General features: G+C 69.3%; 223 protein-coding genes, 4 tRNA genes and 1 riboswitch (1 of these 228 only partly in view). Of the genes, 133 read left to right on the top strand and 94 right to left on the bottom strand.

The genetic code is table 11. From position 1 onward, the window contains the following. The 3 genes in view from ACZ6O0_RS21145 to ACZ6O0_RS21135 are tightly spaced (at most 9 nt apart) and all read right to left on the bottom strand, a layout consistent with a single transcriptional unit that may run on beyond the window. On the bottom strand, positions 1–437 hold the start of the coding sequence (locus ACZ6O0_RS21145; protein ID WP_465766653.1) for an iron ABC transporter permease. 1648 nt of this gene lie to the left of the window's left edge; the window shows 437 of its 2085 coding nt (coding positions 1–437); it begins with the start codon at positions 435–437; its stop codon lies beyond the left edge, outside the window. Continuing rightward, positions 434–1405, bottom strand: a complete 972-nt coding sequence (locus ACZ6O0_RS21140; protein WP_465766652.1) for an ABC transporter substrate-binding protein — start codon at positions 1403–1405, stop codon at positions 434–436. The genes ACZ6O0_RS21145 and ACZ6O0_RS21140 overlap by 4 nt, the downstream gene beginning before the upstream one ends. Positions 1406–1414: 9 nt before the next feature. After that, positions 1415–2230: an ABC transporter ATP-binding protein gene (locus tag ACZ6O0_RS21135; RefSeq protein ID WP_465766651.1), complete on the bottom strand. Its 816-nt coding sequence runs from the start codon at positions 2228–2230 to the stop codon at positions 1415–1417. 93 nt (positions 2231–2323) lie between these two features. On the opposite strand from ACZ6O0_RS21135, the gene ACZ6O0_RS21130 reads away from it, so the two are divergent. Then, positions 2324–3256, top strand: a complete 933-nt coding sequence (locus ACZ6O0_RS21130; RefSeq protein WP_465766650.1) for a GntR family transcriptional regulator — start codon at positions 2324–2326, stop codon at positions 3254–3256. Positions 3257–3289: 33 nt separating this feature from the next. After that, positions 3290–4165, top strand: a complete 876-nt coding sequence (locus ACZ6O0_RS21125) for a hypothetical protein (protein WP_465766649.1) — start codon at positions 3290–3292, stop codon at positions 4163–4165. 117 nt (positions 4166–4282) lie between these two features. Here ACZ6O0_RS21125 and ACZ6O0_RS21120 read toward each other — a convergent pair whose 3' ends face one another. Continuing rightward, positions 4283–5236: an NAD-dependent epimerase/dehydratase family protein gene (locus ACZ6O0_RS21120; RefSeq protein ID WP_465766648.1), complete on the bottom strand. Its 954-nt coding sequence runs from the start codon at positions 5234–5236 to the stop codon at positions 4283–4285. Positions 5237–5366: 130 nt separating this feature from the next. Here ACZ6O0_RS21120 and ACZ6O0_RS21115 point away from each other — a divergent pair, with 130 nt between their 5' ends. Together ACZ6O0_RS21115 and ACZ6O0_RS21110 are read left to right on the top strand one after the other, a co-directional pair. Continuing rightward, complete coding sequence (locus tag ACZ6O0_RS21115) at positions 5367–6041, top strand: SDR family NAD(P)-dependent oxidoreductase (protein WP_465766647.1); 675 nt, start codon at positions 5367–5369, stop codon at positions 6039–6041. 87 nt (positions 6042–6128) lie between these two features. Beyond that, positions 6129–7634 carry an LCP family protein gene (locus ACZ6O0_RS21110; RefSeq protein WP_465766646.1) on the top strand — a complete coding sequence of 502 codons (1506 nt, stop codon included), beginning with the start codon at positions 6129–6131 and terminating at the stop codon, positions 7632–7634. Here ACZ6O0_RS21110 and ACZ6O0_RS21105 read toward each other — a convergent pair. Beyond that, positions 7631–7795, bottom strand: coding sequence for a hypothetical protein (locus ACZ6O0_RS21105; RefSeq protein WP_465766645.1), 165 nt, complete (start codon positions 7793–7795; stop codon positions 7631–7633). The genes ACZ6O0_RS21110 and ACZ6O0_RS21105 overlap by 4 nt on opposite strands. 189 nt (positions 7796–7984) lie before the next feature. On the opposite strand from ACZ6O0_RS21105, the gene ACZ6O0_RS21100 reads away from it, so the two are divergent. The 4 genes from ACZ6O0_RS21100 (at position 7985) to ACZ6O0_RS21085 (ending at position 11393) form a co-directional block, all read left to right on the top strand. Beyond that, on the top strand, positions 7985–8362 hold the full coding sequence (locus ACZ6O0_RS21100) for a YciI family protein (RefSeq protein WP_465766644.1): 378 nt from the start codon (positions 7985–7987) through the stop codon (positions 8360–8362). A gap of 139 nt (positions 8363–8501) precedes the next feature. Beyond that, positions 8502–9764 (top strand): RNA polymerase sigma factor, encoded by a 1263-nt coding sequence (locus ACZ6O0_RS21095; protein WP_465766643.1) that lies wholly within the window; start codon positions 8502–8504, stop codon positions 9762–9764. Positions 9765–9834: 70 nt separating this feature from the next. Then, the gene (locus ACZ6O0_RS21090; protein ID WP_465766642.1) at positions 9835–10608 is read left to right on the top strand and encodes an alpha/beta fold hydrolase; all 774 of its coding nucleotides are present in this window, start codon (positions 9835–9837) and stop codon (positions 10606–10608) included. Continuing rightward, positions 10605–11393, top strand: a complete 789-nt coding sequence (locus tag ACZ6O0_RS21085) for an alpha/beta fold hydrolase (RefSeq protein WP_465766641.1) — start codon at positions 10605–10607, stop codon at positions 11391–11393. The genes ACZ6O0_RS21090 and ACZ6O0_RS21085 overlap by 4 nt, the downstream gene beginning before the upstream one ends. A 46-nt stretch (positions 11394–11439) precedes the next feature. On the opposite strand, the gene ACZ6O0_RS21080 is transcribed toward ACZ6O0_RS21085, so the two are convergent. Then, positions 11440–12066 (bottom strand): superoxide dismutase, encoded by a 627-nt coding sequence (locus tag ACZ6O0_RS21080; RefSeq protein WP_465766640.1) that lies wholly within the window; start codon positions 12064–12066, stop codon positions 11440–11442. A gap of 221 nt (positions 12067–12287) precedes the next feature. Continuing rightward, the gene (locus ACZ6O0_RS21075; RefSeq protein WP_465766639.1) at positions 12288–13091 is read right to left on the bottom strand and encodes an alpha/beta fold hydrolase; all 804 of its coding nucleotides are present in this window, start codon (positions 13089–13091) and stop codon (positions 12288–12290) included. Positions 13092–13195: 104 nt separating this feature from the next. Between ACZ6O0_RS21075 and ACZ6O0_RS21070 the strand changes: the two genes are divergently transcribed. Beyond that, positions 13196–16183 carry a glycine--tRNA ligase gene (locus ACZ6O0_RS21070; RefSeq protein WP_465767066.1) on the top strand — a complete coding sequence of 996 codons (2988 nt, stop codon included), beginning with the start codon at positions 13196–13198 and terminating at the stop codon, positions 16181–16183. On the opposite strand, the gene ACZ6O0_RS21065 is transcribed toward ACZ6O0_RS21070, so the two are convergent. After that, positions 16167–17156 (bottom strand): GDSL-type esterase/lipase family protein, encoded by a 990-nt coding sequence (locus ACZ6O0_RS21065; RefSeq protein WP_465766638.1) that lies wholly within the window; start codon positions 17154–17156, stop codon positions 16167–16169. The genes ACZ6O0_RS21070 and ACZ6O0_RS21065 overlap by 17 nt on opposite strands. Next, positions 17153–17848 (bottom strand): GntR family transcriptional regulator, encoded by a 696-nt coding sequence (locus tag ACZ6O0_RS21060; protein WP_465766637.1) that lies wholly within the window; start codon positions 17846–17848, stop codon positions 17153–17155. The genes ACZ6O0_RS21065 and ACZ6O0_RS21060 overlap by 4 nt, the downstream gene beginning before the upstream one ends. Before the next feature lie 105 nt (positions 17849–17953). Between ACZ6O0_RS21060 and ACZ6O0_RS21055 the strand changes: the two genes are divergently transcribed. The 6 genes from ACZ6O0_RS21055 (at position 17954) to ACZ6O0_RS21030 (ending at position 26406) form a co-directional block, all read left to right on the top strand. After that, the gene (locus ACZ6O0_RS21055; RefSeq protein ID WP_465766636.1) at positions 17954–19012 is read left to right on the top strand and encodes an isocitrate/isopropylmalate dehydrogenase family protein; all 1059 of its coding nucleotides are present in this window, start codon (positions 17954–17956) and stop codon (positions 19010–19012) included. Further along, the gene (acnA, locus tag ACZ6O0_RS21050; protein WP_465766635.1) at positions 19009–21480 is read left to right on the top strand and encodes an aconitate hydratase AcnA; all 2472 of its coding nucleotides are present in this window, start codon (positions 19009–19011) and stop codon (positions 21478–21480) included. Before ACZ6O0_RS21055 ends, acnA begins: the two co-directional genes overlap by 4 nt. Continuing rightward, the gene (locus ACZ6O0_RS21045) at positions 21477–23252 is read left to right on the top strand and encodes an aldehyde dehydrogenase family protein (protein ID WP_465766634.1); all 1776 of its coding nucleotides are present in this window, start codon (positions 21477–21479) and stop codon (positions 23250–23252) included. The genes acnA and ACZ6O0_RS21045 overlap by 4 nt, the downstream gene beginning before the upstream one ends. Before the next feature lie 73 nt (positions 23253–23325). Then, a complete protein-coding gene (locus ACZ6O0_RS21040) occupies positions 23326–24045 on the top strand; it encodes a VIT1/CCC1 transporter family protein (RefSeq protein WP_465766633.1) in 720 nt (239 codons plus the stop codon). Then, entirely contained in the window at positions 24042–25826 is a 1785-nt protein-coding gene (locus tag ACZ6O0_RS21035) for an FAD-binding protein (RefSeq protein WP_465766632.1), read from the top strand. Before ACZ6O0_RS21040 ends, ACZ6O0_RS21035 begins: the two co-directional genes overlap by 4 nt. 10 nt (positions 25827–25836) lie before the next feature. Next, on the top strand, positions 25837–26406 hold the full coding sequence (locus tag ACZ6O0_RS21030; RefSeq protein ID WP_465766631.1) for a Chromate resistance protein ChrB: 570 nt from the start codon (positions 25837–25839) through the stop codon (positions 26404–26406). A 37-nt stretch (positions 26407–26443) separates the two neighbouring features. Here ACZ6O0_RS21030 and ACZ6O0_RS21025 read toward each other — a convergent pair whose 3' ends face one another. Continuing rightward, positions 26444–27379: a MurR/RpiR family transcriptional regulator gene (locus ACZ6O0_RS21025; protein ID WP_465766630.1), complete on the bottom strand. Its 936-nt coding sequence runs from the start codon at positions 27377–27379 to the stop codon at positions 26444–26446. A 195-nt stretch (positions 27380–27574) separates the two neighbouring features. Here ACZ6O0_RS21025 and ACZ6O0_RS21020 point away from each other — a divergent pair, with 195 nt between their 5' ends. The 16 genes from ACZ6O0_RS21020 to ACZ6O0_RS20945 all read left to right on the top strand — a co-directional run bounded on the left by ACZ6O0_RS21020 (position 27575) and on the right by ACZ6O0_RS20945 (position 45961). After that, a complete protein-coding gene (locus tag ACZ6O0_RS21020) occupies positions 27575–28786 on the top strand; it encodes a C45 family autoproteolytic acyltransferase/hydolase (protein ID WP_465766629.1) in 1212 nt (403 codons plus the stop codon). A 43-nt stretch (positions 28787–28829) separates the two neighbouring features. Next, on the top strand, positions 28830–29852 hold the full coding sequence (locus tag ACZ6O0_RS21015; protein ID WP_465766628.1) for an ABC transporter substrate-binding protein: 1023 nt from the start codon (positions 28830–28832) through the stop codon (positions 29850–29852). A 1-nt stretch (position 29853) separates the two neighbouring features. Continuing rightward, positions 29854–30915 (top strand): FecCD family ABC transporter permease, encoded by a 1062-nt coding sequence (locus ACZ6O0_RS21010; protein WP_465766627.1) that lies wholly within the window; start codon positions 29854–29856, stop codon positions 30913–30915. Next, the gene (locus ACZ6O0_RS21005; RefSeq protein WP_465766626.1) at positions 30912–31940 is read left to right on the top strand and encodes a FecCD family ABC transporter permease; all 1029 of its coding nucleotides are present in this window, start codon (positions 30912–30914) and stop codon (positions 31938–31940) included. The genes ACZ6O0_RS21010 and ACZ6O0_RS21005 overlap by 4 nt, the downstream gene beginning before the upstream one ends. A gap of 10 nt (positions 31941–31950) precedes the next feature. Then, a complete protein-coding gene (locus tag ACZ6O0_RS21000) occupies positions 31951–32760 on the top strand; it encodes an ABC transporter ATP-binding protein (RefSeq protein ID WP_465766625.1) in 810 nt (269 codons plus the stop codon). Positions 32761–32769: 9 nt separating this feature from the next. Next, positions 32770–33744: a threonine/serine dehydratase gene (locus ACZ6O0_RS20995; protein WP_465766624.1), complete on the top strand. Its 975-nt coding sequence runs from the start codon at positions 32770–32772 to the stop codon at positions 33742–33744. Between the two features lie 165 nt (positions 33745–33909). Further along, positions 33910–34710, top strand: coding sequence for a COG4280 domain-containing protein (locus ACZ6O0_RS20990; protein WP_465766623.1), 801 nt, complete (start codon positions 33910–33912; stop codon positions 34708–34710). Further along, positions 34707–34925, top strand: coding sequence for a hypothetical protein (locus ACZ6O0_RS20985; RefSeq protein WP_465766622.1), 219 nt, complete (start codon positions 34707–34709; stop codon positions 34923–34925). The genes ACZ6O0_RS20990 and ACZ6O0_RS20985 overlap by 4 nt, the downstream gene beginning before the upstream one ends. Before the next feature lie 211 nt (positions 34926–35136). Continuing rightward, the gene (locus ACZ6O0_RS20980) at positions 35137–36588 is read left to right on the top strand and encodes a TldD/PmbA family protein (RefSeq protein ID WP_465767065.1); all 1452 of its coding nucleotides are present in this window, start codon (positions 35137–35139) and stop codon (positions 36586–36588) included. Beyond that, the gene (locus ACZ6O0_RS20975) at positions 36585–37922 is read left to right on the top strand and encodes a metallopeptidase TldD-related protein (RefSeq protein ID WP_465766621.1); all 1338 of its coding nucleotides are present in this window, start codon (positions 36585–36587) and stop codon (positions 37920–37922) included. Before ACZ6O0_RS20980 ends, ACZ6O0_RS20975 begins: the two co-directional genes overlap by 4 nt. Before the next feature lie 83 nt (positions 37923–38005). Beyond that, positions 38006–38722 (top strand): MBL fold metallo-hydrolase, encoded by a 717-nt coding sequence (locus ACZ6O0_RS20970; protein ID WP_465766620.1) that lies wholly within the window; start codon positions 38006–38008, stop codon positions 38720–38722. Further along, positions 38719–40986 carry an aminotransferase class III-fold pyridoxal phosphate-dependent enzyme gene (locus ACZ6O0_RS20965; protein ID WP_465766619.1) on the top strand — a complete coding sequence of 756 codons (2268 nt, stop codon included), beginning with the start codon at positions 38719–38721 and terminating at the stop codon, positions 40984–40986. The genes ACZ6O0_RS20970 and ACZ6O0_RS20965 overlap by 4 nt, the downstream gene beginning before the upstream one ends. A gap of 14 nt (positions 40987–41000) precedes the next feature. Continuing rightward, positions 41001–41909: a ribonuclease Z gene (locus tag ACZ6O0_RS20960; RefSeq protein WP_465766618.1), complete on the top strand. Its 909-nt coding sequence runs from the start codon at positions 41001–41003 to the stop codon at positions 41907–41909. A 103-nt stretch (positions 41910–42012) separates the two neighbouring features. After that, a complete protein-coding gene (locus ACZ6O0_RS20955; protein ID WP_465766617.1) occupies positions 42013–43137 on the top strand; it encodes an EfeM/EfeO family lipoprotein in 1125 nt (374 codons plus the stop codon). Beyond that, on the top strand, positions 43134–44327 hold the full coding sequence (efeB, locus tag ACZ6O0_RS20950; protein WP_465766616.1) for an iron uptake transporter deferrochelatase/peroxidase subunit: 1194 nt from the start codon (positions 43134–43136) through the stop codon (positions 44325–44327). Before ACZ6O0_RS20955 ends, efeB begins: the two co-directional genes overlap by 4 nt. Positions 44328–44347: 20 nt before the next feature. After that, positions 44348–45961, top strand: coding sequence for a phospholipase C (locus ACZ6O0_RS20945; RefSeq protein WP_465766615.1), 1614 nt, complete (start codon positions 44348–44350; stop codon positions 45959–45961). Between the two features lie 3 nt (positions 45962–45964). Here ACZ6O0_RS20945 and ACZ6O0_RS20940 read toward each other — a convergent pair whose 3' ends face one another. Then, positions 45965–46795, bottom strand: a complete 831-nt coding sequence (locus ACZ6O0_RS20940) for an alpha/beta fold hydrolase (protein WP_465766614.1) — start codon at positions 46793–46795, stop codon at positions 45965–45967. Between the two features lie 16 nt (positions 46796–46811). Beyond that, entirely contained in the window at positions 46812–47756 is a 945-nt protein-coding gene (locus ACZ6O0_RS20935) for a helix-turn-helix transcriptional regulator (RefSeq protein WP_465766613.1), read from the bottom strand. Between the two features lie 61 nt (positions 47757–47817). Between ACZ6O0_RS20935 and ACZ6O0_RS20930 the strand changes: the two genes are divergently transcribed. Next, positions 47818–48960 (top strand): epoxide hydrolase family protein, encoded by a 1143-nt coding sequence (locus tag ACZ6O0_RS20930; RefSeq protein ID WP_465766612.1) that lies wholly within the window; start codon positions 47818–47820, stop codon positions 48958–48960. On the opposite strand, the gene ACZ6O0_RS20925 is transcribed toward ACZ6O0_RS20930, so the two are convergent. From ACZ6O0_RS20925 to ACZ6O0_RS20915, 3 genes are read right to left on the bottom strand one after another with little or no spacing between them, the layout of a single operon-like run. Beyond that, positions 48923–49570, bottom strand: a complete 648-nt coding sequence (locus ACZ6O0_RS20925) for a TetR/AcrR family transcriptional regulator C-terminal domain-containing protein (protein ID WP_465766611.1) — start codon at positions 49568–49570, stop codon at positions 48923–48925. The genes ACZ6O0_RS20930 and ACZ6O0_RS20925 overlap by 38 nt on opposite strands. Further along, on the bottom strand, positions 49563–50411 hold the full coding sequence (locus tag ACZ6O0_RS20920; protein ID WP_465766610.1) for an alpha/beta fold hydrolase: 849 nt from the start codon (positions 50409–50411) through the stop codon (positions 49563–49565). Before ACZ6O0_RS20920 ends, ACZ6O0_RS20925 begins: the two co-directional genes overlap by 8 nt. Positions 50412–50437: 26 nt before the next feature. Continuing rightward, positions 50438–51268: an oxidoreductase gene (locus ACZ6O0_RS20915; protein ID WP_465766609.1), complete on the bottom strand. Its 831-nt coding sequence runs from the start codon at positions 51266–51268 to the stop codon at positions 50438–50440. A gap of 95 nt (positions 51269–51363) precedes the next feature. On the opposite strand from ACZ6O0_RS20915, the gene ACZ6O0_RS20910 reads away from it, so the two are divergent. Both ACZ6O0_RS20910 and ACZ6O0_RS20905 read left to right on the top strand, forming a co-directional pair. Further along, positions 51364–51921, top strand: a complete 558-nt coding sequence (locus ACZ6O0_RS20910) for a TetR/AcrR family transcriptional regulator (protein ID WP_465766608.1) — start codon at positions 51364–51366, stop codon at positions 51919–51921. A gap of 82 nt (positions 51922–52003) precedes the next feature. Continuing rightward, complete coding sequence (locus tag ACZ6O0_RS20905) at positions 52004–53680, top strand: S1C family serine protease (protein WP_465766607.1); 1677 nt, start codon at positions 52004–52006, stop codon at positions 53678–53680. 379 nt (positions 53681–54059) lie between these two features. Here ACZ6O0_RS20905 and ACZ6O0_RS20900 read toward each other — a convergent pair whose 3' ends face one another. Further along, complete coding sequence (locus ACZ6O0_RS20900; RefSeq protein WP_465766606.1) at positions 54060–54956, bottom strand: NAD-dependent epimerase/dehydratase family protein; 897 nt, start codon at positions 54954–54956, stop codon at positions 54060–54062. A gap of 139 nt (positions 54957–55095) precedes the next feature. Between ACZ6O0_RS20900 and ACZ6O0_RS20895 the strand changes: the two genes are divergently transcribed. From ACZ6O0_RS20895 to metH, 3 genes are all read left to right on the top strand, one after another. Continuing rightward, positions 55096–56508, top strand: a complete 1413-nt coding sequence (locus ACZ6O0_RS20895; protein WP_465766605.1) for an MFS transporter — start codon at positions 55096–55098, stop codon at positions 56506–56508. Beyond that, entirely contained in the window at positions 56505–57038 is a 534-nt protein-coding gene (locus ACZ6O0_RS20890) for a TetR/AcrR family transcriptional regulator (RefSeq protein WP_465766604.1), read from the top strand. The genes ACZ6O0_RS20895 and ACZ6O0_RS20890 overlap by 4 nt, the downstream gene beginning before the upstream one ends. Before the next feature lie 130 nt (positions 57039–57168). Continuing rightward, positions 57169–57246, top strand: a riboswitch (S-adenosyl-L-homocysteine riboswitch). A gap of 22 nt (positions 57247–57268) precedes the next feature. Continuing rightward, positions 57269–60874, top strand: a complete 3606-nt coding sequence (gene metH, locus ACZ6O0_RS20885) for a methionine synthase (RefSeq protein WP_465766603.1) — start codon at positions 57269–57271, stop codon at positions 60872–60874. Here the strand turns inward: metH and ACZ6O0_RS20880 are convergent. Next, the gene (locus tag ACZ6O0_RS20880) at positions 60796–62169 is read right to left on the bottom strand and encodes an FAD-dependent monooxygenase (protein ID WP_465766602.1); all 1374 of its coding nucleotides are present in this window, start codon (positions 62167–62169) and stop codon (positions 60796–60798) included. The two genes, metH and ACZ6O0_RS20880, sit on opposite strands and share 79 nt — an antisense overlap. Before the next feature lie 82 nt (positions 62170–62251). Here ACZ6O0_RS20880 and ACZ6O0_RS20875 point away from each other — a divergent pair, with 82 nt between their 5' ends. From ACZ6O0_RS20875 to ACZ6O0_RS20855, 5 genes are all read left to right on the top strand, one after another. After that, positions 62252–62710 carry a MarR family winged helix-turn-helix transcriptional regulator gene (locus ACZ6O0_RS20875; RefSeq protein ID WP_465766601.1) on the top strand — a complete coding sequence of 153 codons (459 nt, stop codon included), beginning with the start codon at positions 62252–62254 and terminating at the stop codon, positions 62708–62710. A gap of 39 nt (positions 62711–62749) precedes the next feature. Further along, positions 62750–63607 (top strand): RNA polymerase sigma factor SigJ, encoded by an 858-nt coding sequence (sigJ, locus tag ACZ6O0_RS20870; protein WP_465766600.1) that lies wholly within the window; start codon positions 62750–62752, stop codon positions 63605–63607. Position 63608: 1 nt separating this feature from the next. Further along, a complete protein-coding gene (locus ACZ6O0_RS20865) occupies positions 63609–63968 on the top strand; it encodes a DoxX family protein (RefSeq protein WP_465766599.1) in 360 nt (119 codons plus the stop codon). Beyond that, the gene (locus ACZ6O0_RS20860; protein ID WP_465766598.1) at positions 63965–64441 is read left to right on the top strand and encodes a GNAT family N-acetyltransferase; all 477 of its coding nucleotides are present in this window, start codon (positions 63965–63967) and stop codon (positions 64439–64441) included. Before ACZ6O0_RS20865 ends, ACZ6O0_RS20860 begins: the two co-directional genes overlap by 4 nt. 101 nt (positions 64442–64542) lie before the next feature. Then, positions 64543–65394 carry an HAD family acid phosphatase gene (locus ACZ6O0_RS20855; RefSeq protein ID WP_465766597.1) on the top strand — a complete coding sequence of 284 codons (852 nt, stop codon included), beginning with the start codon at positions 64543–64545 and terminating at the stop codon, positions 65392–65394. Positions 65395–65415: 21 nt separating this feature from the next. Here the strand turns inward: ACZ6O0_RS20855 and ACZ6O0_RS20850 are convergent, their stop codons facing one another. After that, complete coding sequence (locus tag ACZ6O0_RS20850) at positions 65416–66147, bottom strand: TetR/AcrR family transcriptional regulator (RefSeq protein WP_465766596.1); 732 nt, start codon at positions 66145–66147, stop codon at positions 65416–65418. 98 nt (positions 66148–66245) lie between these two features. Between ACZ6O0_RS20850 and ACZ6O0_RS20845 the strand changes: the two genes are divergently transcribed. Further along, positions 66246–67946: an SDR family oxidoreductase gene (locus ACZ6O0_RS20845; RefSeq protein WP_465766595.1), complete on the top strand. Its 1701-nt coding sequence runs from the start codon at positions 66246–66248 to the stop codon at positions 67944–67946. 31 nt (positions 67947–67977) lie between these two features. On the opposite strand, the gene ACZ6O0_RS20840 is transcribed toward ACZ6O0_RS20845, so the two are convergent. Beyond that, a complete protein-coding gene (locus tag ACZ6O0_RS20840; RefSeq protein ID WP_465766594.1) occupies positions 67978–68526 on the bottom strand; it encodes a GNAT family N-acetyltransferase in 549 nt (182 codons plus the stop codon). A gap of 60 nt (positions 68527–68586) precedes the next feature. Between ACZ6O0_RS20840 and ACZ6O0_RS20835 the strand changes: the two genes are divergently transcribed. Next, positions 68587–68883 (top strand): YciI family protein, encoded by a 297-nt coding sequence (locus ACZ6O0_RS20835; protein ID WP_465766593.1) that lies wholly within the window; start codon positions 68587–68589, stop codon positions 68881–68883. Here the strand turns inward: ACZ6O0_RS20835 and ACZ6O0_RS20830 are convergent. Then, positions 68880–69422 carry a dihydrofolate reductase family protein gene (locus ACZ6O0_RS20830; RefSeq protein WP_465766592.1) on the bottom strand — a complete coding sequence of 181 codons (543 nt, stop codon included), beginning with the start codon at positions 69420–69422 and terminating at the stop codon, positions 68880–68882. The genes ACZ6O0_RS20835 and ACZ6O0_RS20830 overlap by 4 nt on opposite strands. Positions 69423–69479: 57 nt before the next feature. After that, on the bottom strand, positions 69480–70925 hold the full coding sequence (locus tag ACZ6O0_RS20825; RefSeq protein ID WP_465766591.1) for a polysaccharide lyase 6 family protein: 1446 nt from the start codon (positions 70923–70925) through the stop codon (positions 69480–69482). Between the two features lie 247 nt (positions 70926–71172). Here ACZ6O0_RS20825 and ACZ6O0_RS20820 point away from each other — a divergent pair, with 247 nt between their 5' ends. After that, positions 71173–71982 (top strand): SAM-dependent methyltransferase, encoded by an 810-nt coding sequence (locus ACZ6O0_RS20820; RefSeq protein WP_465766590.1) that lies wholly within the window; start codon positions 71173–71175, stop codon positions 71980–71982. 156 nt (positions 71983–72138) lie between these two features. Further along, a complete protein-coding gene (locus ACZ6O0_RS20815) occupies positions 72139–73032 on the top strand; it encodes a DUF3800 domain-containing protein (RefSeq protein ID WP_465766589.1) in 894 nt (297 codons plus the stop codon). Here the strand turns inward: ACZ6O0_RS20815 and ACZ6O0_RS20810 are convergent. Continuing rightward, positions 72996–73751, bottom strand: coding sequence for an SDR family oxidoreductase (locus tag ACZ6O0_RS20810; RefSeq protein WP_465766588.1), 756 nt, complete (start codon positions 73749–73751; stop codon positions 72996–72998). The genes ACZ6O0_RS20815 and ACZ6O0_RS20810 overlap by 37 nt on opposite strands. A 175-nt stretch (positions 73752–73926) precedes the next feature. On the opposite strand from ACZ6O0_RS20810, the gene ACZ6O0_RS20805 reads away from it, so the two are divergent. From ACZ6O0_RS20805 to ACZ6O0_RS20795, 3 genes are all read left to right on the top strand, one after another. Beyond that, on the top strand, positions 73927–74298 hold the full coding sequence (locus ACZ6O0_RS20805; protein WP_465766587.1) for a YciI family protein: 372 nt from the start codon (positions 73927–73929) through the stop codon (positions 74296–74298). A gap of 2 nt (positions 74299–74300) precedes the next feature. Continuing rightward, complete coding sequence (locus tag ACZ6O0_RS20800) at positions 74301–74678, top strand: VOC family protein (protein ID WP_465766586.1); 378 nt, start codon at positions 74301–74303, stop codon at positions 74676–74678. 129 nt (positions 74679–74807) lie between these two features. After that, positions 74808–75389 carry an adenylate kinase gene (locus tag ACZ6O0_RS20795; RefSeq protein WP_465766585.1) on the top strand — a complete coding sequence of 194 codons (582 nt, stop codon included), beginning with the start codon at positions 74808–74810 and terminating at the stop codon, positions 75387–75389. A 4-nt stretch (positions 75390–75393) separates the two neighbouring features. Here the strand turns inward: ACZ6O0_RS20795 and ACZ6O0_RS20790 are convergent, their stop codons facing one another. Next, positions 75394–76026 (bottom strand): hemerythrin domain-containing protein, encoded by a 633-nt coding sequence (locus tag ACZ6O0_RS20790; protein WP_465766584.1) that lies wholly within the window; start codon positions 76024–76026, stop codon positions 75394–75396. A gap of 116 nt (positions 76027–76142) precedes the next feature. Between ACZ6O0_RS20790 and ACZ6O0_RS20785 the strand changes: the two genes are divergently transcribed. Further along, positions 76143–77192 (top strand): lipoate--protein ligase family protein, encoded by a 1050-nt coding sequence (locus ACZ6O0_RS20785; protein ID WP_465766583.1) that lies wholly within the window; start codon positions 76143–76145, stop codon positions 77190–77192. Here ACZ6O0_RS20785 and ACZ6O0_RS20780 read toward each other — a convergent pair. Together ACZ6O0_RS20780 and ACZ6O0_RS20775 are read right to left on the bottom strand one after the other, a co-directional pair. After that, complete coding sequence (locus tag ACZ6O0_RS20780; RefSeq protein WP_465766582.1) at positions 77176–77991, bottom strand: PhzF family phenazine biosynthesis protein; 816 nt, start codon at positions 77989–77991, stop codon at positions 77176–77178. The two genes, ACZ6O0_RS20785 and ACZ6O0_RS20780, sit on opposite strands and share 17 nt — an antisense overlap. A 16-nt stretch (positions 77992–78007) precedes the next feature. Then, positions 78008–78637 carry a dihydrofolate reductase family protein gene (locus ACZ6O0_RS20775; RefSeq protein ID WP_465766581.1) on the bottom strand — a complete coding sequence of 210 codons (630 nt, stop codon included), beginning with the start codon at positions 78635–78637 and terminating at the stop codon, positions 78008–78010. An 89-nt stretch (positions 78638–78726) separates the two neighbouring features. On the opposite strand from ACZ6O0_RS20775, the gene ACZ6O0_RS20770 reads away from it, so the two are divergent. After that, positions 78727–79116 (top strand): VOC family protein, encoded by a 390-nt coding sequence (locus tag ACZ6O0_RS20770; RefSeq protein ID WP_465766580.1) that lies wholly within the window; start codon positions 78727–78729, stop codon positions 79114–79116. Here ACZ6O0_RS20770 and ACZ6O0_RS20765 read toward each other — a convergent pair. The 6 genes from ACZ6O0_RS20765 to ACZ6O0_RS20740 form a co-directional block, all read right to left on the bottom strand. Further along, complete coding sequence (locus tag ACZ6O0_RS20765; RefSeq protein WP_465766579.1) at positions 79113–79694, bottom strand: DUF1707 SHOCT-like domain-containing protein; 582 nt, start codon at positions 79692–79694, stop codon at positions 79113–79115. The two genes, ACZ6O0_RS20770 and ACZ6O0_RS20765, sit on opposite strands and share 4 nt — an antisense overlap. Next, a complete protein-coding gene (locus ACZ6O0_RS20760) occupies positions 79691–80374 on the bottom strand; it encodes a PadR family transcriptional regulator (RefSeq protein ID WP_465766578.1) in 684 nt (227 codons plus the stop codon). The genes ACZ6O0_RS20765 and ACZ6O0_RS20760 overlap by 4 nt, the downstream gene beginning before the upstream one ends. 73 nt (positions 80375–80447) lie before the next feature. Further along, a complete protein-coding gene (locus ACZ6O0_RS20755; RefSeq protein ID WP_465766577.1) occupies positions 80448–81299 on the bottom strand; it encodes a helix-turn-helix transcriptional regulator in 852 nt (283 codons plus the stop codon). Between the two features lie 16 nt (positions 81300–81315). Continuing rightward, positions 81316–82281 (bottom strand): aldo/keto reductase, encoded by a 966-nt coding sequence (locus tag ACZ6O0_RS20750; RefSeq protein WP_465766576.1) that lies wholly within the window; start codon positions 82279–82281, stop codon positions 81316–81318. A gap of 79 nt (positions 82282–82360) precedes the next feature. Beyond that, a complete protein-coding gene (locus ACZ6O0_RS20745; RefSeq protein WP_465766575.1) occupies positions 82361–83083 on the bottom strand; it encodes an LmeA family phospholipid-binding protein in 723 nt (240 codons plus the stop codon). Between the two features lie 31 nt (positions 83084–83114). Next, positions 83115–84014 (bottom strand): NAD-dependent epimerase/dehydratase family protein, encoded by a 900-nt coding sequence (locus ACZ6O0_RS20740; RefSeq protein ID WP_465766574.1) that lies wholly within the window; start codon positions 84012–84014, stop codon positions 83115–83117. 233 nt (positions 84015–84247) lie between these two features. Between ACZ6O0_RS20740 and ACZ6O0_RS20735 the strand changes: the two genes are divergently transcribed. Further along, positions 84248–84508 (top strand): hypothetical protein, encoded by a 261-nt coding sequence (locus ACZ6O0_RS20735; RefSeq protein WP_465766573.1) that lies wholly within the window; start codon positions 84248–84250, stop codon positions 84506–84508. On the opposite strand, the gene ACZ6O0_RS20730 is transcribed toward ACZ6O0_RS20735, so the two are convergent. After that, the gene (locus ACZ6O0_RS20730) at positions 84501–85268 is read right to left on the bottom strand and encodes a CPBP family intramembrane glutamic endopeptidase (RefSeq protein ID WP_465766572.1); all 768 of its coding nucleotides are present in this window, start codon (positions 85266–85268) and stop codon (positions 84501–84503) included. The two genes, ACZ6O0_RS20735 and ACZ6O0_RS20730, sit on opposite strands and share 8 nt — an antisense overlap. Before the next feature lie 165 nt (positions 85269–85433). On the opposite strand from ACZ6O0_RS20730, the gene ACZ6O0_RS20725 reads away from it, so the two are divergent. Then, positions 85434–86603, top strand: coding sequence for a sensor histidine kinase (locus ACZ6O0_RS20725; RefSeq protein WP_465766571.1), 1170 nt, complete (start codon positions 85434–85436; stop codon positions 86601–86603). Further along, positions 86600–87253, top strand: coding sequence for a response regulator (locus ACZ6O0_RS20720; protein WP_465766570.1), 654 nt, complete (start codon positions 86600–86602; stop codon positions 87251–87253). The genes ACZ6O0_RS20725 and ACZ6O0_RS20720 overlap by 4 nt, the downstream gene beginning before the upstream one ends. A 68-nt stretch (positions 87254–87321) precedes the next feature. On the opposite strand, the gene ACZ6O0_RS20715 is transcribed toward ACZ6O0_RS20720, so the two are convergent. Next, the gene (locus tag ACZ6O0_RS20715) at positions 87322–87915 is read right to left on the bottom strand and encodes a TMEM175 family protein (protein ID WP_465766569.1); all 594 of its coding nucleotides are present in this window, start codon (positions 87913–87915) and stop codon (positions 87322–87324) included. A gap of 301 nt (positions 87916–88216) precedes the next feature. On the opposite strand from ACZ6O0_RS20715, the gene ACZ6O0_RS20710 reads away from it, so the two are divergent. The 3 genes from ACZ6O0_RS20710 to ACZ6O0_RS20700 are packed head-to-tail and all read left to right on the top strand — an operon-like array spanning position 88217 to position 91261. Beyond that, on the top strand, positions 88217–89686 hold the full coding sequence (locus tag ACZ6O0_RS20710) for a DUF2252 domain-containing protein (RefSeq protein ID WP_465766568.1): 1470 nt from the start codon (positions 88217–88219) through the stop codon (positions 89684–89686). A 48-nt stretch (positions 89687–89734) separates the two neighbouring features. Next, positions 89735–90565: an MIP/aquaporin family protein gene (locus tag ACZ6O0_RS20705; RefSeq protein WP_465766567.1), complete on the top strand. Its 831-nt coding sequence runs from the start codon at positions 89735–89737 to the stop codon at positions 90563–90565. 18 nt (positions 90566–90583) lie between these two features. Further along, positions 90584–91261 (top strand): hypothetical protein, encoded by a 678-nt coding sequence (locus tag ACZ6O0_RS20700; RefSeq protein WP_465766566.1) that lies wholly within the window; start codon positions 90584–90586, stop codon positions 91259–91261. Positions 91262–91276: 15 nt separating this feature from the next. Here the strand turns inward: ACZ6O0_RS20700 and ACZ6O0_RS20695 are convergent. After that, a tRNA-Ser gene (locus ACZ6O0_RS20695) sits at positions 91277–91347 on the bottom strand. Between the two features lie 40 nt (positions 91348–91387). Between ACZ6O0_RS20695 and ACZ6O0_RS20690 the strand changes: the two genes are divergently transcribed. After that, positions 91388–92326 (top strand): hypothetical protein, encoded by a 939-nt coding sequence (locus ACZ6O0_RS20690; RefSeq protein ID WP_465766565.1) that lies wholly within the window; start codon positions 91388–91390, stop codon positions 92324–92326. A gap of 280 nt (positions 92327–92606) precedes the next feature. Here the strand turns inward: ACZ6O0_RS20690 and ACZ6O0_RS20685 are convergent, their stop codons facing one another. The 7 genes from ACZ6O0_RS20685 to ACZ6O0_RS20655 form a co-directional block, all read right to left on the bottom strand. Continuing rightward, a complete protein-coding gene (locus tag ACZ6O0_RS20685; protein WP_465766564.1) occupies positions 92607–94325 on the bottom strand; it encodes a hypothetical protein in 1719 nt (572 codons plus the stop codon). Positions 94326–94732: 407 nt separating this feature from the next. Continuing rightward, positions 94733–95674 carry a hypothetical protein gene (locus ACZ6O0_RS20680; RefSeq protein ID WP_465766563.1) on the bottom strand — a complete coding sequence of 314 codons (942 nt, stop codon included), beginning with the start codon at positions 95672–95674 and terminating at the stop codon, positions 94733–94735. 279 nt (positions 95675–95953) lie between these two features. Then, a tRNA-Arg gene (locus ACZ6O0_RS20675) sits at positions 95954–96026 on the bottom strand. Between the two features lie 33 nt (positions 96027–96059). Beyond that, positions 96060–97352, bottom strand: a complete 1293-nt coding sequence (locus ACZ6O0_RS20670) for a S1 family peptidase (RefSeq protein WP_465766562.1) — start codon at positions 97350–97352, stop codon at positions 96060–96062. 93 nt (positions 97353–97445) lie between these two features. Further along, positions 97446–98048 carry an META domain-containing protein gene (locus tag ACZ6O0_RS20665; protein WP_465766561.1) on the bottom strand — a complete coding sequence of 201 codons (603 nt, stop codon included), beginning with the start codon at positions 98046–98048 and terminating at the stop codon, positions 97446–97448. A 9-nt stretch (positions 98049–98057) separates the two neighbouring features. Next, on the bottom strand, positions 98058–98540 hold the full coding sequence (locus ACZ6O0_RS20660; protein ID WP_465766560.1) for a SigE family RNA polymerase sigma factor: 483 nt from the start codon (positions 98538–98540) through the stop codon (positions 98058–98060). 105 nt (positions 98541–98645) lie between these two features. Then, complete coding sequence (locus ACZ6O0_RS20655; RefSeq protein ID WP_465766559.1) at positions 98646–99944, bottom strand: alpha/beta hydrolase; 1299 nt, start codon at positions 99942–99944, stop codon at positions 98646–98648. A 98-nt stretch (positions 99945–100042) separates the two neighbouring features. Here ACZ6O0_RS20655 and ACZ6O0_RS20650 point away from each other — a divergent pair, with 98 nt between their 5' ends. Continuing rightward, positions 100043–101323 carry a hypothetical protein gene (locus ACZ6O0_RS20650; RefSeq protein ID WP_465766558.1) on the top strand — a complete coding sequence of 427 codons (1281 nt, stop codon included), beginning with the start codon at positions 100043–100045 and terminating at the stop codon, positions 101321–101323. A gap of 41 nt (positions 101324–101364) precedes the next feature. On the opposite strand, the gene ACZ6O0_RS20645 is transcribed toward ACZ6O0_RS20650, so the two are convergent. After that, positions 101365–101967, bottom strand: a complete 603-nt coding sequence (locus tag ACZ6O0_RS20645) for a hypothetical protein (RefSeq protein ID WP_465766557.1) — start codon at positions 101965–101967, stop codon at positions 101365–101367. Positions 101968–102320: 353 nt separating this feature from the next. Between ACZ6O0_RS20645 and ACZ6O0_RS20640 the strand changes: the two genes are divergently transcribed. Genes ACZ6O0_RS20640 through ACZ6O0_RS20625 form a run of 4 tightly spaced genes read left to right on the top strand, consistent with a single transcriptional unit; the run spans position 102321 to position 104251 of the window. Further along, positions 102321–103004, top strand: a complete 684-nt coding sequence (locus tag ACZ6O0_RS20640; protein WP_465766556.1) for a hypothetical protein — start codon at positions 102321–102323, stop codon at positions 103002–103004. Beyond that, positions 103001–103141, top strand: coding sequence for a hypothetical protein (locus tag ACZ6O0_RS20635; RefSeq protein WP_465766555.1), 141 nt, complete (start codon positions 103001–103003; stop codon positions 103139–103141). The genes ACZ6O0_RS20640 and ACZ6O0_RS20635 overlap by 4 nt, the downstream gene beginning before the upstream one ends. Then, complete coding sequence (locus ACZ6O0_RS20630; RefSeq protein WP_465766554.1) at positions 103138–103761, top strand: alpha/beta fold hydrolase; 624 nt, start codon at positions 103138–103140, stop codon at positions 103759–103761. Before ACZ6O0_RS20635 ends, ACZ6O0_RS20630 begins: the two co-directional genes overlap by 4 nt. A gap of 13 nt (positions 103762–103774) precedes the next feature. Then, entirely contained in the window at positions 103775–104251 is a 477-nt protein-coding gene (locus ACZ6O0_RS20625; RefSeq protein WP_465766553.1) for a GNAT family N-acetyltransferase, read from the top strand. A gap of 223 nt (positions 104252–104474) precedes the next feature. Here the strand turns inward: ACZ6O0_RS20625 and mscL are convergent, their stop codons facing one another. The 4 genes from mscL to ACZ6O0_RS20605 all read right to left on the bottom strand — a co-directional run bounded on the left by mscL (position 104475) and on the right by ACZ6O0_RS20605 (position 106526). After that, the gene (gene mscL, locus ACZ6O0_RS20620; RefSeq protein ID WP_465766552.1) at positions 104475–104879 is read right to left on the bottom strand and encodes a large conductance mechanosensitive channel protein MscL; all 405 of its coding nucleotides are present in this window, start codon (positions 104877–104879) and stop codon (positions 104475–104477) included. Positions 104880–104985: 106 nt separating this feature from the next. After that, positions 104986–105603, bottom strand: a complete 618-nt coding sequence (locus ACZ6O0_RS20615) for a CpaB family protein (RefSeq protein WP_465766551.1) — start codon at positions 105601–105603, stop codon at positions 104986–104988. Between the two features lie 57 nt (positions 105604–105660). Next, positions 105661–105984, bottom strand: a complete 324-nt coding sequence (locus ACZ6O0_RS20610; RefSeq protein WP_465766550.1) for an FmdB family zinc ribbon protein — start codon at positions 105982–105984, stop codon at positions 105661–105663. Positions 105985–106061: 77 nt separating this feature from the next. Continuing rightward, on the bottom strand, positions 106062–106526 hold the full coding sequence (locus tag ACZ6O0_RS20605; protein ID WP_465766549.1) for a DUF1203 domain-containing protein: 465 nt from the start codon (positions 106524–106526) through the stop codon (positions 106062–106064). Between the two features lie 79 nt (positions 106527–106605). Between ACZ6O0_RS20605 and ACZ6O0_RS20600 the strand changes: the two genes are divergently transcribed. Then, entirely contained in the window at positions 106606–109137 is a 2532-nt protein-coding gene (locus ACZ6O0_RS20600) for a penicillin acylase family protein (protein ID WP_465766548.1), read from the top strand. Here the strand turns inward: ACZ6O0_RS20600 and ACZ6O0_RS20595 are convergent. The 3 genes from ACZ6O0_RS20595 to ACZ6O0_RS20585 are packed head-to-tail and all read right to left on the bottom strand — an operon-like array spanning position 109118 to position 111637. Continuing rightward, positions 109118–110182 (bottom strand): serine hydrolase domain-containing protein, encoded by a 1065-nt coding sequence (locus ACZ6O0_RS20595; protein ID WP_465766547.1) that lies wholly within the window; start codon positions 110180–110182, stop codon positions 109118–109120. The two genes, ACZ6O0_RS20600 and ACZ6O0_RS20595, sit on opposite strands and share 20 nt — an antisense overlap. After that, positions 110182–111084 carry an aminoglycoside phosphotransferase family protein gene (locus ACZ6O0_RS20590; RefSeq protein ID WP_465766546.1) on the bottom strand — a complete coding sequence of 301 codons (903 nt, stop codon included), beginning with the start codon at positions 111082–111084 and terminating at the stop codon, positions 110182–110184. The genes ACZ6O0_RS20595 and ACZ6O0_RS20590 overlap by 1 nt, the downstream gene beginning before the upstream one ends. After that, entirely contained in the window at positions 111077–111637 is a 561-nt protein-coding gene (locus ACZ6O0_RS20585; protein WP_465766545.1) for a 5-formyltetrahydrofolate cyclo-ligase, read from the bottom strand. The genes ACZ6O0_RS20590 and ACZ6O0_RS20585 overlap by 8 nt, the downstream gene beginning before the upstream one ends. 65 nt (positions 111638–111702) lie before the next feature. On the opposite strand from ACZ6O0_RS20585, the gene ACZ6O0_RS20580 reads away from it, so the two are divergent. From ACZ6O0_RS20580 to ACZ6O0_RS20545, 8 genes are all read left to right on the top strand, one after another. After that, entirely contained in the window at positions 111703–113091 is a 1389-nt protein-coding gene (locus ACZ6O0_RS20580; RefSeq protein ID WP_465766544.1) for a UTP--glucose-1-phosphate uridylyltransferase, read from the top strand. Positions 113092–113106: 15 nt separating this feature from the next. Beyond that, complete coding sequence (locus ACZ6O0_RS20575; RefSeq protein ID WP_465766543.1) at positions 113107–113586, top strand: GNAT family N-acetyltransferase; 480 nt, start codon at positions 113107–113109, stop codon at positions 113584–113586. Positions 113587–113643: 57 nt separating this feature from the next. Continuing rightward, a complete protein-coding gene (gene glp, locus ACZ6O0_RS20570) occupies positions 113644–114870 on the top strand; it encodes a molybdotransferase-like divisome protein Glp (RefSeq protein ID WP_465766542.1) in 1227 nt (408 codons plus the stop codon). Further along, a complete protein-coding gene (gene moaC / locus ACZ6O0_RS20565) occupies positions 114867–115370 on the top strand; it encodes a cyclic pyranopterin monophosphate synthase MoaC (RefSeq protein WP_465766541.1) in 504 nt (167 codons plus the stop codon). The genes glp and moaC overlap by 4 nt, the downstream gene beginning before the upstream one ends. Then, on the top strand, positions 115367–115855 hold the full coding sequence (locus ACZ6O0_RS20560; RefSeq protein WP_465766540.1) for a MogA/MoaB family molybdenum cofactor biosynthesis protein: 489 nt from the start codon (positions 115367–115369) through the stop codon (positions 115853–115855). Before moaC ends, ACZ6O0_RS20560 begins: the two co-directional genes overlap by 4 nt. Beyond that, the gene (locus ACZ6O0_RS20555) at positions 115855–116472 is read left to right on the top strand and encodes a GNAT family N-acetyltransferase (protein WP_465766539.1); all 618 of its coding nucleotides are present in this window, start codon (positions 115855–115857) and stop codon (positions 116470–116472) included. The genes ACZ6O0_RS20560 and ACZ6O0_RS20555 overlap by 1 nt, the downstream gene beginning before the upstream one ends. Positions 116473–116570: 98 nt before the next feature. Continuing rightward, positions 116571–117359: a divisome protein SepX/GlpR gene (gene sepX / locus ACZ6O0_RS20550; protein WP_465766538.1), complete on the top strand. Its 789-nt coding sequence runs from the start codon at positions 116571–116573 to the stop codon at positions 117357–117359. A gap of 83 nt (positions 117360–117442) precedes the next feature. Further along, positions 117443–117515: transfer RNA gene (locus ACZ6O0_RS20545), tRNA-Ala, on the top strand. Positions 117516–117698: 183 nt separating this feature from the next. Here ACZ6O0_RS20545 and ACZ6O0_RS20540 read toward each other — a convergent pair. Next, on the bottom strand, positions 117699–118322 hold the full coding sequence (locus ACZ6O0_RS20540; RefSeq protein ID WP_465766537.1) for a hypothetical protein: 624 nt from the start codon (positions 118320–118322) through the stop codon (positions 117699–117701). Positions 118323–118470: 148 nt separating this feature from the next. On the opposite strand from ACZ6O0_RS20540, the gene ACZ6O0_RS20535 reads away from it, so the two are divergent. From ACZ6O0_RS20535 to ACZ6O0_RS20510, 6 genes are all read left to right on the top strand, one after another. After that, complete coding sequence (locus ACZ6O0_RS20535) at positions 118471–119439, top strand: LuxR C-terminal-related transcriptional regulator (RefSeq protein ID WP_465766536.1); 969 nt, start codon at positions 118471–118473, stop codon at positions 119437–119439. Between the two features lie 121 nt (positions 119440–119560). After that, entirely contained in the window at positions 119561–119977 is a 417-nt protein-coding gene (locus ACZ6O0_RS20530; RefSeq protein ID WP_465767064.1) for a Fur family transcriptional regulator, read from the top strand. Between the two features lie 36 nt (positions 119978–120013). Further along, positions 120014–122242 (top strand): catalase/peroxidase HPI, encoded by a 2229-nt coding sequence (gene katG / locus ACZ6O0_RS20525; protein ID WP_465766535.1) that lies wholly within the window; start codon positions 120014–120016, stop codon positions 122240–122242. A 153-nt stretch (positions 122243–122395) separates the two neighbouring features. Further along, a complete protein-coding gene (locus ACZ6O0_RS20520; RefSeq protein WP_465766534.1) occupies positions 122396–123832 on the top strand; it encodes a GuaB1 family IMP dehydrogenase-related protein in 1437 nt (478 codons plus the stop codon). A 436-nt stretch (positions 123833–124268) separates the two neighbouring features. After that, complete coding sequence (locus ACZ6O0_RS20515; RefSeq protein ID WP_465766533.1) at positions 124269–125252, top strand: helix-turn-helix transcriptional regulator; 984 nt, start codon at positions 124269–124271, stop codon at positions 125250–125252. A 78-nt stretch (positions 125253–125330) separates the two neighbouring features. Continuing rightward, positions 125331–125915 carry a hypothetical protein gene (locus tag ACZ6O0_RS20510; protein ID WP_465766532.1) on the top strand — a complete coding sequence of 195 codons (585 nt, stop codon included), beginning with the start codon at positions 125331–125333 and terminating at the stop codon, positions 125913–125915. Here the strand turns inward: ACZ6O0_RS20510 and proS are convergent. The 6 genes from proS to ACZ6O0_RS20480 form a co-directional block, all read right to left on the bottom strand. Continuing rightward, entirely contained in the window at positions 125909–127321 is a 1413-nt protein-coding gene (gene proS, locus ACZ6O0_RS20505; RefSeq protein ID WP_465766531.1) for a proline--tRNA ligase, read from the bottom strand. The genes ACZ6O0_RS20510 and proS overlap by 7 nt on opposite strands. A 101-nt stretch (positions 127322–127422) precedes the next feature. Continuing rightward, entirely contained in the window at positions 127423–129639 is a 2217-nt protein-coding gene (locus ACZ6O0_RS20500) for an NADP-dependent isocitrate dehydrogenase (protein WP_465766530.1), read from the bottom strand. Between the two features lie 57 nt (positions 129640–129696). Continuing rightward, on the bottom strand, positions 129697–130362 hold the full coding sequence (locus tag ACZ6O0_RS20495; RefSeq protein WP_465766529.1) for a pentapeptide repeat-containing protein: 666 nt from the start codon (positions 130360–130362) through the stop codon (positions 129697–129699). Positions 130363–130392: 30 nt separating this feature from the next. Beyond that, a complete protein-coding gene (locus ACZ6O0_RS20490) occupies positions 130393–131217 on the bottom strand; it encodes an ROK family protein (protein WP_465766528.1) in 825 nt (274 codons plus the stop codon). A gap of 25 nt (positions 131218–131242) precedes the next feature. Continuing rightward, positions 131243–131932 carry a hypothetical protein gene (locus ACZ6O0_RS20485; protein WP_465766527.1) on the bottom strand — a complete coding sequence of 230 codons (690 nt, stop codon included), beginning with the start codon at positions 131930–131932 and terminating at the stop codon, positions 131243–131245. Next, positions 131929–132453 (bottom strand): SigE family RNA polymerase sigma factor, encoded by a 525-nt coding sequence (locus ACZ6O0_RS20480; protein ID WP_465766526.1) that lies wholly within the window; start codon positions 132451–132453, stop codon positions 131929–131931. The genes ACZ6O0_RS20485 and ACZ6O0_RS20480 overlap by 4 nt, the downstream gene beginning before the upstream one ends. A gap of 177 nt (positions 132454–132630) precedes the next feature. Between ACZ6O0_RS20480 and ACZ6O0_RS20475 the strand changes: the two genes are divergently transcribed. From ACZ6O0_RS20475 to ACZ6O0_RS20405, 15 genes are all read left to right on the top strand, one after another. Beyond that, positions 132631–133170, top strand: coding sequence for a hypothetical protein (locus ACZ6O0_RS20475; RefSeq protein WP_465766525.1), 540 nt, complete (start codon positions 132631–132633; stop codon positions 133168–133170). 44 nt (positions 133171–133214) lie between these two features. Beyond that, complete coding sequence (locus tag ACZ6O0_RS20470) at positions 133215–133922, top strand: YcnI family copper-binding membrane protein (RefSeq protein ID WP_465766524.1); 708 nt, start codon at positions 133215–133217, stop codon at positions 133920–133922. A gap of 2 nt (positions 133923–133924) precedes the next feature. Next, a complete protein-coding gene (locus ACZ6O0_RS20465; protein WP_465766523.1) occupies positions 133925–134437 on the top strand; it encodes a copper resistance CopC family protein in 513 nt (170 codons plus the stop codon). Next, entirely contained in the window at positions 134434–135471 is a 1038-nt protein-coding gene (locus tag ACZ6O0_RS20460; RefSeq protein WP_465766522.1) for a CopD family protein, read from the top strand. Before ACZ6O0_RS20465 ends, ACZ6O0_RS20460 begins: the two co-directional genes overlap by 4 nt. Before the next feature lie 46 nt (positions 135472–135517). After that, the gene (locus tag ACZ6O0_RS20455; protein ID WP_465766521.1) at positions 135518–136003 is read left to right on the top strand and encodes a MarR family winged helix-turn-helix transcriptional regulator; all 486 of its coding nucleotides are present in this window, start codon (positions 135518–135520) and stop codon (positions 136001–136003) included. 187 nt (positions 136004–136190) lie between these two features. Next, positions 136191–137723: an ABC transporter substrate-binding protein gene (locus tag ACZ6O0_RS20450; RefSeq protein WP_465766520.1), complete on the top strand. Its 1533-nt coding sequence runs from the start codon at positions 136191–136193 to the stop codon at positions 137721–137723. Next, positions 137724–138662, top strand: a complete 939-nt coding sequence (locus tag ACZ6O0_RS20445; protein WP_465766519.1) for an ABC transporter permease — start codon at positions 137724–137726, stop codon at positions 138660–138662. It abuts the gene before it with no gap. After that, positions 138659–139456, top strand: a complete 798-nt coding sequence (locus ACZ6O0_RS20440; RefSeq protein WP_465766518.1) for an ABC transporter permease — start codon at positions 138659–138661, stop codon at positions 139454–139456. Before ACZ6O0_RS20445 ends, ACZ6O0_RS20440 begins: the two co-directional genes overlap by 4 nt. Next, on the top strand, positions 139453–140997 hold the full coding sequence (locus ACZ6O0_RS20435; protein WP_465766517.1) for an ABC transporter ATP-binding protein: 1545 nt from the start codon (positions 139453–139455) through the stop codon (positions 140995–140997). Before ACZ6O0_RS20440 ends, ACZ6O0_RS20435 begins: the two co-directional genes overlap by 4 nt. Continuing rightward, positions 140994–142040, top strand: a complete 1047-nt coding sequence (locus ACZ6O0_RS20430; RefSeq protein WP_465766516.1) for a pyridoxal-phosphate dependent enzyme — start codon at positions 140994–140996, stop codon at positions 142038–142040. Before ACZ6O0_RS20435 ends, ACZ6O0_RS20430 begins: the two co-directional genes overlap by 4 nt. Positions 142041–142049: 9 nt before the next feature. Continuing rightward, positions 142050–142172, top strand: coding sequence for a hypothetical protein (locus tag ACZ6O0_RS20425; protein ID WP_465766515.1), 123 nt, complete (start codon positions 142050–142052; stop codon positions 142170–142172). Beyond that, complete coding sequence (locus ACZ6O0_RS20420) at positions 142169–142990, top strand: Rossmann-like domain-containing protein (RefSeq protein WP_465766514.1); 822 nt, start codon at positions 142169–142171, stop codon at positions 142988–142990. Before ACZ6O0_RS20425 ends, ACZ6O0_RS20420 begins: the two co-directional genes overlap by 4 nt. Next, positions 142987–144219 carry an MFS transporter gene (locus ACZ6O0_RS20415; protein ID WP_465766513.1) on the top strand — a complete coding sequence of 411 codons (1233 nt, stop codon included), beginning with the start codon at positions 142987–142989 and terminating at the stop codon, positions 144217–144219. Before ACZ6O0_RS20420 ends, ACZ6O0_RS20415 begins: the two co-directional genes overlap by 4 nt. A gap of 80 nt (positions 144220–144299) precedes the next feature. Then, positions 144300–144974 carry a DUF1707 SHOCT-like domain-containing protein gene (locus ACZ6O0_RS20410; RefSeq protein WP_465766512.1) on the top strand — a complete coding sequence of 225 codons (675 nt, stop codon included), beginning with the start codon at positions 144300–144302 and terminating at the stop codon, positions 144972–144974. Positions 144975–145026: 52 nt separating this feature from the next. Continuing rightward, positions 145027–145482, top strand: coding sequence for a GNAT family N-acetyltransferase (locus ACZ6O0_RS20405; protein WP_465766511.1), 456 nt, complete (start codon positions 145027–145029; stop codon positions 145480–145482). 1 nt (position 145483) lies between these two features. On the opposite strand, the gene ACZ6O0_RS20400 is transcribed toward ACZ6O0_RS20405, so the two are convergent. Further along, positions 145484–147034 carry a dolichyl-phosphate-mannose--protein mannosyltransferase gene (locus tag ACZ6O0_RS20400; protein ID WP_465767063.1) on the bottom strand — a complete coding sequence of 517 codons (1551 nt, stop codon included), beginning with the start codon at positions 147032–147034 and terminating at the stop codon, positions 145484–145486. A 196-nt stretch (positions 147035–147230) separates the two neighbouring features. On the opposite strand from ACZ6O0_RS20400, the gene rsmI reads away from it, so the two are divergent. Then, positions 147231–148073, top strand: a complete 843-nt coding sequence (gene rsmI, locus ACZ6O0_RS20395; protein ID WP_465766510.1) for a 16S rRNA (cytidine(1402)-2'-O)-methyltransferase — start codon at positions 147231–147233, stop codon at positions 148071–148073. A gap of 29 nt (positions 148074–148102) precedes the next feature. Beyond that, positions 148103–149668, top strand: a complete 1566-nt coding sequence (gene metG / locus ACZ6O0_RS20390; protein WP_465766509.1) for a methionine--tRNA ligase — start codon at positions 148103–148105, stop codon at positions 149666–149668. Here metG (ACZ6O0_RS20390) and ACZ6O0_RS20385 read toward each other — a convergent pair. After that, positions 149665–150912 (bottom strand): helix-turn-helix transcriptional regulator, encoded by a 1248-nt coding sequence (locus ACZ6O0_RS20385; RefSeq protein ID WP_465766508.1) that lies wholly within the window; start codon positions 150910–150912, stop codon positions 149665–149667. The genes metG (ACZ6O0_RS20390) and ACZ6O0_RS20385 overlap by 4 nt on opposite strands. A 140-nt stretch (positions 150913–151052) precedes the next feature. Between ACZ6O0_RS20385 and ACZ6O0_RS20380 the strand changes: the two genes are divergently transcribed. Then, positions 151053–151964, top strand: a complete 912-nt coding sequence (locus ACZ6O0_RS20380) for an NADP-dependent oxidoreductase (RefSeq protein ID WP_465766507.1) — start codon at positions 151053–151055, stop codon at positions 151962–151964. Here the strand turns inward: ACZ6O0_RS20380 and ACZ6O0_RS20375 are convergent. The 5 genes from ACZ6O0_RS20375 to ACZ6O0_RS20355 are packed head-to-tail and all read right to left on the bottom strand — an operon-like array spanning position 151961 to position 157193. Beyond that, positions 151961–152872 carry a phytanoyl-CoA dioxygenase family protein gene (locus tag ACZ6O0_RS20375; RefSeq protein WP_465766506.1) on the bottom strand — a complete coding sequence of 304 codons (912 nt, stop codon included), beginning with the start codon at positions 152870–152872 and terminating at the stop codon, positions 151961–151963. The two genes, ACZ6O0_RS20380 and ACZ6O0_RS20375, sit on opposite strands and share 4 nt — an antisense overlap. After that, positions 152869–154149 carry an ABC transporter substrate-binding protein gene (locus ACZ6O0_RS20370; protein WP_465766505.1) on the bottom strand — a complete coding sequence of 427 codons (1281 nt, stop codon included), beginning with the start codon at positions 154147–154149 and terminating at the stop codon, positions 152869–152871. Before ACZ6O0_RS20370 ends, ACZ6O0_RS20375 begins: the two co-directional genes overlap by 4 nt. A gap of 14 nt (positions 154150–154163) precedes the next feature. Then, on the bottom strand, positions 154164–154973 hold the full coding sequence (locus ACZ6O0_RS20365) for a carbohydrate ABC transporter permease (protein ID WP_465766504.1): 810 nt from the start codon (positions 154971–154973) through the stop codon (positions 154164–154166). After that, entirely contained in the window at positions 154970–155884 is a 915-nt protein-coding gene (locus ACZ6O0_RS20360; RefSeq protein WP_465766503.1) for a carbohydrate ABC transporter permease, read from the bottom strand. The genes ACZ6O0_RS20365 and ACZ6O0_RS20360 overlap by 4 nt, the downstream gene beginning before the upstream one ends. Further along, positions 155877–157193 (bottom strand): glycoside hydrolase family 36 protein, encoded by a 1317-nt coding sequence (locus tag ACZ6O0_RS20355; RefSeq protein ID WP_465766502.1) that lies wholly within the window; start codon positions 157191–157193, stop codon positions 155877–155879. The genes ACZ6O0_RS20360 and ACZ6O0_RS20355 overlap by 8 nt, the downstream gene beginning before the upstream one ends. Before the next feature lie 77 nt (positions 157194–157270). On the opposite strand from ACZ6O0_RS20355, the gene ACZ6O0_RS20350 reads away from it, so the two are divergent. After that, positions 157271–158188, top strand: coding sequence for a helix-turn-helix domain-containing protein (locus ACZ6O0_RS20350; RefSeq protein WP_465766501.1), 918 nt, complete (start codon positions 157271–157273; stop codon positions 158186–158188). Here the strand turns inward: ACZ6O0_RS20350 and ACZ6O0_RS20345 are convergent. Continuing rightward, positions 158160–158882 carry a discoidin domain-containing protein gene (locus tag ACZ6O0_RS20345; protein ID WP_465767062.1) on the bottom strand — a complete coding sequence of 241 codons (723 nt, stop codon included), beginning with the start codon at positions 158880–158882 and terminating at the stop codon, positions 158160–158162. The two genes, ACZ6O0_RS20350 and ACZ6O0_RS20345, sit on opposite strands and share 29 nt — an antisense overlap. Further along, positions 158773–159387: a metallophosphoesterase gene (locus ACZ6O0_RS20340; protein ID WP_465766500.1), complete on the bottom strand. Its 615-nt coding sequence runs from the start codon at positions 159385–159387 to the stop codon at positions 158773–158775. Before ACZ6O0_RS20340 ends, ACZ6O0_RS20345 begins: the two co-directional genes overlap by 110 nt. 69 nt (positions 159388–159456) lie before the next feature. On the opposite strand from ACZ6O0_RS20340, the gene metG (ACZ6O0_RS20335) reads away from it, so the two are divergent. The 8 genes from metG (ACZ6O0_RS20335) (at position 159457) to ACZ6O0_RS20300 (ending at position 168788) form a co-directional block, all read left to right on the top strand. Next, positions 159457–161211 carry a methionine--tRNA ligase gene (metG, locus tag ACZ6O0_RS20335; protein WP_465766499.1) on the top strand — a complete coding sequence of 585 codons (1755 nt, stop codon included), beginning with the start codon at positions 159457–159459 and terminating at the stop codon, positions 161209–161211. Between the two features lie 46 nt (positions 161212–161257). Further along, positions 161258–161692: an SRPBCC family protein gene (locus ACZ6O0_RS20330; RefSeq protein ID WP_465766498.1), complete on the top strand. Its 435-nt coding sequence runs from the start codon at positions 161258–161260 to the stop codon at positions 161690–161692. 9 nt (positions 161693–161701) lie between these two features. Then, entirely contained in the window at positions 161702–162616 is a 915-nt protein-coding gene (locus ACZ6O0_RS20325; RefSeq protein ID WP_465766497.1) for a TatD family hydrolase, read from the top strand. Positions 162617–162665: 49 nt separating this feature from the next. Continuing rightward, positions 162666–163280, top strand: a complete 615-nt coding sequence (locus ACZ6O0_RS20320; protein WP_465766496.1) for a nitroreductase family protein — start codon at positions 162666–162668, stop codon at positions 163278–163280. A gap of 216 nt (positions 163281–163496) precedes the next feature. Then, positions 163497–164621, top strand: coding sequence for a ubiquitin-like domain-containing protein (locus tag ACZ6O0_RS20315; RefSeq protein ID WP_465766495.1), 1125 nt, complete (start codon positions 163497–163499; stop codon positions 164619–164621). 72 nt (positions 164622–164693) lie between these two features. Beyond that, positions 164694–165515 (top strand): 16S rRNA (adenine(1518)-N(6)/adenine(1519)-N(6))-dimethyltransferase RsmA, encoded by an 822-nt coding sequence (gene rsmA, locus ACZ6O0_RS20310; RefSeq protein WP_465766494.1) that lies wholly within the window; start codon positions 164694–164696, stop codon positions 165513–165515. An 11-nt stretch (positions 165516–165526) separates the two neighbouring features. Further along, complete coding sequence (locus tag ACZ6O0_RS20305; protein ID WP_465766493.1) at positions 165527–166465, top strand: 4-(cytidine 5'-diphospho)-2-C-methyl-D-erythritol kinase; 939 nt, start codon at positions 165527–165529, stop codon at positions 166463–166465. Positions 166466–166892: 427 nt separating this feature from the next. After that, positions 166893–168788: a GTP-binding protein gene (locus tag ACZ6O0_RS20300; protein ID WP_465766492.1), complete on the top strand. Its 1896-nt coding sequence runs from the start codon at positions 166893–166895 to the stop codon at positions 168786–168788. A 5-nt stretch (positions 168789–168793) separates the two neighbouring features. Here ACZ6O0_RS20300 and ACZ6O0_RS20295 read toward each other — a convergent pair whose 3' ends face one another. Continuing rightward, positions 168794–169642, bottom strand: coding sequence for a fructosamine kinase family protein (locus tag ACZ6O0_RS20295; protein WP_465766491.1), 849 nt, complete (start codon positions 169640–169642; stop codon positions 168794–168796). A 49-nt stretch (positions 169643–169691) separates the two neighbouring features. Between ACZ6O0_RS20295 and ACZ6O0_RS20290 the strand changes: the two genes are divergently transcribed. After that, positions 169692–171515, top strand: a complete 1824-nt coding sequence (locus ACZ6O0_RS20290; protein ID WP_465766490.1) for an ABC-F family ATP-binding cassette domain-containing protein — start codon at positions 169692–169694, stop codon at positions 171513–171515. A gap of 385 nt (positions 171516–171900) precedes the next feature. Here the strand turns inward: ACZ6O0_RS20290 and ACZ6O0_RS20285 are convergent, their stop codons facing one another. Next, the gene (locus ACZ6O0_RS20285) at positions 171901–172398 is read right to left on the bottom strand and encodes a MarR family winged helix-turn-helix transcriptional regulator (RefSeq protein WP_465689507.1); all 498 of its coding nucleotides are present in this window, start codon (positions 172396–172398) and stop codon (positions 171901–171903) included. 97 nt (positions 172399–172495) lie between these two features. Here ACZ6O0_RS20285 and ACZ6O0_RS20280 point away from each other — a divergent pair, with 97 nt between their 5' ends. Further along, complete coding sequence (locus ACZ6O0_RS20280) at positions 172496–173281, top strand: methyltransferase domain-containing protein (RefSeq protein ID WP_465766489.1); 786 nt, start codon at positions 172496–172498, stop codon at positions 173279–173281. 2 nt (positions 173282–173283) lie between these two features. Further along, positions 173284–173631: a VOC family protein gene (locus ACZ6O0_RS20275; RefSeq protein ID WP_465766488.1), complete on the top strand. Its 348-nt coding sequence runs from the start codon at positions 173284–173286 to the stop codon at positions 173629–173631. Between the two features lie 4 nt (positions 173632–173635). Here the strand turns inward: ACZ6O0_RS20275 and ACZ6O0_RS20270 are convergent, their stop codons facing one another. The 6 genes from ACZ6O0_RS20270 to ACZ6O0_RS20245 form a co-directional block, all read right to left on the bottom strand. Further along, positions 173636–176098 (bottom strand): ABC transporter permease, encoded by a 2463-nt coding sequence (locus ACZ6O0_RS20270; RefSeq protein WP_465766487.1) that lies wholly within the window; start codon positions 176096–176098, stop codon positions 173636–173638. A gap of 1 nt (position 176099) precedes the next feature. After that, positions 176100–176879, bottom strand: a complete 780-nt coding sequence (locus ACZ6O0_RS20265; protein ID WP_465766486.1) for an ABC transporter ATP-binding protein — start codon at positions 176877–176879, stop codon at positions 176100–176102. Between the two features lie 98 nt (positions 176880–176977). Next, entirely contained in the window at positions 176978–177646 is a 669-nt protein-coding gene (locus tag ACZ6O0_RS20260) for a response regulator (RefSeq protein WP_465766485.1), read from the bottom strand. Positions 177647–177721: 75 nt separating this feature from the next. Next, complete coding sequence (locus ACZ6O0_RS20255) at positions 177722–178906, bottom strand: sensor histidine kinase (protein WP_465766484.1); 1185 nt, start codon at positions 178904–178906, stop codon at positions 177722–177724. 71 nt (positions 178907–178977) lie between these two features. Continuing rightward, complete coding sequence (locus tag ACZ6O0_RS20250) at positions 178978–179580, bottom strand: TetR/AcrR family transcriptional regulator (protein ID WP_465766483.1); 603 nt, start codon at positions 179578–179580, stop codon at positions 178978–178980. A 97-nt stretch (positions 179581–179677) separates the two neighbouring features. Then, the gene (locus ACZ6O0_RS20245) at positions 179678–180679 is read right to left on the bottom strand and encodes an acyl-CoA desaturase (RefSeq protein ID WP_465766482.1); all 1002 of its coding nucleotides are present in this window, start codon (positions 180677–180679) and stop codon (positions 179678–179680) included. A 121-nt stretch (positions 180680–180800) separates the two neighbouring features. Here ACZ6O0_RS20245 and ACZ6O0_RS20240 point away from each other — a divergent pair. Continuing rightward, a tRNA-Gln gene (locus ACZ6O0_RS20240) sits at positions 180801–180872 on the top strand. A 433-nt stretch (positions 180873–181305) separates the two neighbouring features. On the opposite strand, the gene ACZ6O0_RS20235 is transcribed toward ACZ6O0_RS20240, so the two are convergent. The 4 genes from ACZ6O0_RS20235 to ACZ6O0_RS20220 all read right to left on the bottom strand — a co-directional run bounded on the left by ACZ6O0_RS20235 (position 181306) and on the right by ACZ6O0_RS20220 (position 183937). Next, positions 181306–181794: a GNAT family N-acetyltransferase gene (locus ACZ6O0_RS20235; RefSeq protein WP_465766481.1), complete on the bottom strand. Its 489-nt coding sequence runs from the start codon at positions 181792–181794 to the stop codon at positions 181306–181308. 190 nt (positions 181795–181984) lie between these two features. Continuing rightward, a complete protein-coding gene (locus ACZ6O0_RS20230; RefSeq protein ID WP_465766480.1) occupies positions 181985–182959 on the bottom strand; it encodes an NAD(P)-dependent alcohol dehydrogenase in 975 nt (324 codons plus the stop codon). 93 nt (positions 182960–183052) lie between these two features. Beyond that, complete coding sequence (locus ACZ6O0_RS20225) at positions 183053–183343, bottom strand: hypothetical protein (protein WP_465766479.1); 291 nt, start codon at positions 183341–183343, stop codon at positions 183053–183055. A 156-nt stretch (positions 183344–183499) separates the two neighbouring features. Next, on the bottom strand, positions 183500–183937 hold the full coding sequence (locus ACZ6O0_RS20220) for an adenylyltransferase/cytidyltransferase family protein (protein WP_465766478.1): 438 nt from the start codon (positions 183935–183937) through the stop codon (positions 183500–183502). A gap of 39 nt (positions 183938–183976) precedes the next feature. Between ACZ6O0_RS20220 and ACZ6O0_RS20215 the strand changes: the two genes are divergently transcribed. Further along, a complete protein-coding gene (locus ACZ6O0_RS20215; RefSeq protein WP_465766477.1) occupies positions 183977–184240 on the top strand; it encodes a hypothetical protein in 264 nt (87 codons plus the stop codon). Then, the gene (locus tag ACZ6O0_RS20210; protein WP_465766476.1) at positions 184219–184959 is read left to right on the top strand and encodes a phosphotransferase enzyme family protein; all 741 of its coding nucleotides are present in this window, start codon (positions 184219–184221) and stop codon (positions 184957–184959) included. Before ACZ6O0_RS20215 ends, ACZ6O0_RS20210 begins: the two co-directional genes overlap by 22 nt. Positions 184960–185054: 95 nt before the next feature. On the opposite strand, the gene ACZ6O0_RS20205 is transcribed toward ACZ6O0_RS20210, so the two are convergent. The 5 genes from ACZ6O0_RS20205 to ACZ6O0_RS20185 form a co-directional block, all read right to left on the bottom strand. Beyond that, positions 185055–185486, bottom strand: a complete 432-nt coding sequence (locus ACZ6O0_RS20205) for a hypothetical protein (protein ID WP_465766475.1) — start codon at positions 185484–185486, stop codon at positions 185055–185057. Positions 185487–185807: 321 nt separating this feature from the next. After that, on the bottom strand, positions 185808–186155 hold the full coding sequence (locus tag ACZ6O0_RS20200; protein WP_465766474.1) for a hypothetical protein: 348 nt from the start codon (positions 186153–186155) through the stop codon (positions 185808–185810). A gap of 45 nt (positions 186156–186200) precedes the next feature. Further along, a complete protein-coding gene (locus tag ACZ6O0_RS20195; protein ID WP_465766473.1) occupies positions 186201–186803 on the bottom strand; it encodes a cadmium resistance transporter in 603 nt (200 codons plus the stop codon). A 73-nt stretch (positions 186804–186876) separates the two neighbouring features. Beyond that, on the bottom strand, positions 186877–187356 hold the full coding sequence (locus ACZ6O0_RS20190) for a hypothetical protein (RefSeq protein WP_465766472.1): 480 nt from the start codon (positions 187354–187356) through the stop codon (positions 186877–186879). Further along, entirely contained in the window at positions 187353–188177 is an 825-nt protein-coding gene (locus ACZ6O0_RS20185; protein ID WP_465766471.1) for an alpha/beta fold hydrolase, read from the bottom strand. Before ACZ6O0_RS20185 ends, ACZ6O0_RS20190 begins: the two co-directional genes overlap by 4 nt. A gap of 179 nt (positions 188178–188356) precedes the next feature. Here ACZ6O0_RS20185 and ACZ6O0_RS20180 point away from each other — a divergent pair, with 179 nt between their 5' ends. Beyond that, positions 188357–188779 carry a DUF402 domain-containing protein gene (locus ACZ6O0_RS20180; RefSeq protein ID WP_465766470.1) on the top strand — a complete coding sequence of 141 codons (423 nt, stop codon included), beginning with the start codon at positions 188357–188359 and terminating at the stop codon, positions 188777–188779. On the opposite strand, the gene ACZ6O0_RS20175 is transcribed toward ACZ6O0_RS20180, so the two are convergent. Beyond that, complete coding sequence (locus ACZ6O0_RS20175; protein ID WP_465766469.1) at positions 188769–189101, bottom strand: VOC family protein; 333 nt, start codon at positions 189099–189101, stop codon at positions 188769–188771. The two genes, ACZ6O0_RS20180 and ACZ6O0_RS20175, sit on opposite strands and share 11 nt — an antisense overlap. Before the next feature lie 17 nt (positions 189102–189118). Further along, the gene (locus ACZ6O0_RS20170) at positions 189119–189484 is read right to left on the bottom strand and encodes a hypothetical protein (protein WP_465766468.1); all 366 of its coding nucleotides are present in this window, start codon (positions 189482–189484) and stop codon (positions 189119–189121) included. Positions 189485–189672: 188 nt separating this feature from the next. Between ACZ6O0_RS20170 and glmU the strand changes: the two genes are divergently transcribed. Both glmU and ACZ6O0_RS20160 read left to right on the top strand, forming a co-directional pair. Further along, the gene (gene glmU / locus ACZ6O0_RS20165) at positions 189673–191139 is read left to right on the top strand and encodes a bifunctional UDP-N-acetylglucosamine diphosphorylase/glucosamine-1-phosphate N-acetyltransferase GlmU (RefSeq protein ID WP_465766467.1); all 1467 of its coding nucleotides are present in this window, start codon (positions 189673–189675) and stop codon (positions 191137–191139) included. A 14-nt stretch (positions 191140–191153) separates the two neighbouring features. Then, on the top strand, positions 191154–192134 hold the full coding sequence (locus ACZ6O0_RS20160; RefSeq protein WP_465766466.1) for a ribose-phosphate diphosphokinase: 981 nt from the start codon (positions 191154–191156) through the stop codon (positions 192132–192134). A gap of 45 nt (positions 192135–192179) precedes the next feature. On the opposite strand, the gene ACZ6O0_RS20155 is transcribed toward ACZ6O0_RS20160, so the two are convergent. Together ACZ6O0_RS20155 and ACZ6O0_RS20150 are read right to left on the bottom strand one after the other, a co-directional pair. Next, positions 192180–192659, bottom strand: coding sequence for a hypothetical protein (locus ACZ6O0_RS20155; RefSeq protein ID WP_465766465.1), 480 nt, complete (start codon positions 192657–192659; stop codon positions 192180–192182). A gap of 114 nt (positions 192660–192773) precedes the next feature. Then, positions 192774–193454 carry a hypothetical protein gene (locus tag ACZ6O0_RS20150; RefSeq protein ID WP_465766464.1) on the bottom strand — a complete coding sequence of 227 codons (681 nt, stop codon included), beginning with the start codon at positions 193452–193454 and terminating at the stop codon, positions 192774–192776. Positions 193455–193590: 136 nt separating this feature from the next. Here ACZ6O0_RS20150 and ACZ6O0_RS20145 point away from each other — a divergent pair, with 136 nt between their 5' ends. The 13 genes from ACZ6O0_RS20145 (at position 193591) to ACZ6O0_RS20085 (ending at position 207420) form a co-directional block, all read left to right on the top strand. Continuing rightward, positions 193591–195555 (top strand): sensor histidine kinase, encoded by a 1965-nt coding sequence (locus ACZ6O0_RS20145; RefSeq protein WP_465766463.1) that lies wholly within the window; start codon positions 193591–193593, stop codon positions 195553–195555. Further along, the gene (locus ACZ6O0_RS20140) at positions 195543–196184 is read left to right on the top strand and encodes a response regulator transcription factor (protein WP_465766462.1); all 642 of its coding nucleotides are present in this window, start codon (positions 195543–195545) and stop codon (positions 196182–196184) included. Before ACZ6O0_RS20145 ends, ACZ6O0_RS20140 begins: the two co-directional genes overlap by 13 nt. 23 nt (positions 196185–196207) lie before the next feature. After that, on the top strand, positions 196208–196969 hold the full coding sequence (locus tag ACZ6O0_RS20135; protein ID WP_465766461.1) for a DUF1932 domain-containing protein: 762 nt from the start codon (positions 196208–196210) through the stop codon (positions 196967–196969). Between the two features lie 278 nt (positions 196970–197247). Continuing rightward, positions 197248–197892 carry a 50S ribosomal protein L25/general stress protein Ctc gene (locus tag ACZ6O0_RS20130; RefSeq protein WP_465766460.1) on the top strand — a complete coding sequence of 215 codons (645 nt, stop codon included), beginning with the start codon at positions 197248–197250 and terminating at the stop codon, positions 197890–197892. A gap of 42 nt (positions 197893–197934) precedes the next feature. After that, the gene (gene pth / locus ACZ6O0_RS20125) at positions 197935–198510 is read left to right on the top strand and encodes an aminoacyl-tRNA hydrolase (RefSeq protein ID WP_465766459.1); all 576 of its coding nucleotides are present in this window, start codon (positions 197935–197937) and stop codon (positions 198508–198510) included. A gap of 13 nt (positions 198511–198523) precedes the next feature. Then, a complete protein-coding gene (mfd, locus tag ACZ6O0_RS20120; protein ID WP_465766458.1) occupies positions 198524–202150 on the top strand; it encodes a transcription-repair coupling factor in 3627 nt (1208 codons plus the stop codon). Between the two features lie 28 nt (positions 202151–202178). Next, positions 202179–202802 (top strand): hypothetical protein, encoded by a 624-nt coding sequence (locus ACZ6O0_RS20115; protein WP_465766457.1) that lies wholly within the window; start codon positions 202179–202181, stop codon positions 202800–202802. A gap of 9 nt (positions 202803–202811) precedes the next feature. Beyond that, positions 202812–203804 carry a nucleoside triphosphate pyrophosphohydrolase gene (locus ACZ6O0_RS20110; RefSeq protein WP_465766456.1) on the top strand — a complete coding sequence of 331 codons (993 nt, stop codon included), beginning with the start codon at positions 202812–202814 and terminating at the stop codon, positions 203802–203804. Further along, positions 203785–204027, top strand: coding sequence for an RNA 2'-phosphotransferase (locus ACZ6O0_RS20105; RefSeq protein ID WP_465767061.1), 243 nt, complete (start codon positions 203785–203787; stop codon positions 204025–204027). Before ACZ6O0_RS20110 ends, ACZ6O0_RS20105 begins: the two co-directional genes overlap by 20 nt. A gap of 59 nt (positions 204028–204086) precedes the next feature. Beyond that, the gene (gene eno, locus ACZ6O0_RS20100; protein WP_465766455.1) at positions 204087–205367 is read left to right on the top strand and encodes a phosphopyruvate hydratase; all 1281 of its coding nucleotides are present in this window, start codon (positions 204087–204089) and stop codon (positions 205365–205367) included. A gap of 19 nt (positions 205368–205386) precedes the next feature. Next, complete coding sequence (locus ACZ6O0_RS20095) at positions 205387–205995, top strand: FtsB family cell division protein (protein ID WP_465766454.1); 609 nt, start codon at positions 205387–205389, stop codon at positions 205993–205995. Beyond that, positions 205992–206474 (top strand): DUF501 domain-containing protein, encoded by a 483-nt coding sequence (locus ACZ6O0_RS20090; protein WP_465766453.1) that lies wholly within the window; start codon positions 205992–205994, stop codon positions 206472–206474. Before ACZ6O0_RS20095 ends, ACZ6O0_RS20090 begins: the two co-directional genes overlap by 4 nt. Beyond that, complete coding sequence (locus ACZ6O0_RS20085) at positions 206467–207420, top strand: Ppx/GppA phosphatase family protein (RefSeq protein WP_465766452.1); 954 nt, start codon at positions 206467–206469, stop codon at positions 207418–207420. The genes ACZ6O0_RS20090 and ACZ6O0_RS20085 overlap by 8 nt, the downstream gene beginning before the upstream one ends. A gap of 93 nt (positions 207421–207513) precedes the next feature. Here ACZ6O0_RS20085 and ACZ6O0_RS20080 read toward each other — a convergent pair whose 3' ends face one another. Next, positions 207514–208089, bottom strand: coding sequence for a TetR/AcrR family transcriptional regulator (locus ACZ6O0_RS20080; protein ID WP_465766451.1), 576 nt, complete (start codon positions 208087–208089; stop codon positions 207514–207516). Positions 208090–208222: 133 nt separating this feature from the next. Between ACZ6O0_RS20080 and ACZ6O0_RS20075 the strand changes: the two genes are divergently transcribed. After that, positions 208223–209644, top strand: a complete 1422-nt coding sequence (locus tag ACZ6O0_RS20075; RefSeq protein ID WP_465766450.1) for an MFS transporter — start codon at positions 208223–208225, stop codon at positions 209642–209644. On the opposite strand, the gene ACZ6O0_RS20070 is transcribed toward ACZ6O0_RS20075, so the two are convergent. After that, a complete protein-coding gene (locus ACZ6O0_RS20070; RefSeq protein WP_465766449.1) occupies positions 209624–209926 on the bottom strand; it encodes an HFCD family protein in 303 nt (100 codons plus the stop codon). The genes ACZ6O0_RS20075 and ACZ6O0_RS20070 overlap by 21 nt on opposite strands. A 55-nt stretch (positions 209927–209981) precedes the next feature. On the opposite strand from ACZ6O0_RS20070, the gene ACZ6O0_RS20065 reads away from it, so the two are divergent. After that, complete coding sequence (locus ACZ6O0_RS20065) at positions 209982–210824, top strand: uracil-DNA glycosylase (RefSeq protein WP_465766448.1); 843 nt, start codon at positions 209982–209984, stop codon at positions 210822–210824. 73 nt (positions 210825–210897) lie between these two features. Further along, entirely contained in the window at positions 210898–213291 is a 2394-nt protein-coding gene (locus ACZ6O0_RS20060) for a tetratricopeptide repeat protein (protein ID WP_465766447.1), read from the top strand. Between the two features lie 70 nt (positions 213292–213361). On the opposite strand, the gene ACZ6O0_RS20055 is transcribed toward ACZ6O0_RS20060, so the two are convergent. From ACZ6O0_RS20055 to ACZ6O0_RS20035, 5 genes are all read right to left on the bottom strand, one after another. Next, positions 213362–213880, bottom strand: coding sequence for an NUDIX hydrolase (locus tag ACZ6O0_RS20055; protein ID WP_465766446.1), 519 nt, complete (start codon positions 213878–213880; stop codon positions 213362–213364). Between the two features lie 215 nt (positions 213881–214095). Continuing rightward, positions 214096–214365 carry a hypothetical protein gene (locus ACZ6O0_RS20050; RefSeq protein ID WP_465766445.1) on the bottom strand — a complete coding sequence of 90 codons (270 nt, stop codon included), beginning with the start codon at positions 214363–214365 and terminating at the stop codon, positions 214096–214098. An 87-nt stretch (positions 214366–214452) separates the two neighbouring features. Next, the gene (locus ACZ6O0_RS20045; RefSeq protein ID WP_465766444.1) at positions 214453–214854 is read right to left on the bottom strand and encodes an ester cyclase; all 402 of its coding nucleotides are present in this window, start codon (positions 214852–214854) and stop codon (positions 214453–214455) included. A 96-nt stretch (positions 214855–214950) separates the two neighbouring features. Continuing rightward, complete coding sequence (locus ACZ6O0_RS20040; RefSeq protein ID WP_465766443.1) at positions 214951–218016, bottom strand: helix-turn-helix transcriptional regulator; 3066 nt, start codon at positions 218014–218016, stop codon at positions 214951–214953. Positions 218017–218037: 21 nt separating this feature from the next. After that, positions 218038–219156 carry a phosphotransferase enzyme family protein gene (locus tag ACZ6O0_RS20035; RefSeq protein WP_465766442.1) on the bottom strand — a complete coding sequence of 373 codons (1119 nt, stop codon included), beginning with the start codon at positions 219154–219156 and terminating at the stop codon, positions 218038–218040. 429 nt (positions 219157–219585) lie between these two features. Between ACZ6O0_RS20035 and ACZ6O0_RS20030 the strand changes: the two genes are divergently transcribed. Both ACZ6O0_RS20030 and ACZ6O0_RS20025 read left to right on the top strand, forming a co-directional pair. Then, on the top strand, positions 219586–219942 hold the full coding sequence (locus ACZ6O0_RS20030; RefSeq protein ID WP_465766441.1) for a YciI family protein: 357 nt from the start codon (positions 219586–219588) through the stop codon (positions 219940–219942). Between the two features lie 405 nt (positions 219943–220347). Then, entirely contained in the window at positions 220348–221499 is a 1152-nt protein-coding gene (locus ACZ6O0_RS20025; RefSeq protein ID WP_465766440.1) for a phosphotransferase, read from the top strand. Positions 221500–221705: 206 nt separating this feature from the next. Here ACZ6O0_RS20025 and ACZ6O0_RS20020 read toward each other — a convergent pair whose 3' ends face one another. After that, positions 221706–222293: a GNAT family N-acetyltransferase gene (locus tag ACZ6O0_RS20020; RefSeq protein WP_465766439.1), complete on the bottom strand. Its 588-nt coding sequence runs from the start codon at positions 222291–222293 to the stop codon at positions 221706–221708. Between the two features lie 214 nt (positions 222294–222507). Between ACZ6O0_RS20020 and ACZ6O0_RS20015 the strand changes: the two genes are divergently transcribed. Next, complete coding sequence (locus ACZ6O0_RS20015; RefSeq protein WP_465766438.1) at positions 222508–222885, top strand: hypothetical protein; 378 nt, start codon at positions 222508–222510, stop codon at positions 222883–222885. Positions 222886–223023 lie beyond the last annotated feature (138 nt).

Genomic DNA, 223023 nt, shown 5'->3' with positions numbered 1-223023 from the left:
AGAACAGCAGCCGCCAGCCCGCCGAGGAAGGCAACTCCTCCGGCCGGAAGCACGGGCAACGGGATCCCGAACGCGGCCACCACCACGACCGCCAGGTACGCCCCAGCATTGACCCCCAACGTGTCGGGCGAGGCGAGCGGGTTGCGGGCCAGCGACTGCAGACCGGCACCGGCCACCCCGAGCGCCACACCGACGAGTACGCCGGCCAGCAGTCGAGGCAACCGCGATGCGACGAGAACGTTGGCCGCGTCGTCGGACCCGTGCCCGACGAGCAGCCGGAGCAGGTCCCCGGCGTTCACCGACGACGTGCCCTGCGTGAGATGAACCCCGGCCAGCACGACAACCGCGATCGCCGCAAGCAAGAACACCCCAGCAACCCGAACCCGCCGCACCGACTGCTGGACGACAGCAGCCGGAGCGGTGGTGACCTGGGTCAAGAGGTGACTGCCTGGACGGCGGCGTCGATGTATTGCTCGGTGGACTTGGGGCCGCCGAACATCCAGATGCCGTCGGGGAGCCGGTGCACGTTGCCGCTCTTCACGAACGGCAGGTTCTTCCAGATCGCGTTCCCGGCCAGGTCACCGCCGAACACGTCACCGCCGTCGTTCTTGTTCGCGATGTAGAGGAAGCTTCCGTCCTTGAGCTTGGTCAGCCCCTCGAGGTCGGTCTGCGCCAGCCCGTAGTCCTTGTCACCGGCCCCGGCCCAGCCGTTCTTCAGCCCCAGCTCGGTGGTGACCGCGCCGAGCAGCGACCCGGTGGTGTACATCCGGATCGAGATCGTGCTGCCCTGCTTGTAGCCGTCGGCCATCGTGAAGCCCTGCCCGGCCTTGCCGGCGTCGCTGATCTTCTGCTTGCCCTCGGCAAGCGCCTTGTCGAAGTCGGCGTTGATCTGCCGGGCCTCGTCCGCCTTGCCGACCGCCGAGCCGATCAGCTCGAGGTTGGTCTTCATCTGCGGGATCGCGTTGGCCGCGTCCGCGCCGCGGATCACCAGCACCGGTGCGGCCTTCTCGATCTGCGCGATCGTGTTCGCCGCCTCGTCGGTGGTGGTGACGACCAGGTCCGGGTTGAGCGCGACGATCGCGTCGACGCTGGCCTCACCCCGGGTGCCGACGTCCTTGACCGACGGGTCGAGCTCGGCCGCGGTGACCCAGTTCGTGTAGCCCTTGGTGTCGGCGACGCCGACCGGCATCACGCCGAGGCTGACCAGGTTCTCGGCCGCGCCCCACTCCAGCGCGACCACCTTGGTCGCCGGCGCCTTCAGGTCGACCGTCTTGTTCCGCGCGTCGGTCAGCGACACCGGCTGGGCGGCGGCCTGGCTGGTGTTGTCGGACGCGGCGGGCTCACTGGTTCCGCACGCCGTCAGCGCGAACAGGGCGGCAGCGATCAGGGCAGTGGTTCGTCTCATCAGATGACCTCAGATTGTCGTGGCGCGGGACAGGTGTTTGCCGATCGGGCGGGTGGTGACCAGGCCGGTGGCCGGGTCGGTGCCGACCTCGATGGGGATGCCGTAGGTCTCGGTCAGGGCGTCGGCACGCAGGACCTCCTCCGGCGTCCCGGTCGCACGCACTCGCCCCTGATCGAGTAGTGCGATCCGGTCCGCCACCGCGGCGGCCTGGTTCAGGTCGTGCAGGACCACGCCGACGGCCACCCCGTGCTCGTCGGCGAGTTCCCGCATCAGGTCGAGGATCTCGATCTGGTACCGCAGGTCGAGGAACGTGGTCGGCTCGTCGAGCAGCAGTACGCCGGTGTCCTGGGCCAGGCAGGTCGCCAGCCAGACGCGCTGCAGTTCGCCGCCGGACAGTTCGTCGACGGCGCGGTCGGCCATCGAGGTCACGCCGGTGACCTCCATCGCGTGATCGATCGCCCGGGGGCCGTCCGCGTCGTCGTTGCGCCAGCGGCTGCGATGCGGGTGACGCCCGTACCCGACGACGTCGCGGACGCTGACCCCGTTGGGCGTCGGTCGCGACTGGGAGAGCAGCGTGACCTTGCGCGCGAACTCCTTCGCCGACAGGTCGAGGGCGTTGCCGCCGTCGGGGAACGTGATCCGGCCGGCGTCGGGGTGATGGAGGCGGGCGAGCGCGCGCAGCAGCGTCGACTTGCCGCTGCCGTTGGGTCCCACCAGCGCGGTCACACTGGCCGCCTCGATCCGCAACGAGGCGCCGTCGACCACGCGCCGGCCGTGATACCCGAGCTGGAGGTCGTCGCCCGTCAGCCCCACCGATTCCTGCATGGGCAGAGGATAGCCTTACCTAACCTGACCTGTCAGGCGCAGGATGTTGAACTAGTGCGCGTACGATGTATGCGTACTAGCTCGGGAGGGTTGATGGGCGAGGCGCCGTACCAGCTGATCGCGGCCGAGATCCGGCGCCGGATCGAGGCGGGGGAGCTGCGGCCGGGGGACCGGGTGCCGTCGACGCGGGCGCTCGTCCGCGACTTCGGGGTGGCGATGGCGACCGCGACGAAGGCGTTGCAGGCGCTGCAGCAGGAGGGGCTCGTGCACCCGAGCCCGGGCGTCGGGACCGTGGTCGGTCCGCCGCCGCGCGCCACCCGGGCCGGTGCTGTCCCGCAGCGCGCGGCGCAGCTGGACGGCGGCGGGCTGGATCTGCAGCGGGCCGAGGTTGTCCGGATGGGCATCGCGATCGCGGACGCCGAAGGGCTCGGCGCGTTGTCGATGCGGCGGATCGCGGCCGAGCTCGGGGTGTCGACGATGGCGCTGTACCGCTACGTCGGTGGCAAGGACGCGCTCGTCCTGCAGATGGTCGACACCGCGATCGCGGAGTACCCACTGCCGCGCAAGCGGGCGGCCGGTTGGCGGGACGTGGTCGCGACGGTGGCGCGGTCGCAGTGGGCGGCGTACCGGGCGCATCTGTGGCTGGCGAGCGCGATCAGCCTCGGCCGGCCGCAGCTCCTGCCGAACCTGCTCCCGCACACCGACGCCGTCCTGCGCGCGCTCGGCCGGGTCGACAAGACCGACGCGCTGTACGCCGCCATCAGCGTGTTCGCGTACGTCCGCGGGGTCGCGCTGGCGATGGAGTCCGAGGCGCACGCCGAGCAGGACACCGGGCTGACCGCGGACGAATGGGTCGAGCGGCAGGGCGACCAGCTGGCCGCGCTCGTCACCGCCGGGAACCTGACCGGGTTCCGCGACCTGCTCGCGGACGACTTCGACTTCGACTACGACCTGGACCGACTGTTCGAGTTCGGTCTCGAACTGATCCTGGACGGCCTGGAAAGACGCTTCACGCGGCTACGCTGAGTGCCGAGGGGGTCGACCGAGGCGGAGGTGGCGATGGAGCCGGTGTTCGCGCCTGACGTGCCGGCCGGCGTACGGCGGTTGTACGAACGCCGGCCCGAGTTGTTCGTCCCGGCCGACGCGCCGCGGCCGAAGCGGGAGACCTCCTGGTCGGTCGCGCCGGGCAACACCTTCGGCACGCTGCTGGTGTGGATCGCGGTCTGCGTCGGCGGGTGGATCCTGGCGCTGATCATCATGGCGGCGACGCTGCCGGCCGAGGTCGCCGCGTGGGCCGCGCTGGCGCTGGCCGGGATCGCGGTGGTGGCGACCGCCGGGATCCTGGCGAAGTCGATGCTGGAGGACGGCGGGCACAAGGCGGTCCGGTTGCAGCACGGCAAGTACCTGCTGCCCGCGGACTTCGACGACGACGCGGCGCGGCTGCTCGGCCGGGCCCAGCGCGCGGTCAAAACGGTGCTCGAGGCAACAGTCACCCGGCGCGGGCTGCTGGACGACGTGAAGAACGAGCTGGTGCTGCCCGAGCAGCTCTGGGACATCGCTGTCGTGCTGCGGGAACAGACCGCGTTGCGGGCCCGGCAGCGGGACGTGGCGCGGGGGATGGCGACCGCCGAGCTGGAGGCCGTCCTCGGGCCACAGCGGCGGGCGCTCGCGCTCTCCGTGGACGCGATCAAACGCAAGGTCGATCTGCTCGTGCGGTACGCCGACCGGGTCCGCTCCGCCGACGCTGCCCTGCGCGCCGAGGCGGCGCTGGAGGACGGCGACCGCTACCTCGAGCTCCTCGCCCGCACCGAGCCGGCCGGCGACACCTCAGTCGTCCAAGGCTTCACCGACGAAGCCACCGCCCTCAAAGAAACCCTCACCCGAACCATCAACGCCGCCCGAGACGCGGGCCGCACCCTCGCCCTCCCGGAGTAAGAGGCGGGCCCGGCCGGGGGTGGGGTGGGCGGCTGCACACTCGCCCTCCCGGAGGAGGTGCCCGGTCCTGCGGGCCCGGCGGGGTGGGGTGGGCGGCGGAACACTCGTCCTCCTGGGCTACCTGCCGGCGAGGAGGGTGGTTTCTTCTTCGGGGGTTAGGCCGAAGCCGAGGTCGGGTTCGCCGCGGGTCTGGTCCCAGGTGCGGAGGTCGGCGATGGTCTGGCGGACCGGGGTGACCGGCAGGCCGGCGGCTCGTGCCTTGGCCGGGTTGCGTCGCCGCTCGCCCCACTCGGTCTCGGGTTCCACCAACGGGAAACGCGGCGGTACGGCGTCCGTCGGCACCGGCACCAACTCGACCGTGGTGCCACCCAGCTCGGCCGAGATCTCGATCAGCTCGGCGATCGTGGTGAACGGACCGACCGCGTTGAACGCACCCGACCGCTCATCCGTGATCAGCTGGACGATGAGCCGCCCGAGGTCCCGGCTGTCCGTCAGCTGCAGCGGCTGCTCCGGCTTCGTCGGCAACGCGACCCGGCCACCCCGGGCGCCACGTCGTACCCAGTAGAGGACGGTGCTCGCCGTGTCACCGGGACCCGTCACCCGTCCCGGGCGGACGATCGTCGCGCGGTCGCCGTACCGCTTGAGGATGTCGTCCTCGCAGGCGACCTTGCAGGGGCCGTAGGTCTCGTTCGTGAGGACGTCGGCGGCGCGCATCGGCGGGCGCCGGGCTGCGGTCTCGTCGGTGCCCGCCGGCAGATCGCGCACGTAGACCGCGTGGCTCGAGATGAACACGTACCGCCCGACCCGATCGCCGAGCACATCCATCGCCTCGTCGACCTGCTTGGTCTGGTACCCGCTCAGATCGACGACGGCATCCCACTCACCGGTCCGCAGCGCGTCGTAGTCGCCGGTGTCCCGGTCCCCGACCAGCTGCGTCACCTCCGGCGGCAGGTCGGTCCCAGACTTGCCCCGACTGAAGGACGCAACCTCGGCGCCATGTGCCAGTGCATCGGCCATCGCCGCGCGCCCGACAAACCCGTTCCCACCCAGCATCAGAATCCGCACAACCATCCAACCTATCCCTGGGCAGTCGACCGCCGCGACCGGATTAGGCTGCGGCCATGAACGAGCGAAGCGAGTTCATCAGAGAGCACAGCCGAAATCGCGCCTCATCGGCGCCCGGAGCTAAGCGAGGACGTCGATGAGCTTCACCGTGGTGGTTGCCGGCGGCACTGGGGCACTGGGCGTCGCGGTGACCGCCGAGTTCGTGCGGGCCGGTTGGCGCGTCGTCGTTCCCGGGCGCAGCGAGGACTCCCTCGCCCGGCTCGGCACCGATCCGGCGCTGAACCCGGTGATCGCGGACCCGTTCGACCCGGCCGGTACGGCGGACGTCGTCGCGCTGGCCACCTCCGACGAGAACGCGCCGCTGACCGCGCTGGTGAACCTGGTCGGCGGCTTCGCCTCCGGCGCGCGGGTGCACGAGACCCCGATCGAGGACTTCGAGGAACAACTCCGGCTCAACCTGCGCCCGACGTACCTGATCACTCAGGGGGTGCTGCCGCACCTGCTCGCCGCCGGCGGTGGAGCGATCGTGTGTACGTCGAGTGGCGCGGCGCAGCGCCCGTTCTCCGGGGCGGCCGGGTACATCACCGCGAAGGCCGGCGTGATCGCGTTCGCCGACGCCCTGCACGCGGAGTACGCACGCGATCGCATCCGGGTGAACACCATCCTCCCCGGCACCATCGACACCCCGGCCAACCGGTCCGCGATGCCGAAGGCCGACACCACCAGATGGACCCCGCCCGAGCGGATCGCCACCGTGATCCGGACCCTGGTCGAGGTCGACGGCTTCGCGGGTGCCCATCTGTCCGTATGACAACCGATTGACCCTGTAACACGTCTGAGGAGGTACAGGTGCGGGTACTTGACGCACACTGGATCTGGGGACGGCGACAGGGGAGCCATGGGGAGAACTGCGCGCGCGGCAGCCAAGCGACCACGGTCGATGCCGAAGCTGCTGAGTCTGACGCTCCTGGGCGCACTGTTGCCGGGACTCGGACTGATCGTCGGCGGGCGCCGGCGGATCGGTGCGTTCATCCTCACCCTCAGCATCGGCCTGGTCGGACTCGGCGTGTACGTCGCGGTGACCCGGCGGGAGCAGGTCCTCGCGGCGGCCGTCGTACCGAGCCGGCTGCTGATGACGTCGGTGGTCATCGCGGCCGTGGCGTCCGTCTGGATCGTGGTGATCGTCGCCTCGCACCGGTCGTTGCGTCCGGCAACAGGTGGGGCCGGCGGCCGGGCGATCGGGGCGGTGTTCGTCGGCATCCTGTGCTTCGCGATCGCGGCCCCGGCGGCGATCGGCGTCCAGAGCGTGCTCGCGCAGCGCACCCTCGTGCAGGACGTGTTCCAGGCACAGGCGGAGAGCAAGAGCGCGACCCGGCCGACGGTGGTCAACGTGAAGGACCCGTGGGAGGACCGGCCCCGGCTCAACCTGCTGCTGATCGGCGGTGACGACGCGCCGAGCCGGGTCGGCGTCCGGACCGACACCGTGATCGTGGCGAGCATCGACACCAGGACCGGCAACACGGCGCTGGTCTCGCTGCCGCGGAACCTCACCTTCATGCCGTTCCCGGCGGACTCGCCGCTGCGCAGGATCTACCCGCAGGGCTTCGGCAAGGAAGGTCTCAGCCTCGACGGCCGGCTGGAGTGGATGCTGACCGCGATGTACCAGAACATCCCCGATGCGCACCCCGGCATCCTCGGCCCGTCCGACAACGAGGGCGCCGACGTGCTGAAGCAGTCCGTCGGCGAGGCGATCGGGCTGAAGCTCGACTACTACCTGCAGGTCAACCTCCAGGGCTTCCCGGAGCTCGTCGACGCGATCGGCGGGATCAACGTCAACGTCAACGAGCGGGTCGCGATGGGCGGGATCAGCAGCTCGCACATCCCGCCGTCGGAGTGGATCGAGCGCGGGCCGAACCAGCATCTGGACGGCCGGCACGCGCTGTGGTTCGCCCGCGGGCGGTACGGCGCCGACGACGACCAGCGGCAGGTCCGCCAGCGGTGCGCGATCAAGGGCATCGTCGACGCCGCCGACCCGCAGACGCTGGTGACGAAGTACAAGGCGATCGCCAGGGCCGGTCAGCATCTGCTGCGCACCGACATCCCGCAGGAGCTCCTGCCCGCGCTGGTCGAGCTCGCGCTGAAGGTGAAGTCGGGGACCGTCTCCAACGTCACCCTCGACGCGTCGAAGCTGAAGCTGAAGTACCTGCACCCCGACTACGACGCCCTGCGCGACACCGTCGAGAACGCACTCGAATCCGACCCCGCCCCGGCGAGTACGCCGACCACCCCGGTGGCCCCGAAGTCGACCAAGAGGACGATCGCCCCGCCGGCGACGCCGCCGGGCCCGACCCAGAACCTCGTCGACGCCTGCGCCTACCACCCGGACGGCGACCAGCCGAACTAGACCGGCCGCACTAGATGGGGCGGCCGAACAGCGCCTCGGCGGCCGCGGCCAAGTGCGTGCCCGGCCGACCGGAGCATCGCGATCAGCGGGTGCTCGCCGGCGTACTCCGCCCAGTCCTCGAACACCAACTGGTGCAGCAGCTTGGCCGGGAGCTCCTCCACCGGCCCGTCCGGCAGGACGCGAGGCCGTCGGACCCGTCCCGGGCGAAGCGGAGTCGCGAGCTGTCCAGCAGCCGGGCGCGGGTCGCCTCCCGATCCCGCTTGTATTGGTCTGACACCGGGTGTCGATCTGGTGGTGGGCCGGTCGACGTGAGAGTAAGAGATCGACCGAGACGACGAGGAGCGGGTGCGATGCGCTACATGATCATCAACAAGGCGGACGCCGACAGTGAGGCGGGCCGGTTCCCGGCGCCGGAGGTGGCCGAGGGGGTCGGCAAGGTCGTCGACGACCTGTCGAAGGCCGGTGTCCTGCTGTTCGCGGAGGGTGTGCACCGCAGTTCGCTCGGTGCCCGGGTGAAGGTCGAGGACGGCAAGCGCACGGTCACCGACGGCCCGTTCGCCGAGACCAAGGAGCTGATCGGCGGCGTGATCGTGGTCGAGGTCCGCAACCGCGACGAGGCGGTGGAGTGGGCCGCCCGCCTGGCCGAGGCCCTGGGCAACGAGGTCGAGGTCCGCCGCGTGGTCGAGGAGGCCGACTTCGCCCCCGACTCCGACCTCTACACCGCCTAGCCTGCCCCCTCACCTGGAGGGTTGCCCCCGAGATTCCGAGTGGGCAACCCTCCGACTCGCGGGCTGCCCCCTGAGGTGGAGGGTTGTGCCGGGCGAGGGGTGGGTTGCTGTTGGACCGGGTGTGTTGTTCTATCGGCGGGTGACAGTTACGGAGGCGGCGGGGGCGGTCGACGCGGTCTGGCGGATCGAGTCGGCCCGGATCATCGCGGGTGTCGCGCGGATCGTGCGGGACGTGGGGCTGGCCGAGGAGCTGGCCCAGGACGCGCTGGTGGCGGCGCTGGAGCAGTGGCCGGAGTCCGGCGTACCGAACAATCCGGGTGCCTGGCTGATGGCGATCGCCAAGCGGCGTGCGATCGACCTGATCCGGCGCAAGGAGACGTACCAGCGCAAGCTCGCCGAGATGGGCCACGAGCTGGAGATCGACGGCGACAGCGTCGAGGACGACGTGGAGGCGATCCTCGAGGACCACATCGAGGACGACCTGCTGCGGCTGGTGTTCACCGCCTGCCACCCGGTGCTCACGACGGACGCGCGCGTCACGCTGACGCTCCGGCTGCTCGGCGGCCTGAAGACCGACGAGATCGCCCGGGCGTTCCTCGCGCCGGAGCCGACGATCGCCCAGCGGATCGTCCGGGCCAAGCGCAACCTCGCGAAGGCGAACGTGCAGTTCGAGGTGCCGGCCGGGGACGAGTTGCTCGAGCGGTTGTCGTCCGTACTCGAGGTTGTCTACCTGATCTACAACGAGGGCTACTCCGCGACCGCGGGCGACGACTGGATGCGTCCGGCGCTCTGCAACGAGGCGATGCGGCTGGGCCGGCTGCTGGCGGAGCTGATGCCCGACGAGCCTGAGGTCCACGGCCTGCTCGCGCTGATGGAGCTCCAGTCGTCCCGCGCGAACGCACGGGTCGGTCCGGAAGGTGAGCCGGTCCTGCTGCTCGAGCAGGATCGCCGGCGCTGGGACCGCCTGCTGATCCGCCGCGGCCTCGAAGGTCTGGACCGTGCCTGGGCGCTGGAGAAGCCGCCCGGCCCGTACCTCCTGCAGGCCGCGATCGCCGCCTGCCACGCCCGCGCCGCCGACCCCGAGGACACCGACTGGGCCCGGATCGCCGGCCTGTACGCCGTCCTCGCGCAGGTCACGCCGTCACCGGTCGTCGAGCTCAACCAGGCGGTCGCGATCTCGATGGCGTTCGGCCCGCAGCGCGGCCTGGAAGCCGTCGATGCGCTCGCCGACGACCCGTCCCTGAAGGACTACCACCTGCTCCCGAGCGTCCGTGGCGACCTGCTCTTCAAACTCGGCCGCCTCGACGAAGCCCGGACCGAGTTCGAGAAGGCCGCCGCCCTCACCCGCAACGAACGCGAACGCACCCTCCTCCTCGAACGCGCCGCCGCCTGCGTGACCTAGGTCACACGGGGTCGATTCGGATGGTCGTCGTACGACGCCGTGGTGAGACCCATCAATCAGGAGGAACACCATGGAGAAGGTCACCTCGGCGGACGGCACCGCCATCGCGTACGACCGGCTCGGCAACGGACCCGCGGTGGTCCTCGTCTGCGGCGGCTCGGTGGACCGGATGTCGAACGCCCCGCTGGCAGCGCTGCTGGCGCAGGAGTACAGCGTCTACAACTACGACCGTCGTGGTCGCGGCGACTCCGGCGACGGCGCCGAGTACGCGATCGAGCGTGAGTTCGAGGACCTGGACGCGATCTTCGCCGCGACAGGCGGCGCGGCCCACCTGTACGGGACGTCGTCCGGTGCCGCGCTCGCCCTGCTGGCGACCGCGGCCGGCCGGCCGGTGAACAGGCTCGCGCTCTGGGAGCCGCCGTACATCCTCGAAGGCACCCGGAACCGGCCGCCGGCCGACACCGCGTCGATCTACCGCGCGTTCGTCGCCGAGGGTCGCCGGGACAAGGCCGCCGAGTACTTCATGGCCGAGGTGGTCGGGCTGCCGGCCGAGTTCGTCGCGATGGCGAAGGAGTCGCCGTGGTGGCCGGCCCAGGAGGCGATCGCGCACACCCTGGCCTACGACGCGACCGTGATGGGCGACTACTCGATCCCGGCCGAGGCCGGCTCGGTGAGCGTGCCGACCAGGGTGTTCACCGGCGGCGCGTCGGAGGAGTGGATGAAGCTCGGCAACCAGGCCGTGGTGGCAGCGATCCCGAACGCGACCGGCCGCGTCGTCCCCGACCAGCAGCACAATGTGGACCCGGCCGCGCTGGCTCCCTTCCTGAAGGAGTTCTTCGCATGACCAACACTGTGGTGTCCAAGGACGGTACGACGATCGCCTACGACCAGCGTGGCGAGGGACCGGCCGTGGTCCTGGTCGACGGTGCCCTCTGCGGGCGGGCCCAAGGCCCCATGCCCGACCTCGCCGAGACCCTCGCGCCGAGCTTCACGGTCTACAACTACGACCGGCGCGGCCGGGGTGGATCCGGCGACACGGACGCGTACGAGGTGGATCGCGAGATCGAGGATCTCGCCGCGGTGATCGAGGTCGCGGGCGGTTCGGCGTACGTCTACGGCTCGTCGTCCGGGGCGGCGCTGGCGCTGCGGGCCGCGGCGGCGGGGGTGGCGATCGAGAAGGTGGTCGCGTTCGAGCCGCCGTTCGTGGTGGACGACAGCCGTCCGCCGATTCCGGCGACCTGGGTCGAGGACCTCGAGGCTCGCGGCCCGGCGGACGCGGTGAAGTACTTCATGACGACGGTGATCGGCCTGCCCGGCCCGTTCGTCGCGATGATGAAGCTGATGCCGGCCTGGAAGCAGCTGAAGGCGATGGCGCCGACCTTGCCGTACGACGCTCGCGTGGTCGGCGGCAACGTCGCCGGCAAGCCGCTGGACGCGTCCCAGTGGGCGGCGATCGGGATCCCGGTCCTGGTGGTCAACGGCGGCAAGAGCCCGGGGTGGATGAAGACCTCGGTCCGCGCGCTGGCCGGCGCCGTACCGGGTGCGGAGCACCGCGAGGTCCCCGGTCAGAACCACATGATCAAGACGTCCGCGATCGCCCCGGTGCTGACCGGGTTCTTCACGAACTGAGCGTGGGGTCCGGCGAACCGACGGCTCACCGGACCCCGAAGCGCTGTCAGGCCCCGGCGATCAGACCGGCGGCGCCGCTGCGGGCGGCGTCGAAACGCGCCTGCGCGTCGCCCCAGTTCACCACGTTCCACCAGGCCTTCACGTAGTCCGGCTTCACGTTCTTGTACTGCAGGTAGAACGCGTGCTCCCACATGTCCAGCATCACGATCGGGATCTGCCCGGCCGGCAGGTTGCCCTGCTGGTCGTACAGCTGGTGCACGAGCAGGCGGCCGGCCAGCGCGTCCCAGCCGAGGATCGCCCAGCCGGAGCCCTGGATCGTGGTGGCGCTGGCGGTGAAGTGGGCCTGGAAGGCGTCGAACGAGCCGAAGTACTCGTCCAGCGCCGCACCCAGCTCGCCGTCCGGCTTGTCGCCACCGTCCGGCGACAGGTTCTTCCAGAAGATCGAGTGGTTGACGTGCCCGCCGAGGTTGAAGGCGAGCGACTTCTCCAGCCCGACGATCGCGCCGAAGTCGCCCTTCTCGCGGGCCGCGGCCAGCTTCTCCAGGGTGTCGTTCAGGCCGTTGACGTAGGTCTGGTGGTGCTTGGAGTGGTGCAGCTCCATGATCTCGCCGGCGATGCTCGGCGCCAGTGCGCCGTAGTCGTAGGGGAGGTCGGGAAGCGTGTACGTGGTCAACTCTGCTCCTTCGTCGGGGCCCGGAGAGGGCCGATATCTCCGATGTCCTGTTTCAGCGGCACCAGCTTGAAACTTCAACCACGGTTGAGGTCAAGGCGCCACGCGGTGGATCGGGCGAGGTGGCACCTCCGACCAGTGCCCGGCGCGACCGCTTTGACACCCGCGCACGCACCGGACACCCCCAGCTTCACATACTCCACCGCAGGACCCACGAGGGAGTCTCACCTCACGGTGAGGACCGCCCGCAGAGCGGTCGCGAACGGCTCCGGGCGGTCCACGAAACCGGTGTGGTCGCCCGGGAAACGGGTCGGTGCGATCCCGAGCCGTCCGGCGAGCGCGGTCGAGGTCCGGTCGCAGAGCTGACCCGTCGACTCCTCGCCGATTCCGATCACGATCCGTACGCCGGTGCCGCGCAGGGTACTCACGTCCGGGAGCCAGCTGACCGACTCCCGCAGTTCGTGGCCGAACCAGAACCGCTCGTCGGCGACCTGCTGCGGATCCCGTTCGCCGCCGAACATCTGCTCGATCATGCCGTCCGGCACCTGGATGTTCGCGATCGCGAAGAACTGCTTCCAGGCGCCGATCACGTCCCCGGCCAGGTAGTCGGCCATCATCCGCTCGGACGCCGCGAGCAGCTCGTCGCCGTCCTCCACCAGCCGGTCCAGCGGCGGCTCGTGGGCGATCACCGTGCTCACCACCTCCGGGTGGGCCTGGGCCAGCGCCAGCACGCTGACCGCTCCGCCGCTCGACCCGAGCGCCGTCGCCGGACCCAGGTCCACGTGCCGGATCAGTCGCGCCAGGTCGTCGGCCCGCTGCCCGGGTGTCGACGTACCGCCGCTGCTGAGCTTGCTCCGTTTCACCCCGCGCGGGTCCGTGGTCAGGACCGTGAAGTCCGCCGCCAGCAGCTCGGCCAGGGGTGCGAACGCGTCCGCGTTCATGGGTGCGCCGACCAGGACCAGCAACGGCCCGGAGCCGCGCAGCTCGTAGTACAACTCCGCCTCGGGAACCACCAATGTGTTGTCCATACCCCCTCCACGAACGACCGACGGCCGGATGGACGGACCGGGGCTAATAGACTTCGTGTCCTGAACCCCCTCCGGAAGATCGCACGAGGTTTGTTGTGCTCACGATGCAGGATGCGCTGCTCGCGCTGACGAAGTACTGGACCGACCGGGGCTGCATGGTCGTGCAGCCGTTCAACACCGAGGTCGGGGCCGGGACGCTGAACCCGGCGACCATCCTGCGCGTGCTCGGTCCCGAGCCGTGGCGGGTCGCGTACGTCGAGCCGAGTGTCCGGCCCGACGACAGCCGCTACGGCGAGAACCCGAACCGCCTGCAGACCCACACCCAGTTCCAGGTGGTGCTCAAGCCGGACCCGGGCAACCCGCAGGAGCTGTTCCTGTCCAGCCTGGAGGCGCTCGGCGTCGACATCCACGCCCACGACGTCCGGTTCGTCGAGGACAACTGGGCCAACCCGGCGACCGGGTCCTGGGGGCTCGGCTGGGAGGTCTGGCTGGACGGGCTGGAGATCACCCAGTTCACCTACTTCCAGCAGGCCGGCGGGATGACGCTGGACCCGGTGTCGGTGGAGATCACCTACGGCATCGAGCGGATCATGATGGCGCTGCAGGGCGTCTCGCACTTCAAGGACATCGCCTACGCGCCGGGCATCTCGTACGGCGAGGCGTTCGGCCAGGCCGAGTACGAGATGAGCCGGTACTACCTCGACGACGCCGACGTGGAATCGCAGAAGCGTTTGTTCGAGGAGTACGCGAACGAGGCCCGCCGGATGATCGACGACCGGCTCCCGGTGCCCGCGCACATCATGGTGCTGCGCTGCTCGCACACGTTCAACGTGCTCGACGCCCGCGGCGCCGTGAGTACGACGGAACGCGCCAAGGCCTTCGGCCGGATGCGGACCCTGGCCCGCGAGGTCTCGCGGCTGTGGGCCGAGCGCCGGACCGAGCTCGAGCACCCGCTGGGGATCGCCGAGCTGCCCGCGCCGGCGCCGGTGCCGACCGAGTTCCCGGTCACCACTGGGACCCGGCAGCTGACCTTCGAGATCGGCACCGAGGAGATGCCGCCGTCGGAGGTCACCAAGACCGCGGAGGCCGTGAAGACCGCGCTCACCGAGAAGCTGGCCGCGACCCGGCTCGGGCACGGCGACATCACGACGTACGCGACGCCACGCCGGGTGGTCGCGTTCGTCGCCAGTGTGCAGGCCGGTGAGCCGGACGCCGAGCGCGTGGTGCGCGGCCCGCGGAAGTCGGCCGCGTACGACGCCGACGGCAACGTGACCAAGGCCGCCGCCGGATTCGCCCGCGGGCAGGGTGTCGACGTCAGCGAGCTGCACGACCTGGACGTCGACGGCGTCGAGTACGTCGCGGTGACGAAGCCGGACCCGGGTCGCGGGGCGGCCGAGGTGCTGAGCGGCGTGCTGAGCGAGATCGTCAGCGGGCTGCGGTCGGACAAGAACATGCGCTGGAACGACGCCAAGCTGTCGTTCACCCGGCCGATCCGCTGGCTGGTCGCGCTGCTCGGCGACCAGGTCGTCCCGGTGTCGGTGTCGAGCCTGGCCTCCGGCCGGATCACCCGCGTTCACCGCAACGCCGCGCAGCCGAAGGTGGAGATCGCCGCGGCCGAGGGGTACCTGGACCTGCTCCGGATCCACGGCATCGAGGCCGACCCGGCGCGGCGGCGCGAGCAGATCGTGACCGCGGCGCGCGAGCTGGCCGCGGGCGTCGGCGGCACGGTCGACGTCGAGGGCGAGTCAGCCCTGGTCGACCAGATCGTGAACCTGGTCGAAGAGCCGACCGCGATCCTCGGCGGTTTCGCGGCCGACTACCTGGACCTCCCGGGCGAGATCCTCACCACCGTGATGCGCAAGCACCAGCGCTACCTGCCGGTCCGCGACGCGGACGGCAAGCTGCTGCCGCATTTCGTTGCCGTTGCCAACGGTGCGGTCGAGGAGGACGTGGTCCGCGGCGGCAACGAGGCCGTCCTGCGGGCGCGCTACGAGGATGCCGCCTTCTTCTGGCGGGCCGACCTCGAGACCTCGCTCGAGGACATGAAGAGCGAGCTGGAGAAGCTGGCCTTCGAGGAGCGGCTCGGGTCGATGGCGGACAGGGCCGGGCGGATCGGCCGGATCGCGCTCTCGCTGGCGTCGAAGGTCGACCTGAGCGAGGACGACCTGACCACGCTGCAGCGGGCCGCGGAGCTGGCGAAGTTCGATCTCGGGTCGCAGATGGTGGTCGAGCTGACCAGCCTGGCCGGCACGATGGCCCGGGAGTACGCGCGCCGGGCCGGCGAGACCGAAGCGGTCGCGCAGGCGCTGTACGACATGGAGTTGCCGCGGTCGGCCGGTGACCCGGTCCCGTCGACGACTCCGGGCGCGCTGCTCGCGCTGGCGGACCGCTTCGACCTGCTGGCCGGGCTGTTCGGGATCGGTGCGAAGCCGACCGGCAGCTCGGACCCGTTCGCGCTGCGCCGGGCGGCCGCCGGTGTGGTCGCGATCCTGCGCGAGCACCCGGAGCTGCGGGCGATCACCCTCGAGCAGGGCCTGCACGCCGCCACCGCGGAGATCGGTGCCCAGGGCATCGACGTACCGGCGGAATCGCTCGACGAGGTGGCCGAGTTCACCGTCCGGCGGTACGAGCAGCAGCTGCTCGACCGGGGTGACGACCACCTCCAGGTCGCCGCGGTGTTGCCGTTGGCAACGGCTCCGGCGGTCGCGGACGAGACGCTGTCGTCGCTGCGGGAGCTGGTCGGCAACAGCGACTTCGCCGACCTGGTCGCGGTGCTCCAGCGGGTCCGCCGGATCGTCCCGGAGGGGACCGAGCCGTCGTACGACGCGAGCAAGCTGACCGAGCCCGCCGAGGTCGTCCTGCACGAGGCCGTCCAGAAGGTCGGTCAGGCGCCGACCGCGCTGGCCGACTTCGTCAGTGCCGCGTCGGTCCTGGTCGAGCCGGTCACCACGTTCTTCGACGAGATCCTGGTGATGGCCGAGGACCCGGACCTGCGTGCCGCCCGGCTCGGCCTGCTGGCGACGATCAGTCAGCTCGCCGCCCCGGTCCTGGACTGGCAGGCGCTCGGCACGAGCCTTACTGCGGGAGAGTGAGCAGACCGGCGAGGCGCTCGCCGATCAGCCGGTAGCCGTCGGGCCCTGGATGCACATCGTCTGCATACAGGGCCCGAGCTTCGTCCACGCTCAGGATCGTCCGGCCGTCGATCACCTGGACCGCGGGGTCGGTCCGGGCGCCGAGCTCGACGCAGTCGCGGACGTCGTCGAGGGTGAGGCCGACCGCGTTCGGTTTGCCCTCGCGGTCCGGGGCGACCAGCGGGGTGATCACGACGACGGGGGTCTCGGGATGACCGTCGCGGACCGTGGAGATGAAGGCCTCGATCTGGCCGGGGAGCGTCCGGCCGCTGAAGGTCGCGCCGCCGTGGATATTGACGCCGAGACACAGTGAGATCAGCCGGGCCGGGAGGTCGCGGATCGTCCGCGCGGCGATCGGATCGAGGTGGCACTCACCGGCGAAACCGAGGGAGACGCAGTCCCAGCCATGGTGCCGGGCGACCAGCGCCGGCCAGGTCTCCGACGGTCCGTACGCCCCGCCGGCTTGGGTGATCGAGCTGCCGTAGGTGATCCACCGCGGCCCGGCCGGCGCGAGCGGCTCGGCCTCACCGTCGAAGGTCAGGCCCCGGATCCCGATCATCCCGGCCTGCGGTAGCCAGATCTCGACCTCGACCGGGTGACCCGGCAGATCGACGGCCACCCGTTGCTCGCCCTCGAGCACCGCACACCGGCGGTGCAGCTCGCCGTCCACCAGGACGTCGACGGGCGCGATGGCTTTGGCGATACCGCGTGCGGCCCGGATCTCCAGTCCGACCGAGGTGGCCGACGTACGCCAGGATCCGCGCACTCCGGCGGGGGTCGCGGCGCGCTCCCACAGACGGTGGCCCGGGCGATCCGGGGATCCGGTCCAGTCGGACAGGCGGAAGTCCTGGCCGCGGGGGTCGAGCCGCCAGAACGTCGTCCAGCCGTCCGCGTCGACCTCGCGATACTGGAACCCGGTCCACCGGTCGCTCATGGTCGGCCTCCTCGGATGCCCCGGAGTGACCGGGCGACGGGTTGATCGGCGGCGGACGTGAGGCGGTCGACCGCGCGCGCACCGAGACTCGCGTCCACGTGGGCGAGCATGACCGCGGCGGCGGTATCGGAATCCCCGGCCGCGATCGCCTCGACCATCGCGCGGTGTTCGGTGTGGGTGCGGTCCAGGTCCTCCTCGGTCCGGCCGTTCTCGAGAGCAAGCCTGCGGTACCGGTCGGCTTTGTCCCACAGCCCGTCCAGGGTCTGGACGAGCATCTGGTTGTGCGAGGCCGAGTAGATCGCCACGTGGAACCGCCGGTGGGTGAGCAGCTCGACCGGCCCGGGGTCGGTCCGCAACGGCAGCAGCTCGTCGGCCGTCGCCCGGATCAGCGCGAGGTCCTCCCGAGTACGCCGTTCCGCCGCCAGGCCGGCCGCCAACGGGTCGAGGGACCGGCGGATCTCGATCAGGTCCCGGGCCTCCTCGGCGGTCAGCCGGGTGACGCGCGCGTCCCGGTGCGCGTCCAGCTCGACCAGACCCTCGGTCATCAGCCGGCGCAGCGCCTCCCGCAGGGGGGTCGTGCTCACGCCGAGCTCGCTGGCGAGCGCGGCCTGGGGGATGACCGCACCCGGCACGAGGTCGCCCCGCAGCACCTGCTCGCGGACGAGCTCGTAGGCAACCTCCGCCTTCGTCACCGGCTCTCCCTTCGGTTATAACGCCTGATCGCAGCATATCAAGGCCTGAGACGTTCCCCACTGGCTTCTTGACGTGAGTCGTTATAACGACTCACACTCCTAGGCATGGCTGATGACTACCGACTGGGCGTGCTGGACGGCGACGGCATCGGACCCGAGATCGTGCCCGCCGCGGTGCGGGTCCTCGACGCCGCGCTGGCCGCGTCCGGCGCCGCGCCCGTCGAGTGGGTGCCGCTGCCGGTCGGGGCCGCGGCGATCGAGACCCACGGCAGCGCGCTGCCCGACGTCACGGTCGAGACGCTGGACAAGCTCGACGGCTGGCTGCTCGGTCCGCACGACAGCGCGTCGTACCCGGCGGATCACCGCGCCGTGCTCAACCCGAGCGGGTTCCTCCGCAAGCACTTCGACCTGTTCGCGAACATCCGGCCGGCGAAGGCCTTCGAGGGGACGCCGGCCCTGGTGCCCGGCCTCGACCTGGTCGTGGTGCGGGAGAACACCGAGGGCTTCTACGCCGATCGCAGCACCTACCGCGGCACCGGCGAGTACATGCCGACCAAGGACGTGGCGATCGCGATGGGGATCTTCACCCGTCCGGCCATCGAGCGGGTCGCCCGGCAGGCGTTCGAGCTGGCGCTCGGCCGGCGCCGGCACCTGACGATCGTGCACAAGGCCAACGTGCTGCGGACCACCACCGGCTTCTTCCTGGAGATCTGCCGCGAGATCGCCGCCGACTACCCCGGCGTCGAGGTCGACGACTTCCACATCGACGCGATGACCGTCCACCTGGTCCGGCACGGCGCCGACTTCGACGTGCTGGTGACCGAGAACATGTTCGGCGACATCCTGTCCGACCTGACCGGCGAGCTGGCCGGCTCGCTCGGCATCGCGCCGTCCATCAACGCCTCGCACGACCGCGCGATGGGCCAGGCCGCGCACGGTTCCGCACCGGACATCGCGGGCCGGGACCTGGCCAACCCGACCGCGATGATCGCCTCCGGCGCGATGCTCCTCGACTGGCTCGGTCTCCAACCGGCCGCCGCCCTGGTCGATCGCGGTCTCCGTGCAGCGGTCGCCCAAGGCGTCCGTACGGCGGACCTCGGCGGAACCGCCGGTACGGCGGAGTTCACCGCGGCCGTCGTCGAGTCGATCAACGGCCTGACATGAGCCGACTCCAGCCGTTGCAGGGGATCGCCCCCGATCACCTGCCCCGGACGCTGCGGATCCTGCTGGAGAACGCACTCCGGCACGGCACCGCGAGCGATGTCCTGCGCAACTGGGAGCCCGGCGCGGCCGGCGAGCTGGAGGTCCACCCGTCCCGGGTCTTCCTGCACGACACGAACGGCGTCCCCGTGCTGGCGGACCTGGCGGCGATGCGCGACGCCATGGTTGCCCTAGGCAAAGACCCCGGCCTGGTCGATCCGGTCGTCCCGGCCGAGCTGGTGGTCGACCATTCGGTGATCGCGGACGTGTTCGGCCGGCCGGACGCGCTGCGGCTGAACGTCGCCCGCGAGTACGAACGCAACGCCGAGCGCTACCGCTTCCTGCGCTGGGGACAGCAGGCGTTCCGGCAGTTGAAGGTGGTGCCGCCGGGGTCCGGGATCATGCATCAGATCAATCTCGAGAACCTGGCCCGGGTGGTCGAGGAACGCGACGGCTGGGTGTTCCCGGATCTCTGCCTGGGCACGGATTCGCACACCACGATGGTCAACGGACTCGGCGTCCTCGGCTGGGGGATCGGCGGGATCGAGGCCGAGGCCGCCATGCTCGGGCAGTCGGTGTCGATGCTGCTGCCGCCGGTGGTCGGTGTCCGGCTGACCGGCGTACTGCCCGTCGGGACGACCGCGACCGATCTGGTCCTCACCATCACCGAGACCCTTCGCACGCACGGCGTGGTCGGCAAGCTGGTCGAGTTCACCGGCCCCGCGCTGGCCGACCTGCCCGTGCCCGACCGCGCGACGATCGCCAACATGAGCCCCGAGTTCGGCTCGACCGCCGCCTACTTCCCGATCGACGCCCGCACCCTCGACTACCTCCGCTTCACCGGTCGCCCGGCCGAGAAGGTCGCCCTGGTCGAGTCGTACGCCCGAACCCAGGGCCTGTGGCACGACCCGTCGGTCCAACTGACATACGACGAGTACGTCGACATCGACCTGGCCACGGTCGTCCCCTCGATCGCGGGACCCCGGCGGCCGCAACAACGCGTGTCCCTGGCAGCCGCGAAACCGGCCGCCGAAGCCGAGCTTCCGGCCGGACCTCGCACGACTGACACCCCGGGGCATGGCGCGGTCGTGGTCGCGGCGATCACCTCCTGCACCAACACGTCGAACCCCGCGGTGATGATCGCCGCCGGTCTGCTGGCGAAGAACGCCGTCGAGCGCGGCCTGGTCAGCAAGCCGTGGGTGAAGACCACGCTGTCGCCGGGATCGCGGGTCGTGATGGACTACCTCGGCGCCGCCGGACTCACGCCGTACCTGGAGAAGCTCGGCTTCTACCTGGCCGGGTTCGGGTGCATGACCTGCATCGGGGCGTCCGGCGCACTGATCGACGACGTTGCCGAGGCGGTGCACACCCAGGACCTGACTGTGGCGGCCGTGTTGTCGGGCAACCGGAACTTCGAAGGCCGGATCCAGTCCGACGTCAAGCTGAACTACCTCGCATCCCCGCCACTGGTGATCGCCTACGCGCTCGCGGGCCGGGTCGACATCGACCTGCTCACCGAGCCCCTCAACACCACCGGCGACCCGATCTACCTCGCCGATCTCTGGCCGCATCCGGCCGACGTCGACGCGGTGATCGGCCAGACGCTGAAGCCGGAACTCTTCGAGCACGCGTACGACGATCTGTTCGCGGGCGACGACCGGTGGCAGCAACTCGACGCTCCCGCCGGGGACACGTTCGCCTGGGGAGACTCGACGTACCTGCAGCAGCCGCAGTTCCTGTCGAAAGGGCCTGCCGAGCTGATCGGCACGCGGGCCCTGCTGCGGCTCGGGGACTCGATCACCACCGACCACATCTCGCCCGCGGGTGCGATCCCGCCGGACAGCGTGGCCGGCCAGTACCTGATCGATCGCGGGGTTGCCCGCCGCGACCTGAACACCTACGCGTCCCGTCGGGGCAATCACCTGGTGATGATGCGTGGTGCCTTCGGCAACGTCCGGCTGCGGAACCAGCTTGCCGGCGGCATCGAAGGTCCGGTCACCCGTGGACCCGACGGCGCGATCACCTCGATCTACGCCGCGGCCGAGGCCTACCGGGCGGCCGGCGTACCGATCGTCGTGGTGGCGGGCAAGGAGTACGGCACCGGCTCGTCCCGGGACTGGGCGGCCAAGGGCCCGGCCCTGCTCGGAGTGCGTGCGGTACTCGCGCAGTCCTTCGAACGCATCCATCGGTCCAACCTGGTCGGTCTCGGCATCCTGCCGCTGGAGTTCCAGCCCGGCGAGGGCGACGAGCTCACCGGCGAGGACCCGATCGACATCGAGGTGGGCGACGACGGCTTCGCCACCGCACGCTCCGCGGGGAAGACCTACCGGCTGCGGGTCCGCCTCGACACACCTCGCGAACACGACTACTACCGGCACGGCGGCGTACTGCCGTACGTGCTGCACCGCCTCAGCGAAGGGCAGACCCAGTGATCGTCTCGATCAACCCCGCCACCGGCGAGGAACTCGCCGGCTTCGATCCGTACGGCGCCGAGCGCGTCGACCACCTGCTCACCGCCGCAGTGGTTGCCCAGAGCAACTGGCGGTGGTCGGAGGTCGAGCAGCGCGCCGAGCTGCTGCGGTCCCTGGCCGCGACGCTGCGCGACCGCAAGGCCGAGCTCGCCGCGCTGATCACCAGCGAGATGGGCAAGCCGCTGGCCGAGGCGGCCGCGGAGATCGAGAAGTGTGCGATCACCTGTGAGTACTACGCGACCAACGCCGAGGGCTTCCTGGCCGCGGAGACCGTCACGGCCGAGGGCCGGATCGAGGTCGAGCCGCTGGGCGTCGTGCTCGCGGTGATGCCGTGGAACTACCCGTTCTGGCAGTTCTTCCGGTTCGCCGCACCGGCGCTCGCCGCGGGCAACGGCGGCATCCTCAAGCACGCCAACTCGGTCCCGCGCTGCGCGCTGGCGATCGAGTCGGTGCTGCGGGAGGCCGGGGTGCCGGACGGTCTGGTCGGCGTGGTCCTGGTCGAGACCGAGCAGGTGGCCCGGCTGATCGCGGACGACCGGATCACGGCGGTGACGTTCACCGGGTCGACCGAGGTCGGCCGCATCATCGCCGAGCAGGCCGGACGGGCGCTGAAGAAGCAGGTGCTCGAGCTCGGTGGCTCGGACCCGTTCATCGTCCTGGCTGACGCCGATCTGGAGGCCGCCGCGACCACCGCGGTCACCGCGCGCTTCCTCAACACCGGCCAGAGTTGCGTCAACGCCAAGCGCTTCATCGTCGAGGAGTCCGTCGCCGACGAGTTCGTCGCCCGGTTCACCGCGGCGGTCGACCGGCTGGTCCTGGGTGATCCGGTCGACGCCGGCACCACGATCGGCCCGCTGGCCCGGGCCGGTCTCCGGGACACGCTGCACGACCAAGTACGTCGTACGATCGACGCCGGTGCGACGCTCGTCCGTGGTGGCGACGTGGTCGACCGGCCCGGCTTCTACTACCAGCCGACCGTGCTGGACCACGTGACGCCCGGGATGGCGGCGTTCGACGAGGAGACGTTCGGGCCGGTCGCGGCGATCACGCGGGTGCGCGACGCCGGCGAAGCGATCAGGCTGGCCAACCAGACCGAGTTCGGGCTGGCCGCGTCGCTGTGGACCACGCAGGACCGGGCTCCCGAGCTGATCCGTCGCCTCGACGCCGGCGCGGTGTTCGTGAACGCGATGGTCGCCTCGGATCCGCGGCTGCCGTTCGGCGGGATCAAGCAGTCCGGCTACGGGCGTGAGCTCGGCGTGCACGGGATGCGCGAGTTCATGAACGTCAAGACGGTCTTCTCGGCCGACCCGGCGCCCCGGCTGGTGATCCGTCCCGAGGAGGTCGAGGTCTTCGACCGTGGCAGCGGCGTACGGACGATTCCGTACGTCGGGGCCTGGAACAACGAGTCGAACAAGATCACCACCGGGACGACGGTGTTCGCGCCCGGCACGCAGATCCCGCTGCACTCGCACAACGTGGAGGAGTCGGTGCTGATCTTCGCCGGCCGGGCGACCGCGGTGATCGGCGGCGAGCGGGTCGATCTCGAGGCCGGCGACGCGACCTGGGTGCCGGCCGGGGTGCCGCACCAGTTCATCAACCGCGGCGACGGCGAGCTGACCATCTACTGGGTCTACGGCGGCCGCGCGGTGACCCGGACGATGACGGCGACCGGCGTGACGGTGGCCCATCTCTCAGCAGCGGATCGCGGCGCCGTTGCCGCGTCCGCGAAGTAACGAATAGACTGATGTAACAGGTGATGCATTTTAACTAAGGTTACGCTCACCTCAGTCGGAAGGATGTAATCAGATGACCGCGGAAGTTGCGGAGAAGCCGGCCGAGCTCCATCACTCGCACCGGGATGTGACCGGTGGCTGGCTGCGGCCGGCGACCTTCGGCGTGATGGACGGCCTGGTGTCGAACTTCGCCCTGGTCGCCGGTGTGGTCGGCGGCGGGGCGACCGGCAAGGTCGTGATCATGACCGGGCTGGCCGGCCTGGTGGCCGGTGCCTGCTCGATGGCCTCGGGCGAGTTCACCTCGGTCTCGTCGCAGACCGAGCTGATGAAGGCCGAGATCGAGGTGGAGCGGCGCGAGCTGGAGATCCACCCCGAGGAAGAAGAGCGCGAGCTCGCGATGATGTACGAGGCGAAGGGCCTGCGCCCGGAGCTGGCCGCCCAGGTCGCCCGGGAGCTGACCGTGAACGCGGACGTCGCCCTCGACGTGCACGTGCGCGAGGAGCTCGGCGTCGACCCCAACGACCTGCCCTCGCCGTGGGTGGCGGCCGGATCGTCGTTCGCGGCGTTCGCGATCGGCGCGCTGATCCCGCTGATCCCGTTCCTGTTCGGCGCCGCGAGTGTGCTGCCGGCGTTGCTGCTGAGCGCGCTCGGCCTGGTCGTCACCGGCGGGATCGTCGGCAAGATCACCGCCCGCCCGTTCTGGTACGGCGGTGGGCGGCAGCTGCTCCTGGGTGGTTTGTCGGCCGTGGTCACGTTCGTGATCGGGCTGGCGGTCGGGACCGGGTTGTCATGAACCTCCTCGTCACGGCCTTGGTGAAACAGGTGCCGAAGGGTGACCACAGCGGACGTCTCGACGCGGACGGCCGGCTCGAACGCGCCGGCGCGGTCGCCGAGATGAACCCGTGGTGCCGCCGGGCCGTGGCTCAGGCGGTACGGCTGGCGGGGGAGACGGGTGGTCGCAGTACGGCGATCACCATGGGCCCGCCCGTGGCTGTCGACGTACTGCGGGAAGCTCTGGCGTGGGGCGTCGACGATGCCCTCCACCTGACGGACGCCGCGCTGGCCGGCTCGGATTGCCTCATCACCGCGCGCGCCCTCGCGTCCACGATCGCACTGCTCGACCAGCCGCCGGATCTGATCCTGGTCGGCGCCAGTTCGGTCGACGGCAGCACCGGCGCGGTCGGCGCGATGCTGGCCGAGCTCCTCGGCCTGCCGTTCACCGGCCCGGTCCTGTCACTCGAACCAGAGGACGGCGACACCCGCCTGCGAACCACCGTCCAGCACGACACCGGCACCGAGTCGGTGGTCGTCGACCTGCCCGCGGTCGTGGCCGTGGCCGAACGCTCGTGCCCGCCGGCCAAGGTCCCCGTCGAGTCCTGGCCGTCCGCCGACGGTGTCCGGCGCGTGACCACGGCCGACCTCGCGGCCGATCGTCCGGCGGAGCGCTGGGGTCTTCCCGGCAGCCCGACCAAGGTCGCCCAGGTGCACCCCGCACCGCTGACCCGGGACCCGATCATCTTCCGCGGCCGTCCCGAAACCCAGGCGACCCGGGCCATCGCCGAGCTCCTGGCCCGCGGCTGCTTCGAGCCGCCGGCGGTCCAGTCGGCCGAGGTAGTGCCCACCCCGCCGGCCGCGGGCCCCGAGGTGGTCGCACTCATCGGTCCAGGACCGGTGGCAGGCATCCATGCCTTGCTGGGAGCCGCCGCCACGCTCGCGACCGAGATCGGCGGCACGGTCACCGCAGTAAGAACAGTGGACAGCGACCACGACCTCGCACGCTGGGGAGCGGACCGCGTCGTGACGCTCAGCAGCGACGAGCCGCGGCCGACCGCGGCAGCGCTGGCGACTTGGGTCGCCGAACGCTCGCCGTGGGCAGTCCTCGGAGCAGCCCAGCCGTGGGATCGCGAAGTGCTTGCCCGCTTGGCTGTCGCATCCGGCGCCGGACTGATGTCGGACCTCGTCAGCCTCAGCGTCACTCCGGGTACGACGCCACGCCTGGCCGGACTGAAGCCGTCCGGCGGCGGCACGCTCGCGGAGATCATCAGTCACGGCTCTCCGCAGATCGCGACCTTGCGGACCGGTCTGCTCCCACTCCGTACCCCACGGGACGACCGGTCGCTCGACGAGCAGACGCTGCCCGTGGCCGCGGATCCGGCGATCATCCGGGCAGAGCGCCGTACCGGCAACGAAGGTGACGCGCTGGACCGCGCCGAGGTGGTGATCGGGGTCGGTCGTGGAGTGCCGCCGGAGAAGTACGCCGAGCTCGAGCCGATGCGCGTCCTCCTCGGAGCCGAGCTGGCCGCCACCCGCAAGGTGACCGACGAGGGCTGGCTGCCGCACGGCCGGCAGATCGGTATCACCGGGCGCAGCGTCGCCCCGCGGATGTACTTCGCGGTCGGGCTGTCCGGCAACCTGAACCACCTGGCCGGCGCGAGCCGGGCCGGGACCGTGCTGGCGATCAACACCGATCCGGCCGCGGAGGTCTTCGCGCACTGCGACGTCGGCCTGGTCGCGGACTGGCAGGAGGTGATGCCGTACCTCGTCGATGGGCTGCGAAACCGTGTCAGCGGATAGCCTGTCCGCCATGGCGACCCGACGTACCAAGACCAAGGCCCAGGAGAGCTGGCTGCTGCTCATCTACAAGGTGCCCAGCGAATCCTCCCGGGCCCGGGTGGCGGTGTGGCGGGAGCTCAAACGCCTCGGCGGGTTCTACGTGCAGCAGGCCGTCTGTGTGCTGCCGGACCGCGAGGAGTTGCGAGCCGGTATGGAGAAGGTGCGGGAGCGGGTCACCGAGCTCGGTGGCTCCAGCGTCTTCCTCACGCTGACCGATGTCGACGACGACGCCCGGGGGCAGTTCGTGGAGGGCTTCCGCGGCCAGTCGGCGAAGGAGTACGCCGAGATCGTCGAGGAGTGCGAGACCAAGTTCGTCAAGGAGATCGAGTTCGAGCGGTTCCGGGAGAACTACACCTTCGAGGAGGCCGAGGAGATCCGCCAGGACCTGGAGAAGCTCCGCCGCTGGCTCGCCAAGGTGGAGGACCGGGACTGGATGGATGCCGATGGCAAGGACCTGGCCCGGGCCAAGGTGGCCGACTGCGAACGCCTGCTGGAGGAGTTCGAGGCGGACGTCTACGAGCGCACCGAGGGCACGGTCTGACCGCCACCGCCGGAGCGCTCCGGCAGGACGGTCGCGCCTAGGCGCTCTCGGTCTTGCCGCGCTTGCGGTCGCGCCGGGCGGGAAGGTTCAGCGCCACCTCGTCGGCGCGGGAGAAGCCCATCAGCTCCTCCCGCAACTGGTTCATCCGGTCGGTCGTCGCCAGCGAGCGGTCCTGGTTCCGCGCGGCCACCGCGATCACCAGCGCCTCGAGCAGGATCAGCACGGTCGCCTGGCTGGTGAACGTTCCCGGACGGCTCGTCGGGGCCGACAGTACCGCGTCGACCTGGTCGCGCAGTGCCTCGCCGAGCGTGTCGGTGATGAGCACCGCGCGGGCGCCGACCTCGGCGCAGAGGTCGAGGATGACGCGGGTCTCCACGATGATCCGGTTGTGGGCGATCACGATCACCACGTCTTCCGGGCCGAGCATCAGCAGCCGGTCGGCCAGCCGGTAGCCGGTGTCCGACGCGGCCCGGGCGCGGCGGCCGATGCGGGTCAGGTGGGTCGCGGTGTACGCCGAGATCCCGTCCAGGCCGGCGAAACCGCAGATGATCGTCTCGCGGGCGGAGTCGATCAGCTCGACGGCGTGCTCGAACGCCTGCGGGTCGATCGTCCGCTCGGCCTGCTGGAGCCGCTCGACGTGGTCGCGCAGGGTCGCGGTCAGGATGCCCTCGGCGCCGTCGTCGAACGTCGCGAGGCTGTTGCTGAGCCGGTTCGCCGGGCTGAGCAGCGCCTGCAGCTCGCCCTGTAGCGAACGCTTCAGGCCCGGCAGGCCGTCGAAGCCCAGCGCCTTGGCGGTGCGGACCACGCTGGCGTCACTGGTGCCGGTGGCCCGGCCGAGCTCCTCGGCGGAGGAGAACGCGGCCTCCTGGGGATGGGCCGACAGGTACTCGGCGATCTTCCGCTCGGTCGCGGTCAGCGAGTCGATCCGGCTCGCCACCCGCTCCGGCAGGGTGGGTGCCTTGGTCTCGGTCACGTCGGCTCCTCCGGCTCCCAGTCGTGCCTGTCAGTACGCAGATCATGTCATCCGGTCCGGTTTGTCACCGCCAGGTAAACGATGCGCCGACCCGTTGACAGCGATTGTAGCAATCACTACCGTCAGACGAATATTCGTAGTGAACACAACGAACGGTGCGAGTCCAGTTTCCGTCCATCCCCTGGAGCGACTTCCGTGACCGACCTTCCGACCATCGAGATCTCCGGCGCCGACGCCCGCGATCGCGGCCGCCAGTACGGCGAGGCCGCGCGGACGCTGATCGAGCGCTCACTGGCGTTCTACGCCGAGTCCGTTCCGCGCGCCACCGGGCTGGCCTGGACCGAGGTCCTGGAGCGCGCGCCGCACTGGGTGCCGGTGATCGAGCCGCACGCCCCCGAGTTGCTGGACGAGGTCCGTGGGATCGCCGAGGGGGCCGGCCGCACCTTCGCCGAGATCCTCGCGCTGAACAGCCGCGGCGAGCTGACCCGCGGCAACCCGTTCGAGGACGAGACCGCGGAATCCGGCGCGGCGTCCGAGGCGGACGGGAAGCGTGACGACGGCTGCACCTCGTTCGCGCTGCTGCCGCAGAGCAACCCGCTCGGCCACACGTGGGCCGGACAGAACTGGGACCTGTGGGCCGGGGTGGCCGACACCATCGTGCTGCTGCGGGTCTCCCAGCCGGGCAAGCCGACCGTGATCGGCCACGTCGAGGCCGGGCAGCTCGCCCGGCACGGCGCGAACTCGGCCGGTCTGGCCCTGAACGCGAACGGGCTGGGTGCCGGCTTCGGCCGCGGCCTCGCCGTACCCGGCACGTTCGTGCGCCGGATGGTGCTGGAGAGCTGGGACCTGTACGACGCTCTCCAGGTCGTCTTCGGCGCCCGCCAGAACCTGTCGAGCAACCTGCTTCTCACCCACCGCGACGGTTTCGCCATCGACGTCGAGACCACGCCCGGACGGCACGGCTGGATGTACCCGACCGACGGACTGCTCGTCCACGGCAACCACTTCCAGTCCTTCGTCCCGCCGCAGATCAACGACACCTACCGGCCGTTCTCGGTGGATTCGCTCTACCGGGTGCCGCGCGTCGAGGAGGGCCTGCGTCAGGTCCGCCGCGACGGCACCACCGAGAAGGCGGTCGAGACCATCGTGCGGACCACGATGAGCGACCACTTCAGTCACCCCAACGCCGTCTGCCAGCACGTCGACCCGCGCCGGCACGAGCTCAACCGTTACGCCACGATCGTGTCCAGCCTGGTCGATCTGACCACTGGCATCTACCGGCTGACCCCCGGCCTGCCCTGCAGCAACAGCTACCAGCAGGCTCCCTGGAACCTCTACGACGGCCCCGGTCTGTCCGACCGCCCGGACGTCGACGACCCGGCACTGTCCCTCACCGTCGCCGGGTGAATCCCACCCCTGCAAGGCATTGTCGACATCAGGAGCGAATGCCATGTCCCACCGAATCTCGAGGTTGCGGCGTCTCGCCGTCGCCGTCACCCTGACCGCCGCCGCGGTCGCCCTGTCCGGCTGCGGCGGCTCCGCCTCCTCGCCCTCCACCGGCGCGGCTCCGAACGCCGACCGTGCGGCCGCCGCCGAAGGCGTCAGCCCGGACGTGAACCTGGACCAGTGCGGCAAGCCCACCCGCACGGTCAAGCACGACCTCGGCACCACCACGATCACCGGCAACCCGACCCGGGTGGTGGCGCTGGAGTACTCGTTCGTCGACGCGCTCGTCGCGGTCGGGATGTCGCCGGTCGGCGTCGCCGACGACGACCAGCCCGAGCGGATCATCCCCGCCCTGCGCGAGAAGGTCAGCGCGTACAAGTCGGTCGGCCTGCGGGCGACGCCGAACATCCAGGTGATCACCGCGCTGAAGCCGGACCTGATCGTGGCCGACAGCGGCCGGCACAAGGCGATCTACGCGCAGCTGTCGAAGATCGCGCCGACGATCGCCTACGCCAGCCTGAACGGCAACTACCAGCAGGTGCTGGACAGCGAGATGTCCACCGCGATCGCGTTGAACAAGTGCGACGAGATGAAGACCCGGCTCGCCGAGCACGCCAAGACGATGGCCGATCTGAAGGCCACCGCCCCCGCGGACGAGAACCGCAAGGCGCTGTTCGTCCGGGCCTCGGAGAAGGGCTTCACCGGCTTCCCGCCGAAGGCGTACACACCGGGAGTCCTGTCCGCGATCGGCATCAAGTCGCCGCTGCCGGACAGCTCCGGGGACGCGTCGGTCTCGCTCACCCTGGAGACGCTCGTCGCCACCAAGCCGGACGTGATGTTCATCGCTCCCAACGACGGACCGACGCTGCGCGACCAGTGGCAGAAGAGTCCGTTGTGGAAGGAGGTCCCGGCGGTGAAGAACAACGCCAGCTACGACGTCGACCCGAACGAGTGGTCGCGGTCGCGGGGCCTGATCGCCTCCGAGGTGGTCGCCAAGGAAGCCGTCAAGCTGCTCTACGGGAAGTGACATGACCCTGTCCGTGGGCACTGTGCCCAAACCTACTGAGGACGCCGCCCACAAGCGTCCGAAGATCGTCACCAACAAGCAGCGGGTCACCTGGGTGTCGCTGGTGCTGCTGGTGCTGGTCGTCGCGGGGATCGTGTGGGGCCTGTCGATCGGCAGTCAGCACATCTCGTTGTCGCGGCTGCCGGGAGCGATCTTCAAGGCGGACGATTCGGACGAGCTGATCCTGCAGTCCATCCGGCTGCCACGGGTGGTGCTGGCGCTCTGCGTCGGCGCCGCCCTGGCGGTGGCCGGCGCCCTGATGCAGGCGGTCGCCGCCAACCCGCTGGCGGCGCCGGAGATCATGGGTGTCAACGCCGGCGCGGTGTTCGTCGTCGTACTGGCGATCACCGTGGTGCCGTCGCTGTCCGGTGCGCCGACGATCCTGCTGTCGTTCGGTGGCGCGGCCGCGGCAGGTGTGTCGGTGATGCTGCTGGCCGGCTCAGGGCGCGGCCGGGTCAGTCCGGTGCGGCTGGCGCTGGCCGGTGTGACTGCGAGCAGTCTGCTGATCTCGCTGACCCAGGTGCTGATCATCTTCGACGAGAACTCCACCGACAGCGTGTTGTTCTGGCTGGTCGGCGGCGTCAACTTCGCCGGCTGGCAGGACGTGCGCAACCTGCTGCCCTGGCTGGTGCTAGGTCTGCTCGGTGCGTTCGCGATGGCGCGCCCGCTGAATCTGCTGGCGCTGGGTGACGACATGGCCCGCGGTCTGGGGCAGAACGTCGAACGCACCCGGATGCTGGGGTCGGTGCTGGTGATCGTGCTGTGTGGCGCGGCCGTGTCCGTGGCCGGGCCGGTCGCGTTCATCGGCCTGATCGTGCCGCACATCATGCGGCGCGTGGTCGGCTCCAGCTACACCGTCCTGTTGCCGTTGTGTGCGGTGGGCGGCGGCGTGCTGGTGCTGTACGCCGACATCGTGTCCCGCTACGTGAAGCCGCCGTTCGAAGTCCCCGCCGGTGTGGTCACGGCCCTGATCGGTGCACCGATCTTCGTGTACCTGGCTCGTCGACAGAAGGTGACCTCATGACCAGCACGACGATCGTTGCACAGCACGTACGGCGTACGTCGCTGGCCAAGCGGCATCCCGCGGTCCTGATGGGATCGCTCGGTGTCCTGGCGCTCGTACTGAGTGTCTACAGCCTGAAAATCGGGGCGACCGAGGTGTCGATCGGCAACGTCCTGCACGCGCTGGTCGGCGACCGGTCCGACCAGGCCGCCGCGATCGTGCTCGACTTCCAGCTGCCGCGCGTCCTGCTGTGCTGGCTGATCGGTACGGCGCTCGCGGTGTCCGGCGCGGTGATGCAAGGCGTGATCCGGAACCCGCTGGCGGCTCCGGACATCATCGGTGTCACCAAGGGCGCGGGCTTCGGCGGCATGTTGCTGCTGCTCGCGATCCCGAGCATTCCGGTGGTGGCCGTCGTACCGGCGGCGTTCGTCGGTGGTCTGGCGGCCGCGGGCCTGGTGTACCTCCTGGCCTACCGCCGCGGTGCTACTCCGGTGCGCATCGCGCTGGTGGGTATCGCGGTCAGTGCGGCCTTCGAGGCCGGCATCCGGTTCCTGCTGGTCCGCAACCCGCTGGATGTGAGCGCGGCGCTGATCTGGCTGACCGGAAGCTTGTTCGGCCGGTCGATGAGTGCCGTCCTGGAGATCCTGCCGTGGGTGCTCGTTTTGGTGCCGTTGATCGTGATCTGGGCACGCAAACTCGACGTTCTCGGCCTCGGCGACGACCTGGCCGCTGGCCTCGGTGAACCGGTCGAGAAGACCCGGCGGCTGCTGCTGTTGTTCGCGGTCGCGCTGGCCGCGGCCGCGGTCGCGGTGGCGGGCACGATCGGCTTCGTCGGGTTGATCGCTCCACATATGGCTCGTCGCGTGTTCGGCGGCAAGCACCTGGCGTCGATCCCGGCGGCCGCGTTGTTCGGCGTGCTGCTGATGTTGTTCGCGGACATGATCGGTCGGGGTCTGGCGCCGCCGTTGGAGATTCCGGCCGGCTTGGTGACCGCTGTGGTCGGGGGACCGTACTTCCTGTACCTGCTCGTGAAGACCGGAAAGTAGGAGACCTGCCATGCGTTTGCAGGCACAAGGCGTCCAACTCGCCTATGACCAGAAGGTCATCGCGCACGACCTGACCCTGACCATTCCCGACGGCAAGGTCAGCGTGCTGATCGGCCCCAACGGCTCGGGCAAGAGCACCGCGCTGCGCGCCCTGGCCCGGCTGCTGCCACCCGCGAAGGGCAGTGTGGTCCTGGACGGCAAGTCGATCCAGGACACCCCGACCAAGGAGGTCGCGCGGCTGTTGGCGATCCTGCCGCAGGTCCTGGTCACGCCGGAGTCGATCTCGGTGGAGGACCTGGTCTGGTTCGGTCGCCACCCCCACCGGACCTCGTTGAAGGTGCCGAGCGCGGCCGACAAGGAGGCGGTGGAGTGGGCGATGGCGGTCACCAGTACGGCGGAGTTGCGGCATCAGCACGTGGACCAGTTGTCCGGTGGCCAGCGCCAGCGGGTGTGGATCGCGTTGTGCCTGGCCCAGGGCACCGACCTGATCCTGCTCGACGAGCCGACGACGTACCTGGATGTCGCCTACCAGCTCGAGGTCCTCGACCTGCTACACCAGCTCAACCAGGAACAGGGCAAGACCGTCGCGATGGTGCTGCACGACTTCAACATGGCCGCCGAGTACGCCGACCACGTCTTCGTGATGAAGTCCGGCTCCCTCGTCACCCAGGGCACGCCGGAGGACGTGTTCACCTGCGACATCATCCGCGACGTGTTCGGCGTGGAGTCCAAGGTTGTGCCACACCCGGTCAGTGGTAAACCCATGTGTATCCCCCTGCGGGCCGGGCTGCGTGCCCAGCTCTCAGTGGCAACCGGATAGGAGTCCTGCATGACGTTCAGCCCCGCGGAAGCCGCCGAGCGCTCGGAACGGGTCGCGCCGAGGCTGCGTGAGCACCTGCCGCTCACGCCGCTCGTCCGGTACGGCGCGTTCAGTGACGAGCTCGGCGCCGAGGTGCTGGTGAAGAGTGAGCACCTGCAGCGCACCGGCTCGTTCAAGGCCCGTGGTTCGATGGCGAAGATCCTCACGCTCACCGACGAGCAGCGGCAGGCCGGGGTGGTGACCGCCTCGACCGGAAACCACGGCCTCGGTGTCGGCAACGCCCTCGCGACGCTCGGCGGTCACGGTCTCGTCTACCTGCCGGAGAACGCGTCGCCGACCAAGGTGGCCGCACTCCGCCGGCTCGGTCTGGAGATCCATGCCGAGGGCAATGATTCCGGCGTGCTCGAGCCGAAGGCCCGGGCCTACGCGGCCGAGCACGACCTGACCTACGTACCGCCGTACAACGACCCGGACATCATCGCCGGGCAGGGCACGGTCGCGGTGGAGATCCTGGAGCAGCTGGCCGGCGCGCCGCTCGACGCGGTGGTGGTCGCCGTCGGTGGCGGTGGACTGATCAGCGGGGTCGCGTCGGTGCTCAAGAAGCACCTGCCCGGGATCCGGGTGTACGGCGCCTCGCCGGTGCGCGACGACGCGATGGCCGCGTCCGTCCGGGCCGGGGAGATCGTCCTGGTCGACGCCCAGGAGACGCTCTCCGACGGTACGGCGGGCAGCGTCGAGCCGGGCAGCATCACCTTCGACCTCTGTCGTGAGCTGGTCGACGACTGGGTCCTGGTCAGTGAGGACGCGATCAGCGCCGCGCTGCGGATGGTGATCGACACCGAGCACCAGCTGATCGAGGGCTCGGCCGCGATGGCGTTCGCGGCCGCCCGGGCCCGCCGTACCGAACTCGAAGGCAAACGCGTCGCCGTGGTGTCCTGCGGCGGCAACATCTCGTCGAGCACCCTGGTCGCCGCCCTGAGCTGACCCTCCCTGCCGACGCACCCGAGGTGACTCCCTGATCCCCTCGGGTGCTTCGGCATGCCCGGATCCGGCCACTCCCGTCACAACTGCCCGATCATTGACATGCTTATAACGAAGTAACTATCGTTGCGTGCAGCATATGTTTCACACGACCTAAGGATGTGAGAGATGGACGCGGCAACGTGGGGGTTGATCGTCGCGACGTTCGTCGCGTGCTTCGTGGAGATGGTGGAAGCCACCACGATCGTCATGGCGATGGGCTACACCCGGAGCTGGAAGTCGGCTCTGGTCGGTACGTTCGCGGCCCTCGGAGCCCTCGCGGTGGTCACCGTCGCGGCGGGCTACGCGCTGGCGAACTGGCTGCCGGAGTCGGCGCTGCAGCTCGCGATCGGCGGCCTGCTGCTGATCTTCGGCCTGCAGTGGTTGCGCAAGGCGATCCTCAGATCGTCCGGACGCAAGGCGGTCCACGACGAGGACGCGATCTACCGCGAGGAGGTGGAGGCGGCCAAGGCGGCCGGTGAGAGCAAGGGCGGCCTGGACCTGTTCGCCTTCATGGTGTCGTTCAAGGGTGTGTTCCTGGAGGGGATGGAGGTCGTCTTCATCGTGCTGACCTTCGGCCTGAACGCGGACAACATCCCGGGCGCCAGCCTCGGTGCGATCGCGGCGGTGGTGATCGTGCTCGGTATCGCGATCGCGCTGCGCCGGCCGCTGTCGATGATCAACGAGAACCTGCTCAAGTACGGGGTGGGCCTGCTGCTCGCGTCGTTCGGGACCTACTGGGCGGTCGAGGGCATCGGCATCTTCCGTGACGGCCGGGAGAGCCTCGGCTGGCCGGGTCACGACCTGATGATCCTGGTCCTGCTGGCGGCCTGGCTGCTGCTCAGCCGGATCTTCGTCGCGGCGCTGCGCAAGCCGGCCGCTCCGGCGCCGGTGGTCGCCGGTGATGTTCCCGTGGAGGTGAAGAAGTGAAGTTCCTCAAGGCCTTCGGGCAGTTCTGGTACGACTTCATCATCGGCGACGACTGGAAGATCGCGGTCGCCGTGGTGCTCGCGCTCGGCGCGCTGTTCGCCGCGATGACGCTCGGGCTGTTCGGTGACGCCGGACTGACCCTGCTGGGCGCCGCGCTGGTCATTGCCGCGTTCAGCATCAGCCTGGCCATCGACGTCCGGCCGAAGAAGCGCTGAAAACCCAGTCCCCGTTGACGATCGGCCCCGGTACGCGTCCGCGCGCACCGGGGCCGATCGCTGTCTGCCCGACCTCCTCTGTAGTGATCACGACCTCTATTCAGAATCTCGTAGTATCTGCTACGGTGAACGCGAGGCGCCGATCCATCCGTCCCCGAACCGGAGGTCCCACCGTGACTCCCTTCCGACCAGAGCAGGTGAGCGCCCCGTGATGCGCGACACCGCCGAGACCGTGCTGGCCCTGCTGCCCGCGGACGTCCAGTACGGCGACATCCGGGTGGTCCGGCGCACCCACGAGCAGGTCCTGGTCGAGCTCGACGGCCCCGGCGAGGTCGGCTACGACGACTCGCTCGGTCTCGGGCTGCGGGTGCTGATCGGCGGCCACTGGGGTTTCGCCGCCACCCACCGGCTGGACCCGAACGGCCTCGACAGCGTGATCGCGCAGGCGGTCGGCCAGGCGCGCGCCGCCGGCGGCGGCGGTCACGTGGCGCTGGGCGAACCGGTGACGACGCGGGCGACCTGGTCGTCGCCGCAGCGGATCGACCCGTTCGAGGTGCCGCTGTCCACCAAGCTCGACCTGCTGTCCGCCACCGTGAAGGAAGCGTCGACGGCCGGTCCGCTGGTCCAGCAGATCGAGGCGTCGATCGACCTCTACCGCGACGAGAAGGTGTTCGCGAACACCGAGGGCGCGCTGATCGAGCAGACGCTGACCGAGAGCGGCGGCGGCCTGATGGTGAACGCCGGCAACGGTGACGACCTGCAGCGCCGGTCGTTCCCGCAGGGCGTGCCGCGGCAGATCCGCGGCCAGCGCGGAGACTTCGCGACCGCCGGCTGGGAGCACGTCGAGTCGCTCGGCCTGGTGGAGAACGCGGCCCGGGTCGCCGCCGAGGCGGTCGCGCTGCTGACCGCGCCGCAGTGCCCGGACGAAGTCACCACACTCATTGCCGGCGGCAACCAGTTGGCCATGGTCCTGCACGAGTGCGCCGGCCACCCGATGGAGGCCGACCGCGCGCTGGGCACCGAGGCGAGCCTGGCCGGCGGGACGTACGCGACGCCGGAGCGGCGCGGCAACTTCCGCTGGGGCTCGCCGATCGTCTCGGCGTACGCCGATGCCACCATCCCCGGCGGACTGGGCTCGTTCGGGTACGACGACGAGGGTGTGCCGGCCCAGCGCACCCAGCTGATCAAGGACGGCATCTTCCTCGGCTACATGTCCGGCCGCGAGTCGGCGGCGGCACTCGGCGACCAGCCGACCGGCGCGTCCCGGGCCGACGGCTGGCAGCGGCTGCCGCTGGTGCGGATGACCAACATCTGCCTGGAGCCGGGGGAGTCCTCGCTGGCGGAGATGATCGCGGGCACCAAGCGCGGCATCCTGGTCGACACCAACCGTGGCTTCTCGATCGACGACCAGCGGATGTCGTTCCGCTTCACCACCGAGCTCGGCTGGGAGATCCGCGACGGCAAGCTCGGCCGGCTGCTGAAGAACTGCAGCTACCAGAGCGTCACCCCGCAGTTCTGGGCCGGTCTGGACGCGCTCGGCGGTCCGGACGAGTGGAAGGTGCACGGCGTCCCGTCGTGCAACAAGGGCGAGCCGCTGCAGGTGGCTCATGTCGGTCACGGCACCGTGCCGGGACGTTTCCAGAACGTGCAGGTGGGACGATGAGCATCGAGCGGACAGACATCGAGCAGGCGCTGGACATCCTCGGGCCCGGGACCCGGCTGGACGTCCTCGGCGAGAACGCCGAACTGCTCCGGTACGCCGAGTCCGAGATCACCGCGCAGCACAGCGAACGCAGGCTCCGGGTCCGCCTCAAGGTGAACCGCGACGGCCGGACCGCCGGCGGAACGCTGGAGACGCTCGACCCGATCGCCGTCCAGGTCCTTGCCGATCGGCTGACCGCGGCCCTCGCCGACCTCCCGGCTCCCGCCAGCGAGCCCGAGCCGACCGTGGAGCCCGAGGGTACGACGTCCGAGCCCGAGCAGTTCGTGGTCGAGCCTGCGAAGTCCATCGTGGACTGCGACCCCGCCGTACGGCACAGGTGGTTCACCACGGTGCGCGACGGTCTCGACGAGTCGGCGCGGCTCGGTGGTGCGATCCGGTACGACGTCCTCGACCGGGTCGTCGCGGACTCGGCCGGCCTGTTCCGGTCCGAGACGTTGACCAAGGCATCGATCCAGGCGATCGCCAAGCAGGACGGGCAGTCCGCGAGCGTCAAGCTCGTGCATCGCGACGCCGACCTGATCCCGGTCGGTGACATTCCCGGCCGCCTGCGCGAGGCGTTGCGTCCGCTGCCGGTGCGCGAGCCGTTCCGTGGCAGCTGCCGCGTGCTGCTCAAGCCGTCGGCGGTGAACACCCTGATCGCCACCTTCGGCCACTGGGCTCTCGGCGCGCAGCACTACGCGAGCGGACGATCGGTGCTGGCCGGCCGGATGGGGCAGCAGGTGGTGAGCGAGCAGCTCACGCTCGTCGACGACGCGACCGACGCGGCCGGACTGGTCAGCGGGTTTGATGCTGAAGGCAACGTTCGGCGGCGGACCCCGCTGATCGAGCGTGGCGTGCTCACCGGTGTGGTCTCCGACCGGCGCCGGGCCGAGCTGACCGGCGGCGTTCCGACCGGTCACGCGGTGCCGGACGGCTGGCGGTTCGGCGGCGACCCGGTGCCGTCGCACCTGCTGCTCGACGCCGGTGACGCCACCGAGGACGAGTTGCTCGCGGAATGCGGCAGCGGTCTGGTGGTCAACCGGCTCGACTACCTGCGGGTGCTGCACCCGAAGCAGACGCTGGTCACCGGGACCACCCGGGACGCGACCTACTGGGCCGAGGACGGCAAGCTGGTCGCATGGCACCCGCAGCTGCGCTTCACCTTCCGGATGGACGAGGTGCTGAACGCCGTCCTGGCGGTCGGCGCGGTCCGGGAGATCGGCGACCAGACGTTCATGGACAGCGTGGTCGTCCCGTCGTTGCTGATCGACGCGGGACCGCTCGTCCTCACCTGAGCCAGCAGCGCCCCGGGCCTTGCGTGCTCATAAACCGGCGCGGGGCGCTGCTGTTCCACCCATCGATCATCGACGAGGAGCCGATGACTCCGACGCTCACCACCCTGCTGAACGGCTATTCGCTGCGCACCGCGCAGGGTAACCCGGCCTTCTGCTCCATCCATCTGGTGGAGAGTGACGCGGGCCGCCTGCTCTTCGACTGCGGGCACGCCGGCCGGCGCCGGTCGCTGCTGGAAGCGCTCGCCGCGCGTGGTCTGGAACCGGCCGACATCGGCACGGTCGTGCTGTCGCACGGTCACTGGGACCATGTGCAGAACGTCGACTTCTTCCAGGAGGCCCGGGTGCTGCTGCATGCCGATGAGCTCGACAACCTGGCTGAGCCGCCGGCCACCGACCTCGGTACGCCGCGGTGGGCCCGGCGGATCCTCGACGACCTGGACGTCCAGGTGACCGGCGACGGCGACGAGCCGCTGCCCGGTGTGAAGGTGCTGGACCTGCCGGGCCACACGCCCGGCTCGATCGGCCTCGCCGTGAGCACCGAGGCCGGAACCGCTGTCCTCAGCGCGGACGCCGTGCCCACCCTCGACGTGCTGGGCGCCCGCACCGCGTCGGGCCGCCCGTACGACCGTGCCCGCGCGGATGCTTCGATCGAACGGGTCGCGCAGCTCGCCGACCGGGTCTATCCCGGGCACGACGCACCGTTCCGGCTCGACGCGAGCGGCGTACCGCAGTACCTCGATCCGCCGGAGCCGCTGGCCTTCGGGGGACGCAGCCAGGTCACCTGGGAGCAGGTCTCATGACGCAGACCGGAGGACAGACGGCGAGCATGCTCGAGGATCCGCCCGAGGTCGACGTTCGTACGGCGGCGCAGCTGCTGCGGTCCGAATACGGCCTCGAGGCCGAGGTGACCGAGCTGCGCAGTGAGCGGGACCGGAACTTCCTCGCCGGGGCCGACGGCCGGCGGCTCGTGGTCAAGGTGTCGAACACCGGCGACGACGCGGACCAGATCGCGATGGAGTGCGCCGCGATGGAGCACGTCGCCGCGGTCGATCCGGACCTGCCGATCCCACGACTGATCCCCAGCACGACCGGCGACTCCGTCACCACTGTGAAGGCCGCCGACGGTCGTACTCATCTGGTGCGGGTGATCACGGTCCTACCCGGCGAGGTGGCCGACCTGACCGCGCTGCCGGGCTGGTTCGCGGCCGACTTCGGCGTGATCAGCGCCCGGTTGACCCGGGCACTGCAGGGGTTCGGGCACCCGTCGGCGCACCGCAGGCTCGACTGGGACCCACGCCATGTCGCCGACCTGCGTCCGTACGCGGACCACCTGCCGGACGAACGGCGACGCGCCCCGATGCATCGCCTGCTCGATCGCTTCGCCGGTCTCGACGAGGCCACCCGCAAGCTCCCGGCCTCGGCTCTCCATGGCGATGTGACGTTGAGCAATCTGCTTTTGCAGGACGACGGCATCACCGGCGTGATCGACTTCGGCGACATGCACCACACCGCGCGCGTGGCCGAGCTCGCGATCAGCCTGACCTCGCTGCTGCGGGAGTCCGACGACCTGTGGGCCGATGCCGGCCGCTTCCTCGACGGCTACCAGCGGGTGCTGCCGCTCGAGCCCGCCGAGGTGGAGCTGATCGGCGAGCTCGTGCTTGCCCGCTCCGCCGCCAGCGTGCTGATCTCGGCGTGGCGCGCGCCGCTCTACCCCGACAACGAGGAGTACCTCACCAGCCTGGTGGTCGGCAGTTGGCGCATCCTCGACGAGCTCGCCGAGCTCGACCGGACCGAGCTCGCGGGCCGCTTCCATCGCCTCTGCGGCACTTCGCGCGTCGCCACTGCTCCCGACCCGACTCTGTTGGAACGCCGGAAGTCCGTCCTCGGCGGCGACCTGTCCCCGCTGTTCTACCGCGCACCGCTGCAGGTGGTCCGCGCCGCGGGTCCGTGGGTGCACACCGCCGACGGTCGTCGCTATCTCGATGCCTACAACAACGTTCCCGTCGTCGGGCACGCCCATCCGGCCGTCGTACAGGCGATCTCGCGGCAGGCCGCCGTACTCAACATCAACTCGCGGTACCTGCACCCGGCCGCGGTGGAGCTGGCCGAGCGGCTGACGGCCTCGATGCCCGACGGCCTGGACACCTGTGTCTTCGTCAACTCCGGCAGTGAGGCCAACGACCTGGCCTGGCGGATGGCCCGCGTCGTCACCGGCCGATCCGGTGTCGTGGTCGCGGACCTCGCGTACCACGGTGTCAGTGAGGCCACCGCGGCCTGGTCGACCAACACCTACCCGCCGTCGGCGCGTCCGGCTCATGTGGCCACCTTCGAGGCGCCGCGGCTGGGTGCGGATGGCCGGCAGCCGACCGGCGCGGACGCGAGCCGGCGGGCGCGGTCGGCAGGCGACGAGCTGCGCCGGGCCGGTCACGACGTGACTCTGCTCGCGGTCGATTCGGTGTTCAGCAGTGCCGGGATCCTGACCCCGACCGGAGAGTTCATGCGGGGCCTGCAGGACGAGACCCGCGCTCAGGGTGGGCTGTTCCTGGCCGACGAGGTGCAGGCCGGCTTCGGGCGCGGTGGACGGAATCTGTGGCGGTTCCAGGACTTCGGCCTGACACCTGACTTCGTCACGCTCGGGAAGCCGATGGGCAACGGTCATCCGGTCGCGGCGCTGATCACCCGGCGCGAGATCGCCGAGCAGTTCGCGGCGGTCGACGAGTTCTTCAGTACGTTCGCGGGCAACCCGGTGTCCTGTGTCGCCGCGCTGACCGTGCTCGACGTGATCGAGCAGACCGGGCTGGTCGCGCGCTCCGGCGAGGTCGGCGCGCTGCTGAAGTCCGGACTGGAGTCGCTGGTGCCCGACCTGCCGGTGCGCGGTCAGGGGCTGATGGTCGGCGTGGAGACGGCCGACGCGGCCGACTTCGCCGAGCGCTTGCGGGAGAACGGCGTACTCGTCGGGACGACCGGCCCCGGTGGGGGAGTGCTGAAGATCCGTCCGCCGCTGATCTGGACCCCGGCCGAGGTCGAGCAGTTCTTCATCGGGTTCCGCCAGGCGCTGCGTTAGCTACTGTTGGGCCCGTGCGTGAACTGGTTGTGCTGGGCACCGGGAGTCAGGTGCCGTCCCGGGAACGCACGCAGAACGGGTATTTCCTGCGCTGGGACGACGAGGGCTTCCTCTTCGATCCGGGCGAGGGTACCCAGCGGCAGATGCTGTACGCCGGGATCGCGGCCGGTGCGATCACCCGGTTGTGTGTCACGCACTTCCACGGGGACCACTGCCTCGGCGTACCGGGAATCGTGCAGCGGCTGTCGCTGGACGACGTACCGCATCCCGTTCATGCGCACTACCCGGCGTCCGGGCAGACCTACTTCACCCGCCTGCGGTACGCGGCGTCCTTCTTCGAGCGCGCCGAGTTGCTCGAGGAGCCGGTCGAGGAGGACGGTCTGCTCTCGGTCGGTTCGTTCGGGCAGTTGTGGGCTCGCCGGCTCGAGCATCCGATCGAGTCCTTCGGCTACCAGGTGATCGAGCCGGACGGTCGCCGGATGCTGCCGGACCGACTCGCTGCCCTCGGCATCGTTGGTCCGGCCATCGGTCGTCTCCAGCAGGCCGGCTCGCTCGAGGTCGACGGGCGGACGGTGCGGATCGAGGACGTCAGCGAACCTCGTCCGGGTCAGCGGTTCGCGTTCGTGATGGACACCCGGCTCTGCGAGAACGTGCTCCGCCTGGCCGAGGGCGCCGACCTGCTGGTGATCGAGTCGACGTACCTGTCGTCGGAGTCCGACCTGGCCCGTCGCTTCGGCCACCTCACCGCTCGTCAGGCCGCCCGGGTTGCGGCCGAGAGCGGGGTGCGGAAGCTGGTGCTGACGCATTTCTCCCAGCGCTACCTGGAGCCCGAGCGCTTCCACGAGGAGGCGGCCGCCGAGTTCTCCGGGGAGATCCTGGTCGCCGCCGACCTCAGCCGCACCCCGGTGCCGTCCCGCCGTTAGACGAACACTGCGTGACGAGTGGGCCAACAGAGCCCGACTCCGCTGACAGGGCATTTATATTTCCCACGAATGGAAATTTGCCGATCACCAGGAGCAACCTCTCGTGCGCACTCCCCGTCCGCTGCCGGCGGCGATCGCGCTCATCGGCATCGGCGCGGTGGTGGCGGTGGCGGTGTGGCGGCCCTGGGAGAGTTCCGCCGACGCGGCCGGTGGCCCGCCCGGGATCAGCGTGTCCCGCAGCCAGTGCGGTCAGGGCTGGACCGGCGCGAGGACCGGTCGGCAGACGCTCACTGTGCACAACACCGGTGATACGGCCGCTGAGGTCGACCTCGTCGAGGTCGGCAGCAACAAGGTGTACGGCGAGGTGGAGGGCCTCGGCCCGAACACGAGCGCGCGGATGGACGTGCAGCTCGGCGCCGGCCGGTACGCGATCCGCTGCCTGATCGAGGACACCGACGTCATCACCGGCCCGGTCGTCACCCTGGCGGGCGACGCGACGGGCGGTCCCGCCGCGGTTCCCGTCACCAAGAGCGACATGCTGCCGCTGGTGAAGCAGTACCAGGCGGCGGTCGCGAGCGGCGTCGCCGACCTGGCCACCAAGACGGACAAGCTGCGCGGCGATGTCGATGCCGGCAACCTGAGCGCGGCCCGGGCCGATTGGCTGCCGGCGCACCTGGCCTACAACTCGCTCGGCGCGGCCTACGACGCGTTCGGCGACTTCGCCGACAAGATCGACGGATCCGACGCCGGCTTCCATCCGCTGGAGAAGGGCCTGTGGCACCAGGCATCCGCCGCCGACCTGAAGCCGCTCGCGGATCAACTGGCCGCCGCTGTGCACGGTTTGCAGCGGGATCTGCCCAACGAACAGGTCGATCCGAACGATCTCGGGCTGCGCGCCCACGAGATCATGGAGAACGCGCTCCAGTTCGAGCTGACCGGTGCGAACGACCAGGGCAGCGGTACGTCGCTGAACACCGCGCTGGCCAACCTCGACGGTACGGCGAAGGTGCTGGCGATCCTCGACCCGGTGCTCAAACCGCGTGACCCCGATCTGCCCCAGGTGCGGAAGTGGGAAGACCGGGTCCGCGCGCTGCTGGCCGCCCACCGGAACACCCCGGTCGACCGGTTGGACCGGACTACCCGGGAACAGCTCGACGGCGCGGTCGGCGAACTGCTGGAGAAGCTCGCTCCGGTCGCCGCGATCTGTGAAGTCCGGAGGAGCTCATGACCGGGGTCGGCCGCCGATCCTTCCTGCGTGGCGCGCTGGCCGGTGCCGGCGCGGCGGCAGTGACCGGGCTGTCGGTGTCCGCCGACGCGGCGACGTCGACCTCCGTGGCGTTCCACGGGGTCCACCAGGCCGGCATCACCACCGACCCGCAGAAGCAGGCGATCTTCGCGTCGTTCGACGTGATCGCCGCGAACAAGGGCGAGCTCACCGACCTGTTCACCACGCTGACCGACCGGGCGCGGCTGCTGACCGCGGGCGGCGCGCTGCCGCCGTTGGGGATCACGGGCCCGCCGGCCGATTCCGGCGTACTCGGCCCGGACATGCCCGGGGACGACCTGACGGTCACCGTCGGCGTCGGGGCGTCGCTGTTCGACGAGCGGTACGGCCTCAAGGACCGCAAGCCGGCGAAGTTGACGGCGATGAAGGAGTTCCCCAACGACAGCCTGGACGACAGCCTGTGCCACGGGGATCTGAGCCTCCAGTTGTGCGCGTCGGAGACCGACACCGTGCTGCACGCGCTGCGCGACATCGCCCGGCACACCCGCGGTGCGATGCAGCTGCGCTGGCGGGTCGACGGCTTCCAGAACCCGCCGCGGCCGTCCGGCACGCAGCGCAACCTGATGGGCTTCAAGGACGGCATCGTCAAGCCGGCGCCGGCCGACCACGACAAGCTCGTGTGGGTGGGCCGGGGCAACGGCGAGCCGGCCTGGACCGAGGGCGGCAGCTACCAGGTGCTGCGCCAGATCCGGATGCTGGTCGAGTTCTGGGACCGGGTGTCGGTCGGCGAGCAGGAGAACATGTTCGGCCGTCGGCGGGACTCCGGCGCGCCGCTGGACGGCAACCGCGAGACCGATGTCCCGAACTACCCGGCCGACCCGACCGGCGGCGCGATCCCGCTGACCAGTCACATCCGGATGGCCAACCCCCGTACCGCCGAGACCGCGGCCAGCCAGTTCCTGCGCCGCGGCTACAACTACGACAAGGGCGCGGACGCGGTCGGGGACCTGGACATGGGGCTGCTGTTCTGCGCGTACCAGCAGGACATCGCCCGGCAGTTCGAGGCCGTGCAGACCCGGCTGATCGACGAGCCCCTCGTCGACTACATCCGGCCGGTCGGTGGCGGCTATTTCTTCGCGCTTCCCGGTGTTCGGGACGGCAACGACCACTTCGGGCGGTCGTTGCTGGCATGAGTCACTCAAGAGGAGAAGGCATGCGTGCAAGACTCCGTGTCGCAGCCACGGCCGCCGTGGCCGCGACGGGACTGTTGCTGGCCGGCTGCAGCAGCAGCGGCGGCGACACCCATCAGGTGGCCAACGCCGCCTATTCGTACAAGGTGGCCGAACCGGCCACGCCGATCCAGCACCTGGTGGTGATCTTCGGCGAGAACATCTCGTTCGACCACTACTTCGGTACGTACCCGAACGCCACCAACCAGAACGGCACGCCGTTCACGGCGGCCCGGCACACGCCCAAGGTGAACGGGCTGTCCAAGCAACTGCTGACCCGCAACCCGAACGCCTACGACCCGAAGCGGCTGGCGCCGTCGCAGGCGCTGACCTGCGACCAGAACCACGGCTACGGTCCGGAGCAGAAGGCCGTGAACGGCGGCAGGATGGACAAGTTCGTCGAGAACACCGAGACGGACAAGTGCACCGGTCAGCCCGTGCTGTTCGGCGAGCCGGGCCTGGTGATGGACTACTACGACGGCAACACCGTCACCGCGATGTGGAACTACGCCCAGCACTTCGCGATGAGCGACAACTCGTTCGACACGGTGTACGGCCCGTCGACCCCGGGCGCGCTGAACCTGGTCTCCGGGCAGACCCACGGCGGCCAGGCCGTCGACCCGAAGACCGGCAAGCCCACGACCGACGCGTACGCCGTGCAGTCGCCGGACAAGGACGGGATCGGCACGATCACCAACGACCCCGACCCCTACTACGACGACTGCGCCAACAACAACGGCACGTCGACGAACAACCTGGCCGTGATGCACGGGCAGAACATCGGCGACCTGCTCAACCAGAAGCACGTCACCTGGGGCTGGTTCCAGGGCGGCTTCAAGCCGACCGGCTCCGCCAACGGCAAGGCGGTCTGCGGCGCGCAGCACACCAACGTCGGGGGCAACGCGGTGGGGGACTACAGCGCGCACCACGAGCCCTTCGAGTACTACAAGTCGACGGCGAACCCGAAGCACCTGCCGCCGACCTCGGTGCAGACCATCGGGTACACCGACCAGGCCAACCACCAGTACGACACGTCGGACTTCGACGCGGCCGTCGCGGCGAACAACCTGCCGGCGGTCAGCTTCCTGAAGGCCGGTGAGTACCAGGACGGCCACGCCGGTTACTCCGACCCGCTGGACGAGCAGGCGTTCGTGGTCAAGGAGATCAACCAGCTGCAGAAGTCCAAGGAATGGTCGTCGACCGCGGTCGTGATCGCCTACGACGACTCCGACGGCTGGTACGACCACCAGAAGCCGCCGATCGTGAACGGCTCCAAGGACGCCGCTCTCGACCAGTCGGCGCTGTGTGGGCACGCCCCGGTGTCCGGCGGCTACGCCGACCGCTGCGGCTACGGCCCGCGCCTGCCGCTGCTGGTGGTCTCGCCGTACGCGAAGACCAACCACGTCGACCACACGCTGACCGACCAGAGCTCGATCCTGAAGTTCGTCGAGGACAACTGGCGGACCGGCCGGATCGGCGACCACTCGTTCGACCAGCGCGCGGGCAGCCTGACCGGCATGTTCGACTTCCGGCAGCACCCGAGCAGCAAGAAGCTGATCCTGGACCCGAAGACCGGGGCCGTCGTCAGCAACCACTGACCGTCAGCGAATGCCCTGGTCGGCGAGGAAGTCGTCGATCAGGGCATTCACTTCGGTGGGGGACTCCAGCGCGGCCAGGTGGGCCGATTGCTCGAGTACGACGAAGCGCGCGCCCGGGATCGAGTCCGCCATCTCCTCGGTCTCGGCCACCGGGAACGTCGCGTCCTCGGCGCCGGCCACGACCAGGACCGGCGTACGAATGCGGGCGAACAGCTCGCGCTGGTCCGGCCGGCGCGGAACGACGCTGGTGACCGCGTGCCGTCCGGACGTGATGTCGACCCGGCGCGCGAGATCGTTGACGGTGGCAACGACCTGCGGTTTCTCGCGTCTGGTGGTCGGGCCGAGGAAGGCATCGCGCACCGGGCCGGTCAACGGTCCCCGGATCCCGCCGAGGAGTCGAGCCGTCCGGGTGAGTACGCCGTACTCGACCTTCTGCCGTAGGCCGGCCGGTGACGCGGTCGCGTTCATGAGGACGGCGATGCCGGTCCGATCCGGGTGGAGTGCGGCGAACGTGCCGCCGATCATCCCGCCCCAGCTGTTGCCGATGACATGGATCCGGTCGGCGCCCAGGTCGTCGGCGATCGCCAGGATCACCTGCGCGCACTGGTCGAAGGTGAACGGCCCGGTCAGCGGCTGACTGCCGCCGTGACCCGGCGGATCGACCAGGACGACCTGGAAGCGGTCGATGAAATGTGCCGCCTGACCCGACCACAGGGTGCCGTCCATCAGCAGGCTCGGCCAGAACACCATCGTCGGCCCTTCGCCGCCGATGCGGAGCCGGATCCGGCCCAGCACGGTCTCGACGTACCGATCCTCCACCCCGGTCAGCGGCATGACTGCACGCTACCGGTCAGGCTGGTGGAACCGAGGCTGCCAGGCGCGTCGCGAGGTCCCGGACGTGCGCGATCAGCTCCGGCGGCGACTGGATCTCGAACGGGTGGCCGAGCAGCCCGAGGTGCAGCGCGAACTCGTCGAGCGAGTTGCTCCCGGTCTCGACCAGAGTCGTCGACGCGTCGACCGGAGTCACCGTCGCGACGCTGGCCGCGAACCGATCGGTGAGCTCCGCGGCCGATGCCCGGACGAGCAGGCGCGCCCGATAGCGGTAGCCGCCGGACGCGATGCCACGCTCGGTCCGGTCCAGGTCCGGTACGTCGCGGGGAGTGAACCGCGGCCCGGTCGGGATCCGCGGCTCCAGCCGATCGAGCCGGAACGTGCGCCAGTCCTCGCGGTCGAGGTCCCAGGCGACCAGGTACCAGCGCCGGCCCATGTGGACGAGTCGATGCGGCTCGGTCGTCCGGGTGGTCGCCGTACCGTCGTGGTTGCGGTAGTCGAAGCGCAGGCGCTGGTGATCGCGGGACGCGGCGGCGACGGCCAGCAGCACGTCCGGCTGCACCGACGGCCCACCGGCGGGGGTGACGGCGACCTCCTGGAGCAGCTTGATCCGGTAGCGCAGCCGGGACGGCAGGACCTGCTCGAGCTTGGTCAGCGCGCGGGCCGAGGACTCCTCGATCCCGGCCACGCTGCCGGTCGCGGCCGCGCGCAACCCGACCGCGACCGCCACCGCCTCGTCGTCGTCGAGTAGCAACGGCGGCAGCGCGGCCCCGGCCCCGAGCCGGTAGCCGGCCACTCCCGGTACGGCGTCGACCGGGTAGCCGAGGTTGCGGAGCTTGTCGACGTCCCGGCGGACCGTCCGGACCCCGACGCCGAGCTCGTCGGCGAGCGCGGCGCCGCTCCACTCCTTGGGTTGCTGCAGGAGCGAGAGCAGCTTGAGCAGTCGCGCGGAGGTTTCGAGCATGTCTTGATTCTGCCAGCCAGCTAGGACCGAAGCTGTCCTAAGTGGGTGCCAGAGTGGAAACATGATCAAGCCATTCAGCATCGACATCCCGCAGAGCGCCCTCGACGACCTGGCCGCCAGGCTGGCCGCCACCCGTCTGCCCGCACCGCTGCCCGGTGACGACTGGGACACCGGCGTACCGGTCTCCTGGCTGGCCGAGCTGGTCGACTACTGGCGGACGAAGTACGACTGGCGGGCCGCGGAGGCGGAGCTCAACGCCTATCCGCAGTTCACCACCGAGATCGACGGTCAGCGGATCCACTTCCTGCACGTGAAGTCGCCGGAGCCGGACGCGCTGCCGCTCGTCCTGACACACGGCTGGCCTGGATCGATCGCCGAGTTTCTCGATCTGATCGGGCCGCTCACCGATCCGGTCGCGCACGGCGGTGACGCCGCGGACGCGTTCCATCTGGTGATTCCGTCGCTGCCCGGGTTCGGGTTCTCCGGGCCGGTGTCGGAGAGCGGTTGGAGCCGGGAGCGGGTCGGGCAGGTGTGGGCGGTGCTGATGGATCAGCTCGGCTACGAGCGATACGGCGTCCAAGGTGGTGACATCGGTGGGGCGGTCTCGCCGGCGGTGGCGCGCGCCGCCCGGGACAAGGTCGTCGGGGTCCACACGAACGGCGGACCTTCGCTGCCGTCGTTCCCGCTGCCGGAGGAGGAGCTGGCGACACTCACGCCGCTCGAGCAGGACCGGATCGCCCGGATCGGCCGGTTCCTGCAGGAGGAGTTCGGCTACATCTCGATCCAGTCCACCCGGCCGCAGACGGTGGCCTACGGGCTGGTCGACTCCCCGGTGGGCCAGCTGGCCTGGATCATGGACAAGTTCCGGGCCTGGACGTGGCCGCTCGACACCTTGCCCGAGGCAATCATCAGCAGGGACCGGCTGCTCACCAACGCGATGATCTACTGGTTCACCGGCACCGCGGGCTCCGCGGCGTACGTCGGCTACGCCCAGCAGGAGCGGTGGGGGACCAAGCTCGAGAACTCCGGCGTACCGACCGCGGTGCTGGCCTTCGCCCACGACGTCTGCATCCGCCGCTACGCCGAGCGCGACAACACCATCACCCGCTGGACCGACGTCGACCACGGCGGCCACTTCGCCGCCCTGGAGGAGCCGGAGCTGCTGCTCACCGACGTCCGCGAGTTCTTCCGCGATCTCCGCTGAACCCGTCCAGCATGGCCTGCAGGCCGGGGCCGAAGTGGTCGCCAGGTGTGGTGCCGTCGGCGGCCTCGGCCAGGCGGTTGTAGGCGGGATCGGCGGGCGCCGGCTTGCGGCTGCGGCGGTCGGCGCCCAGGGTGAGGACGGCCAGGGTGAGGGCGTGACCGATGGTGAACTCCCGCAGGGAACGGCTGATCCGCAGCGCGTCGGCGGGCGTGAAGCCGGCGGCGGTCAGAGTCTCGATCATGCGGTTGCCGGTGGCAATGGCGGCGGGGGAGCGGACCGGGCGGGAGGCGAACAGCGTGACTGCGTGCGGATGCTCGAGCAGGGTGTCCCGGAGCCGTTCGCAGTACGCCGCCGAGACCTCCTGCCAGCTCTTTGCCCAGGGCAACGAGTCGGTGTCCAGGCGGTCGAACAGGAGCTCGGCGATCCCGTCGTACAGGTCCTCCTGGTCGGCGTAGTGCCGGTACGCCGCCATCGGGTCCGCACCCAGCTCGGCGCCGAGCTTGCGCATCGAGAACTTGGCCAGCCCGACCCGGTCGATCACGTCGAGCGCGACCGCCGCGATGTACTCACGGTTGAGGACAGTCCGGGTCGGCGGGGTGCGGTCAGGCATCGATGAACTCTTCCAGCCGGCGGGCGAACTCCTCGGCGTGCCGTTGATAGCCGAGATGCCCGCCCGGAAACTCCAGGCACGGTACGCCGAGCTCCGCGCTCAGCTGCCGTGCGGGGCGACTGTAGTACCGGCCCTCGCTCTCGACGCCCACGCCGAAGGCCCACCGTACGCGCGCCTGACGCAAGGCCGTGAGGTCCGGCCGGTAGCGGACGAACTCCGGCATCTCGGACCGCATCAGGATGTCGGCGTTCCCGAACAGCCGGTTCATCTCGTTGCCGGGAGCGAGCCGCTTCGCGAGCTTGACGGCGGCCGCGCCGATCGTCCGGCCGGCCCTCGCATCGAACAGCTTGGTCGGCTTGTCCATCGTGCCGGCCGCGAACTTCAGCATGGCCGGCAGTGATCCCTCGCGCTCGGCGATCCGTGACAGGTCGTCGAAGTACGCGACCCGCTCGGCCGCGTCCGGCAGCACCTGGATGATCGGCGGCTCGTGCACCACGGCAGCGGCGACGCGATCGGCGTGCTCCGCGATCAGTCCGAGGGTGACGAGCGCGCCGGCACTGTTCCCGAACACGAACGCCCGCTCGATCGCGGCGTCATCCAGCACGGCGACCACATCCCTCGCCTGCGCCGGCAGCCCGACGTCAGTGGTTCGCTCCCCGGCACTGCGGGAGTTACCCCGGCGGTCGAACGTGATGACCGTGAACCGCCGGGCCAGGTGTCCCACCAGGTCCCGGTACATGGCGGCGTCGCCGCCCCCACCTGGGACCAGAACGACGGCCGGCCCTTCGCCGGTCCGCTCGACGTGGAGTCGGGTCGCCTGGGTGTCTACATTGTAGATCATATCTACAGTGTAGACACCGTGCTCGATCAGTCGAAGTCGGTCGAGGTGGTGAGGCCGGCCCAGGTGGCGGCCTCCTCGGCGCGGGACTGGGAAGCCCGGTCCGCGTGCGTGAGGGCGTCCTTGCCGAGCAGGAGCCGGAGCGGCGGGTTCTCGAGTCCGACGACCTGGAGGATCGCCTGTGCCGCCTTGGCCGGGTCGCCGGCCTGCTGGCCGTCGGTCTCCAGGCGGTAGCGGTTCATCGCGCCGACGGTCTCGTCGTAGTCGGGGTGCACGGGAGCGATCGTCATCGACGAGCCACCCCAGTCGGTCCGGAACGCGCCGGGCTCGATGATCGTCACCTTCACCCCGAACGGCTTGACCTCGTTGTTCAGCACCTCCGAGAAGCCTTCGACGGCGAACTTCGCGGTCTGGTAGGCGCCCATCCCCGGCGTGCCACCGACCCGTCCGCCGATCGACGAGAACTGCAGAAAATGCCCGGCCCGCCGCTCACGGAACACCGGGAGCGCGGCCTTCGTCACGTTGACGACACCGAACAGGTTCGTCTCCAGCTGCGCCCGGAAGTCCGCGTCCGTGGTCTCCTCGATCGGCGCACTGTTCGCGTAGCCGGCATTGTTCGCGACCACATCGAGCCCGCCGAACGCGTCCAGCGCGGTCTGTACGGCGGCACGCGCGGCGTCCGCGTCCGTCACATCGAGGGCGATCGCCCGGACCTGCTCGCCGTACCGCTCGTCCAGGTCGTCGAGCTGCTCGGGCTTGCGGGCGGTGGCGACGACCCGGTCCCCGGCGGCCAGGACGGCCTCGGTGAGGGCGCGGCCGAGCCCGCGGGAGCTGCCGGTGATCAGCCAGATCTTGCTCATCATCATTCCTAACTAACCAAACGGTTGGATACACCACTAGCTAACCAACCAGTTGGTTGGAAATCAACTAACCGGTTGGTTGGTACGCTGGTGGTATGCAGCAGCGGAACGCCGACCGGACCAGGACGCGCATCCTCGAGGCCGCCACCGAGGAGTTCGCCGCGCGCGGGATCGCGGGCGCCCGGGTGAGCCGGATCGCCGAGGTGGCGGGATGTAACAAGGCGATGCTCTACGCCTACTTCGGCAACAAGGATGCGCTGTTCGACGCGGTGTTCACGGCCTCCGTGCAGGCGTACCTGGACGAGGTCGGGTTCGACGCCGAGGATCTGCCGGCCTATGCCGGACGGGTGTTCGACTACTTCGAGGCGCATCCGGATCGCCTGCGGCTCTCGATCTGGTATCGGCTCGAGCGGCCGGAGGGCGAGCCGCTGGAGGCGATCCTCGCGGTGAACCAGAGCCGGCTCGACGACCTGCACCGCAGTCAGCGGCGGCGGGTGGTGCCGCGGCAGTTCACGGCGGTCAGTCTGCTGTCGCTGATCCAGGCGATCGCCACCAGCTGGTCGTCGATGAACCCGGAGTACGGCGCCGACCTGCCGAGCGTGGCGGTGCGGCGACGGGCCGTGGTGATGGCGGTGCAGAAGATTCTCAGCTGATTCATTGGTTGGCCCGATGGAGTTCTCAGTCTGGCGAGCTCTACTCGAAGACAGAGAGAACTGGCTGAGGAGGGCAACGGCAATGAACGACGACGCTGGACGGCAGGAAGCTGCGCAAGGGCCTACGCAGGGATCGGGACCGGGGCAGAACCCCGGCCCACAGCAGACAGGTCCGCATCAGCAGCAGTCTGGCGCGCAGCAGGCGGGTCCGGCATACGCCGGCGGGCAGCAGGCGAGCGGGCAGCAGCCGGCTCAGTGGCAAGCGGCACCGCACTACGCGGCGCATCTGCAGTCGGCGCCGTACCACGGCGGGCAGCAGCAGGCGGGCCCGTATGCGGGTGGTCCGGCGTATCAGGGTGGACAGCAGCCGTACTACGGCGGGCAGTTCGGCGGTGGGCAACCGCCGTACGGCGGTTATCCGCACTATCCGTTCGGGCCGCAGCCCCCGGCGCCGAAGAAGCGCGGACGGCGGTTGCTGGGTGCCGGCGCGCTCGGCCTCGCGGCCGTGCTGGTGGCCGGGTCGCTTGCCTGGGGCATCGATCAGCGGGCCGGCGGGAACAGCTCGCAGCTCTCGCAGCAGCAGTTCGACGCGGCCTCGGTGGCCGCGAAGGTGTCGCCCGGCCTGGTCGACGTGAACACCGTGCTCGGGTTCGAAGGCGCGCGGGCGGCCGGCACCGGGATCGTCCTCACCTCGGACGGCGAAGTGCTGACCAACCACCACGTCATCGAAGGTGCGACCTCGATCTCGGTGACCGACATCGGCAACGGGAAGACGTACACCGCGAACGTGGTCGGGTACGACGAGCAGCACGACATCGCCGTACTGAAGCTGAAGGACGCGTCCGGGCTGGAGACCGCGAAGACGGGTGACTCCGACAACGTGAAGCTCGGGGACCAGGTGGTCGGGATCGGGAACGCGGGTGGCGTCGGCGGTACGCCGAGCTACGCGGCCGGGAAGGTGACCGGGCTGAACCAGTCGATCACCGCGACCGACGAGAGCGGGCAGGACCCGGAGAACCTCACCGGCCTGATCCAGACCGACGCGAACATCCAGGCCGGCGACTCCGGCGGCCCGCTGGCGAACGCGTCCGGTGAGGTGATCGGCGTCGACACCGCCGGCTCCACCGGCAACAACGGCGGCCCCGGCCGCCCCGGCCAGACTGCGGCCACCACCGGCAACACCGCCACCGCGACCCTGACGGCGACCGGCGACGGCACCGGCAACGGCAACGGGTTCGGCGACGGCAACGGCTTCCCGAGCTTCGGCGACGGCTCCGGCAACGGGAACGGCGATGGCAACGGGTTCGGCGACGGGGCGGGCAACGGGTTCGGTGACGGGTCGGGTAATGGTTCCGGCGAAGGCAACGGCGACGGGTCCGGCAGCGGGACGACGACCGAGGGCTACGCGATCCCGATCAACACGGCGCTGGACATCGCCCAGCAGATCGAGGACGGCAAGGCGTCGGACACCGTGCACATCGGAGCCTCCGCGATGCTCGGGATCTCGGTAGTCACCAGCGAGGGCACCACCGGCGCCGTGGTCGGCGACGTACTCGCCGACGGCAAGGCCGATGACGCCGGCATCTCCGCCGGTGACGTGATCACCTCGTTCGCCGGTCACACCGTCGACTCCCCGGACACCCTGTCGGAGCTGCTGAACAACCAGCACCCCGGCGACAAGGTCGAGGTCGGCTGGACCGACCAGTCCGGCCAGGCCCACAAGGCCACCATCGAACTGATCACCGGCCCCGTCCGCTGATCCCGAACCGGTCCGCCACCTCCAGCGCTCCCCTCCGCTGAAGCGGACCGACCGATCGGGCCCAGGCGCCACACCCCTGCACAGGGCGCCTGGGCCCGATCACCTTGTCCAGCCACTAAAGCGCGGCCCGGGCACATCCGCTGACTCGCGCGCTACACCAGATCGTCAGGTCGCCCGGCGCTGGACTGGACACGCTGGTCTGGACGCGGCGGGCTGAACACCCGCGGGCGGGGAGCGGGTGGGGAGCGGGTGGGGCGCCAGGTCGGGTGGGTCGGTGACCAGCCGAGTTGCGTTCGGGCGTGGGAGTTGGAGGCGCCCCGGGCTGAACGCCGGCGGGCTGGACACCGGCGGGCTTGGCACCCGGCGGTGCGCCGCACCCCTAGCTGCCGAAGCCAGTGCGCCAGGTCGGGTGGGCCGGCGACCAGCCGAGGTTCGTCCGGGCGTGGGTGTTGGAGGCGCCTCGGGCCCACGGGGTTCGGGTGGAAGCAGGCGTGGCATCGGGAGCCGCCGCGGACTGGGTGGCTGCGGGACCAGGTGCGCCCGGCGTGGGCGTGGGGCTGGGTACGCCGACGGATTCGGCGAAGGCTTTGGCCCAGTCGGTGGCTGGGGCCGGGTCGTCGTCGACGACGTTGACCGGGCCGGTGGGCCAGTGGAGGGCGGCTGCGGCGGCGGACGCGGCGTCCTCGGCGTGGAGGAAGCTGGTGATGTCGGGGCCGGTGGGGAGGGTGCCGGTGGTGGCGAGGTCGGCCATCAGGCCGCCCTTGGTGTACCAGGTGTTGGGGCCGTAGAGCATGCCGTAGCGGAGGGCGACCCACTCAGGGGCTTCCGCGGTGATCGCCTCGAGCTCCGCGACTGCCTCGACCGAAGCGCGGCGGCCGGCGTCGGCGGCGGCGAGGTCGAGGGGTGTGGACTCGACCGCGGGAGTGTCGCCGGGTTCGTAGGCCCACGCGATGCTCTGGGAGATCACCCGCCGGGCACCGGCGGCCAGCGCGGCGTCGACCAGGTTGCGGGTGCCTTCGCGGCGGATGCGGATGTTCGCGGCGAAGTCGCGGGACGTCAGGTCGGTCAACTGGTGGACGACCACCTCAGGCCGCGCCGCCGCGACCACGGCCCGTAGTCCGGCAGCGTCGTACACATCCGCGACGACTGTCCGGACACCCGGCGCCATCGCACGCTCCCGCCGGCTGAGGGCGGTCACTTCGTGGCCCTGGGCAACCAGGAGCGGGACGAGCAGCCGGCCGACCACGCCGGACGCGCCGGCGACGAAGATCCTCATGGAATCACCGTAGGGAGCAAACCGACGACGACCGTGGTCCAGTTCGTGAGCGGTTTCCTGGGCCACTTCCAGCGGGGGTGAACGGTCGTTTACTCTGGGAGGAAAGTAAACAGCTGTTCACCGCCGTGAGGAACCCAGGTTGACCGTCCGCGCCGCCGCTCATCCACGCCTGATCCTGGCCGCCCTCGCCTTCTGTGGCGTGCTCGTCTCGATCAGCCAGACCATCGTCGTACCGCTCCTGCCCGAGCTCCCGAAGATCACCAACAGCCCCGCCGCCGACGTCAGCTGGCTGATCACGGTGACCCTGCTCACCGGCGCGGTGTTCACGCCGCTGCTCGGGCGAGCCGGCGACATGTACGGCAAACGCCGCGTCCTGCTGATCGCGTTGTCGTCCATGGTGATCGGCTCACTCTTGTGCGCGAGCAGCTCCGCGCTGCCGGTGCTGATCGCCGGCCGGGCGTTCCAGGGCGCCGCGATCGCCGTCGTACCGCTCGGCATCAGCATCCTGCGCGACGAGTTGCCACCGCGCCGGGTGATCCCGTCGATCGCGATCATGAGCTCGACCCTCGGCGTCGGTGCGGCGTTCGGGATCCCGGCCGCGACGCTCGTGGTGGAGTACGCGAACTGGCACACGATGTTCTGGATCAACCTCGGTCTCGGCCTGCTCGACATCGTCCTGGTGCTGCTGATCGTGCCCGAGTCCGCGGTCCGGACCAGCGGGCGGTTCGATATCCTCGGTGCACTCGGGCTGAGCGCGTTCCTCGTCTGCCTGCTGCTCGCCGTCTCCAAGAGCAACACCTGGAGTATGCCGTCCGTCGCGACCCTGTACGTCGTTGCCGTCGCGATCGTTCCGTTGTGGGCCTGGTACGAGCTCCGCACCACCAGCCCGCTCGTCGACCTGCGAGTGTCGGTGCGCCCCGCCGTACTCTTCACCAATCTCGGCGCCCTGCTGATCGGGTTCTCGTTCTACGCCAACTCGCTGTCGACCGCGCAGCTGGTCCAGGAGCCGACCTGGACCGGCTACGGGCTCGGCGAGTCGATCGTGGTGAGCGGACTGTGCCTGCTGCCCGGTGGTATCGCGATGGTGCTGCTGTCGCCGGTGTCGGCCCGGATCTCGAACGCGCGCGGCCCGCGGTTCACGCTGGCGATCGCGTCGGTGCTGATGGCCGCCGGGTACGTCGTCCGCCTGTTCACCAGCGGGAACGTCGCCGGGATCGTGGCCGGGGCGACCGTGGTGTCGGCCGGAACCGCGGTGGCGTACTCGGCACTCCCGGCCCTGATCATGCATGCTGTGCCGGTGACCGAAACGGCCGCGGCGAACGGCCTCAACACCCTGATGCGCACGATCGGCTCCGCGATCTGCAGCACGATCGTCGCGACCGTGCTGGCCGGGGTGACGATCACCAAGGCCGGTCAGGTCGCGCCCGCGTTGTCGGCGTACCTGATCGTCTTCGCGATCGCCGGTGTCGCGGCGGTGGTCGCGGCCGGGCTGGTGCTGCTGATCCCGGCACGACGTCCCACGCCGCTGCCGGTCGGGATCGGTACGGCGTGACCGACCCGGGCCGGATCGCGATCCTCCGGGCGGCGCGGCGGGCGTTCGCCGTCCAGCCGTACGACGTGGTCACGCTGCGCGGGATCGCGGCCGACGCGAACGTGAGCGCGGCGTTGATCGTCAAGCACTTCGGCAGCAAGGAGTCGTTGTTCGAGCGGGTCGCCGACTTCAGCGAGGCAGCCGAACTCCTGCTCGCCGCGCCGGACGAGGAGCTCGGCCGGCACGCCGTACTCACGCTGGTGAACTACCGCCGCGAACACGGTCTGGACCTGCTCGTCCGGGTCATCTTCGCGGCCGGCAGCGGCGACGAGCGCGCCCTGATCCGCGAACACTTCCGCGACCAGGTGACGCACGCGTTCGCCGCCCGCCTGACGGGTCCCGACGCCGACCTCCGCGCCGAGCTCATCACCGCCCAGCTCCTCGGCCTCGGCGCCGCCGTCTCCGTCAACAAGACCGGCCCCATCGCCACCGCCACCCCGGAAACGATCGCCGACCTCTACGCCCCCGCACTCCAGTCCCTGATCCACTGAGGCCGAGCCGGCCTCCCGGCGTCGGCGCCTGCCGATCGCCGCACTGGGCGCGTTCACGGGTTGGGCAGGGGTCTTAGAATGTGGACAGGGGTGCTTGGTTGGGCTTGTGACGCCGCTAACATAGGGCAACCAGGCCGAGAGGCGCTGCAACGGACCCAGGTCCGCCACGCTCGACCTGGAGCACCGACTGCAAGGGCGCCTCCGGAAGATCTTTCTGGAGGGGACGGCAGATGAGTGAAACCGCGCTGAGGGAGCTGCTCGATCAGCGGATCGCGGTGCTCGACGGTGCGTGGGGCACGATGTTGCAGGGCGCCGAGCTCACGCCCGAGGACTACCTGGGCGATCGCTTCGGCGACCACACCCACGACCTCACCGGCGACCCCGACCTACTGAACCTGACCCGGCCGGACCTCATCCTCGACGTCCACCGGCAGTACCTCGCGGCCGGCGCCGACATCACCACCACCAACACTTTCACAGCGACCAGCATCGGCCAGGCCGACTACGGCATGCAGGCCTACGTGCGGGAGATGAACGTCGCCGGCGCCCGGCTGGCCCGGCAGGCGGCCGACGAGTTCGGCGGCCGGTTCGTGGCCGGTTCGATCGGCCCGCTGAACGTCACGTTGTCGCTGTCCCCGCGGGTCGAGGATCCGTCGTACCGCGCGGTGACGTTCGAGCAGGTCCGGGACGCGTACGCCGAGCAGATCTCCGCGCTGGCCGAGGGCGGCGTCGACCTGCTCCTGATCGAGACGATCTTCGACACCCTGAACGCGAAGGCGGCCGTCGCCGCGGCCCGCGAGGTCGCGCCGCACCTCCCGTTGTGGATCTCCGTCACCATCGTCGACCTCAGCGGACGGACCTTGAGCGGCCAGACGGTCGAGGCGTTCTGGAGCTCGATCGAGCACGCCAAGCCGCTCGTCGTCGGCGTCAACTGCTCGCTGGGCGCGGCCGAGATGCGCCCGCACGTGGCCGACCTGGCCCGGTTCGCCGACACCTACGTCGCCTCGCACCCGAACGCCGGCCTCCCGAACGCCTTCGGCGGGTACGACGAGAAGCCCGAGCAGACCGCGGGCATGCTCCAGGAGTTCGCCGAGTCCGGCCTGGTCAACATCGTCGGCGGCTGCTGCGGTACGACGCCCGCCCACATCAAGCGGATCGCCGAGTCGGTCGAGAAGCTGCCGCCGCGGTCCGTCGTACCGGCCGACGAGACCACCCGGTTCTCCGGGCTGGAGCCGTTCAGGATCGGGCCGGACACCGGGTTCGTGATGATCGGCGAGCGGACCAACGTGACCGGGTCGGCGCGGTTCCGCCGGCTGATCGAGGGTGACGACCACCAGGCCGCGGTGGACGTCGCGCTGGAGCAGGTCCGCGGCGGCGCGAACCTGCTGGACGTGAACATGGACGCCGACCTGCTCGACAGCGAGCAGGCGATGACCACGTTCCTGAACCTGATCGCGACCGAGCCCGAGGTGGCCCGGATCCCGATCATGATCGACAGCTCGAAGTGGTCGGTGCTGGAGACCGGGCTGAAATGCGTGCAGGGCAAGGGCGTGGTCAACTCGATCAGCCTGAAGGAGGGCGAGGAGGAGTTCCTCGAGCGCGCCCGGCGGATCCGCGACTACGGCGCCGGCGCGGTCGTGATGGCCTTCGACGAGCAGGGCCAGGCCGACACGGTCGAGCGCAAGGTGGAGATCTGCGGCCGGGCCTACGACCTGCTCACGCAGAAGGTCGGCTTCCCGCCCGAGGACATCATCTTCGACCCGAACGTGCTGGCCGTCGCCACCGGCATGTCCGAGCACAACGGCTACGCCAAGAACTTCATCGACGCCCTGCCGTTGATCAAGGCGCGCTGTCCGGGCGTCCACCTCAGCGGCGGCATCTCGAACCTGTCGTTCTCGTTCCGCGGCAACGACATCGTCCGCGAGGCGATGCACTCGGCCTTCCTCTTCCACGCGGGCAAGGCCGGCCTGGACATGGGCATCGTGAACGCCGGTCAGCTCGCGGTCTACGAGGACATTCCGGCCGACCTGCTGGAGCTCGTCGAGGACGTCATCTTCGACCGGCGCGACGACGCCACCGACCGCCTGGTGAGCTTCGCCGAGAACGTGAAGGGCAAGGGCAAACAGCGCGAGATCGACCTGTCCTGGCGTGAGGGCACGGTCGAGGAGCGGCTGTCGCACGCGCTCGTGCACGGCATCGTCGACTACATCGAGGCCGACACCGAGGAGGCCCGGCAGCAGTTGCCGCGGCCGCTCGAGGTGATCGAGGGCCCGCTGATGGACGGGATGAAGATCGTCGGCGACCTGTTCGGCGCCGGCAAGATGTTCCTGCCGCAGGTGGTGAAGAGCGCCCGGGTGATGAAGCGTTCGGTCGCCTACCTGGAGCCGTTCATGGAGGCCGAGAAGGAGCAGGCCCGGCTGGAGGGTCGGCCGGAAGCGGTCCGCGGCCAGGGCAAGATCGTGATGGCCACGGTCAAGGGCGACGTCCACGACATCGGCAAGAACATCGTCGGCGTCGTGCTCGGCTGCAACAACTACGAGGTGATCGACCTCGGCGTGATGGTGCCGGCGGCAAGGATCCTCGACACGGCCGTTGCCGAGGGCGCCGACGCGATCGGCCTGTCCGGGCTGATCACGCCGTCGCTGGACGAGATGGTCGCCGTCGCGGCCGAGATGCAGCGGCGCGGGCTCAAGCTCCCGCTGCTGATCGGTGGCGCGACCACGTCCAAGCAACACACCGCGGTCCGGATCGCCCCGGCGTACGACCAGACGACGGTGCACGTGCTGGACGCGTCCCGGGTGGTCGGTGTGGTCTCCGACCTGCTCGACGAGGAGCGCGCCGAAGAGCTTGCCAAGAGCAACAGGGTCGAGCAGGAGCGGCTGCGCGAGCAGCACGCCAACAAGCAGCGCAGCCCGCTGCTGACGATCGCCGCGGCCCGCGCGAACAAGGAACCGGTCGAGTACGGCGAGCTGCCGACGCCGGCGTTCACCGGACTGCGCCGGGTGTCGCCGAGCATCGAGACCCTGCGGGCGATGGTCGACTGGCAGTTCCTCTTCCTGGCCTGGGAGCTGAAGGGCAAGTATCCGGCGATCCTCGACCAGCCGGTCGCGCGGGAGCTGTTCGACGACGCGAACACGTTGCTGGACGAGATCATCGCGAACGGCTCGTTCACCGCCGAGGGCGTGTACGGGTTCTGGCCCGCGCACAGTGAGGGCGACGACATCCTGTTGGAAGGGCTGGACGTGTCCTTCCCGATGCTGCGCCAGCAGACCGAGAAGCCGGCCGGCCGGCACAACCGCTGCCTGGCGGACTACATCGCGCCCGCCGGTGATCACCTCGGTGGTTTCGGCGTCGCGATCCACGGTGCCGAGGCGCTGGCCGCGTCGTACGAGGAACGCAACGACGACTACCGGGCGATCATGGTCAAGGCCCTGGCGGACCGACTGGCGGAGGCCTTCGCGGAGTGGATCCACCTGGAGGCGCGACGGGCGTGGTTCGAGCCGGACGCCGAGCCTGTGCTGGAGGATCTGCACGCGGAGCGGTTCCGCGGGATCCGTCCCGCGCTCGGCTACCCGGCGAGCCCGGATCACACCGAGAAGCAGGACCTCTTCCACCTGCTGGAGGCGGAGAAGCTCGGCCTCGGCCTGACCGAGTCGTTCGCGATGACCCCGGCCGCGGCCGTCAGCGGCCTGATCTTCGCGCACCCGGCGTCGCGCTACTTCAGCGTCGGTCGCATCGGCCGGGATCAGGTCGAGGACTACGCCGTACGGCGTGGCCTGCCGGTCGGGGAGGTCGAGCGCTGGCTGCGGCCGAACCTGGCGTACGACCCGGACTGAAGCTTCTCGATGGTGCCGAGCGGTCCGCGGGCCGCGACGTACCCATCGGGCCGGACCAGCAGGGAGTCGTTGCCATCGGCCACCACTGCCCAGTCCGGTCCGCGGTGGACGCCGCCCGGTGCGCGCGTACCGGCGTGGTCGGTCAGGTTGAGTGAGCTGTCCGGGTAGGCGATCGTCAGGCCGGTGGTGAAGTCGTCGGTCAGGTTGCGCAAGGCAAAGGACGCGTTGTTGTCGGCCGCCGCCTGCAGCACCATCCGGCCGCGGGCGGTGCTGTCCTCGAGGACCTTGCGGGCGACCGGGATCCGCTCCTCCTGGTAGGTGTCGAGCAGGTCGTCGGGCGCGCCGTCGAGGACGGCGGCCAGCTTCCAGCCGAGGTTGTAGCTGTCCTGGATGCCGGTGTTCATGCCTTGGCCGCCACCGGGGGAGTGGACGTGCGCCGCGTCGCCGGCCAGGAAGATCCGGCCGTCGCGGTAGCGCTCGGCCATCCGCACGTTGATCCGGTACAGCGACTGCCAGCCGGGACTGTGGATCCGGACGCCCGGCACGCCCGCGCGCTCGGCGAAGATCCGCCGGAACAGCTCGAGCGACGGTTGCTCCGGCTCCTCGATCGCGGTGTCGATCGAGGACTGGAACTGCCAGAGATTCGTGCTGGGCAAGGGGAAGAGCGACAGGACGCCGTGCTCCGGCGACATCCAGACGTGCTGGCAGTGCCGGTCCAGGCCGTCGATCTGGACATCGCCGAGATGCCAGCGCTGCCGGTCGTACGTCGTCCCTTCGAAAGCGATCCCGCTGAGCCGGCGGACTGTGCTGTGGCCGCCGTCGCAGCCGACGACGTACCGCGCGTGGATCCGTTCGGAGCCGGTCGACACTTCGACGTGGTCGTCGTACTGGGTCAGGCTCGTGGCAGCGGTGCCGAACTCGACCTGACCGCCCAGTTCGGTGAGGCGGTCGCGCAGGGCGCCCTCGATGAACGGCTCGGAGATCCAGATCGGGGCGGGGTGCGGGACGTCGGGCGACGGCGGTACGCCGATGGCGGCCTCGACCGCCTCGGAGGTGACCCGCGCGCCGTCGTAGTGGCGGGTGGGGACGTGGACGGCGCCGAGTTCCCGGATGCGGTCGACGACGCCGAGGTCGTCCATCACCTCGAGGGCGCGCGGCTGGATGGTCTTGGCGCGGGACGCCGTACTGGGCCGGTCGAGCTTCTCGACGATGCGGTGCGGGATGCCGCGACGGGCCAGGTCGCAAGCGAGGGTCAGGCCGGTCGGGCCGGCCCCGATGATGAGGATGTCGGTCATGGTAGTTACCTAACTTAGGTAGGCTTTGGTTGGATGTGAGGAACATATACCTAACTTAGGTAACTATTCAAGCGAGGTCGCGATGGAGAACGTGCTGGCCGAACTGCTGCCGCAGCTGACCCGGCTGAGCAACACGCTGGGCCGGGGCCGTCTGTACGAGCGCGCCCGGGCCGGCGCCGGGGTCACGCTGGAGCGGCCGGCGATGACGATCCTGCTGATCCTCAACGCGGCCGGCGAACCGCTGCGGATCGGCGAGATCGCGAACCGGATGCAGGTCGAGGGACCGCACGTGACCCGGCAGGTCCAGGTGCTCGAGAAGGACGGCCTGGTGGAACGGGTGATCGACCCGGCCGACGCGCGCGCCCGGTTGATCGCGCTGACCACCCGCGGCCAGGACACGGCAAGTCAGTACCTGGGCGTCGTCCTCGGCTGGTTCGCCGAGGCCATGGCCGACTGGCCGGCCGACGACCGCCGCGAACTGACCCGGCTCCTCGCCCGGATGGTCGACGACCTCTCCACGCACCTCGCGTCGCTGGACTGATGTCACACTTCGGCGCCAGGACGACTCTTAGCGGGTGTGATGACCAACGATGAGACCGACGTGTTCCTCGCCCAGCGGGAACTGCTGTTTTCGATCGTCTACAACATGCTCGGCACCGTCGCGGACACCGAGGACGTGCTGCAGGAGACCTGGCTGGCGTGGTCCGGCCGGTCCGGCGTCGAGAATCCGCGCGCCTATCTGGTGCGCGTCGCGGTGAACGCCGCGCTGGCCCGCCGTACGGCGATCAACCGGCGCAAGGAGGAGTACGTCGGGCCGTGGCTGCCCGAGCCCGTGGTCACGCCGGCCGACCCGGTCGAACGGGCGGAGGCGGTGTCGCTGGCGGTGCTCGTCGTACTCGAGACCCTGACGCCGTTGGAGCGGGCGGTCTTCGTGCTGCACGAGGTGTTCGGGTACGCGCACACGGAGATCGCCGAGATCGTGGATCGCACGCCGGCGGCCGTGCGGCAGTTGGCGCATCGGGCCCGCGAGCACGTGCAGGCGCGGCGGCCCCGGTTCACCGCGGATCCGCACGTCCGGCTGGAGGTGACGCAGCGGTTCATCGACGCGGTGGTCGGCGGAGATCTGGATGCGCTGATGGAAGTGCTCGCCCCGGACGTCACGTTGTGGGCCGACGGTGGCGGCAAGGCCCGGGCCGCGGGTCTGCGACCGGTGCTGGGCCGCGACAAGATCGCTCCGCTGATCATCGGCGACGGGCGGCGTCGGCCGGTTGCGTCACTCGGCGTTCAGTACCGGACCATCAACGGCGACCCGTCGGCGCTGCTGCTGTCGGGTGACACGCCGTTCGCTGTGATCGTGCTGGAGGTCGAAGGGGAGCAGGTGACCGGCATCTACGCCGTCACCAACCCGGACAAGCTCGCGCGGCTGGCGGTGGACTGACATGACCTCTGCTGCCGTCGCCGTTGTCGCGGTGACCGTTGCCTTGAACGCCTTCTCCGGAATCGCGGCGCTCCTGCACTGGAAGGCGATTCTGCCCGGCATGGCGAAGGCCGACGTACCCGAGTCGTGGCTGACGTTCCCGATCGGGACGTTGAAGACGGCCGGAGCGGCCGGCCTTCTCGCCGGTCTGATCGCGGGACTGCCGGCGTTGGTGGCCGCCGCCGCGATCGGGTTGGTGTTGTTCTTCGTCTGTGCGCTGTACACGCACGTGCGGGCCGCGGATTTCACTGCGCAGTTCGGTCTCGCGGTGTTCTTCCTGGTCATGGCGTGCGCCTCGCTGGTGCTTACGCTGACTCCATGACTGTGAGCCTGCGCCCTGCCGTGGCCGCTGACGCCGACGCCGTTGCCGCGATCTGGTACGCCGGATGGGGCGACGGGCACCTCGGACATGTGCCGGAGGAGCTGGTCGCGATCCGGACCGAGGAATCCTTCTGGACCCGGGCCGCTGACCGCATCGCCGACACCACGGTGGCGGTCGTCGGCGACGAGGTGGCCGGGTTCGTAATGGTGGTGGGCGACGAGGTCGAGCAGGTGTACGTGTCGCGCGATCACCGTGGATCCGGAGTAGCCGGGACGCTACTCAGTGAAGCCGAGCGGCAGGTGAAAGCCAACGGACACAGCGAAGCCTGGCTCGCGGTGGCCACCGGCAATGCCCGGGCCCGGCGGTTCTACGAGCGCAGTGGCTGGACCGACGGCGGTGCCTTCGACTACCCGGCCACTGTCGGGACCGGAACGTTGCCAGTGCCGTGTCACCGCTACCTGAAGCAGGTCTAGTCGGAGGATTCCCCTGAAGTTGCGGGTGGGCGCGGGTGCATTGGTGCCGAATGGAGTTAGTTTGCCTTGGCAAGCATCAGCTCGTTCTTGGAGAGGTCACCATGGTCATCCGTTCCTGGCGTCGGCCGTCCCGCCGGTTTGTGCTCACCGGCGTTGCCGCTGTCGCGATGGCGTCCGTCGTCGGTGGAGTCGCGTACTCGGCCGGAGCCGCGTCGCCGCAGCCGGCGATCCAGACGTCGACGCCGCGGAGTGAGAAGGACGTCACCAACATCGACGTCCTGCGGCAGCAGTTGCGCAACTACTACGGCGATCCGCTCGGCACCGGTACGTTCGCGGCCGACAGCAACTACGCCAAGGAGGCGCGCTCGGTCGCCGCCGCGGGCACGCGCTGGATCTCCGCGACGCACCACACCAACAAGACCAAGGCGATCCTGCTGGACGTCGACGACACCTCGCTGGCGACCTGGAACTACGAGATCTTCAGCAACTGGGCGTTCAACCCGGCCACCAACGCCGACTACGTGCTGAACCAGCGGTTCCCGGCCGTCCCGGGGATGGTCGACCTGGTGAAGACCGCCGAGCGGGAGGGCTACGCGATCTTCTTCCTGACCGGCCGCGGTGCCGCGCAGGAGGCGGCGACGCTGGGCAACCTGACCTCGGACGGCGTCGGCGTCGACGCGGGCTACCCGAAGCCGACCACGCTGCGCAACGGTGAGGACGGCCTGTTCACCAAGCCGGCCGTCGCCGACTACCCGGACTACCTGAAGCAGGCCTGCGCCGCCGACCCGAACGGCTCGTGTACGACGATCCACTACAAGTCGGCCACCCGGGCGCACATCGAGTCCCTCGGCTACGACATCGTGGCCAACTTCGGCGACCAGTTCTCCGATCTCAAGGGCGGCTTCGCCGACCGCACCTTCAAGCTCCCGAACCCGAACTACTACCTGCCCTGATCGCGCCGCCGGCCGGCTGGGTCACCACACGGTGATCCGGCCGGCCGGCTCGCGTCTGCCACCCTGGCGACGATCGACCTCACGCCCTGACGCGGGGAGGACGCCGTACAACAGGGTCTGGAGGGCTTCGCGGAGGTCGGTCTCGAAGTCGAGGCGGAGGTCGGCGATCGCGGGGTCGGACTCGTAGGCGGCGACGATCGACGGGGTCGGGTGGGCGTGGGTCCAGATCGCGCCGGCCAGGATGCTGGCGGACTTGATGAAGCGGGTCGCCGCGTCCACCCCGATCTCCGGCAGGACCCGGGTGATGACCGCCAGCATCCGGCGGTAGACGGTCAGGGACACCTGCTTGAAGGCGAGCGCGGCGTCGACCGAGATGTTCCGCTCGAGCACGGACGCCTGGGCGCTGATCAGGTCGCAGAACACCGGCCGGGCCGCCAGGGTCCGGACGATCGTCTCCACGAGCAGCTCGCCGCGTCGCCCGGTCGCGCGGGTCCGCGGGACATCGGCCAGCTCGGTCTCGAGGTCGTCGACCCAGGCCGAGAGTTCGTCACTGAGCAGCTCGAGCAGGACTGCCTCGCGGGAGTCGAAGTAGTTCAGGACGTTCGACTTGGCCAGGCCGACGCGGCGGCTCAGCTCGTTCAGGCTGAGGTCCGCGACCGGCATCTCGGTCAGCATCGCCGCCGCCGTCGTGAGGATCGCGGTCCGCCGTGCCGCTCGCTGCTCCGCGCTCCGCGCGCGCTGGAATGTCGCCACCCTCACATCCTACAGACCGACGGTCTGTTGTTATCGGACCAGCGGTCTGATAGCGTCGAACTCGTAACAGACCATCAGTCTTTTATGAGGAGCAAACCATGTACGACGTCGCCGACCAGAGCGGCAAGCTCGTCGTCGTCACCGGCGCCAACAGCGGCACCGGCAAGGAGGCCACCCGGCGCCTGGCCGCCGCGGGCGCGCGAGTGGTGATGGCGGTCCGGACGCCGGCCAAGGGCGAAGCCGCGAAGGCCGAGATCCTGGCCGGGAACCCCGCCGCCCGGCTCGAGGTCCGCCGGATCGACCTCGCCGACCTGGCGTCGGTCCAGGAGTTCGCCGACGGCCTGGCCGCGGACGAGCCGCAGCTCGACCTGCTGGTGAACAACGCCGGCGTGATGCACCCGCCGACCCGGATCGCCACCAAGGACGGTTTCGAGCTGCAGTTCGGTTCGAACTTCCTCGGCCCGTTCGCCCTCACCGTCCGCCTGCTGCCGCTCGTCCTCGCCGCGCCCGCGCCGCGGATCGCCACGATGGCCAGCGGTGCCGCGAACTTCGGCCGGATCCACTTCGACGACCTGCAGTGGGAACGCCGCTACCGCCGGATGGCGGCGTACTCGCAGTCGAAGCTCGCCGACCTGATGATGAGCAACCACCTGGCCAGGCTGTCCGCCGAGCGCGGTTGGGGCCTGCTGAGCGTCGCCGCACACTCCGGCTTCACCCGCACCAACCTCCAGACCGCAGGCGCCTCGCTCGGGCGGGAGCGGCCGTCGCGTCTCGCCTTGCTGGGCGAGCGTTTCAACCCGCTGCCGTCCCAGGGTGTGGAGGTCGGCACCGAGCCCCTCCTGTTCGCCGCGACCAGCCCGGACGCGCAGCCCGGCGCGTACTACGGCCCGTCCGGCCGCCTCGGGCCTGGTCGGTCCCACCACGCTCGTCAAGGCTCCCAAGAACGCTCTGGACCCGGAGTCGAGCGCGCGGCTGTGGCAGGTCGCCGAAGGGCTGACGGGTGTTTCTCTCCCGTCATCCGGTCCTATCCTGCGCAAATGAACGAGTGGTCGAGCGGGGAGATCTACGAGTCGTACGTCGGCCGCTGGAGCCGGCTGGTCGCGAAGGAGTTCGTCGCCTGGCTGGACCGGCCGGCGGGTTTGCGGTGGCTGGATGTCGGCTGCGGTACGGGCGCTCTGACCGGCACGATCCTGCGGACGGCGGATCCTGCCTCGGTGCTCGGCGTCGACCCGTCGGCCGGTTTCGTCGAGTACGCGCGACAGTCCGTCCGCGACGAACGCGTGAGCTTCGAGGTCCGCTCGGCCGACGAGCTCCCCGACGGCCCGTACGACGTGGTCGTCGCCGGGCTGGTGCTCAACTTCATCCCCGAGCGGGTCGAGGCGCTGCGCCGGATGCGCGAGATCGGCTCGACGGTCGCTGCCTACGTGTGGGACTACGCGGACGGCATGCAGCTCATGCGGTACTTCTTCGACGCGATGGGCGAGCTGCGTCCACAGGATCGCCATCACGACGAGGCAGTTCGGTTCCCGTTCTGTACGGCGGAGGGGCTGGCGGAGCTGTTCCGCGAGGCCGGGTTCAGCGCGGTCGGTACGCGCGAGATCGTCGTACCGACGGTGTTCTCGTCGTTCGACGACTACTGGAAGCCGTTCCTGGGCGGGCAGGGGCCGGCGCCGGCGTACCTGCGGTCGCTGGACGAGCCGGACCAGGATCTGCTGCGGGAGGCCGTGCGGTCGCGGTTGCCGATCGAGGCGGACGGTTCGATCCCGCTGACCGCGCGGGCTTGGGCAGTGATCAGCTGAGCTCGTGGCTGATGGGCTCGTCGCGGCTGAGCTAGTCGCTGGTGAGCTCGTCGACACCGAGGTAGTCGCTGCGGAGCAGGCCGAAGAGCAGGTCGTCGGTCCACTCGCCTTTGAACCAGGTGTGGGACCGCCGCAGTCCTTCGCGCTGGAAGCCGACCCGCTCGAGCAACCGGGCCGAGGCCGTGTTGCGGGCATCGCACTCGGCCGAGACCTTGTGCAGCTCGCGCTCCACGAAGAGGTGCTCGAGCAACCCGCGAACCGCCTCGCTCGCATAGCCATGACCTTGGTATGCCGAAGCCAAGGTGTACCCGAGCTCGGCCTGCTTGAGGTTCTCGTCCAGGTTGAGGCCGAGATCCCCGATCAGTACGCCGTCCAGGTCGACGGCGTACTGGAACCATCCGGGCGCGGCCGGATCGCCGCCGGCGAACTCCTCGACCTTGCGGGTCGCGTCGGCCAGTGGCACCGGGACGTCCCACGACTGGAAGCGGGCGACGTCGGGATCCGACCGGTACGCCGCGAACGCCTCGGCGTCGCCGGCGGTGAAGCGGCGCAGGGTCAGCCGCTCGGTGCGCACGAACATCGAGCCATCATGTCAAAACAACGGCCGCGGCTCCGTCGTACCCATGAGAGGAGTGCGCCGATGAAATTCTTGCTGATCCTGCAGGGCGACCCGGATCCGTGCCTGCGCCGCGACGACTTCGAACGAGCCGCCTACGAGGCCGGCGAACTGGTCGGCGGTGAGGTGCTCGCGCATCCACAACTGGCCGTCCACGTGCCCGATCGGGCAGATCCCGCGACGATGGACGCCTACTACCTGATCGATGTCGAGACCTACGATCGAGCCGTCGAGCTGGCCCGTCTCCTTCCCGACGCCCGCACCGCGGGCCGCAGTGTCGAGATCCGTGCCGTGATGCACAGCACCGCGGCGGACTTCTAGCGCGCCACCCTGAACCAGAGATTGGTCGCCGAGGGGTTCTCGGTGCAGCCGATCCGGTCGAGGCGGACGGTTCGGCCGCCGGGGTGGTCGAACAGGCGGGTGCCGTCGCCGAGCATGACCGGGACGTAGATCAGCAGTACCTCGTCGAGGGCACCCGCTTCGATGCACTGCTTGGCGATGTTGGCGCCGATCACGTTGACGTACTGGTCGCCGGCCGCCTCCTTGGCGAGGGCGAGTGCCTTCGGGAACTGGTCGACGTACGTGATGCCGGGTTCGGGTGTGGTCGGCGGGCGGTGGGTGACGACGAACATCGGCCCGCTCCACCCACCGCCGAACGCCTGCCCTTCGCCGGTCTCACCCTTGTGCGGATCGTCGCCGTCGTGGGAACGCCGGCCGATCAGCAACGAACCGATCCGGGGGACCAGCTCGTCGACCTCGGGATTAGGCCCGAGGTACGGACGCATCCACTGCATGTCGCCGTCCGGTCCGGTGATGAAACCGTCGACCGACATCGTCACCGAGTACAGAACTTTCGCCATCGAGTCCTCCAGGGCTCGCTCGTCGTCAGGTGTTGAGACGAGCGAGCCCCAGAAAACTCATCGCGAGGCCGGACCGACGTCCGCCGGGGTGAGGGGACGGTTGTGCGGAGTGGCGGCGCTGTACTCGTCGGCGCCGACGTCCGCCCGGCCCGTCCGGGGGTGGTCGTCCAGATCGCGCGTGACGGTCGGATACGTCTTGCTGGCGGCGTTGATCGCGGGGCTGGCCGCGCTGAGCCGGCGGATCCCGTCGGAGCCCGTAGCGAGCTTCGGATCCTTGCGACTGAAGCCGGAAGCCGGGATGTTCCCGTCGCCCGCTGCGCCCCAGCACAGGTTGCCGGACCAGCTGATGCCCTCCTGGAACGGCATCGACACCAGCTGCCGGCCGGAATCGCCGACAAGAAGATTGTCGGCAATCGTGCACCCCAACGGCGGCAGCGTGCGCTGCGACTCACCGCTGATCGCCGTACCGCAGGACAGTACGGTGTTGAGCGCGATCGTCACCCGGTCCGGCGCGTCGTTGCCGCGGCGGCTCTCCGCGGAGTCCTCCGGCTTGTGGTCGCGGACGCTGCCGCTGCCCAGCACGATGCCGGCGCCGCCGACCTGCTCGACGTAGTTGTTCACCACCAGGTGATCGTTGCCGTAGATCCGGATTCCGTTGCTACCGGCAATGATGAAGTTGCCGTCGACCCCGGTCTTGTTGCCGTGCCGCAGCACGATCCCGCCGAGGCTGTCCCGGATCGTGTTGTGCCGGATCGTGTTCGCGGACGACTTGACCGAGATCGCCTCCGGATCGCCGTCGCACCGCTCGAACAGGTTCTCTTCGACCACCGCGCCGGCGTCGCTCAGTGACCGCCCGCTCAGCCCGAGCCGGATCGGCTCGCCGCCGTTGTCCCCGGCGAAGGTGTGGTCGGAGAAGTAGTTGCGGACGATGTGCACGCCGCGGGCCATCCCGTCTGACCCTGGTCCCTCGACGCCGAGGAAGACGCCGAGCGTCGACTTCCCGTGGAAGTGGTTGCGTTCCACGGTGGTCGCGTCGCCGCGGACCATCAGCCAGTGCATCCCTTCGAGGTCGGCGAGCTGGAAGTCGTTCCGGCTGATCCGGACGTGGTGGCAGCTCGTCGGGACCTCGAGCGTCGTCTGCTGCCGCAGCTTGAACCCACTCACGACCAGGTACGACGAGTCCGCGAACACGAACCCGCGATTCCCGGTCAGCGTCACCCCGCCGCGCGTCTCGGCGCGGACGGTGATCGGGGCGTCCGCCGTACCGCGTCGGCCGGTGACGGCGATGGTCTGGTCGCCGGGGACGTCGTACGTGCCGTTGGCCAGCACGATCTCGGCGCCGGGCCTGGCCGCGGCGATCGCCCTGCGGAGCTCGTCGAGGGTGCGCACCTGGACGGCGCGGGCGCGGGTCGCGGTGGAACTGCCAGATCTGGCGAGGGCGGTGGCGGGCGTGGCGGCGAGGCCGGCGCCGAGGGTGGTGATCAGGAAGGTCCGGCGATGCATGGTTCCTCCGGGAGGTTCGGGGCGGTGGTCCGGATCGTGGTGCGGCTCCGGATGTGGCGCTCAGTCTGTGGCCGGCCCACGACTCTGGCAAGCGCTTGCCGACGAACTGCCCCGGATCTCCCGTGGGGTGGGACAGGCCGGGCCGGGGTTCCGCGACACAGCCCTGGTGTGACCATGGCACGGGCTGCCGGTAACCTTCCGGGCAATCGGCTTTTTCGGATTTCGGGAGACGAGGTGGATCGGGGCGATGCCTGACCGGGACCAGGTGATCGACCTCGACCTGCCGTCGGACGCCCGGCTGTACGACCTCTTTCTCGGCGGCAAGAACAACTTCGAGGTCGAGCGCCGGCTGTTCCAGGGGCTCGTCAAGATCGCGCCCGAGGCACCGGAGCTGGCCGGGGAGAACCGGCGCTGGCTGACCGAGGTGATCGGCCGAATGAGCGCCGACGGGATCAGCCAGTTCCTCGACCTCGGCGCCGGCCTGCCGACCCGGCAGAACACCCATGAGATCGCCGCCCGGACGAACCGGCGCGCCACCGTCGTGTACGTCGACAACGACAGGACCGCGATCTCGCACGGCCAGGCGCTGCTCGCCGACGACCGCACCAGCTTCGTCGCCGAGGCCGACCTGACCGACCCGGCGACCGTCCTCGCGGACCCGGCCGTCACCGCTGCGCTCGATCTGAGCCGGCCGGTCGGGATCATTCTCGGCCTGGTGCTGCACACGATCCCGGACACGGACCTGATCCATCGGGTCATCGCGGAGTACCTGGCCGCCGTACCGTCCGGGTCGTACCTGGCGATCTCCCATCCGCTCAACCCGCGCGACGGCAGCCGGCTGGCGGACTTCGCGACCGCGCTGGAGGAGAAGGTGCAAGAAGCCTTCCCGCAAGTACGGTTCCGGACCCGGGACGGGGTGGCCTCGTTCTTCACCGGTCTCGACCTGGTCGAGCCCGGGCTCGTCGACCTGACCCGCTGGTGGCGGAAGTCCGACCAGAAGCTCAGCCCGACGGGCGCGGCCCAGCTCCTGCTGGTCGGCCTCGCCCGCAAGCCCTGAAATCAGTGGTGTGGCGGACCCGTCCCGCCCGATGATGGGTCGCATGACCGCCAAGGCCGCTGCCGCTCACTGATCACGCGTTTCCTCGCCTGATCCAGCCCGTCGCGACGACGGGCCCCGCAGCGTGCAGTCCCTCAGCCTTGGAGTCCTATCCTGATGACCATCTTGTCGTCATGGGTCGAGATCGCGTGTGACGAGTCCGGATTCTCCGGGAGCAACCTCCTGGATCCCGCCTCGCCCGTGATCACCCATGCCAGCGTCGATCTCGCCGTCCCCGCGGCCGCCGAAGTGGTCGCCGTCCTGCGATCCCGCTTCCGCAGCCGCGCCGAGTACAAGTCCAACCAGCTGCTGCGACCCGCGCAGCGGTCCGCGCTCGAGTGGTTCCTCACCACCCTGCGCGGGCATGCGCACGTCCACGTCATCGACAAGACCGGGTACGTCGCCGCCCGCGTCCTCGAGTTGTTCACCGGCGAACCGTCGTACGGCGATGGCACCAGCCTGGGCCGGGATCAGTCCGAGGCCGAGCTCGGGCTGCGGCGCCGGACCGGCTTCCTGGAGGCGTTCGTCGAGCTGACCCGGACGAAGCGAGTGCGGCTGATCGACCATGCCGCGATCGACCGGTTCTTCGCGACCATGCCGGCGGATGTGCCCGAGCTGCGTGCGGTGACGCGGGCTCAGGTGGAGGACGTCGTACTGCGGCTGATCGACGACGATCCGGCGATCCCGCCGCCGCTCGAGCCGCTGGTGCCCGCGCTCGCGGAGACTGTGCTGTTCTGGAGTGCCGGCCAGCGATCGGTGGCTGTGGTGCACGACGAGCAGAGTGCCCTGACTCGCGGGCGCACGGGCCGGTTGGCGACGTACCTCGCCGAGGCCGTGGCTCCGGCGCCGCCGCCACTGCTCTCGGTCACGCAGGTCGACTCGAAGGACGATCCGCGAGTACAGGTGGCGGACCTCCTGGCCGGAATCGCCCGCCGTCGATCTCCGGAGCTCGACGGGTTGCTGGAGCCGTACCTTCAGACCTGTGCGGACAGGAAGTCCTCCCAGGTGTGAGTGCCGACATCGGCGCCCGACAGGGTGAGGTTGCCGCCGGCGCGGTAGACCTTGCCGGCCTTGCCTGGGACGTGGATCGGCAGGGAGAGGCGGTGCTTGCCCGTGGCCCGCAGGTAGTCACGGGCGAGCTCGCCCAGGCTGTACACCTTCGGACCAACAAGGTCGGGGACGAGTCCGGCCGGCTCGCCGAGAGCCAGCTCGGTCAGTCGCGCGGCGACGTCCCTCGCATCCACCGGCTGGAAGCGCACGCCACCGGGAACGGGCAGCACCGGCAGCTTCGCCATCGCCCGCACGGCCTTCAACACGAAGTCGTGGAACTGCGCCGCCCGCAGCACCGTCCAGGGCACCGACGACTCCCGCACTGCCAGCTCCGCACCCAGCTTCGACTTGAAGTACGTCAACGGGAGCTGATCCACCGCCGTCACCGAGATGTGTACGAGGTGCCGCACCCCGGCCCGCTCCGCCGCCCGCACCAGATTCCGCGTCCCGACGTCGTCCCCCTTCGGCCCACCCGCCAGATGGAGTACGACCTCCATCCCGTCGAGCGCGTCGTCGATCCCCTCGCCCTCCAGCAGATCCGCCGCCACGGACTCGACCCCGTCACCATCGTCCCGCGCGTGCCGGCTCAGCACGCGCACCTTCCACCCCGCCGCCTGGATCAGCGGCACCACCTGCCGGCCCAGCGTGCCGGTCCCACCCGTCACCAAGATCGTGCTCATGATGTTGTCTCCACTCGTCGCTCGGGTTCTGACACGCTGACGAATCCCGGCCGGGTGAGTGTGACCGGATGTGAGCCGTGATACATCCAGGAGAAATGTCGAGCGTCCGGCCGGGTCTCCGACGTCACGGGTGCCGGGCGCAGTACGGCGGACCGGCTGAGCGCAGGAGGTTGTCATGAAGTACGTGGTCCTGATCCACTCCAACCCGCAGCCGTGGGGGCATCCGACGATCGACTTCACCGAGGTGGGGCGGGCGATCCCCGCGGACGAGCGGGAGGCGATGGGCAAGGAGTTCGACGCGCTGCTGGCCGAGCTGTCCGCCTCCGGGGAGCTGGTCAGCGGGCTGGCGCTGGACGCGCCGGGGTCGGCGCGGATCTACCGGTGGGAGGGCCGGAAGCCGGTCAGCACGGACGGTCCGTACGCCGAGGCGAAGGAGCACCTGGCCGGGTTCTTCGTCCTCGACTGCGCCACCCGGGAGCGGGCCGAGGAGATCGCGGTCCAGTTCGCCGGCCCCGGCGACACGGTCGAGCTGCGGCCGGAGATGTGACGGTGGCCGGCGGGATCAGGCTCAGTTCGCCGACGATCAACTGCCCGGACGCGCTCGCGCTGGCCGGTTTCTACGCCGAGATCACCGGTGGCCGGGTCGTGTACACGGACCCGGTCTGGGCGACCGTGGACGGGCCGGGCGGCCGGATCGACTTCCAGACCGATCCGGCGTACGTCCCGCCGACCTGGCCGGAGCCGACGGTCCCGATCCAGTTCCACCTCGACTTCTACGTGGAGGACCTCACCGCGGCCGAGGCGACCGTGCTGGCCGCGGGCGCGACCCGGTACGCCCACCAGCCGAACGCCGATCACTGCCTGGTCTTCGCCGATCCGGCCGGTCATCCGTTGTGCCTGTCCACCTGGGATCTGCTCGGGAAGTAGCGATTTCCCGCCGTACGGGACAGTTCCGCGCGGTGTGACGCGCCCGTGGGGTGCGGAGTGACGTACGCCGTACCGCACGGGCGAAGCCTCCCCTACCCTGAATGACTTACCGAGGGTAAGGGGGTTGCCGTGAGCACAATCGTCCTGATGGGACCGCCGGGGGCCGGCAAGGGAACGCATGCCCACCATCTGGCCGGACGGCTCGGCGTGCCCGCCATCTCGACCGGCGACATCTTCCGTGCGCACGTGGCCGACGGGACCGAGCTCGGCCGGACCGCGCAGGGGTACCTCGACGCCGGTGAATACGTACCCGACGAGGTCACCAACGCGATGATCCGGGAGCGGCTGGCCGCGGACGACGCGCGGGCCGGGTTCGTCCTCGACGGCTACCCGCGGACGCTCGCGCAGGCCGCCGTACTCAAGGAGATCCTGGCCGGACAGGCCCGCCGGCTCGACGCGGCCGTCGTCCTCCGGGTCGATCCCGAAGCCCTCGTGCACCGGCTGCTGCGGCGGGCCGAGATCGAGCACCGGTCCGACGACACCGAGGACGTCATCCGCCGGCGCTTCCAGGTGTACGCCGACCAGACCGCGCCGCTGATCACGCTGTACGCCGGGCACGGGATCATCTACGAGGTCGACGCATCAGCCGACATCGACACCGTCCGCGGCCTCGTCCACCAGGTCGCCGACCGCCTCAAACAGGCCGCCTGATCCGTCAGTTCTGCCAGACCGGGGCTACTGATCTGCGGTAGGTGCGGCCGAAGATGCCGGTGATGAGGACCAGGACCGGCTTGGGGATGGTGCCGGTGATGGCGGCGGATTCCTCGGGGGCGGCGCCGTCGAGGGCCCAGGCGAAGAAGGTGCCGCCCTGGACCGGGCCGACCTTGGCGAACTCGCGGCCCATCGCCTTGATCTCCGGGGAGTCCTTCTTGGCCAGGTAGACCGGCTCGATCTCGGCCTCCTCGTGCTCGAGGTGCAGGACCGTGACCCGCTGCAGCTCCTGCATCGCGGTCAACGCCGTCGCGGCGTCCTCCGCACTCGCGGACCCACGGAGCGCCGCCATTGCGGTCCGCGCGCCGGCCAGTGCGGTCGCCATCGTGTCGTGCTCCGCGTCCATCTGCTTGAGTAGGTCGTGACTCACCCCGACCGCCTCCAGCGCCGGCCAGGCGATCTCGTGCTCACCCTCGTGGTGCCGCGTCAACTGGTCGTCGAAGTTCGCCCAGGCTGTCGCCAGCTGTTCGGCCCGCTGCCGATTGCCGGCCGGAAACCGTCCCAGGGCGTCGATGAAGCGCCCCAGATCCCTCCGGAATGCCGCGTGAATCGCCTTGTTCATGCTCATCTCCGCCATAACCGGGAGTGTAGGACCGAACCGGGGCCGAGGGCGGGACGTTGCATGCAGCAACCAGCCGGACACGACCGGTGCGGCCCGGAACATTCACCGGCGTGATCAGGTTGCCTCTGGATATGCATGGTGAGTACAAGGTGCCGGGCGGGAAGCTGGTCGTCGCCGACCTGGACGTGGTCGACGAGCACGTACGACGGGCGCAGATCAGCGGGGACTTCTTCCTCGAGCCCGATGACGCGCTGGAGCGGATCAACGGAGCGCTCGCGGGTCTACCGGTCGCCACTCCGGCTGCTCAGGTCGCGGCTCGGGTGCGCGCCGTACTCGGTGATGGCGTCGAGATGCTCGGGTTCTCGCCGGAGGCCGTCGCGGTCGCCGTACGGCGTGCGTTGACCGGCGCGACCGGGTGGCGGGATCACCAGTGGGAGTTCGTGCACGACGTACCGCGGGAACCCGCGTTGCAGATGGCGCTCGACGAGGTGCTGGCCGAGCAGGTCGGATCCGGTGAGCGCGCGCCGACGCTGCGGGTCTGGGAGTGGGCGTCGAACGCGGTCATCATCGGGAGCTTCCAGTCCCTGCGCAACGAGGTCGACCTGGACGGCGCGGTCAAGCACGACGTGACCGTCGTACGGCGGATCAGCGGCGGCGGGGCCATGTTCGTCGAACCGGGCAACACGATCACGTACTCGCTCTACGTCCCCGAGTCCCTGGTGTCCGGGCTGTCGTACGTCGAGTCGTACGCGTTCCTCGACGACTGGGTGATTGGTGCCCTCAACGATCTCGGCATCGCGGCGACGTACCAGCCGATCAACGACATCACCTCGCCGGCCGGGAAGATCGCCGGTGCCGCGCAGAAGCGGTTCGCGGGTGGCGCCGTACTGCATCACGTCACGATGGCCTACGACATGGACGCCGCGAAGATGCTGGAGGTCCTGCGGATCGGCCGCGAGAAGCTGTCGGACAAGGGGGCCACGAGCGCCAACAAGCGCGTCGACCCGCTGCGCAGCCAGACCGGCCTCGACCGCGTGGATGTCATCGACCGGATGGTCGACTCGTTCCGGAACCGCTACGGCCTCCGCCCGGGCACGGTCGACGCCGGCACCGTCGAGGTCGCCGAGGACCGTGTCACCGGGAAGTTCGGCACCGAGGAGTGGCTTACCCGGGTTCCGTGATCGGTACGGCGTTGCCGCTCACGCGGACCCTGGTGTCGTCGGCACGCAGCTCGACCTGGATCAAGCTGGGGCGACCGAGATCGTCGCCCTGGTGCAGAGTCAGCGTCGTCGGCGGCTCGACCAGGCCGAGCTCCCGGAGATAGGCCCCGAACGCAGCCGCCGCGGCACCTGTCGCCGGGTCCTCGACCACACCGCCGACAGGGAACGGATCCCGGACGTGGAATGTGGTGGGGGACTCGCGCCACACCAACTGCACTGTCGTGAGGTCGCGCTCGAGCATGTAGGCGAGCAGCCGGTCGAAGTCGTAGTCGAGGTCGGCCAGTCGTTGCCGGGTCGACGCACTCACGACGAGATGGCGCGCTCCGGCGTACGCGACGTACGGCGGCAGCTCCGGGTCCATCTCAGCTGCCTGCCAGCCGAGGATCTGTAGTACCTCGTCGATGTCGTCCACTGTTTCGACGTACGGCTCGACGCTGGTCAACGTCGCTCGGAGGTTGTCGTCCACGGTGACCGGGACGCTCCCGGCCTGGGTCGAGAAGACGAACTCGCCCGGCCCGACGCGCTCGGCGAGGGCGACCGCGGTGGCGACGGTCGCGTGCCCGCAGAACGGGACCTCCGCCTTGGGGGAGAAGTACCGCACCGATCTGTCCGTGAGGAACGCCGTCTCGGAGTAGCCGAGCTCGGTCGCGATCGCCTGCATCGCCTGATCGTCCAGACCGCTCGCATCGAGGACCACTCCGGCCGGGTTGCCGCCGGACGGGTCCGTGGTGAAGGCCGCATAGCGCAGAACCGTCGTCATACGGCCATTCAACCAATTACCGCCGGACGATCTCGATATGCGTCGCGTTCGGGGACGTGGCGGTCTTGGTGACCTTGTAGTTGCCGAGGGCGTCGGCGACGTTGTCGAACAGGCGTACGCCGGCACCGGCCAGGATCGGCGCGACGACGATGTGCAGCTCGTCGATCAGCCCGGCCCGCAGGTACTGCTGGACCGTCGACGCGCCACCTCCGATGATCACGTCCTTGCCGTCCGCCGCCTTGAGCGCGCGCTCCAGGACGACGTCGACCGGATCATCGGTGAAGTGGAACGTCGTACCGCCCTCCATCGGCAGCGACGGCCGCGCGTGATGGGTGAGCACGAAGGTGTCGTGGTGGTACGGCGGGTTGTCACCCCACCAGCCCGTCCACGACTCGTCCTCCCACGGCCCCCGGATCGGCCCGAACATGTTGCGCCCCATGATCGTGGCGCCGACCCCCTCCTCGAAGCGCCCGAGCTGCTCCACGTCGAGCCCGCCCTTCCCCGCCGCCTTGTCCGCCTGCGCCGCGAACATCCAGTCGTGCAGCCCCTCCACCCCGTCCCCGAACGGCGCCTCCAACCGCTGGTTCACCCCGGTCCCGAACCCGTCCACCGTGACAGTGAAGTTCTCCACCCGAACCTTCGCCATGACAATCTCCTCGGTTTGTGCCTGCTCTCACCCTCGGGTCGGAGCCGCCGGGGGCGCTTTGACATGCACCGGGAGATCTACTGTTGCGCATGGGCCGGATCGGTTACGTCATCTTGTATGTCGAGGAGCTCGGGGTTTCGGTGGAGTTCTATCGCGACGTGGTGGGGCTGGCGTACAAGTTCACGGATGCGGGGTATGCGGAGTTCGACGCGGGTGGGGTGCGGTTCGCGTTGTACGAGCGGCGGCGGGCGGAGTGGTTGACCGGGGGGACGGTCTCGCCGGGCGCGGGTGGGGAGGTCGTGGTGATGGTGGACGACGTGGATGCGTGCGCCGAGCGGCTCGCGGGACTGGGTGTGGCCGTGCTGAGCGGGCCGGCCGACCGCCCGTGGGGACATCGGACGGTCCACGTGGCCGACCCGGACGGCTTCGTGGTCGAGTTCGCGGCGGAGATCCCCCGCGCGCGAGGACGTCGTACCTAGCGGTTCTGGTGGTACCACCGGCGGCGACCGGCGCCGCTGATGAGCATGATCCAGAACAGGCCCCACAGCAGCCAGGGCGCGGTGAGCGTGATGGCTGTGATGACGAGGCCGATCATCAGGAACGGCGCCAGCATCACGAACGGCGGCGGTGGACCCGTGCGGCGACGGGGCCGGACCAGCTGCGGGCCTTGCGCGAGTTGGAGCTCGGCCGAGGTCGGGAGGTCGTCGAAGAGCGGCTCGAGATCGTCGAAGTACCGCGCTCGCGTCGCCTCCTCGCTGCGCTCCTCGAACTCGGCCTGCGTCAGCCGGCCCGCGACGAAGTGATCACTCAGCAGCGAGACGGCCTCGTCGCGCTCGGCGTCACCGATCCGGACCGGGCCCTTGCGGCGCTCGGTGGTACGGCGTTCCGCGTCGGACCCGGGCTGATCACCACGAGCCCAATCCGCACGAGCCCACTCAGCACCGGCCCACCGCGGGCCGGCCCAGTCACCTCCGCGCCAGTCTCCGCGCCGGTCACGTGCGGCGCGGTTCCGTCCGTGGCGGTCACGGCCGTGCCAGTCCGGGGCGGGCGAGCTCATGTCCGGTCCCGCTCGTCGTCCTGGCCTTCGTCGGCGAGGATGCCGTACAGCTTGCGGCGCAGTTCGCTGACCGCCTCCCGCGCCTTCGCCTGCTGCTCCGGCGTCCCGGTCGCGAGGATCTGCCACATCGCCGTTGCCACCTGCCCGAGCATCGGTTTCAGCCCGTTCTCGTCGTCGGCGGCCGGAGCGCTCATCGCCTCCCACGGCGCGGACACCTCGTCCTGGTGCTCGGCGACGTACGCGCGTCCTTCGTCGGTCAGCGTGAACGTGCGGCGACCGACCTCGGCGTCCGCGGTGACGAGCCCCTCGTCCTCGAGCTGCTGCAGGGTCGGGTAGATCGAGCCCGGGCTCGGTTTCCACACCCCGCCACTGCGCTCGGCGATCTCCTGGATGATCTGGTAGCCGTTCATCGGCTGCTCCGCGAGGACGGCGAGGATCGCGGCCCGCACGTCACCCCGCCGGGCCTTCGGTCCACGCCAGCGCGGCGGCGGACCCCACGGCGGCCCGAACATCTGCCCGCCGAACATTCCCCACTGCGGCCCGAACCCCTGGTGCCCGTGGTGATGCGTGCGCCGCCCGGTCATCGCGGCGCGCAACTCGTCCTTGATGTCGTCGAAGGTCGAACAGTGCCGCGCAAAGTGCTGCCAGGGCCACCCCGCGGCGTACGTCGATCCGGTCATTCCCGACCACCGTCCCTACGAAGAGATTGCGATAGTCCGACGATATATCGCGAACCATCGCAACCCAAGACCCTCACCGAACGATCTGCAGCCCGTTCGCCAGCAGCCGGAGCGCGTCGTACGTCGGACTGGCCGGATCAGCGCTGTAGACGGTGAGCGTGAGCCCGGGATCCGCCGGCAACGGCATCGCCTCGAACCTCAGCTCCAGCATCCCGACGTCCGGGTGCCGGAAGTGCTTGACGCCGGTGTGATGCAGCCGGACGTCGTGTGCGGCCCAGCGCGTCCGGAAGTCCTCGCTGTGTGTGGACAACTCGCTGATGAGTTCGGTCAGCTCGCGGTTGTACGGATCGCGGCCGGCCTCGGTCCGGAGCAGTGCGACCGTGGTGTTGGCCGAATGGCTCCAGTCCGGGTAGAAGGTCCGGGCAGCCGGGGCGAGGAAGTTGAAGCGAGCGAGGTTGGCCGGCCGGCAGTCCATCGCGAAAGCCTGGGCGAACAGGGCGCGGCCGAGCGGGTTGGCCGCGAGCAGATCGAGTCGCCCGTTGCGGACGAACGCCGGCGCCTCGGTCAGCGACTCGAGGATGCCGAGGATCCCGGGCCGGACTTCGTCCGTGGTACGCCGGCGTCGTTTGCGCGCGCTCGTACCGGCGGTTCGGGCGAGGTCGGACAGGTGCCGGCGCTCGGCCTCGTCGAGTTGGAGCGCGTCCCCGATCGAATCGAGCACGCTGTCGGAGACTCCGCCGAGATTGCCGCGCTCGAGGCGGGCGTAGTACTCGACGCTGACGCCGGCGAGCAGCGCGACCTCCTCGCGGCGCAGGCCGGGCACTCTGCGGTGGCCGGTCTGGAGCGCGGGGAGTCCGGCCTGCTGCGGAGTGATCTTCGCCCGCCGGCTGGCCAGGAACTCCCGGACCTCGGTGCGGTTGTCCACAGTTCGAGGCTAGCGCTCAGTACCAGTTGCGCGGCCGCTCGACGTACGGCTCCTCGAGCTGGTTGAGCTCGTCCTCGGTCAGGTCGAGTGCCAGGGCCGCGGCGGCGTCCGTCAGGTGATGTGGCTTCGTGGCGCCGACGATGGGTGCGGAGACGACCGGTCTGGTGAGCAGCCAGGCCAGTGCGACCTGTGCCATCGGCACACCGCGCTTCGCGGCCACTGACTCGAGTGCATCGACGCTCTGACGATCGCTGTCGCGGGCAAGCGCCTTGGCGACCCGATCGGTCTCCGCGCGCAGCGACTGCGTGCCCCACGGCTTCCCGAGCTTGCCTTTGGCCAGAGGTGAGTAGGGGATCGAGCCGACACCCTGGTCCGCGCACAGTGGCAGCAGTTCCTGCTCGTCGTCACGCCGGATCAGGTTGTACTGGTTCTGCATCGACACGAACCGCGTCCACCCACCGGCATCCGCGGCGTACTGCATCTTCCCGAACTGCCACGCCCACATCGACGACGCACCGAGGTAGCGGACCTTTCCCGCCCGTACGACGTCGTGCAGTGCCTCCATCGTCTCCTCGACCGGCGTGTCCGGGTCGAACCGGTGGATCTGGTACAGGTCGACGTACTCCGTGCCCAGTCTGGTCAGCGAAGCGTCGATCTGCTCCAGAATCGCCTTCCGCGACAGCCCCGCTCCGCCCGGGCCGTCGTGCATCCGGCCCCACACCTTCGTGGCGAGTACGACGTCCTCGCGCCGGGTGTACTGCTTGATCGCCCGGCCGACGAACTCCTCCGAGCTACCGCCGCCGTACGTGTTCGCCGTGTCCCAGAAGGTGATCCCGAGCTCGACCGCCTGCCGGAAGTACGCCTGCGAGCTCTCCTCGTCCAGCGTCCACTGATGGAACTCGTTGCGCTCACCGAAACTCATACATCCCAGGGCGATCCGGCTCACCACGAGCCCGGTCCGCCCCAACCGCACATACTCCACGTCGAACCCTTTCACTGGTGTGGTTCGACGGTAGGCGGACCCGGAGGGATGAGGGAGGCCCTGTCAGTACAGGTATCGGTCAGGTGGCGAACTTGAGGTCGGCGGCGGTGGCGTTCAGGACGACCGAGCTGCCTTCGATGCTGACCTGTTGAAGGGTGGCGCCGTAGGGGAGCTTGGGCAGGGCGATGCCGCGGGAGAGCTGGTCCTTCACCGCGTTCCGGATGAACGACGGGATCGCGTCGGAGAGTTGCTCGACGGCGAGGACGATGCGGCCCTTCTCGACCTGCGGGCGGACCGTCACGTCGGCCTCGACACCGCGCAGCGACAGCTTCGCGTGCAGCTTGCCGTCGACGGCACTCATCGTCAGCCCGCTCAGACCGGTGCTACGGGCCGCGAGCTTGGCCAGCTCGGCCGGCGACAGCTGCAGCCGTACGTCGGTGGTGTCGATCGTGACCGCCGTACCCGGCTGTCGCGTCAGCAGGCCGCGGGGCACGTGGACGCCGTGCAGCTCGACCTTCAGGTCCTCCGCCGGGATCGAGTCGAAGGTCGGATCCTTCATCGTCAGCGTGACCTTCGAGAACTTCTCCCGCGCCAGCTGCGGCAGGAACCCGAACCCGCCGATGTCGACCGATGTGTCGGCCGCGCGGACGTCGTACTGCGCGGCCTCCTTCTCCGCCATCGTCGCCAGCTGGTTCTCGGCCACCCACGCGGCCGCCCGATCCACGGCGACCGCCAGGATCCCCAGCACCACCAGTGTGACAACCAGCCGGCGCAACCAGCGGCCCGATCTCCTGGAACTCATCCCTGCCCTTCCGTCGACCCGCCCAGCCTAGTCATCCACCGATCATCTCCCGGAGGGCGTCGTCGGTCGCCGTGGGTTTGATGCCAAAGGCAACGGTTGCGGCGGTGGAGTCGAGGACGAACGGACGCTGCCACTGGTACTGCGTCTCGAGCATCTCGCGCGCGGCCGGGTTGAACAGGCCGGCCAGCCGCAGTGCGATCGCCGGCATCTTGGCGACGCGGGCCGCTGGTGCGCCCGCGAGTTCGGCGGCGCGGGCGGCGAGGGCCCGGATCGACATCGGCCCCGGGGTGGGTACGTGCCAGGCGCGACCCCAGGCGCTCTCGTCGGCGGCGACCGCGATCAACGTGCGCGCGACGTCACCGACGTACGTCCAACTGTGCGGCGCGTCCAGGTCGGCCGGCGCCGTAGCGCGCTTGCCCTTGATCACCTTGGGCAGCACCATCACGCTGAACGGCGAGACCGCACCGGCGCCGAGGTAGTCCGATCCGCGCACCTCCGCGGTCCGGATCCGCTTCGCCTCATGCGCGGTCAACGCGTCGGTCCACAGTTTGACCCGCACGCGCCCCTTGACCGAGTTGGGCAGCAGTGGCGTCTCCTCGGTCATCGGCCGGTCGACAGCGCCGTACCCGTAGAGATTGCCGGTGGTCACCAGTACGGCGCCGGTCGTCTCAGCCGCCCGGATCAGCGCCGCCCCCAACGGAGGCCAGTCCGTCGACCACCGGTGGTACGCCGGTCCCGCACACGAGTAGATCGCGGTCGCCCCTTCGGCGTACCGCGACAGCGCGTCCGCATCACTCGCATCCGCCGCCACCCGCTCGACCCCGTCCGGCCCACTCCCGGACCGAGTGATCACCCGCACCCGTTCACCTTGCGCGACGAGAAGCCGGGCAGCAGCCGACCCAACCGGTCCAGCACCGACAACGACATGCACCGGGCAAACCCCTTCCACAGACCTGAACAGCCAGTCTCGCCCATCGCGGTCGCTCGGAGACAACGAGTGCCGCTTCGCCGTCCTGGCAACCGACGACCCGCTGGCTGGCTACACCGACAAACTGCAAGAACGCTTCGCCGAGAAGCCCGAATCCAACTGACGCCGTCACTTCACCCTGGGGGGTGAGGCAGTTGCTGTGTGTCAGCGGGAAGCTTCCGCGCACGGGACTTTCCGTGGGGCAGGCAGCGCAGTCGTTCGTACCGGCACATGCCGATCTACCGCACTCCGGTGGGGTGGCGCAGGTCGGGAGTGAGGCATTCGCCGAGGCGCTCGGCCGGGTGGTCTTCTACTGGGGCTACCCGGGCGTGGACACGTTCGGCCGGACGAACAGGCTGTCCGCCCCCGATGGACCGTTCTGCTTGGCGCTGCGCGCGTACGTGCCAGAACAGTCCATCATCGACGGCAGCTACAAGCTCCCCGACGTCGTCACCTGAGGACGAGGGTGAGGCCGATGACGAAGAAGAACACGCTCTGGGAGCTGTGGACTGCGATTCCGATCAGGGAACTGCGCCAGCGTCGTGAGGGCAGGGCCTCGGCGAACGTGTCGACCAGGAACGTCTGCGGGATCACCCACGGCTCGTGCAGGTGGTAGCAGGCGAACAGTACGCCGTTGACCAGCCAGTCGGCGCGGCCGAACGTTCCCATCCGCGGCAGCAGCAGCCCCCGGAACAACAGCTCCTCGCCGAGCGCGGTGTTGAAGATGAACACGACGACGAGCAGGGCGAACCAGACCCAGTTGCCGGACATCCATGCCTGCCCGGTGTCGGATCCGAAGATCAGGCCGAGGTCGCGGGCCACCGGAGTGGGCAATGACGGCAACATCTCTTCGAGAGCCAGCAGCGCCGCCAGCGGCAGGACCATCCACCAGAGCTTGTTGCTGCGCTTCCCGGTGCGTGGGCTGACCGGACCGTTGAGCCATAGCGCGGCCTTCACGACTGGCCAGCGCAGCGTGCCCTGTTCGCGTCGTACGACGATGAGCACGAGGACGAACTGCCAGATCAGCCCGGCCCCAAGGCACAGGGTGAGCGCTTGTGGAAGAGCCATCGGCCCAGAGAAGGCGTCCGCGAGTGCCGGTGCGACGAGCCACGCGAGTACTCCCATGGGAAGCGCGGCCGCCGCCCAGACCGCCAGTACCGTGCCGCGGGTCCAGGTAGGGATGTGGACTGCCCGGGTAGCGGTGTCAGATGTCGTCATGTCGTCCACTTCCTTCTCAGTGGCTCGTGTGGTGTTGACGACGCTATGGACCTGCGGCCCCGAGCGCGTCGTCGGAAAGCCGTGTCCACACCGGCACCAAGCGACGAGGCGCCGTACGACCTTGGTAGGACGCACCCCGCGATCGTGGTGCCGTACGTTGAGCACGTGAGCCGAGCGCGGCTGTTCTTCTCGAAGTACGGTCTCGACGTCCTGATTGTGATTGCGGCGGTCGAGAGCGCCATCAGTACGGCGTTGCGCGACGACCCGGGTCATCCGACCGGTCCGCTGCTGTGGTTCGAAGTGCTCGCGGTGACCGCCGTCGTACTCCCGCTGCTCGCGCGCCGCCGCTTCCCCTTCGCCGCACCGGCGCTGACCTGGCTGATGAGTGCGGCGCTGTCGTTCGTGGACGGCCTGCTCATCGTCAACAAAGCCGGACTGACTGCCGCCGGGATGGGGGCTGCACTACTGCTCGGCAACCTGCGCCGCGTCACCCAGGCACGGGTCGGTCTGGCGATCGTGCTCTGCAGCGCAGCGATCGTCATCTACAACGACCCGAATCACGCGAGCGGCGACGTCATCCTCACACCGGTGGTGTTCGCGATCGGGTGGCTCCTGGGCTTCGCCTTGCGGGACCGGATCGAGCAGATCGAGGCGGCCGAGGAGCGCGCGGCGCGGGCCGAGCGAGAACGTGAGGCGGCGGCCCGCCTCGCGGTGGCCGAGGAGCGCGCACGGATCGCCCGCGAGCTGCATGACGTCGTCGCGCACGCCGTCAGCGTGATGGTCCTCCAGGTCGGGGCGGTGCGGCACCGGATGCCGGCGACCGACACCAAGGATCGGGAGACGCTCGAGAACGTCGAGCAGGCCGGCCGCACCGCACTCGCGGAGATGCGCCGCCTTCTCAACGCGATGCGACGTGACGGCGACGAGCTCGAGCTCCTGCCACACCCTGGACTCGACAACCTCGACTCACTCGTGGACGACGTACGCGCCGCGGGGCTGCCCGTGCGGCTCGAGATCCGCGGTACGCCGTTCGCGCTGCCGCCGGGTCTGGACCTCTCCGCTTACCGGATCCTGCAGGAGGGGCTCACCAACGCCCTCAAGCACGCCCGTGCGAGCCAGGCGGAGGTCGAGGTGAACTACAGCCCCACGGAGCTTCGACTCGAGGTCCGTGACGACGGCCCCGGTGGCCCTTCTCCCGATGCCGGTGTCGGCCATGGACTGGTCGGCATCCGCGAGCGGGTCAGGATCTTCGGCGGGGGCATGACCGCGGGCGCCGTGCGTACCGGCGGTTTCGTGCTCCGCGCGCAGCTTCCGCTGGACGGCGGTGCCGGATGACCATCCGTGTCCTGGTGGTGGACGACCAGTCGATGGTACGAGCGGGGTTCCGGCTGCTGCTCGCCGACGAACCCGACGTGGACGTCGTGGCGGAGGGGAGCAACGGTCTCGAGGCGGTGGCGCAGGCGGCCCGCTTCCACCCGGACGTGATCCTGATGGACATCCGGATGCCTGAGCTCGACGGTCTCGAGGCGACCCGACGGATCATGGCGACCGACGCGTCCGCGCGGATCCTGATCCTCACGACCTTCGATCTCGACGACTATGTCTTCCAGGCGCTCCGGGCCGGCGCGAGTGGCTTCGTCCTCAAGGACGATCCCCCCGAGCAGCTGATCGCCGCCGTACGAACCGTTGCCGCCGGAGACGCCCTCCTCTCACCCGCCATCACCAAACGCGTGATCCAGCACTTCGCCCGCCTCCACCGCCAGGCTCCACCGAAGGCCGTCGACACCTTGACCACCCGCGAGCTGGAGGTGTTCCGCCTGATCACCCGAGGCCTGTCCAACGCCGAGATCGGTCAGGAACTCTTCATCAGCGACACGACGGTCAAGACCCACATCACCCGCCTGCTCCAAAAACTCAACCTCCGCGACCGAGCCCAAGCCATAGTCCTCGCCTACCAAACCGGCCTCTTCGACACCAGAGCCTGAGCCACCGCCGGACTACCACCCGTCCGAGCCAGATTCGCGCCGGCCGTCCACTTCGCCTAGCGGCGCGTTCAGGCGCGCTTCTTCTGCTCGCGGCGGATGGAGCCGAACGGGACGAGGATGAACAAGGCGATGGCCAGATAGCCGAACACCGCGAGCAACGGCAGGAACAGTCCCACGACGATCATCGCCACATACACGCCCAAGGTGGGGGTGAGTCGCTTGGTCAGGGTCTTCACGTCCCCGTCGGACATGTCGGGCCGGACGAGTTGTTCGGCGACGGCGTACCGCCACAGGACCGACACCATGATCAACGAGAGGAACAGGTTGATCCCGTAGAGCGTGGCCGCGATGCGTTCGGCATCGCGTTCGCTGGTGTAGTCGGCGAGGAGCCGGGTCGGGAACGGGAGGAACGAGACCACGAGCAGCAGCAGGAGATTCAACCGGAGGAAGATGGAATTGGCGTGGTCGAGGTACTCGGTGATCACCGTGTGGGCGATCCAGACGGCGCCGATGGTCGCGAAACTCACGAAATAGGCCAGGTACGACGGCCACTCCTCGCGCAGCGCCTTCAGCAGGTCCTCCTCGGCGCCGGCGGGAACCGCGACCTCCAGCACGAGGAGGGTCACCGCGATAGCGAAAACGCCATCGCTGAAGGCCTCCATGCGATCGGTTCGATAACCCGATGCGCGAGACCGGGGGTCCTCGCCGGCCATGGCAAGATCATCTCAGCCACCACCGGTCCGCGCAGCAAGTGGGCGCTGATGATCGGCCCAGGACCGCCAACGGCGCGCCCGCAACCTGCCACGCAGCGCGACCGCCGGATCCTCTCGTCACCCATCAGGGGTGATGCCGCGCCGTACCTCTCCGTATCAGGGTAGGAAGCGGGGTCCGGGGAAGCGAGGCAGTTCTCGCGGTCCTCAGCCCTCCGGACGCGATGCTCTTGTCGGCATGGGTGGGGGAGCTATGACTGTGAAGACCGGGGATGGCGGGCCGGCCGGCACCGCCACGCGGTCGTTCCGGAGCGAATCGAAGCGGGCCGGGGCACACGGGCAGTTGAGCCGTGCGGACCGGGTCGCCTTGGGGAAGGATGCGCGGAGAGTCACACCGCGGGAGTCGCACGCGGAGTTCCAGCCCGCCGAGTCGCGGGATCCGGTAGGCCTGCTGCTGGAGCAGTCGAAGTCGCGGGTGCCGGAGCTGGTACCGATCCGGCACGGGCGGATGCTGGTGTCGGCGTTCTCGTTCTACCGGGGGGCCGCGCTGCCGATGGCGGCTGACCTGGCCACGACGCCCACGTCGGGGCTGCAGGTGCAGCTGTGCGGAGATGCGCACCTGTCCAATTTCGGTGCGTACGCCTCACCGGAGCGGGAGCTCGTCTTCGACGTCAACGACTTCGACGAGACGCTGCCCGGGCCGTTCGAATGGGACGTCAAGCGGCTGGCGGCAAGCCTGGCAGTGGCGGGACGGGACAACGGGTTCCACCACAAGCATCGGCGCAAGGTCGCCCTCGCGGCGGCCAAGGGATACCGGAAGGCGATGCGCCGATTCGCGAAGCAGACGTTCCTGGACGTTTGGTACGCGCATGTGGACATCGAAGAGGTCATGGGGGAGTTCCAGTCCCGGATGAAGCCGAAGAGGTTCACCGAGACGGAGAAGATGGTGGTCAAGGCGCACACCCGTGACAGCACCCAGGCGCTGCGCAAGCTGACCACGGTGGTCGAGGGCCGCCGGCAGATCATCAGTGACCCCCCGATGGTCGTCCCCGTCGAGGAGGTCTTCGCCGACGAGGGCGCCGATGCGGTGTACGAGCAGATCCGCCTGGTGCTGGGGAAGTACCGGCGCACGCTGCAGTCCGACCGGCGGCACATGCTCGAGCAGTTCACGCTGGTCCAGGCGGCCCGCAAGGTCGTCGGCGTGGGCAGCGTCGGAACCCGCGCCTGGATCGTGCTGATGGACAGTGGGGACGGTGTCGAGCCGGTGTTCCTCCAGGCCAAGGAGGCGCAGTCGTCGGTCCTGACGGACTACTGCGGGCGCAGCCAGTACACCAACCAGGGCGAGCGCGTGGTGGCCGGACAGCACCTGATGCAGGCCGAGAGCGACATCTTCCTCGGCTGGACCCACATGCCGGGCCCGGACGGAGTGGACCGCGACTACTACGTCCGCCAGCTCAAGGACTGGAAGTTCTCCCTGCCGATCGAGCGGATGGTGCCCTCGGGCATGGTCCTGTACGCCCGCCTGTGCGGGTCGACCCTCGCCCGCGCCCACGCTCGCTCCGGCGACCGCGTCGCCCTAGCCGCCTACCTCGGCGGCTCGGACACCTTCGACCAGGCGATCGCCGACTTCGCCGAAACCTACGCCGACCAGAACGAACGCGACTACGCCGCGCTCCAGACCGCGGTCGAAGAGGGCCGGGTCGCAGCGACCACCGACATCTGACACCGAACCCGGGCGGTCCGGCCCGGCCGAGCAGGAAAGGGATGCGCGATGGCAGACCCCGCCATTGATCCCGTTGACGAGCGAGCGACGTCACTGGGGCGCCGGTACTTCATCCGGTTCGAGGAAGACACCCTGCGGCAGCGGCCGTTGTGGATCCGGCTGATCATCGAGTTCCTGGGCACCTTCGTCCTGGTGACGGTGGCGGCCGGATCGGGGGTGATCAACCATTACGTGGGCAACGAACCGATCAGCAGGACCGCGGCGGTGATCGCGCCCGGCGCGGTGGTGATGGCCATGATCTACGCCTGGGGTCCGCTGTCGGGACTCCACATCAACCCCGCGGTGACCTTCGCCTTCGCCGCCCGGGGAGTGTTTCCCACCAAATGGGTGGTGCCGTACTGGGCGGTCCAGATGGCCGGGACCATCTGTGCCGCGCTGTTCCTGGAGGTGATGTTCGGCGATGTCAGCCAGGGCGGCAACTACCCGATCGGCACTCCTGGCGGGGAGTGGAAGTCGCTGGTGATGGAAATGGTGCTGACCGCGATCCTGGTCAGCGTCATCCTCAACACCGCGACCGGGGGCCGCAGCATCGGCCACAACGCGGCGATCGCGGTCGGCTCGACGGTCGCGCTGCTCGGCCTGTTCGCCAGCCCGATCAGCGGCGCCTCCATGAACCCGGCTCGTACCCTCGGGCCCGACATCGTCGGCAACGACTACACGGGGTGGTGGATCTATATCGCCGGCCCGGTGGTGGGCGCCGCCATCGCGGTGGCGATCATCGGAGCCGTGCGCGGGCTGCCCGACAAGGAGGAGCTCGAGGCCGCCGAGGGCGGCGCTCTGCCGATGACTCGCACGCCCACGCCCGAAGCCACTGAGTAGGCAGGCAGGCCCGCAGACATGTTGGCATCCGGCCAGCGTCAGGAGCGTGTGGCGATGACGGCTGAACCGCCTCAGGGCTTAGCCGGTGCGGAAGTCCGCAGCCTGGAGGTGCGCTGGATCTTCCCGGGCCAGTTGGAGACCGCGGTGACCGGATGGTTCGGGCGGTTCCCGATCGAGACGGAGTCGCGCGAGGACAACTACCTGGTAAACCCGCGCTTGCCCGGCCTGTCGGTGAAGATCCGCGGCGGCCGGGCACTGGAGGTCAAGATGTACCACGGGAGCCCGGGAATCCTGGAGGTGACGGACCGCACCCGCGGACACCTGGAGTCCTGGCAGAAATGGTCCTTTCCGGTCAGCGCGGCCGCCCAGTACGACGGCAGCCCGGCCGGTTGGCGGCCCGTCCACAAAAGCCGACGCATCAGCCGTTTCGCACTAGCAGGCGGCCAGATCGTGACACGCGCCGCACAGCGGTACCAGGAGCCGCAGTGCGACGTGGAACTCACCGAGGTCAACACGATCGGCCAGACCTGGTGGACCCTGGGCTTCGAGGCAAGCGGCCCTCCCGACCTACTCCGAACCGCCCTCGAAGCCACCGCCCGCCACGTCTTCAACAACCCCCTACCCGGCCCCGCCGAACCCGCCCTCAACGAATCCAAGTCCTACCAGGAATGGCTGTCCCAACCCCCCGGCGACTAAAAAGCCATCAAAGGGTGCCCCCGGCAGGATTCGAACCTGCGACGCACGGTTTAGGAAACCGAGGTAGATGCGGCGCCAGCTTCGGCAGGGCGACGCCCAGATGCTGTTTGGGGAGGGATGGTCAACATGTCGAGACGACTCAGTACTGCGGGGCGGATGGCTGCTGCCGCGGCGCTGGTGACGGGGATGCTGGCCGGGACTGCGGGCGAGGCACTGGCTGCTGACACAACCGCCGCCGCGGCCTGCAAGATTGAGCCCGGGTCGGTGACTGCCGGTGGCGATCACACGCACCGGGTGATCACTGCCGGCTCACCGCCAACGGTGCAGGAGAAGACGCGGTACACCGACCTCTTTCCTGAGGGCCGGCCCAGGTTGAGCAGTCTGTTCTTCAACGACCCCGTCGTCCCCACTACCGGCGGCGCGTACTCCGGCCACGTGGTGATCGGCTCGGGGCTGTACAGCAGCACGTACTTCCTCACCGAAGCCGGCGAGGTCGACCGGTCGCAGTCGCACAACTTCCGGATCGGTGGCGGCTGGGGTGACGCCACCTTCCTCGAGACGAGCTACCCGCACGATACGAACCCCTTTGCCTTGGTCAACCACTACTCGCTGCGCGGAAACGGCACGCTCACCCGGTGGGACGACAGAGGCGGGTTCGGCTGGACCAACCCGCAGTCCGCGGGTGGCTTCGCGGCGGTCAAGACGATGGCGCTGATCAGCCAGACCGCGACGTACGACACCTTCCTGGCCACCACTCGCGGCGGCGCCCTCTACACGATCCGGCTTCCCCTGACGTCGCCGATGAAGCCGGTCGTGAAGAGGGTCCGCGACTCCACTTGGCAGGCCTTCGACGCCCTGATCGCCGAGAAGTGCGGCCAGTACGGCACCCTGCTGCTCGGCATCGACAAGGACACCCAGTCCGGCTACCTGTACGCCGTCGGCCACGCGAACGCCGCTGCCACGGTCATCAAGGGACTCGGCAAGGTACCGGCCACCTTCACCGACCCGGTCTACTTCCGCCACGCCGCCGAGCCCGGCACCGCTCCACTGCTGTTCGGAGAGTGACCTGTACGCCGCTGCCGACTGTCGCGTGAGCGACCCAGGACATGCAGCGTCGTGGCCGTCCCCGTGGGTCCTCCGGCTGTCAATCGGTCTGTCAATGAACCCCGGACAATCGAGGGCAGATCAGGCAGCAGAGACAGCCGAAATCCGCGGGTTCCCGGTGTGGTGCGACACCGAACAGGGCTGAGCGTGTGATCAGCGCATCCCACTCGGACTGTCGCACCTCTGCCAGCTCGGCAATGTCTCTGATCGTCGGGACTCGGCGTTGGTATGTCACCGCTTGTCAGCGTTTTGACCTCGAGTTGAAAAGTGGGCGGTCGCGTACGAACGGGGTAACGTCTGGCGCCGTAGGAGGTAGCGGTTCCTGTAGCCACTCCGCGAGGTTCGTTGATGTCCAGGTCAGGCTGTCGTGCGGTCTGCCCGAGGCCTGTGCGCGCAGGGACTGACGCTCACGTAGCTGCTGGCGTGCGATCATCAGGAGGAGCAGGGCTCCAACCGCATGTGGGGTGAGCTCGCTCGCAGAGCGGAGCCATGCGATGAAGGCTTTGGCGTTTCGCGCGGACTGCGTCGCCTCGCGCATATTGATGATCATCGCCCGGTCGCCGATCTCCCATGCGCCCTCGACCGGATCGATCGCGGAGCGATTCGGCTCAAACTTGTCGGCTGACTGTGGGAGTAGCGCGGTCGCGACCAGAATGTGAGTGCCGAGTTCCCGATCGGTGTCGATTTCAATGACGCCCAGCGCACCGAGTTGCGACTCGTAGCTTGAAAGATCGAGGCCGAGTTCTTCACGTGCTTCCCTGGCGATCGCGGTCAATACGTCCGGAAATCCATGGACGTCGACGTCGGCGTGTACGCCTTCTCGACTAGCCAGTTCACAGTTGCCGCTGACCGTGCCGGCGTAACCGCCGGCGTGGACGACGTAGTCTGAACGGCGCACCAAGAGGACGTTCTCGTCAGCGTCCATCGCGAGCAGGTTCAGCGAGAGCAGTCGGGAAAGCTTGGGGGTCGGACTCTTCGCGGCGGCTTCCGGGAACTGGGTCGCGCGGAACGCGAAGTACGAGGTTTCGCTGAGGCACAGATGGAGCTTCTGACGACCGGTCACCCCATCGATCTCGAGCCGGAATCCGTCGCCGTGCCAGCGAGTCAGGACACCATCGAAGGTGAGTGGGTCGCGGGCCGCTTCGCCGATGGGGTCCGTGACCCAGGCAAGCTGGCGAGGCAGACCATCGTTGCCTTCGGCGACGGGCCGACCCGCAACTGTGACTCGGTACGGCTGGAACGATGCGCCGACCAGGGGAAACGTGATGGAAGACCTGGCGCTGTCCATCTGTGGCCAGGTGACCAGCCGGACGCTGCGCTTCACGGAGCCACCCGGTCCCTGCAGTGTTGGCGGCAGAGTGACGGTGAAGCCGCGGAGACCGGACGGGTCACGGGTCGGCGGGATGGGACGAAACGACGCCCAGCGCCGCAGCTGGCTCGCAGTCTCGCGAGCGCAAGCGTATTCCTCGGCGACCAACGGTCCGGCCGTGGATCGCAGCAGCCAGCGCCGGCGTACGGCGACCGCGTACCGGTCGTAGGCCGTCGCGAGACGCACCAGACGTTGCTCATAATCGATGTCGTCGGCGAAGACGGTGAACGTGATCGGGACAGGTACTGGCGATTGCTTCGGCGTAGCGCCTTCGATTTCGGGAGCGCCGACCGTGGGGGTGGCAGTTACCAGCGCGGACAGCCAGGCGATCTCTTCTTGGACCACGGGATGTCCTCGAGTTACGCGGCGGTCTACGAGCGCCCGCGTGAGAAGCCCGAAGCGCCAGCGGTTCACTTTCCATCCGGCATGGCGCAGCGCTCGAAGCAGATAGCGGCGCCGGCGGGCGAACAGGGCTCGAGCCTGGTACCTGGACGAGCTCGCCAGAGCGCCTATCGCAAGAGCCAGGACGGCTACGCTTGCGCCGACAATGTTCGACCACCCGACGGCATCGTTGAAACTGATGGCGATCACCTCGTTGAGCGTTGTGTCTCAGGTCCAACGACATAGCCGCCGTGGCACCCCATCGGTCGCAGGCTACGCGGTCGCCGACGCCAGTGACGCGTAGGTCAGCGAAGGCGGCCCCTGGCTCGGCCGCACCCGACTCCCGAACGAGCGTGGATCGGACCCGGCCAGGCTGTCGACACGTCCGCGCGACCTCCGGATGGCATTCCGGCGTTCTCACCCCGAACCCAGTGGCTGACGGGTGCTGGGTTCGGTGGCCGCGCAACCTTCGAGACGCGGTCATTAATGAACGCCGGACGCGCGTCGGGGAGGATGCCGGTTCGCGTGGATCTCATCGCGCAGGATGCCGTTCCGCCTACAACGCCCGGCAGCTAGGTCGACGTCCCTTGGACCAGCAGCTCCCAACTTTGGTCGCATCAGGAGGAGCGTTGGCCGCGCCGCCGCAGTGTCTTCACCAAGCCACTGAGCAGGAGAGCTCCACCGAGGCTGAGGAGAGCGACGCCCCACACGCTTGGCCGCTTCATGACCGCGGCGGCCGTCGTCGTGTGGGCTGACGACGCCTTCGTCCCACCTGATCCGCCGGCGTCGACCTCGGTCGGAACACCCCAAGGACTGCTGGGAGTCGCGGACGACGGCTGACCGGGGGTATCGGACGGAGTGCCGCTAGGCGCTCCCGTCGGCGTGCCGCTCGGTGTGGTTCCGGGTGTCTGGCTCGGCTCGGTCGACGGCGTGCCCGATGGCGTGTCGCTCGGAGTCGGGGTGGGCGTGGCGGTAGGCGTCAGGGTCGGTGTCGGTGTCGGAGTGGGCGTGGAGGTCGGGGTGGGCGTGGGCGTCGGGGTGGGTGACGGGACGTCGGCGATGACGCAGACCGATACTTGGCTGATGGCGTAGAAGTGGCCACTGCTGTCGTCGACCGGGGAGTGCAGGTTGAGTCTGCCGTGCGTACCGTCCGGCCGGTAGTCGTAGAAGTTGGCGTCCGGTCCGCCGATGACGATGACGCCCACGGCCGGTCCACCGCCGGTCGTGAAGTACACGACGAAGTCACCGGTCTGGTCGCCTGGATGGAAAGGGTCGTCGGCGAGCAGCCGCTTGCCGGTCACCACCACGTTCGACACCCCCGGCGCCGACTTTGTCTGAGCACCGAGCTGCGGATTCTCGAACACGACCTCGATCGAGCCCGGAGCCAGCTCCGCACAACTCGGATGACCGGTCTGGACGATGCCGTCGGCAGTGGCCGATGGCGCGACGGCCAGCGTGACCCCGCCGACCAGCAGCGCCAGCGCCCCGGCTCCACCGAGTAATTTCACCGCGCGCGAGTTCTTGCTGCGGGCACGCGCGTCCACCGATGCGATATCCACGATCTCCCCAGGGCTGTAGCCGGTCCCAGGACCGGCGAGTGGACGGACGCCGACCGACCCGGCCACACCGGCCCCCGCAGGATCGTCGACCCCGGCATTCTGGTCTGGCAGGTCGGCCGGTGCAAGTCGACGCGAGCCTGGTCCGTGGGAGTGGCGGCCGGTGCGGTGATCGTGTGTCTCGGCCGAGTGAGTCCTACAGACTGGAGTTGACCTGACGTGCGTCGAGTTCGCACCACGAGTAGCCCCACGCGGGAGCGCGTAATCGGGATTGGTTGGAGGTGCCCCCGGCAGGATTCGAACCTGCGACGCACGGTTTAGGAAACCGACGCTCTATCCCCTGAGCTACGGGGGCGCACGCGGGGACAGCTTAGCGGAGGGGTGGGGGTTAGCCGGTGAGGGCGTAGACGCCCAGGTGGCCGGCGATGGAGGCGTAGCGCTCGGCGTAGAGGGTGGTGCAGCGGGAGGAGGCGCAGCCGGAGCCGGCGAAGGTGATGCCGCGGATGGTGGCGGTGGTGGCGCCGGGGCGGGTGTAGACCGGGCCGCCGGAGTCGCCGCCGATGATGGCGATCTGGCCGCCGCGGGTGGCGCGGATGACGTACGTCGTACAGCCCTCGGTGTCGCAGTACTTCGCTGACGTCGAGCGGACCGTGATCCCGCAGAGCGATGTACTGAAGCTGCCGGACTGGCATACGACCGTGCCGACACCAGGGTCGGCGCCGCCGGTGACAGTGCGGGTATTGGCCGAGTCACCGGGGCCGTCGGTCCAGATCTTCGGCCCGTAGGTGCTGCCGGTCAGCAGGGACTGGTCGTAGTCGGGGTAGTTCGTCCGGACCGCGGTGGTGCCGTAGTAGTTGGTGCCCGACTTCCACACCGTCCCCGGACCGCCGCAGTGGCCGGCGGTGACCGAGCCGCGTTGCCCGTTGGAACGGCGTACGACGGAGAAGCCGGCCGAGCAGTTCTTCAAGGCCGACGTGATCCGCGCGCCTCCCCAGTGACCGCCCTTCGGTGTGTCGCTGAGCCGGGACGTCCGTGCGAGCGAACCCGCGACGAGCTGTACGCCGGACAGTCCACGAAGGCCCTCCAATGACGCGGGGGAGGTGCTGGCCTGGTCGTACTCGACCAGGATGTTCTCGCTGACCGGGTCGAGGTCCGCGGCGAACGTCGTACGGGCGGCGTCGTCCGACCAGGAGCGTGCACCGACCGAGTTCCAGGCGTCGGCGATCGACTGGGCCGAGCGGCAGCTGCGCTCGATGCGCACCAGCTGCTTGCCCGCGGCGGGGACGTTGCCGGCCATCGCGGACTGGTACTTCTTCTCGTCCAGTTTGGCGCTGTCCACCACGACCTTGTAGCCGGTCGACGCGGAGCCGACCACGCCGATCACGCCCTGGCTCAGCCCGTAGGGCAGCCCGGACTTCGGCCGGCCCGTCGCGTCCAGCGGCTCGAGTGAACGGACGGCGGCGGTGATCCCGTCGCCGAGCGTCTCACCGAGCGGTCGCGGGTCCTTGGCCGACGTTGGCTGCGCCTGTCGCTTGGATTCGGTCGAGCTCGCGCTCGGCTGGGCATGGGAGCACGCGGCCGACGTGGCCGGGCTGCTCGGGTTTGCTGTCGCTGTGAGGCCGACTGCGAGGAGTGAGACTGAGCCGAGGGTGAGCAGCGGAACGGTGGCTGAGAGTCGCACGTAGCTCCCCAAATCGGTGGACGGCCTCGATACATCGTCCGGTCAGAGACTCCGCTCAGTCAATAGCCGATCACCCTAAGCAAGCAAATTCAGCTACCCTGCGCGAGCGTACTTCGCAAGTTGGCGCCCGTCGGCGCCGAAGAACTGGAGCGTGTCACCGTCGGCCGCGACCCGCTTGGCGGCCTGCAATACGCCGGTGTGCGGCACGTTGTCGCAGCCGACCAACCGCTGCGGCCCGGCCGTCGCGCTGAACTCGCCCCGCTGGCCGATCGTGAACGTCCCCTGCAGCGCGTTGCAGCCATCGGAACCGCCCCATGTCCCGTCCGGACGGAGTATGAGCACCGGATCGTCCGGCCGGGTCGCCTGCAGTGCCTTGAGCCCAGTCATCTGGACCGGCCGCCACGTCCCGGACACGGTCTGCGCCGTCGGCGGCTCCGGCGTCGCAGTGGTGGCCGCCGGCGTCTGCGCACCCGCGACCGGCGGCTGGGCGGGCTTGTTCGATCCGGCCACGCCGAAGCCCGCGACGGCGATGGCGGCCACCGCGACCGCGGCCGCTCCGGAGATGATCCAGGTCCGGCGCTGCGCCTGGCGCGCGCCCGCCGTCGCCCGCTCGGTCAGCCCGGTGGCCTGCGGCACCGAGGCCGCGGCACGGTCGAAGGTTCCCCGCAGGTCATCCTCGAGATCGGTGTTGCTCACGACAACCTCTCATCCAACACGGTTGGCTTGCCTGGTCTTCCGCAACGTGGCGAGCGCTCGACTGGCGGTCGCACGCACGGAGGACGGTTTGATGCCGAGCACGTCGGCGATCGTGCGGTCGTCCAGGTCCTGGTAGTAGCGCAGCACCAGCACGACCCGCTCCCGGGCCGACAACGTCGCGAGGGCCCGCCAGAGGTCGTCGGAGTTCACGATGTCGGTGGCGGGGTCCGGCACCGTGCGCTCGGCGTCGACGTCGGCCGTCGGCGCCTCGCTGAACGAGCGCCGCCGCGTCATCGACAGATACGCGTTGATCAGGATCCGCCGGACGTAGTGGTGCGGGTCGTCCGCCTTGCGCACCTTCCGCCAGGACCGGAACGCCTGCATCAGCGCGATCTGCGCCAGGTCCTCCGCTCGCTGATAGTCCCCGGAGACGGTGAACCCGAGCCGCACCAGTTCCTGTCCACGGGCGGATACGTACTCCTCGAACTCCACTCGCCGCTCCCTGGCTGGGCGTACAACACCTCACACCTATTAGACGCACCCAGCCCCTCAGGGTGCTGCAACCGTTCACGCACAGTTGGATCTCACCATGCCGGACTAGACCAGCAAGAACGCGCGTACCGCCTCCTGCCCGCGCGGATCGCGCTGCACACTGTGCCCACTCCCCGGTATGACGACCAACCGGGCCGACCGCGCGTGCGCCTGTTCCCAGCGGGCCCACTCGAGTGGGCAGAACAGGTCGTTGCTCCCGTGCAGGATCAGTGTCCGCGGCAACAGTTCCTGACCGGCCGGGTACGTCGACACTCGCGCGGCCGGCCACCTCAGGCAGCCCTGGATCATCAGCTGCTCCCGTGCGGTCGCCACGTCGTACGGATACAGCCGCTTCGGGTCCAGACGTCGTACGGCGGTATCGAGGGCGGCAGTGCGGTTGGCCGAGCCGGACCAGGGGTAGTGGAGGTCCGAGCACAGCGTGGCCATGTGCAGTCCGGCCGAGAGGGTGTCGTAGCTCAGGCCTGCGCTGGTGGTCTGCTGGAAGAGCTCCTTGAGACCCGCGTCGTCACCGTTGCGCGCGGCATGCAGGATCGCCGGGATCCCTTGCAGTGAAGGGTTGACCGAGTTCAGGCTTGCGACCGACAGGCTCTCCATCAGGTCCGTGCCGCTCACGCCATGCTGCACCAACCAGGCGAGGTCGGCGACGGGATCCGTCGTACACGAAGGATCCTGGCGACACGCAGCCGTGAGCACTCCGCCGGTCGCAGCCATCAGGTCCACGCCCATCGGGTCGAAGCCCTTGTGCGGGACCACCGAGTCCAGCACCAGCGCCTGCACGTGATCCGGATACTTCAACCCGTACTGCGCTGCCGTGAAGCTGCCGTACGACGTCCCGTCGAGAGTCAGCCGATCCACCTTGAGGTACTGCCGCAGCAGCTCGATGTCCTCGACTGTGTCCGGCGTGCCGTAGTACCCGAGCCCAGAGCCGATCCGCTGCGCACACTCATCCACAGCCTCACCAGGCGGCGTCAGAAAGTCCGAACCGCCCACAGCTTGCTGCAAGGCCGGACAGTCGATCCCCTTCGGCCCGGTGCCTCGCTGATCGAACATGACCACCCTGTACTCGCGCAGCACGTCGGGCTGGATGTTGTTCCGGATGCGTGGCAGGAGCGAGACACCGGGTTGGCCGGGGCCGCCCGCGAGCATCAGCAGCACGCCCCGTGGTGCGTCCACGTTGTCGGCCGCGATCACCGCCAGGTCCAGCGACGGACCGTCCGCCCGCTGGTGGTCGAGTGGTACGCGCAACGTCGTACAGGTGAAGCCGTCCGCGCAGGTGGACGGTTGGGGTGCGGAACAGGCGGTGCAGACGAGGAGAAGCGCGCCCAGCCAGTGAATCAGTCGCATGTACTCCTCCCGGAGTGCTCAGGGTGCAGTCAAGTGCGACCTGCTGGCAAGACGCTGGGCATCGGCGCAGACTGAGCAGGAGGGGGAGGAGTACCGCGATGTCTGTTTGGAGGAATGAACTCAAACGTTTGGCGGCGACCGTGGCTGTCGTCGCGCTGGTTGCCGCCGCCTGCGGGGCCGACCGTGGTCCCGCGACCGAGACCCGGACGAGCCCGTCGACTCCGGCGCCACCCGACCTCGTCCGGATCGTCTATCCGGGCACGGAGGCGGATCCCGGGAACATCGAGATCTTTGCCGATGGCAACCGTCGGTACCGGATCACCGCCGTGAGTGGGCCGAACGAGGGGTACTACCAGGTCTGGGACGGTCAGGTCATGCTGATCTACACGCCGGGCGAGGGTTACCAGCGTGACGCCGATCCGGGTAACGACATGCCCGGCGTTGCCTTCTTCGTCAAGCCGGGGACGGACGAGTTCGAGAAGACCTGCCCGAAGGGTCGCCGGCTGGGTGCGAAGACGCTGTACGGGCGGAACGCGGTGCGTTACGCGTGCGACGAGCGGCCCATGGACGAGCAGACCGGCGAGGAGGCGGCTCCCGCCCGCGAGATCAGTCTTGACGAGCAGACCGGGCTGATCCTGGTGGACGGACCCTATGTGCCGATCGAGGTGACGTTCGGTCCGGCGATCAAGGCGGACACGTTCTCGACGGATCTTCCGCCGGGTGCCGAAGTTCCTCCGGAGGAAGGCGAGTCGACAGGGCCGGCCGGGCTCGGCGAGTTCCGGCTTCCTGCTGTCGGTGGTGGGTACGTCAGCGACACGACCTACCGCGGGAAGCCGTTTGTGATCGCGGTGGGGTCGCCGGGCTCACTGAAGACCGCGTTGGCGCGGGTGGTGCCGATGACCGGCGGTGGCGAGAAGCCGGCGGTCGTCGGGGTGCTGATCGCCGTACCGCCGGCCGACTGGAAGGGATCGCTGCTGAATCCGGAGGACGAGAAGAAGTACGTCGATTCCGTGGCGAAGGCAGCCGGGCCGTTCGTGGTGCCGGTCGGGATCGACGTGAAGGGTGCTGCGGTCGGGTCGATCGTCGCGAGTCTCCCGGAACTCATCCCGCCGGAAGGCAGCACCGAGACCGAGTCGGCCATCGCGCTCGTGGGATCGGACGGTGCGATCGCCCACGTCCTGCCCCCCCGAAGAGGCCGACGACGCCGAGTTGCGCAGCTGGCTGAGCGAGCTTTCCTGACGCCGCCGGCACTCCGGCCGCCGACTGGCACCGTGGCCCTGGTCTGCGCGCCGGCCGCTGGTCTGCGCGACCGCGCCGGCCGCCGCGGCCTGCCTTGCGGGTCGACCTCGGGAGGGACCCGCAAGGCAGGTGCGGGGTGACCCCGGTCCGGACGGCTTCGGGGGGCGCGTCCGGCGCGGGGTCAGCGCAGGCCGAGCGACTTGATCAGCTCGGGGGTCGCCTGTCGTGGTGCCGGTAGCGTGCCGGGTTTGCCCTGGCCCTCCAGGGAGGTCGCCACCAGCCGGCGGCAGCCGAAGGTCTCCACGGTGTAGGACAGCACGCCGCGGTCGTTGTCGGTGAACCGCAGCACGTAGGTCGGGCCGAGATCCTTGGTGCAGATGGCCGGCTTCTTCGCCACGGGCTTCGGCGCGTTCACCAGCGCGAACAGGTCGGTTGCCTGCTTGGCGCTGCGTCTGGTCGTCACGGTCGCGTAGTCCTGTCCGGACGCCTCCACGTCGAATTGGCAGATCGCCACGCTGACCGGCTGGAACAGCGAGGTCGCGGCACCCTGGCCCCACACCGCCTTCTCGGTGGCGGCGCGGACGGCGGCGATGGTGTCGGGGCAGTCCGTGCTCGGGGTGCCGCTGGGGGTGGGCGACGGGGTGGTGCCGGGGGTGGTCGGCGTATCCGTGGGCTGGGCGGCGGGCGGAGACGTGGAGCTCTCGTTACCGCAGGCGGCGGCAACTCCGAGCACAGCCACGACGAGCGTCGCACCGATCAGGCCCCGTGTCCGTAATGCACTCACGACTCGGTCCTTCCGGTTGGCAAGGTCACCCATGATGGTGGACCGGAGTCACGTCGCGCGTGCCAGAACATCACGGCGGCGCGTCGTTCCGGTCACGCCGCGGCATCGTGCCCCAACCGAGGCACACCTGTAACCTCCACGCACTGGTCCACCCGGTCTCCACGTACGGGCGACCCGCGCGGAGCGGCCGAGGGCGGGTGGCGGCGCCACCCGGTCGGGCGAGCGACGGCACCGGACGACCGGCTCCGACAACGCACGCTCCGACGGCAACCCGGCTCCGACGACCGGCTCGGACGTCCGGCGACTCGCGTGGGGCGGTTGTGGGGGTGGGGGGACGATTACGATGCTGTGCCGTGGGACGGAAGAAGGATGCGGCTGCCGCGGCGGCGCAGCGGGAGCGGGACGAGTGGCAGCTCGGCATCGACTGGGCGCGCTGGCTGATCGCGGGCAACAGTCCGCAGCCGCTGACGATCTACGGTCTCGTCCTCGAGCCGGGCGAGGTCGCGTACGTGAACACCCCCACGCACTACGCGCGCCTGTACGGCGGCAGCGGTCGCTACAGCACCAGCGGTGGCGTGTTCATCGGCAAGCCGGCACTCGTGCTGGGGATGATGGCAGCCAACGCGGCGGTGAACGCCAGCCGGAAGGCGGCGGCCAAGCGGGACATGGAGTTGATGTGGCGTGACCTTCAGGAAGTTCCGACGGTCGCGACCAACTACCGCCTGCTGTGTCACCTGCCGAGGAGCGGCTGGATGAGCTTCTACTACAGCGCGGTGCAGGAGTTCTACCCCGATCCGGCGAACTGGACGATCACGTTCGCCTTCCAGAACGCGGAGCCACTGCGACTGGCCGGGCTGGCCACGCCGACACTGTCCGTCCTGACCTCCTGGTGTGTGCTCGGAAACGACCGCTGGCAAGGCGAACCCGGAATCGCGCCCCTGATGCAGGCCGCGATCGGACCACAGCTGCCGCCGGGTGTGGTCCAGGGTGAAATCGGTCCCGGAGAGCCCCGGCGACTCGGTAATCTGGAACCATGACGAGCCCGTACGAAGACGACGAGCCGCTGTTGCCCGAGCAGACCCGTGACGACGACCCGCGGACCTGGGGCGAGAACGACTTCGACCGCGACGACGACGAGCGCATCCTCAACGAGGTCCCTCCCCACCACGGATGAGCGCGTCCGTGCTCCTCGTCCACGGCGGCCTCTGGGAGGCCATGGACGCGGAAGCCTTCTGGGGTGCGACGGGCATCGTGAACGGACTCACGTCGTACCACCTGGACGTACTCGCGCCCGACCGTCCGCGGCGGGCGAGTGGGTGGGACGTCGAACTCGCCGCCCTGGGTGAACTGCTGGCGAACCGCGTGCAACCGATCACGATCGTTGGCGCATCCAACGGGTGCACGGTGGCTGCCCTGCTGGCGTTGACGTTTCCGGCCTTGGTCGACCGGCTCATGCTCGCCTGGCCGGCGACCGGTGACGACAGCGCCGTCAACGCGCGCACCCGGGCCGGTCTGATCGAGCGCGACTGTCCACCGGAGGTCGCCGACCGGCTACTCGCGGGCGGGATCCTCCGAGGCGTGCCCGATGCCGACCTGCCCGCGCTGGCACGAATTCCGGTGGCGGTCGTGCCGTCGGTACCGGAGAATCCAGCTCACCAGCGGAAGACGGTCGACGCGCTGCTGCGGTCGATCCGGGGGAGTCGCGAGCTGGCCGGGTGTCCGGAACCGCCGGCGCCCGGCTTCCCGCCGTCCCTGGATCAGCTGGTGCGAACGATCGTCGAGTTCGTGAACTGAGGGGGATGTGGTCGTGGAACTCCGGGGGTTTTCCGACGAGTACGCCGTCCTGGTCGCAGGATGGGCCGTGGACGCGAAGGAAGTGGCGTTGCTGTCCGGGCGGGTCGAGTACCCGTTCCCGGAGGAACTGAAGACGACGTGGCGGAAGGTCGAGTCGGACATCCACTCCTATCTGCTGTTCGACGGTGATCGGCCGGTCGGGTACGGCGAGGTGTGGCTGGACGACGAGGAGGACGAGGTCGAGCTGGCCCGGATCATCGTGGATCCGAAGGTCCGTGGCCGCGGGATCGGCCTGGAGTTGGTGCGTGCCTTGCTCGGGCCGGCGTTGGCCGCCGGGTACTCGGAGGTCTTCCTGCGGGTCCGGCCGGAAAACGCGGTCGCGATCCGCACCTATCACCGCACTGGTTTCGTCGACGTCCCGGCCGCGCTGATGGACGAGTGGAACGAGGGCCAACCGATCACCTACCGCTGGCTGCGCTTCGCGGGCTGACCAGGCTGAGCCGAGCGACCGGGCTGAGCAGAGTGACCGGGCTGAGCAGAGTGACCGGGCTGAGCAGGGCGAGCGGGCTGAGCAGGGCGAGCGGGCTGAGCAGGGCGAGCGGGCTGAGCAGGATGAGCGGGCTGAGCGGGTGAACAGTCCCGACCGGGGGAGCAGGCAGGCGCTCGGCGAGCTCAGGGGCTGAGGTTGGTGCGCCCGCCCACTCCCGCCGAGGTCACATCTGACGGGCCCGCAGCAGGTCGCGGATCTCCGTCAGCAGCTCCTGGTCGGTGGTCAGCGGGTCCGGTTCGGGCTCCAGGCCGCGGGCCCGGCGCTCCGCGAGCTTGTTCAACGGCATCACGATGAGGAAGTAGATGGCCGCGGCGACGCACAGGAAGTTCAGCGCCGCCTGCAGGATCAGGCCGATCGAGAACACCGCGTTGTTGATCTCGAAGGACCAGACACCGCTGATGTCGGTCTTGCCGAAGATGGCCGCGATCAGCGGGTTGATCAGACCGTCCACGATCGCCTTGACGATCGCACCGAACGCGGCGCCGATGACGACGGCGACCGCGAGGTCGACGACGTTGCCGCGCATGATGAATTCCTTGAAGCCCTTGAGCATGTGGGGTGCCTCCACGAAGCGGGTGGTATTTACCCGAGTCAAGGTAGGACCGCAGCCCTGCCGGGGCGAGGAAGCCGCGCCGCACGGCCACACATCGTGTTGCCGAATGTCCGGTGAGTGATCAGCTGGTGTCCGGTGTCAGAGCAACGGTGATTCTGGAGTTCGTGATGACCTGGGCCAGTCTGGTCGCGACCTGAGGGGTCGTCGCGACCACGATCAGCGCGCCGCCGGCCGACGTACGCGGAGTTGGCAGGGCGACGACGCGGACGGCTCGGGCGAGCAGGGTGCCGGCGTCGGTCGACGCACTGGTCGCGGCGTACAGGTTGATGTGGTCGCCGACGCGGAGGAGCGCGCTGATATCGGCATCGTCGATCCGGAATGGATAGGCAAGCGAGCCGGACGGCACCGCGGTCGGGGCCAGGAATCGGGCGTCGGTGAGTGGCTCGCCGGATCTGACCGGGCCGCTCAGCACGCGCGCGGTCAGATTCGCGCCGGGTCTGAGCACGCCATCGGGCACCGAGCCAGGAGGAAGGTCGACGGTCCGGAGATCGCCGCCCGTGGGCACAGCTCCGCCGGCGAGGTCACGTGCGGCGGCGAGCACCGCGACGGTCGCCGGAGGTGCCGGGGACAGAGCGAGGAGGCCGAAGTAGACGGCGGCCGCGGCGGCGATGCCGGCCAGGAGCCGACGGTGCCACCGGGCGGCGCGGAGCAGATCACGAAGGAAGGGAGGGGTTCTCATGCCAGAGAAAGTACGAGTTTCTCCGGCACCCGCCCCTCAGTTATCCACAGGGGCAGATCAGGCTGCGCTGGTGCTGGTGCCCGAAGACGACGAGGTGCTGGACGACTTCGTCGAGGAAGCGGAGGACGACGAGGAAGTGTCCGACGACGAACTCGAAGAGGAGGACGACGACTCGGCCTTCGCCGGCACCGAGCTCGTGCCCGTCGACCGGCTGTCGTTGCGGTAGAAACCGGAACCCTTGAACACGACGCCCACGGCGTTGAAGACCTTGCGCAGATTGCCCTGGCAGTTCGGGCACACGGTCAGTGCGTCGTCGGTGAAGCTCTGGCGCACCTCGAGGGCTTCGCCACAGTCAGTGCACAGGTACTGGTACGTCGGCACGGTTGGGTCCCTTCAGGCCGCTGGCACTCCTACTACTCGACTGCTAATAATGCGCCAGCGGCCCGAAGTATTCCAACTCAGCCGTTGCGGCGCACTGTGAAGTTCCAGCACCCGGCCACGACGTTCCGCACCTGGACCGTGTCCACGGCCGGGTCCTCGAACAGTCGTTTGAGCTCCGTTTCGCTCGTCCCAGGCTCTGCGACAACACCGTCCAGCATCTGGCCGGAGGCGTCGTACGGGCGCAACACGGCCCGCCGGTCCCGGAAGTCCACCGGAAAGACGCCCGGAGCCGGCGCCGGGCACTCGGACGTGTGCACGAACACCGGACCGATCTCGGCGTACGGCCCACCGACCGTCATCGGCCGGTGCGACACCAGTGCGATCTCGTCGCCGGCCGGTGCGATCGTCAGACAACACCGCAGTGGCTCACCGCCGCCGGCGGCATGGGAAACGACAGCGTTCCCGAAGTCGTCGTGGCCGTTGCAGCGAATCCGGTCCAGCTCGGTACTGGGAACAGGGAGGTACTCCAACTCTGCGTTCATGCTTCTGGAACGCAGAGCAACGCAAAGTTGTGAGGGACCCCATTTGGGGCAGCCGGAGTGATTCTCTACGGTTGGGTCCGTGCGTCGCCTGCTTCGAGTTGTCATCATCAGCGGAATCGCCCTCGCCACGGTCCTCCTGGTGATCGCGGGTACCGTCGTTTTCGTCGTCCGCCACTCGTTCCCGACGTACGACGGAACGATCGAGCTGACCGGTCTGGACGGCGATGTCAACGTCGTCCGGGACGCGAACGGCATCCCGCAGATCTATGCAGACACGCCCTCCGACCTGTTCGCGGCGCAGGGCTACGTCGCCGCCCAGGACCGGTTCTTCGAGATGGACTTCCGCCGGCACGTGACCGCCGGACGGCTGAGCGAACTGTTCGGCGAGGACGCACTGGAAACCGACAAGTTCGTCCGCACCCTCGGCTGGCGCCGGGTCGCGGAGAAGGAGCTCGGCCTGCTCAGCCCCTCCACCCGGCAGTATCTGGACGACTACGCCCGCGGTGTGAACGCGTACCTGTCCACTCACAGCGGATCGGGCCTCAGCCTCGAGTACGCCGTCCTGTCACTCAAGGGCACCGACTACCGCCCGGAGCCGTGGACGGCCGCGGACTCGCTGGCCTGGCTGAAGGCGATGGCATGGGACCTCGGCGGCAACATGGACGAGGAGATCACCCGGACCAAGCTGCTCGCGGCCTTCCCGTCCCGCAACATCGAGAGCCTCTACCCGCAGTACCCGTACGACCGGAACGATCCGATCATGCCCACCGGCTCGGTCGGTTCGGACGGCAAGTTCACCACCTCGCCGATCGCCCCCGAGGCCCGGCGCGGGATGCTGACGCAGGACTTCCTGAAATCCCTCGACTCCGTCCAGAAGGTGGCCAAGGGGCTGCCTGAGCTGCTCGGCCAGGGTGACGGCATCGGATCGAATTCCTGGGTCGTGTCCGGTGACCACACCACCACCGGCAAGCCGCTGCTGGCCAACGACCCGCACCTCGGCGCCACCATGCCGGGCATCTGGACCCAGGTCGGCCTGCACTGCAACAGCCTCAGCAAGAGCTGCCCGTTCGACGTGTCCGGCTTCAGCTTCTCCGGCCTGCCCGGTGTGGTGATCGGCCACAACAACGCGATCTCCTGGGGCTTCACCAACCTCGACCCGGACGTCGAGGACTTGTACCTGGAGCGGATCGACGGCAACAACGTCCTCTACAACAACAAGTGGCGCGCGATGGCGACGCGCGAGGAGACGTTCAAGGTGGCCGGCCAGGACAAGCCGGTGACGATCACCGTCCGCGAGACCCGCCATGGTCCGCTCATCTCCGATGTCGGCGAGGACCAGCGCGAAGTCGGCGAACTCGCCGCCAAACAAGGCAAGTACCCACAGGCGTACGGCGTCGCCCTGCAGTGGACCGCACTGAACCCGGGCCGGACCGCCGACGCGCTCTTCGCGATCAACCAGGCCCAGAACTGGACGCAGTTCCGCGCCGCCGCGCAGCTGTTCCAGGTCCCCTCGCAGAACCTCGTGTACGCCGACACCGACGGGCACATCGGCTACCAGGCGCCCGGGCTGATCCCGATCCGCAAGACCGGCCGCGGTGACTGGCCGGTGCCCGGATGGGACCCGAAGTACCACTGGACCGGCTACATCCCGTTCGACGCCTTGCCCAGCGAGTTCGATCCACCGGACGGCATCATCGTCACCGCGAACCAGGCTGTGGTGCCGCGGACGTACACCTATTACCTGACCAACGACTGGGACTACGGCTACCGGTCGCAGCAGATCCTGGACCGGATCACGGCCGCCGGGAAGCTGGACGCGAACGCGATGGCGTCGATCCAGCTGGACACCAAGAACCGGGCCGCCGAGATGCTGGTGCCGTACCTGCTCCAGATCGGCATCGACGACCCGTTCGAGAAACAGGGCCAGGACACCCTGCGGAACTGGGACTTCACCCAGCCGCCGGACTCCGCGGCCGCGGCGTACTTCAACGTGGTGTGGCGCAACCTGCTCGCACTGACCTTCCACGACCAGCTCCCCGAGGGCACCTGGCCGGACGGCGGCTCGCGCTGGTTCGAGGTGATCCACACGCTGCTCGCCCAGCCGAACAGCGGCTGGTGGGACAACATCGGGACGCCGCAGAAGGAGAGCCGGGACGACATCCTGCGGGAGGCCCTGGTCAACGCGCGGTCCGAGATCACGCAGAAGATGGCGCGTGAACCCGAGAACTGGCAGTGGGGCAAGCTGCACAAGCTGACGCTGACCAACCAGACGCTGGGCAAGTCCGGGATCGGTCTGGTGGACCGGCTGTTCAACCGCGGTCCCTACGAGCTCGGCGGTGGTTCGTCGATCGTCGACGCGACCGCCTGGGATGCCTCCGAGGGCTACACGGTCACGGCGACGCCGTCGATGCGGATGGTGGTCGACCTGTCCGACTTCGACAAGTCCCGCTGGGTGAACCTGACCGGTGTGTCCGGGCACGCGTTCTCGTCCAACTACACCGACCAGACCAAGCTGTGGGTGCGTGGCGAGACGCTGCAATGGGCCTACACCAAGGGAGCGGTCGAGGCGGCCCGCAAGCACGCCCTGACGTTCACCAAGCCGGAGAGCTAGCCTCGGCGAACAGCTCCTCCGGCCAGGTCCACAACGCACGCTGGGTCAGCAGGATCGAGATGGTCTGGTCGGCCGGCGTGGTCGACCACAGCGTGCCCAGACCACCGGCCCAGCCGTACCGTCCACCACCGACGGACAGCCCGTAGCCCCACCCGGTGTCCGGCCCGAGGAAGTCGACGGCCGCGGCCCGCTGGGTCGGCGTGAGCATGTCTGTCGTCATCTCCGCCACCGCAGCCGGCGACAGCACCCTGTCTCCACCGGCCAGCAGCATCCGCGCGAACGCATGGAAGTCGTCGGCTGTCGAGATCAGCCCACCACTCGCATCCGGGAACGACGGCGGCACCAGCCACTGGCTGTCGGACGCCGTGTCCAGTACGTCGTCCCCGACGTACGCCGTGGTCAGTCGGGCCGGGTCCGATGCGGTGAAGCCGGTGTCGTGCATCCCCAGCGGTTCGAAGATCCGCTCCCGCAGGAACTCCTCGAGCGGTTGGCCGGTCACTCGAGCGATCAGTACGCCGAGCACATGCGAGCCGGTCGAGTACAGCCACCGCTCACCCGGCTGGAACTGCAGCGGCAACGTCCCCAGCCGCCGCATCCACTCGTCCGGATCCAGCGGAGTCCGCGGTACGGGCGGACCGAACGTCCGCAGCTCCAGTTCTTCCTCGCGTTGCCGCAGTGCCGGGTTGTCGGACTCACCCAGCCCGAGTCTGAAGGTGAGCAGATCCCGCAGCGTGATCGGCCGGCCTGCCGGGACCGTGTCGTCGAGTGGCCCGTCCGGCTGGCGCAGTACGACCGGATGCGCCAGCTCCGGCAGCAGGTCGTCGACAGGGGAGTCCATGGAGAGCCGGAGCTCGTCGACCAGGATCATCGCCGCGGCCGCGACGATCGGCTTGGTGAACGACGCCACCCGGAACAGACTGTCCCGTTGCATCTCCGGACCGTCGAACGCGAGGCTGCCGAGCACCTCGACCCGCGTCGAGCCCTCCCGGCTCACCAGCGAGACCAGCCCGGGTACGACTCCGTTGTCGACGTACGTGCCCAGCATCAGGTCAGTCCACCAGCGAACGGCGTGCTCCGCCACTGCCCGACGAACATCCGGATGCCGTCCGCGAGCGCCGGCAGCCGTGGCACCAGCGGCGTGCACACCATGATCTGGAACGCGCGCGCCGTGTCCATCAGCTGCTGCACGCGCCGATCCAGCTGTGGACGGCCGAGCGCTGCCGCGGCCTCGTCGTACACCTTTCCGAGGTCCGGTCCGAACCCGGCCATGTCCCACTCGATCGGACCGAGTGTGGTGTCCTCGAAATCGGCCCACAGTACGCCGCCGGCGGTCGGGATCACGTTGTACGACGGGGCATCGCCATGGATCGTCTGGATCGTCGCCGACGGGAAGACCGCCTCGAATCCGGCCCGGCTCGTCAGGAGTGGCTTCAGCACCTCCCACTCGGCATGCACCCGATCCACGTCGTCCTGCTCGAGCAACCCCGGCACGGCCTCCAGCGCAGCCAGCCCCGAGGGCAGTGCGAGCAGCGGCGTGAGCCAGGGCAGTTCATCCGGGTACTCCGCGAGTACTGCGTGCAGTCGGGCGGCCTCCGTCGTATTGGCGAGGTAGTCGACCTCGCCGGACTGGTCGACGTACTGCCAGAACGTCATGGAGAAGCCGTCCCGCTCTACCGGCTCCAGCGGCACCAGTGGGCTCGGAGCAACCACCGGATGGCCGTGCGAGACGAGCCACGCAGCTACGTCCAGCTCGCGCTGCTGGCGGTGAGCGGCGACCTCCATGTCCATCAGGTAGTCGGGGAGGTTCATCGGCACGCGGGCGACCACGGGCGACGGCTTCAGGTGCACCACCACGGAGAACGCGTCGTACAGGACTGTCGGGTCCGTCACGGTCAGGCCGAGGTCACGCGCGGCTGCTACTGCGGCGTCGATCGCGTTCTCAGTCATTCACCGATCTTCCCAGCGGGATCAACCGATTTGGGGTGAGCGCCGCATGCACCGGGTGGTCGTGGGCGTCGTTCGGAAGCGCTTCGACGACCTCTGTGTCGTACACCGCGGCCCAGATCGGCGTACCCGGTCGCACGCGGGCGAGTGCTCGGTCGTACGAGCCACCGCCGCGTCCGAGCCGCACACCGTCGCGGGTGACGGCCAGGGCTGGGCAGATGACCAGATCGGCTGTGGCGATGGCATCCGAGCCCAGATCGACCGGTGGCTCGGACAGGCCGAGCCGGCCGGGGACCAGGTCCGCTGCGCCCGGTGCGATACCCCAGCCCAGGTCGTTGTCGGCGTACAGGATCGGCAGGAGCACCTCATGGTCGGTTGCCAGCAGCCAATCGATCAGTGCGCCGGTCTGCGGCTCCGGACCCATCGATACGTACAAAGCCACCCGGTGCACGTCCGGCAGCGCCTGACGCGCACCGCTCAGGAGGTCCTCCGCATGCGGCCGGGCTCTGCGGGCACTGAGGAAGTACTGCCGCGCCGCGGCCTTCGTCGGGAACACCCCCTGATCGTAAGAGCGTGACGCGCTTAACACTGGGATTACCCGGCGTCCCCTAGGGTTGGTGCATGAGTGAGGCAGGTCTCAGACAAGCGCAGGAGAAGATGCGTGCGGCCGGCGCTGCCGACGTCGCGATCCGCGTCTTCACGCACTACTACCGGCTGCTCGAATCAGGCCAGCAGGGGACGATCCGCGAGGACGACATCGAGCCGGTCGGCGACCTGCCACACCTGGACCACCTGGACACCGACCCCGAGGCGCTGCGGGCCGCCCTGGCCGAGACGGTGGTCATCAAACTCAACGGCGGGCTCGGTACGTCGATGGGCGTCACCGGCCCGAAGTCCGCACTGCAGGTCAAGGACGGACTGAGTTTCCTCGACATCATCGCCCGCCAGATCCTCAGCACCCGGCGGAAGTACGACGTACCGCTGCCGCTGGTGCTGATGAACTCGTTCCGCACCAAGGCGGAGTCCCTGCAGATCCTGAGCGAGTACGACGGTCTCGCGGTGGACGGTCTGCCGCTGGACTTCATGCAGAACATGGAGCCGAAGCTGCTGGCCGAGGACCTGACACCGGCGGAGTGGGAGCCGGACCCGGAGCTGGCGTGGTGCCCGCCGGGCCACGGTGACCTCTTCACCGCACTGGTTGCCTCCGGCGCCCTCGACGCCCTGAGGGAACACGGTTTCCGGCACGCGTTCATCTCCAACGCCGACAACCTCGGTGCGACCGCGGACCCGCGGATCGCCGCCTGGATGGCCGAGCACGACGTGCCGTTCGGGATGGAGGTGTGCCGGCGGACCCGGTCCGACCGCAAGGGCGGGCACGTGGCGGTACGCAAGTCCGACGGCCGGCTCATCCTGCGCGACAGCGCCCAGGTGGCGGCCGAGGACACCAAGTATTTCCAGGACGTCACCCGGCACACGACGTTCAACACCAACAACCTGTGGATCGACCTGGACCGGCTGGCCGAGCTGATGGACGGCCACGACGGGATCCTGGGGCTGCCGATCATGGTCAACCGCAAGACCGTCGATCCGGCCGACCCGTCCTCGCCCAAGGTGATCCAGCTGGAGACCGGGATGGGGACCGCGATCGAGACCTTCGAGGGCTCGCAGGCGGTGCTGGTCGACCGCAGCCGGTTCAAGCCGGTGAAGACGACCAACGACCTGCTGGTGCTGCGGTCGGACGTGTACGAGCTGGACGAGGCCGGCGACCTGAGCACGACCCACCAGGGCGACGAGCCGTACGTCGACCTCGACCCGGAGTACTTCAAGATCCTGGCGGACTTCGACACGCGGTTCGCCGCCGGGCCGCCGTCGCTGGTGCGGGCGGACCGGCTCGAGGTGCGCGGTGACGTTGCCTTCGGCAAGGATGTGGTGGTGGTCGGCGACGTGGAGCTGCACGCGCCGGCCGGAGCGCGCCGGGAGATCCCGGACGGCGCCGTACTCGAGAGCTGACGGGAGTCCGGGGGGATGGACGAGCTGCTGATCCGGCCGCTGGAGCCGTACGACACGGACGAGGCGGCCGCGGTGTGGTGGCGGTCGCGGCACGCGGAGGACTCGCTGCTGCCGGCGGCGATCCATACCCAGGAGCAGGTGGCGACCTGGTTCGCCGAGGTGCTGCTGCCGGACGCGCAGACCTGGGTCGCGCTCGACGACGGCCGGATCGTCGCGGTGCTGACGCTGGACGGCGACGACCTCGACCAGTTGTACGTCGACCCGGAGGTGGCCGGCCGCGGGGTCGGGTCGACCCTGGTGGATCTCGCGAAGGACCTCCGGCCCGGCGGTCTCGCGTTGTGGACCTTCCAGACGAACGTCCGCGCACAGTCCTTCTACCGCGCCCACGGCTTCACCGAGGTACGGCGTACCGATGGCGCGGCCAACGAGGAGCGCGCACCGGACATCCGGATGACGTGGGGGAATCACCCTGAGGCCCTCACCCGGCATTCTTGACGCATCCTTCCGGAACTCGGCGCGGAAACGCCGGATCGGTGGATTAGGGTCGGGCTCGTGAGACGGACTGTGGATGAGCATCTCGAGGTCGTACTCGGGCGGGTGCGGGCGCTGCCGGCGTTCGACCAGCCGCTGATGGAGGCGGTGGGGCTGGTGCTCTGCGAAGACGTCGTCTCCGGGGTGAGCCTGCCCGGCTTCGACAACTCCGCCATGGATGGGTACGCCGTGCAGGCCGCCGACCTGGCCGGCGCGACCCAGGACAACCCCATCACCCTGCCGGTGGTCGGGGAGTTCCGGGCCGGCCGGAGTGAGCCGATCGTGGTGACGCCCGGGACGTGCGTGCGGATCATGACCGGCGCGGAGATGCCCCGCGGCGCGGACAGCGTCGTACCGGTGGAGTGGACCGACGGTGGCACGGTGAACGTGCGGATCGCCCAGCAGCCGCCGCTCGGCGCGTCGGTGCGGCGTGCCGGCGAGGACGTGCAGGCGGGGGAGCAGGTGCTGGAGCGCGACACTGTGCTCGGGCCGCGGCAGATCGCCGTGCTGGCCGCTGTCGGCCGGGCGCGGGTGAAGGCTCGTCCGCGACCCAGAGTGGTGGTGGTGTCGACCGGAGCCGAGTTGCGGGAGCCCGGGAGCCGGCTGGGGCAGGGGCAGATCTACGACTCGAACAGTTACACGATGGCCGCGGCCGCCCGGGACGCCGGCGCTGTGGTGTACCGGGTCGGCATCGTCGACGACGACGCGAAGCGGATCATGGACACGCTGTCCGATCAGCTCGTCCGCGCCGACCTGGTGATCACCACCGGCGGCGTCAGCATGGGTGCGTACGACGTGGTCAAGGAAGAGCTGTCGAAGCTCGGGACGGTCGACTTCCCGCAGGTCGCGATGCAGCCGGGCAAGCCGCAGGGCTTCGGTGTGCTCGGTGAGGACGAGGTGCCGATCTTCACGCTGCCCGGCAACCCGGTGTCGGCGTACGTGTCGTTCGAGGTCTTCGTCCGGCCGGCGCTGCGCAAGCTGATGGGCCAGATGCCGTACCAGCGGTCCACGGTCCGGGGCGTGACGCTGGACGGGTTCAGCTCACCCGCCGGGCGGCGGCAGTTCGTCCGAGCCGCGGCCAGATCCGGCGACGAGGGCTGGATGGCCAGTACAGTCGGCGGGCACGGCTCACACCTGCTCGGTGGGCTGAGCCGCGCGAACGCGCTGATCGTGGTGCCCGAGGACGTGACGGCGGTCCGGGCCGGCGATCAGGTCGAGCTGTTGCTGCTGGACGAGGAGACCGGATGACGCAGGACCCTGGCGCTGGTACGTCGGCTCCGCCCGGGCTGACCCATGTCGACGAGACCGGGGCGGCGCGGATGGTCGACGTGTCGGCCAAGGACACCTCCGTCCGGCGAGCTGTTGCCAGTGGCAAGGTTCTTGTCTCGGCGGAGGTGGTCGCCGCTTTGCGCGGGGACGGCGTACCGAAGGGTGACGCGCTCGGCGTCGCCCGGATCGCGGGCATCATGGGCGCCAAGCGCACGCCCGACCTGGTCCCGCTCTGTCACCCGATCGCGATCACCGGTGCCAAGGTCGACCTCGAGGTCGCGGACGACGCCGTCCTGATCCGGGCTCAGGTGAAGACCACCGACCGCACCGGTGTGGAGATGGAGGCGCTCACCGCCGTCGCGGTCGCCGGGCTCGCGGTCATCGACATGGTGAAGGCACTCGACCCGGCCGCTGTGCTGTCCGACGTCCGCGTCGAGCTCAAAGAGGGCGGCAAGACCGGGCACTGGGAGCGTCCGTGAGAGCCCTCGTCGTCAGTGTCTCGAACCGCGCGGCCGCGGGCGTCTACAGCGACACCACCGGTCCGTTGATCGCCGAGCGCCTGTCCGGTTGGGGCTTCGAGGTGACCGGTCCGCAGGTTGTCCCGGACGGTCCGCCGGTCGGTGATGCGTTGCGTGCCGCGATCGACGCGTCGTACGACGTGGTGCTGACGACCGGTGGCACGGGCATCTCGCCGACCGATGCGACACCGGAGCAAACCGCTGCGGTGCTCGACAAGCTGGTGCCGGGTATCGCTGAAGCCATCCGGTCCTACGGCGTGGCGAACGGCGTACCGACGGCTGCTCTGTCACGTGGACTTGCCGGAGTCGCTCGTACGACGGTCATCGTGAACCTGCCCGGTTCGCGGGGCGGTGTGAAGGACGGTCTCGCCGTGCTGGAGCCGTTGCTGCGGCATGCGGTCGAGCAGGTACGCGGCGGTGACCACCTCCGGACGGACACCGACTGATGGCGATCGTGCATTGGCCCGTGGAGTTGCAGCACGGGCAGGTTGCGCTCAGGCCGCTGCGCGCCGGCGACGGTGGTGAGTGGGCCGCCGCGCGCCAGCGCAACGTCAGTTGGTTGCGCCCGTGGGACGCGACCCAGCCGCCCGGTGCGGAAGACGGCGCGCGGACGTTCCGCGCCATGGCCCGCGACTGGAACCGGCAGGCCCGCTACGGCCGCATGCTGCCCTTCGTCATCACGTACGGCGGTGCCGCGGGTGCTGGTGCACGGGCGAAGTGGCCGCTGGTCGGGCAGCTCACAGTGTCCGGGATCACCTACGGCTCGGCCCGCTGGGCGAACCTCGGCTACTGGGTCGACGAGCAGTACGCCGGTCGCGGCATCGTGCCGACCGCGGTCGCGATGGCGGCTGACCATTGCTGGTTCACCCTTGGGCTGCACCGGATCGAGGTCGCGATCCGCCCGGAGAACAAGGCGAGTCTGCGGGTGGTGGAGAAGCTCGGCTTCCGGTACGAGGGAGAGCGGCCGCGGTTCCTGCACATCGACGGGGACTGGCGCGATCACCGCATCTTCGCGCTGAACGTCGAAGAGGTCGGGCCGGGTCTGGTAGCGCGACTCGGCTGATCACGGTGCGTCGCTATTCACACCAGTCACACGAGTCTTCTTGCGACACACCGACCGACGTACCTCATCCTGACCTCGCCGCGCCTTAGCGTCGTCGCATGGGGACGACAGGGCTGATCTATGTGGCGATCGTCGCCGCGTGGGCCGCCTACCTCGTCCCGATGCTGCTGAAGCGCAACGACGAGGCGCGGCGCCGCCCGGTGTCGTCGTCGGCCGACGCGCGGGTGCTGTCCCGCGACCCGTCGCGGCCTCGGTACGTCGTCCGTCCACCGGGCGCTGCAGCTACTGCCGCGGTCGACGGGTCGAGCGATCTGCCGCCACCACAGCGGTACGTTCCGAACCGAGCCCGCCGGGTGGCCGCCATGCGCCGCCGGCGGGTCCTGTCGATCCTGACCCTTTCGCTGTTGTCGGTCGTCGCACTGGCCGGTCTGCAGATCCTGCTGTGGTGGACCGTTGCTATCCCGGGCGCGCTGATCGTGGCGTTCGTCGTACTGACCCGGGTGCAGCTGCGGCGGCAGGCACGGTCGCGTGCTCGGTTGGCCGCCAAGCGCCGGGCGCAACTGCAGGCCCGCCACGACCGCGGCCCGGCCGGCAAGCCTGCCCCGTCCCCTGACGAGGAGATGACCATCGAGGTCAAGCTCCCCGCCGAGCCCGCCCCCGCACCGGTCGAGAAGCCGGCCGAGGGCCTGTGGGACCCGGTGCCCGTGACGCTGCCGACGTACGTGCTGAAGGAGAAGGCCCCGGACCGCACCGTCCGCACCATCTCCCTGTCCGACGACGAGGTCTTCTCCTCCGCGCGTACGACGGATCCCGCCGAACGCGAGCCGCTCCCCGAGCCGGTCCAGCAGCCCGAGGAGCCCGAGGTCAAGCGAGCCGTCGGCGACTGAAACCCGCTCGACAGCCTCGGTTTTATCGGGCGACCATAGCCGTGTTAGAGTTTCGCGGTCGCCGGGAAACCGGTGATCAGTTCGGGGCTGTGGCGCAGTTGGTAGCGCGCTTCGTTCGCAACGAAGAGGCCAGGGGTTCGAATCCCCTCAGCTCCACCCCAACAAAGGCCGGTCCAACGGACCGGCCTTTAGTCTTCCCACGCATCCGCTACGCGCCCTCCTGTCGTCGCGTGCTACGCCGGCCGCTCCCGCCCACCCCTCTGCGCGCGGCTGCCGCCGCTCATTCGAGGACACCGTGGTTCCGCACACCGTGACCAGCCAACGCAGCGCCGACGCGCGCTAGTGCCAGGTGTTGGTGGGGATTAGGGCTTGGAAGTTTTGGGCGAGGATGGTTCTGTCGTTGCCTACGTCGGCTGCCAGGGCTCCGTTGTCGAAGGTGAAGGCGTGGACCGGGAGCCACTCGTTGTTGTTGGTTCTGAGGATGTAGTTCGGTGCGGGGGCGGGGCGGCCGAACTGGGGGTTCGCCATGATGGCCGCGGTGACGGCGGCGCGGGCCTCGAACTGGGCGGCGGAGGCGGTGGAGCGGGCGTTGACGTCGGCGCGGACCATGATGGCGATCGCGATGGCTACGGCCGAGGCGAGCAGTGAGGCCGAGACGGTGAAGGCGGCGCGCTGGATGATGTTCGCGGTGCCGGGGTTGGCGTCTTCGCCGACGCCGAAGCCCATCAGGCCGGTCAGGATCGCGCTGCCGCCGCCGATGAAGGCGACGATGGCGGGCCAGACCTTGCCGAGGCTGGTCGCCCCGGCGGTGATGACCTGCAGGCTGACCGGAGTCTTCAACAGGGTGGCGGATGCGTCCTTGTCCTCCAGCAGTCGCAGGTCGACCAGGAACTTCGGGACCGGTTCGCTGAGGCCGTCGGCATCGAAAGCCTTACCCGGCCACATCACTTTCTCGTCGGACATCTGACCCCCCACGGTCGACGTGATCGCTCACGGTGAGGGTGACAGCCTGTAGCGGCGACGTCCAGTGCCAGGAGATGGCTCGGAGCGGATTGTTACGTTGAGCTATGGGCTGGGCATAGTGAAGGGGGGACACGGGGAGGGGACTGGGGTGGCTGTTCGGGTTGATGCGGGGACGGCGCTGGTTCTGCGGGAGGCCTATCACAAGATCCAGGCTTTGCCGCGGGGGAACCACTACGTGCTGTACGACTACGTGCGTGGGGTGGCGGCCAAGGTGGCGCCGGTGGATACGTTCTTCGTGGGGTTCCTGCAGGGGTCGGACCGGGTGCGGTATCCGTACGGGTACGAGGACGGCAAGTACGACGATCCGTCCAGCCACACCTTCGGGCCGAGTGGACCGACCGCGTGGCTGCTGCGGAAGCGGCAGACGTACCGGTTCGGGTACGACAACGGTGCCACGCTCAACGCGGGCATCCCGTGTGGCGATGTGAACCGGCGGTCCGAGGATGCGGTGATCGTGCCGATGTTCCGGCGGACCCGGGACGCTCGCGATCACCTGTTCGGGATGATGGCGACGTACAGCTACAGACCCGAGTCGTACGACGACAACGCCGTACGAGCGTTCGAGTGGCTGGCCGGTGCTCTCGCGAACGTGCTGACCCGGGAGGTCGAGGACCGTGAGGCGCTCCGGCTCCTGCCGGCCGGGGACGATGCGCCGAACCTGCTGACGTCCGATCACGTGATGGAGTACCTGTCCAACCGGATCGCGGTACTGCGGGGACTCGCGGACCGGGCGCTGGACGAGCCGGCCGCCGCGGACGAACCGCTGCACGGGTATCTCGAGGGCATCGTCCGTACCGCGGAGCAGACGCAGTCGGAGCTGATCGAGATGATGCTCGAGGTCGACGAAGGACCCGAGCGGCGGTTCCACTCGCTCACCGAGGCTCAGCAGCGGGTGGCGGTGCTGCTCGTGCAAGGTCTCGACAACGAGGCGCTGGCGGCGGAGCTGGGGGTGCGGCCGCCGACGGTGAAGTCGCACCTCGGGGTGATCCTGCGCAAGTACGGGATGGGGAGCCGGATCCAGGTCGCCCAGGACGTCCGCCGGTACCTGGCCCGCTGACCTCCCGGTAGGTGCCTGAGGCAATCACCCCGCAGCAGGCGGAGCTGTCGCAAAATGGGAATCGCGGAAGCTAATCTTGACTCATTCCAGAAAGCGCGGCAGACTGCTCGACGTGCCGACGGTGGATGAGCTCCAGGAGTTGTTGCGTGGAGCCGCGCTTCGGGTGACCCGGCCGCGGGTGGCCGTGCTGTCCGCGGTGTATGCGCATCCGCACGCCGACACGGACTCGCTGATAGGTGCCGTGCGCAACGAACTTCCCGACGTCTCGCACCAGGCCGTGTACGACTCGCTGCACACCCTGACGGCGGCGGGCCTGGTCCGCCGGATCCAGCCGCTCGGCTCGGTGGCCCGGTACGAGTCGCGGGTCGGGGACAACCATCACCACGCCGTCTGCCGGTCGTGCGGTGCCATCACCGATGTCGACTGCGCGGTCGGGCACGCGCCCTGCTTGACCGCGTCCGAGGACCACGGGTTCGTCATCGACGAGGCCGAGGTCATCTACTGGGGGCTCTGCGCCGACTGCGCACGCCGTACCTGAATTCCTTTGAAAACGTCCAGTCCTGGAAGGAATCCGATGTCCGAGATCCATGAGCCACTGCCCGGTGAAGGTAGCGAGGAGAGTCGCGGCGAAGAGAACGCGCAGGCGGCCGGCGGCTGCCCGGTCGCGCACGGCCAGGGCGCGCACCCGACCAGCGGCAACGCGAACCGCGGCTGGTGGCCGAACCAGCTCAACCTGAAGATCCTGGCCAAGAACCCGGCCGTGGCGAACCCGCTGGGCGAGACCTTCGACTACGCCGCGGAGTTCAAGACCCTCGACCTGGCCGCGGTGAAGGCGGACATCGCCGAGGTGCTGACCACGTCGCAGGACTGGTGGCCGGCCGACTTCGGGCACTACGGCCCGTTCATGATCCGGATGGCCTGGCACAGCGCCGGCACCTACCGGATCAGCGACGGCCGCGGCGGCGCCGGCGCCGGGCAGCAGCGGTTCGCGCCGCTGAACAGCTGGCCGGACAACGCGAACCTGGACAAGGCCCGCCGGCTGCTGTGGCCGGTGAAGAAGAAGTACGGCCAGAAGCTGTCCTGGGCCGACCTGATGATCCTGACCGGCAACGTCGCGCTGGAGACCATGGGCTTCAAGACCTTCGGGTTCGCCGGTGGCCGTCCGGACGTGTGGGAGCCGGAGGAGGACGTCTACTGGGGCCCGGAGACCACCTGGCTCGGCGACGAGCGCTACAGCGGTGACCGCGAGCTGGAGAAGCCGCTCGGCGCGGTCCAGATGGGCCTCATCTACGTCAACCCGGAAGGCCCGAACGGCAACCCGGACCCGATCGCGTCGGCCCGCGACATCCGCGAGACCTTCGGCCGGATGGCGATGAACGACGAGGAGACCGTCGCGCTGATCGCCGGTGGCCACACGTTCGGCAAGACCCACGGTGCGGCCGACCCGGAGAAGTACGTCGGCTCCGAGCCGGAGGCTGCGCCGATCGACCACCAGGGCCTGGGCTGGCGGAACACGTACAACACCGGCAAGGGCGCGGACACGATCACCAGCGGCCTCGAGGTGACCTGGACCCGGACCCCGGCCCAGTGGGGCAGCGACTTCTTCGAGATCCTGTTCGGCTACGAGTGGGAGCTCAGCAAGAGCCCGGCCGGTGCGCACCAGTACGTGGCCAAGGACTCCGAGGAGATCATCCCCGACGCGTACGACGCGGCGAAGAAGCACAAGCCGACCATGCTGACCACCGACCTGGCGCTGCGCTTCGACCCGATCTACGAGCCGATCTCGCGGCGCTTCAAGGACAACCCGGAGGAGTTCGCGGACGCGTTCGCCCGGGCCTGGTTCAAGCTGACCCACCGTGACATGGGCCCGATCGCCCGCTACCTCGGTCCGGAGGTCCCGACCGAGACGCTGATCTGGCAGGACCCGATCCCTGCGGTCGACCACGAGCTGGTCGGTGCCGACGACATCACCGCGCTGAAGGCGCAGATCGCGGCCTCCGGGCTGTCGGTGGCGCAGCTGGTCTCGACCGCGTGGGCGTCGGCGTCCACCTACCGGGGCAGTGACAAGCGCGGTGGCGCGAACGGTGCGCGGATCCGGCTTGAGCCGCAGAGCGGCTGGGAGGTCAACAACCCGGACGAGCTGGCGCAGGTGCTGCGCACGCTCGAGGGGATCCAGCAGGCGTTCAGCAAGCCGGTCTCGCTGGCGGACCTGATCGTGCTGGCCGGTGGTGTCGGTGTCGAGGTCGCGGCGAAGAACGCCGGCCAGGACGTCGAGGTCCCGTTCACCCCGGGCCGTACGGACGCGTCGCTGGAGCAGACCGACGTCGAGTCGTTCGCCGCGCTGGAGCCGTCCGCGGACGGGTTCCGCAACTACTACGGCAAGGGCAACCGCTACCCGGCGGAGTACCTGCTGCTCGACAAGGCGAACCTGCTCACCCTGAGCGCGCCGGAGCTGACCGTCCTGGTCGGCGGCCTGCGGGTGCTCGGTGCGAACTACGACGGCTCGAAGTACGGCGTACTCACGGAGAACCCGGGGACGTTGACCAACGACTTCTTCGTGAACCTGCTCGACCTGGGCACGGACTGGAAGTCGACGGACGACAGCCAGGAGACCTTCGAGGGCAGCGTCAACGGCGAGGTCAAGTGGACCGGCACCCGTGCGGACCTGGTCTTCGGCTCGAACTCGGAGCTCCGCGCCGTCGCCGAGGTGTACGCGAGTGACGACGCCAAGGCCAAGTTCGTGTCCGACTTCGTCGCCGCCTGGACCAAGGTGATGGAGCTCGACCGCTTCGACCTGCGCTGATCCCCCGGTAGAAGACCGGCTCCCGCCCTCCTGGGAGCCGGTCTTTTGCTGCCTGAGTTCCTTCTGGGTTCCTTGTGAGTGCCGATGGGCACATGTCAGGCTGGCGACGTTCTCATCGGGCAACGGTTCTTATCGGGCGGAAGGGGTCGTGCCATGCGGTTTCATCATGATCGGGAGCCTGCGGGTGATCTGACCTTCAGTGACGTGTTCCTGGTGCCGAACCGGTCCAGAGTCGCGTCCCGGCTGGACGTGGACCTGTCGACGAGCGACGGCAGTGGTACGTCGATTCCCATCGTCGCGGCGAACATGACAGCGGTGTCGGGGCGCCGGATGGCCGAGACGATCGCCCGCTGTGGTGGGTTGGCGGTGATCCCGCAGGACATCCCGGTCGACGTGGTGGCCGAGGTGGTTGCCTGGATCAAGGAACGGCATCCGGTGCACGACACCGCGCTGGTGCTGCCGCCGACCGGGACCGTGGGCGAGGCGCTGAACCTCCTGCCCAAGCGGGGTCATGGCGCGGCGATCGTGGTCGACCAGGGCCGCCCGGTCGGCGTGGTGACCGAGGCGGACTGCTCCGGTGTCGACCGATTCACTCAGCTGGACGGGATCATGTCCCGCGAGCTGCTGACACTTCCGGCCGGCATGGACGCGGAGGCGGCGTTCGACCTGTTGCACGACGGTCGGCACCGGCTTGCACCCGTGGTGGACGCCGACGGCACGATCGTGGGCATCCTCACCCGCCAGCGCGCGCTCCGGGCCACGCTGTACGAGCCGGCTCTCGATGCGAACGGGAAGCTCCGGGTCGCGGCCGCGATCGGGATCAACGGGGATGCCGAGCAGAAGGCGAAGGCGCTGCTCGATGTCGGCATCGACGTCCTGGTGATCGACACCGCGCACGGGCACCAGGAGCGGATGCTCGAGGTGCTCGAGCTCGTTCGCGGGCTCGAGCCGAAGGTGCCGATCGTCGCCGGGAACGTGGTCACCGCCGAGGGGGTCAGCGACCTGATCGCGGCCGGCGCGGACATCGTGAAGGTCGGGGTCGGGCCGGGTGCGATGTGCACGACGCGGATGCAGACCGCGGTCGGTCGTCCGCAGTTCTCCGCCGTGCTGGAGTGCGCCACCCGGGCCCACGAGCTCGGCAAGCACGTCTGGGCGGACGGCGGCGTGCGGCATCCGCGGGACGTGGCTCTGGCGCTCGCCGCGGGCGCGTCCAGCGTGATGATCGGCTCGTGGTTCGCGGGGACGTACGAGTCGCCGGGGGATCCACACCGGGACAGCGACGGCCGGATCTACAAGGAGAGCTTCGGAATGGCGTCGGCGCGGGCGGTCCGGTCCCGGACGACCGAGGACACGCCGTTCCAGCGGGCCCGGAAGAGCTTCTTCGGCGAGGGGATCTCGACCGCGCGGATGTATCTCGACCCGGAGCGCCCGAGTGTCGAGGACGTGCTGGACTCGATCGTCTCCGGCATCCGGAGCTCCTGCACGTACGTCGGCGCCGCGAATCTGGCCGAGTTCCACGAACGCGCTGTAGTCGGTCTGCAGACCGCCGCCGGGTACGCCGAGGGCAAGCCGCTGGACACGAGTTGGTGATCGAGGAGGCCGTCAGACAACGAATTCCACGTTGAAATGCTTGCGAAAACGACGAGATCGTCTCTCATCCCCGGGGTGAGATCGAGGACTCGGCAATCTCATACGACGGGCGATAGGCACGATTCGCGATCGGTGGCACGGTGTAGTCAGCGGGGTGGAGGGGCAGGACGTCAGGAGGACTGTCGGGGAGTCGCCGATCTCGCAGGGGGCGTGGGATCGACCGACGCGGGGGCTAACAGTCAGACGTCCTGATCGTGGTCGCGGGTGGTGGTGCAGAGTTCGGCCGAGGCTTGGGAGGGCGACTCGGGAACTCCGGACCCACCACCCGCGACTGCTGTCCGCCCACTGATCGGTGCGTTGGTGCTTGGCAACCCATGGGGCCTGGCGGCATAGTCGAGTGATCGACGAAACGCTGGGTTTTCTGGGAGCCGACGTTGTGGAAGGAGACAGGAGCGCCCCGCTGAGGGTCGACGCGGAGACCGCGATCATCCTGCGCGAGGCCTACCACAAGATCGAGGCGCTGTTCCGAGCCGACCACTACGGCCTGTACGACTACGTCCGGGTGGTGGCCGGCAAGATCGCCCGCGTCGACGCGTTCTTCGTCGGCCTCCTGCAGGGCACCAACCGGGTCCGTTACCCCTACGCGTACGACGACGGCCGGTACGTCGACCCGGACACGCACATCTTCGGCCCGAACGGCCAGACCTCCTGGCTGCTCAGGCGCCGCCAGACGTACCGCTTCGCGTACGACAGCGGTGCCGCGCTGCACGCCGGCATCCCGCTCGGTGACGTCGTCCGGCGGTCCGAGGACGTGGTGACGGTGCCGATCTTCCGGCCGACCAAGGACGGCCCGGACCAGCTGTTCGGCATGCTGTCGATGCAGAGCTACGCGCCGAACAGCTACGACGACAATGCGGTCCGCGCGTTCGAGTGGCTGTGCAGCCTGGTCGAGCGGGTGCTGACCCGTGAGGGCGAGGACCGCGAGGCGCTGCGGCGGCTGCCGGCCGGCGACATCGGGCCGAACCTGCTGACCTCGGACCACGTGATGGAGTACCTGTCCCACCGGGTCGCGTCGATCCGCGAGATGGTCGAGGAGGCGATGGACGAGCCCGACGTGGGCGCGTCCGTACAGAGCCATCTGGCCCGGATCGTCGACGCCACCGAGCACATCCAGTCCGAGCTGATCGAGATGCTGATGGAGACCGACGAGGGCCCGGAGCGCCGGTACACGAGCCTGACCAAGGCTCAGCAGGGCGTCGCGGTCCTGCTCGCCGACGGCCTCGACAACGACCAGCTCGCGGCCGAGCTCGGCGTCAGCCTCAACACGGTCAAGACCCACCTCAGCGCGATCCTGCGCAAGTACGCCATGGCCAACCGGGCACAGGTGGCCGACGACGTGCGCAAATACCTGGCGCGGTGACCTCTCGACATACTTAAAGCCATGAAGTAACTTCCCGGTGGCTGTTAATTCCGAATTATCCCACCACCCCGGGAGGCCGTGTGGACGGATGCGTCCGCGCTGTTGCTGTGGATGTCGCATCCGGCGTGGCACTCGACGGTCTGGCAGACGTACGACTACGACCTCGATGTCGATGTCGACGTCGACGTCGACGTCGACGGCGGCCGGCTCGGCACGCGGCGTCAGGCCGTGAATGTTGCTGCAAGCAACAAAACGGACGCGTTCGCCGTGGCCTTCGGTGCCGAGCTGCCGGCTCTTCACCTGCTGCGGCTGACGCTGACGGATGCCCAGGGCGAGATCCTGTCGGAGAACACGTACTGGCGGTATCGCACGCCGGCCGATGTCCAGCGCGTCAACACGTTGCCGGTCGCGAAGCTCGACGTACGCCACCGCCGGCCAGGGGAAGGTCGACGCGACGGTCCGCAACACCGGGAAGTCGGTGGCGGCAATGGTCCTGTTGTCGCTGCGGGACCGCGCAGGGGAGCGCGTGTTGCCGGCGCTCTACTCGGACAACTATTTCTGGCTGCTGCCGGGGGAGAGCCGCAGCATCACGGTCACAGCCCCGAGCTCGGCCTCCGGTCTGAAGCTGGAGGCCGAGCCCTACAACAGCTAACCAATCAGTAGGAGCGGGCGACGAATGCGATGAGGTCGCGTTCGCCGTCTTCGGTGGGGAGGGTGCCGTCGGGGCGTTGGAGGCAGCGGACCGAGATGCCGGACGCGGCCAGGCGGTCCTCGCCTTCCTCGCCGACGACGTCGTACGGCAGGCTGGCCCAGCCGGAGGCGGCTGCCTCCCGCGCTTCCTCCACGGTGGCGACCGCCGTGGTGCGCGCGGCCTGCCGTCGTGTCGCCTCCTCGAGCAGGTGGGTCTGGTCCGCCTCGATCGCGGCAACCACGGTCGAGGTCAGGTCGGCCAGGTTCACCGTCGACTTGCCCGAATCGCGCAGCCGCCGTACGACGGTCGCGACGTCGCGCTCCAGATCGCGCGGACCGAGCTCGATCCGGATCGGGGCGCCCTTCAGCTCCCAGTTCACCGCCCGCCGGCCGAACGGTTGATCGGTGCGGTCGTCGAGCGTGACGCGCAGCCCGGCAGCCGTGAGGTCCGCGGCGACCCGCCCGGCAGCCTCGAGCGCCTGGTCCCTGATCGCGAGTACGACGACCTGCGTGGGCGCGACGGCCGGCGGGATCCGCAGACCGGCGTCGTCGCCGTGCACCATGATCAGGCCGCCGACCATGCGCGTGGTGCTGCCCCAGGACGTGGTCCAGGCAAGCTCGCGCTGCCCGTCCCGGGACAGATAGCCGATGTCGAAAGCGCGGGCGAAGTTCTGCCCGAGCTCGTGCGACGTGCCCATCTGCAACGCCTTGCCGTCACCGGTCATCGCTTCCAGCGTCATCGTGTTCACCGCACCGGCGAACCGCTCACGCTGGGTCTTCCGCCCGACCACGACCGGGATCGCCAGCAGGTTCACCATCACGTCGCGATAGACGTCGTACAGGATCCTGGTGGCGTACGCGTGGGCGTCCGCGGCACTCGCGTGCGCGGTGTGCCCTTCCTGCCAGAGGAACTCGGTGGTCCGCAGGAACAGTCTCGGCCGCAGTTCCCAGCGGACGGCGTTGGCCCACTGGTTCAGGAGGAGCGGCAGATCGCGGTAGCTCTGGATCCACTTCGCCATGTACTCGCCGACGACTGTCTCGGACGTCGGGCGGACCACGATGGGCTCTTCGAGTTGCTTGCCGCCGGCGTGCGTCACCACAGCGAGCTCGGGACTGAATCCCTCGACGTGTTCGGCCTCGCGCTGCAGATAACTCTCGGGGATGAACAACGGGAAGTACGCGTTGGCCGCTCCGGCGGCCTTGATCCGCAGATCCATCGCGGTCTGCAACAGTTCCCAGATCGCATACCCGTACGGTCGGATGACCATCGTCCCCCGGACCGGCCCGTTGTCGGCGAGCTCGGCTTTGGCAATCACATCCTGGTACCACCGGGGAAAGTCCGCTGCCTGCGCGGCAAGCACGGATCGGGTTGCGCTCATGCTCGTCAGTGTAGGAACGGGAAATCCGTTGCGGCGAGGTATTTCCGTGCCCTACGACGAGCAGCTCCCGGCGCCCTTGCGGGCACCGGGAGCTGCGAGAGTCAGAGCGAGGCCAGTGCGTCGTTCCAGGTCTTGGACGGGCGCATGACGGCGGCCGCCTTGGCCGGGTCCGGCTGGTAGTAGCCGCCGAGGTCGACCGGGGTGCCCTGGACGGCGAGGAGCTCGTCGACGATGGTCTGCTCGTTCGCCGCGAGGGTCTCGGCGAGCGGGGCGAAGGCCTTCGCGAGGTCGGCGTCGTCGGTCTGCTGGGCCAGCTCCTGCGCCCAGTACAGCGACAGGTAGAAGTGGCTGCCCCGGTTGTCGATCCCGCCGACGCGACGCGTCGGCGACTTGTCCTCGTTCAGGAACGTCGCGGTCGCCCGGTCGAGGGTGTCGGCGAGGACCTGGGCGCGGGCGTTGCCGGTCTCCTGGGCCAGGTGCTCGAAGCTCGCCGCCAGCGCGAAGAACTCACCCAGGCTGTCCCAGCGCAGGTAGTTCTCCTTGACCAGCTGCTGCACGTGCTTCGGTGCCGAGCCGCCCGCGCCGGTCTCGAACAGGCCGCCGCCGGCCATCAGCGGGACGATCGACAGCATCTTCGCGCTGGTGCCGAGCTCGAGGATCGGGAACAGGTCGGTGAGGTAGTCACGCAGCACGTTGCCGGTCACCGAGATGGTGTTCTCGCCACGGCGGATCCGCTCCAGCGAGAACTTGATCGCGTCGACCGGGGCGAGGATCTTCAGCTCCAGGCCGTCGGTGTCGTGCTCCGGCAGGTACTCCTTGACCTTCGCGATGATCTGCGCGTCGTGCGCCCGGGTCTCGTCCAGCCAGAACACCGCGGGGTCACCCGTCGCACGGGCCCGGTTGACGGCCAGCTTGACCCAGTCCCGGATCGGGTCGTCCTTGGTCTGGCAGGCCCGGAAGATGTCGCCGGCCTCGACCGCTTGCTCGAGTACGACGGTGCCCGCGGTGTCGACCAGCCGGACAGTGCCCGCGGTCGCGATCTCGAAGGTCTTGTCGTGCGAGCCGTACTCCTCGGCCTTCTGCGCCATCAGGCCGACGTTCGGCACCGAGCCCATCGTGGCCGGGTCGAAGGCGCCGTGCGCCCGGCAGTCGTCGAGGACGACCTGGTAGATGCCGGCGTAGCTGCTGTCCGGCAGGACGGCGAGGGTGTCGTGCTCGGCGCCGTCCGGTCCCCACATGTGGCCGGACGTCCGGATCATGGCCGGCATCGATGCGTCCACGATCACGTCGGACGGCACGTGCAGGTTGGTGATGCCCTTGTCCGAGTCGACCATCGCGATCGCCGGTCCGTCGGCCAGCTCGGCGTCGAACGAGGCCTTGATCGCGTCACCGTCCGGCAGCGCGGACAGCCCGGCCAGGATCCCGCCCAGCCCGTTGTTCGGGGACAGGCCCGCCTTCGCGAGCGTCTCGCCGTACTGCGCGAAGGTCTTCGGGAAGAACGCGCGGACCGCGTGGCCGAACACGATCGGGTCGGAGACCTTCATCATGGTGGCCTTCAGGTGGACCGAGAACAGGACGTCCTCGGCCTTCGCCCGGGCGACCTGCGCGGTCAGGAACTCGCGTAGCGCGGCCACGTGCATGACCGAGGCGTCGACGACCTCACCGGCCTGCACCGGGACCGCGTCGCGCAGCACGGTGGTGGTGCCGTCCGCGTCGACCAGCTCGATCCGGAGCGATCCGGCCGCCTCGATCACCGTCGACTTCTCGGTCGAGCGGAAGTCGTTCTGGCCCATCGTGGCGACGTTGGTCTTCGAGTCGGCCGTCCACGCGCCCATCCGGTGCGGGTGGGTCTTCGCGTAGTTCTTCACCGAGGCCGGCGCACGGCGGTCGGAGTTGCCCTCGCGCAGGACCGGGTTCACCGCGGAGCCCTTGACCTTGTCGTAGCGGGCCTGGATCTCCCGCTCCTCGTCGGTCTTCGGCTCGTCCGGGTACTCCGGCAGGGCGTAGCCCTGGGCCTGCAGCTCGGCGATCGCGGCCTTCAGCTGCGGCATCGAGGCCGAGACGTTCGGCAGCTTGATGATGTTCGCCGCCGGGGTCCTGGCCAGCTCGCCGAGCTCGCCCAGCGCGTCCGCGATCCGCTGCTCCTCGGTCAGATGGTCCGGGAACAGGGCGATGATGCGTCCGGCCAGTGAGATGTCCCGGGTCTCCACCCCGACACCGGCCTGACCGGCGTACGCCTGGATCACGGGGAGGAACGAGTACGTGGCCAGGGCCGGAGCCTCGTCGGTGTGGGTGTAGATGATCGTCGAGTCAGTCACAGCCCCACCCTAATGGGCGTTCCCGCCGCCTCCGCCGCCACGTGGGCAGGCTCACGCTCAGAGGTCGTCCGGGTGGGCCAGGGTGATCCCGTTGGCCGCGGTGACCGCGCTGGTGAAGGTCAGGGTGTCGATCGGGGAGGACGCGGCCACGGTCGCGCCGGACAGCGACACCAGGCCGCGGGCGCCCTCCCAGGTGCAGTCGACGAAGACCGCGCCGGCCGCCTTGACCTGGGAGAACTCCGCGCCGGTCAGGTCGCAGCCACGGAAGACCGTGCCGGACAGATCGGCGGAGACGAAGTCCGCGCTCTGCAGCCGGCAGTCGGTGAACTCGACCTTGACGAACTTCGCGAACCGGAACGAGCCGAAGTCCAGCACGCTGTCCCGGATCGTGGCGTGCTGCAGGCTCATCCCCGGGCCGGCGAACCCGGTCAGCCGCGACGACGTGATCGCCAGCCGGGTCACGACCGCGTCGGACCAGCGGGCATTCGCGACGTCGCACTGGTTCAGCTCGGTGTCGACCAGGATCAGCTTGTCGAGGTCCGATCCGGCCAGCTTGCACCGGGTCAGCCGGCAGCCGCTCAGCTCGACGTGCTCGGCCTCCAGATCGCTCAGGTCCACGTCCTCCAGGGCGAGGTCGAGCAGCCGCTCCTCGTCGCCGATGTCGTCCGGATCCGGCGACGCGGAGTCGAGGTGGGCACGCAGCCGCGGCGCAGCGATCTTCATGCAGCGACCGTAACCGGAGACTCGGACAGTTCAGTGCGAGCGGAGGTAGTGAGCGGCCGCACCGATGAGGGCCGAGTGCTCGGTGTCGCGCGTGGCGGAGACGGGGAAGTCGAAGACGGACTCGACCAGGTCGAAGGCTCCGGAGATCGAGCCACCGAGGACGGTCCTGGTCACGCCGAAGCGGTCCAGCCACGGCTCGAGGGCGGAGGACAGGACGCCGAAGGCCGTCAGGAGTACGTCGTGGGCGACGTGGTCGCCGGCGCGGGCCAGGTCGGCGATCTCCTTCACTCCCGGGACCGGGTCCGGATACGCGCGCTGGATCGCCCGGGCGGAGATCGAGTCCTCCAGCGGCTTCCCGTAGTACGACGTCTTGTAGAGCTCGCCGCCCGGCGGCACGGTCTCGCCCTCGCGGACCACGCGGCCGTCGGCGAGGAACGCCGTACCGATGCCGGTGCCGATCGTGACGCCGACGCAGCGCTCGACGCCGCGGACCTCGCCCGCGGTCCACTCGCCGACCGCGAAGGCCTCGGCGTCGTTCATGAACAGCAGCCGGTCGAGGGCGAGCTCGGCGCGCAGGCTCTCACCGAGGTTGTAGCCGTACAGCTGGTCGAACTTGCCCTGGTTGCGGTACCAGGCGACGCCGGTGGCGAAGTCGAACGGCCCGGGCAGGGCCACCGCAAGACCGTTTGCCAACGGCAACTTCCGGGCCGCCGCCGCGAGCTGCCCGACCACCTCCTCGGGCGCCTGCTGGGACGCGAGCTTGGCCCGGTCCACCACGGTCACGTCCCACTCACCCGGCGACACGACCGCCGCGGTCACGTGGCTGCCCCCGACCTCCAGTACCGCTACATCCATGCGGCCCATCATCCATGACCGCGGCTCACCACCTGCCGATGGCGCTGAGGTTGCCGTTCGCATCAACCGTTCGAGTCAATGCCGTCGGCATCGTTCCGGGCCACGGCCGGGCCTCGACGTGCCGGTACAGGTAGAACTCCGACTTGACGACCGCCTCGCCGCTCTTCCCGTCGCCGGTCTCGACGGTGACCTTCATGCCGGACCCGTAGGCGCGGCCGAAGACGGTGGTCACGCTGCTGTGGGCGTCGATCGCGGTCTTGCGGAGCAGTACGCCGCCGCGGCCACCGAGCGGGACGCTCGGTCCGTCCTTCGGTTGCGTGATGCAGAACGCGTAGTTGCGGATGTAGTTGCGCGGCTCCGCGGGCGCCTCCCGGATGCTGGCGGACCCGTACTTGTCGGTGATCGCCACCACTTCGGCCCATCCCCAGGCGTCGTCGCCGAGCACTGCCCCGTTCGACGCCGTACACAGCTTGGCCGACTGGCTCGGCTCGGTGGGACGGCTCGCCGGCGCAGTACTGCGAGGCTCGCGCAGATCCATCGCCACCGTCACCCCGGCGGCGAGTACGGCGACTGCCACGACGCCGGCCACCGACCCGGTGATCCGGCGCCGCCGCAGCCGGCGGCGACCGGTGGCGACCAGGCTCGCCGGATCAGGGGTGAACGACGCCGGCCGCTCGGTGGCGCGGTCCATCAGGGTCTTCAGGTCGTCAGTCATCGCAGCCCCGCGAAGTTGGTGAGTTCGACGAGAGCCGGGTGCGTGCGGAGCTTGTCGAGGGCTCGCATCGTCTGGCTCTTCACGGTCCCGGGGCGGCAGTTGAGCGCGGCGGCGGTCTCGTCGACGGAGAGTTCGTCGAAGTACCGGAGGACGACGCAGGCGCGCTGGCGGGGCGGGAGTTCGGCGAGGGCCTGGGTGATCACGAGCCGGCTCTCCAGGACGCCGAGCGGGTCGGCGCTGTCGGCCTCGGCGGCGAAGTACTCGTCGCCGCCGACGAGCTCGTGGCTGGACTTGCGGCGCAGCGCGTCCAGGGTGGTCGACACCACCACCTTGCGGGCGTACGCGCCGACCGCGCCCTTGCGCTGGATCCGGCCCCAGACCCGGTACAGCCGGATCAAGGCCTCCTGGGTCGCGTCCTCGGCCCGCCGCCAGTCCCCGCACAACAGGTAAGCGGTCCGGCACAGAGCGTTCGCCTGGTGGGTGACGAAGTCGATGTAATCCTTCTCGATCTCATCCTTCACCCAGGCCCTCCCCAGTCATGACGATCCAACGTGACGGCGAGCCGATCGGTTGCATCGATGGTGCGGACTTTTCCGTGCCTGAACCCATGGTCGACGGCGTGCGGGTCACCTGCGCTTCACCGAGGGAACCACTCGGAGCTCCTGACCGTAGAGTGACTGGAACCTGAGGGGACGGTCATGCCGGTCGAGAGCAGTACGACGTCCGCGGTGGCGGCGCTGAGCGTCGTGGTCGCGGTGGTCGGGCATGCGCTCGTCGGTGGCGGTCCGGTTCCGTTCGGCGTCGTACCGCCACTGGCCGCGCTGGCCGGGGTGTGCTGGCTGCTCGGTGAGTATCTCGCCGGGGAACGGTTGCTCGCGGCCCTTGTGCTGGCCGGTGTCCAGCTGTTCGTGCACGTGACGCTGGACGCGGCGCACCCGCCGATGCACCACGGGATGCCGATGCCGGCGGGGATCGGCGGCAGTCTGGTGATGACCGCCGCCCACCTGTCCGTGCTGCTCGTCGGCGTTCTCGCGATCACCGGCGCCCACCGCTGGGTCTACCGCGTCCTGCGGATCCTGGCGCGCTTCCTGCCGCAGTTGCCGGTCCTGCATCCGGTACGGCGTACTTCCCCCGCCCGAGTCGCCCACGTGTCGGCGCCTCGGCTCGTCGGGGCATGGCTGACCTCGAACGCCTGTCTGCGAGGACCTCCGGTCACGCGAGTGATCCCAGCTCTCTGACCGGCTCCGGCCGGGTTCCTCGCAACACCGTGAAAGGTTCTCTCATGCCCAAGAGATTCGTCCTGCGTGCCGGCGCGATCGTCGCGGCGTCCGCGCTCGTCCTGGTCGGTGCCGCGTCCTCGGCGTCGGCCCATGTCACCGTGTCCTCGCCGGACGCCAAGCCCGGTGGGTACGCGAAGCTCGTCTTCCGCGTGCCGACCGAGTCCGACAACACCAGCACCACCAAGCTCGTCGTCTCCCTGCCCGAGGACCACCCGTTCGCGCACGTCGGTGCGCAGGTGAAGGACGGGTGGAAGGTCGAGAAGAAGACCGAGAAGCTGCCCGCGCCGGTCAAGGTCGGCGACGTCACGCTGACCCGGGCGATCACCCAGATCACCTGGACCGCCACCGCGGGCGGGATCCCGCCGAACGACTTCGACGAGTTCGCGTTGTCGGTCGGCAAGCTGCCCGAGGGCGTGGACGCGCTGAGCTTCCCGGCCGACCAGACCTACAGCGACGGCGAGGTGGTCAAGTGGGCCGACGTCGCCAAAGACGGCGCCGACGAGCCGGAGCACCCGGCGCCGACCCTGCAGCTGGCCGCCGCGATCACTCCGGTCGCGGCCACCACGACGGAGACCAAGGACTCGACCGACTCGCTGGCCCGCTGGCTCGGCGGCGCCGGACTCCTGGCCGGGCTGCTCGGTCTCGCCTTCGGCCTGCGTCCGCGCAAGGCGGCGGCTGGTACGGCGGACTCCGGGAAGGCACAGTCGTAGTCGTGCGCCGATTGATCGCAGTACTGGTGGCGTCGCTGGTCGCTCTGGTGGTCTCCACCGGAGTGGCGGCGGCGCACGCCAAACTCGAGTCGATGACACCGCTCGACGGGTCGTCGATGGCCGCGCCGCCGACCAAGGTGGTGCTGACCTTCAACGAGCCGGTCGGCAGCAACGGCACCCAGGTGCAGGTGAAGTCACCCAGCGGTACGAACGTCGCCAGCGGTGACGTCCAGGTGGTCGACAACACGGTGACCCAGCCGGTCGGCGCGATGGTCGAGGCCGGCCGGTACGAGGTCGACGCCCGCGTGGTGTCGGCCGACGGCCACCCGATCACCGTGACCGGGTCCTTCACCGTCACCCACGCCGGTCACCCCGCCACCCAGCCCGCCGGTACGCCGACCGCCCAGTCGGACAGCGGTTCGAACACGGTCACCATCGTCGCCATGTGCCTGGTCATGCTGGTCGTGGTCGCCCTGGCGGTCGTCATCGTCCGCCGCCGCCCGGCCTCGCAATGAGCGAGGCACCGGTAGGCGCCGGGACCTCGGCAGGCAACCCGGTCCGTGGCAGGGGCCGGCTGGTGGCGGCCGGGATGGTTGCCACCGGCATCGTCGTGATGGTCGTCGCCCTACTCGCTGCCGGCGGTGCGCCGAAACCGTTGCCGGCCGGCCTGCTGGGTGCCGGGATGCCTTTGTCCTGGTCGGTTCCGGTCCTGCGATTCGTCGCGGATGCGGCAGCGGTGGCGACGGGCGGCGCGCTGCTGGCGGTCGTCCTGTTCCTGCCGGCGTCCGGCGGGAAGCTCGGCGCCAAGGCGCTGAGGGCCTGCCAGGACGCCGCGCTGGCGGCCGGGATCTGGGCTGTGGCGAGCATCGGCGGGCTCGTGACGACGGCGGCGGTGATCCTCGGCATCCCGCTGTCGCATCTGGCCGAGCATGCCTCGCCGGCCGGGCAACTGAGCCAGGTCAGGGCGCTCGCGGTGGCCGTCGTTCTCACGGCGGTTCTGGCCGTCGTGCTCAGCGGATGCCGGACGATGCGCGGTGCCCGGGTAGCGGTGCTGCTGACCGCCGCGGCGTTGACGGCTCCGCTGCTGACAGGGCACGGCGCGATCGAGCGGACGAGCGTCTGGTCGGTGCTCGCGACCAGTTCGTTGGTTGTGCACGTGTTCGCCGCGACCGCGTGGATCGGCGGACTGGCCGGCGTACTGCGGTATGCCCGTTCGCGTCAGGCGGTCGAGTTGTTCAGCGGGCTCGCACTCGTGTGCGCGGTGACGATGGGGATCACCGGGCTGGTCACCGCGGAGATCCACCTCGGCGGGCGGCAGGACGGCTGGGGGCTGATCACGCAGTGGGTGACGAGCGGGTACGGCGCACTCGTGTTCGCGAAGTCCGTGGCGTTCGCGATCCTCGTCGTGGTCGGGTGGTGGCATCGGCGGGCGACGCTGCCGGAGCTGGCCACCGGGGATCCGGCGGCGTTCCGGCGGCTGGCAGTGGTCGAGCTCTTGATCATGGCCGGGACCGTGGGGCTGGCGGTTGCCCTGTCGCGCACACCGTGACGCTCGTACTCGATGACATGTCAACAGATGTCCGTACACTGGGTGGATGGCGGATCCGCAGTGGCTCGACGCGCGTGAGGCGCGGCTGTGGCAGTCGTACCGCGAGACGCATCGCGACCTGATGCGCGCCCTGGAAGCGCGGCTGATCGGCAACTCGGGACTGTCCGGCGCCGACTACGCGCTGATGCACCCGTTGTCCGTCGCCGAGGACGGCGTCCTGCGGACCCGCGACCTGGGCAAGTCGGTCGGCTGGGAGCGGAGCAGGCTGTCCCACCAGGTCAGCCGGATGGAGAAGCGCGGGCTGGTCTGCCGCGAGGAGTGCACGTCGGACGCGCGCGGCTCGATGGTCCGCCTCACCCCGCTCGGCCGGAAGGCGATCGACGCGGCGGCCCCGGATCACGTCGCCGCCGTCCGCAGCTACTTCTTCGACCACCTGACGGCCGAGGAACAGACCCAGCTGGCCGGCCTTCTCGAGCGCATCGCGACCAACATCCCCGCCGACACCTGCTCGCCCTCCGACTGCGAGGACTAGCCGGCAGGTGGTAACTCCCGGTACTCGGGGGTAGTCGCTGGGTGACACGCCGTTACGCAGAGCAGTCGGTGCGCGGGACCGAAAGAATGAACACGTCTCGTTCGGATGCGCGCTGAATTTGACAACGGTTTTCATTATCGGCAGGATTCGTGGCCCCGTGGCGACCTCACCGTGAAGGAAAATGCGGATGTCCGATGCTCTGAACAGACGTGGATTCCTGGGCCTGGCCGGCGCGCTGGGCGTCGCCGCGCTGACCGGTTGCGGTGCCGACGGCCAGGCCGCGGCCCAGCCGCAGCAGAGCGGTCGGCTGCGGGCCGTCTACGCCGGTGGTGGCGCGAAGGAGGTCCTCGATCCACACGTCCAGAGCCTGTTCGTGGACATCGCGCGGCACAAGGCGATGTACGAGAAGCTGGTCGAGCTCGGGCCTGACCTGAAGCCCGTGCCGCGGCTCGCGTCCAAGTGGGAGCACGACGCGCAGGCGACGACCTGGCGGTTCTCGCTGCGGGACGCGACCTTCCACGACGGCGCGAAGCTCACTGCCGAGGATGTCCTCTACAGCCTCGCCCGCATCGCCGATCCGGCCGTGCCCGATCGGGTCGCGCAGTCCTCGCTGGCGACGTTGGACCTGCGGCGCAGCAAGGCGATCGACACGCGGACGGTCGAGCTCGTGCTGTCGGCGCCGAACGCGGAGTTCCCGGCCTTGCTGGCGGGGATCGGCACGCAGATCGTCCGCGACGGCTTCAAGGACCCGGCCAAGCCGATCGGTACGGGCGCCTTCCGGTTCGTCTCGTTCGAGGCCGGCCGGTCGATGGTCGCGAGCCGGTACGACGACTACTGGGACGAGCCGGCGCGGATCGAGGAGCTGCAGATCTTGTCGGCGGACTCCGAGGCCCGGGCGAACGCCGTCCAGGGTGGTCAAGCAGAGTACGCGAACGACATGACCGCGACCTTCGCGCGGACCGCGGAGGCCGGGAGGACGGTGCGGATCGTCGCCGCGAAGGCCAGCACGATGCAGGCGTTCGTGATGAAGGTCGACCGGCCGCCGTTCGACAACCCCGACGTACGGCTGGCGTTCAAGCTGCTCGCGGACCGGCAGCGGCTGGTCGACGTCGTGCTGGCCGGCCGTGGTGCCGTGGGCAACGACCTGTTCGGCAAGGGGTATCAGTACTACCCGGCCGACCTGCCGCAGCGGGAGCGCGACGTCGAGCGGGCCAGGTCGCTGCTGACCAAGGCCGGCCTGATCGGTAAGGAGATCGAGCTCTTCACCGCCGACGCGTCGGCCGGGTTCGTCGAGGCGGCGACGCTGTTCGCCGAGCAGGTCGCGGAGGCGGGGGTCCGGCTGAAGGTGACCACCGGGAGTCCGCAGACGTACGCCAAGGACCTGCTGACGAAGGGTGTCATCGGCAACCATCGGTCCGGGGCGATGCCGATCCCGCAGTACATCACCGACCGGCTGCTGACCAAGTCCCCGTTCAACGTCACGCACTGGCGACGGCCCGCGTTCGACGCCGGCTTCGCGGCCGCGCAGGTGCTGACCGACGAGACCGCCCGGTCGGCGCGGTACGGCGAGTTGCAGAGGACGCTGCGGGACGACGGCGGCATCATCGCGTGGGGACTGCCCGACTACCTGGTCGCGGTGTCGGCCAAGGTCCAGGGCGTCCAGGCGGTCGCGCCGAACACGCTGGACTCCGGGCGGTTCGACAAGGTGTGGCTGGCCTGAATGCGGTCGTACGCCGCTCAGCGAGCCCTGCTCGCGGTCGTCCAGCTGGCTGTGCTGTCGGTGCTCGTGTTCGTGCTGACCTCCCTGCTGCCCGGTGATGCGGCGGACCTGCGGTTCACCGAGACGCTGACGCCGGAGCAGGTCGACCGGATGCGGGCGCAGTTGGGACTCGATCAACCCGCACTGGAGCGGTTCGCGCACTGGTTCGGCAACGTGCTGACGGGCGACCTGGGGACGTCGCTGATCAGTGGTGGGCCGGTGATCGACATCGTCCGGAACTCGGTCGGCGCGACGCTGGTCCTGACCCTGGCGACGCTGACCGTGGTGGTGCCACTGGCGGTTGCCCTGGGCATCGTGATGGGGACCCGGGAGAACGGCCGGCTGGACCGGGCGATCACGTCGGTGACACTGGCGCTCTCGGCGATCCCCGACTTCGTCATCGCGGTGCTGCTGGTGGCGGTCTTCTCGCTCAAGCTGGGCTGGTTGCCGGCAACGTGGATCGGTGGTGATCTGCTCGCGTCGCCCGCGCTGCTGGTGCTGCCGGTCGCGGTACTGCTCGGGCGGACGGTCTGTCTACTGTCACGCCAGGTCCGGGCCGGGACGATCACAGCCCTGCAGGCGGAGTACGTCGTACAGGCTCGGCGGCTCGGGGTTCCGCGGCGGCAGTTGCTGTTGCGGCATGTGTTGCCGAACGCGGCGGTTCCTGGCGTGCAGGAGCTGGCGCGGACCGGGGACACGTTGCTCGGCGGGGTGCTGGTGGTCGAGGCGATCTTCGCGATCCCCGGCTTTGCGACAGCGCTCGTGGACGGGGTGGAGACCCGCGATGTGCCGGTGGTCCAGGGGTTGACGTTGGTGCTCGCGGTCGCGGCGCTGGTGATCAACCTCGGGGCCGATCTGGTGTGCAACCGGCTGGTGCCGCGGACGGAGTTGCTGCGATGAGGAGCCGGGTCCCTGTAGTGGTGTCGGCGGCGCTGGTCGTGGTGCCGCTGGTCGTTGCCGTGGTCGGGCCGTTCGTTCACCTGGAGAGCAAGCCGGGGTTGCCTTATGCAACTGATGGCTTGCTGGGGACGGACGGGCTCGGGCGGGATGTGCTGGGGTTGCTGTTGGTGGGTGGGCGGACGGCGCTGGGGATGGCGATCGGTGCGGTGCTGATCGCGTATCTCGTGGGTGGGCTGATCGGGCTGGTCGCGGCGTCCACCCGGCATCGCTGGCTGGACGAGGTGCTCATCCGGCCGCTCGACGTACTTCTGCCGTTGCCGTCGTTGCTGGTGATCAGCGTGGTCGCGGTCGCGTGGCGGGCGTCGGCGTTCGCGATCACGCTGGCCGTTGCCATGGTCAACGTTCCGACCGTCGCGCGGCTGGTCCGCGCCGCCGCGCTGGACGCGGCCAGCTCACCGGTCGTCGAGGCGCTGCGGATGCAACGCGAGTCCTGGTTCACGATCCACGTCGGGTACATCGGCCGGTCGGTCCTCGGCCCGGTGGCCGCGGATCTCGGTACCCGGATCACGTTGGCCGTCTTCCTGGTGGCCTCGGTGAACTTCCTCGGGCTCGGTCTGAGTCCTACCGCGCCGGACTGGGCGGTGAGCGTCTCCCGGAACCGGGAGGGCTTGCTGTTGCAGCCATGGTCGGTGCTGGCTCCGGCGCTCCTCCTCGTCTCGTTCACGCTCGGCTTCAACCTGCTGGCAGACCGCCTCGTCCACCGCTCCCGACGTCTGGTGGAGGTGACCCGATGAGCCCGCTCGTGACCGTTCGCGGACTCGGGGCCACTGCCGGGACAGTCTTGGTGGACGACGTGTCCTTCGACGTTGTCGCGGGGGAGGTCACGGCTCTGGTCGGGGCCTCCGGTTCGGGGAAGACGACGTCGGCGCTGGCCTTGCTCGGGGAGCACGGTGACGGCGTCCGGCTCGACGGGTACGTCGAAGTCGACGGAGCGGTTGTCGTCGATGGCGATGGACCGACCGCGGCGGCGGGTCGGGTCCGCGGGCGGGTGGTGGCGTACATGCCTCAGCATCCGGGAAGTGCTTTGAATCCTGCTCGGCGGATCGGCACGACGTTGCGGGAGCTGGCCGAGCTGCACCATCCAGGAGCTGACGGCGTCGTGCCGGAGGCTGTTCGGGCGGCTCAGCTCGACGGGACGACGCTGCGGCGGTTTCCGCATCAGTTCTCGGGTGGGCAGCGGCAGCGGGTGGCGCTGGCTCAGGCGCTGACCTGCCGGCCGAAGGTGCTGGTGCTGGACGAACCGAGCACGGGGCTGGACTCGATCACCCGGCTGCAGTTGGTGACCGAACTGCGGGAGCTGGCCGCGTCCGGGCTGGGGATCTTGCTGCTGAGTCACGATCTCGACCTCGTCCGGGCGCTCGCCACCCGGGTCGTGGTGCTGTCCGCCGGTCAGGTGATCGCCTCCGGCGGTACCGACGTACTCCCCGCCGCACCGGAGCTGGCCGCGGCGGGAACCCCGGCGGCCGGACGACCGTTGCTTCAGGCAATGAACCTGTCAGCGTCGCTGCGGCCCCGCGGCCGGGACCTCGTCCTGCACGAGGTCGACCTCACCGTTCGCGCCGGCGCCTGCCTCGGCGTCGTCGGGCGGTCCGGGAGCGGCAAGACCACGTTCGCGCGCTGCCTGGCCGGCCTGCACGAACGCTTCACCGGCCGCCTCCTCCTGGACGACGAGCCCCTGCCGGTCCTGCGCAGGCGATCGCGCGAACAGCACCGCCGGATCCAGTACGTCTGGCAGGAGGTCCGCGGCTCGTTCGACGAACGCCGCCCGGTCGACCAGCAGGTCGCGCGCACCGCCGTACGCCTGCGTGATCTCCCACCCCGGCAGGCCCACTCCGAGGCCGTCGCCACCCTGGCCCGCCTCGGCGTCTCCGCGATCACCGCGGCCCGCCCGCCGAGTCGCCTGTCCGGCGGCGAGTTGCAGCGTGCGGCCCTGGCGCGGGCCGTCCTCGCGCGTCCCGACGTACTCATCTGCGACGAGATCACCACGGCCCTCGACGACCACGGTACGGCGCTCATGGTCGACCTGCTGACCGAGCTCAAGGACCGCGGTACGGCGGTGATCTGGATCGGCCACGACCTCGGCCTGGTCGCGGCCGTCGCCGACCAGGTCCTGGTGCTCGACGCCGGCCGGGTGGTCGAGCAAGGACCACCCATGGCCGTGATGACGCAACCCGGATCCGCCCTGACCCAGCGGCTGGTGAAGGCCGCCCGCCTCGGTCACCCCCAAGCTCCGCCCGTGCTCATTCCCGATCCAAGGAGCGAACCGCGCCGATGACGCGACTGCACGACCACCTGGCGGAGGCGATCAAGGACCCGGACCCGATCCGGGTCGGCGACGACCTGATCTGCTTGCGGTTCGAGACGATGAAGGTGTACTCCGCGCTCGGCGCCGTACGCCACCTGCTCGAGACCGGCGAGGTCCGGCCCGGGGACACGCTGATCGACAGCTCGAGCGGCATCTACGCGCATGCGCTCGCACTGGCCTGTCATCGGTACGGGATGAAGTGCCACATCGTCGGCTCGACCACGGTCGACCGGACGCTGAAGATCCAGCTGGAGATCCTCGGCGCGACGGTCGAGCAGGTGCCGTCGTCGAACAACCTGCAGCTCGACCAGAACCTCCGGGTCCGGCGGATCGGCGAGATCCTCCGCGACAACCCGTCGTACCACTGGATGCAGCAGTACCACGACGACATCCACTACCTCGGGTACGGCGCGGTCGCCGAGCTCGTCGCCGACGTCGTGCCGGCCGGGCCGCTGTGCCTGGTCGGCGGGGTCGGGACCGGGGCGTCGACCGGCGCGATCGCGGCGTACCTGCGCGAGCGCGGGCGGGACGTGAACCTGGTCGGCGTGCAGCCGTTCGGGAGCATCACGTTCGGGGCCGGGCACACGCAGGATCCGGACATGATCATCGCGGGGATCGGGAGCTCGATCGAGTTCCGCAACGTGCGGCACGAGTTGTACGACCGGTTGCACTGGGTCTCGTTCGACTACGCGATGTCGGCCGCGGTGGATCTGTTGCGGACGTCCGGCGTCTTCGCCGGGCTCTCGGCGGGAGCGGCGTACCTGTCGGCGTTGTGGGAGCACAACTGTGACAGCAACCGGAAGCATGTGTTCCTCGCGGCGGACACCGGGACCCGGTACGTCGAGTCGGCGTTCGCACGGCATGCCGAGGCACGGCCGATGGAGTCGATGCGACCACGCGAGATCGACTCGCTCGACCAGCTCGCGGTGCCGTGGTCGGCGATGTCATGGGACCGGCGGGAGTCGACCTGGGCCCGGCGCGAGGAGTTCCCATCTGCGACCCCGTCGCATTAAGCTGAGCGCGTGACGGGGTATGTGCTGCTGCCGGAGGACCGGCGCTCGCTGATGTACTGCTTCCAGCCCGCGGGTCGTTCCGATTTGTCCGCCCTGACGTACGACCCCGAAAGGCTGGCCGATCTGCCATGACCGCACCCACATCTGTCGACGAGCTCGTTGCCTCGGTTCTCTCCGGCTCGTTGGGTCCTTCCCCGTCCACGCTCTCTGTCATCAGTGCGTTCTGGCTCCACCACACCACTCGGTTGCCCGGGGCTGATGTCACCTACCGGAACTACTACGTGCTGCTCCGGGTCGGCGAGGTCTTCGGCGCGTGCTCGTTCGAGTCCGGTGAGCTGGAGCCGTCGTACTGCGCGGACACGTCCGGTCGCACGCTTGCCGACGTACTGCAGTCCGACGATCCGCTGCCGGTGCGGATCGCGGCGCTGGACGCCTACCTGGCCACGGTCGAGCCGCACCACGAGTCGCCTGACGCCGAGGAGGTCGTCCTTCCCGCTGGTACGCCGGACGTCCGGGCCCGCGCCCGTGACGCGGCGGTCGCGGGACTGCTGGACGTTGCCGAGGGCACCAAAGTCGCGCTGATCGGCGTCGTGAACCCGCTCGTCGACGCGATCACCGCCCGCGGCGGGATCTGTCTCCCCTGTGACTTCAACCTCCGCGAGACCGCATCCGGGCTGCCGGTCTCCCGCGACATGACGGAGGTTGTCGATGCCGCGGACGCGGTCGTCGCCACCGGAATGACGTTGTCCAACGGGACGTTCGACGTACTCCTTACTCGTTGCCGCGAGCAATCAAAGCCGCTGGCCGTCTATGCTCAGACCGGAAGCGCCGTCGCCAGGGCCTTCCTCGGCTCCGGCCTCACCGCCCTCTCCGCCGAGCCCTTCCCCTTCTCCCAGTTCAGCGCCCGCCCCACCAGCCTCTACCGCTACCACCCCAGGACGGACACATGAGCACGTCGCAGAATCCCGCGGTCCTCTCGACGCCGGTGGAGGTGCCGGGGGATTGGCGGATGGCTAGGCGGTTGTGGCCTTTTCTGCTGGCTTCGGCGGTGAGTCTGATTCCGTTCACGGTGTTCGGGATGTATCTGGTGCCGATCGCGGGGGTGGCGGGTGGGAGTGTGGCGGAGATCGGTGGGTTGCGGGGGCTGGGTGGGCTGGCGGCGCTGATCGTCGGGTTCTCGCTGGCGCCGTTGGTCGACCGGCTGGCGCGGGAGCTGGTGGCTGCGGGCGGGCTGGCGTTGCTGGGGGTGTCGGCGGCGCTTGGTGCTGTGGGCAACGTTTTCGCGCTGGCCACGTTCTGCTTGCTGATCGGTGCCTCGACCTCGATCCTGGCCCCGTCGATCGGCGCGGCCGCGGCGGATCGGTTCCGGTCGCCGGCCGCGGCCGGCCGGGCGGCGACCCTCGTGTCGGCGACAACGTCCGCGATGGCGATGCTGGCGGCACCACTGCTCGCCGGACCGGGCCTGCTCTGGGGCTGGCGCGGCAACCTGCTCGCCGCCTCGGTGATCTCACTCGCCCTGTCGGCAGCCTTCTTCTGGCGTGGCCGCGGACGCAAGGCACCGCTGGCCGCCCAAGGCCAGCGGATGAGCTACCTCGCGACCTACCGCACCCTCGCCCGCATCCCCGGCGCGCTCCCGCTGCTCGCGGTCGCGATGCTCCGGACGGCAGCCTTCATGGGCTACCTCGCCTACCTCGCCGCCTTCTACGACGAGAAGTTCGGCCTCGCACCGGGCTGGTTCGCGCTGGTCTGGTCCCTGAGCGGTGCCTCGTTCTTCCTCGGCAACCTGCTGGCCGGCCGCTATATCGCCCTCGAACGCCCGTGGATCAGCGCGGAGAAGATGCTGCTCGCCGGCCTCGCCCTCGCCCTCATCGGCGTCGCGGCGTTCTACTTCTCCCCGACCCTGCCGCTCACCCTGCTCCTGACCGCCCTGATGGGTGCCAGCCACGCGACCGTCGCCGCCTGTGTCACGACCCTGCTGGTCCGCCGCAGCGGCGACCTGCGCGGCTCGGCCCTCAGCGTCAACGCGGCCGGCATGAGCCTCGGCACCTTCCTCGGCGCCGCGCTCGGTGGACTCGGCCTCGGCCTCGGCGGCTACCCCGGAACGGCGCTGACCTTCGCATCGATCACGGCCATCGCGATCCTGCTCGCACTCCGCGTCCGGCGGCCCGCGATCGGGTGACGACGACCGCCGCGGTGAGGGGCCGATCCGGGCTTGATCAGGGTCCTCCCCGAGCCGTCTTCGATATATCGTTTGGTCTTATGGAAAACCTGCCCGACCGCCCGCATCCGCACGCGCACCTGCGGGCTTCCGACACCGATCGCGACCAGGTTGTCGACGTTCTGCGGGATGCCCTGATGTCGGGGCGGTTGTCGCAGGACGAGCATGCCGAGCGGCTGGAGCAGACGCTGCAGGCGCGGACCCTGGGCGAGCTGGAGCCGATCACCCGCGACCTCCTCCTCCCGGGCCAGGGGCCGCAGCCGGCCGCGATGCCGGTGCCGGTGGCGTCGAACAGCCCGGTCCCGATCGAGGAGCCGGCCAACCCGGCGGAGAGCTTCGACACCATGCTGGCGATCTTCGGCGGCGGTGAGCGGAAGGGCCGCTGGCGGGTGAAGCGCCGGACCAACGCGGTCGCGGTGTTCGGCGGGCACGACCTGGACATGACCGACGCGGTCTTCGAGGGCCGCGAGGTGACGATCTGGGCGTTCGCGGTGTTCGGCGGGATCGACATCACCGTCCCGGAGGGCGTCAGCGTCCGCAACGAGGGCGTCGGCATCTTCGGCGGTTTCGCGGCCCGCGGCAGCGAGGACCCGGACCCGAACGCACCCGTCGTCGTGGTGAAGGGCCTGGCCCTGTTCGGCGGTGTCGGCGGCCAGTCATCGGCCAAGCGCTACAAGAAGAACAAGGGCAAGGGCCACGGCCACCTGGGACATTGATCGGCGGAGCAATTCGGGTGCGGTGGGGCGCTCCGGCTCATAGCCTTCGACCATGACCGGCCAGCCGTTCGTCCCCTCCGATTTCGTCGTCCCCACCGAGCTGATCACGCCCCGGTTCCGGCTGGAGCCGCTCGGCCCGCAGCACAACGCCGCCGACTACGCCGCGTGGACCAGCAGCATCGACCACATTCGCGCGACCCCTGGCTTCCAGGGCAGCTGGCCGCCGGTCGACGGCATGAGCACGGACGCGAACCTGGGCGACCTGCAGCGTCACGCGGACGACTTCGTCCAGCGCCGAGGATTCACCTACACCGTGCTCGACGCCGGCGGCGGCGAGGTTATCGGGTGCGTGTACATCTATCCGTCCCGCAAGGACGAGCACGTCACCGACGTCCGTTCGTGGGTCAGCGCCGACCGGTCCGAGCTGGACGTGCCGCTGTACGAAGCGGTCACCAACTGGCTGGCCACGCTCTGGCCGTTCCGCACGATCGACTACGCGCCCCGCTGACCTAGATCCAGGACTTGAACCACATGCGGCTGAGCCAGTCCGGGTGGGGGAGCACCTTGTCGGTCAGGATCGGCCAGATGTAGGCGAAGTTCAGGACGACGAGGACGACGAACGCGCCGACGACGGCGCTGCCGATCAGTCTTCGGGGCGTCGCCGTACCCAATGCGGCCCGGGCCGGCCCGAGGATCTTGCCGAGGACGAGGGCCAGCGCCATCACCGTGAACGGGATCATCGTCACGGCGTAGAAGAAGAAGATCGGTCTGTCGTCGAACGCGAACCACGGCACCCAGCAGGTCACGTAGCCGACGATCGGTACGCCGAATCTCCAGTCGCGCGCGCCGATCCACAGCACCAGGGCCGAGATCAGCGCGAGGGCGCCGCCCCACCACAGGATCGGCGTACCGAGGGCGGAGATCACCGACAGGCAGTTCGTCCCGGCCGGCGGGTTGCAGCCCGGCGTACCGGCCTTGATGTCGTTGACCGCGTCGAACCCGATCGGACGGGCGATGATCGGCCAGCCGGCCGGGTTCGAGGCGTACGGGTGGGTGGCGTGCTTGATGTAGTCGCCGGTGTGGAAGGCGAGCACTTCCTGGTGGTAGTGCAGCAGCGAGCGGAAGTCGTCCGGGACGACCTTCATCACGCCGTGCGCCGGGTTCTTGGACGCGTAGTCGTGGTCGTAGGCGTTGTCGTGCAGCAGCCAGCCGGTCCAGGTCGCCAGGTAGGTGATCAGCGCGACCAGGACGATGCTGAAGAACGCCGGGATGCCGTCGACGAGCGCCGACTTCACGAACGCGAACCGGACGCCGAGCGCGCGCCGGGCGCCCAGGTCCCAGGCGAAGACCAGGATGCCGAAGCCGGCCAGCACCCAGATCGCGGACCACTTGGTGCCGCACGCGAGGCCGAAGCAGATCCCGGCCAGGATCCGCCAGGGCCGGAGCAGCAGCCAGCGGCCGACCGTACGGCGGCCGCCGTCGGGGACCGGGGTGTCGAGGGTCTCGGCGTGCCGGCGGCGGGTCCAGTCCCGGTCGGCGACCAGGCAGGAGATCGCGGCGACGATCCAGAACGCCAGGAAGATGTCCAGCAGCGCGACCCGGGACATCACGAAGTGCAGTCCGTCGACCGCGAGCAGCAGGCCCGCGATGGCGCCGATCAGGGTCGACCGGGCCATCCGGCGGACCGTCCGGATCACCAGCAGGATGGTCAGGGTGCCGAACAGGGCCGGCATGAACCGCCAGCCGAACGTGTTCATCCCGAACAGCTGCTCACCGGCGGCGATCATCCACTTGCCGACCTCGGGGTGCACGGTCAGGCTCGGGGTGTCCTTGAAGACGTCCAGGTTGCCGGCCAGGATCGCCTTGTCGGCGGCCCCCTCGGGCTGGTCGATGAACTGCCGCGCGTAGCCGAACTTGAGCAGGCTGAACGCGTCCTTGGCGTAGTACGTCTCGTCGAAGACGAACTTCACCGGGTTGCCGAGGTTCCAGAACCGCAGGATCGCGGCCATCGCGGTGATCGCCAGCGTCGCGATCCACCCACCGTCGAAGTCCTTCGGCATCGGCGGGTACAACCGCTCCTTCAACGGCGGCAGCCGTCTCCCGAGCACGTCCCGCCCGAGCGTGTCCAGCCCGTCGGCAGCGTCACTCCGCCGCGCAGTCCCGTCCTCGATCACAGCAGCCACGACGGCCATCGTACGGACGCCCGGGGAGCACCGCCTCCCCGCGGGCGGTCCGGGCGGCTGGGATGATGGCCTGGTGACCGGGCGATTGGTGTTGGCGGGGACTCCTATTGGGGATGTGCTGGATGCTTCGCCGCGGTTGGGGAGGGTGCTGGCGGAGGCGGATGTGGTGGCCGCGGAGGACACGCGGCGGCTGCGTCGGCTGACCGGCGACCTGGGGATCGGGGTCACCGCGAAGGTGGTCAGCTATTTCGAGGGGAACGAGCGGGAGCGGACGCCGGAGCTGCTGGAGGCGCTGACCTCGGGGCAGACGGTGGTGGTGGTGACGGACGCGGGGATGCCGAGTGTGTCGGATCCCGGGTACCGGCTGGTGGCCGCGGCGATCGAGGCCGGGGTCGACATCACGGCCGTTCCCGGGCCTTCCGCCGTACTGACCGCGCTGGCGCTGAGCGGGCTGCCGGTGGACCGGTTCACGTTCGAGGGGTTCCTGCCGCGCAAGCCGGGGGAGCGGGCCCGGCGGCTGGGGGAGCTGGCGGAGGAGCCCAGGACGATGGTGTTCTTCGAGGCCCCGCACCGGCTGACGGCGTCCCTCGAGGCGATGAGCGAGGCGTTCGGCGCGGACCGTCGTACGGCGGTGTGCCGCGAGCTCACCAAGACCTACGAAGAGGTGAAACGCGGCCCGGTGAGCGACCTCGTCACCTGGTCGAAGGACGGCGTCCGCGGCGAGATCACCGTCGTCGTCGCCGGCGCGGACCCGGACAAGGTCCTCACCCCGGAGCAGCTGGCCGCGGAGGTCGCCGTCGACGAGGAGGCGGGCACTCCGCGTAAGCAGGCGATCGCGGACGTCGCCAAGCGCTTCAACGTCCCGAAACGGACCGTGTACGACGCCGTACTGGCCGCCCGAGACCCTGGTCAGTAACCCTGGGCCGGACCACTACCCTTTAAGGCATGTCCGAGAAGGCCTATTACGTCACCACCCCGATCTACTACGTCACGGCCCCGCCGCACATCGGCAGCGCCTACACGACGGTGGCCGGGGACGTCCTGACCCGTTGGCACGCCCAGCGCGGCGAGCGCAAGTGGTACCTGACCGGTACCGACGAGCACGGCGAGAAGGTGATGCGCAGCGCCGAGGCGCAGGGCATGTCCCCGCAGGCGTGGACGGACAAGCTGGTCGAGGAGGCCTGGAAGCCGGCCTGGGTCGACGTCGACATCGCGTACGACGACTTCATCCGGACCACCGAGCAGCGCCACACCGAGCGGGTCCGCGAGTTCTGGCAGACCCTCTACGACAAGGGCGACGTCTACAAGGGCGAGTACGAGGGCCTGTACTGCGTCGGCTGTGAGGAGTTCAAGCTCCCCACGGACATCCGCACCGACGAGGACGGCACCCAGCGGTGCATGATCCACGGCACCGAGCTGGAGACGGTCTCGGAGACCAACTACTTCTTCCGGCTCTCGGCGTACGCCGACAAGCTGCTGGAGCTGTACGAGTCGCAGCCCGATTTCGTCGCGCCCGCGAGCGCCCGCAACGAGGTGATCGCGTTCGTCAAGCAGGGCCTGCAGGACCTGTCGATCACCCGGTCGACCTTCGACTGGGGCATCCCGGTCCCGTGGGACGAGGACCACGTCCTCTACGTCTGGATCGACGCGCTGCTCAACTACGTGACGGCCGCGGGCTACGGCACCGACCCGGAGCGGTTCGAGCGGCTGTGGCCGGTCGACGTGCACCTGGTCGGCAAGGACATCCTCCGGTTCCACGCGGTGATCTGGCCGGCCATGCTGATGGCCGCCGAGGTCGCGGTGCCGCGGCAGGTCTTCGCGCACGGCTGGCTGCTGGTCGGCGGCGAGAAGATGAGCAAGTCCAAGCTGACCGCGATCGCGCCGCACGAGATCACCGACCACTTCGGCTCGGACGCGTTCCGGTACTACTTCCTGCGGACCATCCAGTTCGGGTCGGACGGCTCGTTCTCCTGGGAGCACCTGAGCGCGGTCTACACCTCCGAGCTCGCCAACGGCCTGGGCAACCTGGCCAGCCGGATCGCGGCGATGGTCGGCAAGTACTTCGACGGCGCGCTGCCGGAGCCCACCGACCACGGTCCGGCCGAGCAGGCGCTGGCCGGCAAGCTGGCCGAGACGGTGGCGACCGCGGACAAGGCGATCGACACGCTCGCCTTCCAGGACGCGCTGGCCGCGATCAACGACCTGGTCGGAGCGATCAACGGCTACGTCACCGAGCAGGAGCCGTGGAAGGTGGCGAAGGACGGGTCCCAGCGGGACCGGCTGGCCACGATCCTCTACAGCTCGGCGGAGGCGCTGCGGGCGGTCGCCGTACTGCACAACCCGACGATGCCCAAGACGGCGGCCAAGCTGTGGGCGCTGCTCGGCGCCGAGGCCAAGCTGGGTGCGCTCGCCGACCAGCGCGTGCAGGACACCGGCACCTGGGGCCAGCTCCCGGCCGGCTCGGTCCTGACCAAGGGCGACGCTCTCTTCCCGCGGCTCGAAGAGTCCTAAGCCGTCGCGTGGTAGAGGGCGGCCGCCTGGGTCCGCGTGGTCACGTCCAGTTTGGTGAGGATGTTGGCCACGTGGAACTTCACGGTGGACTCGCTGATGTGCAGGTCGTCGGCGATCGAGCGGTTGCGCTGACCCTGGGCGATCCGCTCGAGCACCTCTAGTTCGCGCGTCCCGAGGGCGGTCAGTGGGGCCGGGCTGATGGGCTGGGCCGTCTCGTGGGCGTGGAGCGTGATCCGGGCGGTCAGGCCCCAGCCGGGGACGGCGTCCAGGTCGAGGTCGTCGTCGTGCAGGCGGAGGCGTTCGGCGAGTTGCCCGAGGTCCAGGACGTCCTCGAGCCGGCCGGGGCCGTCGTCGCGGACGGTGGCCTGCAGGTCGGTCCCGGTCCAGCGCCAGCCGACGCGGATCCGCCGTACCCGGTCCTGGGTGAGCATCGCGAGGACCACGGACCGGACGGCGACCCGGGCCCGGTGCGCGACCCCGCCCGGGATCAGGCGATCGTTGCCCGGGGCATCCAGTTCGAGCTCGACCGGACCGTGCCGGAGGAGGGCACGGAGCGAGTCGGCGAGCCGTTCGAACGCTTTGCCGGCCGGCTCCTCGCCACTGCATACCCGGTCCCGCTGGGTGTCGGTGCGCAGCTCGGCCAGCCCGTTCAACGCCACCTCCACGGCCATCGATCGGGCCGCGGCGTCGTCGATCCGCTGGTTCCGCAGCAGGCCGAGGAGGGTGGCGAGCGTGGCCGCGTGGGCTTCGCCGAGCTCGGCGGCGAGGTCGGCGCGGGCCTCGGCCACCGCCCGGTTCTGCGCGAGCGCGCCGGGCTCCCGCTCGAGCGTGAGCCGGTACATGTGCGCGGTGACCAGGTCCCACAACGCCTGGAGGGTGGTGGCCGCGTCCGTCGGCGTCTCGTCGTACCGGATGAAGACGACCACTGATCCGCGCGGTGCCCGGTCGCTGGCGACGGCCACGACGGGATGCTGCGCGCCGGCGATCGGTACGACGCCCTGCCACGCGTGACCGGCGGTCACTGTGCCGAGAAGGCCGGCCAGGTCGGCGCCCGTGATGGCCTTGGCCACGGCGGGATCGCCGTACGCGGTGACGGGGGTGGAGGCGCACTGGGAGGCGAGCTGGGCGACCGCACGGTGCGGGATCAGCTCGGCGGTGGCCGCCGAGAGTCGCTCGAGCAGCTCCGCGGTCGGGCCGTCGATGATCTGCGCCGCGGCGGCCAGCACCTCGTCTGCCGTCTCCATGAGCCCCAGCGTACGTCGGTTGATGCGTCCACCCGAGCCCGTCTTTCGGACGGTGGACAACCGTCCGTTCGGCCAGTCGGGAATGCCGCTCCACCCGTCAGCATTTGATTAAAGCGACAACCAATTGACGGAGGCAGAGTATGCAAGCCGTGGTATTCACCGAGTTCGGCGGTCCCGAGGTGCTGCGGACCGAGGAAGTGGCCGAGCCGCACGCCGGTCCCGGGCAGGTGCGGGTCCGCGTCCGCGCGGCCGGGGTGAACCCGATCGACTTCAAGATCCGCCGCGGCTGGACCCAGGGGTTCATCGACGTGACGTTCCCGGCCACGCCGGGGATGGAGGTCGGCGGCGTGGTCGACGAGGCCGGCGAGGGCGCGGAGTTCGCGGTCGGCGACGAGGTGGTCGGCTGGTCCGCGACCGGCGCGTACGCCGAGCACGCGATCGTCGGCAACGTCACCCGCAAGCCGGCCGGACTGAGCTGGGAGGAAGCCGTCGGCCTGCCGGTCGCGGGTGAGACCGCGCAGCGCGTCCTGGACGACCTGCAGCTCAAGGAGGGCGAGACCCTGCTGCTGCACGGCGCCGCGGGTGCCGTCGGTTCGATCGCGGCCCAGCTCGCCAAGGCTGCCGGCGTCACCGTCATCGGCACGGCGTCGCCCGCGAACCACGACTTCCTCCGCGAGCTCGGCGTCGTCCCGGTCGCGTACGGCGAAGGCCTGCTGGACCGCGTCCGCGAGGCCGCGCCGCAGGGCATCGACGCGGTCTACGACACCGCCGGCCAAGGCGGAATCGACGAGTCGATCGAGCTCCGCGGCGGCACCGACCGCATCGTCACGATCGCGGACATGCAGGCCGGCGCGCGCGGCATCGCGGTGTCGACGGGCAGCAGCTCGAGCCCCGAAGAGATCCGGGCCGCCCTGGCGAGCCAGTTGCAGGCCGCCGCGGACGGCACGCTCCGGGTCCGGATCGCCGAGACCTTCGCCCTCGCCGACGCCGCGAAGGCCCAGGAACTCAGCGAATCCGGCCACGCTCCCGGCAAGGTCGTCGTACTGGCCTAGGTGTAGGCGAACCGCGAGGGCGGCGTCGGTACGTCGTCCACCCGCGGGTCCCAGCGGTCGACGAAGGTCACCCCGGCTGGGATCTCGACGCAGTCGGTCGAGGTCCAGCCGCGGGTGAGGGTCGGGAAGTCCGGCACGTCCGGGTGGTAGTGCGGCTTGCCGGTCCCCAGCAGGTCGCGGGCCATCGGCGCACTGACGGCCTGGTAGCGGAAGTCGGCCGAGAGCCGCAGCTGCTTGGTCCGGTTCGGCATCGCGCCGTGCACGGTGAGGCTCCCGAACAGCAGCACATCCCCGGGCTGGTACGACGTCGTCCGCCACTCGGGGTGGTCCTCGTCCGCCTCGGCCCGCATCATCCCCGGCCCGTCGGACGCCTTGACCGGCAGTACGCCGAGCCGCGGCGAGCCGGCGTACACCCGCAGCCCACCGATCTCCGGCGGCGCCGCACTGAGCGGCAGCCAGGTGGTCAGCGTGTCGACGCACCCCTGGATGAACCGGTAGTCCTGGTGGATCGGGGTCGGGTTGGCGCCGGGCGACGGCGGCGCGATCCGGCAGATGTGCGCCGGATGCGCGAACGTCTCCTCACCCAGCAGCCGGCTCGTCAGGTCGAGCAACTCGGGCCGCACGGCCAGCCGATGGAACGCCTCGGTGCTCTGGATCGCGGTGTAGGCGCCGAAGAACCCCGGCGATCCCTCCTCGACCGCCCGCTCCGACGCGATCAACTCCGCAGCCTCGCTACCAGGGGCCAGCCAGTTGCTGTCGTACAGAATCCGGGCCAGCCGGTCCCGCACGTCGCCAACCACGTCGACCGGCAACAGCCCGCGAAAGAACAAGTACCCGTCCGTGGCCAGCCGCGTCCGCAGGACAGCCGCATCGGCAAGCGCGTCGGAGGAGTCCGTCAGTTCCTTCATTTCTCGTTTCCGATCTTGTCCATGGCCGCGGCGATCGACGCGACGTCCACCTTGTCCAGGTACAGGTCGTTCACGGCCTTGTTGATCTCGGGCGACTTCGCGGTCCAGCCCTCGGCGATCGGCAGGTTCACCGTGCTGCCGGCCGCCGAGTCGAGGAACGGCTGGACGTCGATGTCCTTCTTCTTCCAGAACGCCTCGTACCCGGCGCCGGCGTCGTTCAGCGCCGGGATGATGTACCCCGCGTCGCCCATCAGTCGCTGCGCCTTCTCCGAACCGAGGAACGCGACCAGCTTGCCGGCCTCGTCGGGGTGCTTGGTCCTGGCGAACATCGTCTCGGCGAGCCCGTTGATCACCACCGTGCGCCCGGCCGGTCCGGCCGGCATCGCGGCCACTCCGATCGGGAACTTCACCTCCGGCAGCGCGAACGGCAGCAGCGCGTTGTTCGCCGGGAACATCGCGACCTCGCCGCGGTAGAACATCTCGGTCGCCTGCCCGGTCGGTGGGTTCGTCCGGGTGCCGTCCGGCGACACCTTCCACTTGAAGACCAGGTCCCGCGCGAACTGCAGGCCCTCGACCGCCTTCTGGCCGGAGAAGTCGAAGGTGCCGTACGGCTTGTCCATCGCGTGGCCGCCGTTGGAGGCGATCCAGTTCAGCCACTGGGTCTGGCTGTGGTTCCAGGAGCAGAAGCCCCACTGCTTGCCACCGACGGTCAGCGTGCGGGCCACCTCGAGGAAGCTGCCCGAGCCGTCCGGTGCCCAGGTCAGTTCGGCCGGCATCGTGACACCGGCCTTCGCGAACAGGTTCTTGTTGTACAGCAGCCCGACGATGCCCATGTCCTTCGGCATCCCCAGCTGCTTGTCCTCGAACTTGTACGACTGCACCACGTTCGGGTGGTACGAGTCGAGTTTCAGGCCGGCCTTCGAGATCAGGTCGTCGAGTGGCGCGAGGACGCCCTTGCTCGCGAAGTCCGGGAAGTAGTCGACGGTCAGCCAGAACACGTCCGGTGCCTTGCCGCCGGCCAGCTCGGTGGTGAGCTTGGTCCAGTACTGGTCCCAGGGCAGCACCTCCATCCGGACGGTGATGTCCGGGTTCTCGGCCGTGAACGCCGCGAACACGGCCTTGTAGCCGACCTCCTGCTGCTCGTCCCAGAGCCGGTACACGAGCTCGACCTTGCCGCCGCCACTCGGAGCGCCGTCGTTCGAGGAGCCGCAGCCGGCCAGGGCGACGACACTGCCGGCGCCGATCAGGAACGTCCGCCGGGAAAGCTTTCGAGACATCAGATCCTCCGAAGTTACTTGAGCCCGGTGACCGCGACCGAGCGGACGATGAAGCGCTGGAAGACGACGAAGAGCACCAGCAGCGGCACCAGCGCGACCAGGCTGCCGGCCATCACGGCGTTGTAGTCGACGCCGATCTCGCTCTTGAACAAGGCGATGCCGACCGAGAGCAGCCGCTTGTCCTCGCTGCTGGTGATGATCAGCGGCCAGAGGAAGCTGTTCCAGTTGGCGACCACCGCGAGGGTGGTGACGGTGACCAGGATCGGCTTGGACAGCGGCAGCACGATCGAGAGCAGCGTGCGGACCCGGCCGGCCCCGTCGATCCGGGCCGCGTCCTCGAGGTCGGCCGGGATGCTGCGGAAGAACTGCCGGAGCAGGAAGATCGCGTACGGCGTCCCGAGCATCGTCGGCAGCATCAGCCCGGCCCAGGTGTCGACCAGCCCGAGCTTCTGCATCATCAGGTACAGCGGGATCATCGTGACCACCGGCGGCACCATCAGGGTGGACAGGTACACCCAGAACAAGGCGTCCCGGCCCGGGAACGACAGCCGGGCGAACGCGTACGCCGCCAGGACCGCGAACACCACCTGCCCGGCGGTGATCCCGGCCGTGACGAGCACCGTGTTCATCAGGTAGCCGCCGAACCCGGACGCGAACAGCCGGTCGAACGCGGTCACACTCGGCGGCAGTCCCGGCTCCCAGGGCAGTGTCTCCGACAGTTGCCCCGGGCCCTTGAACGCGGTGAGCACGGACAGGAAGTACGGGAAGATCGCGAACACGCAGCCGGCCACCAGGACGGCGTACGTGAAGAGGCGGAGTTTCATCCGGTCACCTCGTAGGTCGTACGGCGCTCGGAGTACACGAACTGGGAGATGGTGGCGATCAGCACCACCGCGAACAGCAGCACCGAGATCGTCGACGCGTAGCCGAAGTCGAACTTGCGGAACGCCTCGTCGTAGATCAGGTACGTCGCCACCTCGGTGCTGTCGCCCGGGCCGCCTTCGGTCATCACGAAGATCGTGTCGAAGGCCTGGAACGAGCCGATCACGTTGGTGATCAGCACGAACAGCATCGTCGGCCGCAGCAGCGGGAGCGTGATCGCGAAGAAGTGCTTGACCGGGGACGCGCCGTCGAGTGCCGACGCCTCCCGCAACGACTGCGGGATGTTCTGCAGACCGGCCAGGAAGAACAGCATGTTGTAGCCGGCGAACTGCCAGATGTGGACGGCGGCGACACTCGGCATCGCCAGCAGCGGCGACGACAACCAGGCCGGACCGTCGATGCCGAAGATGCCCAGGAACTGGTTGAGAGCGCCGCGGCCGGGGTCGAAGATCCAGGTCCAGACCAGGCCGAGGGCGACCGGCGTCGCCATCCAGGGGATCACCAGCAGCGCCCGGAAGTACTTCATCCAGCGCAGCTTGCGGTCGACCAGCAGGGCCAGCAGCAGCGAGAGGATCGTCGTCCCCGGCACGCAGATCAGGACGTAGTACAGGGTGACCAGCAACGAGTGCCAGACGTCGCCGTCGGCAACCAGTTCGCGGTAGTTGGCCAGCCCTACGAACTCCGGTGCCGCCAGCAACTTCCAGTCGAACAGGCTGAGCACGATCACGATCACCACGGGCGCGAGCAGGAAGCCGAGGACGCCGACGAGGCTCGGTGCCAGGAGGGCGTACGCGGCCAGCGTCTGCCGGTGCCGGTCCGGGCGACGGGTCCGCCGGGGCGCCGGCCTAAGCATCGGGATCCTTGAGCGGGTGCGGCCGTGGCGAGCTCGGGGTGAGCAGTTCGCGGGTGCGATCCAGGCCCCAGCGATCCAGTCCTGCGATCGGGTCGCTGGACATCCGCAGGCCGGGGCCGGTCTCGATGTGGTCGGCCCACCGCTCGCGGTCCTGGACGTCGGGGCGCACGATCAGGCAGTCGGAGTCGTTCGCCCACCACCGGCCGTGCAGGAACTCGCGCGCCACCGAGGTCGACCGGGCGCCGCGCTGGCCGGGCTGGCTGATGTCGCCGGACGGCGGCTCGACCAGGGGATCGGTGTCGGGCGAGATGCGCATGCAGTCGACCAGCCCGAGGCTCGGCAGGATCGGGGCGCCGCAGCCGTGCAGGATCCGGTTGGGCCCGACGGCCTCGCGCAGCAGCCGCATCCCGTGCCGGTACACCGTGATGCCGTCGACCTGCTCGTGTCGCGGGCCCTCGATCGCACCGGCGTACACGAAGTCGAGCTTGAAGTGGTCGTAGCCCTGCCGGCACAGCTCGGTGAACACGTCCTGCAGGTGGCGTGCGGCGCCCGGGTGCGTCACGTCCAGAACCAGTTGCTCCTGGCCCCAGTTGGTGCCCGCGGTGATCCCCGGGACGAGCCACTCGGGATGCCGGCGAGCGGTCTCGCTGTTGCTGCCGACCAGGAACGGCGCCACCCAGATCCCGGCCCGCCGGCCGCTGGACCGGATGTCCGAGGCGAGCCGTACGGTCGATCCGAAGTCGTCGCGCGGTGTCAGCCAGTCGCCGATCTCGGCCTGGTAGCCCTCGTCCAGCAGGACCAGGTCGACGCTCAGGTCGTGCTGGTCGAACTGCCGGACATCCGTCATCACGTCCCGCTCGGTGACCTTGCCCCAGTACGCGTACCAGCTGCACCAGGACGGGCCGAACACGCGGACCTGCGGCGTACCGGCCGCGAAGGTGTCGGCCCAGTTGGCCAGCGCCTGGTTCGGGTTGGCGTGGGAGCTCGTCGTCGTCGCGACCTCGCCGTCGGCCGAGATCACCAGCCGGTCCGGCCGGACCTCACAGCGGATCGACGGGACCGAGGTCAGGGTGGTCGCGGCGACCACGGTGACCTCGCCGCCGGTCGCGACCGCGAGCAGTCCCTCGCCCTGGAACCGGCCGGCCGTCACGCCCGGGCGGTACGCCATCACGTGGTGGTTCGGCGCGGTCGGCCGGGGCGGACTCGCATCGAGCCGGTACCAGCCGCTCGGGCTCCACGACTGCCAACCGTGCTCGAAGACCAGGGTGCTGTCGTCGTACCCGAGCTCGATGACGGTGCTGAAGCCCACGGGGATCCTCGATTCGCTGGGTGTGCAGGATCTTGCTGCTGTGGAGGTAATCTTGGGCGGTCTGCGAAGGGGACACCATGACGGAGCCTGCTGACTCTGAGCACGATCTTGCTACCCAGATCCTGATTGAGCTCTACAGCGAGATCCCGCCGCCGAGCAAACTGGTCACCGGTCACTTCCACAGCGGCGGCGACTACCGGGTCGTCCGCCCCGACGGCGTCGGCAGCTGGTACCTGCTCTACACCGCCGCCGGGACCGGCCAGTTCCAGATCGGCGGGGACCGGCTGACGCTGGGCCACGGGGACCTCGTGCTGGTCAGCCCGGGCACCGAGCACGACTACGGCACGGTCGGGACGTACTGGGAGTCCTGGTGGGCGCACTTCCAGCCGCGGCGCGAGTGGCACGCCTGGTTGTCGTTGCCGCAGGCAATGCCCGGCCTCTCGTACGTGCGACTGACCCGGTCGTCGGAGACCGACCGGGTGGTGTCGGCGTTCGACCGGCTGCACCGCGACGCGCAGCGGGCCGGCCTCTCGCCGACCGGCGACACCGAGCTGCACCTGCTGGAGAAGAGCGTCGCGGTTGAGCTGACGATGAACGGCATCGAGGAGGTGCTGCTGATCGCCGCGGCCAGCCTGCGCCGGGACACCCAGCACCTCGACGCCCGCGTCCAGCTCGTGCTGGACGCGATCACCTCGGACCCCGCGCGGCCGCACACGCTGACCTCGCTGGCCGGGCTCGCGCAGGTGTCGGTGTCCCGGCTCGCGCACCTGTTCAAGGAACAGGTCGGCGACTCGATCATGAACGTCGTGGTGGCGCTGCGGTTGCAGCGGGCGGCCGAGCTGCTCGGGGCGACCGACATGTCCGTCGCGCAGATCGCCCGCGCGGTCGGGTTCGAGTCACCGCACTACTTCAGCCGGCAGTTCGGCCGCCGGTTCGGGATGTCCCCGAGCAGCCACCGCAGCGCGGTCAGGAACCCGGGGCTAGAGCTATATTGAGCTCCGTCGCCGCCGCGTAGTCCGCGCCGCCGGCCAGGCCGACAAGTCGCACGTAACGCGCCGTCGTACCCGCTGGGAGCCGCGCGATCTTGGCGTCGGTCGTCCCGTCCCAGCTGCCCGCGGCGGCCGAGATGAACGTGACCCCGTCGCCGCTCACCTGGACGTCGTACGACGAGATCCGGCCGTTCGGGACCGCGGCGTCCTGGCGTGGGGTGTAGACCAGGGCCTCGATCGCCCGGGTGGTGCCGAGGTCGAGGGTGATGTACTGCGGCAGCGGGGCGTGCGGGCTCCAGTTGGAGTGCCACATCGTCGAGCAGTTCCCGTCGATGGCGAACGGTGCGCTGTAGGCGGCCGATCCCTGGCTGGTGGCGGTGGCCGTCATCTCCTTCCGGGGCAGGAGATTCAGCGGACCGAACGGTCCGTCGACGGCCGGCGGCGTACCGGGGATCACGGTCACGCGCCCGAGTGCCGGGTAGCCGTACTGCGCGCCGTGCAACGGCATCGCCGCACTCGTGGCGACGTTGTACGTTCGGTCGGGTTGCAGTGGCCTGCCGTTGATCAGCACTTTCGTGGGATCGACGCGGTCACCGACCGGCCGGCCGAGGTCGTAGCTGTAGCGGAAGTTGGCCGAGGTCGCGAGCGAGGACAGTCTGCTGCAGCCGTACGCCGGCGGGATCCATTGCTGCTCGAGCACCGCCTCGATCGCGGAGCCCTTCATAGCCAGGGTGGTGATCGGTGAGATGCCGACGACCGGCCGCGTGGTACGCGTAGTGGGTGCCGTGGAAGTTCTGGCCGGTCGGGTCCTTGAAGCACGAGTCGAACCCGGGCTTGCCGTAACAGGCACCGGTCGTCATCCGGCGCAGGAACGGGAACTCCCGGTCGAACTCGTGGTTGCCGGCTACGTCGAAGTCCATCCCGAGTGCGTTCAGCACCTCGATCGTCGGCTCGTTCGCGAACGCCTGCGTGTAGTCCGGCCAGCCGCTGAACTGGTCGCCCGCCCCGACCAGGAAGCTGTTCGGCTTCCGCAGCCGGTCCAGGTGTGCCTTCAGATGAGCAGCACCGCCGACCTGCTGCGTCCCCGACGGTCCCGCGATCGTCACGTTCTCGGTCTCCGAGAGGTAGCCGTGCAGGTCGGTCAGGCTCAGCACCTGCACCGGAATCGGCGCGCAACCTAGTTCGCCCGGCGGCGGCCGGGACATCGCTCCACCTGCTGACTTCCTGCACAATCCAGCTGCGCAACGGGGTATCCGCCTTCTACAGTCGGCCGTATGACCTCCATCCTGGCTGCCGTGGCCTGGCCGTACACGAACGGTCCCAGGCATATCGGCCACGTGTCCGGCTTCGGCGTACCGTCCGATGTGTTCAGCCGGTACCTGCGGATGGCGGGCCACGACGTGCTGATGGTGTCCGGGACGGACGAGCACGGTACGCCGATCCTCGTGCAGGCGGAGCGGGAAGGCGTCTCGCCGCGGGAGCTGGCCGATCGGTACAACCGGGTGATCGTCGAGGACCTGCAGGGACTGGGGTTGAGCTACGACCTGTTCACCCGGACCACGACCCGCAACCACTACGCCGTCGCCCAGGAACTCTTCAGAACCCTGTACCGCAACGGATATCTGATCAGCCGGACCACGAAGGGCGCGATCTCGCCGTCCACCGGACGGACCCTGCCCGACCGCTACATCGAGGGCACGTGCCCGATCTGCGGGTACGACGAGGCGCGCGGCGACCAGTGCGACAACTGCGGGAACCAGCTGGACGCGATCGATCTCGGCAACCCGCGCAGCCGGATCAACGGTGAGACGCCGGTGTTCGTGGAGACCGAGCACTTCTTCCTCGATCTCCCGGCGCTGGCGGACCAGCTCGGCGCCTGGCTGCAGACCCGCACGGGGTGGCGGCCGAACGTGCTGAAGTTCGCGCTCAACCTGCTCGACGACGTCCGGCCGCGGGCGATGACCCGCGACATCGACTGGGGGATCCCGGTGCCGTTGCCGGGCTGGGAGGACAACCCGAACAAGCGGTTGTACGTGTGGTTCGACGCGGTCATCGGCTACCTGTCGGCCAGCGTCGAGTGGGCCCGGCGTACCGGCGACCCGGATGCGTGGCGGAAGTGGTGGACCGACCCGGACGCGCAGTCCTACTACTTCATGGGCAAGGACAACATCACGTTCCACGCCCAGATCTGGCCGGCCGAGCTGCTCGCCTACAACGCCGCGCCCGGGCAGTACGGCGTACTCAACCTGCCGACCGAGGTGGTGAGCAGCGAGTTCCTCACCATGGCCGGCCGGAAGCTCTCGTCGTCCCGGTCGGTCGTGATCTATGTCCGTGACGTCCTGGAGCGGTACGGCCCGGACGCGCTGCGGTACTTCATCTCGGTCGCCGGCCCGGAGACCCAGGACACCGCGTTCACCTGGCCGGAGTTCGTCCGCCGCAACAACGACGAGCTCGTCGGCACGTGGGGCAACCTGGTCAACCGGACCGCGTCGATGATCGCCAAGAACTTCGGCGCGATCCCGGCCGCGGCGAGCCTGACCACGGCCGACCATGAACTGCTGGCCTCCAGCCGGCAGGCGTTCGGCACCGTCGGCGATCACCTCCGGCATCAGCGGCTGAAGCTCGGCCTCGGTGCGGCGATGCACAACGCGGCCGAGGCGAACCAGTACCTCTCGCAGCAGGCGCCCTGGAAGGAGCCGGACCCGGAGCGGAAGGCGACGATCCTGCACGTCGCCGCGCAGGTGGTGGCCGACAGCAACCGCCTGCTCGCCCCGTTCCTGCCGCACTCGGCCCAACGCGTGCACGAGACCCTCGGCGGCACCGGCACGTTCCTTCCTCAGCCGGAGATCGTCGAAGCCGCGGACCTCGACGGCGGCCCGTCCTATCCGATCATCACCGGCGACTACACGGCCCAGCCGCGCTGGGCCTCGGAGCCCGTCGTACCCGGCACACCGGTGCGGCCGCCGGCACCGATCTTCGCCAAGCTGTCACCGGACGTGGTCGAGGAGGAACTGGCGCGGCTCGGTTGACGCTTTCTTACAAGCGCGTAAGTGGCGGCAGTCGTACGGTCGAGGCATGACTGGTTACGTGGCAACGGCAGAGACCGATATCCAGGCGCCGCCCGCGCGGGTGTGGGAGGTGCTGACCGATCCGGAGCAGCTGAAGGCGCTGTGGTTCGGGGCCGAGGTGTCGACGGACTGGCGGCAGGGAAGTCCGATCACCTGGAGTGGTGAGTGGGAGGGCAAGCCGTACGTGGACAAGGGTGAGATCCTCGAGGTCGACCCCGAGCGGCTGTTGAGGCTGACCCATTACAGCCCGCTCACCGGGCAGCCCGACGTACCGGAGAACTACCACACGCTCGTCTACACACTGGACGGTGGCGGTACAGCGACGCACCTGAAACTCACGCAGGACAACAACGGCAGCGAGGAAGAGGCCAAGCACTCCCAGGAGATGTGGGAGATGCTCGTCGCCAAGGTCAAAGAAGCTGCTGAGACAGCCGGTCAGTAATCTGACCGTATGGCGAGAGATGGTGTGGAGGTCGACCGGCCGACCCGGGAGCGGGCGGCGATCGGTGAGGACGGCAGGTCCCGGGACCGGAGCCGGCCGGCGCTGCCCGACCCGTTGCCGATGAGCGTGGTCGACGCGCACTGCCATCTCGACATCGCCGACGGCGAGGACGGCGCGTGGCTGAGCCCGGCCGACGCGATCAAGCTGGCCTCGTCGGTCGGCGTGACCCGGATCGTCCAGGTCGGCTGCGACCTGCCGGGCGCGCTCTGGGCGGTCGAGGCCGCCGAGCAGTACCCGAACCTGATCGCCGGCGTCGCGCTGCACCCGAACGAGGCGCCGAAGCTGAAGGCCGCCGGTGAGCTGGACAGTGCGCTGGCCGAGATCGAGCGGCTGGCGGCGAGCACGGACAAGGTCCGCGTGATCGGCGAGACCGGGCTCGACTACTTCCGCACCGGCGAGGACGGCCGGGCCGCGCAGCACGAGTCGTTCGCCGCGCACATCGAGCTGGCGAAGCGGATGGGCAAGACGCTGATGATCCATGACCGCGACGCGCACGACGACATCCTGCGGATCCTGGACCGCGAGGGCGTGCCGGACCGGCTGGTGATGCACTGCTTCTCCGGCGACACCGAGTTCGCCCGCAAATGCGTCGAGCGTGGTGCGTACCTGAGCTTCGCGGGGGTGGTGACGTTCAAGAACGCCCAGTCGCTGCGGGACGCGCTGGCCGTGACCCCGCTCGACCGCGTGCTGGTCGAGACGGATGCGCCGTACCTGACCCCGTCGCCGCACCGCGGCCAGCCGAACGCGTCGTACCTGATCCCGCACACGGTCCGGAAGATGGCCGGCGTACTCAACATCTCGGTCGCCGAGCTGTGCGATGCCCTGAACAACAACGCGAACCGGGCCTTCGGCGGCGCCTGGTGATCGTCCTGGCCACCGGCGAACCTGCCGGCGCGGCTGGTAGACAATGCCCATGGAGTTCAGTGAGGTAGTCCGGCGGCGGCGGATGGTGCGGAACTACGACCCGGACCGGCCGGTGCCCGAGGAGATCCGGGAGCGGATCCTGGAGAACGGGCTGCGGGCCCCCTCGGGCGGGTTCACCCAGGGCTGGGCGTTCCTCACGCTGGAGGGCGACGACCGCGAGCGGTACTGGCGGATCGCGGCCGAGAACGCGGACGAGAAGTATGTGGGATGGCTCACAGGACTCCGCCGCGCGCCGCTGCTGATCCTGGCCTTCGCGCACAAGGACGCCTACCTCGATCGGTACGCCGCCGCGGACAAGGGCTGGACCGATCGCGACGAGTCCCGCTGGACCGCGCCGTACTGGTACGTCGACACCGGGATGGCGGCGCTGCTGATGCTCCAGACGGTGGTCGACGAAGGCCTGGGAGCGTGCTTTTTCGGGCCTCCGGCGGACAAGGTGGAGCGGTTGCTGGCGGAGTTCGGCGTACCCGCCGGGTTCGACCTGATCGGGCTGCTGTCGGTCGGCTACCGGGCCCCGGACAAGCGGTCGCCGTCGCTGCGGCGGGGCCGCCGGACGACCGCCGAAGTGGTGCATCGAGGGCACTGGGGCCATCACCTGGCGTGACCGCCCCATTACACCTTTTTGCGACTCGCCGACGAGAGGATTGGCGCATCCGGGACATCTTCGTTACTGTCTCGTGATGTTGGCCGGGATCGGGGAAGATTCCGGGCAGTACAACCCCTCGGCGGGAAAGTGGATTCCGGGCAGCCAGTCCGGCGTTCGCGATCGGTGCCTGTGCTGTCCCACCCCGTGCCCGGGTAGCCCTACCTGGGAGCGTTAGTGCGTAAGTCCATCCTCGTGGCCGTCGGTGCGACGGCTGCGTTCGCCGTCGCGGGCGGCTCCGTGGCCTATGCCGCGAAGAGCAAGACGGTCAGTCTTTCCGTCGACGGCCAGGTGCAGAAGGTGCACACCTTCGGCTCCACCGTGGCAGACGCCCTGAAGGCCGAGAAAGTTCAGATCGGCGAACACGACGTCGTCGCCCCGTCGCCGGACTCCAAGCTCAAGGACGGTCAGGAGATCGCGGTGCAGTACGGCCGCCAGCTGACCATCGACGCCGACGGCACCAAGAAGGCCTACTGGACCACGGCCGACAGCGTGAACGAAGCCCTCGCCGACCTGGGTCTGCGGTACGACAGCAGCGCGGTCTTCTCCACCAGCCGGAGCGCGCCGCTCGGCCGCGAAGGCCTGGAGCTCGTCGTGAAGACTCCGAAGACCGTGCAGATCGTCCGGCAGGGCAAGATCGCGACGATCAAGTCCATGGCCGGGACCGTCGGTGAGGCCCTGACCGCGGCGAAGATCGTCTGGGACGCCGACGACCGGATCAGCCCCGCGGCGGCCACCGCGCTCAAGCCGGGTGTGAACCGGATCGGGTACGTGAAGGTCGACGTCAAGAAGGTCACCAAGAGCGTGGCGATCGCTCACGGCACCGACGAGACCAAGTCGGCCACGCTGGAGGTGGGCACCAAGAAGACCACCACCCCGGGGACCAACGGGGCCAAGTCGGTGACCTACGTGCTGACCTACTTGGACGGCAAGCTGACGACCACCAAGGTGCTCACGTCGAAGCTGGTCACCGCGCCGGTCGACGAGAAGGTCCTGGTCGGCACCAAGCCGAAGCCGGAGGAGCCGACGCAGGACACCAGCACCCCGCCGGCCTCCGGCAACACGAGTGCCTGGGACCGGATCGCCCAGTGCGAGTCGGGCGGCAACTGGTCGATCAACTCCGGCAACGGGTACTACGGCGGCCTGCAGTTCGACCACGGCACCTGGGCCGCCTACGGCGGCACGGCCTACGCCGAGAACGCGAACGGTGCGTCCAAGGCGCAGCAGATCGCGATCGCGGAGAAGGTCAAGGCCGACCGCGGTGGCTACGGCGCGTGGCCTGTCTGCGGCAAGCTGGCCTAGTGACAGACTGACGGGGTGACCCCGTCTGATCCATCCACTTCCGCCGGACCGAGACTTCTCGGTCCGGCGGAAGTGCGTTCACTGGCCGCCGCGCTCGGGGTCCGCCCGACCAAGCAGCGCGGCCAGAACTTCGTCATCGACGCCAACACGGTCCGCCGGATCGTCCGCGCCGCCGAGCTGGACGACGGCGAGACCGTGCTCGAGGTCGGTCCCGGCCTCGGGTCGCTGACGCTGGCGTTGCTCGCCGACGGGCATCCGGTCACCGCGGTCGAGATCGACCCGCTGCTCGCGCAGGCGCTGCCGTCGACGATCGCGTCGTACGCGCCCAACCAGGCGGGCATGCTCACCGTGGTCGAGGCCGACGCGATGACGGTCGGTCCGGACGAGATCGGTTCGCCGACGGCCTGTGTCGCCAATCTGCCGTACAACGTCGCCGTACCGGTGCTGTTGCATCTGCTGGAGGTCTCGCCGTCGTTGCGGCACGGGCTGGTGATGGTGCAGTCCGAGGTGGCGGACCGGCTCGCCGCCGGACCCGGCTCGCGGACGTACGGCGTACCGTCCGCGAAGGCCGCCTGGTACGCCGAGGTCCGCCGGGCCGGTCCGATCGGGCGGAACGTGTTCTGGCCGGCGCCGAACGTGGACTCCGGCCTGGTCGCGTTCGAGCGACGGGAACCACCTGAGACGGCAGCGACCCGGGAAGAGGTGTTCGCGGTGATCGAGGCGGCCTTCTCGCAGCGGCGCAAGACCGTCCGGTCCGCGCTGGCCCGCTGGATCCCGGACCGCGACCGGCTCGACGAGGTGTTCCGGGTCACCGGCATCGACCCGCGGCTGCGCGGCGAGATGCTCGCGATCACCGACTTCGCCGCGCTCGCCGGTGCGGGTCGAGCTACCTGATGCCCTAGCCTGTGCCCGTGCCACCTTCCTCTGAGGTCACGGTGCGGTCGCCGGCCAAGATCAATCTGGGTCTGTCGGTCGGTCCGCCGCGTCCGGACGGGTACCACCCGGTCGCCACGGTCTACCAGGCCGTTGCCCTGTACGACGATGTCACCGCGGTGCTGCGCGACGACGACACCACGATCTCGGTGGAGGTGGTCGGCGACTTCGCGAACGACGTACCGGCCGACGAGACGAACCTCGCGGTCCGGGCGGCGCGGCTGCTGCAGGCGGAGTACGACGTCGACGAAGGTGTCGAGCTGACCATCCGCAAGACGATCCCGGTCGCGGGCGGGATGGCGGGCGGTTCGACCGACGCGGCCGCGACGTTGGTGGCGTGCAACCGGTTGTGGGGGCTGCAGCTGTCCCAGACCGAGCTGCGGCACCACGCGGCCGAGCTGGGCAGCGACGTACCGTTCTGCCTGGTCGGTCACACCGCGCTCGGTCAGGGTCGCGGCGAGCAGGTCACCGAGGTGATGTCGCGCGGGACCTTCCACTGGGTCTTCGCGATCGCCGACGGCGGGCTGTCCACGCCGGCCGTCTACCGCGAGCTCGACCGGTTGCGGCCGATCCGCCGGGTCGAGCCGCCGCAGGTCCGCCCCGAGCTCCTCTCCGCGCTGCTCTCCGGCCAGCCCGGCGCCCTCGCGGTTGCCCTCAGCAACGACCTCCAGGCGGCCGCGCTGTCGCTGCGCCCCGAGCTCGGCGAGACCCTCCAGTTCGGTCTCGACCAGGGCGCCCTCGCCGCCCAGATCTCCGGCTCCGGCCCGACCTGCCTGTTCCTCGCCGCCGACAGCCGCAGCGCCGTCGACCTGGCCGTCGAACTCGCCGAGTCCGGCCTCTGCCGCATGGTCCGCCAAGCCGAAGCCCCCGTCCCCGGAGCCCGAATCCTCCCCGCCATCGTCTCCCGATAGCCGGCCTCACCGGCCGGTGAGGATTGTGTGGAGGTGGGGGTGTTGGGGTTGGCGTCGAAGCCGTTGATGTGCCAGAGCTAGCCGACCTCTGAACACGCCTGCGCAGTCTCCTCCAGCCCGACGGATCCGGGTCGCAGCGCCTGCGCTACGCCGTACGCCGTGGACAGGCCGAGCTCGGCGACGATACTCCGCGTCGCAATGCCCCCCGAAACCCCTTGAACACACCGGGATTCCGGGCCGCTCGCCAAGTGAGCGTTTGAATCGCCAGGAAAATCGGTCGCGGTCGGAGCGGGCCGCTGTTACGGTCCCGGGAGGTAGTCCATCGCAACGAACGAGTGGCAGGAGACCGGGATGCGCCGTGGCGTGATCGACCTCATCGGTACTGATCGCTTCGACGTATTCGCGAGGACTCTTGAACTCTCTGACGATGGGCATTGTGGCGCATGTCGACGCCGGTAAGACCAGCCTGACCGAGCGGCTGCTGTACGCCGCCGGGGTGATCGACCGGGTCGGCCGGGTCGACGACGGGAACACCCAGACCGACTCGATGGACCTCGAGCGCAAGCGGGGTATCACGATCCGCTCGGCCGTGGTGTCGTTCGAGCTGGGCGACCTGACCGTCAACCTGATCGACACTCCGGGACACTCCGACTTCATCGCCGAGGTCGAGCGTGCGCTGTCCGTGCTGGACGGCGCCGTGCTGGTGATCTCCGCGGTCGAGGGCGTCCAGGTGCAGACCCGGCTGCTGATGCGCACGCTGGCCCGGCTGCGCATCCCGACCTGCCTGTTCGTGAACAAGATCGACCGCGTCGGCGCGCGGTACGACGACCTGCTCGCGGACATCGCGCGATTGCTGACGCCCGCCGCCGTACCGATGGGATCGGTCGAGGACCTCGGTCTCCGGTCGGCGCGGTTCGTGCCGTTTCCCCTGCAGAACAAGGCGCTGGGTGAATTGCTTGCCGAGCGCAACGACGAGATCCTGGCCGGCTACCTGGACGACAGCCTGTCGGCGGACGACTATGCCGCCGAGCTTCGGCGGCAGGTGGCGGCCGCGCAGGTCCACCCGGTGTACTTCGGCTCCGCGATGACCGGTGACGGGATCGACGAGCTGATCGCGGGCATCCAGTCGTGGTTGCCGCGGGCACCTTCAGCCGGAGAGGACCTGCGAGCAAGGGTTTTCAAGGTCGAGCGGGCCTCGGCCGGGCAGAAGGTCGCGTCGGCCCGGATCTTCGCCGGCTCGTTGTCGGCTCGCGCGTACGTCGAGGTGCACCCGGCGGAAGGTCCGTCGTACCAGGCTCGACCGACAGCGGTGGAGCTCTTCGAGCGCGGCGCACGGCGGACGGTCGAGCGCGCCGAGGCCGGCCAGATCGTGGCGTTGCGCGGGTTGAAGGACATCCGGATCGGCGATCAGCTCGGCGTCCCGGCGCGGGGAGTCGGCCGGTTGTTCTCGCCGCCGACGCTGGAGACCGTCGTGAGCGCCCGGGATCGCGTCAAGCTGTTCCAGGCGCTGACGCAGCTCGCCGAGCAGGATCCGCTGATCCGTGTCCGGAAGGCCGACGACATCACCGTCAGCCTGTACGGCGAGGTGCAGAAGGAGGTGATTGCCTCCCTGCTGGAAACCGAGTACGGACTGCGGGTCGCGTTCAGTGAGACGACCCCGATCCACATCGAACGGCTGGACGGGATCGGTGCTGCGTACCGGGAGATCGGTGCCCCCGGTAACCTCTGGGCGGCGGGCGTCGGGTTCCGCGTCTCACCACGGGACGAGGGGATCGAGTACAACCTCGAGGTCGAGCTGGGTGGACTGCCGCGCGCCTTCCACACCGCGATCGAGGAGACGGTCCGCCAGACGCTGCACCAGGGCCTCTACGGCTGGGAGATCCCGAACTGCCGGATCGACCTCACCCACACCGCCTACAGCAGCCCGGTCACGGTCGCCACGGACTTCCGCCGCCTCGTCCCGCTCGTCCTGATGCAGGCCATCGAGGCCGCCGGCACCACAGTGCTCGAGCCCGTCAACCACTTCGAGCTCGACATCCCACCTGACTCCGTGGCCCGGGTCCTGTCCCTGCTGGCCGATTCCCGGGCGGTGGTCGAGCAGACCACGATCCAGCCCTCGCACGCTCATCTGGAAGGCTCCATCCCGGCCGCGACGATCCATCCGTTCGAGACCCAGCTCCCCGGACAGACCCACGGGGAAGGCATCCTGACCCCCACCGTGACCACCTACCACCCCGTTCCGGGAGTCCCGCCGACTCGCACCCGGACGGACGGCAATCCGCTCAACCAGAAGCAGTACCTCCTGCACCTCAACCAGGCCTGAGCCGGTCAGGCGAAATGCGCGAGCGCCGCGTGGATCTTCTCGACCGCAGTGGCGGAGTCGGTGAAGTGGGCGGTGACGCAGAGGTGTTCGCGGAGGTGGAGGAGCGGCAGCCGGTCCCGCCAGCCCTCGGCCAGCGGGTTCACCTCGCGGTAGGCGTCGTACAAGGTGTCCGGGATGTTGCCGCAGCCGTGGAGCATCGAGAGCTCGGCTTCGGGCCAGCCGTAGTAGACGGCCGGATCGATCAACGCCGGGTGGCCTTCGGGAGTCGGCAGGAGGTTGCCGTGCCAGAGGTCGCCGTGCAGCAGGGACGGCGGCTGGCTCGGGACGAGGTCGGGGAGACGGTTGGCCACGCGTTCGAGGCGGTGCCGATCGTCGGCCGACAAGGCGTTGTAGCAGTTCGGGACCTCGAGATAGCGCAGCAGACGGTGCTCGGCGAAGAACGTGTGGCCGTCGGTCGTCCACGGGTTCCGCTGGGGGAGGACGCCGAGGTAGTTGTCGTGGTGGTACCCGAACTTGTCCGCGGTCTGCTGGTGCTGACGGGCCAGCGCGCGGCCGGCGTCCTCCCAGTAGGTGTCCGACGGCGCCGACGTACCGAAGTCGGCCAGGACGATGAAGGTCGGCGTGACGCGAAGGACTTCGGGTACGGCGAACGCGCCGGGCGACCGCAGTGCGTCGAGGCCGTCGGCCTCCCGGGCGTAGAGGTCGGGCGGCAGGCCGGTCTGCGTCTTCACGATCACCGACCGGCCGAGCGACGTACGGACGCGGTAGGTCTTGCTGGCGTAGCCGCCTTCCACCGGTTCGGCCGAGATCGCGTCGCCCAGAGCGAGCCCGTCGAGCCAGGAAGGAGTCAGCACGTGGACGATCCTGGCACGCGTGCCGTGGTCGGCTACCCTGGGGCGCGTTATGGCGCCACCTAACTTGGTCAATCTGGAAGCTGTCTCCAAGGGCTTCGGGACTCGGACACTCCTCGACTCTGTCAGCCTCGGCATCGGCCGGGGGGAACGCGTCGGCGTGGTCGGGCGCAACGGCGACGGCAAGTCGACGCTGTTGCGGCTCCTGGCCCGGCGGGAGGAGCCGGACAGCGGACGGATCACCCACAACCGGGACCTGCGCCTCGGGTACCTCGGGCAGAGCGACGATCTCGATCCCGGGCACACCGTTCTGCACGCCGTACTCGGTGACGTGGAGACCTACACCTGGGCGGCGGACCCGCGAGCGCGGTCGGTGATGGAGCACTTGCTGGGCGGAGTGGATCACCAGGCGCTGGTGGGCACCCTGAGCGGTGGTGAGCGCCGCCGCGCGTCCCTCGCCCGGCTGCTGCTGACAGAGGTCGACCTGCTGATCCTCGACGAGCCCACCAACCACCTCGACATCGAAGCGGTCAACTGGCTCGCCGACCACGTGGTCGACCGGGCCGGCGCACTCGTCGTCGTGACCCACGACCGCTGGTTCCTGGACGCGGTGTGCACCGACACGTGGGAGGTGCAGGACGGCCGGGTCACGTCGTACGACGGTGGCTACGCGGCCTATGTCCTCGCGAAGGCGGAGCGGGCCCGGAGCGCACAGGTCACCGAGACCAAGCGGCAGAACCTGCTGAAGAAGGAGCTCGCCTGGCTGCGTCGCGGCGCACCGGCCCGCAGCACCAAGCCGAAGTTCCGGATCGAGGCCGCCAACGCGCTGATCGAGGACGAGCCGGCGCCGCGGGACAAGCTCGCCCTGTCCCAACTGGCGACCGCGCGCCTGGGCAAGGACGTGTTCGACATCGAGGACGTCAGCCTCAGCTTCGGCGACCGGGTGATGCTCGACCACGTCACGTTCCGGCTCGGCCCGGCCGACCGGATCGGGCTGCTCGGTCCGAACGGTGCCGGCAAGACGACGTTCCTCAAGGTCATGACCGGTCAGCTCGCACCCGACCGCGGTGTGGTGAAGCAGGGCAAGACCGTCCGGATCGCCAACCTGTCGCAGACGCTGGAGGAGATCGACGGTGCGGCGACGGTCCTCGACCACATCACCGCGATCCGTCGTACGGCGGCCCTCGCCGGGCGCGGCGGCGAGCTCACGTCGTCGCAACTGCTGGAGCGGTTCGGGTTCACCGGCGACAAGCTGACCACGCGGATCTCGGACCTGTCCGGTGGCGAACGCCGCCGCCTGCAGTTGCTGCGGATCCTGCTGGACGAGCCGAACGTCCTGATCCTCGACGAACCCACCAACGATCTGGATGTCGAAACGCTGACCGTCCTGGAGGATTTCCTGGACAGCTGGCCCGGCGTTGTCGTCACCGTCACGCACGACCGGTACTTCCTCGAACGCGTGAGTGACATGGTGTATACGATCCTCGGCGACGGGCGGGTCCGGCATCTGCCGCGGGGTGTCGATCAGTATCTCGAGGAACTCGCCACCGGAATTCCGCGGCGGGCGCCGTCGAATGCGTTGACACCCGAACCGGTGGGGTCCAATGATTTGGCGCCGGCCGGGAATTCCGCGGTCGATGATCGCCCGGTGGTTGACGCGGCAGCGGCCCGGGCGGCGAAGAAAGAGCTCAACCGGATCGAGCGCCAGCTCGCCCGGATCACCGAGGCCGAGGCGAAGCTGCACGACCAGCTGGCCGCCAGCGCGAGCGACTACGAGCGGCTGGCCGAGCTGGACACCGAGCTGCGCAAGCTCGCCGACGAACGCGGTGAACTGGAGACCGCCTGGTTCGAAGCGGCCGAACGCGCCGAGAACTGAGCCGCGGCGCCCCTCCGATCCCCTGTGCTTCGGAGGGTGCGCCGCGACTACCGGGTGAGCGGGCCCCGTGCCGGCCGGCGTTGTTCGGGCCCCGAGCCCCGGACACCGCGCGGCCACTTTCGGCGGACCACCTCTTGCCGCCGAAGTCACCGTGATCTGTACGTTTGGTAGTCGGTCGACCACCGACGGTTAGGACCCTAGTAGGACCCCTCACTCAGTGTCGATAGTCGTCCGTGACAGCAGTCTCTCGATCTCGTTGCAACTAGCAACGATCGAAACAGGCCGGAAGTGACGGGCGGTCTTTTCGGATTATTCCGGCACAATTCCAGCGATCGTTTGCCTGATCCGATCAGGGGGTTTGTTCGGAGCGCGGCACGCCGAATGATCAGTGTTTTTCCAGGTCGAACGGACGGACCAGTTCCCGCAGCACGCGGGCGATCTTCGCCTGGTCGCGCTCGCTGATCGTGCCCAGCAGCTTGCGCTCGTGCGCGAGCAGGTCGGCCATCGCGGCGTCGACGGCATCGCGCCCGGCGGTGGTCAGCTGGACGAGCACGCCGCGGCGGTCGGCCGGATCCGGCAGGCGCTCGACCAGGCCGCGCGCGGTCAGCCGGTCGACCCGGTTGGTCATCGTGCCGGAGGTGACGAGGGTTTCCTTCAGCAGCTTGCCGGGGGACAACTGGTACGGCGCGCCGGCCCGGCGCAGCGCCGCGAGCACGTCGAACTCCCAGGACTCCAGGCCGTGCGTCTCGAACGCCTGACTGCGGGCGCGATCCAGGTGCCGCGCCAGCCGGCTGACCCGGGACAGCACTTCCATCGGTGCCACGTCGAGGTCCGGGCGCTCCCGGCGCCAGGCCTCGAGCAGCCGGTCGACCTCGTCTTCCATGGTTCGAGACTACGTCATCAAGACTCTTGACATCAAGACAAGTAGGGGGACTAGAGTATCTCGATGTCAAGATAAATGCGTCAGAGAGGTGCTCACCATGCGCACGTCACCCGTGTGGAGTCCGGAGCAGTACGGCACGTACGCCGACGAGCGCGGCCGCCCGTACGCCGATCTGGTCGGCCGGATCCGGGCCGCGGACGTCCGGACGGTCGTCGATCTCGGCTGTGGTCCCGGCGGCCTGACCGCGACGCTGCGGGAAGTGTGGCCGGAGGCAACGATCGTCGGCATCGACAACTCGCCCCAGATGCTCGAGGCGGCGCAGCAGTTCGCCGACGACCGGCTGAGCTTCGAGCTCGGCGACGTGCGGGAGTGGAGCGTCGAGCCCGGCTCGGTGGACGTGATCGTGACCAACGCGACCCTGCAGTGGGTTCCCGAGCAGCTCGACCTGCTGCCCGGCTTCGTCCGCGCGCTGCGGCCGGGCGGGTGGCTGGCGATCCAGATCCCCGGCAACGGCAACGCCCCGTCGCACGCGATCCTGCGCGAGCTGGCCGAGACCGACCCGTACGCGGAGTACGCGAAGGACGCGTCGCTGCGGCCCGATGTCCCCGGCCCGGCCGAGTACGTCGACGCGCTGAGCGCCGAAGGATGCGTGGTCGACGCGTGGGAGACGACGTACTTCCATCTGCTGTCCGGCGACAACGCCGTACTGGAGTGGGTGAAGGGGACCGGCGCGCGGCCGGTGCTGCAGACGTTGCCGGACGACCTGCGCGTGCGGTTCGAGGCGGAGTACGGCGCTCGGCTGGCCGAGGCGTACCCGCAACGGGACTACGGGACGCTGCTCCCGTTCCGCCGGATCTTCGCGGTGGCGCGGAAGGAGGGATGACGATGCGGCTCGATCATGTGCAGGTGTCGTGTCCGCCGGGCGGGGAGGACGTGGCGCGGGCGTTCTACCGGGATGCGCTCGGGATGACCGAGGTGGAGAAGCCGGAGCTGCTCAAGGCGCGTGGCGGGTGCTGGTTCAGGTCAGGTGCGGCCGAGATCCATGTCGGGGTCGAGGAAGGCTTCGCGCCGGCGAAGAAGGCGCACCCGGCACTGGCTGTCGATGATCTGGATGCGTTGGCCGCCAAACTCACCGACCTTGGATTCCCGGTGGCTTGGGACAACGAGACGATCCCGGGCCGCCGGCGGTTTCACACCGCCGACGGCCACGGGAATCGAGTGGAGATCGTCTGACTGATTACTCGGTCGCCAGGGCTCCTGCCGGGGCGACCTTCGCGGCCCGCCGGGCCGGGAGGACCGAGGCGAGCAGGCCCGCGACGGCAGCGACCGCGGCGATCACGACGAGCAGCGTCACGGGTACGGCGTACTCGACGCCGCCGTCGACCGTCTGGCCGCCCATCAGCGCGCTCGTCCCGGTCCAGCCGTAGATCAGGCCGAGCGCGATCCCGAGGCCGGCCGCGACCAGTGCCATGAGCAACGACTCGACCGCGAGCATCCCGCGCAACTGGCGCCGGGTCAGGCCCATCGCCCGCAGCAGCGCGTTCTCCCGGGTCCGCTCGAGGACCGACAGGCTGAGCGTGTTGCCGACACCGACCAGCGCGATCAGCACCGAGACCCCGAGCAGTCCGACGCCGACGATCAGCAGGACGTCGAAGATCTTCGTGTAGCTGGTCCGCTCGGCCAGTCCGCCGGTGACCCCGAGCTCCTTGATCGAGGGGATCGACTGTTGCACGGAGTCGATCACCTGCGAACCGTCCGCCTTCGGGTCCGACGCCAGCCAGAACCCGGTCACCGAGGCACTCGGTGAGAGCTTCGCGAGATCGGTGGACGTGACCGTGATCGGATCGAGCCCGGTCGCGAGCCGCGCCGTCACGGACAGCTTGTGCCCACCGGACACGATGGTCACCGGAGAGCCTTCCTCCAGCTTCAGCATGCGCAGGGTCTGGTAGTCGAACAACGCCGTACCCGGCTTCAGCTGGGCCACGATCGCCGGGTTGTGGATGACGGACCCCGCCGCGGCCGGGTCGATGCCCGTCACCGGCAGCTCCTGACCGTTGGTCTTCACGGTCACCTGGCGGATCGGGACGACCTGCGTGATGCCCTTGATGTCCCGCAGTTGCTGCTCGGCGCCGGACGGCATCTTCTCGTTGTACGCGTTGACCATCAGGTCGACCGGGTACTGGCCGTCCATCGACACGTCGAACGTCTTGCGCACCGACGCGATCCCGACACAGGTCAGGCTGATCAGCGTCACGCCGATCAACAGCGCCGACGTGGTGGCCGCCGTACGCTTCGGGTTCCGGATGGCGTTGGCGACCGCGATCCTGGCCGGTACGCCGCCACCGCGAGCCGGCAGCGCGCCGAGCAGGCGGATCAGCGCGGGGACCAACAGCGACCCGATCGCCAGGATGCCGAGGAACGACAGCACGCCACCGCCGACACCGACCAGCACCTGGTGGCCCGAGGCCGCGGCCGCCAGCAGCAGCCCACCTCCGGCGAGCAGCAGGAAGCCGAAGATCAACCGCAGTACGCCGGCCTTCGACGCGGCCGCCGGAGCAGCCTCCGGACGAAGCGCGGCCAGCGGCGCGACCTTGGTCGCCCGGCGCGCCGGTACGACGGCCGCCACGATGGTGGCCAACGTGCCGAGCAGGAGCGGCACGAACACCGACAACAGGTCGAGGTGCAGCGGGACCGGCGGGATACCCCAGTCGAACTCGCGGGACAACGCCAGCGCCAGCGCGGACAGTGCGACGCCGAAGACGACCCCGGTCGCGGAGGCGACCACACCGACCACGGTGGCCTCCGCGAGCACGGAGGAGAACACCTGGCGGCGGGACGCGCCGACGCACCGCAGCAGCGCCATCTCGCGGGTGCGTTGGGCGATCACGATCGTGAACGTGTTGCCGATCACCAGGCAGGCGACGAACAGCGCGATCACGGCGAACATGCCGAACACCCCGCCGAGGACGTCGATGCCGTTCGTGAAGCCCTCCACCTCGTGCTGGATCCAGGCGTCACCGGTGTAGACCTTGAGGTCCCTCGACACCACGTGCTGGACAGCGGTCGCCATCGTCTGCTGGTCGACACCGGGCTTGGCCGCGACCGCGAGCGCCCGGGTGAACGCTTCGGGCTCGAAGACCTTCACCGCGGCCGGGGTGGCGACGGCGGCCGCCGTACCGACGGCCTTGGAGTCGTCCAGCAGACCGGTGATGGTGACGTTCCACGACTTGTTGTTGTACGAGCTGATCCGGAGCGTCTGACCGACCGCGAGCTTGTGCTTCGCGGCGAGCTTGGCCGGGACCGCGATCTCATTCGTTGCAGTGGGCAACCGTCCGGACGACGTACCGGGCCCGGCGATGTGGGTGGTGTCGTAGAGCGCGTCGATCTGCAGGCTGGTCGAGCGGACCAGGCCGGGGTACGACGCCTCCATGAACGCCGTGGTCATCGTCACCGCGGACGCGACCTGCGGGAGCTGGCGGACCGCGGCGATGTCGGCCGGCGTGATCTCGCCGTTCTCGGGGTACGCGAGCGCGTCGACACCGCGGTACTGGGCGCCGATCGTCTCGTCGATGCCGTGCGACGCGGACGCGTGCGCGGTCATCGCCAGGGTGCCGAAACCGACACCGAGGACGATCGCCAGGCAGGCGGCGACCAGGCGGCCCAGGTGGGCGCGCAGCGAGGAGAGGATGGAGCGTCGCACCTCAGGCCCCCAGCTGCCGCAGCGCGTCGAGCACGGTCTCCGGGGTCGGCGCGCGCAGATCGCCGGCCAGCTTGCCGTCGGCGAGCATCACGACGCGATCGGCGTACGACGCCGCCAGCGGATCGTGGGTCACCATGACGACCGTCTGGCCGAACTCGCGGACCGACCGGCGCAGGAAGCCGAGCACCTCGGCCCCGGACCGCGAGTCCAGGTTGCCGGTCGGCTCGTCGGCGAACACGACCTCGGGCCGGCCGACCAGCGCGCGGGCGACGGCGACCCGCTGCTGCTGGCCGCCGGACAGCTCGGACGGCCGGTGCGTGAGCCGGTCGCTCAGCCCGAGGACATCGATCAGCGTGCTCAGCCACTGCTGGTCCGGTTTGCGGTTGCCGAGCTCGAGCGGGAGCAGGATGTTGTCCTTCGCGGACAGCATCGGCAGCAGGTTGAACGACTGGAACACGAACCCGACCCGGTCCCGCCGGATCTTGGTCAGCTCGGCGTCCGGCAGCCGGGTCAGCAGGGTCTCGCCGAGCAGCACCTGTCCGCCGGACGGGGTGTCCAGCCCGGCCAGGCAATGCATCAGCGTCGACTTGCCCGAACCCGACGGGCCCATGATCGCGGTGAACTGGCCGACGCCGAAGTCGACCGACACCCCGTCGAGCGCGGCGACCGCGGTATCGCCCTGTCCGTACACCTTGCGCAGGTCGTGCGCCCGGATCGCGGTCCGCGGCGTCCCGTCCTGCGGCAGCCGCCCGGCCGCAAGCTCCCCGGTCTGCAAGCTCATGTCACTCCTCGGTTCAACGTGATGTTGTCCAAGAAGTTAGTGATCCGCCCGCCTGGTTTCGTCGGACCAGAGGGGGCACCGCGGGTCCTACCTGGGTATTACTTGGTGGGTCTGACCAAGCCCGTTTCATATCCCAGGACGACGAGGGCGACCCGGTCCCGCAGCCCGGTCTTGGCCAGGATCCGGCCGATGTGGGTCTTGACCGTTGCCTCGGACAACGTGAACAGCCGGGCGATCTCGGTGTTCGACAGGCCGCGGGCCACCTCGACCAGGACCTCGCGCTCACGGGCGGTCAGGTCGGCCAGGTCGGGGCGCTCGGTCTCGGCGTCGGGCAGGGCGCCGGCGAAGTGCTCCAGCAGGCGTTTCGTCGTACTGGGGGAGACCACCGCGTCACCGGAGTACACCTGCCGGATCGCGGACAGCAGATCGGCCGGCGGGGTGTTCTTAAGCAGGAAGCCGGCGGCACCGGCCTTGATCGCGGCGAACGCGTATTCGTCCAGGTCGAACGTGGTCAGCACGATCACCTTGGGTGCCTGCGGCAACGACTGGAGCCGGCGGGTCGCCTCGACCCCGTCCAGGCGGGGCATCCGGACGTCCATCAGGACGACGTCACACGCGGTCACCTGGATCTTCTCGATCGCCTCGCCGCCGTCGCCGGCCTGGCCGACCACGCGCATGTCCGCCTGCGAGTCCACGAGCATCGTGAATCCGGCCCTGACCAGCTCCTGGTCGTCCACCAGGAAGACCCTGATCACGTCGTTGTTCACACCTTCACCTCGCTTCGCTCGGTTCCGGCGTGACCAACAGTGTTGCTGTGCCTATTGTTCACTCGCTGCGCTCGCTCATGTCTCTCCTCCAGTGGGCAGGTCGTACGGGAGCTTGGCGATCACCTCGTAACCGCCGCCCGCCTTCGGTCCGGCGCTCACCGTACCGCCCGAGATCGAGGCGCGTTGCCGCATCCCGACCAGGCCGTGGCCCGGATCGGAGGTCGGCGCGACTCCGCCGCCCCGGCCGTCGTCGGTGACCACCACGGTCAGCATCTCGCGCCCGAAGTCCAGCTGCACGGAGGTGCGCGCTCCCGGCCCGGCGTGTTTCAGCGTGTTGGTCAGCCCCTCCTGCACGATCCGGTACGCCGTCAGTCCGAGCAGCGCGGGCAGATCCCGGGGCTCGCCGGTCACCTCGTAGTCGACGGTCAGCCCGGCGTCGCGGACGTTGTCGATCAGCTCGGGCAGGCTCGAGACACCAGGTTGCGGGCGCGGCTGGTTCGGGTCGAGCTCGGGCTGCTCGTCCTGTTTCAGCAGGCCGAGCATCTTGCGCATCTCGGTCAGGCTCGCACGGCCGGTGTCGCCGATGGTGGCCAGCGCCTTCTTCGCCTGCTCCGGTGACTGGTCCGCGGCGTACAGGCCGCCGTCGGCCTGGACGATCATGATCGACAGGCCGTGCGCGACCACGTCGTGGATCTCCCGGGCGATCCGGGTCCGCTCGTTGCTCACCGCCAGCTTGGCCTCACGGTCGCGGTCACGCTCCAGCTGGTCCGCGCGTTCCTCGAGCTGGGCGACGTACAGGCCGCGGGTCCGGCGGCGCTCGCCGAAGGCCCAGACGCCGAAGACGAGGGCGCCGAGGGCGACCATCATCGTGATCTGCTGCTTCCAGTCGCCACCGTTGTAGTAGCGCGCGGTCGCCATCAGGACGCCGAGACCGCCGACGCCGAGGGCGATCCGGCTCAGCGGGACAGCGCCGTACACGGAGATGGCGTAGAGCGCGACCAGCAGGCCGACGTTGCCGGCCATCAGCTCGACCCCGGCCAGCCACTGCAGCACGGCCAGCGCCGAGACGCCGAAGAAGACCAGTTCGGGGTGGGTGCGGCGCCAGATCAGCGGGATCAGCATGCCGAACGCGAGGATGCCGGCGAACCCGGCCTGGGCGACGGAGAAGAAGCCGAAGAACAGCGTCAGCCCGCCGGCGAGCAGCAGGTCGAACGCCTTGCTGCGGGCAGGCACGGGCCGCGCGGTCAGGATCCCCGTCATGCGGGCCAGGGTACGGGTTCGGTCCGCGCCGGAGGTCAGCCTCCGGGCGGATGCCGCCGTACGACCGGGGTCTACTTGTGCGGTCGGGTGGACAGCGTCGGCTTCGCCTCGAGGCCGGACAGACCGTTCCAGGCCAGGTTGACCAGGTGCGCGGCGACGTCCGGCTTCTTCGGCTTGCGGGCGTCCAGCCACCACTGACCGGTGAGCGCGACCATGCCGACCAGCATCTGGGCGTACATCGGGGCGTTCTTCGGGTCCAGGCCGCGGCGCTTGAACTCCTCGGCCAGGATGTGCTCGACCCGGGTGCCGACGTCGCTCAGGATCGAGATGAACGAGCCGCTCGACGACCCGACCGGCGAGTCGCGGACCAGGATCCGGAAGCCGTCGGAGTTGTTCTCGATGTAGTCGAGCAGGGCGAGTGCCGCCTGCTCGACGAGTTCGTGCGCGCGGCCGGCCGTCAGGGCACCGGTGACGCCGTCGAGCAACGCTCGTACCTCGCGGTCCACGACGACGGCGTACAGGCCTTCCTTGCCGCCGAAGTGCTCGTACACGACCGGCTTGGAGACCTCGGCGCGTGCCGCGATCTCCTCGACCGAGGTCGCCTCGTACCCCTTCTGGGCGAACAGGCCCCGGGCGATGGTGATGAGTTGCTCGCGACGCTCGGCACTCGTCATCCGGACTCGGCCGGACCGCCGCGGTTTGGGTTCCGTCACGTCGAGATCACGTCAGCATCATGCCGTACTTCGGTGTTGCCGGGTGGGTGTTTTACGGTCAGGCCGCTTTCAATGTACGGGAGGCGGCGTCGGCCCGGCGGGCCTCCAGGCGCTCCCGGACCGGCCAGCGGACGTCGCTGACCCAGCCCAGCTTCTCGAAGAACCAGATGCACCGGGCGGACGTGTCGAGCTGTCCCTTGAGTACGCCGTGCCGCGCGCAGGTCGGATCCGAGTGGTGCAGGTTGTGCCACGATTCACCCTGACTCAGGACCGCCAGCCACCACACGTTGCCCGACTTGTCCCGGCTCTTGAACGGCCGGTCGCCGATCGTGTGGCAGATCGAGTTGATCGACCAGGTCACATGGTGCAGCAGCGCGATCCGGACCAAGCTGGCCCAGAAGAACGCGGTCAGCGCGCCCTCGATCGACCAGGACCACAGCCCGCCGATGACGGCCGGCAGGAGCAGGGAGACGGCCACCAGCAGCGGGAACATCCGGGACACCTTGACGATGTCGCGGTCCTTCAGCAGGTCCGGCGCGTACTGGCGCTGCGGAGTCTGCTCGGTGTCGAACAGCCAGCCGACGTGCGCGTGGTAGAAGCCCTTGGTCAGCGCTCCGAGGGTGTTCCCGTACTTCCACGGGCTGTGCGGGTCGCCGTCACGGTCGGAGAACTTGTGGTGCTTGCGGTGATCGGCCACCCAGCGGATCACCGGCCCCTCGATCGCCAGCGAGCCGGCGATGGCCAGCGCGTACTTCATCGGCCGGTTCGGCTTGAAGGACTTGTGCGTGAACAACCGGTGGAAGCCGATCGAGATGCCGTGCCCGGCGATCGTGTAGAAGACCACCGCGAGGACGACGTCGTGCCAGCCGAGGAACCCGCCCCACGCGATCGGCACCGCCGCCAGCACCGCCAGGAACGGAATCCCGATGAACAGCGCCAGGGCGACCTGCTCCCACGGGCGCTTCTGCTCACCCCCGAGCGTTCCGGTGTCGACATCGAAATCGTCGGCCTGCTGGGCGCGGGTCGGCGCCTCCGGTGCGGCAACGGCGGGTGGAGTCATCAGGTTTTCCCTCGGGTGGGGGACAGCTTACCTACGCTACCGTAACCTACGGAGGCGTAGGTAAGGAACCCCTCAGCGTGTTGCCGGCCCCACTCATGGCAAACTGTCCCGGCAACCACGATCCCCCGTGGGGTAATCGGCAGCCCGCGAGACTTTGAATCTCGAAGACCAGGATCGAAACCTGGCGGGGGAGCTAGAAGTACTGGATCCTGCCCGCGCGGTGCTACGCGCGCTCCTGCCGTCGCGTGCTGCGCGCCGCCTCCCACCCACCCGAAAACGGTGCGTGCTGCGCGCGTTCCTGGTGCTACCGCGCGGAGTGCCGCGCTACCGCGCGGGGTGCCGGCTTGTCGCCGGGGTTCCGGGCTTTCGCTCGGGGTGCGTGGGCTGCCGCCCACGACCTGCTCGCTATCGCTCGCACCGACCGCGCCGTGGTCCCGCCCGCACTCGCTCCGTCTACCCTGCCGCGGGCTGCCGATCGTGTTCGTCGACACCGACGAGCAGGGCTGCAGTCCTCAACGCGTCACCTCGGAAACCGCAAGCACGTGCCGCGGAGAGGAAGGCGCGGTCATGCCGATGGCAGCGTGTTGGCGTCAAGCGAGGCTCGCCGGGCGCCGTACTGCGCAGGCCTACGCGTTCAGCACGAAGATGAACTCCTCGATGCCGTCGTCGGATGCCGGCGCCTCCGCCTCCTGGACGCGATCGCGCCGAAAGCCGCACTTCTCCAGAACGCGCATCGAGCCCACGTTGTGCGCCGCGACATGGGCGTACAGCGGCCGGATCGGCACCTCGTCCACCAGCAGGGCGAGCGCCTGCGTCGCGACGCCGCGGCCCCAGAACTCGCGTCCGACCCAGTAGCCGAGCAGACGCTGCCCGTCGTCCGGCCAGCAGCCGATGTTTCCCGCCACCATGCCATCGGCAACGATGGTGCGTACCACCAGGGTGTCGTCGGCGCGGAGTTTCGCCCAGTGCGCCGCGAACTGATCCTTGTCGCGAGCCGGAAACGCCGCCATCTCGACCGCCCGCGGATCCGCCTGGTGGTCGAAGAACACCTCGAGGTCCGGGTCTTCGACACTCCTGAGACGCACCGTGGGTGTCACGTCGTGGACCCCGGTCATGTCCAGTCACTCCTTCGCGATAGGGCTCGGTCATCTGCGTCGACCACCCGTGGGTCCGCGGGCGGGCACCCGAGACCGACCACCGCCGGGCACCCACCACCTCGACGACCCGACTCTGTCACCGGCCACCGACAAAATGAGTCCGCAACGTCTTGATCTGCCGCTCACGGTGAATCGCGATCGAATTGCGTCAGGAGAGGGCGACAACCACTTTGCCGAGGGTGCGTCCCTCGCCGACGTGAGCAAGCGCTGCGGGAACCTCTTCGAGCGCGAAGGTGCGGTGGATGTGGATCCTGATGTCCCCGGTGACACAGCGGGCGGCCAGCGGCTCGAAATGGGCTGGCCCCTCCTTGACGGCGAGGATCCCGATGGCGCGACCGGTGAGTCGCCCAGCCAGCCAGCCGAGGGTGAGCAGGCGCAGCAGCGTGGGCACCGACCCACCTACGCAGCGATAGGTGCCGCCGGGTGCCAGCGCACGCCGGTATGCGAACACCGACCGGTGCGCGACCAGGTCGAGGATCAGGTCGTACGGCTGAGTGGTCCGGGTGAAGTCCTCCTGGCGGTAGTCGATCACGTCATCCGCGCCGACCGACCGCATGAAGTCCAGCTTGGCGGCGTTGTCGACACCGGTGACGTGGGCACCGAGCCGCTTGGCGAGCTGGATCGCGAACGATCCCGACCCTCCGCCGGCGCCGTTGATCAGCACCCGGCGACCCGGCGCGGCCCTCTCCGTGCCCTGCAGGGCGATAGCGCCCGCCTGCGGGATCGTCGACGCCTCAGCGAACGTGAGTTGGGCCGGTTTGCGGGCGAGCGCGGACTCCGGCGCGAGCGCGTACTCCGCGAAGCCACCCATCAGCCTGAGGTTGTCGCCGTACACCTCGTCTCCGGGCCGGAACCGGGTCACTCCTTCACCGACGTCGTCGACCAGGCCGGCGATATCCGATCCGAGCGTCCGGCGAGCCGGGACGCGCAGCCCGCCGATCCGCGCGTACGCCGGCGAGCCGCGCAGGCACTCCCAGTCGCTGAGGTTGACCGAGGTCGCGGCGATCTTCACGCGCACCTGGCCGGCGGCGGGCGAGGGGACCGGGATGTCCTCGACCCGCAGCACATCGGGCGACCCGTACCGGTCGTAGACGACAGCCTTCACGCCCGCCCCGCGGTCCACCCGGTCATAGTGGCAACCTAGCAAGCCCGACGCTCGACGACACGGACCTCAGGCGAGCGGAGGTGTGGAACGGGCTCGGACGGACAGGTGGGCTCAGGTGGCGGCGTCCCACTGGTAGTAGTCGGGCTCCGGGTCGACTCTGAACCGAACGGCATCGATCGTCGTCATCCCGCTGAGCCAGGCCTTCGAGATCCGGTGCCCGCCGTCCATCAAGCGCCCGTCCGCCGACAAGATCACCGGGTAGCTGAGATCGGCTTTCTGAATGAGGTCGGCATGCCGGGCGACCATTCGGCAGGTGACGGCCCTGCCTCCGAACCAGCAATCCTCGTCGAACTCCCGGATTGCGTCGATCGGCACGGATTCGACAGGAAGATCTTCGGCCAACTTCCAGAGGCGTTCGGTCAGGTAGAAAGCTCGACCGCCGGGTACCGCGCGTGAGTGTCGTTCAGGCATCGCACCATCATCACCCGCTGAGCCTCCCGCCGGGCGCCCTTTTACGCGCCCCAGCCGGAACTCGAGGAGCTGGAGCTGGGATATACGTCAGATGTCGAGCGCGGCGATGATGCGGGAGCTTGCGTCTGCCTTGTCGTTGCCGCCGACACCGAAGACGATCTCGATACCCAGCTCTGTGCAGACTTCTGCCTCGGAGATTTCGCCGGCGTTGCGGCGGTCGCCGCCATTGGCGAAGAGGAGCTGATCACCTGGGAACTTCGACCGTACGTCGGCGAGGCTCTGCCGGACCGATCCGTCGACGTCGGTGGCAAGGAGAACCATGTCGACTACGCGGATGCTCTCGACGATCTCCATTCGATCGTTCTCCGCCATGATGATCCGGCCCTTTTTCAGCATCTGCTGGCTGTCGTTGTTGACGATGACAAGCAACATATCTCCGAGCTCGCGCGCCGCACGCATCATTCGAAGGTGACCGACATGCAAGGGGTTGAAATAACCGCTGACAATCGCGAGCGTCCGATTCATCCCGGGAGCATACCTGGCGAGTCGCGGTACGCTGCGCGAATGCCCGAACTGGTGTCGAAGCGCGCACAGGTCGCGCGCATCCGCCGTACCGCCGTGCGGGCAATCGCGGACTATCCGGTCGACGAGTCACGCCTGTCGTTCATCGCGCACGGAGAGAACACCACGTTCCGGGTCGACTCCCGCGATGGGCGATTCCTGATGCGCGTACATCGGCGAACCGGCACGGCCCTGGAGTCGATTCGCGGGTCGCGGTCGGATCGGAGCTCGCTTGGCTGTCTGCGTTGCAGGCAGACACGGACCTGAGCGTGCCGACGCCGATCCAGTCGCGCCGCGGACAGTGGACTACCGTCGCCGACGGCCGCGTCTGCTCGGTCCTCGGCTGGCAGGGCGGACGAATGCAGGCGGCCAATCCGCGGCCCGTGCACTTTCGGCGGTTGGGTGGCGTTCTCGCCCGTTTGCACGATCACGCTTCGGTGTGGGCTCCGCCATCCGGGTTCGTACGTATGCGGTGGGACTGGGAGACCTTCTTCGGCAACACCATGGAGTACGGCGGTGTGTCCGCGGCCGGGTGCTGGGACCTGCTGCCGGCGCGGGTACGCGCGCAGTTCGACGAGGTCGCGCGCCGGATGCGTACTGTCATGGCGGAGCTCGGATCGAAGCCGGAAGTGTTCGGCCTGATCCATGCTGACCTGCATCTGGACAATGCGCTGTTCGACGGTGATGCGGTGCGGGTGATCGACTTCGACGACTGCGGATTCGGCTACTGGCTCTACGACATCGCCGTACCGCTGTGGGACAACCGCAACCACGCCGACTACCCCGCGTTTCGTGCGGCGCTTCTCGGCGGCTACGGCGAACGCCGCGAGCTGCCCGATCTCACCCACCTGGACGACTTCATCGCCACCCGAGAAGTCGCCTTCGGGCTGTGGTTCGCCGGGATGGCCCAGGTCAATCCGGCCTTCGCGGCCGACCTGAACAAGGTGATGGCCCACACCCAACGCTCACTCGACCAACTGCTCTGACCGTCGCGCGCCTGCACCAGTTCCCGAACAGAAACGTCTGGCTCCGCGTGCTGCGTGCACTTGCAGGCGGACCTTGTCTGCGGTATCGGCTGTGCTCAGGTGCAGGGACCTGTTCGGAAGTCGGCGAGTGTCATGGTCAGTTCGCTGGCGGCCGGATCTGCTGACTCCGCTTTCAATCCCCCCATGTTTACCTGGCCGTACTTCAACCTCTTCAAGCCATCCACCGAAAACGTTGCGTGGCCCGTTCGCGGAGATCCTGTGCTGCTCCAGGCATGGAGCGAATACTCGGTCTTGACGCGGAGCGGCTTCCGCTCGCCCCGGGGTTGCCAGTCGCCACCCCCGGACAGCGGAAACTGTACGAAGCCGGAAGCCGCTGGGGTGATGACCCAGGTCGCCACCGGGGTCATGATCGGCGACTGACCCGGATCCGCCGAAGGGGTCTCGCTGTAGATCGTGACGCCGTCGACGTGCTCGCAGATCTGCATCACCGCGACAGGTTGCCCGGCCGCGTCGACTGTCAGACCCATGAATCCATCGAGCGGAGGCTCGCAGGCGACCAGGGACCCAGTAGCGCAACACACCAGGGCAGCCACCAACGCGCGACCGAACCTCGATGCCATGCGCGCAGGCTAGTGGGCCGCAGCCACATGGCGGCGGAGCCGTTAGTGGCTTGGTGTCGGACCGTTACGCCCCCGCCACCTCCTACCGCCTTGCAGGAACGAGGGGTGCGGGTGCCGGTGAGTGCGGGTCGAGCAGGACGGCGGTTGTTGCCCGCGGTCGGCTGCGTCCCCTGGTCGTCGGCCCGTGGTTGGTCGGAAGGCGGCGTCGGTGACGGCTGCGGATGTGCTTCAGCGGGACGGGACGGCGGCAGCTGGACTGCGGCGGTGGCACAGGGAGCGGAGGGCGTTCCAGGTTGCCCAGGCGATCGCGACGTTCGCAGTTGCGGCGACGGTCCAGAGGGCGATGAGAAAGGGGACTAGCGCGTTGCCGTCGACCGGGTCTACGAGGCCCAGCAGTATCAGCGGTGTTGAGGCGACGTAGCTGACGTAGGGGACTGTCAGGCCGGCTGGTGCGGTGCCGAGCCAGAGGTACCTGATGAGGTCGAAATCCAGGACGTAGACGTAGGTCGCCAGCAGCAGCACTGCCAGGACGTAGATGGCGCCGCCGATGCGCCATGCCCTGCTCATCCTCGTCATGAACCCACTATCGAAACGGGTGGCTGGGCGTTACCGGATTCGTCGTCACAGGCCGAAGGCGTAGCCCTGGATGAGGATGGTCAGGCCGATGGCTATCAGGACTGCGGGGAGGAGGAGGTGGCCCCAGCGGGTGAGGGATTTGGCAATCAGGGGGCGGGTTGCGACGTAGTGGCCGGCGGCGCACCACAGGGCTGTGCCGATGAGGGAGACGATGGTGAAGATCGCCGTACCGGTGGGGCCGGTGGTGGCGAAGACGGGGATGTAGACGCCGATGTTGTCGCCACCGTTGGCGAAGGTGACGGCGGCTACTTGCCAGATGGTCGGGCCCGGAGCGTCGCGGTCGCTTGGTGCATCGTCGGGCTGGTGGCGGGTTTGCCAGGTGGTCCAGGCGGCGCGGAGGCCCAGGGCTAGCGGCAGGAGGCCCAGGTACGGGACGACGGAGGAGGGGAGGAGTCCGGTGCCCAGGGCACCGAGGATCGAGGTGGCGAGGATGGCTGCGAATCCGGCGTACTGGCCGGCTACGACTCGCAGCGCTCCGGAGCGGCCCTGACCGTGTGCCCGGCCGAAGAAGAGGGCGAGGAGCACGATGTCGTCGACGTTGGTGACCGCGAACATTCCGGCTGCCTGGCCGACCAGGCCCAGCTCCACTCACTACTCCAACCGATCGCCGACCATCGCCGGCCCACCCTATGCGGCGGTCTGCTGATCCCGCGGATGTCTCCTACGGTCGGTGGCGGCGTGCCTTGGATGTTCTTCGCCGTTCTTTGTAGGGGACGAGGCTGGCGGGCGGGAGCGCGGTGGCGAGTGTGTCGTGTTGGTGGCGGGTGATGCGGAGGGCGATTGACTGGGCTTCGTCGGCGAAGGAGGCGATGTCTTGGTTGGTGGCGTTCCAGATGGTGGCGTCGTACGCCCAGGGGGCGAAGGTCATGAAGGCTGACCAGAGGTCGTTGGGGGCAGCTTGGAGGATGCCGGTTTGGGCGTAGCCTGCGCGGTCGATTCGGCCAGTTCGGGCGGCTGCGGTGCGGAGGACTTCGGCGGCGGCTTCGACGTCTGGCGGCCAATCTGTGCCGCCGCTCGGTACGTCGGTCTCGAAGTGGTGGGCGGAGTCTTGCAGGGTCTGGAAGATCAGGCGGCATGCGTGCAGGACGTCGGCCCGGCTCCAGCCGTCGCTGTCGAGCACGAATGTCTCAAGGGTCTTCACGGCGTTCCTGCGAGGAATCGGCGGATGTGGTTGGACCAGGTTTGTGGGGTTTCGAAGTGGCACATGTGGGCGGTGTTGGGGATGACGGCCAGTTGGCTGCCGGGGACGGCGGTGTGGAGGCGGTGGGCCAGTTGGACGGGGAAGCCCATGTCTTTCTCGCCGTGGAGGATGAGGGTGGGCTTGGCGAAGGTGCGGAGGAGGTGTTCGGGGTCGCCGTGGAACCAGGGGCGCATGAGGCCTTGGATTGCGCGTTCCTCGGACCAGTCGCCTTGGTCTGGGCCCAGGGCTTCTAGGAGTTCGAGGTAGGCGGGGGCGAGGTCGAGGTTCCAGACGAAGATGGTGGAGTTGCGGAGGGCACCATTCGCGGCGTCTTCGGTGCGTTGGCGGCGTTCGTACTCCTGCCAGCCTGTTAGGTATTGGGCGCTTTCGGTGGTGTTGTAGGCGCTGGTCGATGCCAGGATCAGGCGGCGGACCTGCTGCGGGTGCTTGTCGACGAAGGCCATCGCGGCCCGGCCGCCGGTGGAGAAGCCGAGGAGGTCGACCTGGTCGAGGGCGAGCTTGTCGATCAGGCGGTGGGTGTCGCGTACGACGTACTCCGGCTGGAGCTCGTCGTCCGGGAGACCGCGTGTGCTCCGGCCGCAGCCGCGGAAGTCGAAGAGGATGATGTGGTGGTCGCGGGCCAGGGGCTCGAAGCCGGGGAGCAGGTAGCCGTGGCCGACGTCGGGGCCGCCGTGCAGGACGACCAGCGACGGTCTGTCGGTGCGTTGGCCGAGTTCGCGGACGAACAGGGTGACGTCGCCGACATCCACGAAACTCTCCATGCGGGGGAGCATGCCAGAGCTTGCCGACAGTCAGGCTGGGTCATGAGAGAGTCGCGAAAGTGACCACAACGCCGCCTATCGAGAACGTTCGGGTTCTTCATCGCACGGGGCAGTGGTGTCCCGGTCGCCGGGTCGGAGAGGTTGTCGCATACGACGTACGGATCCTGCCTGAGTATCAGGTGGCTGGACGACCGACCGTCGATCGCAGCTATCTGTTGCTTGACCAGGGCATCCAATTGACGCGGCCGGTCGTGTTCGAAGGCGCGGTGGAGGGCTGGTGGTACGTCGACCTGGTCGAGGTTGAACGCACCGAGGCCGGACTAGTCGTCCATGACCTCTACGTCGACTTCCTGGTACCACCCGGTGCTGATCGCTACCACGTCCTGGACCTCGACGACCTTGCTGATGCCGTGGACAGTGGCAAGCTCACAGCTGCCGGGTGCGCGACCGTGCTCAGGAATGCTCAGCGCTTTGTCGATCGGCATCTGCGCGGCACCGAGGAGGGCTCGGTCGAGCCTCCGCCGCAGTTCCCGCCGGTGAGCATCGGACCGCTCGCGTCGCTTCCATCCTTCTTCGACCGCAGCGGGTCGGTCACTCGATGACGCAGAAGATGGTGCCGTCGGGGGCCGCGAGTACGACGAAGTCCGCGTCTGGTGGGTAGGTCCAGTCCTCCACGCGGGTGGCGCCGAGACCGAGCAGGCGGTCCACCTCGGACTCCAGGGTGGACGTGGTGCGGTCGACCCAGAGGTCGAGGTGCGTACGGTCGGTCTCGTCGAGGTGGAGCCGGGTCGCCGGGCCGCCCGGCGGGATGAGGAAGTCCGGGTTGTCGGCGGAGGCGTCGTACCCCAGGGCCTGTTTCCAGAACTCGGCCGCAGGACCGATGTCCTTCACGTTCAGCACGATCGCTCCGAGAGTCAGGCCCATGTCTGTGCTCCTATCCGTCAGTGCGGGATGACGACGATCTGGTGTTCGTCTTCGTAGAGGATCCGGCCGGGGTCGGGGGAGGTGTGGCGGGTGCAGGGGATGGTGTGGGCCTCGAGGATGGTGAGGTAGCCGGGGATGCGGGTGAAGAGGTGGGTGGCGGTGGGTTTGAACCAGGCGGCGGCGAGCGGGTTCTCGGCGTAGACGGTGGGGTCGACGTCCGACGGGTTGGTGTACGTGGCGTCGTACCAGGCGTTGTTCTCGCGGCGGAAGGCTTCCTCGTCAGGGGTGAGGAGGCCGCGGTGCCCGAGCTGGTTGACCAGGCCGAAGATGCCGATGTGGCGGCCGCGGTGGTCTGGGTGCGGGCTCTGGTAGCGGATGTACACGGCTGATGAGTACCACGCCGGCGGATCGAGCACGGAGAGTGACCGCGGAGGCAACGTGAGACCGGTCACGGCCGGGGGATCTGGTCAAGGGCGTTCTGATGAGCAAGTAGGCTTGCGCGGGCACTGGTTCGAGTGCCCATGCTGATACTTGTTCGAGAAACTCGCAGGGAACTCGAGGAGAAGACCGCGTGACTTCCCATCGCCCCGCGGCGGTCGTCATCATGGCCGCCGGGCTCGGAACCCGGATGAAATCGGCGACCCCGAAGGTGTTGCACGAGATCGGCGGGCGCAGCCTCGTCGGGCACGCCGTGGTCACCGCCCGGGCCCTCGCGCCCGAACACCTGGTGGTCGTGGTCGGCAACGGCCGCGAGCTGGTCGAGGCCCACCTCAAGGACGTGGACCCCGGCGTGAAGACCGCCGTCCAGGAGCAGCAGCTCGGCACCGGTGACGCGGTCCGGGCCGGGCTGACCGCCGTACCGGCCGACTTCGACGGCTCGGTGATCGTCACGTCGGGCGACGTACCGCTGCTCGAGGCGGAGACGCTGCACGAGCTGATCGCCGACCACGACAAGCACGGCAACGCGATCACGGTGCTGACCGCGCGGGTGCCGGACCCGACCGGGTACGGGCGGATCGTGGCGGGCGAGGACGGCACGGTCGCCGCGATCGTCGAGCACAAGGACGCGACCCCGCAGCAGCGTGAGATCGACGAGATCAACGCCGGGATCTACGTGTTCGACGCGGCGACGCTGCGCGACGGGCTGAGCCGGCTGACCACCGATAACGCGCAGGGCGAGCTGTACCTGACCGACGTACTGGCGATCGCCCGCAACGACGGCAAGCGGGTCGGCGCGCACGTCACCGAGGACGCGATGCAGACCGAGGGCGTCAACGACCGCGTCCAGCTGGCCACGCTCCGCGCCGAGCTGAACCGCCGGACCCTCGACCGGCTGATGCGCGACGGCGTCACCGTCGTCGACCCGAACACCACCTGGGTCGACCGGACCGTCCAGATCGCCCGCGATGTCACCCTGCTGCCGAACATCCAGCTGCACGGCGGAACCACCGTGCAGACCGGCGCCACGATCGGTCCGGACACAACGCTCACGGATGTGCAGGTCGGCGCCGGCGCCACCATCATCCGGACGCACGGGTCGAGCTCGGTGATCGGCGACGGAGCGAATGTCGGCCCGTTCGCCTACCTCCGCCCGGGCACCAGGCTGGGCGTGAAGGGCAAGATCGGTACGTTCGTCGAGACCAAGAACTCCAGCATCGGGGACGGCGCGAAGGTGCCGCACCTGACGTACGCCGGGGACGCGACGATCGGCGACGGCGCGAACATCGGCGCCGGCACGATCTTCGCGAACTACGACGGCGTCGCGAAGCACCCGACCCACATCGGCAAGCACTCGTTCATCGGCAGCAACTCGGTCATCGTGGCGCCGCGGACGGTCGCCGACGGCGCCTACCTGGCCGCCGGGACCGCGCTGACCGAGGACGTCGGGCCGGGCGAGATCGCGGTGGCCCGGGGCCGGCAGCGCAACATCAAGGGCTGGGTCGCGCGCAAGCGGGCCGGGACGAAGACCGCCAAGGCGGCCGAAGAAGCTCTGGCGGCGGAACAGGCCGCGCAGGGCGACACTGGCGAGACGGCGTAACGGGAGGCTGGGCCATGAGCGGGATGAAGCGAACCACCGAGAAGAACCTGATGGTGTTCTCCGGCCGGGCCCACCCCGCCCTGGCCGAGCAGGTCGCCGAGCAGCTCGGCGCCGGCCTGGTCCCGACGTCGGCGTACGACTTCGCCAACGGCGAGATCTACGTCCGGTTCGAGGAGTCGGTCCGGGGCAGCGACGCGTTCGTGATCCAGAGCCACACCTCGCCGATCAACGAGTGGATCATGGAGCAGCTGATCATGGTCGACGCGCTGAAGCGGGCGTCGGCCAAGCGGATCACCGTGGTGCTGCCGTTCTACGGGTACGCGCGGCAGGACAAGAAGCACCGTGGCCGCGAACCGATCTCGGCCCGGCTGATGGCCGACCTGTTCAAGACCGCCGGCGCGAACCGGCTGATCTGCGTCGATCTGCACACCTCGCAGATCCAGGGCTTCTTCGACGGCCCGGTGGACCACCTGATGGCGCTGCCGATCCTGAGCGAGTACGTCCGGAACAAGTACGGCGACCAGCAGCTGGCCGTGGTCTCCCCGGACGCCGGCCGGATCAAGGTGGCCGAGCAGTGGTCGGCCCGGCTGAACAACGCACCGCTGGCCTTCATCCACAAGACCCGCGACATCGAGCGGCCGAACGAGACGGTCGCGAACCGGGTCGTCGGTGAGGTCAAGGGCCGGGTCTGCATCCTGGTCGACGACATGATCGACACCGCCGGCACGATCACGAAGGCGGCCGACGCGCTGTACGCCGACGGCGCCGCCGGCGTGGTGATCGCCGCGACCCACGCGATCCTGTCCGGTCCCGCGGTGGACCGGCTGAAGAACTGCCAGGCCAGCGAGGTGATCGTCACCAACACGCTGCCGATCGCGGAGGACCGCCGGTTCGACAAGCTCACCGAACTGTCGATCGCACCGCTGATCAGCCGGGCCATCCGCGAGGTCTTCGAGGACGGCTCGGTGACCAGCCTGTTCGAGGGCCGCGCCTAGACAGCAGTGGTACGGCGCCTGGCGCCATACCACTGCTGTTCGATCTCAGGCTTCGATCCGGCGTCCCGTCAGCCTCCCGGTACCCGTCTCCACAACCTCGGTCAGACTCCCCGGCGCGAAGACCGTGAACCGGTAGGTCGCCGAGATCTTGCCGTGGGACAACACGCCCCTCAGCTGCACCCGGACCGTCGGTCCGACCGATTCCGGACCTTGCTCGCCCGGGAAGCCGGTCCAGAACGTCGCCCGGAACGACTTGCCCTTCGATGACCAGCTTCCGGTGAACGGCGGTCCGGCCGGGCTGATGTCGTGCTCGACAAGGACGCCGCCTCCGGCGAAGCTCAGGACGAGCGTGACCTTGTCGGGCGTACCGTCGTCCTGCCGCACGCACATCCAACTGCCGAGCAACCCGTTGTCGTTGCCCGCCATCGCCGGCGTGGCCGTCGCTAGTCCGGCGATCGCCACACCACCCGCCGCGATGCCCGCACCCCTCAGCGCCTGGCGGCGCCCCATTGCGTTCTCACCCATTGGATTTCCCTCCCCAGAGATCCGCTGTTCCTTCCACGCTGCACCCGGCACCAGGCCGTGACAACGGTTCGGGAAGCTTGACGACTAGGGGTAGTGCGTTGCCTCCTCGCCGTACTAGGCGACAGCGGTACGCCGCCACGCGTAGTAGGCGATCGCGATACCGCCTGCTGCCATGGGGATCTGGACGGTCAGGCCGATCCATCCGTTGCCCGGGACGACGAAGCTGATCACGACGAAGAGCACGAGCAGCGGGACCCAGCGGGGTACGGCGCGCGAGCGCCACAACCCGACCACCTGGACCACCGTGCCGACGGCGACCAGCAGCGCGCCGGCGAGCATCGGCCCGAACAGGTGCAGCAGGTCGTCGTTGGCGCTGTCGATCACCGGCGTACCGGCCGTGGCGTCGACTCCGGTGACGAAGTAGTACGCCGCCGCGAGCCCGCCGACGCCGACCGCCTGGAACGCGATGCCGATCCACATCATGAATCCGCCCGCCGTGGCCCAGGCGGCTCCACGCGCGCGGACGAGGTAGGTGGTGAGGAACGCCTGGGCCGGCACGCCCAGGAGCGCGCTCGCGGCGAGGATCACCAGGAGCCCCCACCAGCGGTCCCGCAGCGGCTGGATGTCGGCGTACGCGTAGGTCTCGCCGCTGCCGGCCGGTTCCGGCCAGAGCACTCCGCCGGGCGTCGCGATGAGGTTGCTGATGACGAGAACCAGGCCGACCGCGCCGATGCGCCGGCGGGTGACCGGGTCGGCGGACGGAGCGACGGTTGGCCGGACAGTTTCGGTGGACATGCTGACCCCCTGCGAGAGAAATCGGACAGGTTCAGCGAACGCCCGATCCCCCGGGCCGCACATCGGAGCGGGTACGGACGCCGCCCTCCGTGCTGGCTCGGAGCCGTTCGAGGGGCCCCGGTCTTACTCTGACGACATGCGGTGGCCGCGGTGGGTCGCGCTCGGTACCTTCCTGATCGTCGGTGCGATGGTCGCGGGGAGTTGCTGGCTGCTGATCGCGTACCGCACCGGGCCGCACACGCTCCGGAACTTCGTCGGCCTGGCCGCGATCGGGGTCGCGATCGCCGTTCTCGGGCTTGCTGTCAGCCGGCGCGAACCGGCCAACCCGGTCGGCGCGATCCTCGGCTGGATCGGTGCGATCGTGCTCTTCCTGACCGCCCGCGACGTCTACTACAACGCCGTGGTCCACGATCCCGGACGGCTGCCGCTGGACAGCAGGGTCGTGGCATGGCTCGAGGAGAGCGGCTGGTGGTTGCTGGTCGCGGTGGCGTTCCTGCTGCTCTACTTCCCGACCGGGCATTTGGTGAGCCGCCGCTGGAGAGTGGTCCCACCTGCCTTGCTGCTGCTCGGCGTGCTGCAACAGGTCTTCGGCGTGTTCGCGTCGGAGCCCTTCCTGTCGCCGTTGCAGGATCTGCCCAGACCGTACGACCCGCTGTCAGGAGTCCCCCGGGTTGTGAGCGACGTCGAGTTCTTCGGCTTCCTCGTCCTGTGCCTCGCGGCGATCATCCCTGTGGTCATCCGCTACCGAAGGTCGACCGGCAAGGTCAGGGCCCAGCTCAAGTGGCTGATGCTCGCCGGTCTGGCCGCGGTCCTCTATCCGTTCGTCTGCGGCGCCGAGATCGTCGTCACCGGCGGCACCGGCATCGTGGCGACAGTCTTCGGCCTCATCGCCCTGGTGTCCCTCCCGGCGTCCGTCGGCGTGGCGATGCTCCGGTACGACCTGTACGACGTCGACCGCGTGGTGGCCGACACCGTCACCTACGGCATCGTGATGGTGGTCCTCCTCGGTACGTACGCCGTCGCGGCCGTGACACTCGGTCTGGTCGTGAGCGACTCCGCAGCCGTCGCCGCGGCCGCTACCGCTGTATGCGCGCTGATCCTCTCCCCACTCCGGTCCCGTCTGCAGCGCTCGGTCGATCGGCGGCTCTACCCACCACGTCGTGCTGCTCTGCTCGCGATCGAGGACCTACAGCGACGGATCCACACCGAGCAGGCGCAGCCGGAGGAGCTGGAGTCCGCTCTGCGCACCGCACTGCGCGATCCGGCGTTGCGGGTCGGTCTGCTCGTCCCAGGGGCTTCTGGATTCGTCGATGCCGCCGGTACGCCGGTCAGCGGACCACAGTTGGTTCCGGTGATGCTGGGTGGTGCGCAGATCGGCGTACTCGCGTCGGATGCGACGAGTCCCGCCGTACTGAAGGCCGTTGCGGCCGGGGCGGCCAGTCTGGTCGAGGTGACGCGGTTGCGCGCCGAGCTGGCCGGTGCGTTGCGTGAGGTCGAGGCCAGCCGGGCGCGGCTGGTGCAGGCGGGTGATGCCGAGCGGAGGCGACTCGAGCGGGATCTGCACGACGGTGCGCAGCAACGGCTGGTCTCACTAGGCATGGCGATGCGGTTGGCACAGCGGCACCTGGGCGACGGTTCGGTCGATGTGAACGGACTGCTGGATCAGGGGGTCGCGGAGCTGACGACTGCGGTCGCCGAGCTGCGGCAGATCGCGCACGGGCTGCGGCCGGCGAGCCTCGACGACGGATTGCACGCGGCGTTGAGCGCGATCACCCAGTCGATGCCGATCCCGGTCCGCCTGCAGATCCCGTCCGAACTGCCCGAGGAGCTGGCCACGACGGCGTACTTCGTCGCGGCCGAGGCGGTCACCAACGCCGCGAAGTACGCGAACGCGACGTCGATCACGGTCCGGGTGGCCCGGTCCACCGGCGAGGTGCGCGTGCTGATCGAGGACAACGGGTGCGGGGGAGCGGCGCCGAGACCGGGCTCCGGTCTGAGCGGCCTGCTCGATCGGGTCGCCGCGGTCGGCGGTTCGCTGGAGCTACGCAGTCCGGCCGGCCGGGGTACGACGGTCGAGGCGGTGCTGCCGTGCGGATCGTGATCGGGGAGGACTCGGCGCTGTTCCGGGAGGGGCTGGCGCGATTGCTGGCCGACGCCGGGCACGAGATCGCCGGCCTGGCCGTGGACGCGCCCAGCCTGTTGACCACGGTCGCCGAGACGACTCCGGATCTTGCGGTGATCGACATCCGGATGCCACCCGACCACACCGACGACGGCGCCCGGGCCGCCCGCCGGCTCCGGATGCAGAACCCCGAGCTGGGCATCGTCCTGCTCTCCCAGCACGTCGAGACCCGGCACTCGGTCGAGCTCGTCGCTACCGGCCGCTTCGGCTACCTGCTGAAGGACCGCGTACTCGCGCTCGACGAGTTCCTCGACGCGCTCGACCGGGTCGCCTCCGGCGGATCGGCCCTCGATCCCGAGGTCGTCGCCCGGCTGATCGGACGCCAGCGCGCCGACGATCGCCTGGCCCCGTTGACGCCCCGCGAACGCGAAGTCCTCGCGCTGATGGCCGAGGGTTGCACCAACGTCGGCATCGGCCGCCGGCTGTTCCTGACCGAGCGGACCGTGGAGACGCATGTCGGCAGCATCATGGCGAAGCTCGGCCTGATCACCAACGAAGAACAGCACCGCCGGGTGCTCGCCGTACTGGCCTATCTTGGAGACCACTGACCGCTCTCCCAGAGGACTCGCACATGCGAATCGCTGTCTTCCATCCCGGCGCGATGGGCTCGAAGCTGGCTGCCCAGTTGGTTGTGGCCGGCCATGAAGTGCACTGGGTGCCGGAGGGCCGCAGCGAGGCGTCCGCCGCACGCGCGGCCGAGGCCGGCCTGATCGGTACGCCGTTCGCCGAAGCGGTCCGCGAGGCCGACGTGGTGTTGTGCTCGTGCGCACCGCAAGGCGCCGTGGACATCGCGAAGCAGGTCGGCAGCGCCGGATTCGGCGGCCTGTATATCGAGGCGAACCCGCTGTCCCCGATGTCGTTGCGCGAGGCCCAGTCCGCGGTGTCGGAGGCGACCTTCGTGGACGCCGGTGTGGTGGGTCCGCCGCCGACCGGTGGGCCGAGCCCGACGCATCTGATGCTGTCCGGTGGCGCGGCCGAGCAGGCGGCCGAGCTCTGGGCCGGCACCGCGGTCACCCCGATGGTGGTCGGCACCGAGCCCGGTGCGGCGAGTGCGGCGAAGTCGTCGTACGCCCTCTACAACAAGGGCAAGGCGGCGCTGGCGGTCCTGGCCTTCCAGCTCGCCGAGAAGCACGGAGTCACGGACGCCCTGACCGCGCAGCAGGTTCGTGCGGACGCGGGATCGCTGAAGGATCCGCAGCTGCCGGAGAACCTCAGGAGCGTGGCCTGGCGCTGGGGCCCGGAGTTCGACGAGCTGGCCGAGACCCTGGACGACGCAGGCCTTGACGGCGACGCGGCCCGCGCCCTCCGACAGGTCTGGACCAAACTGAGCTGAACGGCTCGCCGGTGCGTGGAAAACCGGTCACGACCGGTGAGCCCGCCGGGGAGGGAAGTGCCTGGGGGAACGGATTTCCTGTCTGGGCGGGGTGGTGGGTAGACTGTTTTGGTTGCCTCGGCGAGGGACGCCCCCCGAGAACTGATGGGCGCGGCTCCGTGATCGACGCGGTGGTTCGTTGCCTGACGCCTTCTCGGGGTCACCAGGCGCCCGCTGAGGCCGCAGCCGAGTTCCACCTAGACAACTGATCACCGCAACGCACCTGAGGAGTTCATCTCGTGGCCGAGGTCAAGATCCAAGCCGAATCGCGCACGGAGTTCGGCAAGGGTGCTGCCCGCCGAATCCGCCGGGACAACAAGGTTCCCGCCGTCCTCTACGGCCACGGCAGTGACCCGGTGCACATCACGCTGCCCGGTCACGACACAATGCTGGCCCTGAAGACCGCGAACGCCCTGCTGATGATCGAGGTCGAGGGCGGCGAGAGCCACCTGGCGCTGCCCAAGCAGGTCCAGCGCGACCCGCTGAAGGGCTTCATCGAGCACGTCGACCTGGTCATCGTCCGTCGTGGCGAGAAGGTCCAGGTCGAGGTCGCGGTCCACCTCGAGGGCGACGCCGTCAGCGACACGCTGGTCGTGCTGGAGCACCCGAGCGTGCTGGTCGAGGCCGAGGCGACCCACATCCCCGACGGTGTCACCGTCTCGATCGAGGGCCTCGACGTCGGCGCCCAGATCCACGCCTCCGACCTGCAGTTCCCGGCCGGGACGACGCTGGCGATCGACCCGGAGACCCTGATCGTGAACATCACCCAGGCCCAGACCGCCGAGGAGGTCGACGCCGAGCTCGCCGGCGCCGAGGCCGAGGCGGGGATCGAGAGGGACGAGCCGACCCCGGCCGAGGAGCCGGTGGCCGCCGCGGCTGAGTAGTCTGCGCCTCAGTACACAGACACAGCAGGAGGGCCGGGATCCGTGGCGGACGACGTGTGGTTGGTCGTCGGACTGGGGAATCCCGGCCCTTCCTATGCCCGCACCCGGCACAACATCGGGCACCTGGTGGCCGATGAACTGGCCGCCCGGACCGGCGGCAGGTGGAAGCAGCACAAGCAGGTCAAGGCCGAGGTGATCGAGACCCGGATCAGCGGGATCCGGACCGTCCTGGCCAAACCCCGCTCGTACATGAACGAGTCCGGCGGCCCGGTGTCGGGGCTGCTGAAGTTCTTCAAGCTGGAGCCGGCCAACCTGGTCGTCGTGCACGACGAGCTCGACATCGACTTCGGTGTCCTGCGGTGCAAGTTCGGCGGCGGGGACAACGGTCACAACGGGCTGAAGTCGCTGCGGAAATCGCTTGGCACCGGTGAGTACTATCGAGTCCGGTTCGGTGTGGGTCGTCCGCCGGGCCGGCAGGCTCCCGCCGACTTCGTCCTCAACGAGTTCTCCTCGACCGAACGCAAGGACCTTCCGTTCGCCGCCGACCGGACCGCGGACGCGGTGGAATCCCTGCTCACCGACGGCCTCGAAGCCACCCAAGGGCGATACAACTCCTAGAGATGGACAACTCGTGAAACTGAGCGGTCTCGTCGACACGCTGATCACCGATCCGGTGGTAGCCGAGGCCGTTCGTGACGCCAAGGCGGACGGCGTCACGACCCTCGACCTGAGCGCGCCCAGCCCGGTGCGCCCGGTGCTGCTGGCCGCGCTCGCCTCCGGACAGAACGGCGCCGACCGGCCCGTCCTCGCGGTCACGGCGACCTTCCGCGAGGCCGAGGAGCTGACCGAGGCCCTGCAGTGCCTGGTCGAGCCCGGCACGGTCGCCTACTACCCGGCCTGGGAGACGCTGCCGCACGAGCGGCTCTCGCCCCGCTCCGACACGGTCGGCCGGCGGCTCGCCGTACTGCGTCGTCTCGTGCACCCGGATCCGTCGGACGAGACCACCGGGCCGATCAAGATCCTGGTCGCGCCGGTGCGGTCCGTGCTGCAGCCGCAGGTCGCCGGGCTGGCCGATCTCAAGCCCGTGCAGTTGCACGTCGGCGACACGATGGAGCTCGAGGAGGTCGTCGAGGCGCTGGCCGGCGCGGCGTACCACCGGGTCGACCTGGTCGAGCGCCGTGGTGAGTTCGCGGTCCGCGGCGGCATCATCGACGTCTTCCCGCCGACCGAGGAGCACCCGCTGCGGGTCGACTTCTTCGGCGACGACGTGGAAGAGATCCGGTACTTCGCGGTCGCCGACCAGCGCTCGCTGGAGATCGCCGAGCACGGGCTCTGGGCTCCGCCGTGCCGCGAGCTGCTGCTGACCGACGAGGTCCGGTCGCGCGCCGCCGTACTGGCCAAGGAGCACCCGGAGCTGGCCGAGCTGTTCGAGAAGCTGGCCGAAGGGCATGCGGTCGAGGGCATGGAGTCGCTGGCTCCGGTTCTGGTCGACGACATGGAGCTGCTGGTCGACCTGATGCCGGCCGGTACGCACGTCGTCGTCAGCGACCCCGAGCGGGTCCGCGCCCGGGCGCACGACCTGGTCGCGACCAGCCAGGAGTTCCTGGAGGCGTCGTGGGCCGCGGCCGCCGGTGGTGGCGAGGCGCCGATCGACCTGGGGGCTGCGGCGTACATGTCGCTGGCCGACGTCCGGTCGCAGGCCCTGGGCAAGGGGCTGGCCTGGTGGAGCCTGTCGCCGTTCACGGCCGCGCCGACCGATACGCCGGAGCTGCGCGACTCGATGGGCGAGCGGGTCTCGTTCGACATCGACACCGACGCCGGTGCGGTCCGCAGCCGGACGATCGCGGCGCACGAGGTCGACCCGTACCGCGGTGAGACGGCGGCCGCGGTCGAGGACGTCCGCGGCTGGTTGCGGGACGGCTGGCGGGTCGTCTGCGTGACCGAGGGCCACGGCCCGGCGCAGCGTCTGGCCGAGGTCTTCTCCGAGGCCGAGCTGCCGGCCCGCGCGGTCGACGGGATTGACTCGGTGCCCGAGCCGGGCGTCGTGCTGATCTCGCAGGGCCAGCTGGACCACGGGTTCATTGCCGACGGCATCAAGTTCGCGGTGCTCACCGAGAACGACCTGGCCGGTCAGCGCTCGGCGGCCGAGCGGCGTTCGCAGCAACGGATGCCGAGCCGGCGGAAGAAGACGATCGACCCGCTCGAGCTGCAGCCCGGCGACTACGTCGTGCACGAGCAGCACGGCGTCGGCCGGTACGTCGAGATGATGCAGCGGACCGTCGGCACGGGCGCCCAGAAGGCCACCCGCGAGTACGTCGTGATCGAGTTCGCCCCGAGCAAGCGCGGGCAACCCGGCGACCGGCTGTACGTGCCGACCGACCAGCTCGACCAGGTCACCCGGTACGTCGGTGGCGAGCAGCCGTCGCTCGACAAGATGGGCGGCGGCGACTGGGCCAAGCGCAAGGGCCGCGCCCGCAAGGCAGTCCGGCAGATCGCCGGCGAGCTGATCAAGCTGTACGCCGCCCGCCAGGCGACCAAGGGGCACGCGTTCGCCAAGGACACCCCGTGGCAGGCCGAGCTGGAGGACGCGTTCCCGTTCGTGGAGACGCCGGACCAGCTGGCCACCATCGACGACGTGAAGCACGACATGGAACGTGTCATGCCGATGGACCGGATCGTCTGTGGTGACGTCGGCTACGGCAAGACCGAGATCGCCGTCCGGGCCGCGTTCAAGGCGGTGCAGGACGGCAAACAGGTCGCCGTACTGGTTCCGACGACGCTGCTCGTGCAGCAGCACTACGCGACCTTCGCCGAGCGGTACGCCGCCTTCCCGGTGAACGTGGCGCCGCTGTCGCGGTTCCAGACCGACAAGGAGGCCAAGGCCACCATCGACGGTCTGGCCGACGGGTCGGTCGACGTGGTGATCGGGACGCACCGGCTGTTCAGCGGCGAGGTCGCGTTCAAGGACCTCGGACTGGTCGTGGTCGACGAGGAGCAGCGGTTCGGCGTCGAGCACAAGGAACAGCTGAAGCGGCTGCGGACGGCGGTCGACGTCCTGACGATGTCCGCGACGCCGATCCCGCGGACGCTGGAGATGTCGATCACCGGGATCCGCGAGATGTCGACGATCGCCACCCCGCCGGAGGAGCGGCACCCGGTGCTGACCTTCGTCGGCGCCTACGAGGAAGGCCAGGTGACCGCCGCGATCCGGCGCGAGCTGCTCCGCGAGGGCCAGGTCTTCGTCGTCCACAACCGGGTGAACACGATCGAGAAGGCGGCCGCCCGGATCCGCCAGCTGGTCCCCGAGGCCCGGGTGAGCGTCGCGCACGGTCAGATGAACGAGCACACCCTCGAGAACGTCATCCAGGGCTTCTGGGAGAAGCAGTCCGACGTCATCGTGTGTACGACGATCGTCGAGTCCGGGATCGACATCTCGAACGCGAACACGATGATCGTCGAGCGCGCCGACCTGCTCGGCCTGTCCCAGCTGCACCAGCTCCGCGGCCGGGTCGGTCGTGGCCGGGAGCGCGCGTACGCGTACTTCTTCTTCCCGCCGGAGAAGCCGCTGACCGAGACCGCGCACGACCGGCTCGCCACGATCGCACAGCACGCAGACCTGGGCGGCGGTATGGCGGTCGCGATGAAGGACCTGGAGATCCGCGGCGCCGGCAACCTGCTCGGCGGCGAGCAGTCCGGGCACATCGCGGACGTCGGCTTCGACCTGTACGTCCGGCTGGTCGGCGAGGCGGTCGCGGAGTACCGCGGCGACACCCAGGCCGAGGAGCCCGAGGTCAAGATCGAGCTGCCGATCGACGCGCACCTGCCGCACGACTACATCCCGTCGCAGCGGCTGCGGCTGGAGATGTACCAGCGGCTGGCCGCGGTCCGCGACGAGGACGGGATCGCGGAGCTGGTCGAGGAACTGCACGACCGGTACGGCGACATCCCGCAGCCGGTGCTGAACCTGATCGAGGTGGCGAAGTTCCGCAACCACGCCCGCCGGGCCGGTCTGCACGACGTCACCCTGCAGGGCAACCTGATCCGGTTCGGCCCGGTCGAACTGCCCGATTCGAAGGTGCTGCGGCTGAACAGGCTGTACCCGAAGAGTCTGGTGAAGCCGCAACTGCGTACGATCCTGGTGCCGAGACCTGCCACCCGGCCGGTCGCCGGTCAGCCGCTCCGCGACCAGGAGCTGCTGCAGTGGTGCACCCGGTTGATCGACGACGTGATCGCCGAACCGGTCGGGGTGCCGGCGTGAACCTGATGAGAACATGCGAGGAGATTCGGTGAGCACACGACGGCTTCGGGCTCTCGGTGTGGCAGTGGCGACGGTGCTGCTGGCCGGTGGTTGCGCGGCGGGGACGCACCCGGGCGCGGCCGCCGTGGTCGGCGGGACCGAGATCAGCGTCGGCGACGTCGACAAGACCTCCCGCGCGGTCACCACGGCCCTCGGTGAGGACTTCGCGACCAGCGTGACGCTGAGCGAAATGGTGAACAACGTCCTGGTCGAGCAGATCCGCGAGGAGAAGGGGATCTCGGTCAGCGACGCGGAGACCGCCGAGGCGGCCAAGCTCGTCGTCAGCGACGAGGAGTCCTTCCAGAAGTTCCAGCAGGACCCGGTCTCGCGCGACTTCCTGAACCAGGTCGCGGCGGCCGCCGTCACCACCATCAAGCTCGGCGGTGGCACCGGCGTCAACGACCCGCAGGCCCAGCAGAAGCAGCAGGCCGGCATCGCGGCCGTCAAGGACGCGTCGAAGGACATCAAGATCGCCATCGCGCCGCGCTTCGGCCAGTGGACCGACGGTGCCATCGACGGCAACATCTCCGGCTCGCTGTCGCAGGAGTCCGCGCAGGCCAAGGCCAAGCGCGAAGCCGCCGAGGCGCAGCAGCAGCAACAGGGCCAGGGCTGAGGACGCCTGATGCCTGGTGACACCACGGGCGGGATCACGGTCGTCCTGACCAGCCCGCGGGTGGCGCCAGGCCTGCTCACCCGCGCCGCCTGGCAAGCCTTCACCGACGCCGAGTCCGTTGGCGCCACGGGTGGTCCCTTGCGGCCGGATGTCCAGGCCTTGGTGGGTTCCGGAATCGCGGTGACCCAGGTCGAGGGCGGCGTCGCCGAGCACTGGGCCTGGATGTCTGCCGCGGCGGCGTCCGGCAGCCGGGTCGCCTGGCTCGTCGGTGACGACGGCGAGCCCGGTCTGCTCCGGGTCGTCGCCGACCAGCTCACGCGCGACCCACGTCCGCCGTACGACGTGGAGATCCTGCACGGCTCGTACGACGTACCCGGCGCGCGCCTGATCGACCTCGTGCGGGTGATGGACCGCCTCCGCCGCAACTGCCCGTGGGACCAGGAGCAGACCCACGAGAGCCTCGCGAAGTACCTGCTGGAAGAGACCTACGAGACCCTCGAGGCGATCGACACCGGCGATCGCGCACACCTGCGCGAGGAGCTCGGCGATCTCCTGCTCCAGGTCGCGTTCCACTCCCGCATCGCCGAGGAGGACACCGACGAGGGGTACTCGATCGACGACGTCTCCGGTGACATCGTCGAGAAGCTGATCCGCCGGCATCCGCACGTCTTCGGCACCGTCGACGCGGCGGACGCGGCCGCCGTCGAAGCGAACTGGGAGACCATCAAGGCCGCGGAGAAGCAGCGATCCTCCGTCCTCGAAGGCATCCCGCTCGCACTGCCCGCCCTCGCCCTCGCGGACAAGATCCTCGGCCGCGCGGCCAAGGTCCTCCCCGCCGATCCGGCGTTGCCGGCGCCGGGCTCTGACGAGGAGCGCATCGGTGCGGAGTTGCTCGCGTTGGTGCGGGAAGCCCGCGGGCTCGGCATCGACGCCGAGCAGGCGCTCCGGACCACCATCCAGCAGTTGGCCGCCGAGATCCGCGCTGCCGAATCCGCCGGCTGAAACCAGCCGCGCGATCTCCAGGCTGCTCAGGCACACGGCGGGTGAGCGTGGACTCACGATGAGTGCGGACGGCTGGGCGTCGATCGCCGACGTACTGAGCCTGCTCGAGCTGCCCCGGGACCGGCTCTCACCTGCTCTCGCGGTCTTTCGGGCATCCAGCGGAGTGTTACTGACGCGGGAAGTACCCCCGGATGCGATCGTTAGGGCCGACGCGGTCCACTGAGCCTGGTGGTCTGGAGGCTAGGCTCGGACCGATTCGTCATCGAGAACTTGGGAGTCAATGTGGCCACCATCGAGGCCGTCGGCGCCCGCGAGATCCTCGACTCGCGCGGCAACCCCACTGTCGAGGTCGAGGTTCTTCTCGACGACGACACCGTAGCCCGGGCGGCCGTGCCCTCGGGTGCGTCCACCGGTCAGTTCGAGGCCGTCGAGCTACGTGACGGTGACAAGGCCCGGTACGGCGGCAAGGGTGTTCAGAAGGCGATCACCGCCATCCTGGAGGACATCGACAAGGAGATCGTCGGGTACGACGTCCACGAGCAGCGGCTGATCGACCACGCGCTGCTCGACCTGGACGGCACCCCGAACAAGGCCAAGCTCGGCGCCAACGCCATCCTCGGCGTCAGCCTCGCCGTCGCCAAGGCGGCAGCGGACAGCTCCGGCCTGCCGCTGTTCCGCTACGTCGGCGGCCCGAACGCGCACGTCCTGCCGGTCCCGATGATGAACATCCTCAACGGCGGCGCGCACGCGGACAGCAACGTCGACGTGCAGGAGTTCATGATCGCCCCGATCGGCGCGGCCACCTACGCCGAGGCGCTGATGCAGGGCGCCGGCGTCTACCACGCGCTGAAGGCGGTGCTGAAGGAGCGCGGCCTGTCCACCGGCCTCGGTGACGAGGGCGGCTTCGCACCGAACCTGGCCAGCAACCGCGAGGCGCTCGACCTGATCGCGGTCGCGGTCGAGAAGGCCGGTCTGAAGCTCGGCACCGACATCGCGCTGGCGATGGACGTGGCCGCGAGCGAGTTCTTCACCGAGGGCGTGTACGCGTTCGAGGGCGGCAAGAAGTCGGCCGACGAGATGATCGCCTACTACGCCGACCTGGTCGCGTCGTACCCGATCGTCTCGATCGAGGACCCGCTGAACGAGGAGGACTGGTCCGGCTGGATCAACCTGTCCGGTCAGCTCGGTGACAAGATCCAGATCGTCGGCGACGATCTGTTCGTCACCAACGTCGAGCGGCTGCAGCGCGGTATCACCGAGAAGGCGGCGAACAGCCTGCTGGTGAAGGTGAACCAGATCGGCTCGCTGACCGAGACCCTGGACGCGGTCGACCTGGCCCACCGCAGCGGCTTCACCTGCATGATGAGCCACCGCTCCGGCGAGACCGAGGACACCACCATCGCCGACCTCGCGGTCGCGACGAACTGCGGCCAGATCAAGTCCGGCGCCCCGGCCCGGTCCGACCGCACCGCGAAGTACAACCAGCTGCTCCGGATCGAGGAGGAGCTGGACGACGCGGCGACGTACGCCGGTCGCTCGGCCTTCCCGCGCTACCAGGGCTGACCTCAGGAGTTGAGCTGACATGCCGTCCCGTCGGGAATCCGGTGCACGCCCCGGCTCGCGTCCGTCGAGCCGGACCCAGTCGCGTCCACCGGCCCGGCGGGGCGACCAGCCCAAACGCCGTACGACGGGGACCTCGGCCGGCCCGGTCCGGACCCGGGGCTCACGCAACCTCACCGGCCGGGCGGCCGTCGTACTGCTCGTGCTGGGCGCGCTGATCGTGTCGTACGCGCAGAGCCTGCGGGTGTGGTTCGACCAGCACCAGCAGATCACCGCGCTGCAGCAGGAGATCCGGGACCGGGAGAAGCGGGTCGCGGAGCTGAACGACGAGATCGAGCGCTGGGACGACGACGCGTTCGTGAAGGCCCAGGCACGGCAGCGCCTCGGGTGGGTGATGCCCGGCGAGGTCGGCTACCGGGTGATCGGCGCGGACGGCAAGCCGGTCGGCGCGCCGCCGGAGCCCAGTGCGCCCTCGGACGGTACGACGGACGCCCAGAAGCCGACCTGGTACACCAAGCTCTGGGGGAGCGTGGAGGGCGCGGGTAAGCCGCCGGCTCCGGCGGTGGTGCCGACCCCGGCCCAACCGACCCCGAAGCCGCTCCTCACGCCGTCGCCTAAGGTGACCCGGTGAGCGTCAGTCCTTCCGATCAAGAAGCCGTCAGCAAGCAGCTGGGCCGCACCGCGCGGGGCATCCGCTCGATCGCGCACCGGTGCACCTGTGGTCTCCCCGACGTGGTCGAGACCGAGCCCCGGCTGCCCGACGGTACGCCGTTCCCGACCACGTACTACGTGACCTGCCCGCGGCTGGCGTCCGCGATCGGCACCCTCGAGGCCGAGGGGATGATGAAGGACATGACGGATCGCCTCGCGACCGATCCCGAGCTGGCCGCGCGGTACCAGGCGGCGCACGACGCGTACCTCGCCCACCGCGAGTCGATCGAGCACGTCGAGGAGATCGCCGGCATCACCGCCGGCGGCATGCCGACCCGCGTCAAGTGCCTCCACGTCCTGGTAGGCCACTCGCTCGCCGCCGGCCCCGGCATCAACCCCCTCGGCGACGAGGCCCTCGAAGCCCTGGAAGACTGGGGCCGCCGAGGCCCGTGTGTCTAACCGCGTCGCCGCGCCCGCCGCGGCCCGTGTGGCCAACCGCGTCGCCGCGGTCGACTGTGGGACCAACTCGATCCGGCTGCTGATCGCCGACCTGGTGGACGGCTCGCTGGATGAAGTCGATCGACGGATGACCATCGTGCGGCTCGGCCAGGGCGTGGACGCGACGGGCGCCTTCGCACCATCGGCGTTGGAGCGCGTGTTCGCGGCCTCCGACGACTTCGCCGCCGCGATCCGTGCGGCCGGCGTCTCCCGGACCCGGTTCGTCGCCACGTCCGCGGCCCGCGACGTGAGCAACCGCGACGAGTTCTTCACCGGGATCGCCAACCGCTTCGGCGTCGAGCCGGAGATCATCTCGGGTGCCGAAGAAGCCGAGCTGACCTTCGCCGGCGCCACGGCCGGCCTCGCCGCCGTCGACGTACCCGGCCCCTACCTCGTCGCGGACATCGGCGGCGGCTCCACCGAACTCGTCCTGGGCGACGCCAACGGAGTGATCGCGGCCCAGTCCCTCGACATGGGCTCAGTCCGCATGACCGAGCGCCACGTCACCTCCGACCCCACCACACCGGCCGAGCTGGCAGCCATCACCAAAGACGTCGACGCCCTGCTCGACAGCTCCACGGTCCCCATCCGCGAGGCCCGCGCCCTGATCGGCGTCGCCGGCACAGTCACCACCGTCGCGGCCGTCGCCTTACGACTCCCGGAGTACGACCGCACCGCCGTCCACCACGCCCGCCTCACTCAGGCGGACCTCCGCACCGCCACCACCTGGCTGACAACCTCCACCCGCGCCGCCCGCTCCGCCGTACCCTCCATCCACCCCGGCCGAGTAGACGTCATCGGCGCCGGCGCCCTCATCCTCCAACGCCTCGCCGACCGCCTCGCAGTCAACGACCTACTCGTCTCCGAACACGACATCCTCGACGGCGTCGCACTGTCCCTCGGCTGACCCGGCCGCCTGTGGATAACCCACGACCGCCAACGACCGATCGCTATACGCTCAAGTCAAAAGGAAGAACGCGCGCCGCCCTCGCCTCTCTGATCAGCGGGCGCGCACACCGTCCAGCGCGATCTGCAGGACCCGCTCGCGCTGCTGGTCGTCGACGAACGACCCGCCGGTGAGGCCGCTGACCATGCGGACGAGGTCGTCGAAGGACAGGTCGGTGCGCGCCTCGCCGGCCGCCTGGGCCCGCTCGAACAACGGCGTACCGGCCTCGTACATCGCTGCCCGGGCGTCCTTGAACATCTCGGACTCCCGGTTCAGCGACTCGTGGATCGCGCGCTTGGTCGCGGCGTACTCGACGAACCGGCGCAGCCAGGTGGTCAGCGCGTCCCACGGCGGCAGGTCCGCGACATCCTCCGCCGCCTGGCAGAGCTCCTCGATCTCACCCAGGTAGACCGCCTTCAGCAGGTCCAGCCGGGTGGGGAAGTTCCGGTAGAGCGTCCCGATGCCGACCCCGGCGTTCCGGGCGATCTCCTCCAGCGACGCGTCGGTGCCCTTGCTGGCGAACGCGTCCCGGGCGGCGGCGAGCAGGGCGTCGAAGTTCCGCCGCGCGTCCGCCCGCTGCGGCCGTCGTACGTCGACCCGCAGGGCGGGCCTGGTCTGCTCAGTCACCACGCGATCACTCTATCCAGGTTGTTACCGGAGGCACCCCTCCGCTATAGTGGAGGCATACCTCGACTTTACCAGGCCGGGGAACTCCCGCGCCGCCGCGAGTGGCGCGCTCACACCCCTTTCGAAGGACTTCTGCATGCCTGAAATCAGGTCTGGAAACCCACGGCTGACGCTGGCGGTGCTGGCGACGGTGGTGGCTTCGTTCTCGATGTTGCAGTCGCTGGTGAGCCCGGCGCTGCCCGTCATTCAGCATGATCTGCACACGACCGCGAGCACCGTCACCTGGGTGTTCACCGCGCTGCTCCTGTCAGTCTCGGTGGCGACCCCACTGCTCGGCCGGATCGGCGATATGTACGGCAAGGAGCGCACCCTGCTGCTCGGCCTGATCGCCCTCGCGGTCGGCTGCCTCCTCGCCGCGCTCGCCCCCAACGTCGGCGTACTGATCGTCGCCCGCGTCGTCCAGGGCGTCGGCGGAGCGGTCTTCCCGCTCTCGTTCGGCATCATCCGCGACGAGTTCCCGGCCGAGCGGGTGCCGTCCATGGTCGGCGTGGTCTCCGCGATCATCGCCGCCGGCGGTGGGCTGGGAATCGTTCTCGCCGGCCCGATCGTCTCGTCGCTCGGGTGGCGCTGGCTGTTCTGGATCCCGATGATCGTCATCTCGCTGTCCGCGGTGATGGTTCGCCGCTACGTCCCCGAGTCGCCGAACCGGGTGCCCGGGCGGATCGACTGGCTGGCCGCCACGCTGCTGTCCGGCTGGCTGGTCGCGCTCCTGCTCCCGCTCAGCGCGGGCCGGTCGTGGGGCTGGGCCTCATTGCCGACAATCGGATTGTTCGCGGCTGCCGCCGTACTGCTGGTCGCCTGGATCACCGTGGAACTGCGCTCGCGGAACCCGCTGATCGACATGCGCATGATGCGGCTGCCGGCGATCTGGACCACGAACCTGGTGGCGCTGCTGTTCGGCGCGGCGATGTTCGCGGTGTACGCATTCGTACCGCAGTTCATGCAGATCCCGACCGTCGCGGGCTTCGGGTTCGGCTCGAGTGTCACGCAGGCCGGTCTGTTGATGCTGCCGATGCTGGTCACGATGGCCGTCACCGGTTCCCTGAGCGGGCCGTTGGCTCCGCGGTTCAGCGTGAAGGCCCAGGTGGTCTGGGGTTCCGCGCTCAGCCTGGTCGCGGCGCTCGCGTTCGCCGAGTTCCATGACGAGCCGTGGCAGGTCGCGCTGTCGACCGCGCTGTTCGGCGTCGGGCTCGGGCTCGCCTACGCGTCGATGACCAGCCTGATCGTTCAGAACGTCCCGCGCGAGCAGACCGGCGCCGCCACCGGCATGAACGCCAACATCCGCACCATCGGCGGCTCGATCGGTACGGCGCTCGCCAGCTCGATCATCACCGGCCACATCCAGCCCACCGGCCTCCCCGCCGAAGCCGGCTTCACCGACACCTTCCTCCTCCTCTCCACCTTCGCCGCCGCCGCAGTACTCCTCGCCCTGGCCATCCCCAAGGCGCGTCGCGTCGCGGTGCCGGTCGCACAGCCCTCAGAGGAGCTGGTCGCCTAACCCATCCACCGCTGCGAGAACCCGGTCCCACGGCAACTCACGTCCGCTCTCGGTCCGCGGTTCGAGCAGCTCCCACTCCACGAGTACGACGCCTGCCGCGCGCAGCGTCGCCAGATGACCGGCCCACGCGGGATGCCTCGCGTGGGCCGCGTTCACTCGCGGGAACACGACCATCGGCGTACTCCCCAGCCCCTCCGACAGCACACTCAACGCCTGGTTGCCGCCGATCCCGAGCGCAAGCTTGGCCACCGTGGTCGCACTCGCCGGCGCCGCCACGAACACATCGATCGGCGCTCAGCGACCACTCCAACGACGCTCATGTCTCTAGTCTGAACGGATGAAGCTTCCGCATCCGCTCACCGGGGAGTTGTTCGAAAGCCCGGTCCCGCCGGGAACAGGCTGGCCGGAGGACCCCGCCGTACGACGTACTCCGGTGGCCCACGATGCGAGTGAGGTGGTGCGGTTGGCGGGGGACGCGACCGGGCCCGGGGCCTTGCACGAGCTGGAGGCTCGGGTTTCTGTCTGCCGGGCCTGCCCGCGGTTGGTGGAGTGGCGGGAAGAAGTTGCCGTGGGCAAGCGAAAGTCCTTCGCCGACCAGCCGTACTGGGGCCGCCCGATCCCCGGCTGGGGTGCCGCCGAGCCGCGGATCCTGATCGCCGGCCTCGCCCCCGCGGCGAACGGCGGCAACCGTACCGGCCGCGTCTTCACCGGCGACCGCTCCGGCGACTGGCTGTTCGCCGCCCTGCATCGCGTCGGCCTGGCCAACCAGCCCACCAGCGAACACGCCGGCGACGGCCTCCACCTCATCGCCACCCGCATGATCGCCGCCGTCCGCTGCGCCCCACCCGCCAACAAACCCACCCCCGAGGAGCGCGACACCTGCGCCCCCTGGTTCCGCGCCGAACTGAACCTCGTCCTCCCCACCACCCAAGCCATCATCTGCCTGGGCAAATTCGGCTATGACGCTCTCCTGTCCGCCCTGGCCGCATCCGGCGCCACCGTCCCCCGCCCCCGCCCCAGGTTCGGCCACGCCGTAGAACACCCCATCAAAACCCCCCACGGCACGGTGACAGTCCTAGGCTGCTTCCACCCCAGCCAGCAAAACACCTTCACCGGCAAACTGACCGAGCCGATGCTCGACGCCGTCCTCACCAGAGCCAAGAACATCGCCGGCCTGTGAGCATCACCCGATGCGGTGACTCATCGTCAGATCGGGGTTTCTCGCCGCAGCGGTGGTCGGTAGGGTCTTCCGGGTGGCGGACGGTGACGGGTTCGAGTGGTTCTCGAAGCGAACGACGTCCACGGGGTTGGTGGCGGTCGGCTGCGTGATCGCAGTGATCGGCGTGGTCATCGATCGCTGGAAAGGACCGAGTTGGGCCCTGATCGGTCTCGGCGTACTCTCCGCGGTCGGTGGTGTCCTCCTGACTCGAGCCACGACTCGCGCCGCCGACGAGGATCGTCGGGATCAGCTCCTGCGAACGAGCAGCCGAGGTGTGGCGGACCGGACGCGGCTGCCGCTCATCAGTGAACTGGTGCTCGAAGACTTCCGGGTGCAGAAGGCCAGCGTCGGCGTCGGCTATCAGAACCGGGATTGTGAAGGACGAGTGCGCGACTCGTTGATCGAGGGTCGCCCGACGCTGGTGCTCGGTCACTCGATGGCCGGGAAGACCCACCTGGCCGCGCATGTCGTCCGTGACCTGTACGGCGACTGGCCGATCTGGATTCCGGAGCGCCCGGGCGGTGTGGCCAGGCTCATGGCCGAAGGGTGTCCGCGCGACACGGTGGTCTGGCTCGACGACATCGAGGTGTACCTGTCCGGCGAGGAGCCGTTCCGGACCGAATGGATCGACCTGATGCGCGAGCGGAACTGCCGCATCGTGGGAACCGTTCGCAGCTCGGCGTACGAGGCGTTCCAGCCCACGGGGGAGGTCCGCCTCGCGGCGTGGGAGGTGCTGGAGAAGTTCGAACGCGTGTGGATGCTCGATACCGAGGCCGAGCGGCAGCGCATCGCCGATCAGGTTCCGAGTGAACTGCGCAGCGGAGTGCTGCAGTACGGGCTCGCCGAGTACGTCGGCGGGGGATATCTGGCGACCGACCGGTTCAACTCGGGTATCTCGCAGCATCCGGTCGGCGTCGCGATGCTGCGGGCCGCGGCGGACTGGCGCCGGATCGGCCTCGAGGTGATCTCCGAGCCGCGTCTGGTCGAGCTTGCCCATGCGTACCGGCCGGCCTTGACCCGCGTCGCCGACGAGGAGAACGGAGCTGCCCTGCAATGGGCGTCGACACCGATCGTCGGGAACCTGCGACTGCTCGAGCCGGGCGAGGGCGGATGGCGGGTGTTCGACTACCTCCTGGAGTATCTGACCCGCGAGGGCAGGCCCGTTCCGGATGAAAGCTGGAACGCAGCGATGCTGGATGCGACCCCGTCACAGTTCATCTGGCTGGGCGTGCGAGCGAGGGATGCCGGTCTGCCCCGGATCGCGAAGGCTGCCTGGCTCCGCGGCGCATTGGTGGGCTCGTCGGTCGACCTGCCCTTGGATCGGTTGCTCGACGGTGGCGAACTGCCGGCACTGGAGACGGCCCGGCAACAGATCGGCCGAGACCCGGATGTATCTCCTTACGCTGCCTATGCCGCAGGTCTTCTCGGTGACGTGCTTGTTGATGACGGCAACATCGCGGCGGCCAAGGCCTCGTACCAGCTCGCGATCGACTCAGGCGAATCATTTCCGGCCGCGTGGGCCGCGAAGGACCTCGGTGATCTGCTGGCCGGCGAGGGAGACGTGGTCGCGGCCAAGGCTGCCTATCAGCTTGCGATCGACTCCGGCGAGCCGTCGCCGGCCGCCTACGGCGCGAGGGGTTTGGGGAACCTTTTCGCTGGTGCCGGCGAGCCGGCTGCGGCCAAGGCCGCGTACCAGCTGGCGATCGACTCGGATGAGTCCATTCCGGCAGCGTGGGCGGCGAAGGACCTCGGTGACTTGCTGGCCGGGGGAGACCTGGCGGCGGCCAGGGCCGCGTATCAGCTCGCGATCGACTCCGGCGAGCCCGCACCGGCTGCACACGCCGCCAGAGGTCTGGGAAACCTGCTCGCTGGAGCTGGCGAGACTGCTGCGGCCAAAGCGGCGTACCAGCTGGCGATCGACTCGGATGAGTCCGCTCCGGCCGCGTGGGCCGCGAAGGACCTCGGTGACTTGCTGGCACGTGAGGGAGACATAGCCGCCGCCAAGGCTGCATATCAGCTTGCGATCGACTCCGGCAGGTCGGCTCCGGCTGCATGGGCTGCGCGAGACCTCGGTCAGATGCTCGCCCGCGAAGGGGATTTGGTCGCAGCAAAGGCTGCCGCCCAGGTCGCCATCGACGCAGATGAGCCGATTCCGGCTGCATGGGCTGCGAGAGACCTCGGTCGGATCCTGGCCCGCGAAGGGGACTTGGCCGCCGCCAAGGCTGCTTGGCAACTTGCTATCGACTCCGGCGTGTCTGCACCGGCCGCGTATGCCGCGACAGATCTTGGCGACCTGCTCGCTGAGGAGGGCGAGACTGCAGCGGCCCGGACCGCGTACCAACTCGTCATGGACTCCGGGGATCCCACGGTGATTCAGTACGCGAAACGGAAACTCGACTATCTCCGCGTCCTCGAGCGCGATCAGTAGCCGACGACACCGGACCGCCCCTTCCACGATCGCTAGCGGGGCCAGGCGCTGCTGCAAGTGCCCAGGGAGATCACAGGCCGAGCTTCAGTGGCGTGCCCGGGATGTCACCGGCGATCAGCGCCGCCAGCGGTGTGGCGATGTCACGGGGCGAGAACAGGTCGGTTCCGCCGTACTCGGCGATGTCTGCGTGCCGCCACCATCGCATCCCGCTGATGTGCTCGGCGGCGAGGTCGTCATCGGACAGTGCGCCGCGGGGATCAAAGCGCGTGGTGCGGACGAGGAAGTAGTCGTTGACCACCCCGTCGTAGCCGTCCGCCTGGCCGCGAGTGGCGACCTCCTGGTGCCAGACGTGAGGCGGGTCGGCGTCAATGACAAGACCCGTCTCCTCGTGCAGCTCCCGGCGCAGTGCCGCCAGCGGCAGTTCACCGGGCTCGATCCCGCCGCCCGGGGCCGCCCATACGACGGTTGCGCCCGTCGGTACAGCTGGATGCGGGAAGCTGAAGCGGCACAGCAGAACACGGTCATGATCGGCCAGGATGACCGCCCGGACGGCACGTCGTAGCCTCGCCGTGGCAGGCGTCTCGTTCATGCACAAATGATCAGGGCGCCGGCGGCAGGCCGCAAGCCGGTGATGGGCACGCGAGGTCGTCGCGGCGACGAGGCAACGAATCAGAGCAGTCTGGGAAGGCTTGTCGAGCCGGAAAGATGCGTGTTGGGCACCACTGCTCATCGGCATGAGCGGATCGCGGCAGGTCCGGACGTCACTCCGACAGCCGGACGGCGCCCGACCAGGGCTCGCCGGGTTCAGGACGCGATGAAGATCGCCATCGTGTCAGGGAGAACCGTGTCGTACTTCATTGCCTCGGCCAGCTCGTCCGACGGGTTCTCCAGCACAGCGAAGAGAACGTCGAGATCCGCGACATCCATGACCAATCCGACCTTCGTCCGGTCCTGAGGATTCACGAACGTCTGGATGTTGCTGGCGCCCAACGAGGGCAGGAGCTCCTCCCGCTTCGGCGATGAGATCCAGTGGTCGGTGTCGGTCACCTCGTGGGTCACGATGATCGTGGGCATAACTCCTCCTTGCGCGGTGTGTTCTGTTCGAGATCGTCTGGGCAGCAATCTCTGAGAAATCGAGGCAACTGGCTCTGCCGGCGTGTGCTACGCCGGAGCGCCTGTGGGGACGACGCCGAGCTGCTGCATGAGCGACAGCAGGTCCGCGACACCCCAGTGCTCGCAGACCAGGCCGGCTCCGTCGAATCGCATGATGTCGATGAGCTCCACGTCGACGCCCGTACCGGTCGGCGGCACACCCATGAACTCACCCCGGTGCGTCCCCGAGACCCTGACTCGGGCCACGGTCTTGTCCCCGTCGGCGATCAGGTCCTCGACGTTCATCCGAAAGTCGGGAAACGAGGTCAGCAGCGCCCGGAAGAAGTCGAGCATCCCCTCCTTGGTGGTGGGAAAGCCCAACCCACCTTGGTGCTCGACGAAGTCGTCCGCGACGAGGTCGCCGAACCTGGCGATGTCTCCCGCATTGATCAGCTCGTAGGTACTCCGCATCGTCGCAGCGTGGTCCACCGTGGCACCCCCTTGTACGTGGTTGCAGCGTGCGTTGCTGCCTGCGTTCGATTCTGTGAGCTGCGAGCGGCGGAGACATCACTCGATCGTGTGATGTACGACGGCGGCGAGCGCGACCCGGTTCGACACGCCCAGCTTGGCGAACACGTGCCGGAGGTGGGTGTTGACGGTGTGCGGCGAGATGTAGAGCCGCCTGGCCACGGCACCGTTCGTGAGTCCCTCTGCCACCAGCCGCGACACCGCCTGCTCGGTCGTGGTGAGGCTCTCCCAGCCGCCGGCCGGGCGGTGCCTCGACCCCCGCGAGCCGGGCCGGACACCGAGTGCGCGCAACCGTCCCCGGATGCGGCCTGCCCAGGCATCGGCGCCCGCCTGGTCGTAGCGCTCCAGTGCCTCCGTCAGCAGCGCCGCCGCCTCGTCGCGCCGCCCGCCCTGGGCCAGCAGGCTCGCCGCGTCCTCGCACGCGCCGCCGTGCTCGACCAGGAGCGGCGCCTGACGGGCGAGCGAGACCGCCTGGAGCATCGGCTCGACCTCGCCGTCGACCATGCCCTGGCAGCGCAGCGCCAGGGACTGCACCGTCGGCACCTCCGGTGCCAAGGCTGCTCCCTCTGCAACGGCTCCGGCCACCTCGGCCGCGACGTCACGATGACCCAGTGCCAGGCACAGGCGCACGAGATCGGGCGCGAGACAGCGATGGTAGTAACGGCTCTCCCGTGCCGCGTCGAACCGCCAGCACCGCAGGAGCAGGTCATAGGCAGCCTGATGGTCGCCCTCGGCCGCCCTCAGCCCTGCCACCGCGAAGGCGAGGACTCCAGCGTTGTAGCTCAGCTGGTCGCCGTCCAGCGAGGCGGCGATGCCGGCGGTCAGCTCGCCGGCGGCCCGGTGATCTCCCACGGCCGTCGCGATGATCGCCCGATAAGCGAGCGACTGAGACACCAGGAGTGGGTTGCCTTTCTCCTGCGCGGCTTGGCCGCCGGCGATCAGGCCGGGTACGGCGTCGTCCCACTCCCCGATGGCGAAGGACGCCTGGGCGTCGGCCATGAGCGTCTCGGAGAGCCACAACCCCGCGCCGAACTCGTCGTCGAGAGCATCCCGGTACGCCCTTCGCGCCTCGCCGACAAGGTCACAGTCGAACAGCGCCAGGCCGAGGAAGAATTTCGGCTGCAGCGGCAGCGATCTCGTGTCGCGCGAGTCCGCGGCCAGCAGAGCTGCCCGCCGGGCGTGGGTCAGCGCTTGACCGAAGCGGCCCTGCCGGCCCTCCGCCACCATCAACGCTGTCAGTGCCCACACCGTCATCGCCGGATCGCTCGCCTGCTCGGCGATGGCGAGTCCCTCGCCGGCGGACGCTTCACCCGCCCTCGGGTCGCCCGTGTAGGTCAGGGCCCAGCTCTGCTGAGCCAGCATCAGCACCTGGTCGGAGGGCTGTAGCCGGGCAGAGTCTGCGAGGCTGGCCTGGACGACGGCGACCAGCTCGGCGGCGCGGTTCTGGAGGGCCAGTGCACCGACAAGCGCAACGCGCAACGGTGTGTCCACCTCCGTGGCGTGGTGCCGGGCGAGCACTGTTTGCGCACGGTCCGACGCCTCGGCCACTTTCCCGGCGCGCAGCAGCGCCTGGACCAGCTCCGCCGACACCAGGTCAGCCTCGCGATGACCGCCGGGCAGCAGCGCTTCGGCGCGGCGCATGAGCTCGACGGTGACCGACGGTGCCTGAGCCGACGCCTCGCGGGCGGCGTCCCGCAGCCAGGCAACCGCCTGCTCGTCACCCCGCTCGGCGCCAAGGATCAGATGATCCGCCACGTCCAATCGATCAGCGCCCCCGGCCATGAGCACGACCGCTGCCTCACGATGCAGGAGGCGGCGGGCCGGGGGCGGCACGTGCTGGTAGATCGCGTCATGCACGAGCTGGTGCCGGAACACAACGCGCTCGTCAGCCTCGTCCAGGAGCTGAGCGTCGAACGCGTGGCTGAGCTGAGCGACCACCTGGGCAGGCTGTCGGCCAGTGACGGCCGCGACGTCGCGAAGCGAAACGGCATCGCCCAGAACAGCCGTGACCTGCAGCAGTTCCAGCGTTGCCGGGGGCAGGTCGCGAAGCCGCCGAACCACGAGGTCACCCAGCGAGGCCGGCAGCTCCGAGGTCGTCACGTCGATGATGTCCCCGGTGCGGCGCAGCTGTCCTTCATCGGCCAGTGAGCGCACCATGGCCACGGCCCACAGCGGGTTCCCGCCGGCCTTGGCCAGCATGGCGGTCAGGGCGGGGCCAGGAGACGCCCCGAGCACCCCACGGGCGAGCGCGGCCACCTCGTCGGACGACAACGGCTGGAGCCGCAGGGTGTGCGCGCCTCCGGCCGCCAGATCAGCGAGCAGCCGTTCCAGCTGAGCTGACTGCGGCGAGGACCGCGCTGTCACCACGACAAGCAACGCGGCCAGGGGAAGCTGCCGTGCCACCGACAGGATCGTCAAGAGGCTTGCGCTGTCGGCCCAATGGATGTCCTCGGCCACCAGCAGCACCGGGCCTTCCGAGCAGGTGCTGTCGACCAGATCGACGATCTCCTCAACGACCCGGTACTGGATGTCGCCGGCGGCAGGCGCAGACCACCCCGGGCCCCGGCCGCCCAGCAGCTCGCCGATCGCAGCCCTGCGCGGGTCGGGCGACCGCCGGCTCAGACCCAGAGCCGCTGCGACCACACCGAACGGGCGAGTGCGCTCGAAGGGATGTGCCTGGCCGCCGTACACGGCAATTCCTCGAGAACGCGCGTCATCGACGACGCGCTCGACCAGACGGGTCTTGCCGATGCCCGCCTCCCCCTCGATCACCAGCGCCGACGCGCTGCCCTCGCCGAGATCGCGCACGGCAGCCGCAGCCAGGGCAAGCTCGACTTCCCGGCCGACCAGACCCCCCGGAGAAGACACGTTCACAGGCTCCTCCAAGCCCAGTGCCGGAGTCCAGCCGTCCCAAGCCGGCAAGCATTCCGCGGCCGCCCGGCCACTCTGGGCCACCGGAGCGCAGCGTCCTAGTGGGCGGAATGCCTCTCGCTGCACCGTTTTGCGCCAGGGGCATCTTCGTCGCACAGAGGACGCCCTGACATCGGCATGGCCCAGCGGCCACAGTGGCTCGCCGGGGCGGATGTCGTCACGATCGGTCGTCACGACCCGGTTGGTCCGCGCGACTCAGCCTCGCAACGACGCGATCGCCCGGGCGGCTAGTCGTTCGGCGTGCTCGGGGCGCGCGAGCCAGCCGATCCACCCCTCGTCCATCGTCGGGGTGGACCCGCTGCGCGCCGACTCCCGGTAGTCGAGGCACGCCAGCCACAGCGGTCGCATGGCCAGTACGCCGGGCAGCCGCTCGAGCTCCTCGCCGGTGAGCTGGATGTGCTCGCGATACCCGCGCGCGACCGCGTCGATGCCCTCCCCGTCGCCCTCGCCCGCGGTCGTCAGCAGCCAGGCGAGGGCGGGCAGGCGGGGTCCGCGCCCGGACCCTGCCCAGCCGACGATGGCGAGGTTGCCCGGCGTGCCGACGGCCGCCCATGCGTGGTAGTTCCCGTGGGTGAACGCCTCGGGCAGGCCCTCCGCGTCGTCGGCGTGCTCGACCTTGTCGCGGAGCCACTCGAACATCTCGCGACCCTCGGGAGGGACGGCGTCCTCGACGCTCACCAGAAAGCTCATCGCCGCCGCGAGATCCTGCTTCGGTCGTCCCACGAAGAAGGCGCCGTCGTGCTCCTCCGCCCCTCCGTCCCGCGCGACCGCGCCACCGGCCGCGGGCAGTTTGTGCAGGCGGCCGAGCAGGCTCGCCAGCTCGTGGAGCACTGCCGGCGACTGGGTCGGGCGTCCGCCCTCGACGTACTCGGTCACGATCACGCCGTTCCCCTCGAGCACCGACACCGGATCGTCGTGCGCGGGCCGTTCGGCGGGGAAGTCGTGTAAGGCCAGGAACCGCAGGATCTCCGCATCGCCCTCGACGCGGCCGACCGTGTCCGCTGCCGACGAGAAGACTCGAGCGATCCAGGGCGAGCCGTCCGCTCGCTTGACGACCAGCGTCCAGGGGTAGTGGCCGACCCAGGACCCGCTCGGCCGCGTCTCGGGGTCGTCATCGATGGGCGCGATCGAGGTGATGCTGATGCCGTATCGCGTCTCGAGGTGCGCTCTCAGTTCCGCGAACTCGACGGGGCGAGTTCGGGCGAACGGCGACGTACGGCCTTTCTCCAGCGCGGCCCGGGCCTCGGTGTACCGCAATCCGGTCGCTTGTGCCCGCTGACGTACTGCGCGCTTGAAACTGCCCTCTTTGGTCATGACAAGCCTCCTCGACGTGCCCATTCCCCCAGCGAAGCGGCACTCGAAACAGGCCTGGATGGCAGCAGCCTTGAGGGCAGGATCCCCTTCGCCTTCTCGAGGGCCCGGCTGGGGCAGGTCCTCAGGAGGCTGGGCGTCGGCAACGCCAAGCACCGATCGTGCCGGGCCCGGGCGGCCGTGTCAACGGCAACGGAGGTGCAACGGCGACCGACTGCGCCCGGCAACGCGGCAGATGAGTGCGGTTGGGCTACTCGTAGCTGGTGGCAGGGGCGGATGATCACCGCGAACAGGGACACAGCGCGCCTGCGCGGGGGCTGAACTCGTGAGGTCCCGCGAATCTTTTTGCCGATCGCCTGTCGGATCCACCGGACGCCGTTCGTAGCGTAGGTGGAGGCGGACAGCGGGTCCGCTCGAGCAGAAGGAGCAGACATGCCCCAGTACCTCATCTACTTCAACCAGCAGTGGGTGGGTGACCACACCGAAGAGTGGTTCCGCGGGCGGGGGCCGCTCGCCATGGCGGTCGTGAACGAGATGAAGGCTGCCGGCGTCTATGTCTTCGCCGGGGGGCTGGAGGAGGACGGCCCGATCTACAGCGCCGACCCAACCAGTGGCGAGGTGTTGATCACCGACGGACCGTACGTCGAGACCAAGGAGTTTCTGGGCGGGTTCGCCCTGGTGGATGTGGCCGATGACGAGGTCGCCAAGATGTGGGCCGGCAAGGTTGCGGAGGCCTGCGACTGGCCGCATGACGTTCGACGATTCAAGCCGCAACCCAGGACCCAGTGATGAGGTCGCGACGCGTCATCGGAGAGCTGACCCAGGCGATGCCAACATCTCGGCCACGCCGCTAGTACGTGTCCACGGAACAGTTGCATCTCGCGAAGAACCTCGCTCGGGTTCCGCTGCCACACCAACACCGGCGTGGCAGCGGTACCCGAGACGGCCTGCAAGCCAGTGACCGCGGACCCGAGCCATGTGGAGAGCAGAGCTCAACCCGCCGCCTACAGGGACGCAACTGGATTCGCGCCTCGGACGACGAGGCCGGTTGGCCGGGCAGTAGGACCGGGCGAGTCGTGCGGACACCTGGCTCACTCGGATAGGCACGTGGCGCGGTCCGGGCCGGTAGTGGATGGCTCTGCAGCATGCCAGGATCCGGATCCTGCCGGGCATTGTCACTGAGATCATCGCTGTATGGATTTGCGAGCTGAGGATGTCACCTCTGCGGTGCAGCGAGTCCTGGGATGTGACGGCGTGGTGGTCACGGGAGTGCGTGGCCTGTGGCAGCCGCGGTTGGCGTCTACCCGCGGCGTGTATCGCGTGGACCTGGACGAAGTCAGCGGGGGTCCGAGTTCATTGGTGGTGAAGTTCGTCGACGGGTCGTCACAGTGTTCCAACCTGCCTCGGGAAGCAGATCTGTATGCCAGTGCTGCGCTTCCGGCTGGGGAGAGCGGGCTCAGCTGTCCCAGGTTCTACGGCATCTCGGAAGGTCCTGGGGGTGGTGTTGGCATCTGGCTGGAACTGGTCGAAAGTAGTGCGGCCGGTGAATGGACAGCCGAGGCGTTTGCTCGGGTAGCAGAGCATCTTGGTCAGTTCACGGGATCGTGTTCGCCCGTGAGCGTCTCGGCGGCCGGGATGGTCCCGATGCGCGACTTGTGTGGCCGTCCTGACCTCATGGAGCAGAGCCTGGAACTGCTCGACCGGCACTCGAACGATCGGCTGGTCCGACAGGTCTACCCGGCCGATATCTCCCGCGGTCTGCATCAGCTGTGGGAGCGGCGCGAACCGATCGCAGCGGCTGTTGCCTCGGCACCCCGGGGTGTCTGTCATGGCGATGCCCAGCGCAACAACCTGCTGCCGCGATCGCCTCGCAGGACAACCGCGATCGACTGGGCGAACCTTGCCACTGCTCCGATCGGCCTGGACGCTGCGACGCTATTTCATTACGCCATCGCCTACTTCGACTTCGACGTGGAACAAGCCGACAGCCTGGACAAGGCGATCTTCGACGGCTACATCCGCGGTCTCGGCGCGATCGGAGAGGCAGAGACTGCTGCAATACGCCTGACGTACTGCACACAGTTGGCGCTGGGGCTCGGACTGTTGGAGATAGGGCCAGTGCTTCGAATGATCATCGATCATGATCGACGCGAAGCCGCAGAAGCGTTCTACCGGCGCCCGTTGGAGGATGTCCTCAACCGGCGCCACAGCCTTGCCCAGCTGCTCCTGGAGCTCGGCCGCGAGGCGTTTCGACGCGCGCCAGCAACCGGTTGGCCGCGTCCAGGAAGCCCGACCCTCGCCCGACCCATCGTCGGCGCGAGCTCCCCGAGACTCGACCGGCACTGACCCGTGCCGGTGAGGGATCCCCAATCGGTGATCGGCCGGCTGCCGTCCACACCGGGTCTAAGGGACTGCTGGCATCCGCCTTGCGGATCAGTCGAGAGAGCCGGCCATAAGGTCCCACGAAAGCGTGCACGTACGCGCAATCGTGGCGAAGCCGAGCAACTCGTAGGAACGGCGCCCGTCGTCTTCGTGTGGTGCGCTGGGCCGATTCAGTCGCGCGTGCTCGGGGCCACCTCGCGCACCATGACGCAGTTGCCCAGGCCCTTGGGCCGGTCGTAGGTGAAGCCCTCGCGCTCGTACATCGTGCGGGTGCCGTTGTAGAGGAACGACGAGTTCTTCTTCCGGACCCCGCCGGTGTCGTGCGGGTAGCCCTCGACCAGGCCGCCGCCGGCCTGCGCGATCAGCTCGACGGCTCCACGCAGCGCGATCGCCGCCAGGCCCTGACCGCGAAGGCCGCGCTCGACCAGGATGCAGGTGACCCGGTAGTCGGGCAGTCGCTCGGCAGTAGCGACGTACTCCTTGCGGTGTTGGATGTTGGGCAGTTCCTCGGGTGATCCGTACTCCGCCCAGGCGACGGCGCTGTCGCCGTCGTAGACCAGCGCCGCGTGCGCGATCCCGTCGGCCACCAGACGTTGCTTGAGCGCCCGGTTCCCCTCGGCGCTCTGGCCCTTCTCCGCGCAGTCGGGATGGAAATGCGTGCACCAGCAGCTGGCGAACATGCCCTTGTTCCGCTCGACGAGAGCGGCGAAGTCGTCGAATGTCTCCGGCGTGAGCGCCTTGATCGTGAAGTCGGACATGCCAGCAACGTACCCCCGATTCCGGACGATCAGCGTCCGGTAGCCCACGCCGCCAGGCCGGCGCGCCCCGTTGCCAAGCAGGTCCTTGAGTGTGACCTTGTTTTCCACTCCGGGGCGCACGGACCGGCACGCTCATCGGCACCACAGTGCGCGGACCGCGGCATGTCCGTGCGTTGCGTCCGACGTCGCGACGACCCCATGCCAGACTCCCCGCGTGAGTTACGAACTCGTCTTCTGGCAGCAGAACGCTTCCCAGACCCTCGACCCGGAATCGATCTATCAGGAGCTGATGGACGAGAGAGGATCGGTCCCGGGTCTCAACGACATACCGGTGGATGCTTTCCTGGACGCACTGGTGGCTTCATTTCCCGGGGCCTCGCGGGAGGCCAACGGCCCCGGTGAGTGGCTCATGTGGGTCAGCCCGAGTCAACGAGCGGGACTCGAAGTCACGTGGTCTCGGCACCACCTTCGAGCGGACTGTCGCGGCATGTCTGGCGACGACATGAACCGCATCGTGAATGTAGCGATCGGGCTCGGCTGTCCGCTCTATGACCCGCAGGCGGGTGAGCGCTTCGCGTTCGACGGACACTGACCGCACGACCTCGGCACTCGCTCATCGTCATGATCGCGCGGAACGCGGCTGCTTGTTCCATTGACTCAGGACCGGTGCCTGGCGAGGCTCGGTCCAGGCGCCCGGGCTGTCGCTCTCATCGCGGCTGCCCACGCTGGT

It is taken from the genome of Kribbella sp. NPDC048837 (genome assembly GCF_055586945.1).
This window is presented reverse-complemented; position numbering and strand designations above follow the sequence as displayed.

Bases quoted from the DNA above. Each gene is read 5' to 3' on its own strand.
- ACZ6O0_RS21140 (WP_465766652.1), bottom strand. From the start codon at position 1,405: ATGAGACGAACCACTGCCCTGATCGCTGCCGCCCTGTTCGCGCTGACG.
- ACZ6O0_RS21135 (WP_465766651.1), bottom strand. From the start codon at position 2,230: ATGCAGGAATCGGTGGGGCTGACGGGCGACGACCTCCAGCTCGGGTAT.
- ACZ6O0_RS21130 (WP_465766650.1), top strand. From the start codon at position 2,324: ATGGGCGAGGCGCCGTACCAGCTGATCGCGGCCGAGATCCGGCGCCGG.
- ACZ6O0_RS21125 (WP_465766649.1), top strand. From the start codon at position 3,290: ATGGAGCCGGTGTTCGCGCCTGACGTGCCGGCCGGCGTACGGCGGTTG.
- ACZ6O0_RS21120 (WP_465766648.1), bottom strand. From the start codon at position 5,236: ATGGTTGTGCGGATTCTGATGCTGGGTGGGAACGGGTTTGTCGGGCGC.
- ACZ6O0_RS21115 (WP_465766647.1), top strand. From the start codon at position 5,367: ATGAGCTTCACCGTGGTGGTTGCCGGCGGCACTGGGGCACTGGGCGTC.
- ACZ6O0_RS21110 (WP_465766646.1), top strand. From the start codon at position 6,129: ATGGGGAGAACTGCGCGCGCGGCAGCCAAGCGACCACGGTCGATGCCG.
- ACZ6O0_RS21100 (WP_465766644.1), top strand. From the start codon at position 7,985: ATGCGCTACATGATCATCAACAAGGCGGACGCCGACAGTGAGGCGGGC.
- ACZ6O0_RS21090 (WP_465766642.1), top strand. From the start codon at position 9,835: ATGGAGAAGGTCACCTCGGCGGACGGCACCGCCATCGCGTACGACCGG.
- ACZ6O0_RS21085 (WP_465766641.1), top strand. From the start codon at position 10,605: ATGACCAACACTGTGGTGTCCAAGGACGGTACGACGATCGCCTACGAC.
- ACZ6O0_RS21075 (WP_465766639.1), bottom strand. From the start codon at position 13,091: ATGGACAACACATTGGTGGTTCCCGAGGCGGAGTTGTACTACGAGCTG.
- ACZ6O0_RS21070 (WP_465767066.1), top strand. From the start codon at position 13,196: ATGCAGGATGCGCTGCTCGCGCTGACGAAGTACTGGACCGACCGGGGC.
- ACZ6O0_RS21065 (WP_465766638.1), bottom strand. From the start codon at position 17,156: ATGAGCGACCGGTGGACCGGGTTCCAGTATCGCGAGGTCGACGCGGAC.
- ACZ6O0_RS21055 (WP_465766636.1), top strand. From the start codon at position 17,954: ATGGCTGATGACTACCGACTGGGCGTGCTGGACGGCGACGGCATCGGA.
- acnA (WP_465766635.1), top strand. From the start codon at position 19,009: ATGAGCCGACTCCAGCCGTTGCAGGGGATCGCCCCCGATCACCTGCCC.
- ACZ6O0_RS21040 (WP_465766633.1), top strand. From the start codon at position 23,326: ATGACCGCGGAAGTTGCGGAGAAGCCGGCCGAGCTCCATCACTCGCAC.
- ACZ6O0_RS21035 (WP_465766632.1), top strand. From the start codon at position 24,042: ATGAACCTCCTCGTCACGGCCTTGGTGAAACAGGTGCCGAAGGGTGAC.
- ACZ6O0_RS21030 (WP_465766631.1), top strand. From the start codon at position 25,837: ATGGCGACCCGACGTACCAAGACCAAGGCCCAGGAGAGCTGGCTGCTG.
- ACZ6O0_RS21015 (WP_465766628.1), top strand. From the start codon at position 28,830: ATGTCCCACCGAATCTCGAGGTTGCGGCGTCTCGCCGTCGCCGTCACC.
- ACZ6O0_RS21010 (WP_465766627.1), top strand. From the start codon at position 29,854: ATGACCCTGTCCGTGGGCACTGTGCCCAAACCTACTGAGGACGCCGCC.
- ACZ6O0_RS21005 (WP_465766626.1), top strand. From the start codon at position 30,912: ATGACCAGCACGACGATCGTTGCACAGCACGTACGGCGTACGTCGCTG.
- ACZ6O0_RS21000 (WP_465766625.1), top strand. From the start codon at position 31,951: ATGCGTTTGCAGGCACAAGGCGTCCAACTCGCCTATGACCAGAAGGTC.
- ACZ6O0_RS20995 (WP_465766624.1), top strand. From the start codon at position 32,770: ATGACGTTCAGCCCCGCGGAAGCCGCCGAGCGCTCGGAACGGGTCGCG.
- ACZ6O0_RS20990 (WP_465766623.1), top strand. From the start codon at position 33,910: ATGGACGCGGCAACGTGGGGGTTGATCGTCGCGACGTTCGTCGCGTGC.
- ACZ6O0_RS20980 (WP_465767065.1), top strand. From the start codon at position 35,137: ATGCGCGACACCGCCGAGACCGTGCTGGCCCTGCTGCCCGCGGACGTC.
- ACZ6O0_RS20975 (WP_465766621.1), top strand. From the start codon at position 36,585: ATGAGCATCGAGCGGACAGACATCGAGCAGGCGCTGGACATCCTCGGG.
- ACZ6O0_RS20970 (WP_465766620.1), top strand. From the start codon at position 38,006: ATGACTCCGACGCTCACCACCCTGCTGAACGGCTATTCGCTGCGCACC.
- ACZ6O0_RS20965 (WP_465766619.1), top strand. From the start codon at position 38,719: ATGACGCAGACCGGAGGACAGACGGCGAGCATGCTCGAGGATCCGCCC.
- efeB (WP_465766616.1), top strand. From the start codon at position 43,134: ATGACCGGGGTCGGCCGCCGATCCTTCCTGCGTGGCGCGCTGGCCGGT.
- ACZ6O0_RS20945 (WP_465766615.1), top strand. From the start codon at position 44,348: ATGCGTGCAAGACTCCGTGTCGCAGCCACGGCCGCCGTGGCCGCGACG.
- ACZ6O0_RS20940 (WP_465766614.1), bottom strand. From the start codon at position 46,795: ATGCCGCTGACCGGGGTGGAGGATCGGTACGTCGAGACCGTGCTGGGC.
- ACZ6O0_RS20935 (WP_465766613.1), bottom strand. From the start codon at position 47,756: ATGCTCGAAACCTCCGCGCGACTGCTCAAGCTGCTCTCGCTCCTGCAG.
- ACZ6O0_RS20930 (WP_465766612.1), top strand. From the start codon at position 47,818: ATGATCAAGCCATTCAGCATCGACATCCCGCAGAGCGCCCTCGACGAC.
- ACZ6O0_RS20925 (WP_465766611.1), bottom strand. From the start codon at position 49,570: ATGCCTGACCGCACCCCGCCGACCCGGACTGTCCTCAACCGTGAGTAC.
- ACZ6O0_RS20920 (WP_465766610.1), bottom strand. From the start codon at position 50,411: ATGATCTACAATGTAGACACCCAGGCGACCCGACTCCACGTCGAGCGG.
- ACZ6O0_RS20915 (WP_465766609.1), bottom strand. From the start codon at position 51,268: ATGAGCAAGATCTGGCTGATCACCGGCAGCTCCCGCGGGCTCGGCCGC.
- ACZ6O0_RS20910 (WP_465766608.1), top strand. From the start codon at position 51,364: ATGCAGCAGCGGAACGCCGACCGGACCAGGACGCGCATCCTCGAGGCC.
- ACZ6O0_RS20905 (WP_465766607.1), top strand. From the start codon at position 52,004: ATGAACGACGACGCTGGACGGCAGGAAGCTGCGCAAGGGCCTACGCAG.
- ACZ6O0_RS20900 (WP_465766606.1), bottom strand. From the start codon at position 54,956: ATGAGGATCTTCGTCGCCGGCGCGTCCGGCGTGGTCGGCCGGCTGCTC.
- metH (WP_465766603.1), top strand. From the start codon at position 57,269: ATGAGTGAAACCGCGCTGAGGGAGCTGCTCGATCAGCGGATCGCGGTG.
- ACZ6O0_RS20880 (WP_465766602.1), bottom strand. From the start codon at position 62,169: ATGACCGACATCCTCATCATCGGGGCCGGCCCGACCGGCCTGACCCTC.
- ACZ6O0_RS20875 (WP_465766601.1), top strand. From the start codon at position 62,252: ATGGAGAACGTGCTGGCCGAACTGCTGCCGCAGCTGACCCGGCTGAGC.
- sigJ (WP_465766600.1), top strand. From the start codon at position 62,750: ATGACCAACGATGAGACCGACGTGTTCCTCGCCCAGCGGGAACTGCTG.
- ACZ6O0_RS20865 (WP_465766599.1), top strand. From the start codon at position 63,609: ATGACCTCTGCTGCCGTCGCCGTTGTCGCGGTGACCGTTGCCTTGAAC.
- ACZ6O0_RS20860 (WP_465766598.1), top strand. From the start codon at position 63,965: ATGACTGTGAGCCTGCGCCCTGCCGTGGCCGCTGACGCCGACGCCGTT.
- ACZ6O0_RS20855 (WP_465766597.1), top strand. From the start codon at position 64,543: ATGGTCATCCGTTCCTGGCGTCGGCCGTCCCGCCGGTTTGTGCTCACC.
- ACZ6O0_RS20845 (WP_465766595.1), top strand. From the start codon at position 66,246: ATGTACGACGTCGCCGACCAGAGCGGCAAGCTCGTCGTCGTCACCGGC.
- ACZ6O0_RS20840 (WP_465766594.1), bottom strand. From the start codon at position 68,526: ATGTTCGTGCGCACCGAGCGGCTGACCCTGCGCCGCTTCACCGCCGGC.
- ACZ6O0_RS20835 (WP_465766593.1), top strand. From the start codon at position 68,587: ATGAAATTCTTGCTGATCCTGCAGGGCGACCCGGATCCGTGCCTGCGC.
- ACZ6O0_RS20830 (WP_465766592.1), bottom strand. From the start codon at position 69,422: ATGGCGAAAGTTCTGTACTCGGTGACGATGTCGGTCGACGGTTTCATC.
- ACZ6O0_RS20825 (WP_465766591.1), bottom strand. From the start codon at position 70,925: ATGCATCGCCGGACCTTCCTGATCACCACCCTCGGCGCCGGCCTCGCC.
- ACZ6O0_RS20820 (WP_465766590.1), top strand. From the start codon at position 71,173: ATGCCTGACCGGGACCAGGTGATCGACCTCGACCTGCCGTCGGACGCC.
- ACZ6O0_RS20815 (WP_465766589.1), top strand. From the start codon at position 72,139: ATGACCATCTTGTCGTCATGGGTCGAGATCGCGTGTGACGAGTCCGGA.
- ACZ6O0_RS20810 (WP_465766588.1), bottom strand. From the start codon at position 73,751: ATGAGCACGATCTTGGTGACGGGTGGGACCGGCACGCTGGGCCGGCAG.
- ACZ6O0_RS20805 (WP_465766587.1), top strand. From the start codon at position 73,927: ATGAAGTACGTGGTCCTGATCCACTCCAACCCGCAGCCGTGGGGGCAT.
- ACZ6O0_RS20790 (WP_465766584.1), bottom strand. From the start codon at position 76,026: ATGGCGGAGATGAGCATGAACAAGGCGATTCACGCGGCATTCCGGAGG.
- ACZ6O0_RS20785 (WP_465766583.1), top strand. From the start codon at position 76,143: ATGCATGGTGAGTACAAGGTGCCGGGCGGGAAGCTGGTCGTCGCCGAC.
- ACZ6O0_RS20780 (WP_465766582.1), bottom strand. From the start codon at position 77,991: ATGACGACGGTTCTGCGCTATGCGGCCTTCACCACGGACCCGTCCGGC.
- ACZ6O0_RS20775 (WP_465766581.1), bottom strand. From the start codon at position 78,637: ATGGCGAAGGTTCGGGTGGAGAACTTCACTGTCACGGTGGACGGGTTC.
- ACZ6O0_RS20770 (WP_465766580.1), top strand. From the start codon at position 78,727: ATGGGCCGGATCGGTTACGTCATCTTGTATGTCGAGGAGCTCGGGGTT.
- ACZ6O0_RS20765 (WP_465766579.1), bottom strand. From the start codon at position 79,694: ATGAGCTCGCCCGCCCCGGACTGGCACGGCCGTGACCGCCACGGACGG.
- ACZ6O0_RS20760 (WP_465766578.1), bottom strand. From the start codon at position 80,374: ATGACCGGATCGACGTACGCCGCGGGGTGGCCCTGGCAGCACTTTGCG.
- ACZ6O0_RS20745 (WP_465766575.1), bottom strand. From the start codon at position 83,083: ATGAGTTCCAGGAGATCGGGCCGCTGGTTGCGCCGGCTGGTTGTCACA.
- ACZ6O0_RS20730 (WP_465766572.1), bottom strand. From the start codon at position 85,268: ATGACGACATCTGACACCGCTACCCGGGCAGTCCACATCCCTACCTGG.
- ACZ6O0_RS20720 (WP_465766570.1), top strand. From the start codon at position 86,600: ATGACCATCCGTGTCCTGGTGGTGGACGACCAGTCGATGGTACGAGCG.
- ACZ6O0_RS20715 (WP_465766569.1), bottom strand. From the start codon at position 87,915: ATGGAGGCCTTCAGCGATGGCGTTTTCGCTATCGCGGTGACCCTCCTC.
- ACZ6O0_RS20710 (WP_465766568.1), top strand. From the start codon at position 88,217: ATGACTGTGAAGACCGGGGATGGCGGGCCGGCCGGCACCGCCACGCGG.
- ACZ6O0_RS20705 (WP_465766567.1), top strand. From the start codon at position 89,735: ATGGCAGACCCCGCCATTGATCCCGTTGACGAGCGAGCGACGTCACTG.
- ACZ6O0_RS20700 (WP_465766566.1), top strand. From the start codon at position 90,584: ATGTTGGCATCCGGCCAGCGTCAGGAGCGTGTGGCGATGACGGCTGAA.
- ACZ6O0_RS20690 (WP_465766565.1), top strand. From the start codon at position 91,388: ATGTCGAGACGACTCAGTACTGCGGGGCGGATGGCTGCTGCCGCGGCG.
- ACZ6O0_RS20655 (WP_465766559.1), bottom strand. From the start codon at position 99,944: ATGCGACTGATTCACTGGCTGGGCGCGCTTCTCCTCGTCTGCACCGCC.
- ACZ6O0_RS20650 (WP_465766558.1), top strand. From the start codon at position 100,043: ATGTCTGTTTGGAGGAATGAACTCAAACGTTTGGCGGCGACCGTGGCT.
- ACZ6O0_RS20635 (WP_465766555.1), top strand. From the start codon at position 103,001: ATGACGAGCCCGTACGAAGACGACGAGCCGCTGTTGCCCGAGCAGACC.
- ACZ6O0_RS20630 (WP_465766554.1), top strand. From the start codon at position 103,138: ATGAGCGCGTCCGTGCTCCTCGTCCACGGCGGCCTCTGGGAGGCCATG.
- ACZ6O0_RS20615 (WP_465766551.1), bottom strand. From the start codon at position 105,603: ATGAGAACCCCTCCCTTCCTTCGTGATCTGCTCCGCGCCGCCCGGTGG.
- ACZ6O0_RS20605 (WP_465766549.1), bottom strand. From the start codon at position 106,526: ATGAACGCAGAGTTGGAGTACCTCCCTGTTCCCAGTACCGAGCTGGAC.
- ACZ6O0_RS20595 (WP_465766547.1), bottom strand. From the start codon at position 110,182: ATGCTGGGCACGTACGTCGACAACGGAGTCGTACCCGGGCTGGTCTCG.
- ACZ6O0_RS20590 (WP_465766546.1), bottom strand. From the start codon at position 111,084: ATGACTGAGAACGCGATCGACGCCGCAGTAGCAGCCGCGCGTGACCTC.
- ACZ6O0_RS20580 (WP_465766544.1), top strand. From the start codon at position 111,703: ATGAGTGAGGCAGGTCTCAGACAAGCGCAGGAGAAGATGCGTGCGGCC.
- ACZ6O0_RS20575 (WP_465766543.1), top strand. From the start codon at position 113,107: ATGGACGAGCTGCTGATCCGGCCGCTGGAGCCGTACGACACGGACGAG.
- moaC (WP_465766541.1), top strand. From the start codon at position 114,867: ATGACGCAGGACCCTGGCGCTGGTACGTCGGCTCCGCCCGGGCTGACC.
- ACZ6O0_RS20555 (WP_465766539.1), top strand. From the start codon at position 115,855: ATGGCGATCGTGCATTGGCCCGTGGAGTTGCAGCACGGGCAGGTTGCG.
- sepX (WP_465766538.1), top strand. From the start codon at position 116,571: ATGGGGACGACAGGGCTGATCTATGTGGCGATCGTCGCCGCGTGGGCC.
- ACZ6O0_RS20540 (WP_465766537.1), bottom strand. From the start codon at position 118,322: ATGTCCGACGAGAAAGTGATGTGGCCGGGTAAGGCTTTCGATGCCGAC.
- katG (WP_465766535.1), top strand. From the start codon at position 120,014: ATGTCCGAGATCCATGAGCCACTGCCCGGTGAAGGTAGCGAGGAGAGT.
- ACZ6O0_RS20520 (WP_465766534.1), top strand. From the start codon at position 122,396: ATGCGGTTTCATCATGATCGGGAGCCTGCGGGTGATCTGACCTTCAGT.
- proS (WP_465766531.1), bottom strand. From the start codon at position 127,321: ATGAGCGCAACCCGATCCGTGCTTGCCGCGCAGGCAGCGGACTTTCCC.
- ACZ6O0_RS20495 (WP_465766529.1), bottom strand. From the start codon at position 130,362: ATGAAGATCGCTGCGCCGCGGCTGCGTGCCCACCTCGACTCCGCGTCG.
- ACZ6O0_RS20490 (WP_465766528.1), bottom strand. From the start codon at position 131,217: ATGGATGTAGCGGTACTGGAGGTCGGGGGCAGCCACGTGACCGCGGCG.
- ACZ6O0_RS20485 (WP_465766527.1), bottom strand. From the start codon at position 131,932: ATGACTGACGACCTGAAGACCCTGATGGACCGCGCCACCGAGCGGCCG.
- ACZ6O0_RS20475 (WP_465766525.1), top strand. From the start codon at position 132,631: ATGCCGGTCGAGAGCAGTACGACGTCCGCGGTGGCGGCGCTGAGCGTC.
- ACZ6O0_RS20470 (WP_465766524.1), top strand. From the start codon at position 133,215: ATGCCCAAGAGATTCGTCCTGCGTGCCGGCGCGATCGTCGCGGCGTCC.
- ACZ6O0_RS20460 (WP_465766522.1), top strand. From the start codon at position 134,434: ATGAGCGAGGCACCGGTAGGCGCCGGGACCTCGGCAGGCAACCCGGTC.
- ACZ6O0_RS20455 (WP_465766521.1), top strand. From the start codon at position 135,518: ATGGCGGATCCGCAGTGGCTCGACGCGCGTGAGGCGCGGCTGTGGCAG.
- ACZ6O0_RS20450 (WP_465766520.1), top strand. From the start codon at position 136,191: ATGTCCGATGCTCTGAACAGACGTGGATTCCTGGGCCTGGCCGGCGCG.
- ACZ6O0_RS20445 (WP_465766519.1), top strand. From the start codon at position 137,724: ATGCGGTCGTACGCCGCTCAGCGAGCCCTGCTCGCGGTCGTCCAGCTG.
- ACZ6O0_RS20440 (WP_465766518.1), top strand. From the start codon at position 138,659: ATGAGGAGCCGGGTCCCTGTAGTGGTGTCGGCGGCGCTGGTCGTGGTG.
- ACZ6O0_RS20435 (WP_465766517.1), top strand. From the start codon at position 139,453: ATGAGCCCGCTCGTGACCGTTCGCGGACTCGGGGCCACTGCCGGGACA.
- ACZ6O0_RS20430 (WP_465766516.1), top strand. From the start codon at position 140,994: ATGACGCGACTGCACGACCACCTGGCGGAGGCGATCAAGGACCCGGAC.
- ACZ6O0_RS20420 (WP_465766514.1), top strand. From the start codon at position 142,169: ATGACCGCACCCACATCTGTCGACGAGCTCGTTGCCTCGGTTCTCTCC.
- ACZ6O0_RS20415 (WP_465766513.1), top strand. From the start codon at position 142,987: ATGAGCACGTCGCAGAATCCCGCGGTCCTCTCGACGCCGGTGGAGGTG.
- ACZ6O0_RS20410 (WP_465766512.1), top strand. From the start codon at position 144,300: ATGGAAAACCTGCCCGACCGCCCGCATCCGCACGCGCACCTGCGGGCT.
- ACZ6O0_RS20405 (WP_465766511.1), top strand. From the start codon at position 145,027: ATGACCGGCCAGCCGTTCGTCCCCTCCGATTTCGTCGTCCCCACCGAG.
- ACZ6O0_RS20400 (WP_465767063.1), bottom strand. From the start codon at position 147,034: ATGCCGAAGGACTTCGACGGTGGGTGGATCGCGACGCTGGCGATCACC.
- metG (WP_465766509.1), top strand. From the start codon at position 148,103: ATGTCCGAGAAGGCCTATTACGTCACCACCCCGATCTACTACGTCACG.
- ACZ6O0_RS20385 (WP_465766508.1), bottom strand. From the start codon at position 150,912: ATGGAGACGGCAGACGAGGTGCTGGCCGCCGCGGCGCAGATCATCGAC.
- ACZ6O0_RS20380 (WP_465766507.1), top strand. From the start codon at position 151,053: ATGCAAGCCGTGGTATTCACCGAGTTCGGCGGTCCCGAGGTGCTGCGG.
- ACZ6O0_RS20375 (WP_465766506.1), bottom strand. From the start codon at position 152,872: ATGAAGGAACTGACGGACTCCTCCGACGCGCTTGCCGATGCGGCTGTC.
- ACZ6O0_RS20370 (WP_465766505.1), bottom strand. From the start codon at position 154,149: ATGTCTCGAAAGCTTTCCCGGCGGACGTTCCTGATCGGCGCCGGCAGT.
- ACZ6O0_RS20365 (WP_465766504.1), bottom strand. From the start codon at position 154,973: ATGAAACTCCGCCTCTTCACGTACGCCGTCCTGGTGGCCGGCTGCGTG.
- ACZ6O0_RS20360 (WP_465766503.1), bottom strand. From the start codon at position 155,884: ATGCTTAGGCCGGCGCCCCGGCGGACCCGTCGCCCGGACCGGCACCGG.
- ACZ6O0_RS20350 (WP_465766501.1), top strand. From the start codon at position 157,271: ATGACGGAGCCTGCTGACTCTGAGCACGATCTTGCTACCCAGATCCTG.
- ACZ6O0_RS20340 (WP_465766500.1), bottom strand. From the start codon at position 159,387: ATGTCCCGGCCGCCGCCGGGCGAACTAGGTTGCGCGCCGATTCCGGTG.
- metG (WP_465766499.1), top strand. From the start codon at position 159,457: ATGACCTCCATCCTGGCTGCCGTGGCCTGGCCGTACACGAACGGTCCC.
- ACZ6O0_RS20330 (WP_465766498.1), top strand. From the start codon at position 161,258: ATGACTGGTTACGTGGCAACGGCAGAGACCGATATCCAGGCGCCGCCC.
- ACZ6O0_RS20325 (WP_465766497.1), top strand. From the start codon at position 161,702: ATGGCGAGAGATGGTGTGGAGGTCGACCGGCCGACCCGGGAGCGGGCG.
- ACZ6O0_RS20320 (WP_465766496.1), top strand. From the start codon at position 162,666: ATGGAGTTCAGTGAGGTAGTCCGGCGGCGGCGGATGGTGCGGAACTAC.
- ACZ6O0_RS20300 (WP_465766492.1), top strand. From the start codon at position 166,893: ATGGGCATTGTGGCGCATGTCGACGCCGGTAAGACCAGCCTGACCGAG.
- ACZ6O0_RS20290 (WP_465766490.1), top strand. From the start codon at position 169,692: ATGGCGCCACCTAACTTGGTCAATCTGGAAGCTGTCTCCAAGGGCTTC.
- ACZ6O0_RS20285 (WP_465689507.1), bottom strand. From the start codon at position 172,398: ATGGAAGACGAGGTCGACCGGCTGCTCGAGGCCTGGCGCCGGGAGCGC.
- ACZ6O0_RS20280 (WP_465766489.1), top strand. From the start codon at position 172,496: ATGCGCACGTCACCCGTGTGGAGTCCGGAGCAGTACGGCACGTACGCC.
- ACZ6O0_RS20275 (WP_465766488.1), top strand. From the start codon at position 173,284: ATGCGGCTCGATCATGTGCAGGTGTCGTGTCCGCCGGGCGGGGAGGAC.
- ACZ6O0_RS20265 (WP_465766486.1), bottom strand. From the start codon at position 176,879: ATGAGCTTGCAGACCGGGGAGCTTGCGGCCGGGCGGCTGCCGCAGGAC.
- ACZ6O0_RS20255 (WP_465766484.1), bottom strand. From the start codon at position 178,906: ATGACGGGGATCCTGACCGCGCGGCCCGTGCCTGCCCGCAGCAAGGCG.
- ACZ6O0_RS20250 (WP_465766483.1), bottom strand. From the start codon at position 179,580: ATGACGAGTGCCGAGCGTCGCGAGCAACTCATCACCATCGCCCGGGGC.
- ACZ6O0_RS20245 (WP_465766482.1), bottom strand. From the start codon at position 180,679: ATGACTCCACCCGCCGTTGCCGCACCGGAGGCGCCGACCCGCGCCCAG.
- ACZ6O0_RS20235 (WP_465766481.1), bottom strand. From the start codon at position 181,794: ATGACCGGGGTCCACGACGTGACACCCACGGTGCGTCTCAGGAGTGTC.
- ACZ6O0_RS20220 (WP_465766478.1), bottom strand. From the start codon at position 183,937: ATGAATCGGACGCTCGCGATTGTCAGCGGTTATTTCAACCCCTTGCAT.
- ACZ6O0_RS20215 (WP_465766477.1), top strand. From the start codon at position 183,977: ATGCCCGAACTGGTGTCGAAGCGCGCACAGGTCGCGCGCATCCGCCGT.
- ACZ6O0_RS20205 (WP_465766475.1), bottom strand. From the start codon at position 185,486: ATGGGTCTGACAGTCGACGCGGCCGGGCAACCTGTCGCGGTGATGCAG.
- ACZ6O0_RS20200 (WP_465766474.1), bottom strand. From the start codon at position 186,155: ATGACGAGGATGAGCAGGGCATGGCGCATCGGCGGCGCCATCTACGTC.
- ACZ6O0_RS20185 (WP_465766471.1), bottom strand. From the start codon at position 188,177: ATGGAGAGTTTCGTGGATGTCGGCGACGTCACCCTGTTCGTCCGCGAA.
- ACZ6O0_RS20175 (WP_465766469.1), bottom strand. From the start codon at position 189,101: ATGGGCCTGACTCTCGGAGCGATCGTGCTGAACGTGAAGGACATCGGT.
- ACZ6O0_RS20160 (WP_465766466.1), top strand. From the start codon at position 191,154: ATGAGCGGGATGAAGCGAACCACCGAGAAGAACCTGATGGTGTTCTCC.
- ACZ6O0_RS20155 (WP_465766465.1), bottom strand. From the start codon at position 192,659: ATGGGTGAGAACGCAATGGGGCGCCGCCAGGCGCTGAGGGGTGCGGGC.
- ACZ6O0_RS20150 (WP_465766464.1), bottom strand. From the start codon at position 193,454: ATGTCCACCGAAACTGTCCGGCCAACCGTCGCTCCGTCCGCCGACCCG.
- ACZ6O0_RS20145 (WP_465766463.1), top strand. From the start codon at position 193,591: ATGCGGTGGCCGCGGTGGGTCGCGCTCGGTACCTTCCTGATCGTCGGT.
- ACZ6O0_RS20135 (WP_465766461.1), top strand. From the start codon at position 196,208: ATGCGAATCGCTGTCTTCCATCCCGGCGCGATGGGCTCGAAGCTGGCT.
- ACZ6O0_RS20110 (WP_465766456.1), top strand. From the start codon at position 202,812: ATGCCTGGTGACACCACGGGCGGGATCACGGTCGTCCTGACCAGCCCG.
- ACZ6O0_RS20095 (WP_465766454.1), top strand. From the start codon at position 205,387: ATGCCGTCCCGTCGGGAATCCGGTGCACGCCCCGGCTCGCGTCCGTCG.
- ACZ6O0_RS20075 (WP_465766450.1), top strand. From the start codon at position 208,223: ATGCCTGAAATCAGGTCTGGAAACCCACGGCTGACGCTGGCGGTGCTG.
- ACZ6O0_RS20065 (WP_465766448.1), top strand. From the start codon at position 209,982: ATGAAGCTTCCGCATCCGCTCACCGGGGAGTTGTTCGAAAGCCCGGTC.
- ACZ6O0_RS20055 (WP_465766446.1), bottom strand. From the start codon at position 213,880: ATGAACGAGACGCCTGCCACGGCGAGGCTACGACGTGCCGTCCGGGCG.
- ACZ6O0_RS20050 (WP_465766445.1), bottom strand. From the start codon at position 214,365: ATGCCCACGATCATCGTGACCCACGAGGTGACCGACACCGACCACTGG.
- ACZ6O0_RS20045 (WP_465766444.1), bottom strand. From the start codon at position 214,854: ATGCGGAGTACCTACGAGCTGATCAATGCGGGAGACATCGCCAGGTTC.
- ACZ6O0_RS20035 (WP_465766442.1), bottom strand. From the start codon at position 219,156: ATGACCAAAGAGGGCAGTTTCAAGCGCGCAGTACGTCAGCGGGCACAA.
- ACZ6O0_RS20030 (WP_465766441.1), top strand. From the start codon at position 219,586: ATGCCCCAGTACCTCATCTACTTCAACCAGCAGTGGGTGGGTGACCAC.
- ACZ6O0_RS20025 (WP_465766440.1), top strand. From the start codon at position 220,348: ATGGATTTGCGAGCTGAGGATGTCACCTCTGCGGTGCAGCGAGTCCTG.
- ACZ6O0_RS20020 (WP_465766439.1), bottom strand. From the start codon at position 222,293: ATGTCCGACTTCACGATCAAGGCGCTCACGCCGGAGACATTCGACGAC.